178 protein-coding genes and 8 tRNA genes (1 of these 186 cut by a window edge) are annotated in these 222,063 nt (G+C 36.1%); 99 read left to right on the top strand and 87 right to left on the bottom strand.

The annotated features are described in order from the left end of the window. From HX004_RS05665 to HX004_RS05645, 5 genes are all read left to right on the top strand, one after another. Positions 1 to 525 (top strand): hypothetical protein (locus HX004_RS05665; RefSeq protein WP_286441364.1); only part of this gene is annotated, 525 nt, incomplete at its 5' end. A 17-nt stretch (positions 526 to 542) separates the two neighbouring features. Further along, positions 543 to 785: an Imm74 family immunity protein gene (locus HX004_RS05660; protein WP_286441363.1), complete on the top strand. Its 243-nt coding sequence runs from the start codon at positions 543 to 545 to the stop codon at positions 783 to 785. 186 nt (positions 786 to 971) lie between these two features. After that, positions 972 to 1,208 (top strand): HNH endonuclease, encoded by a 237-nt coding sequence (locus HX004_RS05655; protein WP_286441362.1) that lies wholly within the window; start codon positions 972 to 974, stop codon positions 1,206 to 1,208. A gap of 2 nt (positions 1,209 to 1,210) precedes the next feature. Then, positions 1,211 to 1,600: an SMI1/KNR4 family protein gene (locus tag HX004_RS05650; RefSeq protein WP_286441361.1), complete on the top strand. Its 390-nt coding sequence runs from the start codon at positions 1,211 to 1,213 to the stop codon at positions 1,598 to 1,600. Between the two features lie 80 nt (positions 1,601 to 1,680). Beyond that, positions 1,681 to 2,022, top strand: coding sequence for a hypothetical protein (locus HX004_RS05645; protein WP_286441360.1), 342 nt, complete (start codon positions 1,681 to 1,683; stop codon positions 2,020 to 2,022). A 601-nt stretch (positions 2,023 to 2,623) separates the two neighbouring features. Here the strand turns inward: HX004_RS05645 and HX004_RS05640 are convergent. Continuing rightward, a complete protein-coding gene (locus tag HX004_RS05640; RefSeq protein ID WP_286441359.1) occupies positions 2,624 to 4,213 on the bottom strand; it encodes an ATP-binding cassette domain-containing protein in 1,590 nt (529 codons plus the stop codon). A gap of 828 nt (positions 4,214 to 5,041) precedes the next feature. Continuing rightward, positions 5,042 to 6,211: a hypothetical protein gene (locus HX004_RS05635; RefSeq protein ID WP_286441357.1), complete on the bottom strand. Its 1,170-nt coding sequence runs from the start codon at positions 6,209 to 6,211 to the stop codon at positions 5,042 to 5,044. Between the two features lie 155 nt (positions 6,212 to 6,366). Between HX004_RS05635 and HX004_RS05630 the strand changes: the two genes are divergently transcribed. After that, on the top strand, positions 6,367 to 9,123 hold the full coding sequence (locus tag HX004_RS05630) for a DEAD/DEAH box helicase family protein (protein WP_286441356.1): 2,757 nt from the start codon (positions 6,367 to 6,369) through the stop codon (positions 9,121 to 9,123). A 288-nt stretch (positions 9,124 to 9,411) separates the two neighbouring features. Here the strand turns inward: HX004_RS05630 and HX004_RS05625 are convergent, their stop codons facing one another. Both HX004_RS05625 and HX004_RS05620 read right to left on the bottom strand, forming a co-directional pair. Then, positions 9,412 to 11,790: an outer membrane beta-barrel family protein gene (locus tag HX004_RS05625; protein ID WP_286441355.1), complete on the bottom strand. Its 2,379-nt coding sequence runs from the start codon at positions 11,788 to 11,790 to the stop codon at positions 9,412 to 9,414. 218 nt (positions 11,791 to 12,008) lie between these two features. Next, positions 12,009 to 14,393 carry an outer membrane beta-barrel family protein gene (locus HX004_RS05620; protein WP_286441354.1) on the bottom strand — a complete coding sequence of 795 codons (2,385 nt, stop codon included), beginning with the start codon at positions 14,391 to 14,393 and terminating at the stop codon, positions 12,009 to 12,011. Between the two features lie 350 nt (positions 14,394 to 14,743). On the opposite strand from HX004_RS05620, the gene HX004_RS05615 reads away from it, so the two are divergent. Further along, positions 14,744 to 15,055: a helix-turn-helix domain-containing protein gene (locus tag HX004_RS05615; protein ID WP_286441353.1), complete on the top strand. Its 312-nt coding sequence runs from the start codon at positions 14,744 to 14,746 to the stop codon at positions 15,053 to 15,055. Between the two features lie 126 nt (positions 15,056 to 15,181). On the opposite strand, the gene HX004_RS05610 is transcribed toward HX004_RS05615, so the two are convergent. From HX004_RS05610 to HX004_RS05585, 6 genes are all read right to left on the bottom strand, one after another. Beyond that, positions 15,182 to 16,174, bottom strand: a complete 993-nt coding sequence (locus HX004_RS05610) for a beta-ketoacyl-ACP synthase III (protein WP_286441351.1) — start codon at positions 16,172 to 16,174, stop codon at positions 15,182 to 15,184. Positions 16,175 to 16,332: 158 nt separating this feature from the next. Then, on the bottom strand, positions 16,333 to 17,229 hold the full coding sequence (locus HX004_RS05605; protein ID WP_286441350.1) for a helix-turn-helix domain-containing protein: 897 nt from the start codon (positions 17,227 to 17,229) through the stop codon (positions 16,333 to 16,335). A 242-nt stretch (positions 17,230 to 17,471) separates the two neighbouring features. Beyond that, on the bottom strand, positions 17,472 to 20,633 hold the full coding sequence (locus HX004_RS05600; RefSeq protein ID WP_286441349.1) for an efflux RND transporter permease subunit: 3,162 nt from the start codon (positions 20,631 to 20,633) through the stop codon (positions 17,472 to 17,474). A gap of 24 nt (positions 20,634 to 20,657) precedes the next feature. Beyond that, positions 20,658 to 21,719: an efflux RND transporter periplasmic adaptor subunit gene (locus HX004_RS05595; RefSeq protein WP_286441348.1), complete on the bottom strand. Its 1,062-nt coding sequence runs from the start codon at positions 21,717 to 21,719 to the stop codon at positions 20,658 to 20,660. 23 nt (positions 21,720 to 21,742) lie between these two features. Beyond that, positions 21,743 to 23,062 (bottom strand): TolC family protein, encoded by a 1,320-nt coding sequence (locus tag HX004_RS05590; RefSeq protein WP_286441347.1) that lies wholly within the window; start codon positions 23,060 to 23,062, stop codon positions 21,743 to 21,745. Then, positions 23,055 to 23,663, bottom strand: coding sequence for a TetR/AcrR family transcriptional regulator (locus HX004_RS05585; protein ID WP_286441346.1), 609 nt, complete (start codon positions 23,661 to 23,663; stop codon positions 23,055 to 23,057). The genes HX004_RS05590 and HX004_RS05585 overlap by 8 nt, the downstream gene beginning before the upstream one ends. A 313-nt stretch (positions 23,664 to 23,976) precedes the next feature. On the opposite strand from HX004_RS05585, the gene HX004_RS05580 reads away from it, so the two are divergent. From HX004_RS05580 to HX004_RS05570, 3 genes are all read left to right on the top strand, one after another. Further along, positions 23,977 to 24,954: a polyprenyl synthetase family protein gene (locus HX004_RS05580; protein ID WP_286441345.1), complete on the top strand. Its 978-nt coding sequence runs from the start codon at positions 23,977 to 23,979 to the stop codon at positions 24,952 to 24,954. 6 nt (positions 24,955 to 24,960) lie between these two features. Then, complete coding sequence (locus tag HX004_RS05575) at positions 24,961 to 25,311, top strand: hypothetical protein (RefSeq protein ID WP_286441344.1); 351 nt, start codon at positions 24,961 to 24,963, stop codon at positions 25,309 to 25,311. 134 nt (positions 25,312 to 25,445) lie between these two features. Then, the gene (locus HX004_RS05570) at positions 25,446 to 26,282 is read left to right on the top strand and encodes a hypothetical protein (RefSeq protein WP_286441343.1); all 837 of its coding nucleotides are present in this window, start codon (positions 25,446 to 25,448) and stop codon (positions 26,280 to 26,282) included. Positions 26,283 to 26,353: 71 nt separating this feature from the next. Here the strand turns inward: HX004_RS05570 and HX004_RS05565 are convergent, their stop codons facing one another. Next, positions 26,354 to 26,932, bottom strand: coding sequence for a hypothetical protein (locus tag HX004_RS05565; RefSeq protein WP_286441342.1), 579 nt, complete (start codon positions 26,930 to 26,932; stop codon positions 26,354 to 26,356). A gap of 116 nt (positions 26,933 to 27,048) precedes the next feature. On the opposite strand from HX004_RS05565, the gene HX004_RS05560 reads away from it, so the two are divergent. From HX004_RS05560 to dgt, 6 genes are all read left to right on the top strand, one after another. Continuing rightward, complete coding sequence (locus tag HX004_RS05560; protein WP_286441341.1) at positions 27,049 to 29,820, top strand: 2-oxoglutarate dehydrogenase E1 component; 2,772 nt, start codon at positions 27,049 to 27,051, stop codon at positions 29,818 to 29,820. A 48-nt stretch (positions 29,821 to 29,868) separates the two neighbouring features. Then, a complete protein-coding gene (odhB, locus tag HX004_RS05555; protein WP_286441340.1) occupies positions 29,869 to 31,092 on the top strand; it encodes a 2-oxoglutarate dehydrogenase complex dihydrolipoyllysine-residue succinyltransferase in 1,224 nt (407 codons plus the stop codon). A 226-nt stretch (positions 31,093 to 31,318) separates the two neighbouring features. Further along, complete coding sequence (locus HX004_RS05550; RefSeq protein ID WP_286441339.1) at positions 31,319 to 31,543, top strand: hypothetical protein; 225 nt, start codon at positions 31,319 to 31,321, stop codon at positions 31,541 to 31,543. Between the two features lie 232 nt (positions 31,544 to 31,775). Further along, entirely contained in the window at positions 31,776 to 32,687 is a 912-nt protein-coding gene (locus HX004_RS05545; RefSeq protein ID WP_286441338.1) for a DnaJ domain-containing protein, read from the top strand. 123 nt (positions 32,688 to 32,810) lie between these two features. Beyond that, a complete protein-coding gene (locus tag HX004_RS05540) occupies positions 32,811 to 33,515 on the top strand; it encodes an AAA family ATPase (protein ID WP_286441337.1) in 705 nt (234 codons plus the stop codon). A gap of 23 nt (positions 33,516 to 33,538) precedes the next feature. Continuing rightward, the gene (gene dgt, locus HX004_RS05535) at positions 33,539 to 34,882 is read left to right on the top strand and encodes a dGTP triphosphohydrolase (RefSeq protein ID WP_286441336.1); all 1,344 of its coding nucleotides are present in this window, start codon (positions 33,539 to 33,541) and stop codon (positions 34,880 to 34,882) included. A gap of 66 nt (positions 34,883 to 34,948) precedes the next feature. On the opposite strand, the gene HX004_RS05530 is transcribed toward dgt, so the two are convergent. The 4 genes from HX004_RS05530 to rplU all read right to left on the bottom strand — a co-directional run bounded on the left by HX004_RS05530 (position 34,949) and on the right by rplU (position 37,461). After that, positions 34,949 to 36,271 carry a hypothetical protein gene (locus tag HX004_RS05530; RefSeq protein WP_286441335.1) on the bottom strand — a complete coding sequence of 441 codons (1,323 nt, stop codon included), beginning with the start codon at positions 36,269 to 36,271 and terminating at the stop codon, positions 34,949 to 34,951. Between the two features lie 103 nt (positions 36,272 to 36,374). Beyond that, positions 36,375 to 36,734 carry a hypothetical protein gene (locus HX004_RS05525; RefSeq protein ID WP_286441334.1) on the bottom strand — a complete coding sequence of 120 codons (360 nt, stop codon included), beginning with the start codon at positions 36,732 to 36,734 and terminating at the stop codon, positions 36,375 to 36,377. Between the two features lie 79 nt (positions 36,735 to 36,813). Further along, positions 36,814 to 37,074: a 50S ribosomal protein L27 gene (gene rpmA, locus HX004_RS05520; RefSeq protein ID WP_002989789.1), complete on the bottom strand. Its 261-nt coding sequence runs from the start codon at positions 37,072 to 37,074 to the stop codon at positions 36,814 to 36,816. Between the two features lie 24 nt (positions 37,075 to 37,098). Further along, a complete protein-coding gene (rplU, locus tag HX004_RS05515; protein WP_002989791.1) occupies positions 37,099 to 37,461 on the bottom strand; it encodes a 50S ribosomal protein L21 in 363 nt (120 codons plus the stop codon). 340 nt (positions 37,462 to 37,801) lie between these two features. On the opposite strand from rplU, the gene HX004_RS05510 reads away from it, so the two are divergent. The 3 genes from HX004_RS05510 to HX004_RS05500 all read left to right on the top strand — a co-directional run bounded on the left by HX004_RS05510 (position 37,802) and on the right by HX004_RS05500 (position 41,790). After that, positions 37,802 to 39,121 (top strand): M16 family metallopeptidase, encoded by a 1,320-nt coding sequence (locus HX004_RS05510; protein WP_286441333.1) that lies wholly within the window; start codon positions 37,802 to 37,804, stop codon positions 39,119 to 39,121. Between the two features lie 20 nt (positions 39,122 to 39,141). Next, complete coding sequence (locus HX004_RS05505) at positions 39,142 to 41,187, top strand: M16 family metallopeptidase (protein WP_286441332.1); 2,046 nt, start codon at positions 39,142 to 39,144, stop codon at positions 41,185 to 41,187. 213 nt (positions 41,188 to 41,400) lie between these two features. Beyond that, positions 41,401 to 41,790: a heavy-metal-associated domain-containing protein gene (locus HX004_RS05500; protein WP_286441331.1), complete on the top strand. Its 390-nt coding sequence runs from the start codon at positions 41,401 to 41,403 to the stop codon at positions 41,788 to 41,790. A 44-nt stretch (positions 41,791 to 41,834) separates the two neighbouring features. Here HX004_RS05500 and gldD read toward each other — a convergent pair whose 3' ends face one another. Genes gldD through mutY form a run of 3 tightly spaced genes read right to left on the bottom strand, consistent with a single transcriptional unit; the run spans position 41,835 to position 43,926 of the window. Beyond that, positions 41,835 to 42,419, bottom strand: a complete 585-nt coding sequence (gene gldD / locus HX004_RS05495) for a gliding motility lipoprotein GldD (protein WP_286441330.1) — start codon at positions 42,417 to 42,419, stop codon at positions 41,835 to 41,837. 20 nt (positions 42,420 to 42,439) lie between these two features. Continuing rightward, positions 42,440 to 42,880, bottom strand: a complete 441-nt coding sequence (locus tag HX004_RS05490) for a single-stranded DNA-binding protein (protein ID WP_286441329.1) — start codon at positions 42,878 to 42,880, stop codon at positions 42,440 to 42,442. A gap of 11 nt (positions 42,881 to 42,891) precedes the next feature. After that, positions 42,892 to 43,926 (bottom strand): A/G-specific adenine glycosylase, encoded by a 1,035-nt coding sequence (gene mutY / locus HX004_RS05485; RefSeq protein WP_286441328.1) that lies wholly within the window; start codon positions 43,924 to 43,926, stop codon positions 42,892 to 42,894. Positions 43,927 to 44,064: 138 nt separating this feature from the next. Between mutY and HX004_RS05480 the strand changes: the two genes are divergently transcribed. Further along, the gene (locus tag HX004_RS05480; RefSeq protein WP_002989807.1) at positions 44,065 to 44,361 is read left to right on the top strand and encodes an HU family DNA-binding protein; all 297 of its coding nucleotides are present in this window, start codon (positions 44,065 to 44,067) and stop codon (positions 44,359 to 44,361) included. 323 nt (positions 44,362 to 44,684) lie between these two features. Continuing rightward, positions 44,685 to 46,241, top strand: a complete 1,557-nt coding sequence (locus tag HX004_RS05475; RefSeq protein ID WP_286441327.1) for an Rne/Rng family ribonuclease — start codon at positions 44,685 to 44,687, stop codon at positions 46,239 to 46,241. 37 nt (positions 46,242 to 46,278) lie between these two features. Here HX004_RS05475 and pbpC read toward each other — a convergent pair whose 3' ends face one another. From pbpC to HX004_RS05460, 3 genes are read right to left on the bottom strand one after another with little or no spacing between them, the layout of a single operon-like run. Continuing rightward, positions 46,279 to 48,651: a penicillin-binding protein 1C gene (gene pbpC / locus HX004_RS05470; protein WP_286441370.1), complete on the bottom strand. Its 2,373-nt coding sequence runs from the start codon at positions 48,649 to 48,651 to the stop codon at positions 46,279 to 46,281. A 53-nt stretch (positions 48,652 to 48,704) separates the two neighbouring features. Further along, positions 48,705 to 54,203 carry an alpha-2-macroglobulin family protein gene (locus HX004_RS05465; protein ID WP_286441326.1) on the bottom strand — a complete coding sequence of 1,833 codons (5,499 nt, stop codon included), beginning with the start codon at positions 54,201 to 54,203 and terminating at the stop codon, positions 48,705 to 48,707. Between the two features lie 16 nt (positions 54,204 to 54,219). After that, the gene (locus HX004_RS05460; protein WP_286441325.1) at positions 54,220 to 54,657 is read right to left on the bottom strand and encodes a nucleoside deaminase; all 438 of its coding nucleotides are present in this window, start codon (positions 54,655 to 54,657) and stop codon (positions 54,220 to 54,222) included. Positions 54,658 to 54,930: 273 nt separating this feature from the next. Here HX004_RS05460 and HX004_RS05455 point away from each other — a divergent pair, with 273 nt between their 5' ends. From HX004_RS05455 to HX004_RS05445, 3 genes are read left to right on the top strand one after another with little or no spacing between them, the layout of a single operon-like run. After that, on the top strand, positions 54,931 to 56,697 hold the full coding sequence (locus HX004_RS05455; RefSeq protein WP_286441324.1) for a 1-deoxy-D-xylulose-5-phosphate synthase: 1,767 nt from the start codon (positions 54,931 to 54,933) through the stop codon (positions 56,695 to 56,697). Continuing rightward, on the top strand, positions 56,690 to 57,898 hold the full coding sequence (locus tag HX004_RS05450) for a DUF3078 domain-containing protein (RefSeq protein WP_286441323.1): 1,209 nt from the start codon (positions 56,690 to 56,692) through the stop codon (positions 57,896 to 57,898). Before HX004_RS05455 ends, HX004_RS05450 begins: the two co-directional genes overlap by 8 nt. Before the next feature lie 17 nt (positions 57,899 to 57,915). After that, positions 57,916 to 58,614: a porin family protein gene (locus tag HX004_RS05445; RefSeq protein ID WP_286441322.1), complete on the top strand. Its 699-nt coding sequence runs from the start codon at positions 57,916 to 57,918 to the stop codon at positions 58,612 to 58,614. A 27-nt stretch (positions 58,615 to 58,641) separates the two neighbouring features. Here HX004_RS05445 and HX004_RS05440 read toward each other — a convergent pair whose 3' ends face one another. The 6 genes from HX004_RS05440 to HX004_RS05415 all read right to left on the bottom strand — a co-directional run bounded on the left by HX004_RS05440 (position 58,642) and on the right by HX004_RS05415 (position 64,664). After that, complete coding sequence (locus tag HX004_RS05440; RefSeq protein ID WP_286441321.1) at positions 58,642 to 59,253, bottom strand: hypothetical protein; 612 nt, start codon at positions 59,251 to 59,253, stop codon at positions 58,642 to 58,644. Positions 59,254 to 59,297: 44 nt separating this feature from the next. Further along, on the bottom strand, positions 59,298 to 60,752 hold the full coding sequence (gene rpoN / locus HX004_RS05435) for an RNA polymerase factor sigma-54 (RefSeq protein ID WP_286441320.1): 1,455 nt from the start codon (positions 60,750 to 60,752) through the stop codon (positions 59,298 to 59,300). A 112-nt stretch (positions 60,753 to 60,864) separates the two neighbouring features. Continuing rightward, the gene (gene asnS, locus HX004_RS05430) at positions 60,865 to 62,298 is read right to left on the bottom strand and encodes an asparagine--tRNA ligase (protein WP_286441319.1); all 1,434 of its coding nucleotides are present in this window, start codon (positions 62,296 to 62,298) and stop codon (positions 60,865 to 60,867) included. 233 nt (positions 62,299 to 62,531) lie between these two features. Next, positions 62,532 to 63,095 carry a ribosome recycling factor gene (frr, locus tag HX004_RS05425; RefSeq protein WP_286441318.1) on the bottom strand — a complete coding sequence of 188 codons (564 nt, stop codon included), beginning with the start codon at positions 63,093 to 63,095 and terminating at the stop codon, positions 62,532 to 62,534. 8 nt (positions 63,096 to 63,103) lie between these two features. Beyond that, complete coding sequence (pyrH, locus tag HX004_RS05420; RefSeq protein ID WP_182646855.1) at positions 63,104 to 63,823, bottom strand: UMP kinase; 720 nt, start codon at positions 63,821 to 63,823, stop codon at positions 63,104 to 63,106. Positions 63,824 to 63,869: 46 nt separating this feature from the next. After that, positions 63,870 to 64,664 (bottom strand): patatin-like phospholipase family protein, encoded by a 795-nt coding sequence (locus HX004_RS05415; RefSeq protein WP_286441317.1) that lies wholly within the window; start codon positions 64,662 to 64,664, stop codon positions 63,870 to 63,872. Between the two features lie 69 nt (positions 64,665 to 64,733). Here HX004_RS05415 and HX004_RS05410 point away from each other — a divergent pair, with 69 nt between their 5' ends. Next, positions 64,734 to 65,336, top strand: coding sequence for a thioredoxin family protein (locus HX004_RS05410; RefSeq protein ID WP_286441316.1), 603 nt, complete (start codon positions 64,734 to 64,736; stop codon positions 65,334 to 65,336). Positions 65,337 to 65,350: 14 nt separating this feature from the next. On the opposite strand, the gene HX004_RS05405 is transcribed toward HX004_RS05410, so the two are convergent. Beyond that, on the bottom strand, positions 65,351 to 65,974 hold the full coding sequence (locus tag HX004_RS05405; protein ID WP_286441315.1) for a YiiX/YebB-like N1pC/P60 family cysteine hydrolase: 624 nt from the start codon (positions 65,972 to 65,974) through the stop codon (positions 65,351 to 65,353). A gap of 194 nt (positions 65,975 to 66,168) precedes the next feature. Here HX004_RS05405 and HX004_RS05400 point away from each other — a divergent pair, with 194 nt between their 5' ends. Together HX004_RS05400 and HX004_RS05395 are read left to right on the top strand one after the other, a co-directional pair. Continuing rightward, on the top strand, positions 66,169 to 67,674 hold the full coding sequence (locus tag HX004_RS05400) for an aldehyde dehydrogenase family protein (protein ID WP_286441314.1): 1,506 nt from the start codon (positions 66,169 to 66,171) through the stop codon (positions 67,672 to 67,674). A 12-nt stretch (positions 67,675 to 67,686) separates the two neighbouring features. Beyond that, a complete protein-coding gene (locus tag HX004_RS05395; protein ID WP_286441313.1) occupies positions 67,687 to 68,067 on the top strand; it encodes a DUF779 domain-containing protein in 381 nt (126 codons plus the stop codon). A gap of 56 nt (positions 68,068 to 68,123) precedes the next feature. On the opposite strand, the gene truB is transcribed toward HX004_RS05395, so the two are convergent. The 4 genes from truB to HX004_RS05375 are packed head-to-tail and all read right to left on the bottom strand — an operon-like array spanning position 68,124 to position 70,785. Beyond that, positions 68,124 to 68,831, bottom strand: a complete 708-nt coding sequence (truB, locus tag HX004_RS05390; RefSeq protein WP_286441312.1) for a tRNA pseudouridine(55) synthase TruB — start codon at positions 68,829 to 68,831, stop codon at positions 68,124 to 68,126. Positions 68,832 to 68,833: 2 nt separating this feature from the next. After that, positions 68,834 to 69,643, bottom strand: a complete 810-nt coding sequence (locus HX004_RS05385; protein WP_286441311.1) for an undecaprenyl-diphosphate phosphatase — start codon at positions 69,641 to 69,643, stop codon at positions 68,834 to 68,836. Between the two features lie 12 nt (positions 69,644 to 69,655). Then, the gene (locus HX004_RS05380; protein ID WP_286441310.1) at positions 69,656 to 69,901 is read right to left on the bottom strand and encodes a DUF3098 domain-containing protein; all 246 of its coding nucleotides are present in this window, start codon (positions 69,899 to 69,901) and stop codon (positions 69,656 to 69,658) included. Between the two features lie 2 nt (positions 69,902 to 69,903). After that, complete coding sequence (locus HX004_RS05375; RefSeq protein ID WP_286441309.1) at positions 69,904 to 70,785, bottom strand: cell division protein FtsX; 882 nt, start codon at positions 70,783 to 70,785, stop codon at positions 69,904 to 69,906. 164 nt (positions 70,786 to 70,949) lie between these two features. Between HX004_RS05375 and leuS the strand changes: the two genes are divergently transcribed. Further along, positions 70,950 to 73,763: a leucine--tRNA ligase gene (leuS, locus tag HX004_RS05370; RefSeq protein ID WP_286441308.1), complete on the top strand. Its 2,814-nt coding sequence runs from the start codon at positions 70,950 to 70,952 to the stop codon at positions 73,761 to 73,763. 63 nt (positions 73,764 to 73,826) lie between these two features. Here leuS and HX004_RS05365 read toward each other — a convergent pair whose 3' ends face one another. Continuing rightward, entirely contained in the window at positions 73,827 to 74,207 is a 381-nt protein-coding gene (locus HX004_RS05365) for an SPOR domain-containing protein (RefSeq protein ID WP_286441307.1), read from the bottom strand. 220 nt (positions 74,208 to 74,427) lie between these two features. Here HX004_RS05365 and HX004_RS05360 point away from each other — a divergent pair, with 220 nt between their 5' ends. The 27 genes from HX004_RS05360 to tsaB all read left to right on the top strand — a co-directional run bounded on the left by HX004_RS05360 (position 74,428) and on the right by tsaB (position 108,317). Beyond that, a complete protein-coding gene (locus HX004_RS05360) occupies positions 74,428 to 75,708 on the top strand; it encodes a c-type cytochrome (protein ID WP_286441306.1) in 1,281 nt (426 codons plus the stop codon). A 37-nt stretch (positions 75,709 to 75,745) separates the two neighbouring features. After that, positions 75,746 to 78,796 carry a TAT-variant-translocated molybdopterin oxidoreductase gene (locus HX004_RS05355; protein WP_286441305.1) on the top strand — a complete coding sequence of 1,017 codons (3,051 nt, stop codon included), beginning with the start codon at positions 75,746 to 75,748 and terminating at the stop codon, positions 78,794 to 78,796. A gap of 40 nt (positions 78,797 to 78,836) precedes the next feature. Next, entirely contained in the window at positions 78,837 to 80,246 is a 1,410-nt protein-coding gene (gene nrfD / locus HX004_RS05350) for an NrfD/PsrC family molybdoenzyme membrane anchor subunit (RefSeq protein WP_158961519.1), read from the top strand. Positions 80,247 to 80,252: 6 nt separating this feature from the next. Further along, entirely contained in the window at positions 80,253 to 80,774 is a 522-nt protein-coding gene (locus tag HX004_RS05345; RefSeq protein WP_286441304.1) for a DUF3341 domain-containing protein, read from the top strand. A gap of 7 nt (positions 80,775 to 80,781) precedes the next feature. After that, positions 80,782 to 81,330, top strand: coding sequence for a c-type cytochrome (locus HX004_RS05340; protein ID WP_182646879.1), 549 nt, complete (start codon positions 80,782 to 80,784; stop codon positions 81,328 to 81,330). 31 nt (positions 81,331 to 81,361) lie between these two features. Next, on the top strand, positions 81,362 to 82,666 hold the full coding sequence (locus HX004_RS05335; RefSeq protein ID WP_286441303.1) for a quinol:cytochrome C oxidoreductase: 1,305 nt from the start codon (positions 81,362 to 81,364) through the stop codon (positions 82,664 to 82,666). Positions 82,667 to 82,683: 17 nt separating this feature from the next. After that, positions 82,684 to 83,853: a cytochrome c oxidase subunit II gene (locus HX004_RS05330; protein ID WP_286441302.1), complete on the top strand. Its 1,170-nt coding sequence runs from the start codon at positions 82,684 to 82,686 to the stop codon at positions 83,851 to 83,853. Between the two features lie 27 nt (positions 83,854 to 83,880). Continuing rightward, entirely contained in the window at positions 83,881 to 85,677 is a 1,797-nt protein-coding gene (locus HX004_RS05325; RefSeq protein ID WP_286441301.1) for a cytochrome c oxidase subunit I, read from the top strand. A gap of 83 nt (positions 85,678 to 85,760) precedes the next feature. After that, positions 85,761 to 86,783: a Holliday junction branch migration DNA helicase RuvB gene (ruvB, locus tag HX004_RS05320; protein ID WP_286441300.1), complete on the top strand. Its 1,023-nt coding sequence runs from the start codon at positions 85,761 to 85,763 to the stop codon at positions 86,781 to 86,783. An 8-nt stretch (positions 86,784 to 86,791) separates the two neighbouring features. Beyond that, entirely contained in the window at positions 86,792 to 87,715 is a 924-nt protein-coding gene (gene queG / locus HX004_RS05315; protein WP_286441299.1) for a tRNA epoxyqueuosine(34) reductase QueG, read from the top strand. A gap of 63 nt (positions 87,716 to 87,778) precedes the next feature. Further along, entirely contained in the window at positions 87,779 to 90,058 is a 2,280-nt protein-coding gene (locus HX004_RS05310; RefSeq protein ID WP_286441298.1) for an NADP-dependent malic enzyme, read from the top strand. A 92-nt stretch (positions 90,059 to 90,150) separates the two neighbouring features. Beyond that, positions 90,151 to 90,732 carry a Holliday junction branch migration protein RuvA gene (gene ruvA / locus HX004_RS05305; RefSeq protein ID WP_286441297.1) on the top strand — a complete coding sequence of 194 codons (582 nt, stop codon included), beginning with the start codon at positions 90,151 to 90,153 and terminating at the stop codon, positions 90,730 to 90,732. Positions 90,733 to 90,735: 3 nt separating this feature from the next. Further along, positions 90,736 to 98,100: a T9SS outer membrane translocon Sov/SprA gene (sov, locus tag HX004_RS05300; RefSeq protein ID WP_286441296.1), complete on the top strand. Its 7,365-nt coding sequence runs from the start codon at positions 90,736 to 90,738 to the stop codon at positions 98,098 to 98,100. A 57-nt stretch (positions 98,101 to 98,157) separates the two neighbouring features. After that, positions 98,158 to 98,538 (top strand): glycine cleavage system protein GcvH, encoded by a 381-nt coding sequence (gene gcvH / locus HX004_RS05295; RefSeq protein ID WP_286441295.1) that lies wholly within the window; start codon positions 98,158 to 98,160, stop codon positions 98,536 to 98,538. Further along, the gene (locus HX004_RS05290) at positions 98,528 to 98,914 is read left to right on the top strand and encodes a VanZ family protein (RefSeq protein ID WP_353620005.1); all 387 of its coding nucleotides are present in this window, start codon (positions 98,528 to 98,530) and stop codon (positions 98,912 to 98,914) included. The genes gcvH and HX004_RS05290 overlap by 11 nt, the downstream gene beginning before the upstream one ends. A 48-nt stretch (positions 98,915 to 98,962) precedes the next feature. Further along, on the top strand, positions 98,963 to 99,709 hold the full coding sequence (gene deoC, locus HX004_RS05285) for a deoxyribose-phosphate aldolase (protein ID WP_286441294.1): 747 nt from the start codon (positions 98,963 to 98,965) through the stop codon (positions 99,707 to 99,709). 104 nt (positions 99,710 to 99,813) lie between these two features. Further along, positions 99,814 to 100,716, top strand: coding sequence for a heme o synthase (gene cyoE / locus HX004_RS05280; RefSeq protein WP_502888462.1), 903 nt, complete (start codon positions 99,814 to 99,816; stop codon positions 100,714 to 100,716). Positions 100,717 to 100,731: 15 nt separating this feature from the next. Beyond that, positions 100,732 to 101,316, top strand: coding sequence for a cytochrome c oxidase subunit 3 (locus HX004_RS05275; RefSeq protein ID WP_286441291.1), 585 nt, complete (start codon positions 100,732 to 100,734; stop codon positions 101,314 to 101,316). A gap of 44 nt (positions 101,317 to 101,360) precedes the next feature. Then, positions 101,361 to 102,335, top strand: a complete 975-nt coding sequence (locus tag HX004_RS05270; protein WP_286441290.1) for a cytochrome c oxidase subunit 3 — start codon at positions 101,361 to 101,363, stop codon at positions 102,333 to 102,335. 21 nt (positions 102,336 to 102,356) lie between these two features. Then, entirely contained in the window at positions 102,357 to 102,716 is a 360-nt protein-coding gene (locus HX004_RS05265; protein ID WP_286441289.1) for a cytochrome C oxidase subunit IV family protein, read from the top strand. Positions 102,717 to 102,828: 112 nt separating this feature from the next. Then, positions 102,829 to 103,449, top strand: coding sequence for a hypothetical protein (locus tag HX004_RS05260; protein ID WP_286441368.1), 621 nt, complete (start codon positions 102,829 to 102,831; stop codon positions 103,447 to 103,449). A 2-nt stretch (positions 103,450 to 103,451) separates the two neighbouring features. Beyond that, on the top strand, positions 103,452 to 104,075 hold the full coding sequence (locus tag HX004_RS05255) for an SCO family protein (RefSeq protein WP_286441288.1): 624 nt from the start codon (positions 103,452 to 103,454) through the stop codon (positions 104,073 to 104,075). A gap of 3 nt (positions 104,076 to 104,078) precedes the next feature. Then, on the top strand, positions 104,079 to 104,624 hold the full coding sequence (locus tag HX004_RS05250; RefSeq protein WP_286441286.1) for a DUF420 domain-containing protein: 546 nt from the start codon (positions 104,079 to 104,081) through the stop codon (positions 104,622 to 104,624). 5 nt (positions 104,625 to 104,629) lie between these two features. Then, positions 104,630 to 104,851 carry a CAMCR motif-containing small membrane protein gene (locus tag HX004_RS05245; protein WP_286441285.1) on the top strand — a complete coding sequence of 74 codons (222 nt, stop codon included), beginning with the start codon at positions 104,630 to 104,632 and terminating at the stop codon, positions 104,849 to 104,851. A gap of 104 nt (positions 104,852 to 104,955) precedes the next feature. Continuing rightward, positions 104,956 to 106,389, top strand: a complete 1,434-nt coding sequence (locus tag HX004_RS05240; protein WP_286441284.1) for a TolC family protein — start codon at positions 104,956 to 104,958, stop codon at positions 106,387 to 106,389. A gap of 3 nt (positions 106,390 to 106,392) precedes the next feature. Further along, positions 106,393 to 107,640: an efflux RND transporter periplasmic adaptor subunit gene (locus HX004_RS05235; protein WP_286441283.1), complete on the top strand. Its 1,248-nt coding sequence runs from the start codon at positions 106,393 to 106,395 to the stop codon at positions 107,638 to 107,640. After that, the gene (tsaB, locus tag HX004_RS05230) at positions 107,640 to 108,317 is read left to right on the top strand and encodes a tRNA (adenosine(37)-N6)-threonylcarbamoyltransferase complex dimerization subunit type 1 TsaB (protein ID WP_286441282.1); all 678 of its coding nucleotides are present in this window, start codon (positions 107,640 to 107,642) and stop codon (positions 108,315 to 108,317) included. The genes HX004_RS05235 and tsaB overlap by 1 nt, the downstream gene beginning before the upstream one ends. Positions 108,318 to 108,321: 4 nt before the next feature. Here tsaB and HX004_RS05225 read toward each other — a convergent pair whose 3' ends face one another. Continuing rightward, positions 108,322 to 109,089 carry a mechanosensitive ion channel family protein gene (locus tag HX004_RS05225; RefSeq protein WP_286441281.1) on the bottom strand — a complete coding sequence of 256 codons (768 nt, stop codon included), beginning with the start codon at positions 109,087 to 109,089 and terminating at the stop codon, positions 108,322 to 108,324. 3 nt (positions 109,090 to 109,092) lie between these two features. Continuing rightward, positions 109,093 to 111,090 (bottom strand): thioredoxin domain-containing protein, encoded by a 1,998-nt coding sequence (locus HX004_RS05220; RefSeq protein ID WP_286441280.1) that lies wholly within the window; start codon positions 111,088 to 111,090, stop codon positions 109,093 to 109,095. Here HX004_RS05220 and HX004_RS05215 point away from each other — a divergent pair. Next, complete coding sequence (locus HX004_RS05215) at positions 111,089 to 111,271, top strand: hypothetical protein (protein ID WP_286441279.1); 183 nt, start codon at positions 111,089 to 111,091, stop codon at positions 111,269 to 111,271. The genes HX004_RS05220 and HX004_RS05215 overlap by 2 nt on opposite strands. A 163-nt stretch (positions 111,272 to 111,434) precedes the next feature. Further along, a complete protein-coding gene (locus HX004_RS05210) occupies positions 111,435 to 113,717 on the top strand; it encodes an inorganic phosphate transporter (protein ID WP_286441278.1) in 2,283 nt (760 codons plus the stop codon). A gap of 82 nt (positions 113,718 to 113,799) precedes the next feature. On the opposite strand, the gene HX004_RS05205 is transcribed toward HX004_RS05210, so the two are convergent. Further along, positions 113,800 to 114,699: a NifU family protein gene (locus HX004_RS05205; protein WP_286441277.1), complete on the bottom strand. Its 900-nt coding sequence runs from the start codon at positions 114,697 to 114,699 to the stop codon at positions 113,800 to 113,802. Positions 114,700 to 114,908: 209 nt separating this feature from the next. Here HX004_RS05205 and HX004_RS05200 point away from each other — a divergent pair, with 209 nt between their 5' ends. From HX004_RS05200 to HX004_RS05185, 4 genes are read left to right on the top strand one after another with little or no spacing between them, the layout of a single operon-like run. Next, positions 114,909 to 115,325: a hypothetical protein gene (locus HX004_RS05200; RefSeq protein WP_286441276.1), complete on the top strand. Its 417-nt coding sequence runs from the start codon at positions 114,909 to 114,911 to the stop codon at positions 115,323 to 115,325. Between the two features lie 4 nt (positions 115,326 to 115,329). Next, positions 115,330 to 121,269, top strand: a complete 5,940-nt coding sequence (locus tag HX004_RS05195; RefSeq protein ID WP_286441275.1) for an FIDD domain-containing protein — start codon at positions 115,330 to 115,332, stop codon at positions 121,267 to 121,269. An 8-nt stretch (positions 121,270 to 121,277) separates the two neighbouring features. Beyond that, complete coding sequence (locus tag HX004_RS05190) at positions 121,278 to 122,288, top strand: PorP/SprF family type IX secretion system membrane protein (protein ID WP_286441274.1); 1,011 nt, start codon at positions 121,278 to 121,280, stop codon at positions 122,286 to 122,288. Positions 122,289 to 122,339: 51 nt separating this feature from the next. Next, positions 122,340 to 122,885 (top strand): gamma carbonic anhydrase family protein, encoded by a 546-nt coding sequence (locus tag HX004_RS05185; RefSeq protein ID WP_286441273.1) that lies wholly within the window; start codon positions 122,340 to 122,342, stop codon positions 122,883 to 122,885. Positions 122,886 to 122,977: 92 nt separating this feature from the next. On the opposite strand, the gene murI is transcribed toward HX004_RS05185, so the two are convergent. The 8 genes from murI to HX004_RS05145 form a co-directional block, all read right to left on the bottom strand. Continuing rightward, a complete protein-coding gene (gene murI / locus HX004_RS05180) occupies positions 122,978 to 123,757 on the bottom strand; it encodes a glutamate racemase (RefSeq protein WP_286441272.1) in 780 nt (259 codons plus the stop codon). A gap of 61 nt (positions 123,758 to 123,818) precedes the next feature. Beyond that, entirely contained in the window at positions 123,819 to 124,334 is a 516-nt protein-coding gene (locus tag HX004_RS05175) for an OmpH/Skp family outer membrane protein (RefSeq protein ID WP_286441271.1), read from the bottom strand. Between the two features lie 22 nt (positions 124,335 to 124,356). Then, positions 124,357 to 125,631 (bottom strand): OmpH/Skp family outer membrane protein, encoded by a 1,275-nt coding sequence (locus HX004_RS05170; protein ID WP_286441270.1) that lies wholly within the window; start codon positions 125,629 to 125,631, stop codon positions 124,357 to 124,359. Positions 125,632 to 125,660: 29 nt separating this feature from the next. Continuing rightward, on the bottom strand, positions 125,661 to 128,327 hold the full coding sequence (locus tag HX004_RS05165; protein ID WP_286441269.1) for a BamA/OMP85 family outer membrane protein: 2,667 nt from the start codon (positions 128,325 to 128,327) through the stop codon (positions 125,661 to 125,663). 11 nt (positions 128,328 to 128,338) lie between these two features. Beyond that, positions 128,339 to 129,079, bottom strand: a complete 741-nt coding sequence (gene uppS / locus HX004_RS05160; protein ID WP_286441268.1) for an undecaprenyl pyrophosphate synthase — start codon at positions 129,077 to 129,079, stop codon at positions 128,339 to 128,341. Continuing rightward, on the bottom strand, positions 129,080 to 129,760 hold the full coding sequence (porG, locus tag HX004_RS05155; RefSeq protein WP_286441267.1) for a type IX secretion system protein PorG: 681 nt from the start codon (positions 129,758 to 129,760) through the stop codon (positions 129,080 to 129,082). A gap of 134 nt (positions 129,761 to 129,894) precedes the next feature. Continuing rightward, positions 129,895 to 130,779 (bottom strand): NAD kinase, encoded by an 885-nt coding sequence (locus HX004_RS05150; protein ID WP_286441266.1) that lies wholly within the window; start codon positions 130,777 to 130,779, stop codon positions 129,895 to 129,897. A gap of 1 nt (position 130,780) precedes the next feature. Next, positions 130,781 to 131,440 carry a CBS domain-containing protein gene (locus HX004_RS05145; protein ID WP_286441265.1) on the bottom strand — a complete coding sequence of 220 codons (660 nt, stop codon included), beginning with the start codon at positions 131,438 to 131,440 and terminating at the stop codon, positions 130,781 to 130,783. 94 nt (positions 131,441 to 131,534) lie between these two features. Between HX004_RS05145 and HX004_RS05140 the strand changes: the two genes are divergently transcribed. The 9 genes from HX004_RS05140 (at position 131,535) to clpX (ending at position 143,254) form a co-directional block, all read left to right on the top strand. Next, positions 131,535 to 132,248: a pyridoxine 5'-phosphate synthase gene (locus tag HX004_RS05140; RefSeq protein WP_286441264.1), complete on the top strand. Its 714-nt coding sequence runs from the start codon at positions 131,535 to 131,537 to the stop codon at positions 132,246 to 132,248. Then, on the top strand, positions 132,248 to 133,021 hold the full coding sequence (locus HX004_RS05135) for an alpha/beta fold hydrolase (RefSeq protein ID WP_286441263.1): 774 nt from the start codon (positions 132,248 to 132,250) through the stop codon (positions 133,019 to 133,021). The genes HX004_RS05140 and HX004_RS05135 overlap by 1 nt, the downstream gene beginning before the upstream one ends. Positions 133,022 to 133,331: 310 nt before the next feature. Continuing rightward, the gene (locus HX004_RS05130; RefSeq protein WP_286441261.1) at positions 133,332 to 136,274 is read left to right on the top strand and encodes a T9SS type B sorting domain-containing protein; all 2,943 of its coding nucleotides are present in this window, start codon (positions 133,332 to 133,334) and stop codon (positions 136,272 to 136,274) included. Between the two features lie 312 nt (positions 136,275 to 136,586). Next, a complete protein-coding gene (locus tag HX004_RS05125; protein WP_286441260.1) occupies positions 136,587 to 137,837 on the top strand; it encodes an OmpP1/FadL family transporter in 1,251 nt (416 codons plus the stop codon). Positions 137,838 to 137,855: 18 nt separating this feature from the next. Further along, the gene (locus HX004_RS05120; RefSeq protein WP_286441259.1) at positions 137,856 to 139,475 is read left to right on the top strand and encodes an SGNH/GDSL hydrolase family protein; all 1,620 of its coding nucleotides are present in this window, start codon (positions 137,856 to 137,858) and stop codon (positions 139,473 to 139,475) included. A gap of 11 nt (positions 139,476 to 139,486) precedes the next feature. Beyond that, a complete protein-coding gene (locus HX004_RS05115) occupies positions 139,487 to 139,843 on the top strand; it encodes a phage holin family protein (RefSeq protein WP_286441258.1) in 357 nt (118 codons plus the stop codon). Between the two features lie 98 nt (positions 139,844 to 139,941). Beyond that, positions 139,942 to 141,267, top strand: coding sequence for a trigger factor (tig, locus tag HX004_RS05110; RefSeq protein WP_286441257.1), 1,326 nt, complete (start codon positions 139,942 to 139,944; stop codon positions 141,265 to 141,267). An 83-nt stretch (positions 141,268 to 141,350) separates the two neighbouring features. Beyond that, entirely contained in the window at positions 141,351 to 142,010 is a 660-nt protein-coding gene (gene clpP, locus HX004_RS05105) for an ATP-dependent Clp endopeptidase proteolytic subunit ClpP (protein ID WP_286441256.1), read from the top strand. Between the two features lie 2 nt (positions 142,011 to 142,012). Beyond that, positions 142,013 to 143,254, top strand: coding sequence for an ATP-dependent Clp protease ATP-binding subunit ClpX (gene clpX / locus HX004_RS05100; protein WP_286441255.1), 1,242 nt, complete (start codon positions 142,013 to 142,015; stop codon positions 143,252 to 143,254). A gap of 264 nt (positions 143,255 to 143,518) precedes the next feature. Here clpX and HX004_RS05095 read toward each other — a convergent pair. From HX004_RS05095 to HX004_RS05080, 4 genes are all read right to left on the bottom strand, one after another. After that, positions 143,519 to 143,604: transfer RNA gene (locus HX004_RS05095), tRNA-Leu, on the bottom strand. 157 nt (positions 143,605 to 143,761) lie between these two features. Continuing rightward, positions 143,762 to 144,118 (bottom strand): hypothetical protein, encoded by a 357-nt coding sequence (locus HX004_RS05090; RefSeq protein WP_286441254.1) that lies wholly within the window; start codon positions 144,116 to 144,118, stop codon positions 143,762 to 143,764. A gap of 92 nt (positions 144,119 to 144,210) precedes the next feature. Further along, positions 144,211 to 144,296 (bottom strand) — tRNA-Leu (locus HX004_RS05085). A 16-nt stretch (positions 144,297 to 144,312) separates the two neighbouring features. Beyond that, positions 144,313 to 144,385, bottom strand: a tRNA-Gly gene (locus tag HX004_RS05080). Between the two features lie 476 nt (positions 144,386 to 144,861). Between HX004_RS05080 and HX004_RS05075 the strand changes: the two genes are divergently transcribed. Next, positions 144,862 to 149,280 carry an MBG domain-containing protein gene (locus HX004_RS05075; protein ID WP_286441253.1) on the top strand — a complete coding sequence of 1,473 codons (4,419 nt, stop codon included), beginning with the start codon at positions 144,862 to 144,864 and terminating at the stop codon, positions 149,278 to 149,280. Positions 149,281 to 149,376: 96 nt separating this feature from the next. Here HX004_RS05075 and HX004_RS05070 read toward each other — a convergent pair whose 3' ends face one another. The 6 genes from HX004_RS05070 to HX004_RS05045 form a co-directional block, all read right to left on the bottom strand. Beyond that, positions 149,377 to 150,768, bottom strand: coding sequence for a RagB/SusD family nutrient uptake outer membrane protein (locus HX004_RS05070; protein ID WP_286441252.1), 1,392 nt, complete (start codon positions 150,766 to 150,768; stop codon positions 149,377 to 149,379). Positions 150,769 to 150,778: 10 nt separating this feature from the next. Beyond that, the gene (locus HX004_RS05065; protein ID WP_286441251.1) at positions 150,779 to 153,895 is read right to left on the bottom strand and encodes a SusC/RagA family TonB-linked outer membrane protein; all 3,117 of its coding nucleotides are present in this window, start codon (positions 153,893 to 153,895) and stop codon (positions 150,779 to 150,781) included. 690 nt (positions 153,896 to 154,585) lie between these two features. Next, positions 154,586 to 154,671: transfer RNA gene (locus HX004_RS05060), tRNA-Leu, on the bottom strand. Positions 154,672 to 154,688: 17 nt separating this feature from the next. Then, a tRNA-Gly gene (locus HX004_RS05055) sits at positions 154,689 to 154,761 on the bottom strand. Between the two features lie 209 nt (positions 154,762 to 154,970). Then, positions 154,971 to 157,571: a DNA mismatch repair protein MutS gene (gene mutS, locus HX004_RS05050; RefSeq protein WP_286441250.1), complete on the bottom strand. Its 2,601-nt coding sequence runs from the start codon at positions 157,569 to 157,571 to the stop codon at positions 154,971 to 154,973. Positions 157,572 to 157,649: 78 nt separating this feature from the next. Then, a complete protein-coding gene (locus tag HX004_RS05045) occupies positions 157,650 to 158,162 on the bottom strand; it encodes an FUSC family protein (protein WP_286441249.1) in 513 nt (170 codons plus the stop codon). A gap of 197 nt (positions 158,163 to 158,359) precedes the next feature. Here HX004_RS05045 and HX004_RS05040 point away from each other — a divergent pair, with 197 nt between their 5' ends. Then, on the top strand, positions 158,360 to 158,887 hold the full coding sequence (locus HX004_RS05040) for an RNA methyltransferase (RefSeq protein WP_286441248.1): 528 nt from the start codon (positions 158,360 to 158,362) through the stop codon (positions 158,885 to 158,887). A 42-nt stretch (positions 158,888 to 158,929) separates the two neighbouring features. On the opposite strand, the gene folK is transcribed toward HX004_RS05040, so the two are convergent. Then, positions 158,930 to 160,066 (bottom strand): 2-amino-4-hydroxy-6-hydroxymethyldihydropteridine diphosphokinase, encoded by a 1,137-nt coding sequence (gene folK / locus HX004_RS05035; protein ID WP_286441246.1) that lies wholly within the window; start codon positions 160,064 to 160,066, stop codon positions 158,930 to 158,932. Between the two features lie 126 nt (positions 160,067 to 160,192). Between folK and sppA the strand changes: the two genes are divergently transcribed. From sppA to HX004_RS05015, 4 genes are all read left to right on the top strand, one after another. Then, positions 160,193 to 161,953, top strand: a complete 1,761-nt coding sequence (gene sppA / locus HX004_RS05030) for a signal peptide peptidase SppA (protein ID WP_286441245.1) — start codon at positions 160,193 to 160,195, stop codon at positions 161,951 to 161,953. A gap of 90 nt (positions 161,954 to 162,043) precedes the next feature. After that, entirely contained in the window at positions 162,044 to 164,689 is a 2,646-nt protein-coding gene (locus HX004_RS05025) for an AsmA family protein (RefSeq protein WP_286441244.1), read from the top strand. A gap of 128 nt (positions 164,690 to 164,817) precedes the next feature. Beyond that, positions 164,818 to 165,435 carry a DUF6088 family protein gene (locus HX004_RS05020; protein ID WP_286441243.1) on the top strand — a complete coding sequence of 206 codons (618 nt, stop codon included), beginning with the start codon at positions 164,818 to 164,820 and terminating at the stop codon, positions 165,433 to 165,435. After that, entirely contained in the window at positions 165,425 to 166,420 is a 996-nt protein-coding gene (locus HX004_RS05015) for a nucleotidyl transferase AbiEii/AbiGii toxin family protein (protein WP_286441242.1), read from the top strand. The genes HX004_RS05020 and HX004_RS05015 overlap by 11 nt, the downstream gene beginning before the upstream one ends. 62 nt (positions 166,421 to 166,482) lie before the next feature. Here the strand turns inward: HX004_RS05015 and HX004_RS05010 are convergent, their stop codons facing one another. Then, positions 166,483 to 167,280, bottom strand: coding sequence for a DUF2797 domain-containing protein (locus tag HX004_RS05010; protein ID WP_286441241.1), 798 nt, complete (start codon positions 167,278 to 167,280; stop codon positions 166,483 to 166,485). Between the two features lie 108 nt (positions 167,281 to 167,388). Between HX004_RS05010 and HX004_RS05005 the strand changes: the two genes are divergently transcribed. Continuing rightward, the gene (locus tag HX004_RS05005; protein WP_286441240.1) at positions 167,389 to 168,900 is read left to right on the top strand and encodes a GH3 auxin-responsive promoter family protein; all 1,512 of its coding nucleotides are present in this window, start codon (positions 167,389 to 167,391) and stop codon (positions 168,898 to 168,900) included. Positions 168,901 to 168,969: 69 nt separating this feature from the next. Here the strand turns inward: HX004_RS05005 and HX004_RS05000 are convergent, their stop codons facing one another. From HX004_RS05000 to HX004_RS04990, 3 genes are all read right to left on the bottom strand, one after another. Further along, complete coding sequence (locus HX004_RS05000; protein ID WP_286441239.1) at positions 168,970 to 169,197, bottom strand: hypothetical protein; 228 nt, start codon at positions 169,195 to 169,197, stop codon at positions 168,970 to 168,972. A 128-nt stretch (positions 169,198 to 169,325) separates the two neighbouring features. After that, on the bottom strand, positions 169,326 to 171,482 hold the full coding sequence (locus HX004_RS04995) for a S46 family peptidase (RefSeq protein ID WP_286441238.1): 2,157 nt from the start codon (positions 171,480 to 171,482) through the stop codon (positions 169,326 to 169,328). Positions 171,483 to 172,203: 721 nt separating this feature from the next. Beyond that, positions 172,204 to 173,448, bottom strand: coding sequence for a 3-deoxy-D-manno-octulosonic acid transferase (locus HX004_RS04990; RefSeq protein WP_286441237.1), 1,245 nt, complete (start codon positions 173,446 to 173,448; stop codon positions 172,204 to 172,206). A gap of 163 nt (positions 173,449 to 173,611) precedes the next feature. Between HX004_RS04990 and HX004_RS04985 the strand changes: the two genes are divergently transcribed. Then, on the top strand, positions 173,612 to 174,742 hold the full coding sequence (locus HX004_RS04985; protein ID WP_286441236.1) for a DegT/DnrJ/EryC1/StrS family aminotransferase: 1,131 nt from the start codon (positions 173,612 to 173,614) through the stop codon (positions 174,740 to 174,742). A 49-nt stretch (positions 174,743 to 174,791) separates the two neighbouring features. On the opposite strand, the gene HX004_RS04980 is transcribed toward HX004_RS04985, so the two are convergent. The 7 genes from HX004_RS04980 to HX004_RS04950 all read right to left on the bottom strand — a co-directional run bounded on the left by HX004_RS04980 (position 174,792) and on the right by HX004_RS04950 (position 182,230). Beyond that, positions 174,792 to 176,051: a multidrug effflux MFS transporter gene (locus HX004_RS04980; protein ID WP_286441235.1), complete on the bottom strand. Its 1,260-nt coding sequence runs from the start codon at positions 176,049 to 176,051 to the stop codon at positions 174,792 to 174,794. A gap of 45 nt (positions 176,052 to 176,096) precedes the next feature. Beyond that, positions 176,097 to 176,969 (bottom strand): ACP S-malonyltransferase, encoded by an 873-nt coding sequence (fabD, locus tag HX004_RS04975; RefSeq protein WP_286441234.1) that lies wholly within the window; start codon positions 176,967 to 176,969, stop codon positions 176,097 to 176,099. Between the two features lie 106 nt (positions 176,970 to 177,075). Beyond that, positions 177,076 to 179,169, bottom strand: a complete 2,094-nt coding sequence (locus tag HX004_RS04970; protein ID WP_286441233.1) for a peptidylprolyl isomerase — start codon at positions 179,167 to 179,169, stop codon at positions 177,076 to 177,078. A 293-nt stretch (positions 179,170 to 179,462) separates the two neighbouring features. Next, the gene (locus HX004_RS04965) at positions 179,463 to 179,663 is read right to left on the bottom strand and encodes a hypothetical protein (protein ID WP_286441232.1); all 201 of its coding nucleotides are present in this window, start codon (positions 179,661 to 179,663) and stop codon (positions 179,463 to 179,465) included. A gap of 4 nt (positions 179,664 to 179,667) precedes the next feature. Further along, positions 179,668 to 180,225 carry an LPS export ABC transporter periplasmic protein LptC gene (gene lptC / locus HX004_RS04960; protein WP_286441230.1) on the bottom strand — a complete coding sequence of 186 codons (558 nt, stop codon included), beginning with the start codon at positions 180,223 to 180,225 and terminating at the stop codon, positions 179,668 to 179,670. Between the two features lie 12 nt (positions 180,226 to 180,237). Further along, complete coding sequence (gene bamG / locus HX004_RS04955) at positions 180,238 to 181,503, bottom strand: BamG family beta-barrel-assembly machinery protein (protein WP_286441229.1); 1,266 nt, start codon at positions 181,501 to 181,503, stop codon at positions 180,238 to 180,240. Beyond that, a complete protein-coding gene (locus tag HX004_RS04950) occupies positions 181,481 to 182,230 on the bottom strand; it encodes a type III pantothenate kinase (RefSeq protein ID WP_286441228.1) in 750 nt (249 codons plus the stop codon). The genes bamG and HX004_RS04950 overlap by 23 nt, the downstream gene beginning before the upstream one ends. 126 nt (positions 182,231 to 182,356) lie before the next feature. Here HX004_RS04950 and HX004_RS04945 point away from each other — a divergent pair. From HX004_RS04945 to HX004_RS04935, 3 genes are all read left to right on the top strand, one after another. Next, positions 182,357 to 182,429: transfer RNA gene (locus HX004_RS04945), tRNA-Phe, on the top strand. 25 nt (positions 182,430 to 182,454) lie between these two features. Continuing rightward, positions 182,455 to 182,527: transfer RNA gene (locus HX004_RS04940), tRNA-Phe, on the top strand. A gap of 25 nt (positions 182,528 to 182,552) precedes the next feature. Then, a tRNA-Phe gene (locus HX004_RS04935) sits at positions 182,553 to 182,625 on the top strand. Positions 182,626 to 182,760: 135 nt separating this feature from the next. On the opposite strand, the gene HX004_RS04930 is transcribed toward HX004_RS04935, so the two are convergent. Genes HX004_RS04930 through purH form a run of 7 tightly spaced genes read right to left on the bottom strand, consistent with a single transcriptional unit; the run spans position 182,761 to position 190,346 of the window. Continuing rightward, positions 182,761 to 183,294 carry a hypothetical protein gene (locus HX004_RS04930; RefSeq protein WP_286441226.1) on the bottom strand — a complete coding sequence of 178 codons (534 nt, stop codon included), beginning with the start codon at positions 183,292 to 183,294 and terminating at the stop codon, positions 182,761 to 182,763. Then, the gene (rodA, locus tag HX004_RS04925) at positions 183,269 to 184,522 is read right to left on the bottom strand and encodes a rod shape-determining protein RodA (RefSeq protein WP_286441224.1); all 1,254 of its coding nucleotides are present in this window, start codon (positions 184,520 to 184,522) and stop codon (positions 183,269 to 183,271) included. Before rodA ends, HX004_RS04930 begins: the two co-directional genes overlap by 26 nt. Next, positions 184,522 to 186,384, bottom strand: a complete 1,863-nt coding sequence (gene mrdA, locus HX004_RS04920; RefSeq protein WP_286441222.1) for a penicillin-binding protein 2 — start codon at positions 186,382 to 186,384, stop codon at positions 184,522 to 184,524. The genes rodA and mrdA overlap by 1 nt, the downstream gene beginning before the upstream one ends. Continuing rightward, positions 186,381 to 186,902 (bottom strand): rod shape-determining protein MreD, encoded by a 522-nt coding sequence (locus HX004_RS04915; RefSeq protein WP_286441220.1) that lies wholly within the window; start codon positions 186,900 to 186,902, stop codon positions 186,381 to 186,383. Before HX004_RS04915 ends, mrdA begins: the two co-directional genes overlap by 4 nt. Then, positions 186,895 to 187,728 (bottom strand): rod shape-determining protein MreC, encoded by an 834-nt coding sequence (gene mreC, locus HX004_RS04910; RefSeq protein WP_286441218.1) that lies wholly within the window; start codon positions 187,726 to 187,728, stop codon positions 186,895 to 186,897. The genes HX004_RS04915 and mreC overlap by 8 nt, the downstream gene beginning before the upstream one ends. Positions 187,729 to 187,736: 8 nt before the next feature. Next, positions 187,737 to 188,765 carry a rod shape-determining protein gene (locus HX004_RS04905; protein ID WP_060872609.1) on the bottom strand — a complete coding sequence of 343 codons (1,029 nt, stop codon included), beginning with the start codon at positions 188,763 to 188,765 and terminating at the stop codon, positions 187,737 to 187,739. 54 nt (positions 188,766 to 188,819) lie between these two features. Further along, positions 188,820 to 190,346 (bottom strand): bifunctional phosphoribosylaminoimidazolecarboxamide formyltransferase/IMP cyclohydrolase, encoded by a 1,527-nt coding sequence (gene purH, locus HX004_RS04900; RefSeq protein WP_286441217.1) that lies wholly within the window; start codon positions 190,344 to 190,346, stop codon positions 188,820 to 188,822. Positions 190,347 to 190,527: 181 nt separating this feature from the next. Here purH and HX004_RS04895 point away from each other — a divergent pair, with 181 nt between their 5' ends. Then, a complete protein-coding gene (locus HX004_RS04895; protein ID WP_286441216.1) occupies positions 190,528 to 191,778 on the top strand; it encodes an ABC transporter permease in 1,251 nt (416 codons plus the stop codon). Positions 191,779 to 192,171: 393 nt separating this feature from the next. Here the strand turns inward: HX004_RS04895 and accD are convergent, their stop codons facing one another. The 3 genes from accD to tamL are packed head-to-tail and all read right to left on the bottom strand — an operon-like array spanning position 192,172 to position 196,751. Further along, on the bottom strand, positions 192,172 to 193,026 hold the full coding sequence (gene accD / locus HX004_RS04890; protein WP_286441215.1) for an acetyl-CoA carboxylase, carboxyltransferase subunit beta: 855 nt from the start codon (positions 193,024 to 193,026) through the stop codon (positions 192,172 to 192,174). Between the two features lie 46 nt (positions 193,027 to 193,072). Beyond that, entirely contained in the window at positions 193,073 to 194,140 is a 1,068-nt protein-coding gene (fbaA, locus tag HX004_RS04885; RefSeq protein WP_286441214.1) for a class II fructose-bisphosphate aldolase, read from the bottom strand. Positions 194,141 to 194,186: 46 nt separating this feature from the next. After that, positions 194,187 to 196,751: a translocation and assembly module lipoprotein TamL gene (gene tamL, locus HX004_RS04880; protein ID WP_502888460.1), complete on the bottom strand. Its 2,565-nt coding sequence runs from the start codon at positions 196,749 to 196,751 to the stop codon at positions 194,187 to 194,189. 42 nt (positions 196,752 to 196,793) lie between these two features. Here tamL and HX004_RS04875 point away from each other — a divergent pair, with 42 nt between their 5' ends. Continuing rightward, positions 196,794 to 197,534, top strand: coding sequence for a TrmH family RNA methyltransferase (locus tag HX004_RS04875; protein WP_286441213.1), 741 nt, complete (start codon positions 196,794 to 196,796; stop codon positions 197,532 to 197,534). Here HX004_RS04875 and porT read toward each other — a convergent pair. From porT to HX004_RS04840, 7 genes are all read right to left on the bottom strand, one after another. Beyond that, positions 197,521 to 198,318, bottom strand: coding sequence for a type IX secretion/gliding motility protein PorT/SprT (gene porT / locus HX004_RS04870; protein ID WP_286441212.1), 798 nt, complete (start codon positions 198,316 to 198,318; stop codon positions 197,521 to 197,523). The two genes, HX004_RS04875 and porT, sit on opposite strands and share 14 nt — an antisense overlap. A 2-nt stretch (positions 198,319 to 198,320) precedes the next feature. Further along, the gene (gene ubiE, locus HX004_RS04865; RefSeq protein WP_002990032.1) at positions 198,321 to 199,049 is read right to left on the bottom strand and encodes a bifunctional demethylmenaquinone methyltransferase/2-methoxy-6-polyprenyl-1,4-benzoquinol methylase UbiE; all 729 of its coding nucleotides are present in this window, start codon (positions 199,047 to 199,049) and stop codon (positions 198,321 to 198,323) included. Between the two features lie 114 nt (positions 199,050 to 199,163). Then, complete coding sequence (locus tag HX004_RS04860) at positions 199,164 to 199,730, bottom strand: GNAT family N-acetyltransferase (protein ID WP_286441211.1); 567 nt, start codon at positions 199,728 to 199,730, stop codon at positions 199,164 to 199,166. Between the two features lie 53 nt (positions 199,731 to 199,783). Then, positions 199,784 to 201,229, bottom strand: coding sequence for an alanine/glycine:cation symporter family protein (locus tag HX004_RS04855; RefSeq protein WP_286441210.1), 1,446 nt, complete (start codon positions 201,227 to 201,229; stop codon positions 199,784 to 199,786). Positions 201,230 to 201,548: 319 nt separating this feature from the next. Then, a complete protein-coding gene (locus HX004_RS04850; protein WP_286441209.1) occupies positions 201,549 to 202,076 on the bottom strand; it encodes an inorganic diphosphatase in 528 nt (175 codons plus the stop codon). Positions 202,077 to 202,162: 86 nt separating this feature from the next. Next, entirely contained in the window at positions 202,163 to 204,655 is a 2,493-nt protein-coding gene (locus tag HX004_RS04845; RefSeq protein WP_286441208.1) for a DUF5686 and carboxypeptidase-like regulatory domain-containing protein, read from the bottom strand. A gap of 89 nt (positions 204,656 to 204,744) precedes the next feature. Then, on the bottom strand, positions 204,745 to 205,722 hold the full coding sequence (locus HX004_RS04840) for a pyruvate dehydrogenase complex E1 component subunit beta (RefSeq protein ID WP_286441207.1): 978 nt from the start codon (positions 205,720 to 205,722) through the stop codon (positions 204,745 to 204,747). 338 nt (positions 205,723 to 206,060) lie between these two features. On the opposite strand from HX004_RS04840, the gene HX004_RS04835 reads away from it, so the two are divergent. The 13 genes from HX004_RS04835 to HX004_RS04775 all read left to right on the top strand — a co-directional run bounded on the left by HX004_RS04835 (position 206,061) and on the right by HX004_RS04775 (position 215,022). Next, positions 206,061 to 206,429: a hypothetical protein gene (locus HX004_RS04835; protein WP_286441206.1), complete on the top strand. Its 369-nt coding sequence runs from the start codon at positions 206,061 to 206,063 to the stop codon at positions 206,427 to 206,429. Positions 206,430 to 206,677: 248 nt separating this feature from the next. After that, a complete protein-coding gene (locus tag HX004_RS04830; protein WP_286441205.1) occupies positions 206,678 to 207,064 on the top strand; it encodes a hypothetical protein in 387 nt (128 codons plus the stop codon). A 35-nt stretch (positions 207,065 to 207,099) separates the two neighbouring features. After that, complete coding sequence (locus HX004_RS04825; protein WP_286441204.1) at positions 207,100 to 207,384, top strand: D-alanine--D-alanine ligase; 285 nt, start codon at positions 207,100 to 207,102, stop codon at positions 207,382 to 207,384. A 423-nt stretch (positions 207,385 to 207,807) separates the two neighbouring features. Beyond that, the gene (locus HX004_RS04820) at positions 207,808 to 208,092 is read left to right on the top strand and encodes a hypothetical protein (RefSeq protein ID WP_286441203.1); all 285 of its coding nucleotides are present in this window, start codon (positions 207,808 to 207,810) and stop codon (positions 208,090 to 208,092) included. Continuing rightward, positions 208,089 to 209,153, top strand: coding sequence for a D-alanine--D-alanine ligase family protein (locus HX004_RS04815; RefSeq protein ID WP_286441202.1), 1,065 nt, complete (start codon positions 208,089 to 208,091; stop codon positions 209,151 to 209,153). Before HX004_RS04820 ends, HX004_RS04815 begins: the two co-directional genes overlap by 4 nt. Positions 209,154 to 209,414: 261 nt before the next feature. Next, positions 209,415 to 210,161, top strand: coding sequence for an electron transfer flavoprotein subunit beta/FixA family protein (locus HX004_RS04810; RefSeq protein WP_286441201.1), 747 nt, complete (start codon positions 209,415 to 209,417; stop codon positions 210,159 to 210,161). 31 nt (positions 210,162 to 210,192) lie between these two features. Next, positions 210,193 to 211,161 (top strand): electron transfer flavoprotein subunit alpha/FixB family protein, encoded by a 969-nt coding sequence (locus tag HX004_RS04805; protein WP_286441200.1) that lies wholly within the window; start codon positions 210,193 to 210,195, stop codon positions 211,159 to 211,161. 102 nt (positions 211,162 to 211,263) lie between these two features. Then, positions 211,264 to 211,878, top strand: coding sequence for a bifunctional nuclease family protein (locus HX004_RS04800; protein WP_286441199.1), 615 nt, complete (start codon positions 211,264 to 211,266; stop codon positions 211,876 to 211,878). A gap of 20 nt (positions 211,879 to 211,898) precedes the next feature. Continuing rightward, positions 211,899 to 212,723, top strand: coding sequence for a thymidylate synthase (locus HX004_RS04795; RefSeq protein WP_286441198.1), 825 nt, complete (start codon positions 211,899 to 211,901; stop codon positions 212,721 to 212,723). A gap of 18 nt (positions 212,724 to 212,741) precedes the next feature. Beyond that, complete coding sequence (locus HX004_RS04790) at positions 212,742 to 213,122, top strand: 2TM domain-containing protein (protein ID WP_286441197.1); 381 nt, start codon at positions 212,742 to 212,744, stop codon at positions 213,120 to 213,122. 3 nt (positions 213,123 to 213,125) lie between these two features. Then, positions 213,126 to 213,611, top strand: coding sequence for a dihydrofolate reductase (locus HX004_RS04785; protein WP_286441196.1), 486 nt, complete (start codon positions 213,126 to 213,128; stop codon positions 213,609 to 213,611). A 2-nt stretch (positions 213,612 to 213,613) separates the two neighbouring features. Then, entirely contained in the window at positions 213,614 to 214,408 is a 795-nt protein-coding gene (locus HX004_RS04780; RefSeq protein WP_286441195.1) for a hypothetical protein, read from the top strand. Continuing rightward, positions 214,408 to 215,022, top strand: a complete 615-nt coding sequence (locus HX004_RS04775) for a deoxynucleoside kinase (protein ID WP_286441194.1) — start codon at positions 214,408 to 214,410, stop codon at positions 215,020 to 215,022. Before HX004_RS04780 ends, HX004_RS04775 begins: the two co-directional genes overlap by 1 nt. Positions 215,023 to 215,063: 41 nt before the next feature. Here HX004_RS04775 and gldA read toward each other — a convergent pair whose 3' ends face one another. Genes gldA through HX004_RS04760 form a run of 3 tightly spaced genes read right to left on the bottom strand, consistent with a single transcriptional unit; the run spans position 215,064 to position 217,253 of the window. Further along, entirely contained in the window at positions 215,064 to 215,972 is a 909-nt protein-coding gene (gene gldA, locus HX004_RS04770) for a gliding motility-associated ABC transporter ATP-binding subunit GldA (RefSeq protein ID WP_286441193.1), read from the bottom strand. A 37-nt stretch (positions 215,973 to 216,009) separates the two neighbouring features. Further along, entirely contained in the window at positions 216,010 to 216,399 is a 390-nt protein-coding gene (locus tag HX004_RS04765) for a DUF1634 domain-containing protein (RefSeq protein ID WP_286441192.1), read from the bottom strand. Positions 216,400 to 216,410: 11 nt separating this feature from the next. Further along, a complete protein-coding gene (locus tag HX004_RS04760) occupies positions 216,411 to 217,253 on the bottom strand; it encodes a sulfite exporter TauE/SafE family protein (protein ID WP_286441191.1) in 843 nt (280 codons plus the stop codon). 156 nt (positions 217,254 to 217,409) lie between these two features. On the opposite strand from HX004_RS04760, the gene HX004_RS04755 reads away from it, so the two are divergent. Beyond that, positions 217,410 to 218,483 (top strand): chorismate mutase, encoded by a 1,074-nt coding sequence (locus tag HX004_RS04755; RefSeq protein ID WP_286441190.1) that lies wholly within the window; start codon positions 217,410 to 217,412, stop codon positions 218,481 to 218,483. Positions 218,484 to 218,571: 88 nt separating this feature from the next. Continuing rightward, positions 218,572 to 219,537, top strand: coding sequence for a ribosome small subunit-dependent GTPase A (rsgA, locus tag HX004_RS04750; protein ID WP_286441189.1), 966 nt, complete (start codon positions 218,572 to 218,574; stop codon positions 219,535 to 219,537). 137 nt (positions 219,538 to 219,674) lie between these two features. Here rsgA and HX004_RS04745 read toward each other — a convergent pair whose 3' ends face one another. Beyond that, on the bottom strand, positions 219,675 to 220,559 hold the full coding sequence (locus HX004_RS04745) for a hypothetical protein (protein ID WP_286441188.1): 885 nt from the start codon (positions 220,557 to 220,559) through the stop codon (positions 219,675 to 219,677). A 605-nt stretch (positions 220,560 to 221,164) separates the two neighbouring features. Between HX004_RS04745 and HX004_RS04740 the strand changes: the two genes are divergently transcribed. Continuing rightward, positions 221,165 to 222,063, top strand: the 5' end (the start) of a protein-coding gene (locus tag HX004_RS04740) for a DUF3858 domain-containing protein (protein ID WP_286441187.1). It continues 1,087 nt past the right edge of the window; only the first 899 of its 1,986 coding nucleotides appear in the window; it begins with the start codon at positions 221,165 to 221,167; its stop codon lies beyond the right edge, outside the window.

Below are 222,063 nucleotides of genomic sequence, written 5' to 3'. Positions count from 1 at the left end.
GAAGGGATTATTGTTAGTTATAAAGGAGAAGTTATCGCCAGTGGCGAGGCGAAAGCAGTTCGCAATAGTTTAGATGAGGTTTGGAGTGCAAAAGGAGTGGATTTAAAAAATACTTTAGAGGAATTATATGAAATTATATCTTTTGTTAGGCGAATTACGCCAAAATTAAAAACAGCACTAAATGAAGCTTTCTTCTGGTCTGGAAAAACTGATGGAATTGGGGGAGAACTAGTAGCTTTAAATATTTCAAAATCTAAGAAAGGAATTACACTGGAAGGATTAATAAATAGAAATAGTATAGATATGCCTAAATGGGAAGATAAACCAAAAATTTGGGAAGCTACATCAAGGGAATACGCTAATCAAGTGTCAGGAGAAGTAAGAGCCGTAATAGGTGATAAGTTAAGAAAAGGAAATGTATGGGAAAATTATGAATTACCTGCTTTAAAACAAAATCCAAATGTTACAAAAATTATAACTATTGACCCTAAAACTAGAAAAGAAAAAATAATTTTTAAACGTTAATTATCTAAATAACTATTATGAAAGTAGAATATTCAATATTAACCCCCTCAACTATGAAAATTATTGTTGACAATAAGAAAGAGATGTATATACAAGGGGAAGGAACAACAGAACCAAAATTTTATGCAGATATAGATTCTATTAAGAATTGGGAACCTCCTTATGAACAAGAGCCTATTACAGAAAACGAGAAAAAAGAAATTATTAGTTCAATAGAAAAGGCCTCAAAAAAAGGAAAAATACCTATTATTTTTGACTAATTTATTTTTGATTGTTTGTAAAAGGTAAAATTATTAGAACGAAAAAGACCATCTAAAGTATTTGATCCAAATAAAAAAACATTAAGCGAATTAGGAATTAAGCTTAAAAAATCGAAGGTAGGATTATCAGTTGATTTTGTAGATACTCCTTATTTGTATCCTGTCACTGGCGAACAAAAGAATATTGTGAAGATAAAACTGACAGGCGATGATAATTTAGATATAAAATTAGCAAATGAGCTTGCAGGTCTTAATAAAAAACCATTGAAATATACGTGGCATCATTTAGACGACTATGATCCTATGACCAACACTTGTACATTGCAATTGGTAGAAACTAAAATTCATATAAAATGTAATCCACATTATGGTGCAGTTAAGATAGCGGAAGAGTTCCATAAAATCAAATATTTGACACGATAGATATGAAAAAAGTTAGAATTAATAGTTCAGAGAGAATGATCACTATTGGAGATATACTAAGTTTTGAAAAAATATTTAATATTGTTATACCCAGTAGTTTAAAGAGATTATATCTTAAATACAATGGTGGTGAAGTAGAATTTTTAGATGCTTCTACCTATGATTTTGCAAGTATAAAGTATGGGGAATTGACATTAGGTGGACTAGTGCAAAATTTAATAATAGATGAGAATGTTATCCCTGGAAACTTCTTGCCATTTGCAGTTACAGGTGTTGGACACATAATAACAATTCAAATGGATTCAGCAGTTAATAATAAAATCTATCTTTTTAGATATGATGAGTTAGAACCTATTTTATTAGTCAATTCTCTGAAGAGTTATTGGGTGTAGATAGCATTGATGAATTATAAGTAAAAGCCACGAGTAGTGGCTTTTTTTCTTAAATTAGGGTGAATTGAAAATTTCAATAAATGGAAAAAGATAAAATAGCTTTAGACAAAGCAAAGCAAGTTTTAAGTGATTTTAAAAAGAAGTATTTCTCAGATTCACTTAAGGTATATAATCCAGAAAAAGTTGAGAATAATACATATTATAAATTTCCTTATAATGTATGGGAAATTTTTGTAGATGTTCCTCAAGAACAATTTGGAGGAATTGGATTATTTTCTATTTATATAAAAGATGATACAATGGAGCCGTTTATGTTTCATGATGGAGGGGCAGAAGGGAGAGTACCAGATTTAGAAATTCTCAAAAAGGATGGGAAATATGTTATTGGGGAGGAGTGGAAAGAGAAAATAGATAATAATTGATTCTAAAATATAATCGAGGGATTGAGGAAAGTGGCAATAAAAGAAAAATAGTTTTATAATTCTATCGGACTTACTATCGCATTTTTCATTGGTATTAAGTAGGGGCAAATGGCAATTTGTCCCCTTTATCTGAAAAATTGTGTTCAAAGGACTGAATTAACCGCGCACTTATTAAAATAGTAAAAGGGATATTTTTTGAGTTTTATAGAAGAGTGTAATGAAGGGATAACCCTACCGCACGCACGCTACGTCCTAACGTAGCAAGGGTTGCATCCAGCGTTTTTGTTACCTTGTTTTTGAGTGACGTGCGTTGAGTGACGGATGCGTCCTCTCCTTCGTCGAGGTGACATACTGTACGTGGATACTGTGTGGTCAGTGTGCTTTTTCGCCAAATTATCGATAAAAGAAAATATCCCCTAAATCAGAAAATTAACCCATAACCAATAATCTGTTTAGGAAGGTTAGATGGGTTAACCGATTAAGCAAATAACCAATTAACTCGTCAAGAGAATTTCGGATTAAAGAATACATACCTTTAAATCAGAAAAATCATCGGTTAACTGCTAACTGTTAACAGTTAACCGATGAGTTAACCGATAATTTACATTTCAATGACGCGATTCGGTTGAATGGCCTCACGCAAGTTCACATCATGGGAGATAAACACAATTGTTCCTTTGTATTCCCTTAGTGCTTCGTATAAGCGCTCTAAACCAAAAATATCGAGGTTATTACTCGGTTCATCCAGCAGTAAAACATCAATAGAAGATAAAGAGAGATTCAAGCAACAGATGGTCAAGCGAAGACATTCCCCTCCACTCAATTGCGCAACAGGTTTAGACCATTGTTCTGGTCGAAAACCATATTGAAACAAGGTGTTTTTTAAGCTAGCCTCATCCAGTACGTTGTGATTGAAGATTTGTGCTTGTTCCAGCATCGTTTTGCTGTGATCAAGTAGACTATAAAACTGATCCAAGTACACGATATTGGAGGTTAATCGTTCAACCTGACCTGTAGTAGGTTGTATATTTCCCGCTAATAAATGTAGTAAGGTCGATTTACCCCGGCCATTAGCCCCTTCAATTAAAAGGCGTTCTCCACTTCGGATTTCGAGGTTCCACGGGGTAGACCAAAGAGCTGCAGGAGCAGTTTCATATTGATAGTTGACTTCTTTCAATTGAAAAAGCACTTTGTTCGTGTGTAAATCCGAGTTGTTAAACGAGAGATGAAACGGTTTTACTTGTTCCAACTGATCTTTTAATTCCCACAATTCCCCTTGGAGTTTATGCTGTTTTTCCGCTTGTACCTCTGTACTTTTGGCACTGCTGTTTTCTGCCGCATTCTTGAGTGTATTGACTACAATCTTTGGAAGTCCCCCTTTTTGCTCCGCCTTCTTGTGTTGTCCGACCGCTTTTTGCTGCTTCTGAAGTAATTTCTGTTGTTCCGTTTTTACCTGACGCAAATCCTTGGAAATTGAATCAATGCGGTGTTGAAGAGAAGCAAACTCCTCTTGTTTTTGCGCTTTGTAAAAATCGTAATTGCCTTTGTAGGTCTGAACCCCTTTGCTGCTAATCTCAAAGGTAAGTCCTTGTCGATTCAGTAAGGCAATATCGTGACTAACCAAGAGCACCGTCCCTTTGTACTGATCTAAGAAATCAAACAACAGTTGTCGTGTAGCTTGATCAATGTGATTGGTGGGCTCATCCAACAACAAAATATCGGGCTGATGAATGTGGATATACGCAAAATATACGCGCATTTGTTGCCCTCCACTGAGTTGATGCATAGGCAGGGATAAATCTTTTCCTTCCAATTGCCAATATTGCAAGGCTTGGGTAATATGTTCTTCAATTGCCCAGTCATCATCTAAATCGACATAATCTTGTTCATTGACCGACCCTTGTAAAATGCGATGTAAAGCTTGTAGTTTTTTATCCGTTTGCAAGGCTTCTTGAATCGTTTGTTCCCCAGTTTGGTTGGTGTTGATTTGAGGTAAATAATAAGCCGTTCCATCCAACTGAATAGCTGATAGAGGTGTTGTGGCAATAAGTTTTAATAGGGTGCTTTTTCCCGTTCCATTGGCTCCAATGAGGTTAGCCTTTTCTCCTTTGTTGAGTACTAGATTAAGCTGTTGAAACAAAGGGGTTTTATCTGCGTGTTCGTAGGATAGATTTTTTATAACGATAGACATAATAATCAAAATAAGATAGATGAGTATAAAATACTTGTGGCCCGTACACCACTACTCACGGTCTTGGATATGTATTCACATAACTAAATAAGTATTACAGCCCTAGGAAAGATAGAGACTATTAAAAATTGTTTGCTCCGATAAGTAGAAACCTACTTATGCGATTAAAACGAAATACTTATTTAGATATCCATTCGATTATTTATTCGTTAATACTGATGCAAAGATAGAAAAATTATTAGAAAGAGGAAAGAGGAAAGAGGACACATAATGTAGGGGCATAGGGTCATGTGCCTATTAAACGAAATAACTTTTTTAGATGAGATAAAGAGGAAAGAGGACATAATGTAGGGGCACATGGTCATGTGCCTATTAAACGAAGTAACTTTTTTAGATGAGATAAAGAGGAAAGAGGACGCATAATGTAGGGGCATAGGGTCATGTGCCTATTAAAACGAAGTAACTTTTTTAGATGAGATAAATAGGAAAGAGGACATAAGGTAGGGGCATAGGGTCATGTGCCTATTAAAACGAAGTAACTTTTTTAGATGAGATAAATAGGAAAGAGGACATAAGGTAGGGGCACAGGGTCATGTGCCTATTAAAACGAAGTAACTTTTTTAGATGAGATAAATAGGAAAGAGGACATAAGGTAGGGGCACAGGGTCATGTGCCTATTAAAACGAAGTAACTTTTTTAGATGAGATAAATAGGAAAGAGGACATAAGGTAGGGGCATAGGGTCATGTGCCTATTAAAACGAAGTAACTATTTTTAGGCGAGATAAAAAAAAGAGGATGACTTAGTAGGCATCCTCTTGATATTTTAACTAGAAAAGACTGATTTGACCCTGTTGGGTATGGTCTTTGGTTGGTTTCTTTTTTTCCTTCTTCACTTCTTTTTCTGCTTTCTCTACCTTCTCTTCTTGAGGTTGAATAGGCAGAACGGTATCTTCAAAGAGGTTGAGTGTATCTTCTTCAGGCTCTGTTGGAATACAAGCTGTAGTTCCCTCTTCTTCAGATTCAACACAAATAGATGATTTTGTTACAACACCGTCAAAAACAGGCGGTGTTGTTTGTTGTGCCCAAGAAGGGATTGTTGTTTCCTCTTGGAGAATTGTCGTATCTTCTTGAGGAATGAATGTTTCTTCAGCGAATGATTCATTTACCTCGGTTTCTTCTATAACCTCCGCAGTTGTTGTTTCCGTTGTTTCAATTTCTGCTGTAAAAACCGGCGACTCTTCTGCTATATTTTCTTCGCTTGTTGCTGTAAGGAAAACCTCTTCCTGTTGAGTTTCTGCCTCCTCAGCTACCTCTTCTTCCTGGATTGCAGGTTCAACAAGAGTAACGGATTCCGCATCTATTTCAATTTCTTTGCTCTCTGTTTCCTCCGTAAGGACATCTGCAGGTTGGCTTTCTTCTAAAAGGTCAAAGATGGAATAATTTTTTACGATGATTTCGTTTACATCAACGGTCGGATCTAACACTGGATTGTGATCTTCCTCCTGCATGGCTGTTTGTGCTTCTTCGCTAAGTTCTCCTTCTAAAATAGTAGCTTCTTCAATGATAATTTCATTGACACCTAATCGAGGGAAATTCGCCAAAGCAGCTGCTGTGGTTTGCGTCTCATCCGCTTCCTTATTTTCAGTGGTAAAGCTTTCTACCTTGTTCTCTAAATCCACCAAAAGGCGTTTGATTTTTTTGATATGAGGATGATCGGCAAAGGTCTCTTTTTCGTAAACCAACTCCAATAGTTTGTACATCGTGTACGCTTCGTGGTACTTTAAAACGATGGCGTGCTTTTTATTGTGGTCTAAAATCGAGACTTGTTTCTGAATATTCTTGGCTTTATCTTCAAGTTTAGCAAGTAAGTCCTCTTTTATACTAACCAATAAAGCGTCTTTTATAGATTGTACTACATAGTCATCGGTTTTTTCAACCATCTGAATAACAGTAAGAAGGACATCGTTACTTAATTTAAATTGAATTTTTGTCGTCATTGTAATAATTAGAAAGCCAGTTTAGTCGTTTCAAGTATTGAAAGTTCTACAAAATAATGAAAAAAATATGACTTTACACGGTGTTCGCAAAAACATTTAAAAGGCTTTGTTTCCTAAAAAAGCTTGCTTAATTTTAAGGAAGAAAAATTAACCATTTGAAAAAGTTTCCCACTCCCATCGCATTCAAATATCCTTGGCGCGACTATCAGCAAAAAGTACTCGATCAATTAGAGGCTCATCTAAAAGATGATAAATTACACGTTGTGGCTCCTCCCGGATCAGGAAAAACGGTTTTGGGGCTGGAAGTGATTTTAAGACTCAATCAACCGACACTGATTTTAGCACCAACCTTGGCAGTTAAAAATCAGTGGATTGAACGTTTTTGTTCCCTTTTTTTACAAGTAGAGGAAGCACCTGATTGGATTTCAACTCAATTGACTCAACCCCAATTTTTGACGGTATCCACGTATCAAGGATTGCATGCCGCTTTTAATTATTTAAAGGAAGAGGAGGACACGGATGAAGAAGTTCCAATGGAAACAACAGTGAGTTATACCAATAATCACGCACAGGAGATTATTGCTAAATTGCGAGCTGTAGGAATAAAAACGCTTTTGGTGGATGAGGTACATCACTTGAGAAAGGAGTGGTGGAAAGCCTTGGATTTATTAGACAATGAATTGAAGTCAACGGTGGTCGGCTTAACGGCAACTCCTCCTTATGGAGCGTCTAGCTTGGAATGGCAACGCTATATGAATTTAGCTGGACCTGTGGATGAGGAAATCACCGTTCCTACTTTAGTGGCTGTGGAAGATTTATGCCCACACCAAGATTTTATATACTATTGCACGCCTTTGGCAGAGGAACGCGAAAAAATTGCCCTGCATAAAACAGCAGTTTATTCGTTTTATACGACCTTTAAATCTCATCCTTTACTCGGACAAACGCTCAGTGCATCTGCGATTTATCAAGATCCTTTATCTCATTTGGATTGGATTTATGAGAACTTAACGACCTATGTCGCAGGTTTGATTTTTCTCCAAGACTTTTATGGGGAAGTTGAAGGTATACACCGAAAAGTATTGGGATTACAACAGGAAGAACTACCGCTTTTGGATTATGTATGGTTTGAGAAAATGCTCAATTTTTACTGCTTTCAGGGGCAGGACTTACTACAAGATGTGCCTGAGTATGCTGCGTTTCGAAGTGAATTAACAGCAGAATTGAAAAAGAGAGGATTAATTGCCTTTCGTCAGGTGCAATTGGTCCAAGACAATAAAGGCGATGATGTACTGCTTTCTAGTTTGAGTAAATTGCAAAGTATTACAGCGATTCTCGATTTTGAATATTCCGTGTTAGGGCAAGATTTACGTCTAGCTATTCTAACGGATTACATCCGCAAAGAGTATTACAGCACGACAATACATCCACCTGAAGTATTGTCTAAACTCGGAGTGTTATCGATTTTTGAAACCCTGAGGCGAAACAATACGCATTCGTTGCCTATAGCAGTCTTGACAGGGACTGTGGTGATTGTGCCGGTTACTTGTTTGGAGGGGTTGAATCAATTTGCCAAATTAAAGGGAAGCCTGTTGTCTTTTACGCCTTTGGCATACGATCCCCAATATGTGGCTTTGCAACTTACAGGACAACAAAGGACGCAAATTGTGCATTGGGTGACTGCTTTATTTCAAACAGGGGCGATTCAAGTACTTATTGGTACGAAAGCTTTACTTGGAGAGGGATGGGATGCTCCTGCGTTGAATGCCTTGGTGATGGCAAGCTCAATTGGAGCATATATTACGTCCAATCAAGTGAGAGGACGTGCTTTTCGCGTGAATCCCAAAGATCTCAATAAAACCGCACATATTTGGCATTTGGCTTGTATCGATACCTATGCAACAGATGGAGGAAAAGATTGGGATATTGTCCATCGTCGTTTTCAAACCTTCGTAGGTATATCCAATCAGGAGGGAGAGGGACAACCGACAATTTCCAATGGAATTGAACGATTACACGAAAAAGCAAAGAAAAAGAAAACACGGGATGAAGTGTATGTAGCGGAACAGAATCAGCGAACTTTAGCCCTAGCACAACAAAGAGATAGCCTGAAACGACGTTGGTTGACCGCGATTCAAAGTGGAAGTCATCTAACAGAAGGAGCGAGGGTGTTGTTTTCTTCTCCTATAGAAAGACGGGATGTAAGTCAAGCCAAGCAATTTTATACGAATAAGACGGTGGTTTCTGCTTTATTTACCGTAGTGTGCTCCGCTATTTTGTTTTTAACGTATCAATTTATTGGCTTAGGAAAAGGTGTTTTATTACACGGAATTAGTCTGTGGTCTTTAGGCTATTGGGTTTTTCAAACCTTTGTGTTGGGATTGGGTCTGCGCTTTGGATGGAAAGGTTGGCGCTATTATCGCATGTATCGCAAGTTTGGCGATATGCGTAAGGACATACAAGGAATGGGAGAAGCGCTGTGTAATACCTTGTGTCATTTTGAATTGTTTACTACAGCTCGAACTGCCATTCGCGTTGTGACTACACTCGAATTTGGCGGGGGTGTGTTTTGTTCACTAGAAGGGGCTACCTTAAGAGAAAGTCATGTATTTGCTTCTTGCCTTAAGGAAATTTTATCGCCAATTGAGAATCCGCGCTATGTCTTAGAACGCAAAACACTGTTGCCTATTCAGGACAGTGAGTCGGATTTCCATGCCGTGCCTGAGTGTATTGGGGTGAACAGAACGCGTGTGAATTACTTCGCACAACAATGGTCACAACAGGTGGGAAGGAACCGAATTGTCTATACGAGAACGCCAGAAGGTAGAAAAGAATTGCTTCAAGCACGTGCTTTTGCCATCGTTAATCAACTAGAAGAACCTCGTGTGACACAAGAACACCAATGGCTATAATAAGAACGTCCCTTGTATGGATATACAAAGGACGCTCAACTAACTAATCAATTAAAATGGGTCATCACTCCATTTTTATAAAAGTGCTTCTGACTTTGATATTCTTCGGTGAAGAAGAGAAAAAGTGAAACAGACTTTCCAAAGAATTAAAATTTACTTTTATTCCTACAATACCTAGGTACTGCTTGAATTGTGAACTATTGGTCGTTCCTTTGTTTGTTTTGTTACAGTGTTGAAATAAATTATTTTGTTAAATTTTATTAAGTAGGCAAAATGCTTCAAAATGAACTATTTACTGCTTCGACTTTTATCCTCAAAATTTGCCTCTTTAATGCTTTTTTTGTTGGAGCTGTCTCCAAAAGTATAAGTCGCACCAATGGTCAATCTTCGGCTATTCCAACTATTGGTAAAAGTTTGTACGTTGTCACGGAAGTAACTTGTTCCGTTGGATTTACCTGTATTGAAGATATCGTATAAGGTCACATTGACGTTGAGTTTCTTATTTAGTAAACTAGCTTTGATTCCCGTAGTCAACGCTGAATACGAACCATATTTAGTATTATCTGATTTATGTGGTACTTGGTGATACCAGTTTAAAAATACATGTAAGGTTTTAGCGGTATTCATCGTAAATGTGTTTTGTGAATAATAGCTAAAGTATACTCCGTTTTGTGGAATTTGATTGGCTATCTTATTGCGGTAATAAGAACTTGAATAATTCATATCTGCTCCTGTGCTTGTTTGCCACCATCCCGTAATTTTATCACTGTATGAAACGCTTAATCCATAGTTATCACTATTGAGCATATTGTAATACGTACTGATGAAAACATCGTCGATTAAAGTCGAATATTGATCAAATGAATTGGTGATATGATAGTAGTTTAATCCCACTGACAAAGAGCCATGAAAGAGGTAATTCAATTCGAAATTATCTGTAAAGGAAGGATCTAATTCTGGATTACCACTGTTGTATGAATAACTATTTGCATAGTAACGGAAGGGATTTAATATACCAGAATAAGGACGGTTAATTCGCTTGGAATAATTGAAGTTGAAGGAGTGATTTTCATTGGGGTCATAGGAAATATAAGCGGTTGGAAACCATTTTCCATACGACTTTTTAAAGGTTTCATCGGTTTCTAATAGATGACCTTCCACTTCCGTTTGCTCAAATCGCATTCCTCCTTTAACACTCCACTGATCACTTAATTTTTTGTGTACACTTACATAAGCTGCAAAGTTGTCCTCTTTGTAATTGAATCGGTTACTTCGACTACCGTCGTATATTAAATTTTCATTGATTCGGTTGTAGTAAAACACCTTGGATTTATTGTCGTAATTGGAATATTTCCCCCCAAATTCTAAATCTATCCAGGGTAATTTATACGATACATCTGCTGTTCCACTCCACACTTGATACTTTAAATCATTGGTGTAATAAGTTGAATTGCGAAGATTGTGTTGTGGATCGTATTCATTCATGTCTGTTGCTCCATCTGGAATATTTGAAAAGTAATTGACTCCTAAGGATAATTTGCTTCCCAAGGTATCTAAGTTTCGATCGTAAAATAAATTCGCCGTATGGTAAATATTGTTATTGGTTGCTTCTGTGATGGATTTGATGATAGAATCTGTTTTTTGCTCTGGTAAAGCAATATACTTGGATGTATTGGGATTCGTATTGTCATTTTTGTACTTGGATAAATCATAAGTCGCTCCAATTACTTCTTTGTCTGATAATTGATAATTGGTCGTTAGATTGATTCCGCCTGACGTATAAGACCCTGTTGGATTGGCATAAGAATCTAGAATACGCGTATCGTTTTTAAATGTATACGTATTCTCATTGCTGTATTTTCCATCTCCTCCATTGGCTTTCAACATTACATTCCACTTCTTCTTTTGGTAGTTTAAACTCCCATTGAGCGAATACCAATTGTGGTTGTTGTAAGAATAGGAACTGCTCACTGACCCATACAGGCCAAGAGATTTGTTTTTCTTCAGGACGATATTAATTAATCCACTGTTTCCACTAGCTTCATATTTAGAAGGCGGGTTGGTAATGACTTCAATTTTTTCAATGTCATCTGAACGCAAGGTCTTTAAGTAATTCGTTAAAGCATCCCCTTGTAAGTGTACAATTTTATCATTGATCATAATCGTCACACTACTTTTACCCACAATGCTAATTTTGTCATTTTGTACTTTGACTAAAGGGGTATTGGTTAAAGCTTCTACGGCATCCATCCCTTGAGAAGCAATACTATTCGCTGTATTAAATACCAAACGATCGGCTTTGCGTTCCACCAATTTTTTCTCGGCTTGTACGACAATCTCTCCCAATTCCGTTGAAGATTCCGCAATAATATCCCCTAGATCAATTGTTTTGTCGATGTGTATATTCTTTGTGTACAACAATTGACCTAAATAGTGGATGTTCAATTTGTATTGTTCAGTTGGAATATTCGTCAACGTAAATTCTCCTGTTTCTGCGGTAAAACTCTGCTGGGCTAATTGGTCATCGCTTTCTTTTACTAGGTGCAATTCCGCAAAATCAATCGGTTGCTTGTCTTTGTTGAGCACTCGTCCCTTTACTGTGTTTTGGGCATGTAGGAGTGCGATTCCGCAAAAGAAAGTAATAAATAAGGTAATCTTCTTTTTCATAATAATAAGGTTGTAGTCTACTTATTAACAATGTTGATAAGTTTGTTAACAAGTGGTGTTTTTTCTGTTCATAACTTGATTGATGTCTATAAGTAGCGCATTCAACTGATTTGTTACGACTATTTTAGTATTGTTTATAACTTCTGTTTTTTGTGTTTGATTAAACCTTGAAAATCAACTGATTTTCAAGGTTGTTAACTAAGTTATAAACAGAGAGTTTATTTTCTGTTGATAATGTCTTTATTGCTTCCTTGGCGTTCAGTTACTTTAATTTTAGAATTTCCAAAGCTGTAGCTCAAGCCTAAGGTGAAATAGCGATTGTCGTTGTACATGTTATATTGTTGTTTAACCCCATCTGCTGTTGCTTGTGCGCGTAAATGAGAGGTTCTTAAAATGTCATTCATATAAGCTGAAACATTTAATTTCTTGTCCAGCATGGCGTATTTTAAACCTAAGTTTAATCCGTACATCGGTTTTAATTTCCAGTTTCCGTTGTTTAATTTCGATTGATACCAAAAGTCAACTTGCGCTTGAAATGTTTTGTCTGTGTTTAGTTGAATCGTGTTGTTCGAGTTAAAATAGTATCCCATACCATTGCTCGTTTCTAAATTAACATCTTGTATTAATTGACTTGCATTGTAAAAAGCGGAAATTGTATTTTGTGAGTTTAACCAGTACCAAGTGTCAAAAATATGGGTGATACTGAGGTTCGTATTTTCCGCATTGAAAATGTTGCCTTGTTTTAATATTTGAATATGGTTGGTGGTATCAATACTGGGGTATTGAGAAGCCAAATCTGTTACTTTAGAATAAGAGGCATTGATAAATAGTTTGTTTTTAAAAGTATAAGCGATATTTACAGCATTGACATAGGTCGGTTTTAAGTTTGGATCTCCAGTGACGTAATTGTATTCATTAATGTACCAACGAAATGGATTTAGTTGCCAAAAACTTGGTCGGTTAATACGGCGATTAGCGCTTAAGGAAATATTGTTTTCTTCGTTGATTTTGTAGCTTACATAAAGTGTAGGAAAAAGCTTCGTATAGTTCGTTTTTTCTTTTGCTTGTGAAGCAATAGATTCTCCAGTAGTTTGAGTACTCTCAACGCGTAACCCAATTTGTGTTTCCCATTTCTTTCCAATGCTTTTTGTAGCACTGATGTAAGCGGCTTGAATGTTTTCTTTGTATATAAAATGATCGGTCTGTAGGGTATTTAGTATCTCTGTATTTGGGAGAAAGTTGAAAGAATTGGCATTGTTGATGGTTTTTACAAAACTCACTTTAGCTCCATACGATAAATTAACCCAAGATAAAGGTTGTTCAAAATCTATTTTTGCACTGTAATTGTCTATTTTTTGATCGCCAGTTGTTTGTGAATATTGATCATTGTTAACAAGGTTATCAACAGTAGCTGTTTTTGTGTTGAAAACTCGAGATTTGTTCACTCTATAGTTAAAGTAATCCAGGTCTAAATTTAACTTAGTTCCCACAGTATCAAATTTATGTGTTAGATTTAAGTTAAATGAATGATTGTTGAAATCTGGACTCGATTTTCCCTTTGTATCGATTGTTTTTAGCAAGTTATCAACAGCGTTATTCACATCTACTTGATTGTTGTCTCTCGTTTTCTGTTCATTTGTATTTCCTCTATATTGAAAGCCAAAACCCGTTTTGGGTGTTGCTTGATAATCCAATTGAAAACTACCTGATAGATCCTTCTTTTGTTCTGTTTCTCTATAAATAGTATTCCATGTTTCTGTAGGATAATACAAGTTCATTTTGCCAATTTCCTGCTTGTATCCTGTGCTAGCATTGATAGAGGTGGAGAGTGTTACTTTGTCTTTGCTGTAATTGAATACATCGCTAACTTTCCAAAGGGCCTTATCTGTAGCCTCAAATCCCGCGCTAATCTGATTGTTCCATGCATTGTGTTTGGCTTGCTTTAAAACGATATTGATTAAACCGCTGTTTCCACTAGCTTCATATTTTGCGGGAGGTGTACTGATAATCTCAATTTTCTGAATCATTTCTGAAGGGATTGTATTCAGGTAATTGATTAACTCTTCTCCTGTAAGGGGAAGCATTTTATCATTAATCATCACTTGCATACTGTTTTTTCCAATTAAAGAAATCTGATCTTTATCTACTTTTAATCCCGGAGTTAGTTTTAATAGATCTTTGGCATTACTGTTGTTGGCATGTACAGATTGTTCAATGTTGAATATGGTACGGTCTACTTTTCGTTCAAATACTTTGGCTTGAGCAGAAACGACAATCTCGTCGAGTATTTTGTCATTTTGAATCACCATCGGAGCTAAGATGAGGTCTTGGGTTAAGGTAATATCGGTTTCATATTGTTTAATTCCTAAATTATTTACACGTAAAGTGTATGAATCAGCAATAATGTTTTCAAAGGTGAAAGTGCCAGTTTCATCTGAGTAGGTATGTTGGATTAGCTTTTCTTCCTGATTGAGCAATAGGACTTCTGCAAAGTCGATAGGATGTTGTTGGGAGTCCAGAACAGAACCAGAAAGTTTAACTTGTGCAAAGCTTACGATTGAAAGCGTAAAACAGATGATGAGGGTGATTAGTTTTGTTTTCATTTAATTTTTTATTTGTTAGATAAAAAACCAAAGCTGTGCCAAGAAATTAATGTTTTTTTAATTGGTTGAAAATTAGTATATTGCTTTAATAGCTTTTCAAAGAGATGTTCATTAATGAACAGGGGATAAGACAAAAGTGGACATAAAAAAAACTGCTTTTGGGGAAAGCAGTTTTTCGTTAAGCATATATGAATTTTTGAACATCAATTTTCAGTATATTCATTTTAAGCTTGACATTGATTTTGTTGTTTATGTTAATCAAAGGTACGATAAAGTTTAATAAAAAGGAACTAAAATATAATAAAGTGTTACCTTTGTGTGAGATAATTTATTAAACTACGAGGTTTATTATGCAAACACCAGCACAAAAATGTAAAATTCAATCAGAAAAGATGCGTTCAAGGCGAAAAGAATTAGGTTTTTCTCAGGAATATGTGGCTATGAAGCTAGATATTTCACAAAAGGCTTATTCTGATATCGAGAGCGGAAAGACGAAATTAAAGAATGATGTCTTAAATGAGATTGCTATAATTTTAGAAATCTCTCCTTTTCAAATTTGCCCTATCGCATGTGATTGTACTTCAGATTTACAAACAAAACACGGCCAACTTGTGCAATACCTTCGAGAGAAAGGTGTTGACTTTCCAGAGGAATTAAGTTAATAAACGTGTCATCTAACCAGAACCTATCGTTTAATTATTTATAAGTAAAAAGAGACCTCCATTGGAGGTCTCTTTTGTGTTTTATCTTGATTATAAAGGTTTCAGGTTATGAAATCCTGTCTCTTTTTAGATATTCCATTGTAGTAAACTTGCCCCCCAAGAAAATCCCGCTCCAAATGCAGTAAGTAAGAGTAAATCTCCTTTTTTGATTTGATCTTTAAATTCCCACATGCAAAGGGGTATAGTTGCGGCAATTGTATTGCCGGAATAAGTAATATTATTCAAGGCTTTGTGTTCTTCAATGCCTAATTCTTTCCCCACAGCATCAATAATGCGTTTATTTGCTTGATGTGCAACCAACCAGTTGACGTCATCAATAGTTAAATCATTCTTTGTTAATAGCGTTTCGCAGGCTGCACTCATGGCAGTTACGGCATTTTTGAATACAACTTTACCGTCTTGTTTTAAATAACGATGATCGGCATTCCAGTCTTCTGTATCGTAGGGGTATAATGTACCTCCTCCTTTGATATTGAGGTATTCAATACCTTTTCCATCACTGAGCAATAAAGCATCTAAAATTCCTGTTTCTGCAGAAGGTTCTAACCAAACGGCACCAGCACCATCGCCAAACAAAATATTGGTTGAACGATCTGTTTGATTTACATAGGTACTAATTTTGTCTGCACCTACGACCACCACATTTTTATAACGCCCAGTTTCAATTAAGGCAGCTCCCATGTCTAAGGCGTATAAAAAACCAGAACAGGCAGCATTCATGTCAAAAGCCCATACATTGTTGAGCTGTAATTTATCGCAAACGATATTAGCGGTTGAGGGCATGGGCATATCGGGCGAAGAAGTCGCAATGAGAAGTGCGTCAATATCAACTGCGTTTTTTTGGTAAGTAGCACACAATTCTTTTATGGCTGCTACAGCCATGTCTGATGTCGCTAGACCATCCTCTAAAATTCTGCGCTCTTTGATTCCTGTTCTCTTCATAATCCATTCGTCAGAAGTGTCTGACAAACGTTCTAAATCAGCATTGGTACGCTTGTTTATCGGTAGATACCCACCAATGGCTGTTATTTGAGCATATTGTTGTTTATTTTTCAACATTGTTGTTTGTTTTGCGTCTTATATGCAAATATGTCTTACTTGCAACTTAGGAGAGGGGGAACCTAAGAAAGAACTCAAATCTCGCTATTTTTAGCTAAATATTAGTGGTTAAATAAACGGAATAAGTTGTCTAAAAGACGCATAAATTTATGTAAATGTTAATTTGTTAACTTAAATTCTCGAGGTGAGATACCTGTGCTGTTTTTGAAAAACTTGCTGAACAAGGCAACATCTTGAAAATTAAGTTCATTCGCTACTTGTGTAATGGAATTGTGAGGATCTTTCAACATGATTTTAGCCTCTAAAATAATCGTCTCCACAATGATGTCTTTTGGCGCTTTCCCAAATACATCTGCAATTATTTTAGTGAGGTGCTTGCGACTGATAAACATATGATCCGCATAGAATTGTACGCTGCGCTCTTTTTTGAAATGGGAGGAAACCAACAATAGAAAGTTCTTCGTTAGTTCTTCTTTGCGAAGCGTCTTTTTCTCTGTTTTAGCTAAAACTCGTTTGTTGTAAAAATGCCCCAATTCATACATCAAAATAGAAAAGTGATGAAGAATCAACTGATGGGTAAACATATTATCCTTGGCGAAGACCAGTTTGTTTAATCGCTTTAGATGATACTTAATCTCCTTTATGATGTAAGTGTTTAAAGGAAGAATTTTGGGGTATTGTGAAGAAAAGAACTGTATCAGATTGTTTGACTTTAAGTGAAATCCCGCATCTAGAAATAATTCCCCACTTGCAAAAAAAGCCTGTACACTAAAGTCTTTGGTGTATTGGATAATCTCGAAAAATTGCTGAGGTAGCACCACGAGAATATCGTTTTTCTTTACTTTCGTTGGTTCTAAATTAATGGTAATCTCACATTCTCCTGAAGTAATGAGAATTAAACCAAAAGAGGCAAACTTATAGGGTTTGCCGATGACAAAATACTGACTGTGTTTAGGCCCAATCTCTACTACTGCTAAGCGTTTGTCAACAATAAAACGCTCATATCGATTTAAGATATCAGCAATAGAGTAGGATTGTATATAATTATTCTTCACAATAAGATTATATAGTTAAAGGGATAAAAATAAGAAGTCCATCGGACAAAAAACTTGTTTTAGGTTAAGAACTCATCTTGAATTTTTTGATTGAAGTGAAAATTAGCTATTTTGAGTCTGATTAAAGGCATTTTTTTAACCAATTAGAGAAAGTCAAGATGACTTTTAAAAAAAATAGAGTAGAAAAATAAATTTCTACTCTATGGTTGTTTTGTTTTATTTAGGTCAACAAGGATATCATCCTAGTGATGATCTACAAAATTGTGATTGGGTTCATAGTCAGCTTCCATTTCTGCTTGGTAATTTACCTTTTCTTTTTTACTCAATCGCTTGCCGATCTTGTCAAAAATAGAGTAGATGATTGGTACGATAACCAAGGTAAGTAGCAGGGAAGATAATAATCCACCAATAATAACTACAGCTAATCCGTTGTTCATTTCTGCTCCAGCACCATTGGCTAAGGCAATAGGCACCATCCCAATAACCATAGCAATAGTCGTCATTAAAATCGGACGAAGACGCGCGTGGTTAGCGGCAATTAAGGCATCGTGTACACTGTCACCTGCTTCAACTCTGTGGTTGGCAAAGTCCACTAATAAAATGGCATTCTTACAAACCAAACCAATTAACATGATAATTCCTAAGATGGTAAAAATATTCAAAGAAATATTAGCAATAGCTAAGGCTAATAAGGCTCCAATAAAGGACAAAGGCACAGAAAAAATAACGATGAAGGGTTTGGAGAAACTGTCATACAGGGCAACCATTACCAGGTAAACTAAAATAATAGCCGCTAATAAGGCAATCCCCAATGTACCAAAACCTTCTTCTTGATCTTCCATCGTTCCTGTCCATTGGTATTTTACCCCTGGTTTTAAGGTCAATTGGTCGAATTTTGGCAACCATTCATTGGCAATATCTCCGGGAGAACGACCAATGGTTTGGGATTTGATGGTTACCGACGGACTCTTGTCTCTACGCTCTAAGATTGATGGACCTGAGCTATAGTTTACTGTAGCAAATTGCTCTAACTTCACATCTTCTCCTTGATTGTTTTTAAAGTTGATGGTCTTTACATCATCAATCGTCGTTCTTGCATATTCTTGGAAGCGAATGTTGATGTCGTATTCGTATTCACCTGCTCTGTATTTTCCGTCCGTGTTTCCGTTAAAGGCGGTCTGCATCGTCATCCCTACGGTATACATGTCCAACCCAAGGGCGGCCATTTTATCGCGATCGACTTGTACATTAATCTCAGGGCTACCCGTTTCTGTGGTTAGCTTCGTTTCCATAGTTCCTGGAATCTGATCTAATAAATCTTTGGCCTGAATGGCAAATTCCATCGCATCATCCAAATTTGACCCTGTGATCGTCAAGGCTAAAGGAGCTTCTTCTGCACCAATTAATCCCACAGGAACTGTTTTTACTTTTACACCTACCATTAATGGAGCTAACTCCTTCTTTAACTTGGCTGCGTAAACGAACGAACTCTCACTTCTTTCTTTTTTATCGGTTAAGATGACGTGAATTTCCGATTTATATTTGGTCGCTTGACTTCCTCCGTACCCTTCAGAAGATTGCCCTACCGTAGTAATCATATCCACTACTTCAGGCTTGGTACGCAAGAAAGCCTCCGCTTTTTGCGTCATGAGATTGGTCTGTTGTACGGATGCATCTTTGTCTAATTCCAATTGAACTAAGAATTCCCCTTTATCCGTTTTAGGAAAGAATTCTCCTCCCACATACCCTAAGGATGGAAGTGCTAAGGAACCAAAGAAGGCTAAGGCTACGATGAATAAAACCGTAAGTGTATTCTTTGTTGAATTTAAAGACCAAACCAATAAACCTGAGATGCTGTGTGTAAAAGAAGTTAATCCTTTTTCAAATCCGTGTAGGATTTTTCCAAAGAAGGAAGTCGGTTGAATAACTTCAATTTTCCCGTATCTTGAGAATAACCAAGGTACAATTGTAAAGGAAACCAACAAAGACAACATCGTTGCTATGATGACCGTCACACAGAATTGTTTAATGATGTTGGGAACTAAACCAGAAGACATGGCAATGGGCAAGAATACCACTACAATAACTAAGGTAATTGCGGTAACGGTAAATCCAATTTCCTTTGCTCCGTCAAAAGAGGCGCGTACTTTATTTTTACCCATTTCCATGTGGCGGTGAATATTTTCAATTACAACGATGGCGTCGTCCACTAAAATACCAACAACCAAGGAAAGCGCGAGTAAACTCAATAAGTTTAAGGAGTAACCCAACAGGTAAATCCCGATGAAGGTAGCTACCAATGATAACGGAATAGCCACCATTACAATCAGGGCATTTCTAAAACTGTGTAAGAAAAATAACATGACAAAGGCCACCAATACAATCGCTAAAAACAAGTCAAACATAACAGCATTAGCCGCTTCTAAGGTAAACTGAGAAGAGTCGTTTGCCGTTTTGATATTCAACTGAATATCAGCATAGTTTTTCTCCACTTCAGCAATGGACTGCTGCGTTAATTCACTTACGGTTACAGCATTGGCATCCGATTGTTTGATAACTTGCATTAAAATCGTCGATTGCTGATTCAAACGAGCAATTTTTTCTACTTCTTTAATACCATCTTGTACATCAGCAATATCGCCTAATCGGATGTCAATTCCCCCTTGAGAAGCAATGACTAAATTTCGCATCTCTTCGATGTTCTTGTATTTTCCTGCTAAGCGAATGAGGGTTTGTTTATCTCCTGACTTTACACTCCCAGTAGGGAAGTCTAAGTTGGAACTCAATACCGCTTGTTGTACCATCGGTACACTCAAACCGTAAGCTTCAATTTTTTTAGGATCAAGTAAAACTTGAATCTCTCTTTTTTCTCCTCCAACTAATTCAACTTTGGCCACTCCCGCAACACGAGAAAAGATGGGTTGAATCTTTTTATCTAATAAATCGTATAATTCCTTTTCAGTTAAATTACTCGTTACACTCAAAGTCATAATGGGTAAATCACTCAAAGAATATTTCTGTAACGAAGGTGGGTCAACGTCTTTGGGTAAATCTTTTAGGATAGCGTTAATCTTGCGCTGTGCATCGTTCAACGATAAATCTACATTGGCTTCCGAAGTCAAGTAAATCATTACCGTTGATAAGCTTTCGAAAGATAAAGCTTCTACTTTTTTTACATTTTCTAAAGAGGCGACGGCATCTTCAATTTTTTTGGTTACGGTATTTTCGATTTCCGAAGGAGAAGCTCCTGGATATACTGTAGCAACAGTAATCACGTTTACTTCAAACTTGGGAATTAGCTCATAACTCAGGTTTTTATAACTAAATATACCTCCGAGTAATAGTGCAATAAAAAGCACGATGATGATGCTCGGACGCTTGATGGATATTTCGGCTATTTTCATATGTCAATCCTTTTCTTTAGGCCGTTATTTAATAATAGATACAGGGGCTTGGTCTGTTAGGTTGATTTGCCCAGAGGTAATTACAGTTTCTCCTTCTTTTAATCCGTCTAGGATTTCAACAAAATCACCTAGGTTTCTACCCGATACTACTTGTGTAGCAACGGCTTTATTATCTATAACGCGATAGATGAGATTCGAACTTACACTTCCTACGAAAGCATTGCGGGGTACTAGAAGCAATGGGGTATCTTGATTTTGATCGGCATCAAAATAAGCTGATCCATACATACCCGCACGCAGTTTATTGTCTTTGTTGTTGGTTAAAAGTAAATCAACGGGATAGTTTAAGGCAGCATCTGCTTTAGGAGCAATAAACGTTACCTTTCCTTCAAAGCGATCATTGGGGAATACACTCGCTTTGACTTCAATGATATCTCCTTCTTTTAGATTGGCTACATGACTCTCATCTACATTGACTCTCAATTTCAATTGGTTGACATTAACTAAGTCAAAAATAGGCGCACCAGGGGCTACAAAACTACCTTGTTCCACGTGTTTCTTGTTGATAATGCCATCAATAGGAGCTTTGATATGCGCATCACCTGCTGTAATTTGAGCTGATTTTAAATTTGCCTCTGCATTTTGTAACATCAATTTGACTTGATCTAACTGTTGTTTAGTGACTCCTCCTGTGCTATAAGCGCTTTCAAAACGAGCAGCATCTGCTTTAGCTGTGGCATAAGCTGCTTCTGCATGGCGTACTTGTACGTTGATTTGGTCGCTATTGACGAAGGCTAAAACTTGTCCTTTGCGCACTTGGGCTCCTTCATCAACGAGTAATTTTACCACACGACCAGGGGTTTCTGCTGAAAGAGTTACTTCTTGATAGGGAACAAAGTTCCCATTCGCTTTATAAGTTGCATCCACAACACGTACACTCGCTTGTTCTACACGTACCGTAATGGTTGCATCTTGGTCTGCTACAATAGCCGTTTCTTCGTCGTTTTTCGTTTTGTTTCGATTTACTATATAGATCGTCCCCCCAATTAAGGCTACAAGGACTAAAGCTGTTATTATTTTTTTCATGGTTGTTTGAGATTAGATAAAATTTAGTCAAGTAAGGTCTTTAAGGCTCCTTGTGATTTGATTATTTGAATTTCCGCTAGTTTAAAGTCAAGTAAGGCCGTGGTATAATTGTTTTCCGCTTCGGTATAAGCATTTTCAGCATTCAACAAATCAGTTAAAGTAGCTAAACCATGCTTGTAGTTGTTTTGCATATTGGTTAGAATACTTCGAGCCAAATCCACATTTTCCTTTTGGAAATTAATGGTTATTAGAGCATTCTCAATAGATTTCTGTGCATTGGAATAATCCAAAGCTAAAGCTTGTTTCGTATCCTCCAATTGTACATCGATTTTTTCAATGTCTACTTTCGCTTGTCTGACTCTTGATCTCGTTTCAAAACCATTGAATATCGGGAGTTTTAACGAGATTCCTACGGCTGAAGCACTCGTCCAAAAAACACCATCACTCGGTTTATTACCCCAAGGAAATTTATCTCCCATTCCTTGATAACCAAAGGTTCCAAAAGCGGCTAAGGACGGATAGTAATCCGCTTGAATCGACTTGAGTTTATAGGCTAATAACTCTTTTTGTTTCTCTAATAAGTGAATTTCAGTTCGCCCATCAACCTTATTCTCCGCCAGTATAGCGCTTTCATCAATTGTAAAGGTGTTTTCTGGTAGTTGAATGGCGGTTTGTAAATCCATTCCCATGAAAAACTTTAATGCATTTTCTTGCAAGTCTACTGCATTGATGATTTGCTGTCTATTGGCTTTTAAATTACTCAAGCTTACTCTTGTACGATCTAAGTCGATTTGAGTAGCTAAGCCATTGCGGTGTAAATCCTCAATAATATCTTTAATTCGCGTGGTACTGCTAATTGTAGTTTCTAAGGTTTTCAACATCGCTTTCGATTGAAATACTTGGTAGTAAGTAGAAGCAACTTTTTCTATGATTTGTTCATCCGTCAATTCTTTGTTGATGATGTAAAAATCCTTAGCTGAACGAGCTGCCTTTAATCCCATAAATACAGCTTGATTAAACAAAACTTGAGAAGCTGTTGCTGTTACTTGTGAATTCCACTTTAAATTAAAGGGAATCATCTGTGTTTGTCCACCTAGAGTTAACGGCATTTCCTGAATTTTGACGTTGTTCGCTATATTGGCTTCTACGTTCAAATGCGGAAGTGCGTTGGCTTTAACTTCTTGGATTTGATAATCGCTATTGGTGATATCTAAAGCGGCTTGTCTGGCTTCTGCTTTGTGTACCAAAGCATATTGCAATGCTTCTTGTAAGGTCAAAGGCTCTTGTGCCCATAAATGACAAGAAAGGAATAGGCTACATAAGGTTAAGAAGGTCTTATTCATTTTTGATGCTTTCTTTTAAGTCTAAGTATTGTTTTAATCCTTTTTCTGTAGTGATACTTCGAATGTGATGTTCCAGATGTAAGGCGTGTAATTGCATATGGGTATATTCATCAGGTTCAAAATAATCGTGATCGTCTAATAATACCACAGAAGCAATATGTAAACGTGCCGTAAATTCAACATCCAAATTCGAGCGATAGACTCCTTCTTTGATTCCTTTTTCTAAATTTCGCTCAATGATACCTACATACTTTTTCTTGTGGAAAATCTTCTGCTTTTGTGCAATCTTCGGATAGTATTTGTTGAGCTGATACAGACATACGGAGGTTTCTACAGCAAATACTTCATTCATATTGTTGTGAGCTGCTATAATCTCTGCGACTGCAGGTCTGTTTTGTGCAATAACCGCTTCTAGGGATTTTAAGAATTTCTCGTTGATATAGACCAAACTCTTTTCAATTAGTTCAGGTTTAGACGCATAGTGTTGGTAAATGGTTTTTTTAGATATAGACAATTCAGCGGCTATATCGTCCATTGTGATGCTTTTAAATCCTTGAGATAAAAACAAATGAGTTGCTTTTTCGAGTATTAAAGTTTCCATGTATTTCTTTTTAGTCGGGCAAATATAATTAGGAAACTCAAATCGTTTTTAAAGTTTCCGCTGAATTATGAAAACTTTAACGATAGGAAAAGTTTCCATAGTAAAACGTGCAAAATTTTGGAGTCCTTAGACCACAAAAGAGGGTGGAAAGGGAAGGAGGGAGCTAGGGTAGGAGTTGAAAGGTTGTTTTTCAGGAAAAACTAGTGGATAACTAATGTATTTTTAGGATATTTGTAGTCGTTAAAGGGTAGAATCGCAATGGGAAACGTAAAGTTTTTAAAAAACGCGTATTTTTACCAAAATTTTTTAGAACATGCAGTCTATAGCAAAATATAAAGAACAGATCGCCGATTATCTAAATTCAATTCAATTAGATGGTCAACCCATAGAACTTTATGAACCTATTTCTTATATTCTTTCTTTAGGAGGAAAACAAATTAGACCGATTCTAACGTTAATGGCTACGGATGTTTTTAATGGGGATCCTAAAAAATCTATTTATGCTGCTACAGCAATTGAGTTGTTTCACAACTTTTCATTGATGCACGATGATATTATGGATGATGCTCCTTTGCGTAGAGGACATCAAACCGTACATGAAAAATGGAATATCAATACGGCAATTCTCTCTGGTGACGCGATGTTGATTCTGGCTTATCAATATTTTGAACATTATGAACCTATCATTTTTAGGGACTTGGCAAAGTTGTTTAGTCAAACGGCTATTCAAGTTTGTGAAGGACAACAATACGATATTTGTTTCGAAGGACGTTCTGATGTAGAGATTGAGCAATACATTAAAATGATTCAGTACAAAACAGCTGTTTTAGTTGCAGCGGCACTGAAAATGGGGGCTATTGTAGCGAAAACCACTCAAGAGAATGGAGAACAGATTTACAATTTTGGTCTGAACTTGGGGATTGCTTTCCAATTGTTAGATGATCATTTAGATGCTTTTGGTGATGAAACGACGTTTGGTAAGCGCATTGGTGGAGATATCTTAGAAAATAAAAAGACATTTTTATATCTGAAAGCGTTAGAACAAGCGAACCCAGCGCAAAAAGAGGAGTTAATGCAGTTTTACGCAACGGTAGAGTGTGCAAACGAAGAACAAAAAATCAAAAGGGTAAAAGAATTGTTTGTAGAAACAGGATCTAAAGAAGCTTCTTTAAACCTGATTCAGCAATATACAGAAGAAGCATTGCATATTTTAGATGTTTTGGACATCGCAGACGACAAGAAGCAAATGTTGCGCTTGTTTAGTAAAGAATTAATGAACCGACAAATGTAATATCGAATGGAAGTAGCCGTAACTTATCTCGAAAATCAATTGAAGGAGCAACAGCATTTGTTTGAGCTACTCGTTCAGCAAGTGGAGCGTGACTTTAGGATGAGTGTAGATGAGGATTTGGTCTTTCCTGCTTCCACTGCTCTTGATCTTGTGCAACAAATTCAAGAAGTACTAGAGCATATTGCTTCTCGTACTCCGGCGAAGTTGTCCATGTTGCTTTATCGCATTGATGTAGCAGAAAAAGACATTCGAGCTTTAGAAGAAGGGGATGTGTTTAACTACTTTCAACAACTGACTTACCTTATTGTGAAACGAGAATTTCAAAAGGTATACTTCCGAGCAAGTTTATCCAAATAATAGAAGATAGTACAAAAAAAGAGCCGATTGAACAAATCGGCTCTTTTTTTTGTTATTTTTTAAACAAACTAGTTGCGAATAAATATTTTTTAAGTTAAATTTAACTGTTAGTAAAAACTAAAAAAACAATATTTATGAGAAAAATTCTATTATTTGGGATAGTTATGTCCCTTTTCTCTTGTTCAACAGATAATCAAACTGTTCTTGATGATGAAGTAAACAAAGAAAGTAAAACAATTGATCCAGCCGTAGGTTATTACTCGCCTTATGAATATAGTCCTGTACATGGATTGCATATTGGTGCAGGATTTACCTACCGCATGATTAATAATACAGATTTGAATTTTGAATTTACCCCTTTTTTGGGATTAGGGTCATATGATGGAGATCCTTTTAGTAATACTTATTGGCATCCAAGTTATGGAATTGGAGATCCTAGTTCTTCTTATTATACGCCTAATCTTTCAGCAAATGGCGTGAAATATGGCAATTTCTTACCAGCAGAACCCATCCATCTACCGCCTTTTAGAAATAGATCTATTAATACAGTAAATCATTATCCAGTTCCTATCGATTTACCTGGAGGAACGAATGGATTTGTTTGTGATTATCCAGGTAGTGCCTATGTCTATGAAGATGGATATTTTTTGCAAAAATCAGGTAAATTGTTTTTTATTGAATTTAAAGTGAGAGATCAAACAAATCGCATAATAGCTAACTCTAAGGTAAGGATGAATTTTCCCTATAATTTAGATGTTACTACAACAACTGATTGGTTTAATGTAGGAATAGTTGATAGTTATTTCGGAGAAGAATTAGTTTACAATAAATTCACAAGAGAAATTTGTTTGGTGATAAAGAGTTCAAGTCCAGTCAAGGATATTTATCGCTTTACCTACCAAAATAGAAGGTTTCAGGTGGGAATGCGAAGTACAGCAAATAACATCGATATTTATTTAAGGGAAATATAATAGGGATGAGATACAAAAAAAGAGCCGATTGAACAAATCGGCTCTTTTTTTGTATCTTATAAAAGGTGTTGTTAGAAATAGACGCGGATGAAGGGCATAAAGGCACTGCCATATACCATGTCTTTTTCGCGGTACAAGACATTGAATCGAACGCCTACCGTGGCAGGTCCGCTACTGTATCCAGCACCTAAAAATAAAGCGGTGTTCCAAAAGTTAGCATCTAATTTTTGTAAATCCTCCTTATAAGTATAGGTGTTGTTTACGCGTAATTGCTCCAGTTCGATAGATAATTGTAGTTGAGGAATGGGATTGGAAAGAGCAATCAAGCTTCCACCATAAATCCAAGATTGATATTCTTTTACGCTACTATAGTAAAAAGAGCGATTTTTACTGTTGATGTAACTTCCTTGTAAACCTACTCCTACATTCAAATAAGGGTTAATTTCGTATAAAGCACTTGGCGCTAACATCACATCGGTATACCCGTTGCCAAAGCCCAAACCGAACCCTCCACCAAATCTCCATTTTTTGACAGAATCGTAATTTTCGGAGTTATTTCGGTTTTGTTGTGCAAAAAGTGAAAAATTGGACAATAAAAAAAATGAAAAAACGAATAAAACACTCATTTTTTTGACATAAAATCTTCTCATAGCTGTTTTATGAAATTGTTGTGAGATAAAAATAAGAAAAAGTTTATACTTTTGTAATCAAAGAGTTGTATTTTTGTATATATAATATTTAATCAATAGGTCTTTAGACGAAAATTATGGATAGATTTTCCTTTTTAAACGCGGCACACACTGCATTTTTTGCAGATTTGTATGATCAATATTTAGAAAATCCAGATAGCGTAGAACCAAGTTGGAGAGCCTTCTTTCAGGGGTTCGATTTTGCAAACGAATTTAATGATGGCACAGTTGAAAAAGTAACTTATGTTTCTTCTCCTTCAAATAGTTCAAATACAGGTAATTCGGTAGATACGAGCCAAATTACAAAAGAGCTAGCAGTATTGAAATTAATCGATGGCTACAGGACTTACGGACACCTATTGACTAAAACAAACCCGCTTAGAGAAAGAAGAGTTGTTCATCCAGATTTAAGTTTAGAGAAATTTGGTTTATCTGCTGCTGATTTAAATACAACCTTTGACGCAGCGAAAGCAATTCAATTACCCGCTTCTACTTTGGCGCAAATCGTGACTCAATTAGAGAAAATCTACTGTGCAACTTTAGGTATTGAATTCAAATATATCACAGACGAAAAAGAAGTGAATTGGATCCAAGATCACTTCGAAATCCCAGAAGCAAAATTTAATTCAGAAGAGAAAAAAGAAATCCTACACAAGTTGATTGAGGCGGTTTCTTTTGAAAATTTCTTGAATACAAAATATGTGGGACAAAAGCGTTTCTCTTTAGAAGGATTGGAAGCCGCAATTCCTGCGATGGACTTTTTAATTGAATCAGCTGCTGAAAAAGGAGTAGAGGAAATTGTAGTGGGTATGGCTCACCGTGGTCGTTTGAACGTTTTAGCAAACGTATTCAAAAAACCAACCCAAGAAATCTTCTCAGAATTCGATGGTAAAGATTATGATACGGTTGAGGGATATGATGGAGACGTAAAATACCACTTGGGATTAAGTTCAACACGTAAAACACGCTCAGGAAAAGATATTCATGTAAACCTAACACCAAACCCTTCTCACTTAGAGACAGTAGGTGCAGTAATCGAAGGAATCGCAAGAGCAAAACAAGATACGGTATATACGAATCAACCTTCTAAAGTATTGCCTATCGCTTTACACGGAGATGCCGCTATTTCAGGACAGGGAATCGTGTATGAAATCGTGCAAATGGCGCAGTTAAGAGGGTATAAAACAGAAGGCACAATCCACGTGGTATTAAACAACCAAGTTGGATTTACAACAAACTTCACCGATGGACGTTCTTCTACGTATTCAACAGATATTGCTAAGGTAACAGCTTCTCCTGTATTACACGTAAATGCAGATGATACTGAAGCTGCTGTACGTGCTTTCTTATTTGCTTTAGAATACCGCATGACGTTTGGTAGAGATGTATTCATCGATTTAGTGGGATACCGTAAATATGGACATAACGAGGGAGATGAACCAAAATTCACTCAACCTTTATTATATAAATTGATTGCAAAACATCCAAATGCAAGAAATATCTATAACGCAAGATTGTTAGAAGATAAGATTGTTGACGAGAGCTTTGTGAAAAATTTAGAACAACAATATAAAGATGTATTAGAACAAGATTTGCAAATGTCTCGTGAAAATGAGTTTGCTAAAATCAGAACGTTCATGCAAGAAAACTGGAAAGAGTTCAAGATTGTAGATGAAACAGCGATGGTTGTGGATTATGATACAAAAGTGTCTAAACAACTATTGACAGATATCGCTGAGGTAATCACTGAACTTCCAGAAGATAAAAAATTCATTAGCAAAGTAAAACGTCTTATCGGAGACCGCAAAGCGATGTTCTTTGAAAATGATAAATTAGACTGGGCAATGGGTGAATTATTGGCTTACGGATCATTAATATCTCAAGGATATGATGTGCGTATGTCAGGACAAGATGTAGAGCGTGGAACGTTCTCTCACCGTCATGCTGTAGTTAAAACAGAAGATACGGAAGAATCAATCATCTTGTTGAATCAATTGAAAGAACAAAAAGGACAAATGAGAATTTACAACTCATTATTGTCTGAGTATGCTGTTTTGGGATTTGAATACGGATATGCGTTGACAAACCCGAATACTTTGACGATTTGGGAAGCTCAGTTTGGAGATTTCTCAAACGGAGCACAAATTATGTTGGATCAGTATATTTCTGCAGCAGAAGATAAATGGAGTAGTCAAAATGGTTTAGTAATGCTATTGCCTCACGGATATGAAAACCAAGGAGCAGAGCACTCTTCAGCGCGTTTAGAGCGTTACTTACAATTGTGCGCAGAACACAATATGTTTGTAGCAAACTGTACCACTCCAGCTAACTTCTTCCACTTGATGCGCAGACAAATGGTAACTGATTTCAGAAAACCGTTAATTGTAATGTCACCAAAGAGCTTGTTAAGACATCCATTGGCAACGTCTACAATTAGTGAGTTCACTGATGGTAAGTTCCAATATGTAATTGATGATGCAGGAGTAGATAAAGCAAAAGTGAAATCATTGGTTTTCTGTTCTGGTAAATTCTACTACGACTTAGTAGCGAGAAGAGAAGAATTAGGAAGAGAAGATATCGCATTTGTGCGTTTAGAACAATTATTCCCATTGCCAGTAGAGCAGATTAAAGCAGTAATTGCTTCTTATCCGAATGCAGATGATTTTGTTTGGGCACAAGAAGAACCGAAAAACATGGGAGCTTATGGTTATATGTTGATGAATTTTGACGAGAAACCATTGCGTTATGCAGGTAATAAAGCGTATAGTGCACCAGCTTCAGGAAGTTCAACGCGTTCTAAAAAGCGTTTTGCTTATGCAGTTGAAAAAGTTTTTAATAAGAACTTATAATAAAAAAAGAGTATTTTTACATAACAATATTTAATTAAAGAATATACGATGAGCATCTTAGAAATGAAAGTTCCTTCACCAGGTGAATCAATTACAGAGGTTGAAATTGCTACTTGGTTGGTAAAAGATGGAGACTATGTTGAAAAAGACCAAGCAATTGCTGAGGTTGATTCAGATAAAGCAACATTAGAATTGCCTGCTGAAGCAAGCGGAATCATTACTTTAAAAGCAGAAGAAGGTGACGCAGTAGCGGTAGGACAAGTGGTTTGTTTAATCGATACAGGGGCAGCAAAACCAGCGGGAGGATCTTCTACAGAAGCTAAGCCAGCAGCGGAGGCTCCAAAAGCAGAAGCGCCTAAGGCAGAGCCAGTACAAGCACCTGCAGCAGCTACTTATGCAACAGGTTCAGCTTCGCCAGCTGCCAAAAAAATATTAGATGAAAAAAATATTGATCCTGCTTCAGTTACTGGAACAGGAAAAGAAGGTAGAATCACAAAAGAAGATGCTTTAAACGCGAAACACTCTATGGGAACTCCAACAGGTGGACCAAGAGGAGAAGAGCGCAAAAAAATGTCTATGTTGCGTCGTAAGGTAGCAGAGCGTTTGGTTGAAGCTAAAAATACAACAGCTATGTTAACGACGTTTAACGAAGTTAACTTAACAAACGTAAACAAGCTAAGAAGCGAATACAAAGACGCTTTCAAAGCAAAACACGGTGTTGGTTTAGGATTTATGTCTTTCTTTACGAAAGCAGTTACTCGCGCTTTAGAATTGTATCCAGATGTAAACTCTATGATCGATGGTCAAGAGCAAATTAAATATGATTTCTGTGATATTTCAATCGCAGTATCAGGTCCAAAAGGACTAATGGTTCCTGTTGTTCGCAACGCTGAATTGTTGTCTTTCCGTGGAGTTGAAGCTGAAATTAAACGTTTAGCTACAAGAGCTCGTGATGGACAAATTACTGTAGATGAAATGACAGGTGGGACTTTTACAATCACTAATGGTGGTGTATTTGGATCGATGTTATCTACACCAATCATCAACCCTCCACAATCTGGAATCTTGGGCATGCACAACATCATCGAGCGTCCAATCGCTGTAGATGGTAAAGTGGAAATCCACCCAATGATGTATGTTGCGTTGTCATATGACCACCGTATCATTGACGGACGTGAGTCAGTAGGTTTCTTAGTAGCAATTAAAGAAGCATTAGAAAATCCAACTGAATTATTGATGGATAATAATCCTAAAAAAGCTTTAGAACTTTAATAGAATAAAGGTTTATATCACAAAAAGGCAACTAGTTTAGTTGCCTTTTTTTATTGGATCAGTTGAGTTAAGGATTGAGGGGTAGGAGTTAAGCCATCACAAAGAGCAAATCTCACAAAGAACAAACCTCACAAAGAACAAACCTCACCTCATCAATAACAAAATCACAAACCTTATAAAAAACCCTTTTTCTATTGTATCTTTGTCCATTAAAACAATAAAGACCATGTCGAAAGAAACGAAAAAAGGGATATTTAGAGGGATTATAGAGAAAGATGAACAAGGAAATTATTTTTGCGGACCTTACCTTTTAGATTATCAATATACAGAAGCTCAATTCAAATTGGGTGATTTAGTGAGTATCAAAACGGTAATTGCTAATCCAAGTGGAAAAAGTAGAGATGCTTATCCGATGAAATCCATGAAGTTTTTCTTAGCGGATGAAGAATAGAATACAATACAATAACAATTGGTATTGATGAATAGAGGAGATAATGTGAAATTGTCTCCTTTTTTTATGCTTAAAAGTGTTGCAGTGTAAAAAAACATCAAAATAGATGAATTAAAAGAAGGTTTGTTTTGTTAAAAGCTGTTATTGCACTACATTCCCCATTCTTTTACTAGCTGTTATTGTATAACAGTAAGTAATCAATTTTGACACTGTATTTAATGTATAAGAGTATATGCGCAGCTATTATGCTATTTTAGAAGTTGACTCATCAGCTAGTCCCAGGGAGATTAAACAAGCGTTTAGGCGATTGTCTAAGCAATATCATCCCGACATGAATCAAGGGAATACGGCATACCAACATAAGTTATTTGATGTGATTAAGGCCTATGAAGTTTTGGGTAATGAAGTAGAGCGAAGAGCTTATGATTTAACGTTGTTTCGAACCCAATCAACAACGACAGAAAGGACGCAAACAGCAAGACCTACACAAACAACGACAGATTACTATCAGCCGGAAATTATTGATTTTTCGTGTAATCAATCTTACTTCTTTATGGGAGATTTGATTGAGATTAGTTGGGAGTGTAAACAGGCCGATGTGATTCGAATTTATCCTTTGGGTTATATGGATGAGTTGAGAGGAAAAGTTATTTATCGCGTAAAAGAATTAGATGCGAAGTATTTGTCTTTTGAATTGACGGCGACCAATCAACATAGTTCGAAAATTACGAAGCGCAGTATTCATTTAAACAATGGAGTGTATATGAATTTTACAGAAGCGAATTTACGTGATCAAGTGAAGTATACAAATCCGCAGCATTGGAGTATGGGATTTTTAGCTCCTTTGGGTAGAAGTTCAAGAAAAGATTTTGGATTACGTGTAGCATTTTTGACTACGTTGTTTCTAATGGCATTTCTTTATCAACCTCATTTTGAACATGACGGAATGTATTCTTTCATTTGTACAGCTTTAATCTATGTATTGATTATTTGTTCTGCTAGACGATTACACGATGTCAATCGACACGGTATTCTGTCTTTATTGTTGTTAATTCCGCTATTGAATATCGCTGTTTTACTAATTTTACTTCTGTTGAAAGGAGAGGATTTACCTAATAAACACGGACGTAAACCTAAATTTTAGTTGTGTCAATTGGGTCTAAATAGGGATTGTTTATGCTTTGCTTTTTTAAGGAAACTCGTTGGAGTCTAACGTTTTTTTTAGCTTATATTTGTAGTTAATAATGTTCAAATCCTATTTTTTGAGATGAGTTCTTTGTATTATATCGATCGAACGGATACTCGTTTAGAAGACGTCATGTTTACTGAAGGAGTAGCAAGAGAAATCGAAGCGTTCTTAAAAGAATATAAGTATCGTGAAATCTTGACGAAGTACAACCTACCTGTAAGTAATAAAATTTTATTATACGGAAAAACAGGTTGTGGTAAAACCATGACGGCAAAAGCCATTGCAAAACAGTTAGATAAAAAACTAATCATTGTAAACTTGGCGACTATTGTCTCGTCTAAACTCGGTGAAACAGCAAAGAATATCGAAAGTCTATTTAAAGAAATTCAATATGAGAGTGCTGTTTTGTTTTTTGATGAGTTTGACTCTTTAGGGCAAATTCGCGATTACGACAACAAAGACAATAGTGAGATGAAGCGCGTAGTCAATGCTATTTTACAACTCATTGACAATTTTCCACAAAAGTCTATTTTAATCGCAGCGACCAATCAAATTCAGATGATTGATGAGGCACTGGTGCGTCGTTTTGAATTGAAATTGGAATATACAGCTCCAGAAAAGGAAGCTTTGGATCAATATTACGATAAAATGTTAGCCGTTTATCCAGCGGAGTATGCTACTGTGGAGCGTTTATATGATATTTCTTATGCAGAGGCGAAGACGCATATTTATCGCACGGTGAAAAACAACATTATTACAAGCCAACTGGCATTAGAAAATTAGTAAAGAATAAAAGAATAGTATATATGATGAAATGGGAAAAGTTGCTGTCTTTAAAAAAACACGGCGACACCTTTGTACGAAATCGCTTAGATGAAAGTCAAACGAGAATCGGTTTTGAAGTAGATTATGATCGCATTATCTTCTCTTCACCTTTTCGCAGTTTACAAGATAAAACACAAGTAATCCCTTTATCAAAAACAGACTTTGTTCACACCAGGTTGACGCATAGTTTAGAAGTTTCTGTGGTAGGTCGTTCCTTAGGGCGCAATGTAGGGGCGAAGCTTTTACAAAAGTATACTTACTTGGCTGAAGAATATGGCTATACAGTCAATGACTTTGGTGCTATTGTCGCAGCTGCATCTTTGGCACATGACATCGGAAATCCCCCTTTTGGACATTCAGGAGAAAAGGCGATTGGCGATTTTTTTAGCCGAGGAAAAGGCTTGGCATTCAAAGAGAAAATGACGGAAAAAGAATGGCAAGACTTGATTGATTTCGAGGGGAATGCCAATGGTTTTTCAATTTTGACTAAATCGCGTCCAGGGATTGAAGGAGGATTGCGTATTTCCTATGCAACCTTAGGTGCGTTTATGAAATATCCAAAAGAAAGTTTACCTAAAAAACCAACCCGCGATATTTCAGATAAGAAGTATGGATTCTTTCAAGGGGATAAAGAAGCTTTTATCGATGTAGCTTCAGAATTGGGGATGATTATGAAAGATGATCGAGTGGAAACGGCATTTCACCGCCATCCATTGGCTTATCTAGTTGAAGCAGCGGATGATATTTGTTATACGATTACCGATTTTGAAGACGGAATTAATTTAGGCTGGATTCCAGAAGAACACGCCTTGGAATTCCTTATCATGATTGTACAAAATAGCATCAATACACAAAAGTATTCTCAACTAAATTCTAAAGAAGACCGCGTGAGTTATTTGCGCGCGTTGGCGATAGGAAGTTTAATTGATGATGTAACGCGTTTGTTTATTGAGAATGAAGAAAAGATTCTAGCAGGAGATTATCCGTTTGCCTTGACAGAGAAGTGTTCTTATATTGCGCAGATGAAAGATATTTTGGCGGTAAGCATCAATAACGTCTATCAGAGCAAAGAAGTAATTGAAAAGGAGATCATCGGGTATCAAGTAATTGAAACGCTGTTAGAACGCTTTATTACGGCTACGAATAATCGTTATTATGGGGAAGATAATCACTATGATGGGTTGATTCTCAAATTATTGCCAGAGCGTTATATTGTAGAAAGCGATAGTTTATATGAACGCTTGATGAGTATTTGTCATTTTGTGTCCATGTTAACGGATGGAAAAGCATTAGCATTATACCATACAATTAAGGTTACGAAATAAAAAAAAGGCTTTTGAAATTAATTTCAAAAGCCTTTTTTCATTATTTAAACAAATATGGAAATGCGATTATTTTTTTGTTGTACTCATCCAAACATGTGCGTAATCCATCATTCCTCCATTCCAAATTTTCATTGCATCTGGAGCAGCAATTGCTTTTGCCTCTTCTAAAGTTTTTCCAATAACGTCCCCTTTAGTTGAAGAAATAGAAGAAACTCCTCCTTTTGTAGCAATAGCAAATGTAGCTTTTGTTCCATCAGCGTAATCTCTTACATATAACGTTAAGAATTGACCTGTTCTTCCTGAATAGTATCCATCAGAGTTTGTAATTTCAAAGATGATTTGCCCTTTTGCTTGATCATCAAACACCTTTTTTAATTCTAATTTAGCACCTTCAGTAAAATTACCAGCTCCTGAAAAATCTCCCATTAATAGGAATGCATCATTGTTTCCATTCATTACAAATTGGTAATATCCCAAGTTTCCTCCGATTGTTTCAGTTACATAAGTACCGTTTAATCCTTCAAATACAGGATTTTCGTCATCTTCTTTTTTATAAGTACTGAAACTTGCTTCTACTTCATTTGCTGAAGCAAATTCTGCTTCTGCTTTTGTTTTTGCATCGGCCTCACCGAAAGTTAAACGAGCAACATCTACTGTATTAGCCGTGATGTTTTTCAACTGTGCTACAAAGTAAGATCCTGCTTTTTCTCCTTTACCTTCTAATAAGATTTTGTTTGTATTGGTATTGTGTTTCAATACTTTCATGTCATAGGAACCATTGAAATTCACTGTTTCATTTGAGAAAGTATAGAAATAAGTATGTCCTGATCGTGAGAAAACGTATTTTCCTTGTACTGGAAGGTTAATTTTCTCGCCGTTCATTTTAGTCAATTTTAACCAGCTGAATTTGTTGTTTGCGTGGTCTGGTGTAGAATTTCCACCAGCTGGATAAACCGCTTTAATTGCTTCAATTTCAGATGAGAATGAATAATCAATGTTAATATCTAATGATTCCCCTTCTTTGATGTTACGCAAGAAAAAAGCTTTGTATTCGCTAGCTGTTTGGTGTTTAGAAACTACTTTCAATACACCATCTGTGTTTTTGTAGATTTTGATGATGTTGTATAGGTCATCTTCTTGTCCGCTTCCTGCCATTAATGACATCTGCATTGAAATCGATTTCTTTTTAAAATCAAATGGAATTGGATTTCCAGCATGTGCGTAAGCGTAAGCACCTTCAAAATGAAGTTCAGAACCTACTTCTATTTGTCCATTTTCGTCTGGGTTCTCTGGTCTAATTACGTTATCATCACTAGAACAACTAGTAGTACCAACTGAAATTAACGCAAATATTGCTAAAGCAGATAAGAGTTTAGTTACTTTCATCATGTGTAGATTATTATGTTTTTAGTTATAATTTAATTTAGACCAAAAATAAATAACAAAAATGAGATGTGCAATATTATTTTTATTTTTTCTAAATAAGAATAATTTATTGGAGAGAAGAAAGAGGAAAGGAGTAGGGGCAAATGGCAATTTGCCCTATATATCGAGAAATCACATCCAAAGGAATCCCGTAGGGGCAAATGGCAATTTGCCCTATATATCGAGAAATCACAACCAAAAGAAATCCCGTAGGGGCAAATGGCAATTTGCCTGAACACGGAAAAATCACACCCCAATGAATCCCGTAGGGGCAAATGGGAATTTGCCCTGTACATGGAAAAATCACATCCAAAGGAATCCGGTAGGGGCAAATGGGAATTTGCCCTGTACATGGAAAAATCACATCCAAAGGAATCCGGTAGGGGCAAATGGCAATTTGCCCAGAACATGGAAAAATCACATCCAAAAAAAAAGGTATTGTGAAATTTCACAATACCTTTTTTTATTTTTTAACCTTTTATCTGTTCACACAGATAGATAGATTCTTAAGCTTCGAATGGAAGGATTGAAACGTAAGACTTGTTGTCTTTTTTCTTTTGGAATTTAACAACACCGTCAACTTTAGCATGTAAAGTATGGTCTTTTCCCATATAAACGTTTTCACCAGGATTATGCTTAGAACCTCTTTGTCTTACAAGGATGTTTCCAGCGATAGCTGCTTGACCACCGTAAATCTTAACACCTAAGCGTTTCGATTCTGATTCTCTACCGTTCTTTGAACTTCCGACACCTTTTTTGTGAGCCATGACGTTATAATTTTAAATTGTTAATTACTCAGCTGCTTCAGCTGTTTCTTTTTTAGTCGCTTTTTTCTTTGCTCCACCGAAGTTGATTCCTTCAATTACGATTTGAGTCAAAGCTTGTCTGTGACCGTTTTTCTTTTTGTAACCTTTTCTTCTTTTCTTTTTGAAAACGATTACTTTGTCACCTTTAAGGTGTTGTAAAACTTTAGCTTCTACAGAAGCACCTTCTATAACTGGGGCGCCTACAGTAATGTTATTGTTGTCATCAACTAAAAGAACTTTATCAAAAGTGATAGTCGCTCCTTCTTCTGTTGCCAAACGGTGAACATAAACTTTAAGGTCTTTGCTAACTTTGAATTGTTGCCCAGCTATCTCTACGATTGCGTACATAACAATAAATTATTAAGGTTTATTTAAGTGTGCAAATTTACAAATCTTTTTTAATTGGTCAAATCTTTTTGATTATTTGTTTTGTAATGTTTTGATTCGTAAGTTATAAGTTCGTAAAAGGAGTAACGTTTTCCTTTTTTGAAGGAAGTCCTTTTCTTTCTTCATCGAAAATTGTGCAAAAAACGAAAAAACAAAACCCCAAACAACCAGCTTCACAGCTTTACAACGCAGGAATCTTACTAAATAAAATGTTAAATTTTGTTTTTACTCTTAACTCCCCTGTAACATTTTGAAAAATAAGCGTCTTATTATACTATAAACTAAATTCAAAAACTACAAAATGAAAAGATCACTCTTGATTTTGGGCGCATTATTTTACGGAATGACAGCGTCAGCTCAAAAAGTGGAATTCGAAGAATACACCTTGGACAATGGGCTAAAAGTTGTTTTACATCAGGATAAATCAGCGCCTGTAATTATTACCTCTGTGATGTATCACGTAGGAGCAAAGGATGAGAATCCTGATCGTACGGGATTTGCACATTTCTTTGAACATTTATTGTTTGAAGGAACACAAAACATTGAACGTGGAGAATGGTTCAAGTTGGTAACGGCGAATGGGGGAAAAAATAATGCGAATACTTCAGATGATAGAACATATTACTATGAAGTGTTTCCTTCGAATAACTTAGAATTAGGGTTGTGGATGGAATCTGAGCGTTTAATGCATCCTATTATCAACCAAATTGGTGTAGATACACAAAATGAGGTAGTAAAAGAAGAAAAGCGCTTGCGTATGGACAATCAACCGTACGGACAGTTGTTGCCTCAAGTAAAAGAAAATTTATTCAAGAAACACCCGTATCGTTGGGCGCCTATTGGATCAATGGAGCATTTAGATGCAGCTACATTAGAGGAGTTCTTAGCGTTCAATAAGAAATTTTACATTCCAAATAACGCTGTATTAGTGGTTGCTGGTGATTTTGAAACAGCACAAGCGAAAAAATGGATTCAACAGTATTTTGGATCAATTGCAAAAGGGACAGCAGTAACGCGTACAGCTATTCAAGAAGATCCAATTACAAAAGAAATTAGAGCAGAATACCAAGATCCAAACGTTCAAATTCCGATGTTGGTTCAAGCGTATCGTACACCTTCAATGAAAACACGCGAAGCCCGTGTATTGGATATGATTTCTTCTATTTTATCAAATGGAAAGAGCTCTAGATTGTACAAGAAAATTGTAGATGAGCAGAAAAAAGCATTAGAAATTGGAGCTTTTAACTTGAGTCAAGAGGATTATGGTGCTTACTTAATCTACGGTTTACCAATGCAAGGGTATACAACAGAAGACCTAGTAACTGAAATTGACAAAGAAATTGAAAAATTACAGACGGAATTAATTTCTGAACGCGATTTCCAAAAATTACAAAACGTATTGGAAAATGAATACGTGAGTGGAAATTCAGACTTAGAAGGTTTAGCACATAATTTAGCTACCTATAGTTTGTTGTATGGAGACACAAATCTGATCAACACAAATATTGAGATGTACAGAGATATTACACGTGAGGAAATCCGCGAGGTAGCTAAGAAATATTTGAATAAAAATCAGCGTTTGATTTTAGATTATACTCCAGAGAAAGACGTTAAAAACTAATGCTAAACAGTAAGAGAGAAATGAAAAAAGTATACCTATATGCAGCTAGTTTAGCTTTGGCTTTAACAGTTGCTCAATTACATGCACAAGATAGAAAACAACCTGTTTCAGGACCTGTACCAACCGTTCACGTAGGACAACCAACTTCATTTGTATTAAAGAATGGATTAAAAGTATTGGTTGTTCCCAATCATAAATTACCTCAAGTATCTTATACATTAACCATCGATAATCCGTTGGTTGCTGAAGGAGATAAGGCAGGGGTAACTTCAATTTTATCTCAAGTATTAGGGAACCAAACAAAAAAAATGTCCAAAGAGAAATTCAATGATGAAATTGATTTCTTAGGGGCAAATGTTCGTTTTGCTTCTAGTGGTGCATTTGCGAGTGGATTGTCTAAATACAATGAAACGATTTTAGGTTTATTGGCTGATGGAGCATTAAATTCTGTAATTACACAAGAAGAATTTGACAAAGCTAAAGCCCAAGTCATCGAATCGTTAAAAACAAGTGAAAAAAGTGTATCTGCAGTTGCAAGTCGAGTAGAAGATGCCTTATTATACGGTAAAAACACGGCAGCGGGTGAGTTTGAAACCGAAGCTACTGTTTCAAATGTTACGTTGGCAGATGTACAAGAATATTATGCGAAGTACTTTACACCAAACAACGCTTATTTAGTTGTAGTTGGGGACGTAGATTACAAGAAAACAGAAAAAGCGGTGAAATCGTTATTCAACAATTGGAAAAAATCAGCAACTACATTTGCTGAAGCAACAACCAATAAAAATGTAGCGAAAACGCAAATTGATTTCGTTAATATGCCCAATGCAGTACAGTCAGAAATTGCATTGATTAGCGAAGTAGAATTAAAAATGACAGACTCCGATTATTTTGCTGCTATTTTAGCAAATCAAATCCTAGGTGGAGGTGGTGAAGGACGTTTGTTCTTGAATTTACGTGAGGCACATGGATGGACCTATGGTGCGTATTCTTCAATCAGCACAGCGCGCAAATATCCAGGTAAATTTAGAGCGAGTGCATCGGTTCGAAACGTTGTAACGGATAGTGCAGTAACTGAATTTATCAAAGAAATCGACTTGATGCGCACTACACTAGTGAAAGACGAAGAGTTGAAAATGGCAAAAGCGAAGTATATTGGAAACTTTGTGATGGAAATTCAAAAACCAGAAACTGTAGCCCGTTATGCCTTAAATAAAGAATTACATAAATTACCAGCTAATTTTTACGAAAATTACATTAAGGGAATCAATGCAGTAACAGCGGCGGATATCCAAAAAGCAGCACAAAAGTATTTCTTGAAAGACAATATGCGTATTGTAATTGTTGGAAAAGGAGCAGATGTTGTTGCAGGATTAGAAGGATTAAACAAGCCAATGTTCTTCTATGACAAAGAGGCAAATCCTGTGGAAAAACCAGTATTCAAGAAAGAAGTACCTGCAGGAGTAACTGTACAAACTGTTTTGGCAAACTACATTCAAGCGATTGGAGGAGATGCAAAAGTAAAAGCAGTGAAATCCTTGTTGATTACTAGTGAAGCTGAAGTACAAGGAATGAAATTGGAAATGGTAAATAAAGTAAAAGACGGCTTTTTATCATCAGAACAAAAAATGATGGGAGCAGTCATGTCAAAACAAGTGATTACGCCTAAAATGGGGTATGCCGTTGTACAAGGACAAAAAACGGATATCACAGGAGAAGAGTTAAAAGAGGCTCAAGCTGAAGCTGTTCCTTTTGGAGAGTTAAAAGCAGATGCAAATGCTGTGTTAACAGGTATTGAATCAATCAATGGTGTTGATGCGTATGGTGTAAAAGCAGGTAACACAACAAGCTATTATGATGTAACAACAGGATTAAAAGTAGCTGTGGTACAAGAAGTAGAACAAATGGGGCAAAAAATGCAACAAGTGGTTAACTATTCAGATTACAAAGAAGTAAAAGGAATTAAATTTCCATTCGTTCAAACGATGAATGTCGGTATTGAAATCGAAATGAAAATCAAGGAAATTAAAGTTAACGAAGGAGTATCGGATGCAGATTTTAAATAATCTTTTTTAAAATTAATTATAATTCTTTTGAAAAGTCGCTATTCATTTTGAATAGCGACTTTTTTTGTTTGAGATAAAAAGAAGGGTACAAAAAAATGAGAAGTATTGATTCTCAAAATAAAAAGAGTGAATTAGAAGAAGTGGAGGATTTATTTTTTTGTATTTTTGTTCCTGTAAAAGAATTTAAGAATCAAAGTATTAATATACAACAAGATGAAAATAGTAAAACTAGGATTAGTTGCCTTATTAGGGGGAGCTTTTTTAGTGGGATGTAAAAGCGAGACTAAAAAAGAAGCAGAGCAAGTAGAAACGGTTGAGCAAACAGAAACAGCTACAACAGAGACGAATGAAGTGGCAGGAAACATGGAACAAGCTACCTTTCAAATTGAAGGAATGACTTGTGCTTTGGGATGTGCAAAAATGATTGAAGGAAAATTATCTGGACTGCAAGGAGTAAAAGAAGCTACAGTAGATTTTGAGAGTAAAACAGCTACAGTAGTCTTTGATGATGCAAAGCAAAATGGAGAATCGCTAACACAAACGGTTCAAAAAATTGCAAATGGCAGTTATACGGTAGAGAATTTAGAGGTTAAGACGCTTTAATAGCGATTGTATAAAAAAACTCGATCTACAGATCGAGTTTTTTATTATTTTTTAGTTTCTTCCCAACGCAAAGATTCTAACATCTTTCGCATATCCTGTTGGATATAATGACTGGCGGGCAGAATAGAGTCAAAGTTTGGTTTGGCATAAAAATACAAAGAGGCTACAACAAAGTTTTTTACACTATCTGTAGCGTAGAATTGTACATTCGTTGCTGCATTTCCTCCTACGTGATAAAACATACCAAAAACGCGATCTTCTTCATTGAGGTAAGGTTGCTCGATAATCTCGTCTGCTTTGATAAAATGTTCATAGGTCAATTTTTGAGCATCTTTTAGTAACGCATCTAAATTGTTGTCTACCGTTTTGTAATTCATGAAAACAGTCGCTTTCATTTGTGGATAATGCACTTCAAAAGCTGTTGATTTAACTTCTTTTACAGAGGTATTTTTATTCAAATCAAATGTAAAGTGATGGTACGAGTTTTCGTAGCTTTGATATTCTGGTTTTGGGTATTGAAGTGCTAGATAGGCATTGGGTCTTGGAGTTGTTTCTTTTTTACAAGAACCTAGCATTAGCAGTGCGCCTAAAAAGGCAGCGCCATAAAGGGCAGATGTTTTTTGGAACATAAATTTATTTACTTATCCGATTAAAAAGGCAAATTGTCGTTGTTGTTTTCCCCTGGAATAGAGAAATTATCAAGGGTTCTTTTGCGTTCTATTTCTTCAGGTGTAACTGCTTTTCCACTTTCTTTTTTGGTATCTAAGAACATGAATTCTGTTACTATGATTTCTACAATTTGTTTTTGGATCCCTTCTTCTGTCATCCACTGTCTCGTTCGAATTCTACCTTCTACGTAAATGCGATCTCCCTTCGTTAGGTGTTTTTCACAGATTTCCGCTTGTTTGTTGCGAACTACTATGTTGTGCCATTCCGTTGAAGTAATGCGTTCATTGGTTGACTTATTAATGTAAACTTCATTGGTAGCTAAGGGAAAACGTCCAATACAATTGCCGTTTTCAAAATAATGTATCTTGACATTTTCGCCTAGGTGGCCAATAAGGGTAACTTTGTTCAGTGTGCCATTCATAAGTGAAAAAATTATACAGTTAAGGATTGAATAAAGTTATGAATTACAATTGGAAAACCAAATTTATTTAATTCTGTCCAAGGGATTGCATGCTCTAGGGTATGATTCGTTTTGATTAGCCAAAAGTGAATGTGCAGTTTTTGATGAGAAAGTTGATGAATAATAACCTCTTCTGTTAGGCATTCTACCTGAGTAATCGGCGGTTTATTTTGCTGTGCTTCGATATGTTCTCTTATGTTGATTGGTGTTTCATCAAATCGATCCACAACAGGAAATTGATATAAGTTTTGCCAAATATCCTTTTTAATGCGTTGTTCTAGTTGAGTATTTCCCTCTTTATCTAGGTATATTAAGAAATCCATATAGCGATTCTTTACCTTGGTTTTACTCAATTTGACGGGTAGTTTGTCGATTTGATTGGTTTGATAAGCCACACAAGTCGTTTGAAAGGGGCAAGGCGTACAATCCGTTCCTTTAGGAGTACATTGAGTGGCGCCAAAATCCATGATGGCTTGGTTAAAAATAGCTGGATTCTCTTTAGGAATAAGGCCTGCAGCTACTTGTTGAAACTCTTTTTTTGTTCTTTGAGTAGATATATCAGATGTAATTCCGTAAATTCGTGCGAGAACTCGAAAAACATTTCCATCCACAACGGGAACGACTTCATCATAAGCGATAGAGGCTATTGCAGCAGCGGTGTATTCACCTACACCTTTGAGGGTAAGTAACTCCTTATAAGTGGTTGGGAATTGTCCATTTAGTTCGTAGGCTACCTTTTTAGCTGTTGCGTGTAAATTACGCGCGCGGCTGTAGTATCCTAAGCCTTGCCAAAGTAATAAAACATCATCCTCTTGGGCATTTGCTAGATCAAAAACAGTAGGATAAGTCTGTTTAAAAGCCTCAAAATAGGGTAATCCTTGTGCTACACGCGTCTGTTGAAGTATAATTTCTGATAGCCAAATGTAATAAGGATCTTTTGTTTCACGCCAAGGTAAAATGCGTTTGTTGTCTAAGTACCAAGCTATTAGTTTGTTAGAGAAAATCATGATTAAAATGTGTGAGGGGCAAAAATAAACGATATATAATTAAATTTTAATCGATTAAGATTGAATTATTGGATTATAAATTAATATATTTGCACACTCTAAAAAAACGGACAACAACAAATATAATTAATATCTAAAATGACTAAAGCGGACATTGTAGCTAAAATTTCAGAGAAATTAGGGCTTGAGAAAGGTGACGTTCAAGCGACAGTAGAATCTTTTATGGATGAAGTAAAAGCGTCGTTAGAAACAGGTGAAAATGTGTATTTAAGAGGTTTTGGAAGTTTTATCATCAAAACTAGAGCTGAGAAAACTGGAAGAAACATTTCTAAAAACACAACAATTAGAATTCCGGCTCACAACATTCCTGCATTTAAACCAGCTAAAGTGTTTGTAGAAGGTGTAAAGTCAAACACAGAAGTAAAAGTAAAATAATTTATTAATCTCTAAATTACACACATTATGCCAAGTGGTAAAAAAAGAAAAAGACATAAGGTAGCAACGCATAAGCGTAAAAAAAGAGCGAGAGCTAACCGTCACAAAAAGAAAAAGTAGTTTAATACTACTTTTTTCTTTTCTAAGAAATTTTAAAGTACGCTCATTGATAGCTATCTTATCAAGTTGAAGAAGGAATAAACAAGTGCAACTTGTTTTTAAAATAATGTTTAATCCATCTATACAAACTCATTTTGTTTTGAAAGGATTCTTTAGAATAACTAAAACAGTGTAATGAATGAGTATGGATAAAAATGTACAGTGTGAATAAAGAGCTAATTATTAGGTCGAATTCTGATACAGTAGATTTTGCCTTATTAAAAGATGGAAAACTAATTGAACTGCATAGAGAGCGTGAGGCTGATGAAGGTAATGGTTTTCAAGTAGGGGATATATTTATCGCCAAAATTAGAAAACCTGTCCCAGGATTGAATGCCGCATTCGTGCACGTAGGTTTTGAAAAAGATGCTTTTTTGCATTATCACGACTTAGGGCCGAACTTAAAAACGCTACTCAAGTTCACTAAACTTGTAAGTGGAGGTAAATTAAAAGATTTCGCCTTAGAAAACTTTGTTTTTGAAGATGAAATAGATAAAGATGGTGCCATTACGGATGTATTGAGTGCCAATCAGTCTTTGCTTGTTCAAATTGTCAAAGAACCTATTTCAACGAAAGGACCGCGTATTAGTTCTGAATTGTCAATCGCAGGTCGATATGTCGTACTTGTGCCTTTTTCGAATCGTATCTCAATTTCACAAAAAATTGAGTCTAAAGAAGAAAAGGACCGACTGAAGAAATTGGTACAGTCCATCAAACCCAAAGGTTTTGGTGTAATCGTACGCACAGTTGCCGAAGATATGAAGGTAAGCGAAATCGATAAGGATTTACGCAACTTAATGTCCAAGTGGAACAGTATGTGCAAAAAGTTAACAACCGCACATCATCCTTCGAAAGTGTTGGGTGAAGTTAATAAAGCTTCCTCAATTTTACGCGATGTGTTTAATGATACTTTTACGGGTATTATTACAGATGATGAGGATTTGTATTATCAAACGAAGGACTATTTGCAAGAAATTGCCCCTGCAAAGGTGTCGATTGTCAAACATTATCAATCGAGAGAAGTTCCAATCTTTGAGAAATACAGCATTGAACGCCAAATAAAAACCTCTTTTGGTAAAACCGTTTCTATGAGCAAAGGTGCTTATTTGATTATAGAACATACAGAGGCGTTGCATGTTATTGATGTGAATAGCGGTAATCGTTCAAACAAAGCACAATCACAAGAAGATACTGCCCTTGAAGTAAATCTAATTGCAGCAGCAGAAATAGCGCGTCAGTTGAGATTAAGAGATATGGGGGGGATTATAGTGGTCGATTTTATTGATATGGGGAATCCAGAGAATAGAAAAACACTGTATGATTTCTTGAAAGAAGAGATGAGCGATGATAAAGCCAAACACAAAATTTTACCACCAAGTAAATTCGGATTGATTCAAATTACGAGACAACGCGTTCGACCAGAAGTGTCAATCGAAACTAGAGAAGAAGATCCAAATGAACACGGTGAGATTGAAGCACCTATTTTAGTTATTGACAAGATTAGAGCTCGAATCGAAAATATTATTGCAAGAGATCCATCTTGTAAAATAATCTTGAATACACACCCTTTTGTGGCAGCTTATCTTACGAAAGGATTGCCATCATTGCGAATGAAGTGGTGGATGGAATTCAAGAAATGGGTCAAAATTGTACCGCGTGACGCTTACACGTATTTAGAATACCATTTCTTTGATGATAAAGGAAAGGAAATATCAGAATAACGAAAAACCCAAAACGGCATCCGTTTTGGGTTTTTTGTTAGTTCTGTTTTTCAAGGTAAAACTCTATGGTTTGGGTAAAACCTTCTTCGTCTGTAATCGTAAGGTAGTTCACGCCCATTTTACCGTGTATAGCCAATTCGTGAAATTGTCGAGTGGAATCAATATATTGTTCGTTTAAATACCAAAACAGAGTTTTATTCGCGCTACTTGTACTCGCTTTTGCAATAAAAGGCTGTAGTTCTGAGTAAAAGTTTTTTGTCAGGTAAATGTGTTCTCCGTGTTTGGGATAAATAAACTCTATCTTTTTGAGTTGGTCTTGTGGACCACAATCCGCTCTATATGGAGGTACATCCTGATAATCACTATGTGATTTTCTGTAAAAATAAGCCATGGTTGGCGGTAAAATAAACCAAGGTGTGGGCCTAATTTGATCAACGGATTCACATTGACTGTTGACTTGATGTTGCAAGCTAGCATCTAAGTGAATGAGTTTGTGATAAGGACATAGCACTGTCTTCTTTGCGCGAAAAGGAATGAGATCGGTTTTTGTTTGTACACAATTCGGACCTGCGAGATAACCCGAGCTTGTGCAAATAACAACTTCTTCTAAATCATTCAGTGGTGCCGCCATATCTTTTTGTTTGGGTAGTAATTTGAATAAATCAAAAAGAATAGGCCCCGCCATGCGGACTCCACTAATTGAAGGACGTCCTTCTCCAGTGGCATTTCCCACCCATACGCTAACGACGTATTTTTTATTAACGCCGATGGCCCACGCATCTCGTCCACCAAAACTTGTTCCTGTCTTCCACGCAATTTTAAGCGCGGAGTCGTAATATTGCCATGCTTCATCTCCTTCGGGTCTATTTACTTTTGTTAAGGCTTCAAATGTATTGTAAATGGCTCCTGCACCCCAAATAGTCTTTTCTTTGGAACTTTCTCCATAGGATTGCATATAATCTGCCTTCCAATTTAATTCTTGTACCTCTTTGGTGCGATAGGCTTGCTCTTGGTTGTAATGATTGACAGTGCCTACCATTCCAGCATAAGCTCTTGTCAACTGCCACAAACTACTTTCAGCTCCTCCTAAAATTAAAGATAACCCGTAGTGATCGGGGTATTTGTTGATGGATGATAGTTGTAACTGTTGAAGGTTATCGTAAAAACGATATACCCCATATTGTTGTAACATCAGTACAAAGGGAATATTCAACGAACGCGATAGAGCTTCATTTGCCGTAGTGCCTCCTTCATAACTATTAGAAAAGTTGGTGGGTTTATAGCCCGAAATTACCACGGGAATATCCGCGACCAATTGATGGGGTAGCAGTGAGGCGTCATCCAACATAGCTGCATATAAGAAAGGCTTTAAAATACTGCCCGTACTTCGATTGGCTTGGATGATATCCACGTCTTTTTGATGGGCTGATGTCGTAGGAGAGTTGCCTATGTAGGCGATAATATCTCTATTCTCTACATCGACAATTAAGGCTGCAATATTGTATACTTCAGCTTGCTTATAGTGTAAGTAATAATTAGCAATAATAGCGTTGGCACGTTGTTGTATTTGGTAATCAATTGTCGTAACTAAGCGTTCTTCTTTATTGCTCTTGGCAATTTGCTGTAAGAGATGAGGAGCCATTTGAGGCAATTCATGTGGCTTTTGAGGTAAGGGCTCAGTCAAAGCCAACTCATAGGTATTCTGATCAATTTTATTAGCCTCCAATAGTTTTTTCAACAAAGCATTGCGTTTTTTTAATAGGATTTCCTGATTTTTTCCAGGATAGATTAAACGAGGCGCATTAGGTAGTACTGCTAAAGTTGCACTTTCTGCCCAAGAGAGTTGTTCCGGTGCAGTCCCAAAATAACGCCAAGCGGCTACATCTAATCCAACGACATTTCCTCCAAAAGGAGCATGAGAGGCGTATAGTTTTAAAATAGATTGTTTGCTGTATTTGAATTCTAATCGAGTGGCTTGAATCAGCTCGATGATTTTTTCAAAATAGGTGCGTTGCTTTCCTTCTCTAGCTAAGCGAATGGTCTGTTGAGTTAAGGTACTACCTCCTCGTTTTACTTTACTCGCCTTTAAATTGGAGAAGAATGCTTTGCCCATTGAAATCGGATTAAATCCCCAATGGTAGTTGAAATACTCATCTTCATATAGTGTAATGCACGTTTTGAACTTATCGGGTACTGTTTGCATCTCTGGAAATCTCCATTGCCCATCAGGGGCAATTTGAGCGGCTAGTAGTTGATGGTCCTTGCTTTCAATAACGGTGGAATACGAAGCGTCAAATAACGTTCGCGGTAAACAAAAATAATAGGCAATCAAAGCGATACCTACGAGAATAGTAAGCACCTTTTTTTTGGTGCTCCAAGTCTTCCATTTTAAATTGGGTTTGAATTTCATATAAAGCAATACAGGGATATTCATCCCTGTATTTATATTGATTTATTGTTTCACTATTTAATTACTTCTACCCATTGACCGATTGTTCGACAGCGGTAGGCATTGTCATACATTGCATTGGCTTGCACTCCTGGTAGGTAGTAGTTACCTAAATACGATGCATTCAACGTTACTTTTAGCACTTTGCTACTATTGGCTTGTAGAGTAAAGTAGAAGAGAGAACGATCGTCGCGTATATCAGTATAATCTACTTGATTTTCCGTTCCTCCTGCATCTGTATAACGCAAATTGACAATCTCCCATCCCGAAGGTACAATATGAGTTAGAGCGACGTTTTCAATACTGCGATTGCTCGTATTGGAAATGGTAATATCACAAATGAACTCCGTTCCTTGTTGTAAGCTCGACGGATTAATTGCTAAACCATTCGTCGCTCGGTACGTTGTTCGAATGGCTAAATTACTTTGATCGGCTTGCTCTTGTCCAACAGGTAAAATACCACTTGAAGTTAAACGCGCATAAACCACTGCATTGCTCTTATTCTGTACCGCTAAGGTATTACTCGATTTGATATTTTTCAATTCCGCATGAACCATGGCTTTGGTTGTGTTTACCGTAGCGGGTTGTCCGTTATAGGTATATACTGTGTTTATTCCATCACTTGGCTTGTGTACATTGACATAGCTTGCAATCGCATTTAAGGCATATGCCGTTGTTTGTGTGCTCATCCATTGAGAAGATCCCAATTTATTTGCTAATTCAATGGCATATTCATGTGTTTTCAGCTTGTTGCCATTGCTGTGTATCATCGTTTCTAAGGCCATGGCTAAGTTTCTCTCATACGAACCATAGTAGGAATAGCCCGCAATCTCATCTAACGATAGATTGGCAATTAACTTTTGAGCGGCCTCTTTTTGTCCCGCTAGTGCATAAGCTGCAGCTAAACGGAATTTTGTATTGGTTGAGATACCTTGCGTTTCTCTTAATCGATTCATGGAAGCTAGGTCGGGTTGTCCTGCTAAAGCTAATGTATATAAACGGTAGGCTTGTGCGAAATCAGTGTTGTAGCGGGTGTTGGATTTCCATTGACGTGCCATTTTTTGTTGATACGAAATCCAATTCGATTTACTGTTCACTGGTAAGACATATCCTTTTTTCTCTGCTTCAAGATAGAAGTGACCTACATAAGAGGTTGCCCAATCATCCGCATAGCTATTCCCTGGCCAATAGGCAAATCCACCATCAGAGAATTGACGTTGAGCTAAACGTTGAATACCCTCGTTTACATTGCGCTGGATACTTTGTTTTTTGCTGTCGTCTAAGGTGATTAAATCCGCTAAATACAGCTGTGGAAATACACCCGAAGTGATTTGTTCAGTACATCCATGAGGGAAGGTGATTAAGTAATTCAAACGAGATGTTAGGTTGATATTCGGGAATGCCGAAAGTTCTAATGTCGCTTTGTTACTTCCCGCAATTCCAAATGGATTCCAATCTAAGTTTTCTTCACTTTGTGGATCAATACTCACGATTTGCGTGCGCGTCGTTACAGGGTTTGGATTTAATACATCCAACTCAATGCTATAGGTCGCTTTTTCTTTGCCTGAAGTTGCTTCAATTTCAATTTTAGAAATACCAGTTTTATTAGAAACTTCTAATTCAAAATAGGCGATTTTTTCATCCGGTTCACTGAATGTTAGTTGTTGAGTTGAAGAACCACTAATTTTAAATTTGTCATCTGTCTTAACGGAAATCTGTACGTTTTTCACGTGGTTTTCCATTGCAAATACAGTTACAGGAAGCGTAATCTTTTCTCCTGGAACAGCTCTTCTGGGTAAAGACCCTAAGATCATCAACGGATTATTCACTTTTACCGTTTTGTCTGTATTTCCATACGCTCTATTTTCGGTATTGGAAGCGACAATCATCGTTCGAACCGAACCGATGTATTTTGGCAACTTAATTTCATGTGAAGCTGTTTTGCCTTTTTCTAAGGTATGTGGACCAGAGAAAATAACAACGGGTTTGAAGCGATTGGCTTTTTTTACTTGTCCAGCGCCTAAATCCTCGTCTCCACCAATACTAAATACTTGGTTGATGGTTCCTCCATATGCCCCAATGATATAATCAAAAACATCCCAAGTGCGCACGCCTAAAGCTGCTTTGCTATAGAAATTTTGCCAAGGTGTTGGAGTTTTGAAACGCGTTAAATCTAACAGACCATCTTCAACAATCGCTACAGTATACGTCATTTTGTGCCCATTTTTTTCCTTCACTTTGAGGGTGAATTTTTCTTCTGGACGCAATTTGTCTGGCATGATAATTTCAGGCTCTAATTTGGTCTTTTTATTGTATACACTGATTGGTGCAATACCATATAAGCGAATCGGAGCGTTGTTTATCGTATAAGCATGGGGCTGAATAAGGGTAATATTAATATACGCATTAGGAGCCATGGCTGCTGTTGCTGGTAATTCAAAGGTCGTTTCTCCTTGTTTGGTCTGTACCCAATGGGTAGATAATACACTACTGCCACTTTCAACTGAAACTAAAGCTCGTCCTCCTTCACTGGAAGGGAAAGAAAGTTTTATTTTTTCATCTACAGTATATTCTTTTTTATCCGTAGCAATAGAAAGTGCAATTGCATCTTTGCCCTCTTTGTGTTTGGTTTTGGCTGACCAATAAGGCCAATCCACATATACTTGTTGGGAGGCAATATGTCCACTGTTTAAGTTGGTTAATACGACTTCGTAATTTCCCCAATCTTGTTCTGGAATTTTTAATTCGTATTTCGTACCTCCTTTTGACGAAGTACTGATTTCATCTGAACTGTATAAACTGTAATAGTCTGAAGCATTGTAGTTCGAAACTCCGTATTCATTCGAGCTCCACCACCAATATCCTTTTTTTCGATAGACATCTACGCGTACATTTTGTCCTAATGCTTTTCCATCACTATCCACTGTGACAATAGAAAAATCTAATGGTTTATCTGTTTCGTAATAGCCATATTTATTTGCCTCAGGAGCTTTAATACCTACGTAACTAGCATAAGGTGAATAGGTCAATGTGGACACATCAGTAGATACATCCCCGCCATTCTCATATACCTTTGTCGTTAAAATAGCTTTTAACATGGCTGAGTTTTCTACTGTATTCTTAAGGTTTAAAGCAAAAGAGAAGTTTCCACTTTCACTTGTTCTGCCTGAATATACATTGATATCTTCCGTTGCATAAGAAGACAAACTATTGTTGAAACGATAGTTTGGATAGGTTTTAAAGGTCGTTTGTTCTGGAAGTAATTTGATTTGTACTTCCGCTCTTAAATTTTTAGCGGTACTACCTTGTAACCATTCTACGTTATAATCAATCTGCTTGTTGTAATAATCTGAAGTAATTACTTTTCCTTCTGCATTGTTTTTAATCTTTAAGCGATTGGGCTTAATGGTTTCAATTTTGATGCGTTTGTAAAATTTCGCTCCTCCTACTTGAATAACAGCTTCCCAGTTTCCAGTTGGGGCTTCTGTATCCGTTTTAATCTTAAAGGCATAGTGATTGGCTACATTTTTCTTCTGTACCACTTGTTCAGTTACCTTTCCAAATGGATCTGATAATGTCAGTTTAATCGGATGGTTTTCAGGTAGTGGATTGGCCATGTCATCCAAGATAAAACCAATATGGATGTCATCTCCCGGACGCCAAACCCCACGTTCCGTATAAATATAACCATTCATCCCCTTTTGTAGTGTTGTACCATCTACGTCATAGTTACTCACAGATAAGGCATTGGCTTGATCGATTTTGATATAAGTAGTATTGTTGTCTTGTTTGGCAATGGCAAAATACGCTTTGTTCTTACCTAAATTCACCTTGGCTATACCGTCGTTATCTGTCTTCGCAGACGCTAATAACTGTTGCTGATAGCTATAGAATTCTACGGTAGCTCCACTTACAGGGGCTGTTGTCAAAATATTGGTAACAATAGCAGTATAGACATTGTCATTTCCACCTTTTACAATAAGGGCTAAATCACTTGCCAATACATTCGTTGAAGGCATTTGCATGTAGTAATAGTAGGCGTCTGAACAAGGATCTTCTTTTTCTTCCCATGGATAATAACGATAGTAATATTCGTATTCATCATCTTCAGGAGATAATTCTTCTTCTTCCATTTCAATTTCTTCTTCCTCTCCTTCTGTTGAGCAATTGATTGCATAGGCTTTTTTGAAAGAAAACTTTACATGGTAAATCGCACCTGGATCAGGTTTGATTAAAGTGGATAAATCCAATGCATAAGCGTTCCAACGCATAAGTGCTTTTGGATCGGGATTGGTTAATTCGATGGTCGTTTTAGCAATCGGAGCTGCAACGGTATAAAGCGAATATGAACCGTCTAAATTGTTGGATTGTAAGAATTGTAAAATATTGTTTTGGAATACTTTGTAAACCTTAACATCTACAGCTTTTAAAGAAGTGGCTTTAAAATTGATTTTTAAATTTTCGGAAGAAGGGAGTATGGTACCATTTTGTAGCAATTGTACTTCCGGCTTAGGAATGGCAAACGTGATGTTTTCCGTATAAATAGTACTTAATTTATTGCCATAGCTATCGCTGATTCCCTCTTGCACACTCAAGGTTACTTCTTCTGGTAATGCTTTTTCACTATATACTTTGATGAGATTTCCTTCAATTAGGAAAGTGAGCGGTAAACTCTCTAAACCTTGTAAGCGGATTAATCCTTCTAAGTTTTGATTCTTTTTGATGGGATTGGAAAAGTTAATCGCAAAGGCGTGGTTGTCTCCAATTGTAGTGAGTACTTGATGAACTTGAAATACATCTTTCGCTGGTACATCAAAGTTTAATGTTGTTTTTTGCACCAATTGGATAGCTTTCGCGTCCATGGTTAAGGTCAATTCACTGCTTTCTTTTTGGCGCTTAATGCCGCGAATACTAAAAGGAAATTCTTTTGCCTCTTGAGCGTCATTGGTTTGAAAAGAAAGCTCAATGGCTTGTTTTCCTTGTTGAGCACTTGCTATTTTTTTGATGTTCGCAGTACTAATCCAATCACTAGATTTGATGATCCCGTTTAGAATATAGGTATCTTTATCGGTCGATTGTAAATCGGCAAATTCAGCTGTAAATTGCTGAGGTACGGTGTGAACTAAAAAGGAAAAGGCTTGTTGGTTTTCTTCTACAGTCGTTAGCTTTCCCAGGTGAAAAGTGATGTAGTATTTTTGATCTTGCTTTAAGCGTTCTGCTGGTTCAAAGCGCAAAGTTTGATTCGCTAAATAATGTAATTTACCTTTTACAGCAGGTGAAATAGTAAATAATTTAGCATCCACTTCTTGCTGATCTTTCCATTCGCCCCAGTTTTTTGTCAAGGCAATATCAATCGGTGTTTTAGAGGAAATCATTCCCGTAGTAAAAGCGGTGATGTATTCGCTAAAATCTTTGGGATCCGATAAAGGGAAATCCTGAGTAGCGTCTTTTTTACAAGCCTGTAGGAAGGCTAATAACAAGCAAACGAGGGTTAGTACAATTCTTTTCTTCATAGCTTTTTTTATAGTTTTATCTTCTTTTTTCAAAAAATGAACGCATAAGGGTTGCACATTCATCAGCTAAAACACCAGTTGTAATTGTTGTTTTAGGGTGAAGTTGGCCTCCCATGGTTTGAAAACCTCTTTTTTCATCACTTGCCCCCCAAACCACACGAGACACTTGACTCCAATAGAGTGCACCTGCACACATTTGGCAAGGTTCTAAAGTTACAAATAAAGTGCATGATTTCAGATATTTAGCGTCTAAATAATTTGCGGCAGAGGAAACTGCTTGCAATTCTGCATGTGCGGTGACATCGTGTAATAATTCAGTGAGATTATGACATTTGGCAATGATTTGATTGTTGGAAACAACAATGGCTCCAACGGGAATTTCTCCTTTTTCAAAGGCAATTTGGGCTTCACTCAATGCGATACGCATAAAATATTCGTCTGTAAAAATATCCATGGACTCTTTTATTTAACGCAAAGTTAAGTGAAAAAGGTTTTCGCTTTTTGAGAATGTTAAAAAATCACTAGTTCTGGGGAATTGGAAAGAGGAAAGAGGAAAGAAGAAATCGGAGCGTAGCGTAAATTGAACGTAGGGGCAAATGGTAATTTGCCAATTATAACCGACAAAGCTCCCAGAGAACAACAACAACCAAAAAAGCAACTTCCCAAAAGTCAAAAAACCAAAAACAAAGTTGTAATTTTGTTCTTTATTAATCTTACATCCATTCCCATGTTGTTAGAACAAATCAAAGAACCTTCGGATATCAGACAAATGAGTATAGCTCAATTGGAAGAGCTAGCGGTTGAAATTCGACGTTTTATCATCGATATAGTGGCTACTAAAGAAGGGCATTTAGGTGCGAGTTTGGGCGTAGTTGAATTGACAATTGCTTTGCATTATGTTTTTGATACGCCTAATGATTTATTGGTTTGGGATGTAGGACATCAAGCCTATGGGCATAAATTGCTCACAGGACGTCAGGAGGTATTTCACACCAACAGACAAAAAGAGGGAATTAGTGGATTTCCCAATCGCTTTGAAAGTGTTTACGATGCTTTTGGTGTGGGGCATTCATCAACGTCTATTTCGGCTGTATTAGGAATGGCAATCGCTTCCAAATTAAAAGGAGAATACGACAAACAACATATCGCTGTGATTGGCGACGCCTCTATTGCTGCGGGAATGGCTTTTGAAGGATTAAATCACGCAGGAGTAAGTGATGCAAATATGTTGGTGATTTTAAATGATAACGCCATTGGCATTGATCCAAGTGTAGGTGCATTGAAAGACTACTTAACAGCAGTTAAAGAAGGGCGCAATCACAAGCGAAATAATATGATTAAGTCTCTGCATTTTGATTATCGTGGACCTGTTGATGGTCACGATTTAAAGCAGTTAATCAAAGAATTAACCAAGTTGAAAATGCACAAAGGACCTAAGTTCTTGCATGTGATTACAACAAAGGGGAAAGGCTTGAAACAAGCAGAGGAAAATCAAGTAAAATATCATGCTCCAGGTAAATTTGACAGTGCTACGGGCGAACTTCTCCGAAAAGAAGAAAGCGAATATCCTGCCAAGTATCAAGATGTGTTTGGACATACTTTAGTGGAATTGGCAGAGCAAAATTCTTTAATCGTTGGAATCACACCTGCTATGCCTACGGGAAGCTCCATGAAGTATATGATGGAGACTTTTCCTGAACGTGCATTCGATGTGGGAATTGCCGAACAACACGCCGTAACGCTAGCTGCGGGGATGGCTACTCAGGGGTTAATCCCGTATTGTGCGATTTATTCTACTTTTTTGCAACGCGCTTATGATCAGTTGATTCACGATGTAGCATTACAAAAGTTACCTGTTGTTTTTTGTTTGGATCGAGCAGGATTGGTAGGGGAGGATGGAGCAACTCATCAAGGCGTTTTCGATTTGGCTTACTTAAATTGTATACCCAATATGGTGATCGCAGCTCCTCTAGATGAAGTCGAATTGCGCAATCTACTGTATACGGTTCAGCTGGGAATTGACACACCTTGGGCCATTCGTTATCCTAGAGGAAAAGGGGTAAAACAAGGGGACTGGAGAGAGGAGTTTGAAAAAGTTAACGTATCAATAACTAAAAAATTAAGAAAAGGCAATAAATTTGCGATGATTTCTACGGGAGTTATTGGCAATAATGTCATAGAAGCCTTTAAAAAATGTGAGACTGATGATTGGTCGCATTATCATTTTGCGTTTGTAAAACCATTAAATGAGGATGAATTGCACCGCATTTGTCAAACATATGAACGCCTTGTAACTATTGAAGATGGTACAATTAAAGGAGGATTTGGAAGTTTGATTGCTCAATTTGTAGCAGCGAATTATCCAGGTATTCCCGTTCAAAATTTAGGTGTTCCAGATGAATTTATTGAGCACGCAACCGTAAGAGAACAACAACAAATTTGTGGAATAGACTCAGATTCAATTGTTAAATTAATTCGTGAAAGTTTTGAATAAGTTAGGAAAGATTGCTTTTTTTACTGTATTATGTTTATGTGGAATTAATGTATTGGCGCAAGAAGGACAAACTGCTACAGTAAATCCTCAACCTAATACACAGGTAACTCAAGATACCGTTAAGGTGCAAGAGAATCCCTTTAATCCCTTGATGAATTTCTTGCCTCCTAAAAATTATGCAGAAGAGGACTTGCTAATGAGTTATATGAACTTAGGGAGTAGAGAGGATTTAGCTTTTTTTAAACCCGAAGTTTTCGTGGAGCGAAGCAAACCGAAATACAGTCAAATTAAAACCAAGTTCAATCCTCAGATTCAACTATCTGCCATTCCAGTAAACAACGAAATAATTGGGTATTGGGAAAAGAAAAATAGAGTAGGATTGGATTTTAATCAAATTGCTTTTGTCAATTGGAGTGCTGGGGGAGATAATTCTATTTCAGGCTTGTTAAAAGGAGATTTTAGCAGAAAGTATATCAAAGGGCGTTTGATTTGGGATAATGTCTTAAATATACGCTATGGTGTTAATAAACAGTCTGATCGAGAATTGCGCAAAACGGATGATGTTTTAGAACTCAACTCAACATTTGGATATAAATCTTCTGTCGCATCTGATTGGTACTATGTTTCTAAATTAAACTTTAGAACCCAATTTACAGACGGATTTAATTACCCCAATACGGATGATCCTGTTTCAAGATGGTTAGCGCCTGCTTATCTATTTGTCGGGGTCGGGGGAGAATACATGGATTCAAAAACAGGGATTAAATATTATATTTCACCTTTGACGTATAAAGCAACTTTTGTCAATGATCAACGTCTAGCAGATCAAGGAGCTTTTGGTGTAGATCCTGCAGTCAAAGCTCCAGATGGAACTATTTTGAAGCACGGAAAACGCTCTAAAGCTGAGATAGGTTTATTGGTGAGTACGGAATGGAAAAAAGAAGTGTTTACTAATATTTTTATTGATACAAAATTGACCTTGTATAGTGATTATATTGATCAATTTGGAAATATCGATGTCATGTGGGATTTAAAACTCGACATGAAAGTCAATGATTTTGTACGCGCCAATGTCGGAATTAACTTGATATACGATGATAATGTCAAGACAAAAGTAGAACGCAATGGAGTGCAAGTGATGGAGGGACCGAAAATTCAATTCAAACAAACACTTGGTGTAGGTCTCGTTTATTCCTTTTAATTTTATAAATTAGTGCTATGAAAAAAGTCTTTTTACTTGTCTTTTGTTGCTTTGTGTCTTCCTTTTCTTTTGCTCAAGAACTAGAAGGGATTGATGAATTGACCAGTAAAAAGGATAGTGTAGCGCTAGATTATAAATACCGTGAAGATCAATTCTACTTTGGTTTATCTCATACGTTGATGCAAGGAAAACCAGGAGGATTTACTGGAAATTCAGTCTCTTTGGGAATGGATGTTGGTTTTTTAAGGGATTTTCCAATTAATAAAAGTCGAACCATAGCCATTGCTCCTGGTTTTGGGTTTTCCTATCAAAATTTGCGCAATAATTTTGGGCTAGCAGAAGATGGGAGTTATACTTCATTACCGAGCTATAAAAAAAATAGCCTTTCTTTACATATGTTAGACTTACCCATCGAATTGAGATGGAGAAGTTCGACTCCTGAAAGCCATAAATTTTGGCGTACGTATGTGGGGTTTAAAGCGAGTTATGTTTTGGGAAGTCGCCTTAAAACAGCAACGGATACTTATTCTACCACTGTAAGAGGAGATGATAACATCAACAAATGGTTATTGGGTATGTATGTAGGAGCTGGATTTAATACGTGGAACTTCTATGCATATTACGGTTTGAATACCATTTATAAAGAAGCTCCTATCCAAGGTGATTCAGAAAAACTTAGGCTTTTTAAAGTCGGAGTTATCTTTTATATTTTATAAAAAAGAAGAGCTTTAGAAGCTCTTTTTTTATTGGGTTAAAAGAATCCAACAGATTATTTGTGGGAGTAATCCGATCAATCCACCTATGAATACTTCGTATGAAGTATGAGCTCTTAAGTACAAGCGAGCACTTGCTGTTATTCCCGTGATGAGAATACAGACAATAAGCAATATTAGGGAAGGGATTCCTTGATGAAAGAGCAAGAGGGTAAAGAAGGTCAATCCTGCAAGTAATAGAGCCGTATGAACGCTGTATTTCTGTTTAAATAAAGCTCCTGCAAGTAGAAGAACATAGGTGCCAATCAATCCCCAAAAATAAATTTTCAACTCATAGGCACTGTTGTTGTATAAAACCAGTGATTTCAGCGTATACAGTAATAAAATATTAATGGCAAAAGGAAAGATACGCTCTTTGGTTTCGTTAACCATCACACTAGATTGTAGAATGCGCAACGAACGCATCAAATAGTAGATGGATATTGGAATAAAGAAGGTGACAATAGCCACTTGACTGAGAATGATGGATAATTCTAGTGGAGTAAAATAATAGTATTGAATAAGAAAATACAACCCAACCGTTTGTAAAGGCACTAGAATAGGATGAAAAAGATAGGAAACGATTTGTGCTAATTTTTTCATGATGGCCTACTTCAGGGTTAGGGAATGGTTTGTATTTTGATTGCTTAAATTTTCTTTCTCATTCGCGCTACTGGAATATCTAATTGTTCTCTGTATTTTGCTACCGTTCTTCGCGCAATAGGATAGCCTTTTTCTTTTAGTAGATCTGCAATTTTGTCATCGGGATATGGTTTCTTTTTATCCTCTTCAGAAATGATGTTTTCGAGAATCTTTTTAATTTCGATCGTAGATACTTCCTCTCCTTGATCATTCATCATGGCTTCTGAAAAGAAATTTTTAATCAATTTTGTACCATAGGGTGTTTCCACGTATTTGCTGTTTGCTACACGTGAAATTGTAGAAATATCTAAACCAACTAAATCTGCAATATCTTTTAAGATCATCGGCTTGAGTTTGGTTTCATCACCTGTTAAAAAGTACTCTTGTTGATAGTGTATAATAGCGCTCATCGTAACGTAAAGGGTTTCATGACGCTGTTTGATTGCATCAATAAACCACTTGGCACCATCTAATTTTTGCTTGATGAACTGTACTGCATCTTTTTGAGAAGCACTAGCTTGTGATGAATCTTTATACGTTTGTAGCATCTCTTGGTAATCACGTGAAACGTGTAACTCAGGCGCATTTCTATTATTCAAAGTCAATTCAATTTCTCCATCGACAATTTTGATAGTGAAATCAGGGATAACTTGTTCGATAAAACGATTAGATCCTGTGTAGGCTCCTCCTGGTTTTGGATTGAGCTTTTCGATTTCATCAATGGCTTTGCGCAACTGATCTTTGGTAATACCATAACGGGTTAAGAGCTTGTCGTAGTGTTTTTTTGTAAAGGCATCGAATTGATTTTCAATGATATCCTTGGCTACATTAATCGAATCAGTAGGTGTTTTGTGTTTTAATTGTAACAACAAACACTCTTGCAAATCACGTGCACCTACACCAACGGGTTCAAGTTCATGAACGATGCTCAATATGTTATCCACAGTTTCTACATCTGTATAAATACCTTGAGTAAAAGCTAAATCATCCACGATATCTTGAATATCGCGACGAATATACCCCATCTCATCTACACTTCCTACTAAGAACTCCGCAATAGCGCGATCTTCGTCTGAAAGAATGAAGGTATTCAATTGATTGATTAGATTTTGATGAAAAGATTCTGTCGCAATAATGGGTGCTTCATAATCATCATCATCTGAACTGTAGTTGTTGGATTGTAATTTATAATCTGGAATTTCATCATCACTGAGGTAATCATCAATATTGATGTCCTCGGTGTCAATGCGTTCGTTATCAAAGTCGTCAAAATCATTATCTAAGCTATCGAATTCATCCCCCGTTTCTTCTTTACCTGTTTCTAAAGCAGGATTTTCAATTAACTCTTCTTTTAACCGCTGTTCAAAGGCTAAAGTAGGTAATTGAATCAGTTTCATCAACTGGATTTGCTGAGGAGATAATTTCTGAGATAATTTAAGTTGTAAACTTTGTTTTAGCATGCTAAATAAAATTAACGAAATAAAAATGTTTACTTTTAATCGGTATTCATCCTAAAGTACGGAAAAAATGCGATAAAAAGTAAACATTTGAAGGGTTTCTTTCTATGAATAATTAAAACTCGGCATTTTGAGGAGTTCTCGGGAAAGGAATAACGTCTCTGATGTTTGTCATACCTGTAACGAATAGCACTAAACGCTCAAATCCAAGACCAAATCCACTGTGTGGAGCGGTACCGAATTTACGTGTATCTAAATACCACCATAGTTCTTTTTGATCAATTCCCATTTTCTCGATTTTGTCCAATAAAACGTCATAGCGTTCTTCTCTTTCAGAACCACCAACAATTTCCCCAATTCCTGGGAATAGGATATCCATGGCGCGAACTGTTTTTCCATCTTCATTCATACGCATATAGAAGGCCTTGATATCTGCTGGATAATCAAATAAAATCACAGGGCATTTGAAGTGTTTTTCTACTAAATAACGCTCATGTTCACTTTGTAAATCAGCACCCCATTCGTCAATGATATAGTTGAATTTCTTGTTTTTATTGGGTTTAGAATCTTTTAAAATATCGATTGCCTCAGTATAACTTACGCGTTTGAAGTTGTTTTCTGTGATAAAGCGAAGCTTTTCGATTAACAACATTTCACTGCGCTCTGCTTGTGGCTTGTTTTTCTCTTCTTCTTGTAAGCGTTTTTCTAAGAAAGCTAAATCATCTTGACATTTCTCTAAAGTATAATTGATTACATATTTAATGAAATCTTCCGCTAAGTCCATGTTGTCCGCTAATTTGTTGAATGCAACCTCTGGTTCAATCATCCAAAATTCAGCCAAGTGACGAGAAGTATTTGAGTTTTCTGCACGGAAAGTAGGACCAAAAGTGTAAACAGACCCCAAAGCCATGGCGTAAGTTTCCGCTTCTAGTTGACCAGAAACAGTTAAGTTTGTCGCCTTTCCAAAGAAATCTTCAGAGAAATCAATTGCTCCTTCTTCTGTGCGAGGTAGTTTATTTAAATTGAAATTGGTTACTTTAAACATTTCTCCTGCTCCTTCAGCATCAGAACCAGTGATGATTGGTGCGTTGAAATAAAAGAAACCATTGTCTTGGAAATATTTATGTACAGCATAAGAAAGTGTACTTCTTACACGCATAATAGCACCAAAAATGTTCGTTCTAATTCGCAAGTGTGCATTTTCACGTAAAAACTCTAAGGAGTGTTTTTTCGGTTGAATTGGATACTCTTCTGGATTGGATTCACCATAAACTTTTAAGTGCTCAACTTGGATTTCTACATTTTGTCCAGCTCCTCTACTTTCAACTAAGGTACCTCTTACAGAAATAGCTGCTCCTGTGTGAATTTTTTTAAGCAATTCAGCAGGAAACTTATCTAAGTCAACAACACATTGGATGTTATTGATTGTCGATCCATCATTTAAAGCAATAAATTGGTTGTTTCTAAATGTTTTTACCCAGCCTTTTGCTTTTACTTCATGCAAAAGTGCCTTTCCAGTAAGTAGATCGATAATTTTGGTGTGTTTCATTTTTGATTATATTTTTGTTACCTGGTAGATCAAATCATTGAATTGAAATACGAACAAATGTACTAAAAAAACAATAGATATTTGCTTAAACAAGAGGGTTATTAATCAAAGATTAAGAATGGAATGGTGCTTTTGAAGTATGAAGGTAGAAGGGCTTATTTGAAGAGAGAACAATTGAGGTGAAAAATTTGAAATGTATAGGAATAAAAAAGCCCGCAATAAGCGGGCTTTCATTATACTTTAAGAATTTCTTCTTCTTTTTTTGCTAAGATATCTTCGATTTTCTTCACGTAAGCATCTGTGATTTTTTGTACTTGCTCTTCAGCATCTTTACAAACATCTTCTGAAACTCCGTTTTTCTCTTCTTTCTTGATATCGTTGTTGGCGTCTTTACGCGCATTTCGGATACCAATTTTAGCTTCTTCAGATTCAGATTTTGCTTGTTTTACCAAGTCTTTACGTCTTTCTTCTGTCAAAGCAGGAATATTGATGATGATGTTATCTCCGTTGTTCATTGGGTTTAATCCCAAGTTAGCAATCATAATCGCTTTTTCAATCGGTTGTAACATACTTTTTTCCCAAGGTGTTACAGTTAATGTACGAGCATCAGGAACGTTTACACTAGCTACTTGTGATAGTGGTGTTTGAGATCCATAATAATCTACGAAAACTCCACCTAACATTTGAGGTGTTGCCTTTCCAGCACGAATATTTAATAAAGATTTTTCTAAGTGAGCAATAGAACCGTCCATTGCCTCTTTTGCACTCGCAATAATTAAATCTATTTCTTCTGTCATAACGTTTATTAATTAATGTTTACGGAAACAGTAGTTCCTACTGTATCATCTCCTTGGCAAACTTTTAGTAAATTGTTTTCTTTATTCATATCGAATACCACAATCGGTAATTCGTTTTCTCTACTCAAGGTAAATGCAGTCGTATCCATAACGTTTAATCCTTTAGTCAATACATCGCTAAACGTGATTTGTTCAAATTTAACGGCTGTAGGATCTTTTTCAGGATCTGCATTGTATACTCCATCAACGCGTGTTCCTTTTAAAATAACGTCAGCATTGATTTCAACTCCTCTTAATACAGCAGCTGTATCTGTCGTGAAGTATGGGTTTCCTGTTCCTGCTCCAAAAATTACAATTCGGCCTTTTTCTAAGTGACGAACCGCTCTTCTTTTGATATAAGGTTCGGCAACTGCTTCAATTTTCAAGGCTGTTTGTAAACGAGTCAACATACCTGCATCTTCTAGTGCTCCTTGAAGAGCCATTCCGTTGATGATCGTTGCAAGCATACCCATATAGTCTCCCTGAACGCGATCCATACCAACGCTAGCACCTGCTACTCCTCTAAAAATATTTCCACCACCAATAACAATCGCTATTTCTACACCTAGATCGTGTACTTTTTTTACTTCAGCTGCGTACTCAGCTAATCTCTTAGGGTCAATTCCATATTGATTCTCTCCCATTAAAGCCTCTCCACTTAGTTTAAGTAGAATTCTTTTGTATTTCATGGATATGATATTTTTAAAGTTTTGCAAATATAAAGATTATATACTACTATAAAATAGCTTTTGCGAATTTATCCTGATGATTTTTAAAGGTTCTCGCAGCCGCTTGATATCCCAAGTCGAAAATTTCATCCATACGCTGCTTATTTCGCTCAAAAGTTGAATATTGTGTGATGTGGTGTGATTCAATTAACCAATCACACAAAGCTGATTGTGTTCGGTTGTGATTGGCAGCCATCAAATCATAAGCGCGTATGGCTACAGAGCGAAGGGAGTTTAAGTTTTTCTTATCTAACTGCTCTATTGGACAAACATTGCTGCCAATGAGAATATCGCAATCTTCTCGAATTAAATCCGTAGCAAAGTTGTTGAGAATTCCACCATCGCTATACAACTGTTCGTTAATGGTATGGGGTGAAAAAATAGCTGGAAAAGCACTAGAAGCTAAAATGGCATCAATCACGCGAGTATTAGGGTCAAAAACGTGTATTTCTCCTTTGGCAATATCTGTTGAATTGATGAGAACTGGAAGGGGTAAATCATCCAAGGTTCGATTTTCGAAAATGGAAAATAAATATTTTTCGAAGGCATTGGAATCAATTAGTCCCGCCTTTTTAAACGTGAAAAAATGCCAATTTAAAATATTGACCGATTTGAAAAAATTCAATATTTCATGCGGAGTTAACCCGATGGAAAACAGACAAGAAACAATGGATCCAGCACTTGTTCCTGCAAGGATTTTGGGTTTGATGTCTTGCTCAACCAAGAATGAAAGTACACCGGCATGTGCTATCCCTTTGTAACCACCTCCAGATAGAGCCAAACCTATTTTTTGGGTTTTCATAAATAAAGTATTGAAAGATTCGTGTTTAAAAGTTTAACTTTGAAATCAAACTAATAAAATTACACAAAAATGAACAAAGTCGAGATAAAAGAATTGAATAATAGTTTTTCTTATGCAGAGTTCCGTACTTATGTGACAGATGCTTTGCAAAACAACCCTGAGAAATTAAATCTATCAGCAGATTATTTGCCTTATGCAGCGTTGAATGAAGCGCGTTTACACCGTTTAGATAAAACCTTGAATGTTGAGCCTGAAGTAGCTTTGGTCATGGAAAACTTAGGAAAAGAGTATATCTGGTTAGTGATTTCGGAAAGCTGGTGTGGAGATGCTGCTCAATCAGTGCCTATGTTGAATAAAATGGCTGAACTTACAGGAAAAGTTGAGTTGCGCATTGTTTTTCGCGATCAAAATCTAGCATTAATGGATCAATACTTAACGAATGGAGGTAGAGCAATTCCAAAATTGTTGATTGTTGAAAAAGAAACGGGTACTGTTCTTGGACATTGGGGACCTCGTCCTGCAGATGCGGTACAGTTGGTGAATGATTATAAAGCAGAACACGGAAAATTTGACGAAGACGGTATTATCTTGTTAAACAAGTGGTATACCAAAAATAAAGGTCAACAAGTACAACAAGAAGTTGCTGCCCTGATGACCGCTATTGATAATTAAAATAAAAACAATCACTATTGTACGATTGGACCTACAATAGTGATGTTTTTTGACCAAGTCATACCCGCTGGATTGCACCCTAAAGCGCCTTCGGGAATTACTTGATCTAATTTTTCGAAATATTGTACCCATACAGGGAAGAATTCTCCCGTGTATTTTGAACGGTAAGTCATGGGATACATATTAAAAAACTCTTTGTTGTTGTTGGCCGATTTAAACGCATCGTAAATCAATTCGGAACAATAGTATTTTCCGTTGGCATATAAGTAATTCTCATCGTAGGGAACTCCAACTTGTTTTAAAGCAAAATCCTTCGCTTTCGGAATTAATTTCTCGTACTTTTTAATGATACGCCCCAAGTACATCGGTTCTGGCGTTTTGTTTAAAAATTGATCTAAAGGCGTAATGCATACTGCTGGCCAAGTGGCTTCGATGACTTGCAAACTACCTTCATGTTCAATAACCATTCCCATGTGATTGAAGTTTAATCCTTCATACCCATAAGTTACTTCGTTAATTGCATCGCATAAAGGTCCGCATTTTAGTTCCTGGAAAATTAAATCTCCTTCTTTAAATGTTGTTTGTTGTGCGTAGCTTAAGGTACATAGTAGCCCCATAAACGCTAGTATTTTTTTCATTTTCTTTTAGTGTTTCAACAAATGTAAAACTATCTAAATAGATACGCAATGAAAGAAAGAAAACCGAAGAAGTCTGATTCGAATCAGTGGTTTTTTGTGTTGTGTTAAATTTTGTATAATCCATTTAGGTACGTTGTCTTGATTTGTAATTAATTGTATATTAGAAGAATTAACCATAAAAAACTGAATTATTTATGTCAAACAACATTCAATTTCCCCAGTTTAAAGAGAAATACGGAAACTATATCAATGGAAATTTTGTGGACCCTGTAAAGGGAAACTACTTTGATTCTATAACACCTATTAACGGAAAGCCGTTTACCAAAGCAGCTCACTCAACCGAAGAAGATTTAATTTTAGCCATAGATGCAGCAGATAAAGCTTTTGAAACGTGGAGTCGTACATCCGCTACAGAACGCAGTAATATTTTATTTCGCATTGCGGATCGCATGGAGGAGAATTTAGCTTATTTGGCTCAAGTGGAAACCGTAGATAACGGAAAAGCTATTCGCGAAACGATGAATGCTGATATTCCATTGGCTATTGATCACTTTCGCTATTTTGCTGGTGTAATTCGCGCAGAAGAAGGTTCTGTTGTTGAACTTGATGAACACACAGTTTCAATGATTGTCCATGAACCTTTAGGGGTTGTGGCTCAAATTATTCCTTGGAATTTCCCGATTTTAATGGCTGTTTGGAAATTAGCTCCAGCATTAGCAGCAGGAAACTGTGTGGTTTTAAAGCCCGCAGAAAGTACGCCAATTTCGATTATGGTACTCATGGAACTAATCGGAGATTTAGTCCCAGCAGGTGTAATTAATATTGTGAATGGATTTGGTTCACAATTAGGTCAAAAATTGGTGACAAATCCTAAAATTAGCAAAGCTGCTTTTACCGGATCTACTGCCACTGGACGTTTGGTGATGCAATATGCAACAGAAAATATTATCCCAGTTACCTTGGAATTAGGAGGGAAGTCTCCCAATATATTCTTTGAATCTATCATGGATCACGATGATGAGTACTTAGATAAAGCAATTGAAGGGGCCGTTTTGTTTGCTTTCAATCAAGGGGAAATCTGTACTTGTCCGTCTCGTTTGTTGATTCAAGAGAGTATTTATGACAAGTTTATTGCCCGTGTCATTGAACGCGTAAAAGCGATAAAAATGGGAAATCCATTAGATCCAACAACAATGATGGGAGCACAAGCGTCAAAAATTCAATACGACAAGATTAACTCTTACCTGAAATTGGGTAAAGAGGAAGGAGCAGAATTGTTAGTTGGTGGAGATATACAGCATTTAGGAGGCGATTTAGAAACGGGATATTACATCCAACCTACGTTGTTTAAAGGACATAATAAGATGCGTATTTTTCAAGAAGAAATCTTTGGACCTGTATTAGCTGTAACAACCTTTAAAGATGAGAAAGAGGCGATAGAAATTGCCAATGATACGCTGTATGGATTAGGTGCGGGGGTCTGGACACGTGATGCCCATCAGTTGTATCAAATTCCAAGAGCAATTAAGGCGGGACGCGTTTGGGTAAATAATTACCACAATTATCCTGCGGGTGCTCCATTTGGAGGGTATAAACAGTCGGGTATTGGACGTGAAAATCACAAAATGATGTTAGGTCATTATCGCCAAACGAAAAATATGTTGATTTCGTACAATAAAAACAAATTGGGATTCTTTTAAAAAGAGTGGAAGATGTCGAAAGTTAGCCGTATTGATGTAACAGAAAAAGCAAAGGCGCTGATTGCAGAACTACAAGCCGAAAACGGCGATTTAATGTTCTATCAGGCTGGAGGCTGTTGTGAAGGAACACAACCCATGTGTTTTGTCAAAGGAGGATATTACTTAAGACGCAGGGATGTCAAGATAGGAGAAGTTTGTGGTTTTGATTTTTGGGTGGATCGCGATTTATTCGAATATTGGAAACACGCTCATTTTACCTTAGACGTAACAGATGGTTTTGGTGCAGGTGGTTTTTCATTAGAAACCCCCAAACAAAAGACTTTTACAATAACGTATCGTATGTTTACACCAGAAGAGCTGTCTCAGCTTGAGGAGGTAATTTTAAATGAATAATTGCTTTAAGTACGATCAAATGAGAGCGGCTACACAAAAGTGTAGCCGCTTGTTTTTTATAGGGATTTAGAATCCAATATCTTTTCTTCAAACGCCTCAATGCTCAACGCATTAGCAACGTCATAATCGCCAATCTTCGTGCGTCGCAATGCCGTTAAATGACCACCACTATTTAGTTTTTGCCCAAAATCAAAGGCGAGTGAGCGAATATATGTTCCTTTAGAACAAGCTACTCTAAAGTCAATTTCTGGTAGTGCAATACGCGTTAACTCGAAATCTGAAATCGCAATTGGACGGGTACTGATTTCTACTTCTTCTCCTTTTCTTGCGTGTTCATATAATCGTTTTCCATCTTTCTTCAAGGCGGAAAAAATAGGAGGACGTTGTGCTGTAGTACCTAGAAAACTCACTCTTGTTTGTTCAATCATTTCTTCCGTAATGTGATCCGTTGGAAAGGTTTGATTAATTTCGGTTTCTAAGTCATAAGAAGGCGTTGTAGCTCCGATATGAAAGGTGCCAGTATATTCTTTTTCTTGACCTTGTAGATCCGTAATCGTTTTAGTGGCTTTTCCAGTGCAAATCAACAATAACCCAGTAGCTAAAGGATCTAGTGTTCCTGCGTGACCTACTTTGATTTTTTTAAGTCCATATTCTTTTTTTAAGAGCCATTTAATTTTGTTTACGGCTTGAAAAGAGGACCAATGTAAAGGTTTGTCAATCAATAAGACTTGACCTTCCTGAAAAGCTTCTGCTGAAAATTGCATGTCTAGTTTTTTAAGTATCCGAAGTAAACAAGTAAGATAACTCCTGCAATGATGCGGTAGTATCCCCAAGGTTTAAATCCGTATTTTTTGATAATTCCAATGAAAAATTTGATGGCAACGATAGAGACAACAAACGCTAATACGTTCCCTAAAAGGAATAATTTTAAGTTATCTGTATTGTCAAAAAGCAATTCATACCCCATTTTTCCTGATTCGTATTTCTTTAATACGATAGAATAAACTGTTACTGCAGCCATGGTTGGTACAGCTAAAAAGAAAGAGAATTCCGCTGCTACTTGACGAGAAAGTCCTTGTTGCATACCTCCAATGATAGAAGCTGCCGATCGACTTGTTCCTGGCATCATCGCCAAACATTGCCAAAAACCAATGGTTATCGCTTGTTTGACTGTAATGTCTTCTTCTTTTGTTGTTTTAGGATTTTTAAAGTATTTGTCAATAAAAATAAGAACAAATCCCCCTACAATTAACATGATAGCAATGTAGATTGTTTCACCTAAAACGGCGTCGATTTTTTCGTCTAACAATTTTCCTAAAACAAGGGCAGGAATAACGGCAAGAACTAATTTTTTATAGAATGAAATACGAGTGAAGTCAAAAAATTTACGCCAATACAGCACTACAACAGCTAAAATAGCTCCAAATTGAATAGCGGTTTGGAAAAGTTTGACAAAATCATCTTCCTGAATCCCGTAATACGAACTCAAAAAAATCATATGAGCCGTAGATGAAACCGGTAAATATTCAGTAAGTCCTTCTACAATAGCTAGAAGGATGGCTTGTATTAAATCCATAGAATTAGTTTGTTATGATTGTTTTTTATCTTTTTTAAAAATAGAATAAACGGCTACACCGATACCAATAAAAAACACCGCTGGTGCTAGGTGAATTCTTCTGAAACTGTAGATTTCCTCATTAAATTGTGTAGGGTCATCATTAGAAGCTCCTCCCATAAGGATAAAACTCAAGGCAATAATCGCAAAACTTGCAAGTAGCCAGATGTAGTTTTGTTTGGAAAACAAAAAACCAGTAGGGTTGTTCTCTTTTTTCATATTTAATAAAGTTCGTCTGATTTGAGGTTTAAGAATCGCTGTGTAGCGAAGAATGTACTAATCGTTGTAATAATAATACCCGCTAAGATAATGCCCAATCCAACAATAACCAACGGCATATAATTAACCGCCGGATTAAGTTCTAAATCGGGGAATTTCTTGTCTAGGTAGAAGGTTAAAGCCACTAAAGCGATTACGGCTAAGACCGAGCCAATAAGCCCTAAACGCATACTGTGCCAAATAAATGGACGACGAATAAAACGCTTGGTCGCTCCAACCATTTGCATGGTTTTAATCGTAAATCGGCTTGAAAATATCAATAAACGCAAAGAGCTGTTGATGAGCAACATCGATACAACGGTTAAAATACCTGCAATAATCAGTACCCAATTGGTGATACGTGCTATATTGCTGTTAACTAAATCAACTAATTGTTTATTATAAGATACTTCTGCAATATGAGGGGTCTTTAAAAAACGCTCTTCTATTTTAGCTAAACTATCACCAACAACGTAATCTCCTTTGATGTATACGTCATAAGAATTTTGAAGCGGGTTATAGCCGAGGAACTCTAGGAAATTTTCCCCTAATTCTTCTTTTTGACTTTCTGCAGCTTCTTCTTTTGAAATGAAAGTGTAGCTTTTAATGTAGGGAGATTCGCCTAGCTTTTTAGTAAATTGATCAAAGTCATTTGATGTAGCTTTGTCCGTGAAGTAAAGCGTCATCGGAATGTTTTCTCGAAAGTTATTCGATATTCTTTTGGAGTTAATTACAAATAAGCTCAAGGCTCCTAATAAAGAGAGAACCAAGAAAATACTCAGTATTACAGAAAAATAAGACGAAATTAATTTTCGCTTTTGGTATTTTTCATAAGTAGACGTCATAATGCAATTTTTAAAGTTGTAAAATTAAAAAACAAAAGTGTTTTTAAAACACAATTACGATTAAACTTTTCTAATTGTTATAAATATAGTTTATTTTTGCGACAAGATGGTGTTTTTTTCGAGTAACTCGAAGAAGAACAGGTGTACTAAATGATATTTTTACTATGAAATACAATCCAAGCGAAATTGAAGCAAAATGGCAAAAGTTTTGGAAAGAGAATCAAACTTTTAAAACGACAAATCAATCCGATAAACCCAAGTACTATGTACTAGACATGTTTCCTTATCCATCTGGAGCAGGACTGCACGTTGGGCACCCTCTAGGGTATATTGCTTCTGATATTTTTGCAAGATATAAACGACACAAAGGATTTAATGTATTACATCCTCAAGGATATGATAGCTTTGGATTGCCAGCAGAACAATATGCAATTCAAACAGGGCAACATCCCGCTATTACAACCGAAGTAAATATTGCCCGTTACAGAGAGCAATTGGATCAAATTGGGTTTTCTTTTGATTGGTCTCGTGAGATTCGCACATCTAATGCAGATTATTACAAGCACACACAATGGATCTTTATTCAATTGTTTAATGCTTGGTATAATAAGGTGTCGGATAAAGCGGAAGCAATTTCTACTTTAGTTGAGGTATTTGAAAAAGAAGGGAATGCAAATGTACAAGCTGTTTGTGACGATTCAATAGCATGCTTTACAGCAGCAGAGTGGAATGCATTTTCATCAGAAGAAAAAGAACGCGTTTTATTGCAATACCGCTTAACGTATTTAGCCGAGACAGAAGTGAACTGGTGTCCGGCTTTAGGTACAGTGTTGGCGAATGACGAAATTAAAGATGGTTTATCTGAGCGTGGAGGACATCCTGTAGTTCGCAAAAAAATGAAACAATGGAGTATGCGTATTTCTGCTTATGCGGAACGTTTATTGGAGGGATTGAATACTATCGACTGGACGGAGAGTTTAAAAGAGAGTCAACGCAACTGGATTGGTAAATCGGTTGGAGCGTCTGTAGTTTTCAATTTAAAAGAATCTGCCGATACCATAGAAGTATTTACTACGCGTCCGGATACAATTTTTGGAGTGAGTTTTATGACGTTAGCTCCAGAGCACGATTTAGTGCGAAAAATTACTACCCCAGAACAAAAAGCAGAAGTAGAGGCATATATTGAAGCAACGTCAAAACGAAGCGAGCGCGATCGTATGGCAGATGTGAAAAAAATATCGGGTGTTTTCACTGGAGCGTATGCTGAACATCCGTTTACGAAAGAACCAATTGAAATTTGGATTGGGGATTATGTATTGGCTGGATATGGAACTGGAGCGGTAATGGCTGTTCCTGCTGGAGATACACGTGATTATGCTTTTGCTAAGCACTTTGGAATTGCTATTAAAAACATTTTCAATCAAGATATTAGTGAAGAAGCTTTTGCTGAAAAAGAAGGTTTCGTATTGGAAAATTCTGATTTCTTGAATGGATTGGAGTATAAAGAAGCTTCGGCTAAAGCTATCGCTGCTATTGAAGCGCTAGGTCAAGGAAAAGGGAAAACGAATTATCGTTTGCGCGATGCTGTGTTTTCTCGTCAACGTTATTGGGGAGAACCATTTCCAGTATATTATGTGAATGGATTGCCTAAGATGATAGAGAAAGCGCATTTGCCAATTCTATTGCCAGAAGTTGAAAAGTATTTGCCAACAGAGGATGGACAACCGCCTTTAGGAAATGCTTCTGTTTGGGCATGGGATACCGTGAATAACAAAGTAGTAGCGAATGATTTAATCGACGAGCAGACTATTTTTCCATTAGAATTAAATACGATGCCTGGTTGGGCTGGTTCTTCTTGGTATTGGATGCGTTATATGGATCCAACAAATGAGGAGTTTATTGCGTCTGAAGAAGCATTGAACTATTGGCAAAATGTCGATCTATATATAGGAGGAAGCGAACATGCAACAGGACATTTGTTGTATAGCCGTTTTTGGAATAAGTTTTTAAAAGATATTGGTGTAGCGCCAACAGAAGAACCTTTTGCAAAATTGATCAATCAAGGAATGATTTTGGGAACGTCAGCTTTCGTATATCGAATTGAGGGAACCAATACATTTATCTCTAAAGATATGATTAAGGATGAAAAAGTGCAACAATTATACGCCTATGTTGGTTTGGTGAATAATTCATCTGAATTAGACATGGAGGAATTCAAAGCTTGGAGACCTGATTATGCTACTGCTGAATTTATTTGCAATGCCAATGGAAAATACATTGTTGGACATGAAGTAGAGAAAATGTCTAAATCATATTACAATGTGGTAAATCCAGATGACATCTGCCAAGAATATGGGGCGGATACCCTGCGTTTGTACGAAATGTTCTTAGGTCCGTTAGAACAAGCGAAACCTTGGAATACGGCGGGTATTTCGGGTGTATTTGGATTTTTGAAAAAATTGTGGAGATTGTACGCAGATGATGAAGCAATTGTTGTTGTTGACGAAGAGCCGACAAAAGAAATGTATAAGTCACTGCACAAAACGATTAAGAAAGTACAAGAAGATATCGAAGCTTTTTCATTCAATACTTCTGTTTCTCAGTTTATGATTTGCGTGAATGAATTAGGGCAGCAAAAATGTCACCACCGTGCAATCTTAGAACCATTGGCTGTTTTAGTTGCGCCTTATGCGCCACATATTGCGGAAGAGCTTTGGAGTATGTTAGGTCATACGGAGACAATTGCCGATCAAGTATTCCCTGAATTTAAAGCGGAGTATCTAGTGGAAGATGCAAAAGAGTATCCTGTTTCTTTTAACGGGAAGATGCGTTTCAAAATTGAATTGCCTTTGGATTTAAGTGTAGCAGAAATTGAGAAAATTATTTTAGCGGATGAAAGAACCCAAGCACAATTGCAAGGACGTGAACCGAAAAAATTAATTGTAGTGCCAGGAAAAATTATCAACATAGTTGGATAGTGTTTCTGGGAAGTGAAATAAATGAAAATCCCGTTGCTTTTGGAGCAACGGGATTTTTTATTTTTATTTTCCTGGACGTAGGAGTAGAGAGTTGTCAAAATCTTTTTTAAGGGTTTGCAAGTAGCGTTCTGCTTCCAAACGCGTCTTGAAATTTCCAGCTAAAACTTTATACGAAGGATTGGAATAAACAAGGGTTGCTTCTAAATCGGGATACAAGCGTTTGACACGGGCAAGTGCTGCTTTTGCCTCATTGTTTTTTCCATAAAAAACTTGAATATTGTATTTATCTGTGTTCAAGCCAGAAGTTGTTGTATTTCTTTTGGCTTCTACGAGTTTTTTTACGGCTAGAGGCTCTTGAATTGCGTTGTTTCGCTCTTGAGCATAACTTGTTAGATGTATAAAAAACAAGCAAAAAAGAACCGGAAATATTCTTAAAATTCTCATAATGAAATGTATTTGAAGCAAATTTACAATTATTCTTGAAAATTGCGTGGGAAGCCTTTATTTAGAACGCGTATAAATTAAAGATTAAGGTCGTTAAAGGTTTTAAGAGTTATGCATAAATTGTATTTTTGTCGGAGTTTGTAAATAAGGTGTATTGAATAATAGTTGATTATTGCTATTATTAGAAAGACCAAGTTTAGTTGAAAATCAATTTATAACTATGAAAAAAGTGGGTAACCATAATTCGTTTTCAAAGATTTTATTCTTTTGTTTAGCATTAATGCTATCGTTTTCTACAATTTCGTTTGCTCAGGACGCAGCAAAAGGTAAGGAATTGTTTAATTCTAACTGTGCGGCATGTCACAAGTTGGACGGAGCTTCTACAGGACCTGCATTGCGTGGAGTTGTTGAACGTCACGAGGGGGATGTAGAATGGCTACACAAGTGGATTAAAAGTAGTTCATCTTTGATTAAATCTGGTGACGCTCGTGCAGTAAAACTGTTCAACGAGTGGAACAAAGTTGTGATGAACGACTTCCCAGGTTTATCTGACCAAAATATTGACGATATTTTGGCGTATGTATCTGAACCAAAAGCTGAAGCTCCAGCTGCTACTGCAAGTACAGACGGTGCTCAGGGACAAGGTGGTGGAGATGCAGTTTCTAATATGATTGTATTAGGAGCATTAGTAGTAGTATTGTTATTGTTGGTAACGATGCTTTTCCTTGTTAAAAAAGTATTGAATAAAGTTGTTGAAGCAAATGGTTTAACAGAAGAAGTTCGTCAAACAGTTCCAGTTTGGAAAGCGTTTGTGAAAAACCAATTCTTAGTGATTTGTTCTACAATTGTATTTGTTCTAATTGGATCGTATTTCGCTTACGGATATATGATGCAAATTGGAGTAGATAAAGGGTATGAGCCAGTTCAACCAATTCACTTCTCACACAAAATTCACGCAGGAGATAACGGTATCGATTGTAAATACTGTCACTCATCTGCAAGATCGAGTAAAACTTCAGGTATTCCTTCATTAAATGTTTGTATGAACTGTCATAAAAACATCAGCGAGTTTACAGGTGATGCTGGAACAGATTATGGAAAATACACGCCAGAGTTTTACACGGCTGAGATACAAAAGTTATATGATGCTGTTGGATGGGATCCTGCTGCTCAAAAATATACTGGTAAAGAGAAGCCTGTAAAATGGGTTCGTATTCATAATTTACCTGATTTCGTTTACTACAACCACTCACAACACGTAAATGTTGCTGGTTTAGAATGTCAAACTTGTCACGGACCAGTTGAAGAAATGGAAATCATGAGACAACATTCTCCATTGACTATGGGATGGTGTATTGACTGTCACAGAAAAACGGATGTTAAGTTGAAAGACAATGCTTACTACGCGAAAATCCACGAAGAACTTGCTAACAAGTACGGAGTAGAGAAATTGACAGTTGCTCAAATGGGAGGACTTGAGTGTGGTAAATGTCACTATTAAGAATTATTTAAGAATAAGAAGCTAATATTTATATACAATGGCATCAAACAAAAAATACTGGAAAAGTGTTGAAGAGCTGAATGATAATAGTTCTATTGTTGAGACGCTAAGAAACAATGAGTTTGTTGAGGAAATTCCTACAGATGAATTTCTTGGAGACAAAAACAAATTGTCTTCTTCTTCAACAACTCGTCGAGACTTTTTGAAATATGTTGGTTTTTCAACAGCTGCAGCTACATTGGCTGCCTGTGAAGGGCCAGTAATAAAATCAATCCCTTACGTGGTTCAACCAGAGGAGATTATCCCTGGAATTGCAGACTACTATGCGACTACAATCGCTGATGGTTTTGATTTTGTGAATGTTTTGGTTAAGACTCGTGAGGGTCGTCCAATCAAAATTGATAATAACAAACTTGCAAATGCATATTCTGGTGCAAACGCACGTGTGCATGCATCTGTACTTTCGATGTATGATAGCTTGCGATTAAAAGCGCCAAAAATTGAAGGGAAAAATGCTTCTTGGGATGATGTAGATGCTAAGGTAAGAGCAAGTTTACAAGATGCTAAAGCAACAGGAGGAAGTGTTGTGTTGTTGACTAATACAATGGCAAGTCCTTCTACTGATAAATTAATCGGTGAGTTTATCGAAACTTATCCAAACGCTAAACACGTAGTATACGATGCGGTATCATCTTCTGCTGCTGCAGATGCTTATGAACAAGCATACGGAAAACGCGGATTGGCTGATTACGATTTCGGTAAAGCAAGTGTAATCGTTTCTGTTGGTGCTGATATCTTAGGAGATTGGCAAGGTGGAGGATACGATTCAGCTTATGCGCAAAATCGTATTCCTAAAAACGGTGTAATGTCTAAGCACATTCAGATTGAAGCTAATATGAGTCTTTCTGGTGCTAATGCTGACGTTCGCCTTCCATTATCTGTTGCTGATCAAAAAGCAGCATTAGTGAAGTTGTATAATGCAATCGTTGGAGGATCAGTTTCTTCTGCGAATACAGCGTACGACGAAGCAATCAATAAAGCAGCTAAACAAGTTAAAGCAGCAGGTTCAAAAGGAGTTGTTGTGACAGGTTTAGACGATGTAAATGCACAATTAGTTGTTTTTGCAATTAACGAAGCATTGCAATCAGAGGCTTTCATGCCAGAACAAACAAAATACGTAAGACAAGGTAATGCTGCAAAAGTTACGGAGTTAATTAAAGAGATGAACGCAGGTAAAGTTCACACGTTAATTATGTCTGGAATTAACCCAGTATATACTTTAGCAAATAGTGCTGCTTTCGTTGAAGGATTGAAGAAAGTGAAAACTTCAGTGAGCTTCTCAATGAAAGAAGACGAAACTGCTTTAGAGGCTACAATCGCAGCTGCTGCTCCTCATTATTTAGAGGCTTGGGGTGACGTGATGATTAAAAAAGGTCACTATTCAGTTACACAACCTACTATCAGACCTTTATTTGATACAAGACAGTTCCAAGAGGCTTTATTGTTGTGGAATGGAAATAATACAGCGTATTATGACTATATCAAATCAACAAGTGCTTCTTATGTTTCTGGATTAACTTGGAATCAATTGGTTCACGATGGTTTTGCTGTATCAGGTGAAAACGCAAAAGTGTCAGCTACTGCTGATTTCTCTTCTGCTGTTTCTGCATTGAGCAAAGCGAAAAAAGGGGAAGGACTTGAATTAGTATTGTATACTAAAACAGGGATGGGAGATGGTCAACAAGCAAACAACCCTTGGTTGCAAGAGTTTCCAGATCCAATCACACGTGTATCATGGGATAACTACTTAACTATTTCTCGTGCGGATGCTGAGGCTTTTGGAATTGAAAACTTCCACGTAGCAAACGGAGGATTAGATGGTAGCTATGTTACAATTACTGCAAATGGTGTAACATTGGAAAATGTACCTGCATTAATTCAACCGGGACAAGCGCCTGGAACAGTTGGTTTAGCTTTCGGTTACGGAAGAAAAGCAAGCTTGAAAGAAGATATGCAAGTAGGTGTTAATGCTTACACTTTATATCACAACTTCGAAAACGTTCAAAATGTTACTGTAGCTAAGGCATCAGGAAACCATGAGTTTGCTTGTGTTCAGTTACAAAACACTTTGATGAGTAGAGGGGATATTGTTAAAGATACTACATTAGAAATTTTCAATTCAAAAGATGCTGAAGAGTGGAATGTTTTCCCAATGGTTTCTTACGATCACCAAGAAGTAAGAGCTGCATCTATTGATATTTGGGAGTCATTCGATCGTACAGTAGGTCACCACTTCAACTTGTCAATTGATTTAAATGCTTGTACAGGATGTGGAGCATGTGTTATCGCATGTCACGCTGAAAACAACGTACCTGTAGTAGGTAAGTCTGAGGTAAGAAGAAGTAGAGATATGCACTGGTTGCGTATTGATAGATACTATTCATCAGAAGATACGTTTGCTGCAGACGTAGATAAAAAGGTTACAGCTAAAGGTTTCTCAGAAGCTCGTTCTGCTTATATTGAATTAGAGCACCCTGCAGATAACCCACAAGTTGTATTCCAACCTGTAATGTGTCAGCACTGTAATCACGCACCTTGTGAGACAGTATGTCCAGTAGCGGCTACTTCACACGGACGCCAAGGTCAAAACCATATGGCTTATAACCGTTGTGTTGGAACTAGATATTGTGCAAACAACTGTCCTTATAAGGTAAGACGTTTCAACTGGTTCTTATATGCTCAAAATGATGAGTTCGATTTCCACATGAATGATGATTTAGGACGTATGGTATTGAATCCAGACGTTGTAGTTCGTTCAAGAGGGGTAATGGAGAAATGTTCATTGTGTATCCAAATGACACAAGCAACAATCTTGAAAGCGAAGAATGAAGGTAGAGCGGTTCGTCCTAACGAATTCGAAACTGCTTGTTCTGCAGCATGTTCAAGTGGAGCTATGGTGTTTGGAGATGTAAATGAAAAAGAATCAGAAATTACTAAATTAGCTGAATCAGATAGAAAATACCACTTGTTAGAGCACATTGGTACAAAACCAAATGTATTCTATCACGTTAAGGTTAGAAATATCTAGTTTAAAAAGAATTATTAATTAAAGAAACATATAAAGGATTATGTCGTCACATTACGAAGCACCCATTAGAAAACCTTTAGTTATCGGTAAGAAATCTTACCACGATATAACTGTGGATGTGGCTAGACCTGTTGAAGGACGAGCAAATAAATTATGGTGGAGAGTATTCGCTATTGCTTTATTAGCGTTCTTATGGGGTGTAGGCTGTATGGCTTACACTGTAGGAACAGGTATAGGTACTTGGGGATTAAATAAAACCGTTGGATGGGCTTGGGATATTACCAATTTCGTTTGGTGGGTTGGTATCGGGCACGCTGGTACATTAATTTCTGCTGTATTATTATTATTTAGACAAAAATGGAGAATGGCTATTAACCGTTCTGCTGAGGCCATGACAATTTTCTCAGTAGTTCAGGCTGGTTTATTCCCTATTATACATATGGGTCGCCCATGGTTAGCATACTGGGTATTACCTATTCCAAACCAATTCGGTTCGTTATGGGTAAACTTTAACTCACCACTATTATGGGACGTATTCGCGATTTCTACGTATTTATCAGTATCATTAGTTTTCTGGTGGACTGGTTTACTTCCTGACTTCGCTATGTTACGTGATAGAGCTATCACCCCATTTACAAAAAGAGTTTATTCAATCTTATCTTTCGGTTGGTCTGGAAGAGCAAAAGACTGGCAACGTTTTGAGGAAGTTCACTTAGTATTAGCTGGTTTAGCTACTCCACTTGTACTTTCTGTACACACGATTGTATCTTTTGACTTTGCTACTTCAGTGATTCCAGGATGGCATACAACAATTTTACCTCCGTACTTCGTTGCGGGTGCAATCTTCTCTGGATTCGCCATGGTAAATACGTTGTTAATCATCATGAGAAAAGTATCTAACCTAGAAGATTATATTACGGTTCAACACATTGAGTTGATGAACATCATCGTAATGATTACAGGTTCTGTGGTTGGGGTTGCTTATATCACGGAGTTATGGGTAGCTTGGTATTCAGGAGTAGAGTATGAACAATACGCTTTCTTAAACCGTGCTTCTGGTCCATACTGGTGGTCATACTGGTTGATGATGACATGTAACGTAATTTCTCCACAAGTAATGTGGGTGAAGAAAATTAGAACAAACATCTTGGCTTCGTTTATTATCTCAATCGTGGTAAACGTAGGGATGTGGTTCGAGCGTTTCGTAATTATCGTTACATCGTTACACAGAGATTACTTACCATCATCTTGGACTATGTTCCAACCAACTTTTGTTGATGCTGGTATTTATATTGGAACAATCGGTTTCTTCTTCGTATTATTCTTGTTGTATTCAAGAAGCTTCCCTGTAATTGCACAAGCAGAGGTGAAAACAATCTTGAAATCATCAGGTGAATACTACAAAAAAGAAAGAGATAGTAAAGAAGGTCATCAATCATTAAATCACTAATTCGTTATGAGTAATAAGTTTATTCACGCAATATACAATGATGATGATGTGTTGTTAGATGCAGTTAAAGAAACAAGATCTGCTCACCATCACATTGAAGAGATATATACGCCTTTCCCAGTTCACGGACTAGATAAGGCGATGGGATTAAAACCAACTAGATTAGCTATTTGTGCATTCTTATACGGTTTAGTAGGTTTAGCATTTGGTACAAGCATGATGTATTTCATTATGATTGTCGATTGGCCACAAGATATTGGAGGTAAACCAAGCTTTAGTTTTATCCAAAATATGCCGTCATTCGTGCCTATTATGTTTGAGATGACTGTGTTGTTTTCTGCCCACTTAATGGTGTTAACTTTCTTCTTTAGAAGTAAATTATGGCCATTCAAATCGGCTGAGAACCCTGATGTAAGAACAACTGATGACCATTTCTTAATGGAGGTTGCTTTAAAAGGAGACGAAGATACTGCTATTGAATTCTTCAAAGGTACAGGAGCAGTTGAAGTTAAAGTAATTGAAAAGTAATAGTAGCATGAAATCGATATATAAAATAGTAACTTTAGCGGGTGTAGCTGTTTTGACTACGTCTTGTTTTAACAAAGAGCGTCCTAACTATCAGTTTATGCCAAATATGTACGAATCTGTAGCATATGAAACATATTCTGAGGTGCCGACTACTGTTTTTAAAAATGGTAAGGAAGGACAACTTCCTGCAGAAGGATCTGTACCTCGTGGATTTCAACCAGAAGAGTATCCAAATACTCCAGAAGGTTTAGCAGAAGCGAGATTACATTTAAAATCACCCTTAACTGCAGATGAAAAGGATTTAGAGAAAGGTAAAGAGTTGTATGCAATTTACTGCTCAGTTTGTCACGGTGCAAAAGGAGATGGAAAAGGTAATTTGGTAAAAAGAGAAAAATTCTTAGGGGTTCCTAACTATCATGATAGAGAACTTACAGAAGGAGGAATTTACCACGTTATTACTTATGGTTTGAATTCAATGGGTGCGCATAAAAACCAATTGACGCAACACGAGCGTTGGTTAGTTACTGATTATGTGCTTAAATTGAAATCAGAATAATAAATTGTAAAACTTAGTTGAAAGTTTAGATATGTACACATTATCAAAAAATTTGAAAACCTTTGCGTTAGTCCTTATGGTTCTAGGATTAGTGGGGATTGCGTATGGGTTCTTCAGTGCACCAAAGACAACTGCTGAAGTAGAGCAGATTTTAAATGAGCAAGCTCACCATGATGGTGGACATCACGCGGATCACAGTGAAGTGTCTGAAGCGGATCACGATGCTCATCAAAAACATTTAGAGCATGTGCTAACACAGATGCAAAATAAACCTTGGACAGCTGTATATGTTGCTTGTATTTTTGTAATGCTTGTTTCTCTTGGGATTTTAGCCTTTTACGGAATCAATTACGCAGCAGCAGCAGGATGGTCGCCAGTTCTTTTCCGCGTTATGGAAGGATTAACGGCTTACCTTTTGCCAGGTTCTATTATTTTCTTCTTATTATTAATCGCTAGTGCGGCTGGGGGTAACCACCTATTCATTTGGATGGATCCCGCAATCGTTGAGCACGATGCGTTAATTGCAGGAAAAACAGGATATTTAAATATTCCTTTCTTCTTTATAAGAGCAATTATCTTCTTAGGTGGTTGGAACTTATATAGAATCTATATGAGAAAGCAATCGTTAAAATTAGACGAAACAGGTGACTTAACTTTCCACAAGAAAATGTTCAAAGCATCTGCTGGTTTCTTAGCTTTCTTTATCGTTACTGAATCAATGGCATCTTGGGACTGGATTATGTCTATCGATACACACTGGTACAGTACTTTATTTGGATGGTATGTATTTGCTAGTTTCTTCGTAACAGGTATTACTACTATCGCGTTTACTACTTTGTATTTGAAAGGTAAAGGATATCTAGAATTTGTGAATACAAGTCACATTCACGATTTAGCTAAATTTATGTTTGGTTTAAGTATTTTCTGGACTTATCTTTGGTTCTCTCAATTCATGTTACAGTGGTACTCAAACATTCCAGAAGAGGTTACATACTTTATCTTCAGAATTCAAGAGTATAACTTACCATTCTTCGGAATGCTAGTATTGAACTTTGTATTGCCATTATTATTGTTAATCAATACAGATTTCAAACGTTTATCTTGGATTGTAGTTATGGCTGGTACTTGTATTATCGTAGGTCACTATTTAGACTTCTTTATTATGATCAGTCCTGGTACAGTTGGTGGATCTTGGTTTATCGGTGTTCCTGAAATTGCAGCGTTAATGTTCTTCATCGGATTATTTATCTATGTTGGATTTACAGCAATCTCTAAAGCTCCATTATTAGCTAAGAACAACCCGCTAATTGAAGAAAGTAAACATTTTCATTATTAATAATTAAAAATAAACCAATGACTAGTTTATTAATAGTAGCGATAGTTGTATTATTGGGAATTGCAATTTGGCAATTGACTAAGATATTTGATCTAACGCAAGTAGGATCAGGCCCGAATGACTATTCATCTCAAGTAGCTAATGAGAAAGATAATAATGTACACGGTTATATTGTTTTCGCATTCTTAGCTTTCATCTACATCTTTACAATCTTTTGTTTAGTAGAATATGGAAGCTTCCCTTTAATGAGTGATTCAGCATCAGAACACGGAAAAACAGTTGATAATCTAATGTGGATTTCAATGGGATTAATTTTCTTCGTTCAGATTGTTACTCAATTTTTATTGCACTACTTTGCATTTAAAGGACGTGGAGTAAAAGGAAGAAAAGCGAGATATTTTTCTGATAATGATAAGTTAGAAGCAGCTTGGACAATCATCCCAACAATTACTTTAACAGGTTTAATCCTTTACGGTTTATTCGCTTGGAATGATATCATGTTTGTGGATCAAGAAGAAGAAGTAATCAACATCGAAGTGTATGCAAAACAATTTGGATGGGATGTTCGTTATTCTGGTGAGGACAATACATTAGGAAAAGCTAACGTGCGTTTTATTAAAGGTGTGAACGTAGTTGGTGTGGATATGGCTGACCCTAACGCACAAGATGATAAAATGGCAAAAGAACTTCACTTACCTGTTGGAAAGAAAGTTGTTTTAAAATTTAGATCTCAAGACGTTTTACACTCAGCATATTTACCTCACTTTAGAGCGCAAATGAACTGTGTTCCAGGTATGGTTACTCAATTCGCTTTTGTACCTAGTGTTACAACAGAAGACATGAGAACTCGTGAAGGAATTGTTAGCAAAGTGAATAATATTAATAATATTAGAGCGGAAAGAAGCCAAAAGTTAGTTGCTGAAGGTCATGAAGCTTTAGATCCATATACATTTGATTACTTGTTATTATGTAACAAAATTTGTGGAGCTTCTCACTATAACATGCAAATTAAAGTTGTAGTTTCTAAAGAGGAAGAATTTAAGGCTTGGTTAAAAGAGTTGCCAACTTTAGCAGAACAAGTAGCTGCTGAAAATGGTGCTAAGGAAGAGGAAGTTACTGCTCCTGCTGAAACAGAAGTTGTTACAGAGGCAGTAGAAACTGAAGCTATCGCTCAAGTAGTAAAATAATTCACGCATTTAATTAAAACTTATACTATGTCAGCAATAGGACACGAAATAATTAATGATCACGATCACGATCATCACGATAAAGGAAATTTCTTCACTAAATATGTATTTAGTTTAGATCATAAGATGATTGCTAAACAATACCTTATTACAGGTATTATTATGGGAATCATTGGGATTGTAATGTCCCTTTTATTTAGAATGCAAATCGCGTGGCCAGAAGAATCTTTTCAAGTATTCAAATGGTTATTAGGTGATAAAATGGCTCCTGATGGAGTAATGCGAAATGATATCTACCTTGCTTTGGTTACCATGCACGGAACAATCATGGTATTCTTCGTATTGACAGCAGGATTAAGTGGTACGTTCTCGAACTTACTTATTCCATTGCAAATTGGAGCACGTGATATGGCTTCAGGATTCATGAATATGTTATCTTACTGGTTCTTCTTTGTTTCTGCGGTTTTAATGGTTATTTCATTATTCGTAGAAGGTGGACCTGCTTCTTCTGGTTGGACCATTTATCCTCCATTAAGTGCATTGCCACAAGCAATTCCTGGATCAGGAACAGGGATGACACTTTGGTTAATCTCTATGGCTATCTTCATCGTTTCTTCTACAATGGGATCGTTGAACTACGTAGCAACTGTAGTTAACTTGAGAACAAAAGGAATGACAATGACTAGAATGCCATTGACAGTTTGGGCGTTGTTCGTTACTGCTATTATTGGTATCGTATCTTTCCCAGTTCTTTTATCTGCTGCTTTATTATTGATTTTCGATAGAAGCTTCGGTACTTCATTCTTCTTATCAGATATTTATTTAGCCGGAGAAGTTTTACACTACCAAGGTGGATCACCAGTATTATACGAACACTTATTCTGGTTCTTAGGTCACCCTGAAGTATATATCGTAATCTTACCAGCGATGGGTATTACATCAGAAATTATCGCAACTTCAGCTCGTAAACCAATCTTTGGTTACCGCGCGATGATTGCTTCAATTTTAGGTATTGCTTTCTTATCAACAATCGTTTGGGGTCACCACATGTTCGTTTCAGGTATGAACCCATTCTTAGGATCTGTGTTTACCTTCACAACCTTGTTGATCGCAATTCCTTCTGCAGTAAAAGCATTTAACTACATTACGACTATTTGGTCGGGTAATATTCAAATGAACCCTGCTATGTTATTCTGTATTGGATTCGTTTCGACATTCATCACAGGAGGTTTAACAGGAATTATCTTAGGAGACTCTACATTAGATATCAACGTACACGATACGTATTTCGTTATCGCTCACTTCCACTTAGTAATGGGTATTTCTGCTCTTTACGGAATGTTTGCTGGTATCTACCACTGGTTCCCTAAAATGTTCGGTAGAATGATGAATAAAAACTTAGGTTATATTCACTTCTGGGTAACTGCAGTTTGTGCGTACGGAGTATTCTTCCCAATGCACTTTATCGGATTAGCAGGTTTACCTCGTCGTTACTACTCTAACACTGCATTCCCATTATTTGATGAGTTCTATGATGTGAACGTATTAATTACTGTGTTTGCTTTAGTAGGTTCGGCTTTCCAATTGGTATTCTTATGGAACTTCTTCGTTAGTATTTTCTACGGTAAGAAAGCGCCTCAAAACCCTTGGAGATCGAACAGTTTAGAGTGGACTACTCCAGTAGAGCACATCCACGGAAACTGGCCTGGTGAATTACCAGTTGTTTACAGATGGCCTTATGACTATAGTAAACCTGGATTACCAGAAGATTATGCCCCTCAAACAATGCCTTATATCGAAGGTGAGGAGCAATTACACCACTAGAATTTATTTAGTATAGATAGAAAACGCCATTCAATTTTGAATGGCGTTTTTTTGTATCCCTTTTTTTAATTTATCTTTGTTCTATGAATGAGCATTTAGATCCTACTACCAAGCATTTCAACCAAGAGGAATTTGACGTTGAAAAAAGATTAAGACCCCTATCCTTTGATGATTTTGCGGGTCAGGATAGTGTTTTGGAAAACTTGAAAATATTTGTGGCCGCGGCAAACCAACGAGGAGAAGCCTTAGATCACGCTTTATTTCACGGACCTCCAGGATTGGGAAAAACAACCTTGGCTAATATTTTAGCCAATGAGTTGAATGTAGGGATCAAAATTACATCCGGACCTGTTTTAGATAAACCAGGCGATTTAGCTGGTTTATTGACCAATTTAGAAGAAAGAGATGTGTTGTTTATTGATGAAATTCATCGTTTAAGTCCAATCGTAGAGGAATATTTATATTCAGCTATGGAAGATTTTAAGATTGATATTATGATTGAATCAGGACCCAACGCACGCTCTGTTCAAATTCACCTCAATCCTTTTACATTGGTGGGCGCCACGACTCGTTCTGGGCTTTTAACTGCTCCTATGCGTGCGCGTTTTGGTATTCAAAGTCGCTTACAATATTACTCTAAAGAATTATTAGCAACAATTATCGAACGAAGTGCATCTATTCTTAATGTGCCTATCGATTTAGAAGCAGCCATCGAAATAGCAGGTAGAAGTAGAGGAACTCCTCGTATTGCGAATGCATTATTGCGTAGGGTGCGCGATTTCGCACAAATTAAAGGAAATGGTAGTATTGATATCGAAATCTCTAAATATGCCTTAAATGCCCTCCATGTAGATGCTAGAGGACTCGATGAAATGGATAATAAAATTCTTTCTACAATTATTGATAAGTTCAAAGGAGGACCAGTGGGATTATCTACCTTGGCAACGGCAGTATCGGAAAATGCAGAAACATTGGAAGAAGTATATGAACCTTATTTAATTCAAGAAGGCTTCATTATTCGTACCCCTCGTGGTCGTGAAGCTACCGAATTGGCATTTAAGCACCTAGGACGCTCGAAATCCATAGGAGGATTATTTGATTTGTAGGATGATTTATGGATAAAAAAGCCCACTATTCCGCGCTGATCAAAGCCGAAGCCAAGCGTTTGGGGTTCATGTCTTGTGGTATTTCTCAAGCGGGTTTTCTGGAGGAAGAAGCCCCTCGTTTAGAACAATGGTTAAATGCCAATATGCATGGTAGTATGCAATACATGGAAAATCACTTTGACAAGCGGTTGAATCCTACATTATTGGTCGAAGGTGCTAAGAGTGTAGTTTCGCTTTTGTTTAATTATTATCCGCAAGAAAAGCAAATCGAAAGTACATACAAAATTTCGAAATACGCCTATGGTGAGGATTATCACTATGTGGTCAAAGATAAATTAAAAGAACTCTTACATTTTATTCACGAAAATATTGGCGCTGTCGATGGACGTGCTTTTGTAGATTCAGCGCCTATTTTGGATAAGGCATGGGCGGCAAAGAGTGGGTTGGGCTGGGTCGGAAAGAATAGCAACCTTATTTCCAAACAAGTAGGCTCTTTTTTCTTTATTGCTGAATTAATTATCGACTTAGAACTCGAATCGGATGGAGCTACAACCGATCATTGTGGCAAGTGTACTCGTTGCATCGATGCTTGTCCGACAGGAGCGATAGAAAGCGCATACATCGTAAATGGATCCAAGTGTATTTCGTATTTTACCATTGAATTGAAGGACGATATTCCAGCTGCTTTCGCTGGTCAGTTTGATAATTGGATGTACGGTTGTGACGTTTGTCAAGACGTTTGCCCTTGGAATCGCTTTTCGAAACCTCATAACGAACCTCGATTTACTCCTAATGAGGCGTTAATGAACTACTCAACCCGCGAGTGGGAAGAACTTACAAATGAGGTTTTTAACGATATTTTTAAAAAATCAGCAGTGAAAAGAACAAAATATACGGGTTTGGTGAGGAATATTAAATTTTTAAAGGAATAAAATTCTAACATTAAATTATCTTTAAAAAGAGGTAACTTTGTTTATTCGGTTAAAAATAGTTTTATGAATAAAGAAAGCTTACGTAGGGAAGCGTTGTTATATCACGCAAAACCAACACCTGGAAAAATTCAAGTAGTACCTACAAAAAAATATTCTTCTCAAAGAGATTTAGCATTGGCTTACTCACCTGGAGTAGCAGAGCCTTGTTTAGAAATTGCCAAAGATGTAAATAACGTTTATAAATATACAGCAAAAGGAAATTTAGTTGCTGTTATATCCAACGGTACTGCCGTTTTGGGATTGGGAAACATTGGTCCTGAAGCGTCAAAACCTGTAATGGAAGGAAAAGGTCTTTTATTTAAGATTTTTGCTGATATAGATGTTTTTGATATTGAAGTGGATACAACTGATATCGATGCATTTATTGAAACAGTGAAAAACATTGCTCCAACTTTTGGAGGAATCAACTTAGAAGACATCAAAGCACCAGAATCTTTCGAAATTGAACGAAGATTGAAAGAGGAATTGAACATTCCTGTCATGCACGATGACCAACATGGAACAGCTATTATTTCTGCAGCGGCTTTATTGAATGCTTTAGAATTAGCAGGAAAGAAAATTGACGAAGTGAAAATGGTCGTATCTGGAGCTGGATCTGCTGCTATTGCTTGTGCTAATTTGTATGTTGCTTTTGGTGTAAAACAAGAAAATATCTTGATGTTCAACAGTAAAGGAGTATTGAAGAAAAGCGATGATCGCATTTCAGATATGCAACGTGAATTTGCTGTAGATTATGACATTTCTCTAATGGATGCCATGAAGGGAAGTGATGTGTTCATCGGACTTTCTACTGCAGACGTAGTAACACCAGAAATGTTGTTGGGAATGGCAGATAATCCAATTGTATTTGCTATGGCTAATCCAAAACCAGAAATTGATTACAACTTAGCGATTCAAACGCGTAAAGATGTGATTATGGCTACTGGTCGATCGGATTATCCGAACCAAGTGAATAACGTATTGGGATTCCCTTATATCTTTAGAGGAGCTTTAGACGTTCGTTCAACAAAAATCAACGAAGAAATGAAGATGGCAGCAGTTATTGCTTTAGCTAAGTTAGCAAAAGAGCCTGTGCCAGAACAAGTAAATATCGCTTACGGAGAAACAAAATTGAGTTTTGGTCGTGAGTATATTATCCCTAAACCATTTGATCCTCGTTTAATTGCAGTTGTTCCACCAGCAGTAGCGAAAGCTGCCATGGACTCTGGATTGGCAGAAGCGCCTATTACCGATTGGGATAAGTACAAGCAAGAGTTAGAGGAACGCATGGGATCGGATAACAAATTAGTGCGTATGTTGTTTAATCGCGCTAAAATAGATGCGAAACGCGTAGTCTATGCTGAAGCAGATCATTTGGATGTATTGAAAGCCGCTCAAATTGCTTATGAGGAAGGTATTGCTATTCCAATTTTATTAGGGGATAAAGAAACCATTTTAGAGCTGAAAAAAGAGATTGAGTTTCATGCAGATGTAGAAATCATCGATCCAAAAGCGGAGAGCGAAAAAGAAAGAAGAGCAACATTTGCCGATTTATACTGGAAAACAAGACAACGCAAAGGAATTACGCAATATGAAGCATCAAAATTGATGCGCGAGCGCAACTACTTTGCTGCGATGTTAGTAAATACAGAACAAGCAGACGTATTGGTTACAGGATATTCTCGTAGCTATCCAACGGTGGTAAAACCAATTTTGGAATTAATTCCTCGTGCTCAAGGAGTAGATAAGATTGCGACAGCAAACTTGATGATGACTAAAAGAGGACCAATGTTCTTAGCTGATACAGCAATTAATCCAAATCCAACAGCAGAAGAATTGGCTAAAATTGTAGTAATGGTTGAGAAAACAGTGAAAATGTTTGGATTAGATCCTGTTATTGCGATGTTGTCTTACACCAACTTTGGTTCAGCAGAGCATGCTTCACCAACGAAAGTGAAAGAAGCAGTGAAAATTTTACATGAACACTACCCAGAAATGGTTGTAGATGGTGAAATTCAAATGGATTTTGCATTGAATAACGAAATGTTAAAGTCGAAGTTTCCTTTCTCTAAATTGGTCAACCAAAAGGTGAATACACTTGTTTTTCCAAATTTGGATTCAGCAAATATCACGTATAAAATGTTGAAAGAACTAAATAAAGCAACTTCAATCGGACCCATTATTATGGGACTTGAAAAAGCAGTTCACATTTTCCAATTAGGCGCTAGCGTTGATGAAATGGTGAATATGACAGCTGTAGCTGTAGTGGATGCTCAAGTACGAGAGAGTCGCAAGAAAAAATAAAAAATAAAAACAAGAAATCTTCCTTGGTTTGCCTTTCATTATGTTAGTAAATAGTTAAAATTATTTACTATTTTTGATGAAAATTAGATAGTATGATTGCGCAGATTCAAGGAAGATTAATTGAAAAAACACCTACAGAAGTGATTGTTGATTGTCACGGAGTAGGATACCAAATAAATATATCACTTTATACGTATTCGCTGATTGGTACTGATGAAAACCTAAAGCTATATACCTATCTTCAAATTAAAGAGGACGCGCATACTTTATTCGGATTTATAGATAAAGTTGAGCGTGAGTTATTCAAACTATTAATTTCTGTTTCGGGAGTGGGTGGTAATACCGCTCGAAATATTTTATCCTCAACTACACCTAAAGAATTGTTGCAAATGATTGCCAATGCAGATGCAAAAGGCATTCAACGCATCAAGGGAATTGGAGCTAAAACAGCTCAAAGAATTATTTTAGACTTACAAGAAAAAGTACTGAAACTTTATAATATTGATGAAGTTTTGCCTACAATTAACAATACAAATGCCGATGAAGCGTTATCTGCTTTAGAGGTACTTGGTTTTGTGCGTAAAACGGCGGAAAAAGTGGTAGATGCAATTCTAAAAACTGATCCTAACGCCTCTGTAGAAGATATAATAAAACAAGCATTAAAAAAGTTGTAAGTCTTGGGAGATTTCTTTGTTTTTCACCGAAAGTTGGCTTTGTGTTTACTTTTTATTTTGTGCAGCACTTGGAGTGGTTATGCGCAAAATACCCCATTGAATCAACCGAATGATTCAATTCCACAACCAGCCTATGATATTGGTAATATCGCATTGCCAGATCCAGAAATTATTAAGGAATCTTATAGTTATGATCCCCTAACGGATCAATATTATTACAGCAAAGTTGTCAGTGATTTTAATCTAAGTCTACCCTTAATTTTGTCGCGCCAAGAGTATGAGAAAATCTTGATGCGTGCCGAAATGCGCCGTTATTTTTCTCAGAAATTTAATGCTGTGAATGGGACATTAGAAGATCCTGCAGCCCAACGCGATATGTTACCGCGTTACTATGTCAATTCAAAATTGTTCTCCGGTATTTTTGGTTCTAATGAAATCGATGTTAAACCTACAGGTTCTGTTGAGTTTGATATGGGAATTCGCCACACCAAGCAAGAAAATCCACTGATGTCGAGTAGAAATAGAAAATCGACAACCTTTGATTTTGATCAACGCATCAGTATGGGATTACAGGGGATGGTGGGAACGCGATTAGCCGTAAATGCCAATTACGATACCCAAGCGAGTTTTGATTTTCAGAATATCATGAAATTGGAATATGCACCAGATGAAGATGATATTGTACAAAAAGTAGAAGTAGGTAACGTGAGTATGCCTATTAGCGGCTCATTAATTCGAGGCGCACAAAGTTTATTTGGGGTAAAAACGGAACTTAAATTTGGTAAAACGACGATTACTGGTGTTTTCTCTGAACAAAAATCACAGACCACTTCGGTGAATGCTGAAGGAGGAGGAATGTTAGAAGAATTCGAAATGTTTGCCCTCGATTATGATGAAGATCGTCACTTTTTCTTATCACAATATTTTAGAAGTAAATACGACGAAGCATTAAAAAATTATCCCTACATCAATTCAAGAGTGCGTATTACACGCGTAGAAGTTTGGGTGACTAATCGCTATAACCGCGTGAGTCAAACCAACAATAACTTGAGAAATATTGTGGCCATTCAAGATTTAGGGGAAGGGTTTTTGCGCAATGTTAAGTCTGAGAAAATCTTTTCTCCACGCGTAGATCCTGCCGCTTTTGTTTTGAATAAAACGATTGATGCACCGACAGATAACAAAAATAACCAGTACGACCCAGGGAAAATAGGAAGTAATTATTTAACTTCTTCTATTCGAACACCAGGTATTGGAGGAAGTGGGTTTACCAACAATGTTCAAGAGGGGTTGGATTATGCTCGATTGGAAAGCGCAAGAAAGTTAAGCCCGAATGAATTTACGTTCCACCCACAGTTGGGATATATTTCCCTTCAACAGCGTTTGTCTAATGATGAAGTGTTAGCTGTTGCTTTCCAATATACCATTGGAGATAAAGTTTATCAAGTTGGGGAATTCGGTACAGATGGAGGAAGTTCCAACGTAGAAACAAGTATTCCAGGACAAACAGATCCCAATGCTCAAGTACCTTTAGCGCAGGCTTTAGTTGTAAAGATGTTGAAGAGTTCACTGACGTTAACGAGTGCGCCAGTTTGGAATTTAATGATGAAGAATATTTATCAAATTCCCAATGCGATGAATATTTCACAGGATAAATTCCGCTTTAACTTATTGTACACGGATCCAAGTCCGTTGAATTACATCAGTCAGGCTGGAGATTTGCCTTTGCCAGAAGGAGTTGAACGCACACCTTTATTGAAGGTATTTCACTTGGATCGCTTGGATTCTGCGAATAACCCGCAAAATGGTGGAGACGGATTCTTCGATTATTTGGCACAAGGAAGTGCAACGAATGGATTAGATCCCGCTACAGGTAGTTTTGGAAATAACAATAACGGGTATGGTGGAAATAATGGGTATGGTGGAGGATATGGAAATAACTCCAACCAAAATCAATACAACAGCAATACATTTGACGGTATTACGATTGATGCAGTCAATGGGCGAATTATTTTTACTACAGCAGAACCTTTTGGAGAGCACTTATTTGAGAAGCTAAAAAATAAAATGGATGAGGATTATGATGTGGCTACCTCCTATAACTCCAACCAGAAAAAATATGTATTCCGCGAATTGTATTCCAATACAAAATCCTCGGCAATCCGAAATCAAAGTAGCAAGAATAAATTCCAATTGAAAGGAAAGTATTCGAGTGTAAGTGGACAGGGAATTCCAATCGGAGCTTTTAATATTGCTCCAGGATCTGTTGTGGTAAATGCTGGAGGTCGCGTGTTGTCAGAAGGAGTAGATTATACTGTAGACTATACGGGTGGACGTGTGATGATTTTAGATGAAGCCTTGCTTGCATCTAATACGCCAATTAATATTTCCGTTGAGAATAATACGATGTTTGGTCAACAAACAAAACGTTTTTTTGGATTGAATATTGATCACCAATTTAACAAGGATTTTAAAATTGGCGGTACTTTCTTGCGTTTGTCTGAAAAGCCAATGACACATAAATCTGTATATGGACAAGAGTCTGTAAACAATACAATTTGGGGATTCAATATGCAATATTCTACGGAAGTACCTTTCTTAACTCGAATGGTAAATAAGTTGCCAAATATTGATACAGATGTTGAATCGCGTATTTCCGTACGAGGAGAGTTTGCTTATTTGCAACCAGGAGCTTCGAAGAACGATCAAATGAATGGAGAAGCAACGGTATATATTGACGATTTCGAAGGAGCACAATCGCGCATTGACATTCGTTCTCCTTTAGCTTGGAAATTGTCGAGTACACCCGTTGGGTTCTTTAAAAAAGACGCCAATACCTATGAGGATCCAAATAACTTACCTCATTCGTTAGAAGATGGATTCCGCAGAGGTAAATTAGCGTGGTATACCATCGATCCTACGTTTTATGTAGGGGCAAAACCCAATGGAGTAGGAGAGGCAGATATGTCTTCAAACCGAACAAGGAGAATTTATAGCGAAGAATTATTTGCAACTAAAGATATTGCTTATGGGGAGAGTCGTGTAATTACGACTTTGGATATGTCTTTCTATCCAGAAGAAAGAGGTCCTTATAACTTTAATCCTGAGTTTTTACAGTCTTTAAAATCTAAAACACCACGTAAAAACTGGGGAGGAGTGATGCGCGGATTAGCAACAACCAACTTTGAACAAGCGAATATTGAGTTTGTGGAATTTTGGGTATTAGACCCTTATGTAGGAAGATCGAATGATATGATTCCAGAGCGAAATAGCGGAGAATTGCGCTTGAATTTCGGATTTATTTCAGAAGATATTTTGCGTGATGGGTACAAGCAGTACGAAAATGGATTACCAGGCGTTGGTAGTACAGTTGCAACGATAGAGACCCTATGGGGAAAAGTACCTGCAGCACCATCTTTGATTTATGCGTTTGATGTAAATGCGGAGAGTAGACGTCTGCAAGATGTTGGATTAGATGGATTGAATGATGAAGAAGAACGCATTAAATTTGCGGACTTCGCTGGTTTCTCGGATCCAGCAGCAGATAACTTTGTGCATTATCTCGATGCAGAAGGAAGTATCTTAGAACGCTATAAAAATTACAATGGCTTAGAAGGAAACTCACCAACTTCAGGAACAAGAGGGGGGAATAATCAACCTGATGCTGAAGATATTGATGGGGATAATACCATGAATACGATTGATGCTTATTTTGAATATGCTGTAAAAATTAAAGCGAATCCAGAAGTAGGGGTAAACTATGTAACGGATATTAGAAATACAACTGTTCAGTTGGCAGATGGGTCAGTGACTCCCGTACGTTGGGTTCAATATAAAGTGCCAATTGATGAAAATGGAAAGAAAATTGGAATGATTGACGATTTTCGTTCGATGCGCTTTATGCGTATGTATTTAACGGGATTCGAAACGGATATTACGTTGCGTTTTGGAAGTTTAGATTTAGTGCGTTCAGATTGGAGAAGATACAATGCGAGTTTGCAAAATGACAAAGACAATAACCCATTGCCGTTAAGACCGAATACAGGATTTGATGTAACCTCAGTGAGTGTACAAGACAACTACGATAGAAAGCCAATTCCTTATGTAATTCCTCCAGGAGTTAAACGCGAACAATATTATGTAAACAATACGGTTGTTGCGCAAAATGAGCAATCTCTATCGTTAAAAGTATACCCTATTGAATCTGGAAAAACACCAGATGGATTAGCACCTGGAGATTCAAGAGGAGTGTATAAAAACTTCAACCTCGATCTTCGTCGCTATAACAAGTTGCGTATGTTTATCCACGCAGAAGCTTTAGAAAATAGTGCCATGCGTTTGCGCGATGACGAGATGGTCGCTTTCATTCGTTTGGGAACGGATATTACGGATAACTTCTATCAAGTCGAAATTCCATTAAAGGTGACTAATTTCGGAGAAGCAAATCCAGAGTTGATTTGGCCTGAAGCAAATGAGTTGGAGCTTAAACTCGAACTTTTAACGAAGCTGAAAGTGCTATTTATGAATGAAGTCGGTAAACAAGAACGCTTAACCGATATCTTCTTTAAAGAGGAAGAAGAACTAAGTGGAGGGGCTACTCGCGCTAATAAATTGCGTTATGGAATTAAAGGAAATCCAAACTTTGGAAATGTTCGTGTGATTATGATTGGATTGCGCAATGATTTGGATCGTTATGGAGCAACGGGTGATTTAGCTGGGGAGTTTTGGTTTGACGAATTGAGAATGTCAGACATGGATAATAAAGGAGGATGGGCTGCAACCTTGAGTATGGATGCCAACTTAGCTGACTTCGCCAATATTTCAGCAACGGGAACAAAACGCACCATCGGATTTGGAGGATTAGAACAAGGACCGAATCAAAGAAGTAAAGAAGACTTTAAATCGTATAGCATTGTGACCAATGTAAATTTAGGACAGTTACTGCCTAAAAACTGGCGAATTAATTTGCCACTTAATTATGCGATTAGTGAAGAGTTTATCACACCTGAATTTGATCCAGCTAATCCAGATGTTAAGTTAAAAACAATGAAATCTGTTGCAGGATCATCTGCGATGGCAGACGAAATCGAAAAGCGCGCAACCGATTATACAAAGCGAAGAAGTATCAACTTTATTGGGGTAAATAAACAGAAAAACCCAGAGAGTAAAAAGAGAATTTACGACATTGAGAATATAACCTTATCGCATTCTTATAACGAGGTAATTCACCACGATTTTGAAGTGGAATCCATGATTGATCAACAGACGAGATCTGCCTTGGATTATGCGTATAGTTTTGAAGCGAAACCGATAGAACCTTTCAAAAAAGTAGAGTTTATGAAAGGTAGATATTGGCAGATATTGAAGGATTTTAACTTCAATTATATGCCGTCAAATATTATGTTTAGCAGTAATATTATGCGTCAATATAACAAGCAACAATTCCGTTTGATTGACGTAGAGGGAATCGGATTGGATCCGTTATTCAGACGCAATTATTACTTCAATTACAACTATGGATTTAATTTTGATTTGACTAAATCACTGCGTTTGAATTACGTAGGAGGAAGTAATAATATAGTTCGAAACTATTATGATAGTCAATTTAATATCATAGAAAACAGTACCATTTGGGATGATTATTTTAACATTGGAGAACCCAATCAGTTTACACAACAATTTACGTTGAATTACGATTTGCCATTGAATAAAATACCTTTCCTAGCTTTTGTGCGTTCTTCTTATGCTTATACAGGAACATACAATTGGCAACGTGCTTCGGATGCGTTTAGTCAAATTGAATTTGAAGGAATAGATTATAACTTAGGGAATACGATTCAAAACTCGCGTACCCAACAATTGAATACAACCTTTAGTTTAGAAACATTGTATCGTTATGTTGGGTTAGTGAAGCGCAATACAGCGAAGAAAACGCCTGCGAAAAAAGCCGCGATTGTACCTGGGCAAAAAGTAGTGCAAAACAAAGAGGAACAAGGGGGGTCTACAGGAGGTGCTTTAACTGATTTTGCAATTGGTTTATTGACGTCTGTAAAAACGATTCAGATCAATTATTCAGAAAATAGTGGAACGGTATTACCTGGATTTATGCCAAGCGTTGGTTTCTTTGGAACGTCAAAACCAACGTTGGGATTTGCCTTTGGAGATCAAGGGGATGTACGTTATCAAGCTGCAAACAACGGCTACTTAACGAACTTTCCAGAGTTTAACCAAGAGTATACTCAAGTGTCGAATAAGACTTTGAATTTCACGGCTAGTGTGAATCCAATCCCAGACTTGACGATTGATGTAACAGGGAGAAGAATGAAATCGGAAAATTACGCCGAACAATTCCAGGTGATTGACAATCAATATCAATCCCAATCACCCTATAATTACGGAAATTTCAGTATTTCAACAATTATGTTAAGCAGTGCTTTTTCAAGTAATTCACTGGAGTATTCAGCCGCTTTTGAACGCATGAAAGAAAATCGTTTAATCGTAGCGAATCGCCTAGCAACAGCGAGGGGAATTGATATTAATGATCCGAATAATCTAGACAAAGAAGGATTCCCAATCGGATATAGCAAAGGAAGCCAAGAAGTATTACTTCCTTCGTTTTTAGCAGCATATACAGGTAAAGGAGCAGAAAAGGTATCTACAAGTATGTTCAGGGATATTCCATTGCCAAACTGGAACCTTCGCTATACTGGGTTAATGCGTATTCCTTGGATAAAGAGTAAATTCAGACGATTCTCTATCCACCATGGGTATACAGCAACCTATGCTTTGGGATCGTTTAGTTCGAATTTTGAATATTACGAAAAACCAGATGAAGTAAATCAATACGGTAATTACCCCGCACAAACTGTAGTGAATAACGCAATTTTAACGGAGCAATTCAACCCGTTAATTCGCTTTGATTTAGAAACAAATTCAGCGATAAAAATCTTGGCAGAAGTGCGAAAAGACAGAACATTGGCGTTGAGTTTTGACAACAACCTTTTGACGGAAACAACAGGAAATGACTATGTAATTGGATTGGGGTATCGCATTAAAAATGTTGGATTTAATTCGATGTATGCCAATAACGGAATGGGCGGACGCATTGAAAGTGATATCAATATTAAAGTAGATTTGACTTTGAGTAAACGCGAAACCATTGTACGCTATTTAGATTACAATAACAACCAAGTAGGAGGAGGACAAGATATGTGGAAGTTACTGATTACAGCTGATTATATGCTGAGTAAGAATTTAACTGCTATATTCTTCTATGATCATTCCTTTTCTAAAGCCGTTATCTCAACCATGTATCCAATTACAAATATTCGCACCGGATTGACTATGCGATATAGTTTTGGAAATTAGTTGAATTTGTTTCGAAATACATAAGTTTATTATACATTTGCTAAAAAATAATACAAAATGAATTTACCAGCTAATTTAAAGTACACAAAAGACCACGAATGGGTAGCTATCGAAGGTGATATCGCTACAGTAGGAATTACAGATTTCGCTCAAAGAGAGTTAGGAGATATTGTATATGTTGAAGTTGAAACCTTAGACCAAACTTTAGATAAAGATGAAGTATTTGGTACGGTAGAAGCTGTGAAAACAGTTTCAGATTTGTTTTTGCCATTATCAGGTGAAGTAATTGAATTCAATGAAGGGTTAGAAACAGAACCAGAATTAGTGAACCACGATCCTTATGGAGCTGGATGGATGATTAAAATTAAAGTTTCTGATTTAAGTGAAGTAGAGTCTTTGTTGTCAGATGCTGAATATAAAGAATTGATTGGCGCGTAAGGTATATTTTTATTTGGGATTGCTTTGGACGTGTTTTATCTTATATGCATGTCTAGCTGAAGCAAGCTCAATACCAAAAACGTCTTTCTTTCCTATTCCGAATAAAGATAAGATCGCGCATTTTACCTTTTATTGTGTTTTTTCCTTGATTTGGTTTTTGTTCTCGAACAAAAAAAACAACGATAAAAAGGCGAAAATAAGAACGGGAATAGTTATCTTTACTATTGCAACGTTCTTAGGTGGAGGAGTAGAGCTAATGCAATATTTTTTCACTGATTCACGAAGTGCAGAATGGGCGGATTGTATCGCCAATTCACTGGGAAGTGCAATTGGAATTTTATTAGGTTTACTTATAACAACGCATAAAAAAAAATAGAGCCCCAGTCTTTGGGGCTTTTTTTATTAATATAAAGTACTTACAAGAATGAGAGATTTGAGAGAGTTTATGGATTCTACTTATTTAAAAACCGCGGAACAAGCCGGTTTGACAGAAGTAGAAAATAAAAAAGTGGTGACCGCTTTAATCCAAGAAGCGATTGAAGAGCAGTTTAAATTAGCGATGATTCGCCCTGAGGAAGTAAAAGCTGGAAGAGCTTTAGTTGATCAAAATAATTCCAAAGTTTTGATTGGTACTGTGATTGATTTTCCAAAAGGAGATGGAGGATTAGAAGCGAAGCTAAAAGAGGCAAAACAAGCTGTTGAAGACGGAGTAGATGAATTGGATTATGTGGTAGATTATAAAGCTTTTCAAAAGGGAGCTGTGGATGTAGTAAGAGAAGAAGTTTACGCTTGTACGAAGTTTGGCCTAGAGGAAGGGAAAGTGGTGAAGTGGATTATTGAGGTAGCAGCTTTGACCCATACAGAAATTGTTAAACTAACGGCTCTAATAAAAAATGTAGTTCTGAGTAATTTCAAAGAAACAGATTACGACAAAGTATTTGTAAAATCTTCAACTGGATTTTATCCAACAGAAGGAGGTAAACCCAACGGAGCTACGATGGAAACTTTGGTTTTAATGTTGGAAAATGCAGGGCCTCTACCTGTAAAAGCCGCTGGAGGGATCCGAGATCGAGAAACGGCTATCGAAATGATTGCTTTAGGCGTTAAAAGATTAGGAACTTCTTCGGCAAAAGTAATCGTTGAGGGTAAGGCTAGTACTGAAAATTACTAAAAGATTAAAATAAGTGAATATTCAAAGCTCTAACGTATGTTTATAGGTATAGTTCTAAAAATTGGATTATATTTGCAACTCATTAAAAACAAATGAAAACAGCTTTGAATATTTCTTCTGAAAATAAACAATCGGTTTCTATCCTTAAGGAATTTAAAGAAATGACTAAGATGGGACTTGCCCTGAGCGTAGTGTTTTCCACTTTGGCAGGTTATGTTTTAGCTGTTCCGGATATTAGAAGCATTAATTATATGACTATCATCGCTCTAGCAGTAGGGGGGTATTGTATGGTCGGAGCCTCTAACGTGTACAATCAAATTATTGAGCGTGACTTAGATGCAAAAATGAACCGCACAGCAAATCGACCGATTGCATCGGGTCGTGTAAAGCCAACACCGGCCTTTATCTTGGCCGTTATTTTGACCCTAGCTGGGATTGGGATTTTATATGCTATAAATCCAAAAACAGCTATGTTTGGGGCAATTTCTATCTTTTTATATACCAGTGTTTATACTCCGCTAAAAACCGTAACACCTTTGTCTGTGTTTGTCGGGGCTTTTCCGGGAGCTATTCCCTTTATGTTAGGATGGGTTGCGGAAACCAATAACTTCGGTATCGAAGCAGGAACTTTATTCTTAATCCAGTTTTTTTGGCAATTCCCTCACTTTTGGGCAATTGGATGGTTCTTGTATGACGATTACAAAAGAGGAGGATTCTCCATGTTACCAACTGGAAAAAAAGACAATAAAACGCTAACGCAGGTTATTTTATATACCATTTGGTTGATTATTGTGTCTATATTCCCTGTATTTAACGTAACAGGTCGACTGTATTTGACTCCAATTGCAGCTGGATTAGTTTTACTTGCGGGAATTTGGATGCTTACGGCAGCTGTGAAATTGTACAAACAAAGAACAGATAAAGCCGCTCGTGCATTAATGTTGGTAAGTGTAACTTACATCTCATTAATCCAAATCATTTACGTCTTAGATAAAATTTTACGATAGTTTATACAGAAGAATATGGAAAATATTGTAGCGCAAGAGCAGTATGAGAAAAAAGGCAGAGCATTAAAAGTAATGCTGTTATTTGCTATTGGAAGTATTGCCATGGTGTTTGCCGGATTGACTAGTGCTTACGTAGTAAGTAAATCAAGACCGGATTGGCTTGCAGATTTTGTTTTGCCAATAGATTTTACAATTAGTACCGTTGCAATTGTAATTAGTAGCTTGACAATGCATCTTGCATTGAAAGCAACGAAAGAGGGAAATGTTAAAAGAAGTACGATTTATTTAGTTTCTACTTTGATTTTAGGTCTCTTATTCGTTTTTTTGCAATTCAAAGGTTTTGGACAAGTAATTAGCGAAGGCTACTTCTTTACAGGAAGCGAAAGTACAATTACAACTTCATTTTTATATGTGATTGTAATTGTGCATATTGCACACTTGTTTGGAGGGATGATTTCTTTACTTATAGTAATTTATAATCATTTTAAACAAAAGTATAATGCTGAGCAATACATTGGATTACAGCTATGTGCGTGGTTCTGGCATTTCTTAGATATACTTTGGGTTTATTTGTTTTTGTTTTTTACATTCTTTAAATAGAAAATTTAAATTAAATTTGGGAACTTTATAACTAATAACTTTTTATGGGAGCGACAGTTACTACAGAAGCTACTGAAGTAAGAGGCGATGCAAGAGGGCCTCTAAACGTAAGCTACGGTAAAATGATGATGTGGTACTTCATATTATCAGATTCATTAACATTTTGTGGATTCCTTGTAGGATACGGTTTTACAAGATACAAGTTTATGGATACTTGGCCGATTGCAGACGAGGTGTTTAATCACTTTCCTTTCTTACATGGTGTAGATGCACCTATGTATTATGTGGCCTTAATGACCTTCATTCTTATTTTCTCATCTGTAACAATGGTATTAGCTGTTGACGCAGGTCACCAAATGAAGAGAAAAAAGGTGGCAACGTATATGTTTTTAACAATCTTAGGTGGTTTAGTGTTCATCGGATCACAAGCTTGGGAGTGGAAAAACTTTATTAATGGTTCTTATGGAGCTGTAGAAACAAGAGGTGGATCTATCTTGCAATTTGTTGGAGAAGATGGAAAACAAATCGCTTTAGCTGATTTCGCCGTTGTTGATCCAAATAAAAACGATGCTACATTGACGAGAGCGAAAGCTACTTGGTTCGTAAACGGACCTAGTAAATCGACGTATTCTTTAGCAGAAGTACAAGCTGGTTTTGACGCTAATCCAAATATTAGAATTCGTACACAAAAAACAACAGACGCTAAACACAAAGAAATTCTTTCAAGAGAAGCTTCAGTAGAGCGTTTAAAAGATGCTGTATTAGTTGTAGAAGGTGCAAACTTAATTCGCAACGAATACGGTCATAAAACTTTCGCAGATTTCTTCTTCTTTATTACTGGTTTCCACGGATTCCACGTTTGTACTGGTATCTTAATCAACATCATTATTTTCTTTAATGTGTTATTGGGAACATACGACAGAAGAGGTTCTTACGAAATGGTTGAAAAAGGAGGATTATATTGGCACTTCGTAGATTTAGTATGGGTGTTCGTATTTACATTCTTCTATTTAGTTTAATGTTATAAAATAGTATTTGACATGGCAGCAGAAGCAACAGCACATCACTCAAACGCAAAGAAAATCTGGAAAGTATTCTTTATCCTATCAGCAATTACTATCGTAGAGGTTGTATTAGGTATTTTTAAACCAGAAAGCATACACCATGTACACATCTTTGGTTTAAGTTTGTTAAATTATATCTTCATTGTTTTAACAATTTGGAAAGCGTACTACATCATGTGGTCGTTCATGCACTTAGAACAAGAGAAAACAGCTTTTAGATGGACAGTAGCAGGAGTTTTAGGATTCTTATGTGTTTATTTAATTACTTTAGTGTTAATCGAAGGAAACTACGTATACGAGGTTTTTCAACACGCACAATATAAGTGGATATTTTAATAAGTTATTATAATTTAAAAGGCGGTTTATTAACCGCCTTTTTTTATTTTTGTCTAGCTATTTAATTTATTGTAAAGTGAAAAAATATATCATACTCGTTTTGCTCTTTATCATGCCGATTTGTGCGTATTTGTTTTTCGCAACAGGAGTGAATCAATTTCAACGATTACCCATCATTAGTGAAAACGTAAATGAATTGCCAATAGGTGAAACTTCTTTAGGTAAACAGCCTGTGTTAGAAGGACGTATTACGGTGTTGGGCTTTCCTGGGGCTCATTTGTATAAAGACCGTGGAGATGCGTTTAATCTCAATCAGAAAATCTACAACCGCTATAAAGACTTTGACGACTTTCAATTGGTTATGGTTCTACCAAAAGGATCTGAGGAAGAGGCTAAGAAAGTAGTAGAGGATTTAAGTCCTATCTCGGATATGTCAAATTGGAATTATCTATTTTTAGAACCCGGAGAAATTCAAATGTTCTATAAGAGCTTGGGATTAGCCGGAAAATTAGACGACGATTTAGCAAGTATCAACGTTTATATCATTGATAAAGATAGAAACGTAAGAGGTAGAAAAGGCAAAAACAAAGCAGGTGAGCTTGAGTATAAAGAAGGATATTCAACAATTTCAGCCGCTGAATTGCACAACGATATGATGGATGATATGAAAGTGGTTTTGGCAGAGTATCGCTTGGCATTGAAAAAGTATGAACGCATTAAAAAGACAGAGTAGTTATGAAAGATAAATCGTATATCTGGATTTCGTTAGTCGTTTTAGTTTTCGGTATTTGGGCCGTTCCTAAAATCATCAAGAAATTCGAAAAATCAGACTTGCTTGTGATTGGACAAGCCCCTCAATTTGAATTAGTCGATCAGAATAATAAAACAATCAATAACGCGAGTTACAAAGGAAAGGTCTACGTTGTTGAGTTTTTCTTTGCTAATTGTCCAACAATCTGTCCAATCATGAATCAGAATATGTTGAAGTTGCAAGATGCATTCCGTCCACATATGGATTTTGGAATTGCTTCCATCACGATTGATCCAAAAAATGATACAGTAGAAGCATTAAACGCGCATGCAGCCGAATTAGGAGTTAAAATTCCCTACTGGCATATGCTTACAGGTGATGCGAAATATATCTACGATTTAGCTGGTAAATTCAATTTGTATACCGGTGTTAATCCTGATGCTCCTGGAGGATTTGAACACTCAGGATTATTTGCGCTTATCGATAAAGAAGGAAATATTCGCTGTAGAACGGATGAACATGGAAATCCAATCTTGTATTATGATGGAACATCAGATGATGGAGTGAAATGGATTAAAGAAGATATCAAACTTTTGTTAGAAGAATAGAACATGGAAAATTATAAAGAATTAGAACAGAAATACACCAAGTGGATTTGGATATTATCGATTACAATTCCAGTGGTGGTTGCTATTTTGTTTGGAGTGAATTTGCAAAAACTAGGGTATGATGTAGAGCCTTTGAGTTTTTTACCCCCTATTTATGCCACAATTAATGGACTTACAGCTGTTTTATTAGTTTGGGCAGTAGCAGCTATCAAAAAAGGAAATAAGGCCTTACACGAGCGTTTAATCAAATTGTGTATCGCTTGTTCTGTAGCTTTTCTTGCGATGTACGTGGCTTATCACATGACTTCTATCGAAACGAAATACGGTGGAGAAGGATGGATGCGTTATGCGTATTTCTTTATTCTGATTTCGCATATTTTATTGTCCATCATTATCATTCCTTTTGTACTAATTACCTTTGTACGTGGAATTTCTGGTTCATATCAACGCCACAAAAAACTAGCGAGAATTACGTATCCTATGTGGTTGTATGTAGCAGTAACAGGTGTGATTGTGTATCTAATGATTTCTCCTTATTACGTAAATTAGAAAGTATGAAAAAGATTGGTTTTTTAGTTGCATTTTTTCTTATGGCTTCGGCACAAACAGCTTTTGCTCAATGTGCTATGTGTAGAGCCGTATTGGAAACAGAAGACGGAGGAGTAAAGGCAGAGGCTGTAAATGACGGTATTGTTTACTTGATGATATTCCCTTATTTACTCGTTGGATTTGCTTTGTACTTTAGCTATAAAGTGTACAAAAAGAAGAAGAGTTAAGTATGCTTAAAATAACAAACCGCCTATATAGGCGGTTTTTTTATTACCTTTAATGTAACAATAAATAGTACTTCACGTCTTATAGTTTAGATAATTAGTTTTCAATGAATTTGACTAAAATTTACCTTTCAGCCTGGTTTTCTTTTCTTGCAATGTCTGTTTTGGCTCAAGAAAAGCGTTGGACGTTAGACGAATGTATCAATCATGCCATCGAACACAATATCAGTGTAAAGCAAATGGAGATTGGCGAACAAAGTAAAGCGGTTACCGTTGATGTTGCTCGATATGATTTCCTACCCGTGTTCAGTGGAACAGCTAACCATTCTTGGACTTTAGTGGATCAGCCCGATCCGCAAACAGGGATTATAGGACAGCGTACGTTGCAAGAATCTACAATAGGGTTGAGTGTGGGAGTTGATATTTTTGACGGTTTACAGAAACAAAAACGATTGGCAAAAGCTCGTTTGGAGCATGTATCTGCTGTATATCAAGTACAAAAGATAAAAGAAGATATAGCCCTGTCTGTTATTAATTCTTATTTGCAGATTATTTTCAACAAAGAATTAGTGCATACCAATCAAGTTCAGTTGGACTACGATCAGGCGGAAGTAAGTAGAGTACAGGTTTTAGTAAACGCAGGTGCTGTTCCTGCTGGAGATCTACTCGATGTAAAAGCTACCGTAGCTTCTTCTAGTCAACGTTTAATCAGTTCGCAAAATGAATTGATTATCGCAAAATTGAGTTTGGCTCAATTGCTTCAAATTCGCGATTATGAAAACTTTGACGTACTCGATTCGGATTATCAAGTGGCAGTATCTGAACTCATGCTGTATACACCCGAAGAAATAACCAGTCGCGCTTTCGAATCCTTGACGAATATTAAAACGGCTGAACTCAATGTGCAATTAGCAGAAAAAGAGGTGCAAATTAGCAAAGGAGCCTATTATCCCAAATTAACGGGATTCTATAACTTTGGATCGAATGTCCATTATCAAGATCGAATTGTGGGCACTACGCTGTCTGGCAGTATGGATCAAGTCGGATTTGTGGAAGGTTCAGGACAACGGGTAATGCGTCAGGGCATGATGAATGTCTACGGTGGCCCAGAATCCTTTTTTAGGCAGATTGACAACAACAAAAGTTCAGTCTTTGGATTGAGTTTGACCGTGCCCATCTTCAATGGATTAAAAACGCGAAAAACAGTGAAGTTGAATCAACTGGCTTTGGAGCAGATGCAATATGAAAAAGAAGCTGAAGAATTGAAATTAGAACAATTGGTTTACAAAGCATATACGGATACTAAGAGTAGTTTTCAAACCTATGAGGCTAGTGTGGTGACGTTGGAATCGCGAGAAAATTCGTTGGAGTATGCAAGAGAACGTTATGCAGTAGGTTTGATTAATATTTTTGAACTCAATCAAAACCAAAACCTATACGTAACAGCTCAATCGAATTTACTCAAAGCCAAATACGACTACATCTTTAAGAATAAAATACTAGAATACTACTTTGGATTACCGTTGTTTAAAAGAAATTAAGTGATGAAAAAGAAATATATATTTATCGTTTTAGCTCTTATTGTAGGAGTCTTTGTTGTGATGCAATTTTTTACAACGAAGGATGATGCTACTGTAGTAGAATTAGCAACAGTAGATGAAATTAATTTGGTAGAAACTGTTTCAGGGACAGGAAAAATTCAACCTGAAATTGAGATTAAAATAACACCCGAAGTATCGGGAGAAATCATAAATTTGCCAATCAAAGAAGGGCAGGTAGTCAATAAAGGCGATTTATTGGTGGTTATTAATCCTAATTTATATGAATCCAATTTAGATCGGATGGTGGCGATGTTGTCTACCAGTAAAGCTGGTTTGGAGCAAGCAGAAGCGCAACTAAAAGAAACGAAGGCGTCCTATGCAAGAAATAAAACGCTATTCGAAAAAGGAGTGATTTCTGGTTCAGAATGGGATCAAGTAGTGCGTTCTTATGAAGTAGCGAAAGCCAATAAAAATTCAGCTTTTTACAATGTTGAAAGTTCAAAAGCGGCGGTGGAAGAAGCAAAAGTAAACTTGTTGAAAACGACAATTTACGCACCAAGTGCAGGGACGATTTCTCGCGTGGATGTTGAACTTGGGGAACGTGTATTGGGAACCCAACAGATGGCTGGTACGGAATTGTTGCGCGTAGCAAACTTGAACAGTATGGAAGTGGAAGTGAATATCAATGAAAACGATATTGTCAAAGTGAAAGTGGGAGATGAAACGAAAATCAATGTAGACGCCTTTTTGAAAAAGGAATTTAAGGGAATTGTAACGAGTATTTCAAACTCCGCATCCAATCAAACCTTGTCTGCTGATCAAGTAACGACGTTCAAGGTGAAGATTAAAATTTTGCGTGAATCTTATGAGGATTTATTGGATGGGAAGTTAGAAGATTACTCTCCTTTCCGCCCTGGTATGACTGCAGCTGTAGATATTATTACCCATGTGAAAAACAAAGTGGTGGCTGTGCCAATTAGCGCAATTGTTATGCGAACGCCTAGTGATACGCTAACCACTCCAAGTGAAAATAAAACCGTCCAAGTAACAGAAAAACTGAAAGAAGCTGTATTTGTTGATGCCCAAGGGGTCGCTCAATTGCGTTTTGTGAAAACAGGTATTCAGGACGATAAAAATATTGAAATTGTTCAAGGGTTGAAAAAAGGAGATGTAATCATTACGGGGCCTTATTCAACGGTGAGTAAAACCTTGAAACACAACGATAAGATTAAGAAAGAAGAAACGAAATAATGATTGTACTATTGAATATAGAGACGGCAACTAAGAATTGTTCGGTCTCTTTGTCTGTAGATGGAGCACTTGTAGGAGTGAAAGAAATTGCAGAGGAAAATTTTTCTCATGCAGAAAAGCTACATGTTTTTATTGAGGAACTGTTAGTTGAAAATGGTTTAACTATGCGCAACCTTACTGCTATAGCTGTTAGTCAAGGACCAGGATCCTATACTGGTTTGCGCATCGGTGTGTCATCAGTGAAAGGTTTGTGTTATGGATTGAATATTCCGATGATTGCATTGGATACATTGCAGGTCTTAGCGAAACAATTACAAGTGAGTAGTGGTTGGATTATTCCTATGATCGATGCAAGGCGAATGGAGGTCTTTTGCGCTACTTTCTCTCATGATGGAGTGTTGGTTAAGCCAATAGAAGCAAAAGTGATTGACGAGGCTTCTTTTGATGAATTAAAAGGGGATATCCCTGTTTACTTCATTGGAGATGGAGCCATGAAATGTGCAACGGTGTTAACTGCCCCTAATTTTAATTTTTGTGAAGGGATTGTTTATCCTTCTGCTAAAGAAATGAGCGCCTTGAGCTATGAAAAATACCTGGTTAAAGACTTTGTTGATGTAGCTTACTTTGAGCCTTATTATTTGAAAGACTTTGTAATGCCTATAAAACAAAAGAAATAAGTGATTATAACGAATCACTTATTTCTCTTGCTTTCAATAAAATATAAGAATTGACTGCTGTAAAGTTGTCGTTGTCTACCCAAACTTGAACGACATAAGTAATTTTAGTATCTAGTAATTCCTTAATTAAAACGCGAGGCTTAGGCTGGGAGAGTATTTTGTCATTGGCCTGAAGTTCTTCTAATAATCTTTCAATAAACAGATTGGTGTTTTTTGTTAAGTTCGTTTGAACAAGTACCTCAGATCTTCTTAGGTTATTTTGCGATATATTTTTAATCTTACTGTTGGATAATACACCATTAGGTAAGTAAATGACACTGTTTTGATAGTTGACGATTTGCGTAGAGAAAATGTGGATACTCAATACTTTGCCTGTTTCTCCTTGGGCTTCAATAATATCGCCAATGCGAAAAGGCTTGAATAAAATAATTAAAACCCCTCCAGCAAAATTGCTGAGAGAACCTTGTAAAGAAAGTCCAATAGCCAAACTCATCGCTCCGATGATGGCGACAAACGAACTAGTTTGAATCCCCAATTTAGAAGCAATCACAACGAAAAGCAAAATGCGGAATCCCCAGAGTAAAACGTCGAGTATAAAACTCGAAAAAGTTGGGTCGATATTGCGTTTTGTCATAATGCGCTTGGCAATATTCTGAGACATTTTAATGACCCATAATCCCACTCCCAAGATGAAAAGTGCTGCGACAATATGCGGCACGTAATCGATTAGTTTCTCGATATAAGAGGTAAGTAAATGATCTAATTTTTCCATAGCTTAGAGCTTGATGAAACTGCTTAATTCAGTTGTAGGGGTTAAACAATGTTTGTTTTCACAAAGGTAATACTGGGTTGTCTCATCAACTGTATATTTTTCAAAATAGGGAATCAAACTCGCTTGATTAATTGGGAAAACAAAAGTTTTACTGATTAAATTGGCTTGAACTTTAAGGCTTGCTTCCAAGGCATGGGTCCCGACAATCGCTAATTCTGCTGGAGATTCAGTATACAACATAGCTAAAAGCCAATGAGAATAAGCCGAAGGATAATCTAAGTTTGATTGCATAACTTCAATCATTTGATGGGCAAGTTGAGTGTAATAGGGGTGTTCGAATGCAACGCCAAGTTGGAGTAAGCTTTTGCATATAACAGCATTGGCAGAAGGAATTACATTGTCTTCGGTTTCAATACTTCTCAAAATATTGTCTGCTTGATTCTCCTGACTAAAATAGAAGAACTTACTCTTTTCATCTAAAAATAAATCCAAAGTTAAATCCATAAGACGTTTGGCTTGCCATAGATAATCTTGGTTTGCTGTGTGTTCAAACAAGTGAATCAACGCTTGAATATAGAAGCTATAATCGTCCAAATACCCTAAGGTCTGTGTTTGTTGTTGATGAGAAGAGTGGTATAATCCTCGTTCTTCATCAAATAAATGGGTTTGAATATAGTGGTAAATGCGTTCTGCTTGTTGTAAATAATGTACTTGAGTAGTTGCACTATAGGCATCGAGAAGCCCTGTGATTAATAGGGCATTCCAACCGCAAATAATTTTATCGTCCAGTAAGGGTTTAGGTCGTTGATTGCGCTCTTGTAAAAGCAATCGCTCCCAATTTTTTTTGCGTTTTTGTAAATCAAATACATCCAGTTGATTGGCAGAAGCTATTGATTCTAGGGTTTGATTTTGAATAAGTACAAAGTTGCCCTCTTCCCAATATCCATAATCATTGCTATTAAAAACTTGGGCAAATAAGTTAAAATCATCCCCTAAAATTCGACGTAATTCCGCTTCTGTCCAAACGTAGTAAGCCCCCTCTTTTGACGTGCCGTGAGCATCCAAGCTATCTGCATCCAAAGCAGAATAAACACCTCCCCAATCAGATTGCCAATTGCGTTGGATAAAGGTTGCTGTTTTGTCAATTATTTCTAAATACAACGGATTTGCTGTGCGCTTATATGCGTCACTGTATACGCTTAATAGCTGTGCATTGTCGTATAACATTTTTTCAAAATGCGGAATATGCCATTTGAAATCAACAGAATAACGAGAAAAACCGCCTTCCACCACATCGAAAATACCGCCCCAAGCCATTTGAGTTAAGGTTAAATCAATATAGTGAAGCAAGTCTTTATCTCGATTGAGGTCTCCTAATTTTTGAAGATAGAAGAGGTTGGTAGGCATCATAAACTTAGGAGCGCGTTGATACCCTCCATACTCTAAATCAAAACTTTGTTTCCATTTTTCTAAAAGAACATCTAAATTAAATCGACGTTCTTCATTTGCTGATGGGGCAAGTCCCATGATATATACACCTTCTTGTAATTTTGTTGCAAATTCAAGTACTGTTTCGGGTTTATTTTGATGTAATTGTGCTAATTGAGTTAAAGCATCTAACCACGTTTGTTTAGGGAAATACGTGCCGCCCCAAATCGGTCTCCCATCAGGTAAACACACTACATTTAACGGCCATCCTCCTTGTTTAGTCATCAATTGAACCGCTTTCATATAGTAGGCATCCACGGCAGGATGTTCTTCTCGATCTACCTTAATTGAAAGGAAATTGCGGTTCATAACTTCAGCCACCGCGGTATTGGTAAAGCTCTCTTCTTCCATAACATGACACCAATGGCAAGTGGAATAACCGATGCTGACAATAACTAATTTATTTTGTTCTTGGGCTTGCTCAAAAACAGAAGCATGCCAAGCTTTCCAGTGAATAGGATTCGTAGCATGTTGCTTTAAATAAGGATTTGATGCGTGTTGTAGTTCATTCATGGAAGTGAGTTTAGATTACAAAATTAGGGAAAATTATTTATTGGAGAGAGGAAAGAGGAAAGAGGAGAGAGGAGAGAGGAGAGAGGAGAGAGGAGAGAGGAGAGAGGAGAGAGGAGAGAGGAGAGAGGAGAGAGGTGCCTTTTCAATGCATAGAAATGTTTACTTTTTTATGTATTTGTAAGTTGAGAATACCCGATTTTTCTAAAAAAGAATCACTCCTTTAATCTAGAATTCTACCCTTTCCTTCTCTCTCCTCTCTCTTTTCCAATAAAGGATAACATTAAGTTAACGTTGGATTACAGAAATATAAGGACTTTTGCAGTACGCAAAAAATAAAAGAATAAATGGAACAGATTTTTATTGTAATGCTGATAGCCCTTGGGATATTAGCGATAATAGATTTAACTGTTGGGGTTAGTAATGACGCTGTAAACTTTTTAAACTCAGGACTTGGATCCAAAGCGATGTCTTTCAAAGGCATTATGCTTGTCGCTTCTTTGGGTATTTTAGTAGGAGCGGTTTTTTCTGGTGGGATGATGGAGATTGCCCGAAGCGGAATCTTTGTCCCTAGCATGTTTACCTTCAATGATGTCATGATTATTTTCCTGGCTGTTATGATTACCGATGTCTTGTTATTAGATGTCTTTAACACCCTAGGATTACCCACATCTACAACGGTTTCAATTGTATTTGAACTATTAGGAGCTGCCGTGTGTTTGGCCGTAGTGAAAATTGTAACCAGTGATGACAGTTGGGCAACTTTACCTTCTTATATTAATACGAAGAAGGCCTCTGAAATTGTCGTAAGTATATTGTTATCCGTTATCTTATCGTTTACGTTAGGTACCTTGGTTCAATATGTTTCTCGTTTGATTTTTACCTTTCAAGTAGAGCGCAAATTAAAATATTTTGGAGCGCTATTCGGGGGAACTGCGATTTCTGCAATTTCATTTTTTATTTTAATTAAAGGATTAAAAGGATCGAGCTTTTTAACTAAAGAAGCTTCTATGTGGATTGACCAACACCAGCTGATTATTCTAGGAGTAAGTTTTGTGTTTTGGACGTTGTTTTCCCAAATGTTGATGTCTTTATTCAAGTTGAATATCCTACGTGTCATCATTATTATCGGTACCTTTGCTTTAGCCTTGGCTTTTGCAGGAAATGACCTGGTAAACTTTATTGGAGTGCCTATTGCTGCAGTACAGTCGTTTGAATTTTTTCAAAGTTCAGGGCAAGCCGCTGACGTATATTTGATGGGGAAACTAGCAGAAGAAAGTGTGAAAGCACCTTTCTACTTTTTATTGTTGGCAGGAGCTGTGATGGTCTATACACTGTGGACTTCAAAAAAGGCGCGTAATGTAATCGAAACAGAAATGAGTTTAGCTCGTCAGAGTTCAGATTCTTCTGATGAGAAATTTTCACCCAATTTACTGTCTAAAGCTTTGGTGCGCAGTATGGTTATTCTAGGAGGTATTGTAAATTATTTCCTTCCTAAATCGTGGCAAATCCATATGGACAAGCGTTTTGAACAACCGGTTGTGCAGTCAAAGAGTAAAAATAAACAAGATGAACCTGCCTTTGATATGGTTAGGGCTTCCGTTAACCTTATGGTGGCGAGTATCTTGATTTCAATAGGAACATCCATGAAATTGCCCTTGTCAACAACCTATGTAACCTTTATGGTGGCTATGGGGACCTCTTTCGCTGATAGAGCATGGGATAGAGATTCTGCTGTATATCGTGTGGCAGGGGTGTTCAACGTAATTGGAGGATGGTTTGTAACGGCTATTGTTGCTTTTGTCGCTTCTTTTATTACAGCTTATATCCTTTATATAGGAGAGGTATATGCATTAGTAGCAATGTTAATCTTAGTAGGTATCCTATTATATAGAAGTAATAAGATGCATCAACGCTTAGAGCAAGAGAAAAAACTCAAAACGGAAAAACTCAATAAAATTGATATTGTAACTATTCAAGAAGTAGCTTCGGAGAGTTCAGCTCAAATTGCTAAAGTTATTGTGCGCACAAATGAATTGTACACCCGTGTGATTGACGGAGTCGCGTTGCAAAATCACGCAGATTTAAAAGCGTGTAGAAAGAAATTAAAGCAGTTGGAAAAAGAAGTGGATAGCTTACGTGGTAATGTTTATTTCTTTATCAAAAACTTAGATGAAACGACTGTAGGGGCAAGTAAGTTTTATGTATTGACCTTAGGGTTCTTACAAGATATTATTAAGTCTACCTTATTTATTACACAGAACAGTTATACGCATGTGGACAACAACCACAAGAAATTGAAGTTTAATCAGATTCGAGATTTGAAATTAATTGACAATAAACTGCAAAGCTTCTTAGATGAAATTGGAACTATTTTCTTAGAGGAGAAATTTGATCGTATTAGTGATGTCTTAGCAAATAAAGAAGATATTACGCAGACGATAGACAAATTAATTCAAAAGCAAATCGTTCGCATTCGCACTACAGAAACGAGTCCGAAGAACAGTAAGTTGTATTTCTCTATTTTGTTTGAAACAGATGATATGGTGAAGGCTACAATTGGGTTGTTGGAGTTGTTTGAGAAGTTTGATTTGGATCAAAAGAGAACAAAATATACATCTAAAGGGTAGAAGTTATTTTTGCATGTACATAGGTATAAAAAAAGCGCTTGAAACTTTCAAGCGCTTTTTGTTTTGATATAACTAAGGAGTATTATCCATTGATTGCTTCAACAACGATAGCTTCATCCGCGAGCATATGTCTCAACATACTTTCAATTCCATTCTTTAAGGTAAAAGTAGAAGAGGGACATCCGCTACAAGCTCCTTGTAAAATGACTTGTACGACGTTCGTTTCTTGGTTGTAGTTTTGGAAGGCAATATTTCCACCATCCGCTTGAACCGCTGGTTTCACATTTTCTTCTAAAATATTAATGATGCGTTGTGATTTCTCGTCTAAAGAGTCAAAGTGAATATCCGCTTGTTTCTCTAATTCGGCAACATTTGTTACTAAAGCTTCGTCTACTGCTAAGTTTCCTTTTTCTAAAAATTCCTTAATAAAAGAACGGGTAGATTGGATGAATTCATTCCAATCAAATGCTTCATATTTAGAAATAGAAACGTAATTCTCGTCAATGAATACTTCGCGTACAAAAGGCAATTTAAACAGTTCTTTCGCTAATGGCGAAGACATTGCTTCGTCAATGTTTTTAAACTCAACCCCTTGCTTGGTTAATGCCTTGTTGGCAACAAACTTGATCACTGCAGGATTTGGCGTTGATTCCGCATAAATCGTAATTGGATGTTTTTTGTGAACATCTTTAGATTCTATTAAGATTTTCTTACCTTTAGCCATGAAAGTTTGGATTTGATCTGCAACAGTGTCTTGCACGTCATCCCATTCTACGATTGAAAATTTTTCAATGGCGATAAAATTATTTGCAATAAATACCGTTTTTACAAAAGGTAAGTAGAAAAGTTCTCTCGCTAATGGAGATGATGCAGTTTCATCAATGTTTTTGAACTCAAAATTGTCTCCTTTTGTGATGAAATCAGGGAGGATAAACTTGACAATTGCTGGGTTTTGAGTATTTTGAATTTTAATCTGTGACATTTTGTTTTATTTTTTTTCAAAATTAACAAACTTATATTCTACGAATCTGTATATTTGGTTTTTTAAACATATAATTAACATATAATTAAGTATGAATTAACAGCGTTAAAATACAAGTCTTTTAATTCTAGTTCTGAACGTAAGTTAATCTATTTTAGAATTTTATAATAGTAATAAATGAATAATAATTTTTATAAAGTGTGTAACGTATGAAGTTTAAAACAGTTTTTAGCTCTGTAATTATCCTAGTTGGAGCTATACTCTTGAGTTTTTCATCAAAGGCGCAAGAAGGAACGACAACTTTAGACCCTCGAATATCAGAAGTCTATCGTGATAATATGAAACTATTATCGGATGTTAGAGTTGAAGCTCTAACGAGATTACTGAATGAAAGAGTTGAAATAAGAGAAGAGGCCTATTCAAGAGATGAAAAATATCAATTGTTATCTGAAGTGCCCTTATTTAACAAGTACAATACCGCTTTAACACGTGATGAAGTATTTAATATAAATACATTTAATGTGTTAAAGTATAATTTGGCGTTTTTTGAAAATAGAGATGCTTTGTACCGAGTAGATAACACAAATTTTGTAATTATTATTCATCAAAAAGCTTATAGAAGATAGCAGTATGAAAAAAATTATTAACCTATTATTTTTATTATGTAGTTACCTGAGTTTTGCCCAAAATAATTCAGAGTATACTCCATATCCCATAACGAATGGACGAATAGATACCTGTTCGGGTTATTTCTTTGATTCAGGTGGATTTGATAATCATTATGGAAATAATGAAAACTTTACGTTTACCATCTGTCCTGATGATGAAGATAGTTATATCGTATTAGATTTTGAAAGCTTTATTACTGAAGCAAATGCTGATACATTAACTGTTTTTGCTGGTGATAATGCGAATGGAGCAGCTATTGCTACCTATTCAGGTCATATTGAAGAACCTTTTTCGGTTATAGGAAACTTAGCTACAAGTAATGGATGTTTAACTTTTGTATTTGAATCAGATGATCAAAATACAATGCCAGGTTGGCGTGCAAAAATTTCTTGTAGAGGTGAGTGTCAAAATATCAGAGCTGTTTTTGCGGGATCAATACCTGCAATTGATCCAGGTGTAAGACCTGTGTGTCCTGAAGACGTTGGAGTAATCCGCGTTTGTAAAGGAACGCCATTTACATTAAAAGCAGATGGTGTCTTTGAAAGAAATAATGAAGGAGCAAAATATGAGTGGATTTTAAATAGAAAAGACGAAAACTTAAATAATATAGTCTATCGTGGAAAAGAAATCACCACTCAATTTAATGAAGAGGGGTCGTATAAGTTTAGTCTCGTTGCCATTGATTCGGAAGGATGTAGAAGTAAAAATCTAGTCAGTGTCGTTATACAAGTAAGTTCTAATGAAGCAACCATTGATTTGAGTGCTGATAAACCAAATTATTGTTTAAACGAAACAATTTATTTGGATTCAGAGGTTGAATTGAAAAAATTTGACTACGAACCTATTCCTCCAGTAGCTGGAACAACTTTTATTCCAGATGGACGTGATTTATATACTACTAGTATTTTTGTCGATCAGTTTTGTTTAGGACAAACATTGGAAGACATGAATCATGTTAGAGTCTGTTTGAATATGGAACACTCCTTTATGGGAGATTTAATTATCACTTTAGTTGCTCCGAATGGTCAACGTGTTCTATTACACAATCAAGCTGGTGGAGCTAGAACTTTTGGTCATCCTAGATGGTTGCAAGGAAGAGAAGCTGATGAGGCTGAAGGGCCTGGTATAGGATGGAACTATTGTTTTGATATGACTCCTGGTAATATTATTGTTGGAGGTCCTGGTGTGGCTACAACTGCTGTATCGATGCCACCTCAGGGTAATGTAAGACAAGCGGCTAACCCCGGAACTTATTTACCCGTAGATTCTTTCCAAAATTTTGTTGGTACAGAATTAAATGGAGAATGGAGAATCGAAATATTAGATCAATTAGCAGTAGATAACGGTTGGATTTTCTCTTGGAGTTTAGAATTCGATGAATCTATTGTCCCAAGTGACTTATCATTTGCACCTGAAGTTAAATCAGAACGTTGGATTGGTGAAGGTATAGTTAATTTAGAAGATGGTAGAGCAATGGTTCGCCCTGTAACACCTGGTACTTATACATATACGTATGAGGTAACAGATAATTTTAATTGTATATATACTAAAGACATTACAGTTACAGTTGATCCCGTGTTGTTTGTGAATAGCCCAAGTAATTTAAATGCTTGTATGGATCAAGAAACAAGAAGAGGTACATTTAATTTGAGAGATGTACAAGCTTCGGTTAGTTCAAATCCTAATGTAATCTATAATTATTACGAATCGGAAGAAAATGCACAATTAGATATCAATGCTATTGATGTGAATCAAGTTGTACATATTAATAATAGTCCAAAACAAATTTGGTTTAGAGCGGTTGATCCAGGAATGAGCTTAAATTGTTTTACAGTTGATCATTTTAATTTAGTGGTAAACAATTGTGCATTACAATTGCGCACATTAGATAATTTAATTATTTGTAATCCTGCTACAATTTTCGACTTAACTGTACAAACGCCAATTGTATATAATAATGCGCCTGGATTTACAGTTACGTATTATACAACACAAGCAGATGCAGCTACAGGGAATAATGCAATTCCAACAGCGGATTTAGCGAATTTTACTGGAACACATGGACAAACTATTTATGTACGTGTACAAAGTAATACAAATCTTGAGGCTTATGCTACTACAAGTTTTAGACTATTCATTGAAGAGGTGCCAACTATATTTCCAGTAGATGAAATTTTTGGTTGCCCTATTAATGCAGAGAAGTCTATCGGTGAATTTAATTTGTCACTGAGTAATTTAACACTAACAGGTGGTAGACCCAATTTAATTGTTAGTTATTATGCTACAGAAGCCAATGCAATTGCTGGTTTGGCGGCGAATCGTTTACCTAACATTTATCAAAATACAGCAACTACAATCTGGGCACGTGTTGAGCACGCAAGAACAAAGTGTTTTGTAACAACACCTATAGATTTAATTGTAGCAGATATTCCTGATCATGCAGATGATGTTACCATTTTTAATTGTTCAACAAATAATGATGGTATAGCAGAGTTCTCAACAAGTACAATTACGTATCAATTGTTTGGTAATATATTACCTAATATAAGTGTGCGTTATTTTACTTCTCAGGCTGATGCACAAAGAAATATCAATAATTTATCAGATACATTTACGAATACAATTCCAAACAATCAAACGATTTATGCTAGAATTGCTTTTGACCGTTCAGGATGTTTTGAAATTGTACCGATTGAGTTGGTAATTTCACGTTCGCCTAGAATTGTAGAACCTACACCTTTCGCTGCTTGTGTAGAGAGTCAAAATAGAGAAGTAATTTATAATTTGCACTTAAAAGAATCTGAGATTTTAGGAGGTCAAAATGCTGCGAATTTTGAAATTACTTATTACTTAACAGAAAATAATGCGCATAGAGGAGAATTTTCTATAGAAAATGCTGATACTTTTTCAAATACAACTGCTTACGTTGTTTGGGTAAGAGTAGAGGATAGAACAACAGGATGTTATGCAGTAACGCGCTTAGTGTTAACTACAAAATTATTGCCTAATGTTCCTGCCATGTTGCCTACCTATAAATTGTGTAGTGCAGTAGAAAATAACGGAATCGGAACCTTCGATTTACTTGGTTATAAGAACGTAATTTCAAATGGCCAAAGAGGGTTAATCATTAGCTATCATAAAACAGAAGCTGATGCGGACACTAATCGAAATAGTTTGCCTAATAGTTATCAAAATGAAGTGGCTTACTATCAAACAATCTTTGTTCGTATCGAAAATGAAGCGGGATGTCATGTAGTAAGAACATTAGCATTACGTGTAGATGCTTTGCCTACATTAAATATCTCAAATGATCCATTCCAAGTTTGTAGTTATGGAGAAACGGGTGTAACTTCTTTTAACTTAGTGGATATTGTTAACACGATTCAAGTTGGAGTTGTTGGTTTAGAATATCATTTTTATGAGTTGGAAGAAAATGCATACAACGATATTGATCGTATTTTGACTCCAACAAATTATACCAATATTCAACCGGGTGTTTCTATAATTTGGGTGAAAGCACTTGATCCTGTAACGCGTTGTTTCACAGTCAAACCATTGAGAATTGTTGTAGTAGCTGCACCTACATTACCAGTGGCACTTGAAAATTTAGTGATGTGTACGGATAGACATGATGGTACAAGCGCTATTTTTGATTTAACCGATCAGAACGAACGCATCTTAGCTGAGCAACAAGTTGATCCAGCAAATATTAGTATCGTCTACTATTTATCGGAAGATGATGCATTGAATAAGAGAAACAGAATTACCACCCCAGAGGTATTTACAAATACAATATTAAATCAAAGAATCTGGGTTAGAATTGAAAATACGGTTACAAAATGTTATGTAATTGGTTCTTTCTTATTGGAAATTAAAAATCCATTAGAGATTGCAACAGTATTGACTCCAATTGAGTTATGTCAAGATTCATCATTACCTGGTGTATCTGCTACATTTAACTTACATGAAAGAGAATCTGAACTGTTATTAGGTGTTGAGGTTTTTGGAGCTGTATTTGGTTATTATGAATCGAAAGAAGATGCAGAGAACAACAGAAACCCAATTCAGAATACGAGAAACTATGTGAATAGAACAAATCCTCAAACAATTTGGATATCTGTAGAAGGAAGAAATGGATGTAGAAGTATTAGACCTTTGGTTATTCGAGTTAAACCTTTACCTGTGCCAAACTTCAATCCTAAGCCTTTAGAGATGTGTGAGTTTCAAACTAGAGATGGTAAAGCTGAATTTAATTTAAGATTAGCTGAAGAGGATATGAGAAATCAAGATCCGAATTTATTATTCAGTTATTTTGAATCTGAAGCAGATGCTACGGCAAATTTAAATGCTATTCCATTCCCTACAAATTATGTGACAGGAACAAGAATCGTTTGGGTAAGAGTAGCTAAGAATAATGGAGGAGTACCAGAGAGTTGTTTTGTATTAGTTCAATTACCATTGAAGGTGAATCTACAACCGTATTTTGGACCATTAAGTCCTTATACTTATTGTTTAGACAATCCAAGTCCATTTGCAAAATTTGATTTAAGAACAAAGTTTGATGAAATATTGGATGGTAGAAATGCTGCGGATTATACGATCACATTCTATACAACCTTAAACGGGGCAATGAATGATAGTAATCCTCTTCTGTATGATTATACTAATATCGTTGCGTTCCAGCAAGAAATTTACGTAAGATTAACAGATAAGAAAACGGGTTGTTTCTATGTGGATAAACTAATTTTGTCAATTGAACAGAAAGTAGTAGCGTTCCCAATAGATTTGACAGATAAGACTAGAATTGAGGTATGTGCTACACCTGCCGGATCTGGTGGAACTGCAACATTCAATCTCAATTTATTTACTGATGAAATCAAAGGAGCGCAAGTTATTGATCCAGCTGATTTAGAAGTTGAGTATTATTATAGAAATGCATTGATTGATGTAGCTGATTTAGGTCGTTTTGTCTTGCCTATCGGATCACATGAAATTGTCGCTATTATTAAGCAAGTAGGACCTGCTGGAACAGTATTCTACTGTCAAGATGAAACGAGATTTACATTAACAGTATTCGAAACACCGATTGCACCAGTTTTACCAACAAGTACATTAGTGTGTATCGACTACAATACAAAAAAATTAGTAGATCCATATACAATTGATTCTGGATTTAAAGCTGGAGATTATGAATTCCAATGGGAGAGAAGGAATGGTACAATTGGAGCGTTTACTCCAATTGCTGGAGCTACGAAATCTTATTATGTAGTAGAGAGTATTGAACAAGGTAATATGTTTAGAGTTGTTGTTAAATACAAAGGACAACAATGTTCGAATACAAGTAATGCTATAATACTTAATACGGTTGAAGAGATCAAGATTAAAATCATGAATGCCGATTCAAAAGGTATTTTAGGTGCTATAGATGGAGAAGAGCGAATTTCTATTGTAGTTGAAAGTCCAACGGATGCTAGATTGTTCGAGTTTGCTTTGGATGAAGGAGCTTATCAAGATTCAAGAGTTTTCTATGATGTATTAAATGGAACACATAGAGTTTGGGTGAGATATAAAGATCAAAGATCAATCTGTCCACAATATGTTGATATATTTGTTTTAGGTTATCCTAAATTCTTTACACCAAACGGAGATGGATTTAATGATACATGGAATATTCCAACATTAAAAGGACACCCAGAAGCAGTGATTTATATCTATGATAGATATGGTAAGTTGCTTTCTCAGTTTACTCCTGCAAATGGAGGATGGGATGGTACATTTAATGGGAAACCAATGCCATCAACAGATTATTGGTTTACTGTAGAATATTTAGAAGAGGCGAAACAAGCAAATCAAGTTCCTAGAAAGGTTCAATACAAAGGACACTTCTCATTAAAACGATAATTTAGGATATGAAAATATTTAAGAAAAGATATTTAGCAGTTGCGTTATTGGTTACTCAAATGGGCCAGGCGCAAGACGGTGGATTACCTATGTATTCGGATTATTTGGCTGATAACTATTATTTGATTCACCCAGCAATGGCCGGATTGAAAAATAGTACACAGATAAGAGGAGCGATCAGACAACAATGGGGTGATACAGATGATGCACCGCAAACTCAAACTTTAACAATCAATACCCGCGTCGGAGAACGATCGGGTATTGGTATCATCGCTTTCAAAGATAAGAATGGATATCATTCAGATACTGGAGCGAAGTTGACGTATGCACATCATATTACGTTCAGTGAATCACGCTATGAATTGAATATGTTATCGTTTGGTATGAGCGCTGGTTTTGCTCGAACTACATTAGATGAAACAGAATTCGGTTCGGTTTATGATCCAACTTTAAGTGGTGGTCTTGAAGTAAAAGACAGTTATTTCTCTGTAGATTTTGGAGCAGCTTATCACCGTGGAGAGTTCTTCTCTATGTTTACTGTGAAAAATGCGGTTACTAGTAAAAGAGAATTGTACACCGACGCAGAAAGTAGCAATTTCCGCCGTTATTTATTAGGTGGAGGTTATACCTTCGGAAACACACGTTACAACGGTGGATGGATGTATGAGCCTTCTGTTTTATTGCAGTATGTAGAAGAAACGGAAATGAAGTTAGCAGATGTGAACATGAAAGTGTACAAAAATTTTGACAACGCTAAACTTTGGGCAGGAGTGTCTTACAGACGCGATTTCAATAGAGCAGAGTACATGAAAAATGGTAAGACGAAAAAACAAGCAAATCAAAGTATCAGTCCATTACTTGGAGGATCTTATAAAATGTTTAGTTTGACTTATACGTATACGCATGAATTAGGAGATAATACGTTTAACAAAGGAGGATTCCACTTGTTTACACTTGGAGTTAATCTGTTTGGAAAACGAAGCACATTAGATTGTAATTGTCCTAACTTACATGATTAAAAAAAAGTCCCGATATTTATCGGGACTTTTTTTTATATAATATAACGACGTATGATAATAAAGGAAATAAGAGGAAAGTATCCGCAAATACCAGCAGATTGTTATATCGCTGAAAATGCAACTATCGTTGGAGATGTTACAATAGGAATCTCCTGTAGTATTTGGTTTAATGCCGTGATTCGTGGTGATGTAAATTCAATAACTATTGGAGATAAAGTTAATATTCAAGATGGAGCAGTGATTCATTGTACCTATGAAAAGCACCCTACTGTAATTGGAAATAATGTTTCTATTGGACACAATGCTATGGTGCATGGTTGTGTGATACACGATAATGTTCTTGTTGGAATGGGAGCTATTGTGATGGATAATTGTGTCGTACACAGCAATACGATTATCGCAGCAGGAGCTGTGGTAACACAAAACACAGTGATCGAATCTGGGAGTATTTATGCAGGAGTTCCTGCAAAGAAGGTAAAAGATATCAGTGCTTCGGATTTCGCGGGGGAAATAGAGCGTATTGCGAATAATTATGTGATGTATTCCAGTTGGTTTAAAGAAGAAAATCAACAAGAAAAAGAAGACTCAAATGCATAAGAACAAAAAAAGCAGTAAGGTAATTTCCTTACTGCTTTTTTTGTTTTGAATGAGCAGAAACAAAGAAGCATTGCTACTGTGCAATGCTTCTTTTAAAATTCAATTTGTTGAACTTGGATATCTTTTGGCGCAAATGTTTGTAAAACAGAAGGGTCAATATTGGTATAAAATTGTGTGTTTCCAGGTTGATCATTTGTGGTCAGTAGCTGATGATCAGCTAATACTTTTTGGGTGTGCTTAGCAACCGCTTCTCCAGAATCAATAACTAAAATATGATCGGGAATAATTGTTTTTATGATAGGAGTTAAGTAGGGGTAGTGTGTACATCCCAACACAAGGGTATCCATGCCTTGTTCCACCATAGGGAGCAAATAGAGTTGCAAAAGGTCTTTCATTTCTTGTGAATGAATTTTTCCTGCTTCAATTAACGTAACAAGATTATAGCCGATTTGCTCAATTATTTTGACATTTGGGTATAGTTTTAGCTTAGAAGTGAATAAATCACTTGTAATGGTTCCTTTTGTAGCTAAAACGCCTATTGTTGAGGTTTTAGTCAATAGAGAGGCCGGTTTAATAGCAGGTTCTATACCTATGATCGGAATTGAAAAAGAGGAACGCAATTCTTGAATGGCGTTAGTTGTTGCTGTATTACAAGCTACAATAACCAATTTACATCCTTGATCAACTAGGTATTTTACATTTTTATGCGATAGCGCTTGAATGGCTTCTTTGGTTTGTGTGCCATAAGGTGCATTCTTTTGATCTGCTAGAAAAATGGTATCTTCATAAGGCATTAAGTTGTGAATCTCCTGCCATATTGTGGTTCCACCTATACCAGAGTCAAATAAACCAATGGGATTTGTATTTTTCATAAGTAGAACAAAAATAAAAAAGTCCGTTGTAATAACGGACTTTTTTATTGAAATATAAAAATTATTTAATACCTAATTCTTTTTTTACATCAGCTGCTAAGTTAGTACCGTCAGCTAATAAAACACCAGAACCCATTGATGAATCTAATACATATTGGATTCCTTGAGCGCGTGCTACTTTTTGGATTGCTGTTCTAGCTTTCTCAAAAATAGGTTGTGTTAAATCAACCTCTTTCTTTTGTAAGTCTTGTGAAGCTGTAGTTTGGAACTGTTGGATTCTTTGTAAAAGATCTTCCACTTCTTTTTGTCTATCTTCGTTTACTTTATCACCTACAGTAGCAGCTTCATTTTGGTATTTTTGAGCTTTTGTTTGATACTCAGATACCATTGTTCCGTATTCTTTTTGATATTTTTCGCTTAATGTTTTCAATTCTGCCTCAGCTGATTTCATAGCAGGCATTTCTGTAATTAAAGCTTGAACATCGATGTGTGCAACTTTAGTTTGTGCTGTTGCTGTAGTTAAGCTAAGGCCAAAAAACATTACTGCTGCAATCAATAAGGATTTCATTTTTTTCATTGTATTCGTTTTTTATATTATTTTACTTGTTACTTTTTGCGGCTTCAATTTGTTTTTTCATTTCTTCTTGTTCTTGAAGCATTTTTTTGCGTTTTTCTTCTTGTTCTTGTTGAACGCGTTGTTTAATTTCTTCTTGTTTACGTTGAGTTTCCTCTATTTGTTTTTTGCGTTGTGCCAACGCTTCTTGTTTCCTTTGCTCTAAATCTGCTCTTCGTTTAGCTTCGGCAGCTTTTTGATCAGCAATTAGTTTCTCAAGCTCTTCATTCTTGTTGTTCTTTTGGAGTTTTTCTGCCTCCTCTCGTCTTCTATCTCTTTCTTCCTGCGCTCTCTTCTCTCTTTGGATTTTGAGGTTTTCAGCCTCTTCTTGCTGTTGCTTGATTTTATTTTCTTGTTCTAATTGAAGTTGTTCTTTCTTTTGTTTATCCTCTTGCTTCTTCTGCTCAATTTCTTCTTGCTTTTGTTTTAAAAGTTGCTTTTGGCTTTCAATTTTTTCTTGTTTTAAACGTTCCGCTTCTTCTTTTTTCTCTTTGAGCTCTTTGAGTTTTTCTTCTTGTTGGCGTTTTAGCGAATCTTCTTTGCTAATTTGCTCATGCTCTGTTTGAATTTGCTGTTGCTTCTGTTTTTCTTCTTTTTGTTCTTGACGCATTTGACGTTCAGCTTCTTCTCTTCGTCTTTGCTGTTCTTCACGTCTACTTTGTCTAAGTGAAATAGCATCTTCTTCTTTCTCTTCTTTTTCCACAGCCTCTACTTGTTCAGCTGTCATGTTTTGTTTTCTTCGAGCAGAAGTCATACGACGAATGACTAAATTACTAATATCATAGCGTTTATCCGCTATCAACATTGTAGTTTCTGCATTCTTATCTAAAACATAATCGTATTTTCTAGCTTCAGCAATATCTTGTACCATAGAGAATACTTGATCTTGAATCGGTTTCGCTAAACTTATTTTTTGCGAAAAGTACTCTCCATCTGTACCAAAATATTTTTGTTGATATTTTAAAAGATCGTCCTCAAGCGAACTGATGTCTTCTTCTTTTTCATTTATCAAATCACGAGTCAGCAGTACTCTTTCGTTTGCTAAGTCCGTTTTAAGCTTTTTAATCTCTTCCTTTTTTTTGTCAATCTCTTGTTTCCAACCTTCTGCACGCGATGCTAACTGTGCACTCGCTTCCGTGTATTCGGGCACGTGTTGCAAGATAAGTTCCATATCAATATAAGCAACTCGGGCAGACCCACCTTGTGCAAAGGAAAAGGAATATCCAAAAATACTGATTAAAAAAATAAAAAGATACCTCATAATTTGTTAAATTTTAGCAAAGTGTATCACTAAAACTGTTGACCAAGGATGAAGTGTGTCTCCCAACCATTTTTCTGAGTTGTTCCTGGAGGTGCATCAAATCCATATCCAAAGTCAATTCCCAATAGACCAAACATCGGCATAATCACGCGAACACCCAATCCAGCAGATCGTTTTAAATCAAATGGACTGTAATCTTTGAATGAGTCAAATGCTGCTCCTGCCTCTGCAAATGATAATACATATACAGATGCACTTGGTTTTAGTGTAATAGGATAACGTAATTCTAGGGTGAATTTATTGTATATCGTACCACCAATTTGTTCACCATATTGATTTATTGGCGTCAATGCTTGGTTTTTGTACCCTCTCAATTGTACAACCTCACGGCCATCTAATGAGAAGTTTACTAATCCATCACCCCCTACATAGAAACGCTCGAATGGAACAACACCACGGTTGCTATTGTACGCTCCCATATAGCCGAATTCTCCTACTGTTCTAAATACTAATTTATCAAAAATTGTGGTATACCAATCACCTTTGAACTTTAATTTATAGTATTCTAACCAATTAAATCTTTTTTGATCTACTTTACTCGCATCAGCCGTAGCGTCTTGCCAGTTGCTTACAGGCTGTCCTGCAGCATTTAAGTAAGTGCCTTCTGGAATAACCAATCCTGTATTTGGATCAATTTGTCCTGCTTTTGATTTGTATTTGTATTCTTGTTGATTTCCTAGATTCTTGTAGTCAACATTGTTGAACAAGGAATAAGGAGGCGTGAATTTTCCACTAATACTAAAGAAAGAACCAAAAGTAGGGAAGTTAGGATCCATTCCTCGGTTGTCTCTTGTTAGCTCAATTTGGTACGCTAAATTTCGCGATGAACCATCACCAAACGTAAATAGTCCAGTGTTGTAGTTCTTCATGTCATAGTATTGGAAACTAAGTGTGTGTGATAATACAAAATAATCATCTGGTACACTCAATTGTTTCGCAACTCCTAATTGTAACGTTGTAATATTGAAACCTCTACTGCGGTCTGTTCTTCTGTTATAGTAATCGTATAAGTTTTGTTTACTGTAGGCAATTGTACCAAATAAGTTTACAGGTTTCTTTCTTCCTAACCAAGGCTCAGAAAAACTCAAGCTGTAAGTTTGGTAGTATGAACTTCCTTGTAATCTCAAGGCTAAAGACTGACCGTCTCCCATAGGGAAAGGGTGGTATGCTTTTTTATTGAAAATGTTTCGCAAAGAGAAGTTGTTAAACGACAATCCTAAGGTTCCGATGAAACCACCTCCACCATATCCTCCTTGTAATTCAACTTGACTGGATCCTTTTTCTGCCACTGACCATTCCACATCTACTGTTCCTGAGGTTGGATCTGGATTTAAAATGTCTGGTACAATAGCTTGTGCATCAAAAATATTCAAGGCTCCTAGACGTCGCATCGTCTCCATTACCATGGCTTTGCTCCAGATTTCTCCAGGTCTAGTTTTTAAGGTACGGTGAATAACGTGATCGTGGGTATATTCGTTTCCGCGAACGGTAATGTTGTTGAAACGCGCAATAGGACCTTCCGTGATTCGGATTTCAAAATCAATCGTATCATTCGCCGTCTTTACCTCTACTGGGGTAATATTGGAGAATAGATATCCATTATTTTGATATTGATTCGTCAAATCATAAGCATCTGGATTCGAAGAATCTTGAATGCGTTTGTTTAATAAAACACCATTGTAAACTTCTCCTTTTTCAATTCCTAAGATATTGCGAAGTTGATTGTTGGTGTAAACGGTATTTCCGATGAAACGGATATCTCCGATATAATATTTATTACCTTCTTCAACATCGATATTAATCGCCATGCGATTTGTTTTAGGATTGTATGCTGTAGTATCAGTGATGATACGGGCATCTCGGTATCCTTTCTCTTTGTATTTATCAACTAGACGCGTTAAATCCTCTTCGTATTTCGATTGAATGAATTTTGAAGGTTTGAAAATTCGCATAGGGTTGAATGGACTGCGTTTTTTCGTGTCTTTTAAGGCTTTACGCAACTGTTTATTTGTTAATTGCTCGTTGCCATCGAAAGTAATATCTGAAATACGTACTTTTTTTCCTTTGTCAATCCCCACAATTAAATCTACGTATTTACCTGTTGAATCTGTAGGTACCGTATTAAGTGTAACTTTTGTATTGTAGAAACCGTCTTTTTTGTATTTATTTAAAAGGTAGTATTTCGTTGTAGAAAGTAAGTTTTCATTTACAATCTTCCCTTTAGTCAATTTCGCTTCTTTGGTTACTGTTTCCGATTTCGCTTTTTTGAATCCTTTTACCTTTGCGCTATTCAAACGAGGTAATTCATTTAAAGTAAGCTCTAAATTAATCGTATCGTTAACAACAGATGTTTCGTAAATATTAATATCTTTAAAAAAACCGAGTTTCCACAGTTTCTTTAAAGCATCTGAAATCTCCTCTCCAGGAACAGAAATTTTTTGACCTTTATTTAAACCCGTAAAAGTAACAACCGTCTGTGGGTTGTAGTTAATTTTACCAGTTACTTTTATATCTCCTAAAATGTAGGTTTTAGGGGTTTCTAAAGTAGGAATATTGTCCCCTTGCTGTGCTTGAGCACTACTACAAATTAGACCTGCAATAAACAGAGCAAAAAGTGAGATGCCTTTTTGAAACATTATTTTCGTTTTTATTTAATTTGTTCACTAGTTTTTCCAAATCTTCTTTCTCTATTCTGATAGGATAGAATAGAACGATACAATTCGTCTTCTGAGAAGTCTGGCCATAATACCTCTGTAAAATACAATTCCGCATAAGCAATCTGCCAAAGTAAGAAATTACTTATTCTTTGCTCTCCACTTGTGCGAATTAACAAATCAACATCAGGCATATTATGCGTGTAAAGATGCTCATTAATAATTGATTCGTCAATATTGTCTTCTGAAATTATATTATTTTTAACTTTAATAGAAATTTCCTTAATTGCGTGTATTATTTCAGCTCTGGAGCCATAACTTAGTGCTAAAGTTACAGTCATCCTTTTGTTTTCTTTCGTTTTATCAATTGCGTCTGTTAACTTTTCTCGAACTTTTTCTGGAAGTAAATTAATATTTCCTATCGCATTTAAAGCGATATCATTCTTCATAAAAGTTGGGATTTCCTTGGTCAACGCTTTAATTAGTAATTCCATCAATTTATCTACTTCATATTTGGGTCTATTCCAGTTTTCTGTAGAAAAAGCGTATAAGGTCAAATAGTTAACACCTAATTCGCCGCATGTTGTGATGGTTGTTCTCAGGGATTTTACGCCGTTTTCGTGGCCTATTGTTCGAAGAAAACCTCTTTGTTTCGCCCATCTACCATTGCCATCCATAATAATTGCAATGTGCTTTGGTAGATTGCTCATGTTAATTTGTTCTTTCAATTTCATTTAATCTGCGCAATAACAAGGATTATGTCCAAAAGTATAACTTATTGTGATTCCCGAATAGAAAAACCAGTCATTTCCATTTTTTCCAAAGCGATAGCGTTTGTTGCTCGCTGAGGTAGGATGACTACCGTCTAAATTATCAGTGAAGGTATAAGTTGCAGTAACTTCTGCATTAATATTAATCTGAGGATTTACTCTAATCTTCATTCCGGCAGCAATGGGAATTGCCGCAGTGTATTTTTTATCTCCTTTTATCATCTTTTTATTTCGATGGTAAATGTCCGAATATCGGATACCTGAAATACCTGTATAGAGATATGGAGTCATAGCAAAATTCTCTTGGTGTAAATCGAATTCAAAAAAGTTAAATTCAATGCCCAAGCTCAATTGCTGTATGGTATTGTCAAAGCGCAAGCCTCTTTCTTTTCTACTTTCACTGGACGCGTCGGCATCATCTCCCGTGAGTTTGGTTTGACTAAAACTCAAACGATACGAGTGTCGCGGACTTTTGTTCCATCTATAAAAAACGTTATAGCCTATATTTTTTGGATTGATAAACTGTGTCGATCCAACATCACCAACATAGTTTGTACCCCCTAAACCAAAACCTACCTCATGAATCTGAGCGTATGCTAATGGCATGGCAAGTAGTAAGATAAATGTAATTAAGGCCTTTTTCATTTTGTTAAAATAATTCACAAATATAGTAATAATGAACTCTCTTTGTTTGAAAAAAAAGATTTTGTTGGTGCAAATACTAACAAAATCTTGTCCGAAACAATAAATGTAGCGAAAAAAATGACATTCGTCGTTTTTTAATTGCGCTTATCTTCTCCCCAAAGTAATTTATTTCGCAGGGTTTTGATGAAACTCTGTTGAGGAAATTCAACCAAATTAATGGTAAACGGTGCCTTTGAAATAGTTACTTCTGTTTCGTTGTTTACCGCTTGGGTGTTACTGTCAACAGAAAGTAAAAATTGACTTTCTCTTGCATTGACTTTTAATTTGATGGTAAGATTATCTCGAATTACCAGAGGACGCACATTTAAATTGTGTGGTGCTAATGGAGTGATGACGAAACAACCCGTCTCTGGTTCTATAATGGGCCCTCCACAACTTAAGGAGTATCCAGTTGAACCCGATGGAGTCGAAATAATCAATCCATCTGCCCAATACGTGGCTAAATATTCATTGTCCAAATAAGTCTCAACGGTAATCATGGATGTTGTGTTTTTACGAGATACTGTAATATCATTTAAGGCGAAATTAATATCGAAATTTGAATTGTTTACTGGGTCACATGCAATCGTCAGTAAGGCTCTTCTCGATAATTTATAGGTTTCCTTAAATAAATGAGGTAAATGCTCTTCAATGGTGTCTTCCTGTATGTTGGCTAAAAAACCCAAACGACCCGCATTGATTCCTACAATGGGAATGTTTTTGTCTTTGATGAAATTTGCGGCTCTCAACATTGTGCCATCTCCACCAATACTGATAAAGAAATTGACATCCGCAGGAAGTTCATTCTCATCACCAAAGGTTTCATAAGTCGTAGGCAGTAGGTTTATTTCGTTCAAAAGATTGTAAAAATTGCTTTCAAAAATAATGGTAGGATTATACGTCTCAAACACATTTAAAAGACGATGAACGATTTGTTGTACAATGGTTTTATTGGTTTGCCCGTAAATTGCAAATTTCATACTATAGGTTTAAAAATTTGTTTAGATAATTGGAATGTTCAATCAACTTGTTTTGATGCAAGTCTTCGTCGTGTTGAGAGATTATCTCAAAATCAAAACGTCGAAAGTCTTGAATAATTGCCTCAATGTTCTTTTGATTCAAACGCAAGAGGAGTTGTGTCTTGTGGTCTTTTGTTTGTAGTACTAAAATGCCGAGTAATTTAGCATTGTTGCTTTCTACCAATTGTACCACTGTTGAAAGACTATAAGCTTCTGAACGAACTTCGAGAATCAGCGTTGTCCCTGGCTCAGTTAAAAATGTACTTTCAAGTAAATTTTCAGTTAAGGCAGTTTTGGGTAGCATGCCTTTTAGGTGCATATCTTCGTCTAAGACAGGCAATAGATTGCAAGTGTTGAGAATAAATGCATCGGCCATTTTTGCTAAATCATCTGTCGTGTAGACAAAAAAGGACTCTACGCGATACTGTAGGTTGGCAATCTTTTCTGTTTCATCAACGTCATATAAAACATCAGTAGCAATAGTACCCACCCATTTATTGTCTGAATCGACAAGTGCGAGATGTGAATAATCGTGCTGATTTAAAAAGGGTATGACCTCGCTTACTTCCGTATTGGCAGTAAGACTTGGTGCGTCAATGAATAAAGATTCTAAAGTTATCAAAATAAGTTCGATTGAAATGCTTTTGCAAAATAATTAAAAATAAACCAATAAGCCTTAATTATACTTTGTATTTTTGTTTTTTAATATCTTAATTATGACAAAGCTATCTGTAAATATCAATAAAATTGCCACCTTAAGAAATTCAAGAGGAGGTAATGTACCTAATTTATTAAAAGTTGCTGAAGATGTTCAAAAATTTGGTGCCGCAGGTGTAACAATCCACCCTCGACCGGACGAACGTCATATCCGTTATCAAGATGCGAGAGATTTGGTGCAAGTTGTTCATACAGAGTATAATATTGAAGGAAACCCGATGGATAACTTTCTGAAGTTGGTGTTTGAATGTAAACCGACGCAGGTGACTTTAGTGCCAGACGCAGTGGATGCTTTGACATCAAATGCTGGATGGGATACCATTAAGCACAAAGATTTTTTGACAGAAGTAATTCAAGAGTGTAGACAACAAGGCATTCGCACATCTATTTTTGTTGATCCTGTATTGGAGATGATTGAAGGAGCAAAGATAGTGGGAACAGATCGCATTGAATTATACACAGAAGAATTTGCGACACAATATGGCTTGGGAAATGAAAAGGGTATTGAACCTTATGTCAAGGCTGCAACATTAGCTACGGAATTGGGCTTAGGTATTAATGCTGGACATGATTTGAGTTTAGACAATATCCAATTCTTTAAAGCGAATATCCCCAATTTATTAGAAGTGTCTATTGGGCATGCTTTAATTGCTGAATCACTTTATTTGGGATTGGAAAATGTAGTGAATATGTATATAAATAAATTGAGTTAATGGAAGGGATTTTATATTCGAAAATTGAAGGGGAGGGAGGAATCCCCATGCTTGTATTACATGGATATTTTGGAATGTCAGATAATTGGAATACGTTCGGTCGACAAATGGCAGAGAAAGGATATGAAATGCATTTGATTGATTTGAGAAATCACGGGCGAAGTTTTCATTCCGAAAAGTGGTCTTATGAGGTGATGGTAGAGGATATTATTCGCTATATGGATCATTACAATATGTGTGATGCTATTGTATTAGGACATTCAATGGGAGGAAAAGTAGCCATGCACTTGGCGACAAAATATCCAAACCGCGTAGAAAAATTAATTGTTGCTGATATTTCTCCTCGTTCTTATGCGCCTCATCATCAAGATATTTTAGAAGCGTTAAATGCAGTGGATTTTTCTTTAAAGCCAACTAGAAAAGAAGTAGATGAGATTGTGAGTGCTCGGATTGCAGATTTTGGTACCAAGCAATTCTTGCTGAAAAGCTTGTATTGGAAAGAACCAGATCAATTGGCTTTTCGATTTAACCTGGATGTCTTTAACAAAGATGAAAATGTGGTGGGTGAAGGAATAGACGAGGCTGCCTTGTTTGATAAACCTACGCTTTTTGTACGAGGTGGTGCTTCAAAATACATTCAAGAAAAAGATGAAGTACTCATTAAAGAGCATTTTCCTCAAGCAACAATTGAAACGATTCCCAATGCAGGACATTGGTTGCATGCCGAAAACCCACAGCTGTTTTTTGAACTTGTAGCTAATTTCTTAGCGTAACAGTGAAAATAAATAATGACCGAAAGGCTCTTGTATAGCATACAAGAGCCTTTTTTTATGATTACAACCAACATTAAGCTGATTTTGGTGTATTTGATTGATGTAATAAACTGTTGTTTTTTGTTTAAAATATTAAAGTTTGGGTGTTAAAATGGGGAAAAATATAGTTTTTGGTGATTTTTTTATTTTGAAGAATTTGCGGTATAGTTAAATTTAACTTAAATTGGACGGATTTTATTTTAGAATCAAGAGAACCTGAAGCCAACCAACCCAGGTTTACTAAGAACCAACTTTACATCAAACCATATTTATGAAACAAAAAAACTTTTTACTTCTCAGTATTTTACTTTTGTTGAGTAATGTCGTATTTGCTCAATATTATAAAACACATCATATAGCACCAGCTCCTTGGCAATATTGGAGTACAGCTAATCAGATTGTAATAGGAACTTTATCAACTACTCCAGTAGAAGTTGTGTTGAAAAAAAGTGATGGTACTGTTTTAACGACATTGAACGTTACAGTGAATAATCCCATTTCTTATCGTTTTGTTGGCACAGCCAATACCTTAAATCGAAATGTCGTTAATACGACTTATAACGATCGCGGTTTGTTAGTAGAAGCAACAGAGCCAGTTCTAGTTAATATGCGAAATATTGCCTCTGATGCAACTGTTGGATGGAACTCTTTAGGTGTTGATAATATTAAAGGAAATGCGTCTTTGGTGAGTTTTGGGGAAGAAGGGTTAGGTGTAGAATTTCGTTTGGGGTATTATAGACAGAGTACACAAGGATTATATGACAACGCACCTGTTTATTCCGTTATGGCTACAGAAGATGAAACAAGTGTAGAAGTAGAACAAACTACAGGAGTAACGACTTTTGCCTTGGAGAAAGGACAAAGTAGGTTATTCACTGCTCCTTTGGGGAGTGTTTTAAAGGCAACTAAATCCGTAGTGGTTAATGTTGGAAATTGGGGAGATACTCCAAGATTGTGTGGACCAGGAGGAATTAATGGACAAGATGGTACTTTTGATCAGGTAGCACCTGTGCATATGTTGGGAAATCGCTATTTAGTGGTTCGCGGGGAAGGAACCATCCCTAATGATACACAACGAAGTCAATTTCTTGGGTCAGAACAGAGTTTAATTGTCGCAACAAAAGATAATACAACGGTTACAATTCAAAGTTATACACCTCAAGGAGTAGAAACAGGAACGATGGTTACGCAAGTGTTGGCGAATGCAGGAGATTATTATTCATTTTATCACGGGGATGGAAGAAATCCGAACTCCTCTAGTTTAGTCGTATCGGACAATGAGGTAATCGTATATGCCGGTACAGCGGTGGAATGTGAAACGGATATTTCTACCGTTTTGCCTATTGGAGGATGTGCAGGATCAATTAATATTCAAACCAAAAAATTTGTGAACTATAATGACGGAGGATTGCCATATATGGGTTTTGCAATTATTGAGCATCCAACAGAAATTGTGTTTATCAATGATCAGAATATTGAAACCTTAACAGGAAGAACTAGGGTAGCACTTGGAACGAGTGGATTATACATGATTGTGTTTAATCATACTTCTATCGGGAATCCAGAAAATATTGTATTGCGATCAGATTTACCGTTAACTGCTAGTTTGGTACAACAAGGAGATGGATTCTCTATGTCAGCATTTTTCTCCTCTTTTGGAGAGGCCGCAAAGGCTCCTATTAATTTGAAACAAAATGACAATTGTACCGTGCGAATTGAATCTGAAGAAGATTCATTAGAATACGAGTGGTTCCTGAATGGAGAATCGTTGGAGATTACAACGGAAAATTTCATTGATGTAACAGAAAGTGGAATGTATTCCGTGAAAATTAAGAAAGAATGTGGTTGGAGTAATATGTCCTTGCCATTAGAGGTATTAGTTAAACCTTGTACAGATTTGTCCATTACAAAAAAAGTAAAATCACAAGTAGAAGAGATTGCTGTTTTTAGTATTACAGTGAAAAACTTGGATGAAATTTTTGCGGATCCTAATGTAGTAGTAACGGATATATTGCCTTCGGGATATGAATTTATCAGTTATACAACCAATAAAGGAAGTTATGATGCAACTACAGGAGAATGGACTGTAGGAGAATTGGCTCCACAGGAAGAGGCTAGTATTGAAATTAAAGTCAAAATAAAAGGAGAGGGAGAATACAAGAATGTAGCTACGGTAGCAGGGGATAATATCGATACGAATTTAGATAATAATACAGCTGAAGCTATTGTTGCTTTGGGTAAATTAGAGTTTACAAAAAAAGTAGTAGACAAGGAGTATATACGAATTGGAGATCGTATTGAATACGAAATTATCGTCAAAAATATAGGTGAAATTGCAATTAAAGATATTGTGTTAACAGATGAAAACGCAGATGCAGGATCTTTAAGCCCTTCTTCAATTGCTAAATTAGAACCAAAAGAGGCCGTGACAGTCAAAGCATATCACACCATTACGGAAGAAGACTTTAGAGCCAAACAGGTAATTAATCAAGCGTCTTTAACGGCTATTACTCATGGCGGTACGATGACACAATTGTCAGATGATCCTACTACAGCACAGCGAAATGACCCTACCATTGCTTCCATCTTGTATCAGGCAGATTTACACGCAGTAAAAACGGACGGATTGCAATATTATGTTCCAGGTCAACAAACAACCTATACGATTGTGGTTGAAAATAAGGGACCTGGATCTGCGGTAAACGTAGAAGTAACAGATATGATGCCAGAAGGAGTTAAACAAATGGAGTGGTCTAGTTCTTTGGGAACGTCTGGAATTGGGAATTTAATCGAAATTATTTCGTTGTTAGATGTTGGAGAACAAGTGACTTATCAAGTGACCTTGACGATACCAAAAACACACACCAATGCCTTTATTAATGTTGTTACGGTTGAAGCCCAAGATAATGAAGATCCAATAGAAGCTTGTGAGACTTGTATGGATGTTAACTACCAAAAGGTGTTCATTCCCAAGGGAATTTCACCCAATGGAGATGGAAAGAATGATTATTTAGATTTGAGTAATTACGATGTAGTCAGTTTAAAGATTTACAATAGATTAGGCGTGATGGTATACAATGCAGGTAAGTATGAAAAAGAATGGTATGGACAGTCTAATTCAGGAAATAAATTGTTGCCAGTTGGAACTTATTTCTATGTGATGCAGAATATCTTGACAGATACCTATACAGGATGGATCTTTCTTCAGTATTAAAAGAGAATTCTTACGTTTTTTAGTTTATATTTTGAAAAGCTGTCTTAACTTGTTAGGACAGCTTTTTTGTTTTTAGTTCAGAAATATACCTCTTGTTAAAGGAAGATGAGGAAGAGGTGTGATTGTAGTTGTGAATTAAGAAATAAAATAAAGATGTGATAAAAAAAGCGCATTTGGTGTTTGAATATTTTTTAAAAACAGTAGTTTTCTTTCTATTCTTTCTTTTTAAATGTTAAAGTGGGTATTAAAAATTTGTCAAATTAGGATATCTTTTTATATTTACTATAAGTGAAATAAAAATAAGTGTTAATTATGATAAAAAAGGTATTATCATTATCCCTTCTATCGCTAATAACAGCCTCTATGTATGCAGGAGGTTATCGCGTTAGTATGCAAGGAAATAGACAGCTTGCGATGGGACATGCAGGTGTGGCTGTTATTAGTAGTGGTGCTGAATCACTATTTTTCAACCCAGGTGCATCAGTTTATCTAGAGGATAGATTTAATTTTTCTGCTGGAATGAATTATCTGGTCGCTGATACCAAATTCCAAAATAAGACCTATGGATGGGAAAATGAAACCCGAAACCCGGGAACACCTTTTTATCTGTATGGTACTTATAAAGCAACGGATTGGATGACTGTCGGTCTAGCGGTTTATACACCATATGGAAGTGCGGTGGATTGGGACAGAGATTGGCAAGGATCCCATTTAGTAAATAACATTGATTTAAAAGCGTTCTATTTTCAACCAACAGTAGCTTTCAAAGTAAGTAAGCACTTCAGTTTTGGAGGGGGACCTATTTTCGTTAATGGAGGAGTTACTTTTGACCGAAATGTAAGCCGAAGTATGACGGATGAGCAAGGGAAAAGAACAAGTGTAGATATTGAAGCAAAAAATGTAACTGCTTGGGGATGGACCGCTGGTTATTTAGTGAGTGTCGATGATCATTTGCGCTTAGGGATGAACTACCGTTCTAAAATTATTATGAAAGAAAATAGTGGAACAGCTAAGTTCTCTAACGTACCAGGATTTGGAAAAGACCTATTTAAGGATGGTAAAATCAAAGCAGAAATGCCGTTGCCAGCTGAGTTAACGGTAGGAGCTTCTTATACTTGGGATAAATGGGTATTTGCTTTTGATTATAATAGAACGTTCTGGAAAGTTTACGATGCTTTAGTCATTGACTTCGTTGATAGTGCAGTACCAACATCGGTAAATCCTAGAAATTACAAAGATTCAAGTACGTATCGAGTAGGAGCTCAATATAGTGTAAACGAACAATTGACATTAAGAGCTGGTTGGTATTATGATGAGAGTCCGGTGCAAAAAGGATACTTCGCTCCAGAAACACCTAGAAATGATTCTCGTGCTTATACAGGAGGTTTGACATATAAATTTAAAAATGGAATCGGAGTGGATCTAGTGTTCTCTTACTTGCACTTTAGCGATACCAATAGTTCATACGACTATTTTCAAGAAGATGGACAAAATGTCTCTTTTGGAGGAACGTATAAATCTGCTGTTACAAGTGGTGGTTTAGGAATTACGTATAGTTTTTAATGATTAAAACGATTTAAAATGAAAAGAAAATATTTATATATAGCACCACTTTTAGCTTTTTTAGCTGCGGGATGTGAGCCTTCTATTAAAGATGAAATTGATTCAGGTACCTACTATCCAGGAGAGGCTGATTTTTCTTCTTATGTAGCAATTGGAAATTCGTTGACAGCAGGTTATATGGATGGTACTTTGTATCGTTCTGGACAAAAGAATTCTTTCCCGAATATCTTAGCACAACAATTTAAAATTGTCGGAGGAGGAGAATTTACTCAACCGCCTTTAGATGATGATACCAATGATGTTGGCGGTATGCTGATGGCAGGTAATCCATTACCTGGTTTTGATACCAAACTAGTCATGAATATGTCAACGAGTAGTCCGGAAAACAAAAAGGGAACGATCACGTTAGACGTGAATAAAAGATCGCAAAAAGCATATCACAATGCAGGTGTACCTGGAGCAAAAACCTTCCATTTGATTGCGCCTGGATATGGGAGTATGAGTAATTTGTTGGTGGGAAAAGCAAATCCTTATTTTGTGCGTACAGCTACTTCAGATGAAACAACGGTTATGGCAGATGTTATGACCTTAAAACCAACGTTCTTTACTAACTGGATTGGAGCAAATGACGTTTTGGCTTATGCAACTTCTGGAGGAGAAGGTGTCGATCAAAATGAACAAGCAAATGGTACAGATTTAACTCAATATGGAGGAAATGATATTACTCATATTGGTGTATTTAAAATGGCCTATGAAGGAATTGTGAATACCCTAACAAGTGGGGGAGCAAAAGGAGTTGTAGCGACGGTGCCTGATGTAACGACGATCCCTTATTTTACTACGGTTCCATATAATCCAATAACAGCTGCTGCTGTTGTACAACCAGGACAAAATCCTGATGAAGTGTTTGGACAGTTGAATATGTTAGTGGGAATGTTTAAGGGAATTTTGGAGCAATTTGGACAAGGAGATCGCTTGCAGTTGTTGGATAAAGACAAAGCTAATCCACTGTTGATTCAGGATAAAACGTTAGATAATTTAGAAGCTCAAATTGCAGGAACAATAAAGGCCTTAGTGGCTTCTGGTAAATTTCCATTTCCTATTACTGATCCAGAAATTGCTTTTATCGCTAAAAGTTTTGGACAAGCTAGACATGCAACTGCTAAAGATTTAATGCTGTTGACGAGTAGAGCTCAAATCGGTGCTTCTTTTAATACAGGGAACCCAACAATGGATGCGATGTTGAAAAAGGGAATTACTTTTCCTATTGACGATAAATTTGTGTTGAATGAAGTAGAGCAACAAAAAGTTCAGGCAGCTACAAATGCATTTAACTCCATTATCAAAAATGTGGCTAATGAAAAAGGTTTAGCAGTAGCTGATATGAATGATTTATTGCGCAAAGCCGTAAGTGGTTTGAAAGTGGAAGATGGTCAAATTTATACGGCTGATTACTTTAAAGGAATGGGGAATTTAAATACAGTTATGTTCTCATTGGATGGCGTACATTTGAACCCTAGAGGATATGCATTTATCGCAGCGGAAATTCTACGCGTGATTAACAAGCATTATAAAGCAAATATTCCTCTAGTAAATCCTGCAGTTTATCCAGGACCAACCCTAGTTTTACAAAATTAAAAATGAAATAAATGAGTTTTATAGTTCGATTATTAGTTACAACAGCATTAGTTGTTTTTCTTTGTTGGCTCTTGCCTGGCGTACACGTTACTGGGTGGACTTCCGCCTTATGGGTTGCTGTGGTGATGGGATTGTTGAATATGTTCTTAAGACCTGTGCTTGTATTTATGACGCTGCCCGCTACAATTGTAACCATGGGATTATTTCTGTTTGTTATTAACGCCATAATCATCATGTTGAGCGCTTATTTTGTTGACGGATTTCAAGTTAATGGATTTTGGTATGCATTGTTATTCAGCTTAATTCTGGCTTTTTGTCAGTCAATCACAAATGGCATTCTGCAAAATGGTGAACCAAGAAAGGGATAAAAAATTTAATAGTTGAAAGACAAACACTTAAAAAGTTGGACGGGTTGTAAAAATAATTTATTTTTGCAACCCAATTTTATATGTAAATACATCAAAAAATGAATATTACAAGAAATAATGTAGATGCTCTTAATGCAATTGTTACTATTGAACTTGCAAAAGAAGATTACCAAGGTAATGTAGATACTGTGTTATCTAACTATAAAAAGAACGCTAACGTTCCTGGATTTAGAAAAGGTGCTGTACCGATGAGTTTGATTCAAAAACAATACGGAAAATCTGTGTTGTTCGAAGAAGTAAACAAAATGTTGCAAGAGAAATTGAATAATTATCTTGTAGATGAAAAATTAGATATTTTAGGAAATCCTCTTCCAGTAATGAGTGAGAACTTTGACTGGGATGCTGATGTATTAACATTTGATTTCGAATTAGGATTAGCTCCGGAGTTTGCTGTAGATTTAGAAGGAAAAACAAAGGTTACTAAATTTAATATCGTTGCTGATGAGGCGATGTTAGATGAACAAGTTGAATATATCCAAAAACAATATGGAAAATTAGTATCGAAAGAGGTTGTTGAAGAAACTTCTGAATTAGTAGGTACTTTTACAAACGAAGAAGAAGGAATCAACAAAGACGTAACAATCGCTGTTGCTGATTTCAGAACTAAAACAAACCAAAAGAAATTCTTAAACAAAAAAGTAGGGGATCAAGTTACGGTTAACACAAAAGGGTTATTCGAAGATGATCACAAATTAATGGATGTTTTAGGAATTGATCACGATAAAGTTCACGGATTAGAAGTTGATGTTGTTTTCACAATTAACGAAATCAACGAGTCTGAAAAAGCGGAATTAAACCAAGAGCTTTTTGATAAATTGTTCGGACAAGATGTTGTTACTTCAGTAGAGCAATTGAAAGAAAAAATCAAAGAAGATGCTGAAAAACAATTCGCTTCTCAAGCAGATCAAAAATTCTTAAACGACGTTTTTGAATCATTATTGGAAACAACTTCTTTTGAATTGCCTGCAACATTCTTGAAAAAATGGTTAATGACTGCTGGTGAAACTCCAATGACTGCTGAACAAGCAGCTGATGAGTATGAAAAATCAGAAAAAGGATTACGTTACCAATTAATCGAAGGTAAAGTAATGACTCAATATGAGTTACAATTAACTTTCGAAGACATCAAAGCGTACACTACAAAGTTAATCAAAGAACAATTGGCTCAATTTGGTCAAACTGAACCAGATGATAAAACAGTTGAAGATATCGTTGCTAGAGTAATGTCTAACCAAGATGAGGTAAGACGTATCTCTGAACAAGCAATGAACGAAAAAATGTTAGCTTTATTTACAGATAAAGTAAAAGCTACAGTGAAAGAAGTTTCTTACAAAGATTTCGTTAAGGAAATGTACGGAGAATAATTCTTTCCTGAAAAATAAGTATATTTGAGCGTCTATTTGAATGAATAGACGCTCATTTTTTTAATCATAAAAAGAAATAATTTATGGACTACGGAAAAGAATTTCAAAAATACGCAACCAAACATCACGGTATAAATAGCATGTATTACGATAAAATCGTAAGCAGTATGACTCCTTACATCATTGAAGAACGTCAGATGAATGTCGCTTCAATGGATGTTTTTTCTCGTTTAATGATGGATCGCATTATCTTTTTAGGAACGGCAATTGACGATTATGTGGCAAACATTATCCAAGCACAGTTATTGTTCTTATCTAGTGTAGACAATGAGAAAGATATTAGCATTTACGTAAACTCTCCTGGGGGAGGTGTATATGCTGGATTGGGGATTTACGACACAATGCAGTTTATTAAGCCGGATGTAGCTACAATTTGTACGGGAATGGCAGCTTCAATGGGGGCAGTTTTATTATGTGCGGGAGCGGATGGAAAGCGCTCGGCTTTACCACATTCGCGTGTGATGATTCACCAACCGTTAGGAGGGGCTCAAGGTCAGGCATCTGATATTGAAATTACAGCAAGAGAAATAATGAAATTAAAAGACGAATTATACCAAATCATTGCAAAACACTCTGGACAGTCGATGGAAAAAGTGCATCATGATAGTGATAGAGATTATTGGATGATTGCTGAAGAAGCAAAAGCCTATGGTATGATTGATGAGGTCTTAATTAGAGAGTAAATATGGCGAAAGAAGAAATGAGATGTTCCTTTTGTGGACGCCCAAAATCGGAAACAAATATTCTTATTGCAGGTATTGATGCGCATATTTGTGACCGATGTGTGGATCAAGCTTATGGAATTGTCCTGGAAGAAGAAGATGCGAAACACTTAGAAGGTCTATCCAATGAATTGTTGTTGAAAAAGCCAATGGAAATCCGCGCTTTTTTAGACGAATATGTAATTGGACAAGATCAAACCAAAAAAGTAATGGCGGTTGCGGTTTATAACCACTACAAACGCTTGTTGCAAGAGATGAATGGAGAGGATGAAGATATTGAAATCGAAAAGAGCAATATCTTAATGGTGGGGCAAACAGGAACTGGGAAAACATTAGTAGCGAAGACAATTGCGAAAATGTTGAATGTGCCTTTGGCTATTGTAGATGCAACAGTATTGACGGAAGCAGGGTATGTAGGAGAAGATGTAGAAGGTATTTTGACGAAATTGTTACAAGCGGCGGATTATGATGTAGAAAAAGCAGAACGTGGCATCATCTTTATCGATGAGATTGACAAGATTGCCCGTAAGAGCGATAATCCTTCGATTACACGTGACGTATCGGGTGAGGGAGTGCAACAAGCCTTGTTGAAGCTTTTAGAAGGAAGTATTGTAAATGTTCCGCCTAAAGGAGGTAGAAAACATCCGGATCAAAAGTTTATTGAGGTGAATACCAAAAATATTCTCTTTATTGCGGGAGGTGCATTTGATGGAATCGAACGTATTATTTCGAAGCGTTTGAATTTCCAATCTGTAGGGTATGGATCAATCAAAGAAGGAGAAAAAGTAGATCGTACGAATTTGATGCAATATATTATTCCAAAAGATGTAAAAGACTTTGGTTTAATTCCTGAAATTATCGGTCGTCTGCCTGTTTTGACTTATATGAACCCGTTGGATAGAGAAACGTTAAGAGCTATTCTTACAGAGCCTAAAAATGCGTTAATCAAGCAATATGAGAAGCTATTTGACATGGATCATATTGCTTTTTCTATTACAGAGGAAGCTTTGGATTATATTGTGGATAAAGCTTTAGAATACAAGCTTGGAGCAAGAGGATTACGTTCGCTATGCGAGGCGATTTTAACCGATGCAATGTATGAGTTACCAAGTAAAGAAGAGGTTAAGGAATTAATCGTTGATCGCGCTTATACAGAGCAAGCGTTGAATAAAAACTTAATGCAGCGATTAGAAGCAGCAAGTTAGTCTGATTTTTAGAAGAATTTATTTTAAGTATAAGAGAAACCATTCCTTTGTAGGAGTGGTTTTTTTTTCAGGATAAACGCAGGAGGTGGATGGTAATACACCCTATAACATGAAATTTTATTTCAAATGAAATAAAGGATTAGATATCCCCTTCGGAATAAATAGATACAAAGAAAAACAATCCCTCACTACGTTCGGTATTCCTTAAAGAGAAGAAATAAAAAAGGAAAAAAAAAAGTCCCAAGCGTTAACTTGGGACTTTTGTACTCGAGGCGGGACTTGAACCCGCACGAACATTACTGTTCACTGGATTTTAAGTCCAGCGTGTCTACCACTTCCACCACTCGAGCCTTTGCTCATCAGTATTTAGAACTGTTTTGCGAGTGCAAATATAGTATAAAAAATGCGTGCTACAAGAAAAAAATAAATAAAACTAAAACTTTTTTTTACTGATTGGGGTTAGTTATTGGTATTCAGTGTTTTTGTTTTTGAATTATTTTTAATTTTTTATTCTTCTTCAGGAAAATCTCCGAAAATGTCTAGGGAAAAATCTAGTATTTCTGCAGATGCGAAATTTTGAATTACCTCTTCAATGCCGTTTTCAAAACGCAATTCGGTATTAAATCGGCGACTAGTACCAAAGGTATTGCCTTCGATAACGGTTTTAAAGTAAAACTTTCCACTAGGTGTTTTGAAGCGTATAGTTTCAACGGCAGAGAAGTTGTTCTTAAGATAGTCGATGGTTTCGTAAACTTCTTCTTTGGTTGTGTGCTCTTGGCTTGTAAGTAGAGTTCGTCCTCTGCGATGTTCAAATGTGAACTTATACGTCTCATTTTCTTTCTGGCTAATAACGATTGCGCTCATAATAAAAATGTACTAAATTCAAGATTGTTGACGCGAATACTAATTCGCATGTATCCAAAAAAAAAGTCTCAAGCGTTAACTTGAGACTTTTGTACTCGAGGCGGGACTTGAACCCGCACGAACATTACTGTTCACTGGATTTTAAGTCCAGCGTGTCTACCACTTCCACCACTCGAGCGTAATTAAATTACTAGAGCGAAAAACGGGGTTCGAACCCGCGACCTCAACCTTGGCAAGGTTGCGCTCTACCAACTGAGCTATTTTCGCATTTTTAAGATCGTGCAGTACTTCTGTATTGCGAGTGCAAATATAAAATAGAATTTATTGTTTTGCAAGCTTTTTTGAGGATAAAATTCATGCTTTATTGCTTCTGATTGATAATGAAAGGGTTGTGTTGTTCTTTTTTTCTTCTATGTTTCCCCTTTCTTTTCATGCTAACACTTATTTTTTTTAAAAAATTCAATTAGTTGTAAGGAGTAAATCTTAATGTTTTTGGTTTGTTAACATTTGATTCGGTTTGTTTTTGTGTTGGATATGTATTATTTTTTGTAAAAATCAAAAATAATAGCGGTTATTTTTATATATTGTTGCTTGTAATTCTATTATGCTCAAAACTTATGTAAACTTTGTTGTTAATTAATTAACTAAATTGATAGCGGTTCACGTGACGATGTTGTGCTAGTACTGAATGTATAACCAAATGATCAATTATGAATAACATTACTTACCTAGATGTTTTATCAATGAAGACACAAAAAAGTAGTCGGTGGCCCCATTGTCTGCTCTTATTTTTGATTTTTTTTATTAGCCCATTTGCCTTTGCGCAATTTCCAGCTCCTTATTGTGATGTGGATGGCTATAGTGTGGAAGAGATCACAAAAATCGAATTTGCAGGTGTAGAAATCGAAAATACGGATGATTCTAGCTTTTTACTCGATTATACAACAGAGATTGCTGAGGTTGTTGCAGGACAATCTTATACCATTACGGTTCAGGGAAATACGTATGGAGATGAAAATGATTTTTATGCGTTTATTGATTGGAATCACAATGGCTTTTTAGATGATGCGAATGAAATTTATTATATCGGAAGGCTTGAAGATTCGGATGGCGATGATGGACAAAGTGTTTCGTTGAGTATTGCTGTACCCACAACGGCTGTAGCTGGAGAAACTCGTATCAGAATTTCGAAAACCTGGATATATGAGGGATTTGAGGTGAATCCTGATCCATGTTGGATTAGTGGGTATGATGATTTTTGGGAAGAATATGATGACTCCTTTGGTCAGGCGATTGATTTTACTTTAAATGTTGACTCGGATAATGAAGCCCCTCAACCAGGCGAAAGTTGTGAAATTGAAGTGAAGCTTGTTTTTCCTGAATTTGGTGATGTAACCACATGGAAATTGTTAGATGGAGGTGGACGTGCTGTGCTTAGTGGAGGTCCTTATTCCTCTTGGACGTACGAAAACTTTACGATTACTCAGTCTTATACTGGTTCAAATCCTCCTTATTCTCTTCAAATTACGGTGAATGATTTAATCTATGAAAGTTGTGATAATGAAGTAAATTATCTCGTGACTGTTGGTGGAGCGGTAGATATTTCGGGTACCGTTTCTGCTTGTGAAGAGCTTGTTTCAGAAACGTTTCTCATTGGGCCATGCCCTACTTGTGGACCTCCAACGCGATTGACTAAAACAAATATTACCAATACAGGATTTAAGTTGAATTGGACGAGTAGTGGAGATCAATTTGAAATTGAATATGGACCTGTTGGCTTTGTACAAGGTAGTGCAGCGGGTACTATCATCCAAAATATAACATCAACATCTTATACCTTTACAAATTTAACTAATTCGCAGGCTTACGAGTTTTATGTACGTCGAATTTGTGCTGATATAGAAGAAGAGAGTGATTGGACAGGACCTTTGGTTTTTGATGAAATGTTGACTACACCTTCTCCTTGGCATGAAGATTTTAGCGGTGGACAAGTTTATCCTTTGGGATGGACTCCTTTAACTGGTGCAACTTGGAGTTTTACTCCTGTAACAACCGATCATGGGAATAGCATTCATACAACTTTATATGATGAATGGTTTTTTGGAGGGGTGTTAACAGGTGGTTTCTCAACGATTACTGTGGGACCGATTTTATATGGAGATACGTTTTCATTGGATTATTTATTAACTGATGGCGATGGTGCTCCTGCTTACGAAGATCTAGGTCATTTTACTGTTGAGTTTTCGACTGATTTTGGACAGTCATATTCTACAATAGAAACTATCAATGGGGATGGAACAAGTGGTTGGCAATCGTTTACGTATGATTTGGAGGATTATGTTGGTCAATACCTAAAAATTAGAATTAAGGCTAATGTTGAAGATATATTTGTAGACTTCAATGTGGCTTTTGATAATTTTGATATTTCAGGAGGTGTTCCTTGTGATGAAGTTACTTCAGCAGAAGTTGAAGTGACGGAAGAAGAAACGGTATTGCATATCGAATCGGAAGGAACAACATTTGAAATTGAATATGGACTTGCAGGCTTCGCAAGAGGAGCAGGAATAACTAAAACGAATGTTACCTCTCCTTACACATTTAGTAATTTAACAGCTGATACACAGTATGAGGTATATGTACGTGCATTGCCATGTGGAGCATGGTTTGGACCTGTGGCTTTTGAAACTTTGCCTTTAAGAACTCAAACAATCACAGTAGAGGATCTAACAAAAGTATATGGAGATATACCTTTTGTACATGGAGCATCAGATAGTGATTTGGAATTGAGTTATGCGGTTGCAGATGAGACAGTTGCTAAGTTTGAAAATGGGAAGCTAACGATTAAAGGCGTGGGAACAACTACGGTGACAGCTAGTCAAGCAGGTAATAATGTATATTTACCCGCAGAAGAGGTAACCTTTACTTTAACCGTAACAAAGGCAATGCTTACGATTACAGCAGATCCTAATCAAAGCAAAAGATACGGAAGTGAAGATCCTATTTATACTTACACAGCAACAGGATTTAAATATGCTGATACTGTAGCTCTTTTAACGGGTAATCTTGCAAGAGAACTAGGGGAAGAAATGGGAACCTATGCGCTTACTCAAGGTAATTTGAATGGAGGAAGAAACTACAATATTACATTTATCAGTGCTGAATTTCAGATTATCCAAGCGGAGTTAGTGGTGAGAGCCCATCAGCAAACGAAAGAATACGGTGAGGTAGACCCAATACTAACATACGAAGTGACGGGATTGTTAAACAATGATACAGAGGCTGAAGTACTAAGAGGAACACTGATGCGTATAGCTGGAGAAAATGTGGGTGCCTATGCAATTAGCCAAGGTAATTTAGATGTATTGGGGGCAAATTATGAATTAGTTTTCCATGGAAGTGAACTGAATATTACTCCTGCAGCATTGAGGGTTATACCTGATGCAAATCAACAAAAAGTCTATGGGCAACTAGATCCTGTTTTTACTTTTACAGTAACGGGATTGAAATTTAATGATACGGCTGCAACAGCTTTATCCGGAAGATTAGGTAGACAAATTGGTGAAAATGTAGGTTTATATACTTATGATTTAGGTACGTTACAAGCTTTATCTGGCAATTATACATTGACGGTAGAAACACTAGAAAAGCTTAAAATAACACCTGCTCCTTTAGAAATAATAGTGAGAGAAAATCAATTTAAAAACTATGGAGATGCAGATCCTATGTTTATGTTTAATGCTATAGGTTTACAAAGAGGAGACCAACCCATTCAAGTTACTGCTGGTCGTTTGGCGCGTGTAGCAGGAGAGGAAATTGGACTTTATGCAATTAATCAAGGAACTTTGACGGTAAGAGCAAACTATGAGTTAGTTTCTTTTACAAGTGCTGATTTTGAAATCAAACAAAGTCCAATTAGCGGATTGTCCTTACCAGATCGAATTTACATTTATGATGGTCAAGTAAAAGCTCTACAAGTAGAGGGAAATATTAGACCAGAAGCTGTAATCACCTATACCAATAACAATAAAACCGAAGTTGGAATATATGCAGTAAAAGCAACTGTGGATTATGGACCTGCATTTGAAGTGATTACATTGAATGGGACATTGAGAATTGAAAAAGCAAATCAAGAAATTGATTTTGAAACTGTAACAACGGTAGTGATTGAAGATACACCAACCTTGCAATTAACTGCATCTGCTAGCTCGGGATTACCTGTTTCGTATCGCATTAATGATGCAATAGATCAGACAATCGCAACAGTTAGCGAAGGTGGATTGGTTCAGTTTTTACGACCAGGATTTGTTTCGATTACAGCGTATCAAGCAGGAAATGAAAATTATAGTCCAGCTGTGCCTGTGACGAGAACTATTGAAGTAACCAGTAGAGCTGTCGGAATTGATAACTTAATAATCGATGGAATTTCTTATGGAAAACCAGAAAAAGAAGTATATGTGGTAATTGGTTGTGATCATGCACAAGATCAGGTTGTCATTGAAGTTCAAGTAGCGGATGGGGTAGTTGTTTCACCTTCTAATTATATTACAGTGTCAACCAAAGAATATGGTTTATACGAACAGGTGATTACCGTTACTTCGCCTCGTGGTACAGAACAGGAAACATATAAGATATACATCGAAAAACGCATAGCAACTGATCGTATCGTATATCAGAAGTACAACAATGTCTTATTGGTAAATAACAACAAACAAACCAATGGAGGATATGTATTTAAAGGGTATGAATGGTTTAAGAATGGTGTGTCAATCGGTGATCAACAAGCGTATTCTGCAGGAAATAACGTTGGAGATGTATTAGAAGTAGGAGCGGAATATCACGTTGTATTGACCTTGCATAATGGTAAAAAAGTGGTGAGTTGTCCAATTTATATTGAAAATAAGGCAACTGCTGATTGGGGAGTATATCCAAATCCAGTGCAGAAGAATCAAGTTTTACATCTTCGTTTAAATGACAATAAACAACAAGCAGTAAGTTATGTCATTTACAATGTAATAGGACAAACAATTCAACAAGGATCATTTGTGGAAGGTACCACAGATAAACAGATTGAAATACTTTCAACAGTGGCTGCAGGTTCTTATATCCTAGTTCTTAAAGGAAATGATACACAGCAAAGTGTACAATTCATTGTGAAAGAATAAAAAATAGATTGTCCTATGTGAAGGACTTATTTACGTTTTCTTATTGAAAAAGCCCTAAGTTTTACTTAGGGCTTTTTTTATATTTGGTAAAATAAATCAATTACGTGCGTCTAATTCTTCTTGTGGAATTGGTAATTGAAAACGCTTGTCTAAAGGCGCAATAGATAATCTTGTACGGTGATTCCCCACTCGATTAATTCCTCTCAGTAGTCGTTTTGCATCAAACCATTCTACGCCGCATTCACCGTATAATTCTTTTCGTCGTTCAAGTAAAATAGCTTCTAGTAAATCAGTGCCATTGGTTGTGGTTGCCTGAGCCGCTGTATCTCTATTTTGACGAATGGCATCGAGTAATGTTCGCGCATGGGTTTCATCTCCTAAGTGATAAGCAGCTTCTGCTTCGATTAAAATCAATTCAGGGTATCGAATAATGGGAATATCCGATTCAAAGGTAAAGGTGAATTTAGAAGTCACATATTCTTGCCAATCTCCTGTTGGTTTTTCGTAAAAATTGCTAAATAAGTTGCGGACATCGGTAGGGCTGAATTGCTGAACAAAGGCATCATTGATGAAAGTTCCATGGTAAGCTACAGCCACGTGATCCATCATGGCATGTGGATGAGAGCGATAATAAACGGTTTGATCTGCACTTTGAGGCAAAGCCCATAACCATTCGGTAGCCAAGATAGAGGCAAAGCCTTTGTTGTATTCCTCTGCTCTTAATACAGTTGCAGGTTGTCCTCCATAAGCTGCTACCGCATGTTGTTGAGCCAATTCCCATTTACCCATATATTGATATACTTGGGCTAAAAATGCTTGGGCTACTGCTTTATTGATATAGGATTTGTTTTCTCTATTTTCATTTAAACGAGACACTGCTTCTTCTAAATCTTCCGTAATTCTATTGAAAAACTCATCTTTCGTGGCAAATGGAGCAGGAGTAGAAGACGGTTTGGTGTAAATAGGAGGAAAGGCATGGTGCTGTGGAGATAAATAGGCATCTCCAAATTCAATAGCCAATTGAAAATAATAGTATCCTCTAAGGGCTAAAGCCTGTCCAATCAATACATCTTTATCTGCAGGACTAATTTTGGTACTTGCTTCTACCCCTTGAATTAGGTTGTTAACCTGATCAATGATTTTATATGGCAATCGCCAAGAAAATACCGAACGTGTACCTGTGCTAACATAGACTTGATGATCGTAATCATCACCAAACCAAATCTGTTTTTGAATCAAATCGGATCCTTTTACGCTTCGCGCAAATAAGATGCTATGAAGACCTGAAGCTTCATCGTTAATCATAGACATTCTTTGTAATCTTAAGATGCCTGATAAAAAGGAAGTCGCTCCTTCGTTGCTTCCGAAAACAATTTCGGGAGCAATGCTGTCTTTGGGTTGAGGTTCATCTAAAAAATCAGACGAACAACTGAAGAGGGTGCTGACAATTACAGCTAGTAGAGCACCTTTTATAAGAAATTGTATCATATGTATACGTTTAAAAATTAATATTTAATCCCACAGAAATAGTAGCCGACAAGGGAACACGATAATTAGTCACACCATTAATGGCTTGTTCGGGGTCGATTCCTTTATGGGATTGGAAGGTCAATAAATTCTCTCCTTGGATATATACTCTGGCTTGTTTGAGCTTGATTTTACTCAATCGTTCTACAGGAAGTGAATACCCTAAAGTCAACGCTTTCAATCGGAGATAATCATTTTTGTATAAAAATCGCGTGGAGGTTGCGGCGAAATTATTTGAAGCATTCAGGATAAGGGGGGTGTCTGTTATATCCCCTGGCTTTTGCCAGCGATTTTCTAAATCAGGTGAACTTTGATATCCTTTGGAAATTCCACCCATTAAACTCGCATAATCATTGTCGTAGAGATACCCTCCTAAACTGAAATTAAAAAAGGCGCTGAAGTCGAAATTTTTATAGGATAAGCTTGTGTTGAATCCCCCTACGATCTTCGGTAAGGCGCTGTGTTTGTAATAACGCGTTGCTTCATCATAATCTTTGGTTGTTTTTTTGCCTATGACTTGTCCTTTTGTATCTACTACATCTTTATACCACATCCCGTAACCGTCATTCGGATCTACTCCTGCCCATTCTCTAAGGTAAAAATCATAAAGGGAATGCCCTTCTTCCCAACGATTTAATCCACTGATGAAACTATCTTGAGTCAAGGATTTGATTTTGTTTCGATCAATAGAAAAATGGAATGAGGTATCCCATTTCCAATCTTGTGTGCGAAGAAGATGAGTGGTTAAACTGACTTCTAAGCCGTAGTTCTCGATGGTTCCCGCGTTAGATAGTAGTTCTAGATTACCCGTTGATGGTGCTTGCGGAATGGCAAACAACAAGTCAATGGAACGCTTTTTGTAGTAATCTACCGACCCTTCTAAGCGATTATTAAACAAACTAAAGTCAAGTCCAACGTTAAACGATGCCGTTTTCTCCCAAGTCAGATAAGGATCTGTTAAGTCGCCTAAAATAACTCCAGGACGATCTAATTGATTGTAGCCCGTTTCAAATAATCTTAGATAAGGAAAATACTTGTCTTTTAGATTGTTGTTTCCCAACTCTCCATAAGAAACTCTTAGTTTTAATAAATCAATATAAGAATTTGTCGATAAGAAATCTTCAGAAGAAACAATCCACGACCCTCCAATCGAATAAAAGTTTCCAGCGCGTACCGATTGATCAAAACGCGTACTAGAATCTCGTCTAAATGAACCTTCTATAAAATATTTGTTGTTGTAATCGTAACTTACTCTTCCTAAATAACTCGTCAAACGATCTTCTACTTCATATCCTTCAATGCTTTCTAGAGCGGTACCACTACCAATTTCTGAGTTGCCTGGTAGATAGCCGGTAGAGGAGGCATGGAATAAGTCTTGTTTAAAGCGGTAAGCTTCTACAATTCCATCCACCGCTAGATGGTGGTCTCCGAATACTTTGTCATAGTGTAATGCATTGATGAAATTAATCGTTTCTGAAGTGTCTTTGGATTTTTGTACACGTCCTTGCACACTTGAGGCTTGTCCATATTGAGCATTGTTGTATTCTTTGACGTTGAAATCGTATTTTTCATAGGACAAGTTGGATTTGAAATATAGACCTTCAGTTAGATCTACTTTTGCGAAACCATTCCAACTCAAAGACGAACGTCGGTTTATTGTACTATTGTTATAAAGTATTCCCACGGCATTTTCTCCACTCATAATAGGACGTACACTGTTGATGTCTTTGCTGGATGCATTTCCATAATCGTAAATGCGATCTCCTGCAGCATCGTATACCAATTGGCCTTTTGCATCTCTTTTATAAACAGGAAACACACTAGGCATTGCGTAAATCCAATTCATCGGACTGTATAAGTTGGTGCCACTTTGCGTCGGGTAATTTTGATTGGAGCTAGCATAGGCTGTATTGGCTCCCACTTGTAACCAAGGAGCAACCTTACTTTCTATATTTAAACGAACCGTAGTACGCTCAAAATTGGACGTTTTAATCATCCCGTCTTGGTTGAGGTAGTTGGCAGATAAGAAATACGTAGTGCGATCACTTCCTCCAGCAATGTTGAAGTTGTATTCATTTCGGAATGCTTGATTGCGTTGTAGTTCTTTTTTCCAATCCGTTTCCCATAATAAAGGATCTTTGACCGTCCAATTGCCGTTGTAATCTACGGGTTGGTTGGTTCCAAAAGGATTATAACCAAAGTAACTCACCAATCCATCTGACGCATTTTTGCGTGCTGTCGTTTCGTCTTGTCCTAAAACGTAATGGTAATTGTTTTTTCGACCTTCCCATAAATAAGAAGTATATCCTTGAGTGTCCAAAACCTTATGTGTTTGTACCGCATCAAAGGCAACGCCAGAACTCAATTTAACTTGAACTTCTGGTTCGCTATTGCGCTTGCCCATTTTTGTTTTAATCAAAATAACACCATTAGCTCCCCTAGAACCATATAGAGCAGTAGAGGAGGCGTCTTTGAGTATATTGATCGTTTCAATCTGATCTGCACTGATTGAGTTGAGGTTTCCTGAATAAGGAGCCCCATCTAAGATAATGAGCGGATCGGCTGAAGCGTTAATCGAACCGATTCCTCTTACGCGAATTGTCGGACTTTCCCCTGGTTGTGAACTCGAGTTGATGATATTAACTCCAGCTACAGTTCCTTGAAGCGCTGTTACTACTGAAGTAGCCACTTGTTTGTCTAATACATCACTTTTAATCTGACTAATGGCTCCTACAACTGCTTTTTGTTTTTGTGTACCATAAGCAACAATGACAATGTCATCTAAATCAACCGCATCTTCAAGTAGGGTAACATCAAGAACCGTTTGTTTATTTACTTGAATGATTTGGGATTGAAATCCAATATAATCAAAGTGAAGTTTATCTCCTTCCTGGAACATTAAGCTATATTTCCCATTTAAGTCAGTTTGTACTCCTTGTGTTGTGTTGGCTATCGTAACGGATACACCTGGAAGTACATCTCCATTGTGTTCACGAACTACACCTGTAATAGTTAATTGTTGGGCTAAGGCTATATTGCATAGCAATAGCAGGCTACTTAGTAGTAGCCGAAGTTGAATACGTTTCATTTTTACTAAAAATTTGATTATTTTTAGCAGCATACAGAATTGACTATCGTTTTTTGCTGCTTAAAAAACGATATAAAAAAAGGAGGCTCTACCAAAGCCTCCTTTTCTGTTTTGAAGAACAAAAAAATAATAAAGCTTTGTTTTCGTTAAGGCATACACATGCTTGTCATATTCATCGAAAAATAAGACAGTAGAAGTTGCATGTTAATTAGCTTTGAAAAAGGGTTTATTATTTTCTCCATGTTATTTAATTTAGATCAGGAACAACAGTGCAAAGGTATGTTAAGGATTTTTTATCTGCAATAAAGAATTAAATAAGGATAAAATAACTTTATTTTTATGTTTTTAAAGAATAAAAGCTCTTTGTGGATAAATGTGATTTGTCGAAAGAGAAAAATTTACTGTTTAGGTAGAAGGAATGGGGGTGTTTTTGAACGAATCTATGAAGGAAAATGGATAGGAGGGTTATCGGTTAGCAGTTATCAGATGAATTTTCTGATCTAAGGGTATATTTTCTTTAATCGATAATCTGACGAAAAAGCAAATCCAAAAGAATCCAGTAGGGGCAAATGGCAATTTGCCCTATATATAGAAAAATATTTTCACTGTCCTCAACTTTTGTTCCTGATCCAAAATAAGCCATTTAGGGGCAAAAAAAAAAGTCCCAAGCGTTAACTTAGGACTTTTTTGTACTCGAGGCGGGACTTGAACCCGCACGAACATTACTGTTCACTGGATTTTAAGTCCAGCGTGTCTACCACTTCCACCACTCGAGCTTGATAAAAAACTCTCGAGCGAAAAACGGGGTTCGAACCCGCGACCTCAACCTTGGCAAGGTTGCGCTCTACCAACTGAGCTATTTTCGCAAGCGTTTATGATCGTGTGCATTATTTCTGTAATGCGAGTGCAAATGTAAAACAATTTTTCACTTGTACAAATGCGTAATCCTATTATTTTTTGATGTTTTTTTTAATCGTTTGGTAGTCAGGAGGTAAAAAAGTGAAATTTTTTATAAAAAAATCGACCTACCCGTTGAGGTAAGTCGATTGTGCTCTATTTTTAAGTGTATTTTTACTTATTGAATCATTTTTTTCAATTCGTGTAGCTTCATTAAAGCTTCTACAGGAGTTAGGGTATTGATATCAATAACCGATAATTCATCTTTTAGACTTGCCAAAAGTGGGTCGTCAATATTAAAAATACTCAATTGTAAATCTTGTTCCGCAGGTTTTAAACTCGTTTCATCGTCATTTCGATGTGTTTTTTCCAATTGTTTCAACATCTTTTGCGCGCGATTAATGACAATCTGTGGCATGCCCGCCATTTTGGCTACATGAATACCAAAACTATGTGCACTTCCACCAGGAACTAATTTGCGAATGAATAATACATTATCCTTTAATTCTTTTACCGAAACATTGTAGTTTTTTACTCCTTCAAAGTGTTCTTGCATATCATTTAATTCGTGATAATGCGTCGCAAACAAGGTTTTGGGTTTGGAGGGATGTTGATGTAAAAACTCTGCAATGGCCCATGCGATAGAAATTCCATCATAGGTACTTGTTCCACGGCCAATTTCATCCAAAAGCACCAAGCTTCGATTAGAAATGTTATTCAAAATGGAAGCCGTTTCATTCATCTCGACCATAAAAGTTGATTCACCCATAGAAATATTATCTGATGCTCCAACGCGCGTAAATATTTTATCCACTACGCCCATGCGCACAGCAGCGGCAGGAACAAAACATCCCATTTGAGCTAATAGCACAATCAAAGCTGTTTGACGTAGGATCGCAGATTTACCTGACATATTCGGTCCCGTAATCATGATAATTTGTTGGGTCGAATTGTTTAAAAATACGTCGTTGGTAATATAAGGTTTATCAAAAGGCAATTGTTTTTCAATGACTGGATGACGTCCTTCTTTGATTTCTAAATCATAACTATCATCAAGGGTAGGACGTACATAATTATTTTCTAACGCCAATTGAGCAAAAGAAGACAAACAGTCTAATTGAGCCACCAAATGAGCGTTGAGTTGAACGGGTTGAATGTACTGTCCACACCAATGAACAAATTCTTCGTAAATGCGACCTTCTAACTGACTTATTTTTTCTTCAGCGCCTAAGATTTTATTTTCGTATGCTTTTAATTCTTCTGTAATATAGCGTTCAGCATTCACCAAGGTTTGCTTGCGGATCCAGTCAGCTGGAACTTTGTCTTTATGGGTATTACGCACTTCAATATAGTAGCCAAATACGTTGTTAAACGCAATCTTTAAAGAGGGAATTCCCGTGTTTTGACTCTCTCGTTGCTCCATTTCATCTAGGTAACCTTTACCTGTAGAGGAGATGTTGCGCAATTCATCGAGCTCTTCGTTAATTCCAAAAGCAATGGCATTTCCCTTGCTGATGGCTACAGGAGCATCAGGGTGTATCGTTTGAGCAATGCGCGCTCTCAATAACCCACAATCGTGTAGCTGATCTCCAATACTCTTTAAAGCATCATTCTTGCTTTTTAACGCTTGTTCCTTGAGTGGAATAATAGCATCTAAGGATTCTTTCAAATACAAAAGTTCCCTTGGTGATACTTTTCCTGTGGCTATTTTAGAGGTTAAACGCTCTAAATCGGATATCTTTTTTATTTGTTCTTGAAAATGGGTAAGAACATCTTGTTGTTGTGTGAGTAGTTCGACAATTTCATGACGCTCTACAATATTTTTCTTCTTTTTTAAAGGAAGAGCTAACCAGCGTTTGAGCAATCTTCCCCCCATTGGAGAAAGCGTTTTGTCAATCACATCTAAGAGGGTAATCGCATTAAAATTGCTGCTTTGGTATAGTTCTAAATTGCGAATGGTAAAGCGATCCATCCATACATAAGCATCTTCAGCAATGCGTTGAATATTTGAAATATGTTGAATTCTAGTGTGTTGAGTTTCTGATAAGTAGTGCAAAACCGCTCCACAAGCGATAACTCCATCCGTCAAATCCTCAATACCAAATCCCTTTAGAGAATTGGTTTGAAAGTGTTTGGTCAGCGATTCAAATGCAAAATCTTCTTTGAAAACCCAATCGTCCAAAAAGAAGAGGTTATAGGTTGATCCGAATTGTTGTTGAAAGGTAACTTTGTTGTTTTTTTGGACTAAAATCTCACTAGGATTAAAGTTTTGCAATAATTTATCGATGTATTCTTCATCCCCTTCAGCAGTGAAAAATTCTCCCGTTGACACATCTAAAAAAGCAATACCTAATGCTTTTTTAGTAAAGTGAACCGCGCATAAAAAGTTGTTGGATTTAGATTGTAAAACTTCATCGTTCAATGCTACACCAGGAGTTACTAATTCCGTAACACCCCTCTTTACAATTGTTTTCGTCATCTTGGGGTCTTCTAGCTGATCGCAAATTGCTACGCGAAGTCCAGCTTTGACTAATTTTGGTAAATAGACATTAATGGAATGATGAGGAAAACCAGCGAGTTCAGTTTCGCTAGAAGATCCGGCGCCGCGTTTGGTTAAGGTAATACCTAAAATTTGAGCGGTTCGAACGGCATCTTCTCCAAAAGTCTCATAAAAATCCCCCACGCGAAATAATAAACAAGCGTCGGGATACTTCGCTTTTATTTCATTGTACTGTTTCATTAAGGGAGTTTCTTTTGTCGCTTTCTCTTTCGCAGCCATATTTTGTGTTTTTAGGTATTTAGACGAAGTTACAAATATACAGTAAGATTCACGAGATAGCTAAAAGCAACAGTTTTTTTACGATAATGGAAGATCGTAGTAACGCTTCAATTGACGGATGGGAATTGACGTTAAAATAACAACCATTAAACCGATTAAGCATCCTATAGTTACAGCTAAGAAGCGCATTAAGGGAGTCATCTCTGTTAATCCTGTAATGGGTTGAACCAAAATAATCACCAAAGCGACTAATGCAACACGTGCCATATTGAGGATTTTAAAGAAGTAACAGATTAAAATGGTTAACACAATTCCAAAGAGGATGACATATAAATTGGGTGTGTGAATTTCCAAGCAAATTAACCCAACAACAGATCCAACCAAATTGGATTTAAATCGCTCAATGGATAGCTTTTTTGAATTTTGCCCTTCTGGAGAAATAACGAGAATAATAGAAATAATCGTCCATAATGTTTCGTGATCCTTAAAGTGAATAAAGAGGTAATAGCCAATGCAGAAACCAATAAGACAACGTACAGTGTAAATGAGGACGGCAGAGGTGATTACTTTTTTAATTAATTCGTGGAACATATTCAATTTTTAACCTACAAAAGTATTGAACTTCAATAGGCTTAACAATTAAACGATATGAAAGATTAGTTAAAAAAGAAAAAGTATTGACAGGGTATCTGATCAAAAAGGGAGTATTTTGTTTTTTATTTTCGTGTGTGAAATAGTGGACTAGTATCGGTATAATCAATACTTTTGCAGAAATATAGTCGAGTATTATGCGAAAATTAGCCAATAGCGAATTAGATAGAAAAAGTGTTGACGAGTTTAAAACATCAGAAAAAACGCCAATTATTGTGATCTTAGATGATGTAAGAAGTTTACACAACATTGGGTCTGTTTTCAGAACTTGCGATGCATTTTTAGTAGAAAAAGTATACTTGTGTGGGATTACAGCTACTCCACCCAATAAAGAAATACACAAAACTGCTTTAGGAGCAACGGAAACTGTAGCTTGGGAATACGTCAAAGATGTTGTTGAGGTTGTAGCCCGATTAAAAGAAGAAGGCATTTCTGTGCAAGCCATCGAACAGGTAGAAAATAGCGTGATGTTGAACGACTTTCAAATTGAAGCAGATAAAAAATATGCCTTAGTATTCGGAAATGAAGTGAAAGGTGTTTCACAAGGTGTTGTCGATTTGAGTGATGGGGTAATTGAAATACCACAGATAGGAACGAAACACTCGCTGAATATAGCAGTAAGTGCAGGAATTGTCGTTTGGGATTTATTTCAGCAAATGCAATAAAAAGGAAAAGCTCCAATACACAAAAGGTTATTGGAGCTTTTTTTATGTGGTTAGTTTGGCTTCGATTTGATCTAAGATAAAAATGTAATCGGATTGATTGGCTACAAAATCCAAATCTGAAATATCGATGCGCAATACTTTTTCGGCTGGAAGTGTTTTCATGAAATTAAAATACCCCTGAGTCACTTGATCCAAATATTGTCCTGAAATATCACTCTCATAGGAGCGTCCTCTTTTCTGAATATTTTCTAGCAAACGATCTGTATTCTGATAAAGAAAAACATATAAATCAGGTTTAGGTGTTTCTTTATACATAATGTCAAAGACTTGTTGGTATAAGCGAAATTCATCTTCTTCTAAAGTGATTTGAGCAAAAATCAACGATTTAAAAATATAATAATCGGCGATAATAAATTCTTTGAATAAATCAAATTGCGCTAAATCATCCGAAAGCTGAGAATAGCGATCGGCTAAGAACGACATCTCCAATGGAAAAGCATAGCGATTAGCGTCTTGATAGAATTTTGGTAAAAAAGGATTATCTGCAAAGCCTTCAAAAATACTCTTCGCGTTAAAATCTTCTGCAATGCGATGGGTTAGGGTTGTTTTTCCGGCTCCAATATTTCCTTCAATCGCCACAAAATTTAATTTTCGCAGTGGGTGGGATTGTAATTTGGTTGATAATACGTCTACTTTTTGAAACGTAGTTTGGTCCGTACAATCGTGCAACAATTGGTTGCAGTTTTTTTTGAATATAGGGTGAACCCAATCCAGTTGTAAATCTGCCAGAGGCTGTAATACGAAAAGACGATCCTGCATTAAAGGATGAGGAACTACCAAATTTGGCTCATTGATGATTTCATCATTGAAAGCAATAATATCAATATCGATAATTCTCGCCGCATAACCCATTTGTTCTTTGCGGATGCGACCTAGTTTTTTTTCCGTCTCTAAGATTTTTACAATTGCCGTTTGAGCATCTAAAAGCGTATGAATCACTAAAGCACAGTTGAAAAATGGCTCACTTTCAAAACCCCATGCTGGAAATTCGTAGATAGGTGAAACTGTAATAACAGTACCTACTTCGTTGTGGATTAGATTTATAGCTTGATTAAGGTTTGCTTTTTTGTCTCCTTGATTCGTTCCAAGGGATAAAACTAGCGTGTTCTGCGTATTCATGAGACAAAAGTAAGTAAAAGAAATTTTAAATAATGCTAACTTTGTAGGAGATATTGGAGGAAATTAAAATACTTAGTTTGTAACATTTGACCAATATTTACTACTAATGAATTAAAACGTAATAGTATGAAGTTTTTAAGAAATTTATTAGCAACAATCGTGGGATTATTTATCTTTTTCGGTTTGTTGTTTTTTATTTTTATCGTCATTGCAGCAGCAGCAGGAAGCTCTGAAAAAGTGATTGTAAAAGATAATTCGGTACTTACTTTGGATTTATCTACCGTTCAATATGATTATGGCGGAAAATTTAGCTATAAAGATTTCAATTTTAGCGATGAAAATAAAGATGGAGTATCGAATGTATTGATGGCAATTGAACAAGCAAAAGAAGATGACCGCATTAAGGGAATATCAATTTTGAATAATGTTTCTTCTTTGGGGTTTGTACAACGCAGAGAAATCAGAGAGAAATTACAAGATTTTAAACAAAGTGGGAAATTCGTTTTATCCTATGCTGATGCATTTACTCAAGGTGAGTATTACTTGGGCTCAGTAGCAGATACTGTCTATGTGAATCCCGTTGGAGCGGTAGATTTTCGCGGATTGTCAACAGAGATTTTGTATTTAAAAGGTCTGCAGGATCAAACAGGTGTTCACATGGAAGTGATTCGACATGGAAAATACAAAAGTGCGGTTGAACCTTATCTAGAAAAACAAATGAGCGAGGCGAATAGAGAACAGATTACTGTATTCTTGAATTCTATTTGGAGCACTTTAGTTAACGATATCTCAAAAAGTAGAAATATAACAGTAGATAGTCTGAATGCGATTGCTACAAACTTGGCTGCAAGAACACCTGAAAGAGCATTACAAGTAAAATTGGTAGATAAAGTAGCGTATGTGGATGAATATCATGCGGCTATTAAAAAAGCATTAGATCTTGATCAAGAGAAAGAATACAATAAAATAGATGTATTAGAATATATCAAAGCAGGTGCACCAAGTACAAAAAAATCGACTACGGATCAAATTGCCGTGATTTATGCACAAGGACAAATCCTAAATGGAGAAGGGAATGTGAGTTTTATTGGTGAAGGATCCATCAATCGAGCATTGAAAAAAGCACGTGAAAACGACAAAGTAAAAGCCATTGTATTGCGTGTAAATAGCCCAGGGGGAAGTGCCCTAACTTCTGAGTTGATTTGGAGAGAAATCGAATTGACGAAAAAAGTTAAACCTGTAATTGTATCTATGGGAGATTTAGCTGCTTCTGGAGGATACTATATCTCTTGTGGTGCAGATCGTATTTTTGCAGATCCAGCAACAATCACAGGATCGATAGGAGTATTTGGTATGTTGCCAAACTTTAGCACTTTAGCCACAAAATATGGCGTTAATGCAGAACAAGTAAAAACGCATCAAAATGCAGCTTCTTATAGTCCATTCCGCAAAGTAGACGAATCATTTAAATCGGAAGTAACAGAAAGCATTGAATTTATCTATGAAACCTTTGTCAACCGAGTAGCGGCAGGTCGTGGAATGACTTTTGAAAAGGTAGACGAGATTGCACAAGGACGTGTTTGGACAGGAGTAGATGCTTTAGAAAAAGGATTAGTAGATGAATTAGGTGGGCTAGGTGATGCTATTGCGTATGCAGCGAATAAAGTGGAAATAGAAAATTACAACGTAGTGAGCTACCCTGAATATGAATTAAAATTCAACGATTTATTGCGCAATTTCTTAGGAGCATCTATTATGCAAACCCAAGATGAGTTGCTGAAAGAAAAAATCGGACAAGAGAATTTTGAAATGATGGAGCGATTAAATTACTTTTCTTCCCTAAAAGGAGCTCAGGCGATTATGCCATTTGAAATTAAGATTCAATAGGTTAAGATTTACCTAATAGAAGTAAAGAGTCAACTCAAATACCTTGAGTTGACTCTTTTTTTTGTTATTTTGTATGAAAATTAAATGATTATGAAGAAGAAAATTGCATTATGGGTCGGTGGAATTATAGTGGGATTATTCCTGCTTTTACTTGCTGCACCTTTTTTATTTAAAGGAAAAATTCAAGATTTAGTGCTCAAAACAATCAATGATAATTTAACGGCTACCGTTTCATTTGATAAAGTTAATCTGAGTTTACTCAAGAATTTTCCCAAAGCGACTGTAACGATAGATGGATTGACTATTGTCAATAACGAACCCTTTGCGGGAGATACCTTATTGCATGCAAAGACTATAGGATTGCAGATGTCTGTAATGGAATTGTTTAATGGAGCAGACAAGCCCATGAATATTCAAGAAATCCTATTGAAAGATGCCGCAATTAACGTTTTAGTAAACGAACAGGGGATTGCCAACTATGACATCGCGTTGAAAGACGAGGAAGATAAAGAGGAGGAAGAAGATAAAGAAGACAAGCCTTTTTCGCTGGCTTTGCAACATTATCAAATTGAAAACACCAAGATTACTTATACGGATCTAAGTTCTAAAATGCAATTTGTCATGGATGAGTTTAATCACGAAGGAAAAGGAAATCTAACGGCTAATGTGTTAGACTTAGATACGAAATCCAAGGCGAAGGTTTCTTTTGTTCTGGATGGAACTTCTTTTTTGAATCAAGTACAGTTGTCTTTGGATGCGATGATTGGTATGGATATGGATCAACAGATTTATACCTTCAAGGAAAACAAAGCGTTGATTAATCAATTGCCTTTGCAGTTTGATGGTCAAATCCAATTGTTAGAAAATGGACAAGCTTTTGATTTGTCTTTTGCTACACCAGATTCAGATTTTAAAAACTTTTTAGGACTAATCCCAGAAGCTTATGCTGGAGGATTAAAAGGAGTTACGACAACGGGAGATTTTAGAGTAGGAGGAAAAGTAAAAGGGAATTTAACAGAAACGACAATTCCAACACTAGCTATTGAAATGGCCGCCAATAAAGCTTCTTTTAAGTATCCTGATTTACCTAAAGCTGTTGAACAAATTGCTTTGGATATGAAAGTTGTTAATACAACAGGATGGATGAAAGACACTTATGTCGATTTGAATAAGTTGTCTTTTAAGGTTGATCAAGATGTATTTAATGCGAGTGCCAATATTAAAAATTTAAGTGAAAATCCACTGGTGGATGCGAAGTTGAATGGAGTGATTAATTTAGCTAATGTAACTAAAGCTTATCCCGTAAAAATGGATACTCCTTTAACGGGAATCTTAAAAGCAAATGTCAGTACGAACTTTGATATGAACTCCGTAGAAAAAAGTCAGTATCAAAACATCAGGAATGCAGGAGATATTAGTTTGACTAATTTCCATTTTGCTTCAGATGCAATGGCAAAGCCGTTGGATATCAAAGAAGCTGCCATTTCGTTTAATCCCAATCATGTAAGCTTAAATAAATTTGCTTTAGTAACAGGACAAACTGATGTAGCTGCAGATGGGCGATTGGATAATTTATATGGTTTCTTGTTTAATAAACAAACATTGAAAGGAAATTTTAATGTACGTTCAACTAATTTCATTTTAGCGGATTTATTGAAAGAAGATACCGCTACTGCCACAACAGATAAACCGAAAGAAGATAAAGCTAAATCCACTGCATCAACAGAAGCTTTGAAAATACCAGCTTTCTTAGATTGTACCATTAATGCAGATGCCAAAACAGTGGTCTATGATAATCTGACGTTGAAGAATGTAAAAGGGCGTTTAATCGTCAAAGAGGAAACGGCGCGTTTAGAGAATATGACAACAGATATCTTTGGTGGAAAACTGGCTTTTGCAGGGGATGTCTCTACGAAAGGAACACAACCTAAATTTAATATGGATTTAGGCTTGAAAACGTTAGATATTAAAGAAACGTTTACTCAATTTGAGTTCTTGAAAAAAATTGCTCCAATTGCGGGGATCATTGCTGGAAATATCAATGCTACTATTCAATTAGATGGACAGTTAGAAGGCAGTGATTTTTCACCTATTATGAATACGTTATCGGGGGATTTAACGGGGGATATCTTAAATTCACAAGTGAATGTTGCCAACTCAAAACTGCTTTCTTCTTTAGATTCAGCAGTGAAATTTATTGATTTGAGTAAATTGGATTTGAACAATAAACGCATTCACCTGAAATTTAAAGACGGTAAAGTACAAGTATCGCCTTTTGATTTGAAAGTGAAAGATATGAATGTTCAAATTTCAGGAGAACACGGTTTTGACCAACAAATGAATTATGCCTTAGACTTTAAAGTACCTGCAAAAATGTTGGGGTCTGACGTAGCGAATTTACTGAGTAAATTGAGTCCCCAGGAAAGTGCTAAATACGAGGCTATTCCGGTAAAAGTGGATTTAACGGGTAACTTCAGCGCGCCTAAAGTAGGAACGAATATGAATGAAGTCGTAACGAATTTGACCAAACAAATTGCGGAAGATCAAGCGAATAAATACATTGATAAAGGAAAAGATGCATTGAAGGATTTACTCAGCGGAGGTAATAAAAATAAAGACAACGCAGAGGGAACACAGCATGGAGAAGGAGAAAAGAAAAAGAATGAAACCGAAGAAGCGGTTGAAAAGATAGGCAAAGGATTGAAAGATCTTTTTGGTAAAAAGAAAAGTGAGTAAGGAAAAGGAGTGAAGCAGTAAAATGATTCACTCCTTTTTTTATGAAGTATACTTTTGATTTTTAATCTTTTAAAAGCTTATTTTGTCACAAAAAAGAATTATTTTTGTGACAAAATAAGCTTTTAAAAATGGTGAAATCAGTTCAAAATCAAATCGAAAACAAAATCGTACAATCCTATAAAGGACAGGTTTTTTTTGCGGATGATTTTACCGCTTATGGCACAGCTGATAATATCCGACAAGTGCTTTTCCGACTTGAAAAGAAGCAAAGTATAGAACGAATTGCACAAGGTATATACGTCAAACCTATAGAAGATCATTTGTTGGGAAAGCTATATCCTAGTATAGAAGATATTGCTCAAAAAATAGCTAAACGAGATAAAATTAAAATTGCACCTACGGGAGTTATGGCGCAATATTTGTTAGGATTAACTACTCAAATCCCTTTGAAAGCGGTTTATTTAACAGATGGGTCACCTAGAAAAATAGCCATAGGCACCAGAACTATTTATTTTAAACGCACAGTACCTAAAACATTTTTGATTAAGAATAAGTTATTATTTCTCCTTGTACAAGCATTGAGAGCAAAGGAAAAAAAAGAAATTACCCCTTCTTTTCTCAATCTGTTGTTGCCTGCTGTAAAGCAAGTAGATCAAAATGCACGAAAGACTCAGTTGAAACACGCCCCAAGATGGATTCAAGAAATAATTAATCAACTTTACTCGTCAACGGTGTATGTGGAATGACCTGGAAAAAGAACAAAAAAAAATAGTCATAGAACAAACGAGCCTTTCTTTAGGAATACCTCTTTTTGCGGTTGAAAAAGATTGGTGGGTATGTATTGTGTTAAGAGCTATTTTTCAATCGAAATATGCAGATTTTGTTTTTTTTAAAGGAGGGACTTCATTGAGTAAAGTCTATCATTTAATTGATCGTTTTTCAGAGGATGTTGATTTAATATTAGATAGAAAGGTATTAGGTTTTGATTTAGTTTCTTCAAAAACCAAAATAAAACAAGTTAGAAAAGCTTCAGGAAACTTTATTATTAACGAGTTTAGAAAAGAGTTAATCATGCAATTGGAAGCGTTGGGAATCTCTTCTAATCGCTATAGAATTGAATATAATCTGCATGTAGATGATACAAGTGATCCGAATACATTAGCGATTTTTTATTCATCTATACTTCCAGATACCACATATTATATTCAAAAACGAGTACTGTTGGAAATAGGGGCAAGGTCATTAATAGAACCTGTTGAGGTGAAAAAAATAATCTCCTTTTTGGACGAGCATTATCGTTCTGCTTTTTTTTCGATGACTTCATTTAAGGTTCGGACTGTTCTTCCTACTCGAACTTTTCTAGAGAAAGTGTTGTTATTGCATGAAGAATTCTCAAAACCTATTGAAAACATTCGAACAGAGAGACTCTCAAGGCATCTCTATGATGTAGAGCTTTTGATGAGATCTCCCTATGGTCTACTCGCTATTGCAGATGATATGTTATTGGATCAATTAGTAGAACATCGCCAATTAATGACGCCAATTAGAGGATTAAATTACAGTAATCATAAAAAGGGTAAACTTAGTATTTTACCACCAGAAGAAGTAACGAAGCGTTGGAAGGCTGATTATGCTACGATGCAAGAGTATATGATTATTGGAGAAAGTTTACCTTGGGTTGAATTGTTGAGAAGAATAAAGGATATTGAAAATAAATTGAATAGGAAATGAAAGATAAAAAATGCCCCAAAAAGAGTCTAACTTTTTAGGGCATTTCTATTTGCTTCCTTTTTTTATTCAATGTCAAGTTGAACGACATAACCTTCATAGGTTCTAATGTTGAAAACCGTTCCGTCTTCAAACAAGAGGTATTGACCTTTGATTCCTTTTAAAACACCTTGGTAGGAAGGGGTTTTATCTAAGTTTAAACTTTTTATTTTAGTAGGAAATTCCAATACAGGGTAGTTTAATTGATATAAATCTGCTGTGGTAGAAGAAAAGAAGGGCTGTACTTCTTCAGGAAGTTTATCCTCCAATGAATTTCTAATCGCTAATAAATCAGTGTCAATGATATCATTTTGTAACATTTTACGCCAATTGGTTTTATCCGTAAATAGGTCTTTTAATGCTACTTCTGTAATTCCCGCTAAATAGCGATTGGGTACTTCAACAATGGGAATTGCACTAGAAGCTCCTTGGTCAATCCAACGCGTAGGAATTTGTGTTTTTCGCGTAACACCTACTTTAACATCACTGGCTGAAGCCAAATAGACGATGTGGGGTTGTAATTGAACCTTGCTTTCATAGTCCAAATCTCGATCGGCAATCCCCAAATGAGCAGTGCTCAATTCTGGACGCATAATCCAATCCCCAACGGCTGGACTCGCATAAAAACAGTCGTAACAAAATCCTTGACGGAAGATCTTTTTGTGTGCTCCACAATTCAAACATTGGTAATCAATAAAGGAAATTTTTAGTTGGCGATCTAAGACTTGATTCAAATTGATGAAGTTATTTTGAAAAACCAAATAGTATTCAATTGGACTACTCCATTCCGTTTGCATTTTGTTTAAAACTCCTTCGTATAGCATAAATAAAATTGTTATTTTTGGGTAAGGAGTAAAAGTACAAAAACAAATTTTATTGTTTAGATTCTCTTTTGACAAGAAAAAGGAGTTTACTTTATTAATAATGTATATATGGCGCTGACAATTGTTAATTCTATTGCTTCATGGATTCTGAAGAAGAGAATTCATCAAATAGATTTATTTAGAAAATACCCAAATGAGGTTCAAAATGATGTTTTTCTAAGTCTTATCAAGACAAATGAAAAAACTTTACTGGGCAAGCAATATGATTATGCTAGTATTAAAAGTTATGAGACGTTTGCAGAACGTGTGCCTATTTATACATATGAGGAATTTGAACCTTTTATAGAACGAACGAGAAGAGGAGAAAATAATATCTTTTGGTCAGAACCCATTCGTTGGTTTGCTAAATCAAGCGGTACTACCAATGCAAAGAGTAAATTCATTCCCGTTAGTAACGAAGCATTAGAAAATTGTCATTACAAAGCAGCTAAAGATTTGCTTTGCTTGTATCTTAACAACAATGAAAATTCACAGCTTTTTACTGGAAAAGGATTGCGTTTAGGTGGAAGTAAGCAATTATATGAAGACAACAATACGATTTTTGGTGATTTATCAGCCATCTTAATTGATAATATGCCTTTTTGGGCAGAGTTTAGCAGTACACCTTCCAATAAAACTTCTTTAATGGCAGAATGGGAAACCAAAATGAATGCGATTATCAAGGAAGTACAAAATGAAAATGTTACTAGTTTTATGGGCGTGCCTTCGTGGATGTTGGTTCTCTTCAATAAGATTATGCAAGAAACAGGAAAGGGAAGTTTATTGGAACTATGGCCTAATGCGGAAGTTTATTTTCACGGTGGAGTGAGTTTTGAACCGTACAGAGATCAATACCAAAAATTGTTGCCAAGTAGTGATTTTAAATACTACGAAATTTACAATGCTTCAGAAGGATTTTTTGCTATTCAAGATCAGAATGGATGCAATGAACTGTTGTTGATGCTTGATTATGGTATTTTTTATGAGTTTATTCCGATGGATACTTTTGGAACGAGTGCACAACGCATAATTTCTTTACGCGATGTCGAATTAGGTAAAAATTATGCTATGTTGATTACTACGAATGCGGGATTGGTTCGTTATCTGATTGGAGATACGGTTCGATTTACTAGTTTATTGCCGTATCGAATTAAGATTACAGGAAGAACCAAACATCATATTAATGTTTTCGGTGAAGAATTGATGGTTGAAAATACAGATCGCGCTCTAGCGAAAGCTTGTTCTTTATTTCAAGTAGAAATCGCTGAATATACCGTAGCTCCTATTTTTATGGTTGGAAAAGAAAAAGGCGCACATGAATGGATGATTGAATTTACCAAAGCACCTGAAGATTTGAACAAATTTGCCGAGGTATTGGATCAATGTATACAAGAAGTGAATTCAGATTATGAGGCGAAGCGATACAATAATATGACCTTAAATCCATTGGTCTTGCATCAAGCGCGTAAAGGATTATTTTATGATTGGTTGAAAGGAAGTGATAAATTAGGAGGGCAACACAAAGTACCTCGTTTATCAAATGAAAGAAAATTAATGGAAGAACTGATTGCTCTGAATTGAGAATCGAAACGGATATAAAAAAGAAAAGCCCTCACCTTGTGAGAGCTTTTTTTTTATTGCTAGCTAAAATTATTTAGCAACTTCTTCTGTAGCTGGAGCTTCTGTAGCAGGAGCTTCTTCTGTAGCAGGAGCCTCTTCAGTTACAACTTCTTCAGTTACAACTTCCTCAACTGGAGCTGCTACTTCTTCTGTAGTTGTTACTTCTTCTTGAGCTGGTTCTTTTGCAGTGTCTTTACAAGAAACAAAAGATACTCCCATCATAGCTACTAAAGCAATGCTTAATGCGATTTTTTTCATTTTACTAAAGTTATAAAAGTTAATTATTAATTCGATACAAATATAGAAAATATTTCATTCAATAATTTGTTTTTGTAAATTATTTTTATATAAAAAAAATAATTTTTAATTAACTGATTATCAGTGTTTTATTTTTGGTCTTTTTTCGGATTTACCAATTTCATCTCATTTATTAGGTGTTTTGCATCTGCAAATTTGTCAATAATAAATAAAATATAGCGTGCATCAACCATAATGTTTCTACAGATAGCAGGATCATAATAGATATCACTCATGGTTCCTTCCCAAACGCGGTCAAAGTTTAATCCAATTAAATTTCCATGTGCGTCAATAGCTGGACTTCCAGAGTTTCCTCCAGTTGTATGGTTTGTTGCAATAAAGTTTACAGGCAATTTACCATCTTCTGCATATGCACCATAATCCTTCGCATTATATAGTTCAATTAATTTAGCTGGTACATCAAACTCATAATCTTCTGGTATGTATTTTTCCATGATTCCCTCCAAATGAGTAACAGGCTCATAATAGATTGCGTCTTTTGGTGCATAACCATCTACTTTACCATAGGTAACGCGTAAGGTACTATTCGCATCAGGGAAAATTCTTGCATCAGGATAAAGCTCTAATTGCGCTTTCATGTAGGTGCGCTGTAAAGCTTTAATCTCTAAGTCTAGCGCTTCGTATTTCGGCAAAATGTTCGCTTGATAATTTTCGATTAAGCTTTTTGCGAATGCATATCCTTTGTCTGCTAATAAGGCTTCCTTAACTTGTTTTGCATCCCCGCTTAATAATTCTTTTAAACCTTCATATGAGGTTAGTTTACTTTGTGCGTAGATTTCTTTTGTCAATGCTGCAACATCTGCTTGCTTTAAAGCTGGTGCTAAAAATTCTTTAGGTGCATTGTTTTTGTATAAAGATACAATCGCTTGGAATACATCCTGATCTACCTTTTTATTGTAGTTTTTGTAAAAGCGCTCTTGTGATTGCAATAAGTTCGCTTTTCTACTTTGGAATTGAGCTTCGTTGTTTACAGCATTTTCTACTGCAGTAAGTCTCCAAGCAGCAGCTAGTAATTCTCCATTTCTCAAGGCGACCTCCATAAAGTAATCTCTACTTAATGAATAAGGAGCAATCTCTTGGTATAATTTCTCGAATTTAGGTAAGATAGCTGTATATTCTTTTGCATTTTTGCTTTTCTTCGCACGGACAATAAAATCTTGTTCGTATGCTTTTTTAACCGCTACAGCATTGCTCTTTTTTAATCCTTGACTTTCTCCAATCCACTTTTTCCAGTAGTTTGCAGTACCCGCGTATTTAGAAGCATATTGAATTTTAATCGCTTGATCATTACGCATATATTCATCTGTGATTTTCAAGGCAACATCTCGTACTCCGATTTTTGCTGGATTCAAATCATTGATAATTTGTTCAATGGCATAAGAAGGTAAGTATTCTTGTGTTTGACCTGGGTAACCAAATACCATAGTGAAGTCATCTTGTGCTACTCCATCTAGTGAAATAGGGAAGAAGTGCTTCGGTGTATAAGGTACGTTGTCTTTGGAATAAGCAGCAGGGCGATTGTTCTTATCTGCATAAATGCGGAACAAAGCGAAATCTCCTGTATGACGTGGCCATACCCAGTTATCCGTATCCGATCCAAATTTACCAATAGACGAAGGCGGTGCTCCAACTAAACGGACATCTTTAAAGGTTTCTGTAACAAATAAAATGTACTGATTTCCTTCGTAAAAAGATTTAATCTTGTTCTCTTGCCAATCCTTTTTTGGGAAGGTAGCAACAGTACGTGAAATATTAGCATTGATTTTCTCTTGTTTTTGGATTTCAGTATCCTTTGCTTTTACTCCGTGCATAACTGCACTTGTAACGTCTTCAATACGCACAATAAAAGTAACTTCTAAATTGTCGTTTGCCAATTCTTCCGCTTGTGATTTCGCCCAGAAACCGTTTGCTAAATAATCGTGCTCTACAGAAGAATGCGATTGAATTTGACCATATCCACAGTGGTGATTAGTCAATAGTAATCCTTGAGGAGAAATAACCTCTGATGTACATCCACCATTAAAGTGTGGAACAGCATCTTTCATGCTTGAATTATTTACATCATAAATATCCTGAATGGACATTTTCATTCCTAAGGTCGTCATTTCCTTTTCATTCATTCCCTCTAGCAAAGAAGGAATCCACATACCTCCTTGTTGTGCATAAACAGGAACAATAAGAAGTGCAACGAGCAGTTTAAATGCGTTTTTAAGTCTTAAGTTCATAAAAGTGTTCGTTTTTTTTTATTTCAGGCAAGATACAACTATTCAGGTAATAGGAACTACGGTTTCCCTTCCCATCCTTTATTTTAAGTGTATTTTGAGAAAAATAAACGCCGTGTTAAAGAGGAAGATATCGAATTATGCGATTTTTAGGAGATAGTTGTGCGGAAAAAGTAACTAAAGTTAGATTTTTTTATTTTTCCTTTATATTGTAAAGACCAAAGGAAATCGACGTTGATTTTTCTACCTTTTAAAGGGATGAACAGCATAAAAGAATGTAGATAACGCAAATGTGAAAGAACAAAAGTGGGAGAATAGATAGGATGTTAAAAAAAAGAAGTTTTTATAAAGCTTTATAAGATAAACAAAGGAAGCGGGAACCTCCTAAGGGATTGAGATGTTTAATAAAATAAATACTCTTAAGGGAAGAGTTTAATTTAACAAATAGTCCTAAAGGTATTGTGGCAATGAATATTTTGCCTTATCTTGCTCATTCGGTATTGATACAATTTTTATATACCTCTAACTTTCTATAAGTTACCTATAGTGTAATTATTAATTCATATTATAAAAGGTAAGTAAACAAAAGCGTTTACTTACCTTTTTTTCGTTTTATAGGTGATATCTTACTTCTTTTTTATAGTTATCAACAATTTGTTTACAACAGGATAATGCAAATTGTGAATAACTTCTCAGAGGATGATCTACTTAATTTAAATTCCAACTAATTGAATACGTGGTTTATAATCTTGTTTGTGGCTGCTTTATTTCCTAGGATAAAGTTTGAGCTAATCTGATTTAATTCACAACGGAGCGTATCATTTGTTAATAACTTATTCAAATTGTTAATAAAGTCATCTTCATTGTTGATAACTATACAACTACCCAATTGAATTAAATCTTTTGCTTCTTGAAATTTCTTGTAGTTTGGACCAATAAGAATGGGAACGCCAAAGGTGGCTGCTTCTAGAATATTGTGAATACCCGCTCCAAAACCACCGCCTACATAAGCGATCGTTGCATAGCTGTACGCTTTGGTCAACAGACTGTAGGCATCTATAATATAGACTTGTGTTTGTGATAAGTCGGTCGTTCCTTCTCTATAAGCAGAGTGAAGTTGTTTGGGTTTATCAATCGCTTGGTAAAGTTGATGGATTTGTTCTGGTTTAATATTATGAGGAGCCAGGACAAATTTGATTTCTTCATCTTGCGTTTGGTTGATATAATCAACGATAATCTTTTCATCTTGTGGCCAAGAACTTCCTACAACAAGGGTTTGCTTGGTTTTACCCTGTGTTAATGCCTCTAAAAAAGGCAGGGTGTTGTCGCGTTCTAAAATCTGACTAACTCGGTCAAAACGCGTATCACCTACCACTTCGGTATTGTCGAGTTGAATGGAGGAAAGAAGGTGACGAGATTCTTCATTTTGCACAAAGAAATAAGAGAAAGCTTGTAGGGCATTTCTGTAAAAACTGCCATACCATTTAAAAAATACTTGATTTGGTCTGAAGATACCTGAGACCAAATAGGTTTCAATCTTTTGTTTTTTTAATTGATGAAGATAATTCGGCCAATATTCATATTTTACGAAAAATACTTTTTCAGGATGCACTAATTTTAAAAAGGTTTTGGCATTGCTTAGGGTATCCATGGGTAAATACAAGGTTGCATCGGCAATTGTATTATTCTTTTTTACTTCATAACCAGAAGGAGAAAAAAAGGTCAATACAATCTTGTGATTTGGGAATTGTTGTTTGAGCGCTTCCATAATTGGCAAGCCTTGTTCGTATTCACCTAAAGAGGCAACGTGTATCCAAAACACGCGATCACTAGATTGAATGTGTTGTTTTAAAATGGCAAAAGACGCTTTTCGGCCTTGAATAAATAAGGTAATCTTTTTATTGAATAAGGCGATTAGATGCAAGACTGCAGTAGCGATATGAATAAGTAGATTATAAAGAAATAGCATATGGAATTGTTTATCTAGCGAAATTACGTTTCTTTTAGTAAAGAAAAGATTTTTAAAGTAAAGAAATTAGTATTTTTGTGGCTGTAAAACATATCGACAGTCAAGTTATTTTGCTCTAAAAACAAGGAAGAGCCAAAGACTTAGAGATACTAAATCCAATGTGATGAAACAAATTCAAATGGTTGACTTAAAAAGTCAATATGAAGGAATTAAAGAAGAAGTAAATCAATCTTTTCAAGAAGTTTTAGAATCTTCTGCATTTATCAACGGGCCTCAAGTACATACTTTTCAAGCAAATTTAGAGAAGTATTTAGGGGTAAAGCACGTGATTCCATGTGCAAATGGAACAGATGCCTTGCAAATTGCCATGATGGGACTAGGTTTACAACCTGGTGATGAGGTAATCACAGCTGATTTTACGTTTGCTGCAACGGTTGAGGTAATTGCCTTATTACAGTTAACGCCTGTTTTAGTAGATGTTTGTCCAAATAGCATGAATATTGATGTAGAAGCTATTAAAAAAGCAATTACTCCTAAAACAAAAGCGATTGTACCGGTGCATTTATTCGGTAATGTAGCGAATATGGAGGAAATCATGAAAATAGCGGCCGCTCACAATTTATATGTGATTGAAGATAATGCACAAGGTATTGGAGCTAGCTATGCATTTTCAGATGGTACAAAAGTAAAAACGGGTGGAATTGCTCACGTTGGAGCAACCTCTTTCTTTCCTTCTAAAAACTTAGGATGTTATGGTGATGGTGGTGCTATTTTTACAAATGATGATGAATTAGCACATATCATTCGCGGAATTGTAAATCACGGAATGTATGAACGCTACCACCACGATGTGGTTGGAGTGAACTCTCGTTTGGATAGTTTACAAGCAGCTGTGTTAAATGCAAAATTACCGCGTTTGGATCAATACAATAAGGCGAGAAGAGAAGCAGCAGCTCAGTATTCAGCAGCTTTGGCTAATCATCCAAATATAATTACTCCAAAAGTAGAAGGGGATGTAGATAGTCACGTATTCCACCAATATACGTTGCGTATTGTTAATGCAGATCGCAATGGATTAATGGCACATTTACAGTCGAAGGGAATTCCTTGTGCAATTTATTATCCAATTCCATTGCACAACCAAAAAGCATATCTAGATCCTCGTTATAAAGAAGAGGATTTCCCAGTTACAAATCAATTGGTAAAAGAGGTATTATCATTGCCGATGCACTCTGAATTAGAAGCAGATCAAATTAAATTTATGACGGACGAAATTAAAGCCTTTTTAGGATAGTCCCTAATGCTATAAAAAAAAGCCTTGAGATTTCTCAAGGCTTTTTTATTTATGTTTTTTGGGTGAATGTATTAATGAGTAATGAACATAGGGCGCAAGTCGCCAATGAGAGTGCTACAATATACATGGTACCATCGTTTAAGGTATTTAATAAAACAGAAGTTAAGAAGGTAAAGGCCAATTGAGACGCTCCAAATAGGGCTGAGGCAATTCCTGATTCTGCTTTGAATGGCGATAAAGCCAAAGTAGTTGACGTTGGAAAGATCATTCCCAAAGGCAATACAAAAAAGAAAAGAGGAACCAATTGGTAATAAATGGAACCATCTAGTACAATCACACCAAATAAACTAAGGGCAGCTATTAGTTGAATACTCGTACCAAGGGCAATGATTCTTTTGGGTTCTAAGCGCTTCCTTAAGAAAGAAGAAGTTAGGAAAGATCCCAACATTAATCCACAAGAATTGACCATAAATACAATGCTAAAAGCGGTACTGCTCAGTCCTCCTACTTCCATAACCAATACAGGTGAGTTAGAAATATAAAGCATCAAGCAGCTAAAGGCTATACTTCCAACAAAGGTATAGGTAACGAATGTTTTATTTTGAAAGAGCTTTCCATAATTTTGAGCGATAGACCTTACTTCTAAAGAAGGTAAACGATTAGAGAAGTCTTCTTTTAAAAAAGTAAATGTCATGGCAATACTGAATAGTGCAAATGCCCCCATAGCTGTAAAAATATGAGGCCAATCGAAGTACTTCAGTACGGCATTTCCCAGAATAGGCGCTACAATAGGGGCAATTCCTCCCACGAGCGCTAAGATGCTAAATATCTTTAAGGTCTTATCTTTATCAAAGCGCTTATTGACAATCGATCGAGCAATTACAAGCCCACCACTGCTGCCAAAAGCCTGTAAAAAGCGAAGGGCCCACATTACTTTGATATCAGAAACGTACATACAGGCAAAGGATGTGAGAATAAAAATACTCAAAGATAAGAGGATTGGTTTTTTGGCGCCATATTTATCAGATATAGGCCCCCAGAATAATTGTCCAACAGCCAAACCTCCTAAAAAGGTTGATAGAGAAACTTGAACATAGCTTACTTCAGTTTGTAAATCAGCAGCTATTTTTGGAAAAGCAGGCAAATACATATCAATAGCTAAGGGACCTAAAGCGGTTAAACTAGCTAGTGTAAAGATTAATACCCACTCTTGAAGAGATAATTTTTCCACGGTTTTAGATGAAATAGAAAATCCTTGATTTTTTTGAATCAAGGATTTTAGGTCTATAAGTTGTTTGAATGAACTCATCTTGACTTTTTTAATCAATTAGAGAAAGTCAAGATGAGTTCAATATTAGATGTTGAAAGTTTCAGCGTCTTTGTCGATTTTTTTGATTAGACCTGTTAAAACTTTTCCAGGACCTACTTCTGTAAATAAAGTTGCTCCATCAGCAATCATTTGTTGTACAGATTGTGTCCATTTTACAGGAGCAGTTAATTGTACAATCAAGTTCTTTTTAATTGTTTCTGGGTCATTTACTGCACTAGCAGTTACGTTTTGATATACAGGGCAAGAAGGTTGGTTGAAAGTTGTTGCTTCGATTGCAGCTGCTAATTCCGTTCTTGCAGGTTCCATCATAGGAGAGTGGAAACCTCCACCTACTGGAAGTAACAAGGCTCTTTTTGCACCAGCTTCTTTTAATTTCTCACATGCTTTTTCTACTGCAGTTGTTTCTCCTGAGATTACTAATTGACCAGGGCAATTGTAATTTGCTGCTACAACAACGCCGTCAATCTCGTTACATACTTGTTCTACAATAGCGTCATCTAAACCTAATACAGCGGCCATTGTTGAAGGAGTAATTTCACATGCTTTTTGCATAGCCATCGCTCTCTGGTAAACTAATTTTAAAGCATCTTCGAAAGCTAAAGTACCATTGGCAACTAAAGCTGAAAATTCACCAAGTGAATGTCCGGCAACCATTTCTGGATTGAAGTTCTCAATTGTTTTAGCTAAGATAACAGAATGTAAGAATACAGCAGGTTGTGTAACTTTCGTTTCTTTTAATTGCTCTGCAGTTCCTTCAAACATAATGTCTGTAATATTGAAACCAAGAATATCGTTTGCTTTGTCGAATAGTTCTTTAGCAATTGCTGAACTTTCATATAAATCTTTACCCATTCCAGTGAATTGAGCACCTTGACCAGGGAAAACGTATGCTTTCATATGTATCTTATTAAATATAGAATGAAGAGCAAAAATAAGGTATTTTTCTTAGTTATACGAGTAGGAATAAAAAAAGCCATCTAATGATAGATGGCTTTTGATATAATTATTGGATCATTCCAATTCTGTTGTCTGTAATTTTAGCTTGATCTTTTAAAGCTTGTAATACTTTAGATGAAGCATTCATGCGAACTGCATTTTCAGTTCTAGTTTTGTAGTTGTTGTAGTTGTCTAAGTTTGGTGCTAAAGCAACATTTGTTGTTTTGACCATATAAACTCCATTTGCTCCGTCAATCAATTTTGAATTTTGGTTCAATGCTGTTCCAAAAGCAGTACCTACTACTAGAGGTTCATTGCCGATATTTGGAATTAATGGGTTTTGTCTTGAAACGTCAGATACAGTTGCGATTGAAGCATTCGTTTGTTTAGATACTTCTTCTACTGTAGCAGCTGTCATTTTTTGTTTAATGATTTGAGCTTTTTTCTCGTTCATTAAAATTGGTTCAACTATTTTTCTAGCTTCTTCGATAGGAAGTAAACCAGTATTGTTTGTTGAAGCTAATGTAGCAACAATATATCCATCAGGAATATCAAAACGCTTCACATCTCCGTCTTTGGTATCTTTGTTAAATGCCCAAGAAACAATTTCACTTCTTGCTCCAACTGCTTGTAAGTACTCGTCGAATGGACGAACTGTTACGTTTTGTTGAACTACTGCATTTGCTTTCTCTGCTTCTGCAACTAAGTTTCCTGAAGTTGCTGCTGATTCAATATTTGTTGCTTTTGCGAATACTTCGTCAGCTGTTGCTTCTGAAGGTTCAACCTTTCTCGCTAAAGTAGCAATTTGTACTCCTTCTGATTTTCCTAAAACTTGGATTACGTGGAAACCATAATCAGTTTCAACTACTCCAATTTTACCAGTAGCATTGTTAAAGACGAAATCCTCGAAAGGTTTTACCATTTGTCCTTTAGCAATATCTTCGTATTTACCACCATTTGCTTTTGATCCTGTATCTTCTGATTCAGCTTGCGCTAATTCAGCAAAGTTCGCAGCAGTAGCTTTTTTCAAGATTTCATCCGCTTTTGCTTTTGCTTCTTCTTTTGTTCTTGTTGCTGCACTTTGTGGTGCACCAGCATATGAAATTAAGATGTGAGCAGCATTAGCTTTTGCTCCTGCTTTTTTACCTACCATGCGAGAAATGCAGTAATGATCATTAAATAAATAAGGACCAAATACCTCTCCTGTTGGTAAGTTGTATAGTTGTTCTTGGAACTCTAAGGGTAAATCTTTCTTCGCATAATATACGCTGTCAAATTTTACATCTGAGTTTGCATTTATGAAAGCCACTAAGTCTTTAGTTCCTTTGAATCCTGCAATTGTATCGTTCTTTTTTGTTTCTGCATTATATTGAACAGTTGGTCTTAAGAAAGCTTCTACTGTTTCTTTTACATCTTCTTTGTCTTTGTCAGAAGGAACACTTTCAATATAAGCATAAGTCAATTCACGTGTAGGCTCAGATTTGAATCTATTTTCGTGTTTTTTCATATAACCTGTGATTTCAGAATCACTTACTTTCGCTTGATCATCATTCACTGTGCTATATGGAACAGTTACATAGTCAAAAGTTACTTTGCTATTCTCTCCATGGTAAGAATATTTAGCTTCGGTTTGAGTGGTGTATATTCCACCTTTTACTAAAGCGTTGTACATCTGTTGTAAACCGAATTTTTCCAACTCTACTTCATAGCTTAGCCAAGCTTGCCATTGTTCTGGACCCGCTTGTTTCATTGCCATTACCCAAGCGTTGAATTTCGCCATGTCGAATTGTCCTAATTGATTTTGGAATTCTGGACTATTAGCAAACATAGGGTTGGTTTTTACTACGTTGATTAATTGATCCTTTCCAATTTGTAAACCTAATTTTTCGAACTCTGTTTTTAGCAGTATATTATTCACTTCGGTATTCCAAACCATTTGATAGGCTTGATTTCTACTCATTTGATTCCCTTGCTCTGCTTGAGAAACTTTCTGTTGAAAAATCTGCGTATTGATATCTTCACCATTTACGCTTCCAATATTTCTCGAAGAACCAGCACCTCCGCTTCTAACGACGTCTCCAATAACGAATGCTAATAAAGCAATACCAATTACTGCAATTAACAGCGCCGACTTTTGTCTAATTTTTGATAAAACTGCCATGTTTTTTTATTATGTGTAATTTTTTTCAGAGAGCGAAAATACAATTATCTCTTTAATAATAAAAGGGGTAAACCTATTATTTTAAAGAAAGAATGCGTTTCTCGATGATTTTTAATGTTAAAAAACAGAAATTTTTACTTAATGCTTGATTCAAGGGGAGTAAAATGGAGATAAAAGCACAAGGAAGTAGAAAATAAAAAAGTGAAAAGGGAGGGGAGAAGAGAAAATGTATACATAAAAAAAACGCAGAACTGTTTTGTAGTTCTGCGTTTTCGTTATTTCTGTTTTGATTCTTATTTTTTATTGTAGTGATCTACCATTCTTTTGCTGTATTTTCTTCTAAAGAAAAACATAAAAACAGCTAGACCTGCAACAAGAAAGCTTGTCCAATAGTTTGAGAAGGGTTCGCCAGCCATAATTTTAGTTGCAGCATCATAAATAAATAGTATGGCTACAAATAAATATAGAAAAGGTATAATCTGTAGTGCTTTCATAGGTTTAGTTTTCTTTTTTAATACTCTCTGCGTAGCTATTTCTAGCTTTAATTACGTTTAATTTTCCATCGAAATCAACACCAACGCCTTGAGTGAAGTTTTCTTTATCTGTGGAAGCTTTGTATTTACCATTGGTATAAAACCAATCCAATCGTTGGTTGTAATACAATTGATCGGATTCTAATTTCTTATTGTCGTGTGTCGTAATGACTACATTGCCTCTTAAATCAATAAGTTCTGTTGCGGTATACTGAATAGCATAGTCTGCTACAACCGTATTTTTATTGTTGTTGTTATCAAAAAACGTTAGGTGAATCCCTTCGGGAAATTCAGTAAACTTGTATTTGACAGTTGAGAAATCAAGCATTTTATCGCTAACTAAAATCGCTTTGACTCTACCAGAATCAATGTATTGACCTTGCATTTTTTCCGCTATTCCAGCAGGATAAAATGGAGCTTTGTCGTGTATTTTTTGAATATCTCTAAATTTACTTTCACAAGACGTAAAGCCTAAGCTACCGAGAAACAAAGAGATAAAAAGTGTTTTTTTAGTTAACAACATGAGTAAGTTGTATTAATCAAATTTGCGTTTTAAGAACCAGAAATCATTTAATGATAAACCAATAGATAGGTTGAAATAATTTTCTTTTATCAATCCACTGTTTTTGGTTCCTTTATTTCCGTATTCAAGTCCGATATTGATATTTGATAAAGAACGTCCTAATAAGGGAAGTCCTGCTCCAATTGAAAAAGCATAGTCGTTGATTGATTCATTTTTCAAGACTAAACCTGTGTTTTCATAACGGAACCCAGCGCGATAAACTATGCGATCAAAATAACTAGTGAATGAATTGTATTTTGGAATATAGAAACCACCAATTGCATAGCGTTTAGTGTCTTCATAACCCGCATATTGCGCAGTATTCCAACTTGAAGTTAATTTGCTGTTTTCAATATAGGTGAACTGACCTGAAACAAACCATTTTAAATCTTTACCAATTCCCGCTCCAAGAGCTAATTCTTGTGGTTTAGTTAATCGTGTACTTCCGTTGAACGTTTCTTTTGAATCAACTATACCGCCATTCAAATTGATAATTCTCAAGTTTGTTACATTATCAGCCGTTAACTTCGTCTCTGGGCTGTAAGTAAGATTGGCTTGCCAATCGTATCCTTTGTATTTTCCTTGGTATTGTAAAGCAGCGCGAATTTCATACCCTTTGTAGTCAATTCTCCTAGTTTCATTTGTCTTTGTAATTAAACCGAATCCATCTCCAGCGTCTAATAAGGCTATTGTATTTTTGTTATCAGTATTACCAAAGAAATAGCTTGCTTGAATACCTACTTGGAAGTTTTTGTTGATTTCATATCCTGTACCCAAAAATACGCGATTGATTCCACCACTTCCTTCAAGTTGGTTGAATGTTTTCTGATTTAAATCGTTGGTTTGTTCTCTTTCAATTTTATATCCTACGGATGAATAAGGTTGAAGTCCGAAAATTACGCCTGATTTTTTAGAAATAGGAAATCCTACAACGAAATAGTCAATGGTTTGACGTTTTATATTGTCATTGCTGTTTTCCGATTTGAAATTATAGAACTTTGAGGTTGATCCAACAGTGAATGTTGTAGCTTTTAGTTTGCTAATAGCGGCTGGGTTCAATAAGTTTAGGTGTAAACTATCTGCGTAGACACTAGTACCTCCCATAGCTTTATATTCATTTGTACCATTGTAACCTAAGTCTCCAATGCCGTAATACGAATAAGGAGAAGCGGTTCCTTGCTGAGCGAAAGCTTGAGCGGATAAAATAAGGCTAAAGCTAAGAATGATTCTTTTTATCATTTTCAATTATGTATTGATATATATGGTTCAAACTTTCAGAAAGAAAGTTTGGATTAGCAAATATTATATTTTTTAATCTTTTAGCCAAAAAAACTGTATCTCCTCCCGTTAAAATTATTGTTAAATCGGGATAATTTTTTTTATAACGGTTAATAATATTGTCTATTTCTGCAACAATTCCATTGATTACACCTGATTGAATGGATTCATTTGTATTCTGTCCAATAAAATAATCAATATCTTCTAATTGTAGATAAGGGAGTTTGTCCGTATAATCGTTTAGGGCTTTATAACGCAACTGCAACCCTGGGGAAATAGCTCCTCCCAAATATTCATTAGCTACATTGACGAAGTCATAGGTAATACAAGTTCCCGCATCGATAATTAAACGTGCCGTATCAGGATATACAAGAGTGGCTCCTGCAGCTCCTGCTAGTCGATCAATGCCTAAGGTCTGAGGTGTTTTATATTTATTGATCAGCGGAAGGGGAGTGGTGTGACTAATTTGAATGAAATTCGTATTCATTTGGAGCCAATCAAGTAGGGTAGGATCGAGATGAACCACGCTTGCAAGCACAATTGTAGGCTTTATTTTATTTTTTTTTAAAAAAAATAAAAGTTCTTCTTTTAAATTTTTTGTCGACAGATATTCGGTTTTTAATAGGCTATTGTTTTCAAACATAGCGAGTTTGGTTCTGGTGTTTCCGATATCAAGAGTATAGATCATAGTCGTGTTGCTTAGTTTAACAAAGATAAATAAAGAAAAATTGCCTGAGAAGTTTTGGAAGAATAAAAAAGTATTATATATTTGCAACCGCTTAAGAGAACAAAAGTTCACTACTAAAAGCCAATTGGTGCCTTAGCTCAGTTGGTAGAGCAAAGGACTGAAAATCCTTGTGTCCCTGGTTCGATTCCTGGAGGCACCACAAATTTAAACTAAAACAAGCAACTGGTGCCTTAGCTCAGTTGGTAGAGCAAAGGACTGAAAATCCTTGTGTCCCTGGTTCGATTCCTGGAGGCACCACAAATTTAAACTAAAACAAGCAACTGGTGCCTTAGCTCAGTTGGTAGAGCAAAGGACTGAAAATCCTTGTGTCCCTGGTTCGATTCCTGGAGGCACCACACCAGAAAAAAAACCGATAACGAAAGTTATCGGTTTTTTTGTTTATTATTTAGGGCTTACTGTTTTGATTTGCAAACAGCCTGTTAACTGTTTGTCGTTAACTAAAAAAGCGAAACCTAAGTCTCGCTTTTTGTTTATTTCGTTAAGTTTTCGTATTTGTATTCTTCCGCTTTGATCTCAAATTCTAAATTGGCAATTTGCGTTTGATATTTATGCAATTTAGTCTTGATTTTCAATTCTTGTACAGGAGCAATCTTTCCTAAAGCCATATCGCGGTTAAAAGCGTCGTTTTCTTTGTTGTATTTCGCTTTTGTCTTGTTTAGCTTATCTGTGGACTTTTGAATCTTCTTTTGGCTCTTAGTGATCTCTTTTTGCTTTTTGAGTTCTGCTTTGCGTTCGCGTTCAATTTGTTTTTGTTCTTGATTGAAAGCTTTTAGTTCATCCGCCGTCATTATAGGAGCTTCTTCTACCGTACTTTCTACCACTGTTACTGTAGGTACTTCAGGTAATACGGTTGATACTTCTTCTTTTTGTACTTCTTGTGCCTGCATTGCTGTTGAACCTAAAAGGATCATACCAGCAAGTAAAAACGTTTTTTTCATTTTCTTTTTCTCTATTTTGATTTTATTGTTGTTCGTGTTTTTACCATTCATTAATTCTATTGGCATCCAATTTCAAAAAGATGAATAGCAGTAATGTAAAAGCAATTAAACTCGATCCTCCATAGGAGAAAAAGGGAAGTGGTACTCCAATGGTAGGAAATAATCCTACTAACATGGTAATATTGAAGGCGAAGTGAATGAATAAAAAACTCACTACGCAATAACCGTAGACTCTATTAAATCGCTTCTTTTGTTTTTCTGCTAGGTATATTAAGCGGAAAAATAAGCAAAGGAACAACACGATAATCGTACTAGAACCAACGAATCCCCATTCTTCTCCAACCGTTGTAAATATATAATCGGTATGCTGTTCTGGTACAAAGCCTCCCTTGGTTTGGGTTCCTTGTAAAAATCCAGTGCCATACCAACCACCTGATCCAATCGCAATCTTCGATTGATTAAGGTTATATCCTTCGGCTTGAAGATCTACGTTTTCACCGAGTAATACGTTTATTCTATCTTTTTGGTGGGGTTCGAGTACATTGTCGTAAACGTAATCCACTGATAGAACAAAGCCGCACATTACGGTGGCTAAAATAAGATAAATAAAGGGGTTTCTATTGATGTTTTTGTTAAAATAGTAATGCAGGAGTGTTAATAATATAATAGAAGTAATGATAAGTGATGGTTTTACTATCAATGCCGCAACAAAGAGTACGATTGTAATAAAAGCAGACCACAAATACCAAGAGGGTAATCCTTCGCGGAATAGTACAAAGATTAAAGAGGCAAATAACATGGCACTTCCTGTATCGTGCTTTAAAATAAGTAAGGTGGGAATACCAATGATTAAAAAGACAGTTATTTGTTCTTTTAACGTTTTTAATGTACCCTGGTTATCCGAAAAGTATTTCGCTAAGAGCAGGGCGGTCGTCGTTTTTACAAACTCAGAAGGTTGTATTCCTAGACCTCCAATCTGATACCAGTTGGTTTGCCCTTTAACGGATTTACCGAAGACGAATAGTCCAAGGATGGAAAGTATACCGATGATGTAAAAAATCAGGGCATATTTTTCGTAAAACTTGGTATCTAGAGCAAGAATTAAGATGATTAGTGGAATACACGTCAAGATAAAGACCAATTGTCTACCGTAGATTTGACTGAAATCAAAAATACTAGCTTCTTCACTAGGAAGTGAGGTAGAGTAAATATTTACCCAACCTGCTACAACTAGTAAGAGGTATAACATAATAGTTATCCAGTCGATATGCTTTTGTACGCTCCCGCTTCTCATTATTTTTTCTGCTTATCTGCTAAATTGTATAATTGTAAAACCTTGTTGTATTCACTTTCTAAACTTCCTTCTAGCATTCGTTTTTCTAAATCAGGACGAACTATTTCAGGAAGCAAATATTTTTGTAGCATTAAACTAGTGATAGGAGCTGCCCATCGAGCTCCCCAAACTCCGTTTTCAATAAATACTGCAATAACAATCTTTGGATCATCAACAGGTGCAAAGGCAACGAAAACAGAGTGATCAGCTAATTGATAACGCTTTCCATTGATACGAGTGAAGTTTTCTACGGTTCCCGTTTTTCCAGCCATTTCCAACTGTGGAACGGCAACACTACGCCCTGTACCAATATGGAATACTTGATTCATTCCTTGAATAATTGGTTCAAAGTGTTTAGGATCTATCGTCGTTACTTGTTTGGTAACGAACTTCTTGTCAATAGTGTGATCTTCAATGTTTTTGATGATGTGAGGGGTGTAGTAATAGCCTCGATTCGCCACAGCTGCAGCCATATTCGCTAATTGCATAGGCGTCATGATAACCTCACCTTGTCCGATCGCATTGGAGATAGTCGTTGTACTCTTCCAGCCTTTGTTTGGATACCAACGGTCGTAATATTCTGAATTGGGAATGTGTCCTTTTCGTCCTTCTGGTAAATCATACCCTAAGAATTGTCCTAATCCAAAGCTTTCTAAGTGTTTACTCCAGCGGTCAATACCTTCTGAAGGGGTTTTGTATTTTTCAATAATTTTTTTGTATGTCTGAGCAAAGTAAGTATTACACGACAAGGCAATCGCATGTCTTAAACTCCAGGTTCCCGAATCGTGACAGCCCATCCAAGCTCCACGGCCATAGTAAAATCCTCTACTACAGGAAAAAGCAGAATGTTCTGTAATCACGCCTTCTTGTAAACCAATCAATCCTGTTAAGATTTTAAAGGGTGAGCCAGGAGAATATTCTCCAGATAATACGCGATTGTATAGTGGTTTGGCTAAAGAATCGTTGTATAATTTGGTGTAGTTTTTTGAACGCTCTCTCCCGACTAATAAAGAAGGGTCGTAAGAAGGAGCATTAATTAAGGCAAGGATTTCACCTGTTTTGGGTTCAATAGCTACAATACCGCCTCGTTTATTTTGCATTAAAAGTTCACCATAGGCTTGTAAATCATAGTCAATCGTCAAGGTAATATCACTTCCTTTGATGGAAATCGTATCGTATACTCCGTCTTTAAAGGATCCGATTTCGCGGTTAAAACGATCGCGTTGGATGTATTTTACCCCTTTAGTACCGCGTAGTATATCTTCATATTGTTGTTCGACTCCCTGAATACCAATTAAGTCTCCTGATCGATAATATGGGTTTCTCTTGATGTTATCCTCATTCACCTGACGAATATAGCCAAAGACATTCGCTCCTGCGTTGACTTGATAATCGCGTAGTGAACGTTTTTGTACATAAAAGCCATTGAAATGGCGGATTTTTTCCTGGAAAGCTGCATATTCTCCTTTACTCAATTGAGCTAAAAAAACAGAGGGAAGTCGAGGACTGTAAACTGTTGCCTTTTGAAGTTTGGTGTTAAATTCATCTAGGGTTACATCAAGCAACTTACACAAAGCTAACGTATCGATATCTTTGACCTCTCTCGGTATAACCATGATGTCATATGAGGGTTGATTCGCAACTAATAATTTCTTATTTCGGTCGAATATATAACCTCGTTCAGGGTATTCATAAACGATTTTTAAAGCGTTGTTTTCTGATTTTTTGATATAGGTATCATCTACGACTTGTAAATAGAACAGTCGAATAAGAATGGTTATAGTTACTGCAACTATGATAATAGGAAGTAATAACTTTCTCATCGTTTAGATGGTTTGATCAAATATAAGATTAGTATACAGCTTATTAATGTAGCCAACGTTGTTAATAAAGTTCGCAATAAGATTTCCAAAATAAAATTAAAACGCAAAAACTCAAGGGCAAATAAAACGACGTGGTGAATCACGACGGTAATAATCAAATAACCCAAGACCTCCATGGATGAAAATAAATCCTTGGTTACCTTTTTAAAGATATTGAGATTGTGGTATTGGTAACTAATACCAAATGAAAATTTCAGCACTAATGGTCTACTAAAAGCGAGAATTAGGGAAGCCGCAGCGTGTACACCACCTGAGTTCTCAAACATGTCTATGGTTAATCCCAAAAGAAAGCTAGAAACGTAAAATAACGCTTTGTTGCCATCTGTAGGATAAAGTACAATAAAAAGGATATACGGAAATGGATTGATGAAAGAAAACAAATCCAAGTTATTAAACACTAATACTTGTGCGATTAGCAAAATAACAAAACGCGTAATATTGGAAATAGCACTATTCATTGCGTGTAGCTTCTTCTAATTCGTTAATTTCTTCAATGTCGTTATTTCTAATCACATATACATACCCTAAGTTTGTCATGTCATTAAAAAGTTTGACTTCAATGGTAAAGTAATTCGAGCTTTCTGTCGTATACGCTTTTTCGATAGTACCAATGGGTATGTTCTCCGGGAAAATATCAGAAATACCTCCCGTAACAATAGTGTCACCTTGGAAGAGTTCTGCTAAACGAGGAATGTCATTTAATTGAACATAGCCTGTGCTTTTTCCGTCCCATTGTAAGGTTCCAAAGTGATTGGATCCTTTAATCTTGGCATTAATTTTAGATTTAGCGTTTAAGATACTCTGTACAGTAGAATATTTTGTGGATGATTTTTGGATAATACCGACAATTCCGTTGCTATTGATTACTCCTAAATCTTTTGTAATACCATCCCTTTCTCCACCTTTGATAGTTAAATAGTTTTCCTTGGTGTTAAATTCATTTTTTATCACCTTGGCTACAATAACGTTGTAAATCTCTTCTTCCACAGTGAGAATTGGCAATTCAATGGGAATAGAATCCATTACAACAGCACTATTAAAAGCTTGTTTTTTCAGTAAGGCATTTTCCAGAACTAAAGCGTCATTTTCAGTCTTAAGACGCATGTATTCCTTTAAATTGTTTACATTTTCATAGACGTAACCTGTCACACCATTTGCCGAACTAATAAATGAACTCTTGTGAAAAGTATGCGTTCGAAGTACTAGGGCAAATGATATAACTAAAAGCAGCAAAAACAGTAACTTAGTACTGTTTTTTATAAAGAAATTAATTATTTGCTGCATAGGTTAGTTTATTTTATCAATACACTTTTGTATTTGTCAATATTTTTGATGGCAAGGCCCGTTCCACGTACAACAGCACGTAATGGATCCTCAGCAATATAAACAGGTAAATCTGTTTTTTGAGAGATTCTCTTGTCTAATCCTCTCAACATAGATCCTCCACCTGCTAAGTAGATTCCTGTATTATAAATATCAGCGGCTAATTCTGGAGGCGTTTGAGATAGCGTTTCCATTACAGCATCTTCGATACGTTGTATTGATTTGTCTAAAGCTTTTGCTATTTCACGGTATGAAACAGTTACTTGTTTTGGTTTCCCTGTTAACAAGTCACGCCCTTGAACAAGCATATCTTCTGGAGCAGTTTCTAAATCTTCTGTTGCCGCTCCTGTTTGAATTTTAATCTTTTCAGCAGTACTCTCTCCAACAAATAAGTTGTGTTGGGTACGCATATAGTAAATGATATCATTAGTGAATACGTCTCCCGCAATTTTTACGGATTTATCACATACAATACCTCCAAGAGCAATAACAGCAATCTCTGTTGTTCCTCCTCCGATATCAACAATCATGTTTCCTTTTGGTTGCATAATGTCTACACCAATACCAATAGCAGCAGACATCGGTTCGTGTATTAAATAAACCTCTTTACCATTTACACGCTCACAAGATTCTTTTACTGCACGCATTTCTACTTCAGTAATCCCTGAAGGAATACATACAACCATGCGCAAGGCAGGAGTAAACATTTTTTTTCTTAGAGCCGGAATGCTTTTGATAAAGAGGCTTATCATTTTTTCTGATGCGTCAAAATCAGCAATAACTCCGTCTTTTAAAGGGCGTATCGTTTTGATGTTACCATGAGTTTTCCCTTGCATCAAACTCGCTTCTTTTCCAACGGCTATAATTTTTCCCGTTGTCCTATCTCTAGCAACGATTGATGGATTGTCAACGACAACTTTTCCATCGTGAATGATAAGGGTATTCGCAGTTCCTAAGTCAATTGCGATATCTTCCGTCATGAAATCAAAAAATCCCATAGATATAAAAGGCTTTTAGAGTTAATATTTATGTTGTTCTACAAAATTAGTAAATTAATGTTTAAAATGACGAATTCCCGTGAAAACCATTGCGATTTTATTTTCATCACAATAGGTAATACTTAAATCATCTTTAATTGAACCACCTGGTTGGATAACCGCTGTAATTCCAGCATTGTCTGCAATCTCTACACAGTCTGGGAAAGGGAAGAAGGCATCACTTGCCATTACTGCTCCTTTTAGGTTGAACTCGAATGAATTAGCTTTTTCAATTGCTTGACGTAAAGCATCTACTCTAGAGGTCTGTCCTGTACCCGAAGCACAAAGTTGTCCGTCTTTTACCAAAACAATCGTATTTGACTTGGTGTGTTTACAGATTTTAGAAGCAAATAATAAATCGTCTACTTCTTTGGCTGATGGAGCTACTTTAGTAACGGTTGTTAAGTGGTCTTTATTGTCAGTTACATTATCTTTATCTTGAACTAAGATACCATTTAAACAAGTACGTACGTGTTTTTTAGGTAATTCAATCTCGTTTAAAACCAAGATAATTCTGTTTTTCTTTTCTTTTAAAATTTCAATTGCTGCAGCTTCATAAGCAGGAGCAATAACAACTTCACAGAATAATTGATTGATTTCTTGTGCTGTTGCAACGTCAATTAAACCATTGGCAATTAAAACACCACCGAAAGCAGAAGTAGGATCTCCAGCCAAAGCATCTACATAGGCTTCTTTCATTGTGCTTCTTTGTGCTACACCACAAGCGTTGTTGTGTTTTAAAATAGCAAATGTCGGTTGTTCCCCTTTGAATTCATTCATTAAGTTTACCGCCGCATCAACGTCTAATAAGTTGTTATACGATAACTCTTTTCCGTGTAATTTTTTAAATAATTGATCGAAATCACCAAAGAAGTGTCCTTTCTGGTGCGGGTTTTCTCCATAACGCAATTCAATTCCCTCTGCATGACTAATTTTTAAGGTGTCATCCGATTCGTTGAAATAGTTGAAAATCGCTCCGTCATAATGAGATGAAACGTGGAATGCTTTTGTCGCTAATAATCGTCTTTGTGCTAATGTAGTAGAACCATTGTTCTCAATTAACATCTGTAAGAATAAATCGTATTCATTTACCGAAGGTACGATAACAGTATCTTTGAAGTTTTTAGCAGCTGCACGGATCAATGAAATTCCACCGATATCGATTTTTTCAATGATATCTGCTTCATTAGCACCAGAAGCAACTGTTTTTTCAAATGGATATAAATCTACAATGACTACGTCGATTTGAGGAATTTCAAATTCTTTCATTTGTTGAATATCTCCCTCGTGATCTTGTCTATTTAAGATTCCACCGAAAATTTTTGGATGTAAAGTTTTTACTCTACCTCCTAAAATAGAAGGATATGAAGTAATGTCTTCAACTGGTACAACTGGAATACCTAAATCTTTGATGAAAGTTTCTGTACCTCCTGTTGAATAAATAGTTACTTCGTTTTTGTGTAGTTCTCTTACAATTGGTTCTAATCCATCTTTGCTAAAAACAGAAATTAAGGCCGATTGAATCTTTTTAGTTGTGTTCATTGTGTGTTATTAATTAAAGGGCAAAAATAACTAATGTCTAGGTATTTATGAAGTGAATAGAGAAGTTTTTATTTTAATTTTAAGAGAGGTAACTTGTCATGTTTTTTTGAAGAAAAAAAAAAGAAAGATGTAACTTTATTCTTCTTCTTCTACTAATAGGTATATTGTTGATTCTGTTGCTATGATACTATATTTTAGGCTTTTGCTCAATAGTTTTCAATTTGCAGTTAATGCTTTGAGAACGAATAAACTAAGAACTTTGCTCTCACTATTAGGTGTGACAGTGGGTATTTTTTCTATTATTGCAGTTTTAGCAGCCGTTGACTCAATGGATCGCGCACTAAAAACAGAGTTAAGCGGCTTTGATCGCAATATGATTTATGTTTTTAATTATTCTTTTGGACCATCCGAAATACCAAGATGGAAGATTGATCAGTTTCCCAATGTAACGTATGAAGAATACGATTATTTAAAGCGAAATTTAGTGGGAGTGGAGTATGCTTCCTTTAATTTTTTTGCAACGGATACCAATATGAAAGCCGAACGAAATTACGCTAATGGTGTAACTGTTCGTCCATGTAGTTCAGATATGCAATACCTTGATAATGTAAAAATGGCTAGTGGACGTTTTTTTAATGAATCAGAAGCGGTAAATGGAAATGCTGTAGTTGTTATTGGACATGAAATTGCCAATACACTTTTTCCAGGGCAAGATGCAGTTGGGAGGGAAGTGCGTTTGTATGGGAGAAAATTTGTCGTAATTGGTGTGATAGAAAAACAAGGTGCAATCTCTATTGGGGGAGGGCATGATGAGATGGCTTATTTTCCCGTTAATTTGTTTCGCCAAATGTTTGGAGATAATATCAAGGCTTATACTCCTGTTATTGTATTGAAACCCAATACTTCAACGGATATTAAGCATTTTGAAGATGAAATAGAAGTTAAATTACGCGCTTTTAGGGGGCTAAAAGCAGGAGAAGATACTAATTTCTTTGTCAATGTTTTTGGTGGAATGATGGAGTTTTTGGATAATATTATTGCACAAATGAATTTAGTAGGATGGATTATTAGTATGTTCTCTCTTTTAGTAGGAGGCTTTGGAATCGCAAATATTATGTTCGTTTCTGTCAAAGAACGCACGCACTTAATTGGTATCCAAAAAGCAATCGGAGCAAAACGCAGAATGATTTTGCTTCAATTTCTCTTTGAATCTATCATCTTGGCTTTGATTGGTGGATGGGTTGGAATTATCATCGTTTGGTTGATTGCCAAAGGAGTAAGCGTTGTCCTAGACTTCGAATTCGTGCTGAGTTTGTTTAATATTGCAATAGGATTGGGATTGTCCATAATTATAGGGTTGATTTCGGGGTATTTACCCGCTAGATCAGCAGCAAAATTAGATCCTGTAGAAGCAATCCGATCAGGAATATAGTAGGGGCGCATGGCGATGCGCCCTATATCTCGATCATATTGTTTTTATGGACGCATGGCGATGCGCCCTATATCTCGATCATATTGTTTTTATGGACGCATGGCGATGTGCCCTATATCTCAATCATATTGTTTTTATGGACGCATGGCGATGTGCTCGTATATTGATCATATTTTTTTTGAAAGGGGCGCATTGCCATGCGCCCGTATATTGATCATATTGTTTTTGAAAGGGACGCATCGCCATGTGCTCGTATATTGATCATATTGTTTTTATGGGCGCATCGCCATGTGCTCGTATATTGATCATATTGTTTTTGAAAGGGGCGCATTGCCATGCGCCCGTACTTGAAATAGATAAAAAAAAGAGTCGCTTTTAAAGCGACTCTTTTTTTTATCTAATTGGGCGATTTAATATCAAATCTAAATAAAGATTTACGTTTTTCTTTAATTCTTTACGATGTGTAATGAAGTCTAAGAATCCGTGTTCTAATAAGAATTCAGAAGTTTGGAATCCTTCTGGTAAATCTTTTCCTGTTGTATCTTTTACAATTCGCGGTCCAGCAAATCCGATTAAAGCACCTGGTTCAGCGATATTGATATCTCCTAACATAGCGAAAGAAGCAGAAATACCTCCTGTTGTTGGATCTGTACAAAGTGAAATATAAGGAATCTTAGCATCACTTAGTTGGGTCAACTTAGCTGAAGTTTTAGCCATTTGCATCAATGAAAAACCAGCTTCCATCATACGGGCTCCTCCTGATTTAGAAATCATTAAAAAAGGAATGTTGTGCTTCAAAGAATAATCAATTCCTCTTGCAATTTTTTCACCTACTACAGATCCCATTGATCCACCGATGAATGCAAAATCCATTGCAGCAACAACTAATTTTTCTCCTTTTGAATTTCCAACAGCTACGCGAACAGCATCATTCAATTGCGTTTTCGAAGTAGCTTCTTTTAAGCGATCTACATATTTTTTTGTATCTTCAAATTTCAACATATCTTTTGAAGATAAACTCTTTGCTATTTCTTTGTAATCGCCATTATCAAAAAGAATTTCAAAATATTCTTTACTGCCAATGCGAACGTGATAACCGTCTTCTGGACTTACCCAAAGGTTTTTTTCTAGTTCTTCAGAATCTATAATTTTCCCTGTTGGTGATTTGTACCATAATCCTTTTGGTATATCCTTTTTGTCCTCAGTTGGTGTTTGAATTCCTTTTTCTTTTCTTTTAAACCAAGCCATAAATGTCTGTTTTGTTTATACTATGTTAATAGGTTTAGAGCAGAAATTACAATGTATTTACATTGTTTAAGTCTTTAAATGCCTCTTCTAAACGAGTATTAAAAGTGATTTCTCCTTGTCTTACCCATGCACGTGGATCGTAGTACTTTTTGTTGGGTACATCCGCTCCCTCAGGGTTCCCTATCTGTGTTTTTAAATATTCAATTTTGGAAGTCATATAGTCTCTAATTCCTTCTGTATAGGCAAATTGCATATCGGTGTCAATATTCATTTTGATTACTCCATAAGAAATAGCTTCTCTAATCTCTTCTAATGATGAACCAGAACCTCCATGGAAAACAAAATCAACAGGATTGTGTCCTAAGTTGAATTTTTTCGCTACATAATCTTGAGAGTTTTTCAAGATAATAGGCGTAAGTTTTACGTTTCCTGGTTTGTAAACTCCGTGTACGTTTCCAAAAGCAGCAGCAATGGTAAAACGAGGACTTACTTTGCTCAGCTCTTCATAAGCATAAGCAACTTCGTCTGGTTGTGTATATAGTTTTGAAGAATCTACTCCAGAGTTATCTACTCCGTCTTCTTCTCCTCCTGTAATTCCCAATTCAATTTCTAAAGTCATACCCATCTTGTTCATACGTTCAAGGTATTTTTTAGAGATTTCAATGTTTTCTTGGATTGGTTCTTCTGATAAATCAATCATATGAGAACTAAATAACGGTTTACCATATTTAGTCATATGTTCTTCACTAGCATCTAATAAACCATCAATCCAAGGTAATAAGTTTTTTGCACAGTGATCAGTATGTAAAATAACAGGCACACCATAAGCTTCTGCTAAAGCGTGTACGTGTTTTGCTCCTGCAATAGCTCCTGCAATAGCGGATTTTTGATTCTCGTTTGATAAACCTTTTCCTGCCATGAAAGATGCACCACCATTCGAAAATTGAATAATAACAGGCGCATTTAGTTTTGCCGCTGTTTCCAATACACCGTTGATTGTACTAGAACTAGTCACGTTAACAGCTGGTAAAGCAAAACCTTTCTCTTTTGCATAATTGAATATTTCTTGCACTTGATCTCCAAATGCTACTCCAGGTTTAATATTGTGTGCCATAGTCGTGTGTTTAATTTATTGGACAAAAATACTAATTATTATTTGATTAGAATGGATAATTAATACCAACATTCAAGACAGACTCTTTGAAGCTAAATTCTCCAAACCATTTGCGTTTAGAGTAAATAGAAGGATCATAGGTTTTGAATCCCATATCTAATCGGAATACAAAGAAACTAAAGTCATAGCGAATTCCAAAACCCGAACTCACCGCTAAATCTTTGAGTGAACTTACTCCATTGAAAGTGTAGTTTTTATCTTCTACGTTATCAAAAATATTCCAAATATTACTCGCATCAACAAAGAAAGCCCCATTCCATTTTCCACTAATGTTGAAACGATATTCTGTACTGAAGAATAGCTTCATATTGGCTTCATTAAAATCATTGATTCCCCCACTTTTACCTGGTCCTAAACGATAAGACTGCCATCCGCGGTTGTCATTTGATCCTCCTGAGAAGTAGCTTCTTGAAAAGGGAATGGAATTGGCATTGCCGTAAGGAACAGCTAAACCACCAAACAGACGAATAGCAACAACTTGTTGACGTCCGATGTCCCAATACTTAACAAAATCTAATTCCGTTTTGATGTATTGCGAATATTCTACGTCAAATAAGGTGTGTTTGCCCGTGTGTCCTTCTTTATCACTTACTCGATTCATAATTAAATCTAGTAAACCACCAGCAGCTTCTACTTTTGCTCGAACCGTATAAAAACTATTATCGTTAATTCCTGTTCTTGTTGATGAATTAAAGGTAATATTTGATGCTAAGATTAAGTTGTTTTCAGATAGACGAACTTTTCGCTCTTGAATACTGCGAATTTCGCTATAATCTTCTGGAGAAATTCCCAAGGGATTACCTGTTGCCAATGCATCATTGATAAAGCGATTGGCCCCTTCTCCTTGTATGGTCAAGTTTCCACTATCATCTACATATTCTGTGGGAACCTCATATTCTTTTGAAATTTGATTTAGGGTATTATATGAAGATTTATATACACTAAAGTAGTTGTTTGGATTTGTGTTTCTCACATATTGAATATTGGCAACATCCACACTGAAGGAATTCGTGCGAGAAGGATACCAACTGTAATTGATGATACCTGTGAAGTTGTCTTTATCTAAACCAATATTTCGCTGTCTGGCAAAACCAAAACTCATTGCTGTTGTAGGTAACATGGTCTTGGGGATGATTTTATTCGATGCGAAAGGAAACAAAAAACGAGGTAAGGTAAGCTTAATGTCAGCTCCATATTCCGTGACGTTAAAAAAGACATCGTTGGGGTTACTCATTTGTCTTGAAGAACCAATAGTTCCCCTTAACCCAAATTCCAATATTTCTGCTCCTTTGAACACGTTTCGAAACAATAGTCCCATGCTACCACCGATACCAAAATCCTGAATGTTGGAGTGGGTGACATCCAAGGAAGGATTGAAAGTCATTTTCTTACGCGAAGTCAAATAAATATTGCTGATTAAGGTATTGCCTTCAGGATCACTAGGGTCTTCAACATACTCAATAACAGGGTAATTAAAAATGCGCAAATTACTGATAGAACGGGAGGTAAGAATACGTCTCGAATCGCTGAATGTGCTTTCGGGTGTGATGAATATAGCGTCTGTTAGGGCCTTTGGCTTGTATTGAAGTTTGGTCGAACTATAAATATTAAAACCATTGTGTTGAATACTATCCAAAACGTAGGCTTTGTTTTTAGAAACATTGTCAGTAAAAATATTCACTTTGCCAATCTGGTATATCTTGAAGGGAACTTGGGTTAAAGTGTCTCCAGACTTTACTGTTTGTTGATCGACAATCAATAAAATATTAGCCTTGTTTTTTTGGTCTAAAATGGTGTCAACTTCATAGCGAATATTAATTTCTTGAAAGTGATAAGCTCCGTTATTTCGGTAGATTGACGTAATGCGTTTGCGCTCTTCTTCAAAATTTTTAACGTCGAAAACCGTGTTTGATTTTAATAAACTCTTGGACTGATTGTCCTCGTATAATGTTTTTAACGCAGGTGTGCGAATGAGGTAAGCGATGCTGTCAATAAGATAAGGGTTTCCTGTCGATATAGCATAGGAGTTGGTTATCTTCTGCTCTCCAATGCGTTTGGTCTCATGGGTTACTTTGGTGTCAAAATATCCCTTGTTGAAATAATAGTTTTTTAAGCGTGTAAGAGATTTTTCTGTTTTAAGACTGTCATACAATACAGGGGGTTCTCCTGTTTTGATTAAGAAATTATTAAATCCTGCAATAATGAAAGATTGTCCTAAGCGATTAACTTGTTTACGAGATAAGAGTCCTTCTAACGTTTTATCTGTTCGAGGATGTCTAGATAACCAAGCGTGATAATTAGAATCTGCATTTTGCCTCGCTAAGTTGTATAAATTTAAGCGAAGACGAGATCCAATAACCGGAAATCTACTATTTGGCTGTTGATAGAGTTGATTGTAAATTTCTTCTTTGGATGTTTTTTTATCATTGATTACAATGCTATTCTCCATCAATAAATCATAATCCTCTGGCACATTCTTCGTTAAGGAACACGAAAAAAAACATGCAGAGATTATAAGAATAAGTACTATTTTTGATAAAAATTTGCCCAACTTTATTACATCAATATATTTAGATCAAAAATACATTTTTTTATGGTTACCAAAAACCAAATTAAGCGAATAAAAAGCCTTCATCAAAAAAAATATAGAAAAGAATACCAATTATTTATTGCTGAGGGAGTTAAAGTGATTCAAGAACTCTTGCAATCTTCTTTTGTTTTAGAGCATTTGTATGTGACAAATGAGAGGGATTTTGACGTTCCAGCGCATCAAGTAACGCTGGTTTCTCAGGATGATTTAAAGAAAATGAGTGCTTTGACTACAACGCCTAATTGTTTGGCAGTCTTCCATTGTTTGGAGAGTAAATCAATTGATTTTTCGGATTGGGTTGTGGCATTAGATGATGTTAGAGATCCGGGGAATTTAGGAACCATTATTCGTTTATGTGATTGGTTTGGGATTCAACATATCGTGTGTTCACCAGAAACGGTAGACTGTTATAACCCTAAAGTAATTCAAGCAACAATGGGCTCTGTATCTCGTGTGAATATTGAATATACAGACCTAACGACTTTATTGCAAACGATTGAAGCTCCTATTTATGGAACTTTTTTAGGAGGGGAGAATATTTATAAAATGAAAGGTATTCAACCAGGAGTTATTGTCATGGGAAATGAGGCTAATGGTATTTCTTCCGAGATAGAGCAACTTGTTTCTCGAAAAATAACAATTCCTCGTTTTGGTCATTTACAACAAACTGAAAGTTTGAATGTAGCTATGGCAACCTCCATCGTTTTAAGTGAGTTTCGTAGAACGGTTTTTAATGAACAGTAAAGTTTAAGAAAACACCTCTTGTTTTCATGGAGCTGATATGACCTGTCCAAGGACTATCAGGATCTTTATCGCGAACTAATTCGTCTCCTAAACCAAATACTCCTCTAATAGAAGGACTGAATTTAAAGTACTCAAAGTATATATCGATACCTACTCCTAATTCATAATTTGTGGTCCATTGCTTCATTCTCCAAACACCTTCATAGTTGTCATCGTCAGATTTGTGGTTACTACTTAAGTTTAAGTCAGCTGAAAAACCTCCTAATACATAAGGGCGAATGTTTCCCGTACGCAAAGCAGAGAATTTAAGCAATAGAGGCAAGTGAATCAACGTAGAACTGATCGATTTTGTGCTTGAATTGGTTATTTCCTGCATAGTTGGAACTGCGTTCGGTTTGTTTTTCATGTAATAGTCCATGACAAAAGCGCGAGGAAATTTTAAATCGCGCTTAGAATAGATTAATCCAGGTTCGAAACGCAAGTCCAAATACTCCATAATACGCAAGTTCCCTACAAGTCCCACATTAAATCCCATATTGGTTGTTACTTGTATTTCTGTATTATCACTACCGTATTCGCCCGATAAACTTTTTAGTTTATCGTAATACTGTTTATCGTAATCAAAATTAAAATTTAGAAAATTCGATCCAATGTAATAGCCATAGTGGACGCGTTGTTTGTCCCAATCAGCTTTATTTATGATTGGATTTTTTCCGAAAATTCCCTGTGCAGATAGATTTGCAGTAGAGAATAGAATAACAAGTAAGATAAACAGTTTTTTCATAACTACTTTGAAGCAGAATATATGGTTGCTATACCCATCGTTTGTGGACGGTGTTTTACAGTCTTAAACCCAACTTTTACCAAAATATTGTTCAATTCTTGCCCAAAAGGAAAATTTTTAGCAGAATCAGATAAATACTTATAAGCATCTTGATCTTTTGAAAACAATTTTCCCATGAATGGCATAATGTTTTTGGTATAAAAGAAGTATCCTTGCTTAAATGGAAATTTAGTTGGAACTGAGGTTTCTAAGATAATAAAAATTCCATTAGGTTTTAATACTCTTAAAATTTCTGTTAAACCTTTTTCTAAATTTTCAAAATTTCGAATTCCGAAGCCAACAGTGATGGCATCAAAAGAGTTATCTTCAAAGGGTAAATTCTCCGAATCGCCTTGAATCATCTCGATGCGATTGTCTAGATTGAGTGCTTTTATTTTTTTTCTACCTACTTCAAGCATCCCAGCAGATAAATCTAAACCTGTGATTTTTTGAGCATTAGTTTTTGATAAAAGAATCGCCATGTCTCCCGTTCCTGTTGCAATATCTAAAATCGTTGTTGGATTTGTCTCCGCAACCAATTTAAGCACTTTTCTTCTCCAACCTTGATCCGTCCCTAATGAGATCATTCGATTCAAATTGTCATAATTACCTGAAATTGTATCGAACATTTGCTCTACTTGTTGTTTTTTTCCAAGCTGAGAATCTTTATAGGGCGTGATATTTTTACTCATTGTTATTATTTTTAGGCAAATATAAATAATCTCTATCAAAAAGAAGGGGTCTCTTGTGGAATAAAGATAAGGAACTAAAAAAGGGAATATCGATTCGATATTCCCTTGTATAAATTAAAATTGAATGTACATGTGATAGTATTCTCCACCAACGAAATCAATCTGCTTGCCCTGAACAAAGCCAAGCCTTGAGTATAATTTCATCGCGTTTGGATTCTCCAAATCTACAATTAATCCCACTTGTTTGTGTTGTTGAGATTGAGCAAAATCTGTAGCTGCTTTTAGCAAATGACTTCCAACTCCTTTTCCTTGTACTAAAGGAGATACTGCTACAGTGTCCAGGTAGTATTCTCCACCTTCTGTTTCAGGTTCTGGAATCATATCGTTGTTGTATTTCTTTTTCATTAGTTCAAGAACAGGTTCTCTGAGTCTGATAAAGTCATCACCGTTATACCCAGTAATTGAACCTACAACATTGTCTTCTTCGTCAACAGCTACAAAAGTATTTTGATAACTGTATAAGTTATCGGGTTGTTTGAATAAGGTTGTTAGGAAATTAATGGCTTCTTCAATATCTTCTTGTTGAATAAAACTGAATACGATGTCTTCCATCGCTTGTAACATTAATTCAGGAACAACATCAAAATCTTCCTTTTGTGCGGGCCTAATGGTAAAATGCATGATTTTGTTTTTTAATTTTTTACAAAGTTAGGAAAGAGTTTGTTAGCGTTCAACTAACTTTTTCTTTCTTTTAGCAATCGATGCCAAATCTGACTTGCATTTTTGATATTCAGTTTCTCTGGATCAAAAATTGGATTTAGTCCTTGCTTGTGCTGTGTAATATAATCATTTAAGGCGATTATGGTTGGCTTGTATAAAAATAGAATTACGATAAAGTTAATCCAAGCCATTAAACCCACGCCAATGTCGCCGATGCCCCAGGCTGTAGAGGACTCATTGATTGAAGCGTAAAATACAGTGGCTAATAAGAGGAAGCGCATCAACCAACGGAGGATGATTTTTGGTTGATTAGTCAAATAATTAAAGTTAGATTCTGCTATAAATACATAAGACATAATGGTTGTAAAAGCGAAAAAGGTCAACGCAATAGCGATAAATTGACTGGCAAATAGAGGAAAGTGAACCCCAATAGCTTTTACGGTGTAGGCAGATCCCACTTCCACGTCGGGTATATTGTTGACGATGTAGTTTCCTGCTTCGTCAAAAACATTGTATTGGTGAGTGAATAAGATCATCAAAGCTGTAGCTGTACACACAAAGAGTGTATCAATATATACAGAGAAGGCTTGTACTAATCCTTGTTTAACGGGGTGAGAGGTTTCGGATGCAGCTGCAGCATGTGGAGCTGTACCTTGTCCTGCTTCATTGGAATAGATACCGCGTTTAACGCCCCAAGCAATCGCTGCACCAAAAATACCGCTAAAAGTAGCCTCTAAATTAAACGCTGATCGAAAGATTAAAGCGAAAATAGAGGGAATTTCCTTGGCGTTAATGGCAATGATAATCACGGCCATGGCGATATAGATGACAGCCATGAAAGGAACGACCACCTGTGCGATACGTCCTATTTTTTTTGCTCCTCCAAATACAGTTAAACTCAGCAATACACAAATAGCTAATCCAGTCATCCATTGCGGAATGTGAAAAGCGTCTTTGATACTGATTGAAATACTATTTCCTTGAATACTCGGTAGGAATAAGACGCAACTAATGATGGTAACAAAGGCGAAGACTAGAGCTAGTTTTTTATTATTTAGTCCTTTTTCAATGTAAAAGGCTGGTCCTCCACAATAATGTCCATTTTTTTCTTCTTTGTAGATTTGAGCTAAGGTAGATTCAACAAAAGCAGAAGCACTACCTAAGAAAGCGATCATCCACATCCAAAAGATAGCACCGGGTCCACCATATGCAATTGCAGTAGCAACCCCTACAATATTTCCAACTCCTACGCGTCCTGCAATGGCAATACTAAAGGCTTGAAAAGGACTCACTCCTTTTTCAGATGAGCCTTCTGTAAAAAGAAGTTTGACCATTTGCTTGATGTAACGAACTTGTACAAACCTCGTTTTGATGGTAAAGAATAACCCAGCTCCAAGACATAAAAGAATGAATACACTAGACCATAGGATGTCGTTGATAAATTTTATTGCTTCTTCCATTTTGAAAATAATTTGAGTTGAAAATAATGATTTTTTAGTAAAAACACTATTTTTATATCAATATTATATGTAATAGGTATTTTTGTTTTGTATAGTTTATGATTTAGTGTGCTTTTTTTAGAAAAAATAGCTTGCATAAAGGGGAAGGTGTAGTCTAGTAGGTATTAGTAATTAGGATGTTGCTCTCGAAGAAGAATTAAGCTTTATTTGACATGGATGAAGGTCAGAATATTTGGTAGTTGTATTTGAAAGGGAAAAGATAAAAAAAAAGCTACCTCACTGATGAAGTAGCTTTTGTATCGTGTAATCTTATTTTCGCTTAGTAACGGATGCTGAATAAACCTTCTGCTTTGTTTTCTAAATTGTCAAAACGCGCTTTGCATTCTTGAATCATTTTAACAGCAGCAGCTTTGTCTCCAAAACCATTCGTAGTTACTTTTTTGTTTTCTAAGTCTTTGTATACTTGGAAGAAATGCTCTACTTCTTTTTTGAAGTGCTCATTCACATCATTGATGTCATTTAGTTTGTTCATCAATGGATCAGATACAGGAACACAAAGAATTTTCTCATCTTGTCCTTTATCGTCAGCCATATAGAAAATACCAATAGGTTTTACTTCAACAACCATTCCTGGAAGAGATGGTTCTGTAAATAATACTAGTACGTCTAATGGATCTCCGTCTAAGGCTAAAGTTTCAGGAATAAAACCATAGTCTGCTGGATATCTCATGTTTGAATAAAGTAAACGATCAAATCTCAATCGTTTTAAATCAAAATCATATTCGTATTTATTTCTACTGCCTGCTGGAATTTCAACGAAAGCATCAAAAGTTTCGAATGTACTCATATTCATTTATTTTTATAGTCAAAAAACTTAATAATGGGTGCAAAAATACTTCAATTCGTGCGTTTTACCAAGTTTTATCTATAATATTAGAAATAAATTCCGAAGGAGCCTCGAATTGCGAACCTTCTCGCATCAGGCATGTCTAAATAATTTCCTCTCCAGCTTAAGTCAAGTCTAAAGATTTTAAAAATATTGCCAACGCCAACATAATATTCATAGTAAAAATCTTCAGGTGCTTTATAGACTAATTGAGAAGCGTTGAGGTCAATATTTTCTTGGGAAATTTTTCCGTAAATCCCTCTTATACCTACGATTTCTCTTAAATTTAAATCTCTAAACCACGGGATTCTAGAGAGTAAGCGACCTCCGAAATTGTGTTCTAAGTGAATGGAAGCATATTCATTGGTTACAAATTCATAGTAATTCAAGTTGGCAAATGTATTCTCAATGTTAAACCACGATTGGTTTCCTGGAACAACACTTAATAATCCCAACGGAACTTCACCAAAGGTTTTACCAGCTTCAAAAGTTGTGGTAAAGGTACCAAATCCTCCTAAAAGAATTGGCTTTCTCGCATAGAGTTGCAATTTGTCGTATTGGAAATTACTGTCAAAAGCACCTTTAAATCCATGACTATATCTCAAGTATAGTTTGAGGTATTTTTGGTCAATTTCCTTGCGATCTACACCGTAGCCAATGGTTCTTTTACCTGGCGTATAATCGATGGCCATTTCCACTTCGGATTGTTTAGTCTCATTAGAGATGATGGTGTGTTCTTTATCAACATAATAATCGAGATTAAAGAGATCAGAAGCTGGTTTTAACGTGCGATAACTAAAGGTTGTCAGTAAGCGCAAGTTTTTCACAGGTTCAATCTCCAAACCTATAGTGGAAAGGTTGATATCTGTTAATTTGGAGTTATCTCCACTGGCAAATAGGGAACTAGAGGCAAAACTACGACCTAATACATCGTTGGTTTCGGTAAGGCTAACTCCAATTTGCTCTACATCTCGACGGTTTCCTCCAAAAAGAATAAAACGCGAAGGGCTGTGGAGCAACACTTTTCCGCTGATTCCGTATTTGAACTTATTGTCTTTGAATCCATAAGCTCCGTAGCCTTCTAAACGCCATTTGTCATTTGGACCAAAGTAAGTACGTCCACCTGCTCGCATACGCAAACCTTCGATATCGTTATACCCAAAGGTTGAGAAAATAGGACCATAGTCGAATTTGTACTTCGGTATATTGTAGTAATTGCTTGCAATGGTTGAGGTAAGGTCAAATAAAAATCTGAATTTAGGTACGGTTTTTAAGGTGTCTAGCATTTTGTAAATTCCGAATTCATCTTTGCTCAATGGTTCAAAGCGATAGGTTTGCCAAAATTCATCTGAGCGAGAATAAATGGATTCGTCATATTCGTTGACGTTCTTTTTGTAGAAATCGTCTGGGTGTTTGATGTTAAATTGGTGATTTTGGTAGACCGTTGTTCGCTTGCCGTAAATACCTTTAGAATCATCTTTTTTCGAAAGGGCGAAATCGGACATAAAGTGATCTCGCGTCAATAGGAATACAGAGTCATTCAATACGTCAAACTCTTGTTCAATATAAATTTCTTTTACCCAGTTGATGTTCGCATCTCTACTGGCTTCCATGTTGATTTTTTTGATGGCAAAAGTGGAATCGTTGACCCAAAAATCTCCTTTGAATGTCAATTCTCCTTTTCGTCTTGGATAGTACACGATATTGTAACACCATTTGTTGTCAATAAACGCGCTATCTGCTAACACATAGTTGTATACATTAATTCCTGTTCGCGATAACGGACTGACAAAATCTTTGTCGAAGATTTTGATGTAATTATTGTAAATGTTATATTCTGCATACAAATCCTTAACAAACTCAATAATATGCTGGTTGGTGTCAAAACCGGAGTTTTTATTTCCCAGTGTTTTTTCTATTTTTTTGTTGTCGATATTATCTCCATAGACTTGACCTATATTTTCGTTGATGAAAATAGGGAGATAGGTCTTTCCAGTAATGCGATTGGTATCTACTTGGTCAAAGATGAATTCCATGCCTTTGAAGAGTTTTTTCTTGCGATAGGCACTGTCAATCGTATTTAAATCGAATTCAATCTTCTCGTATTTGTCAAATTCATACTGACTAAACATATACAACCCATTTTTGCGTTTGCGCTCCCATATTTTTCTCAAAATATCAATTGCAGGGTTATTCTTTTTAGATGTTTTACCGGTGTAAATACGCACTTCTTCAAGCATATTATCCTCTTCTAATGTGATGTTTAGATCGAGGTTAGTACGGCTTTTTAAAGGGATGTAGGTCGTTTTGTACCCCACAAAAGACACGACCAAAGTATCGTAGTTATTTTCAGTTTCCAAATAGAACTTCCCAAGCTCATTGGCAATCACTCCTTGGGTAGAATTCTTGAAATATACGCTGGCATAAGATACGTCTACTTGATTCGTATCTTTAATTTTACCACTTACTTTTGTTTGGGCAATACCTTGAGTGCTAGCTAATAAAAGGAAAACGAGGTAAAATAATATCTTTTTTTTCATAGTCAATATGGGAGTAAACAAAAAACTCCATCCTATTAAAAATAAGATGGAGTAATTCAAATATACAATATTTTTTTACTTAAAAAAGTTTATCTGTATAGTACTTTTTTCACTGCTTTGATTACATCATTTGCATTTGGCAACCATTGTTCTAATAAAACAGGTGAATACGGTGCAGGTGTATCTGCTGTTGTGATTCTTTGGATTGGCGCATCTAAGTGATCAAATGCTTGTTCTTGAACTAAATAAGTGATTTCTGAAGAAATACTTCCAAAGGGCCATGCTTCTTCTAAGATAACTAGGCGATTCGTTTTCTTTACAGAAGTTAAAATAGCTTCTTGATCTAATGGACGTACAGTTCTCAAGTCAATTACTTCACAAGAAATTCCCTCTTTTTCTAATTCATCAGCTGCTTTCAATGCTTCTTTGATGATTTTACCAAAAGAAACAATTGTTACATCTTTTCCTGCTTTTTTGATGTCTGCTACGCCTAATGGAATCGTGTATTCTCCTTCAGGTACTTCTCCTTTATCTCCATACATTTGCTCAGACTCCATGAAAATCACAGGGTCGTTATCGCGAATTGCTGATTTTAATAATCCTTTTGCATCATATGGAGTAGAAGGTACTACTACCTTTAATCCTGGTACGTTTGCATACCAATTTTCAAATGCTTGAGAGTGAGTTGCTCCTAATTGTCCAGCTGAAGCAGTTGGTCCGCGAAATACAATTGGAATGTTGAATTGACCACCTGACATTTGACGCATCTTCGCTGCGTTATTTATGATTTGGTCGATTCCTACTAAAGAGAAGTTGAATGTCATAAATTCAACAATTGGACGGTTTCCATTCATGGCAGAACCAACAGCAATCCCCGCAAAACCAAGTTCTGCAATAGGAGCGTCAATTACGCGTTTAGGACCGAATTCGTCCAACATACCTTTTGAAGCTTTATAAGCACCATTGTATTCCGCTACTTCTTCTCCAATTAAATATATGGTTTCATCGTGACGCATTTCTTCACTCATAGCTTCACATACGGCCTCTCTAAATTGAATCGTTCTCATAAGTTCTTATTTTCCGTAAAATTATTCAATAGGAGCAAAAGTATGAAAAAATATTCGTACCTCCCTTATCTAACTTTCTGTTTTGTTTTTTTTAACGGCACTTCATCCCTACTACTGTCATGCTAATGGATAAATGCGACGGATAGAAAGTGATCATGACTCAAAAGATAACCCCGATGGAAGATTTAGTTTTGTTACAATTTGCGAATAATTTAGGGGCTTTGTTGGGGAAAAAATACGCAAGATGATGAAGTTTTGCCGATTCGTTAAAAAATGTTGTACAAATTGAGAATCTGTATTTTATTTGTAGTTGTAAACGATAAAAAAAACTAAAAAGTATGATGAAAAAGGTAAAGGTTGCACTTGTATGTGCAATGGTTTCAATGGGACTTTATTCTTGTAGTAGTGATGATAACTCAACAAGTGGAGATGGATATGAAATTGTAGCTAAAACATCAGAGAATGCTGTGTTGAATACAATTGTAGTTGTAGAAGAAGGAGCAACAGAAACAATTGCTGATTTAGGCAAAAAAGAATGGTCTAAATCATTCTCTGGAAAAAAAGTTGTAGCTGTTTCTGTTACAGGAGGTACAATTGACAGTGCGGATAAAACAGGTGTATTGACTTTAGAAGTTGTAAAAGACGGAAAAGTAGTTAAGACATCTAAAGCAGATGGAAACATTTTAGTAGCGAGTATTTCAATGTAAGCAAAGACTGTTTTTGAAAAAAAATAGCAAACGCTAAAAAAAGTAAGAAGTAAAGAGTTCAGCCAAGCTGAGCTCTTTTTTTTTGGATTCATATAAAGGTGAACTAAAAATTTTACTATTCAAATAGTGACCTTTGATTGCTGATATATTTCGTGTATAAAGGCAAATTGGTTTTTTTTTTGATGTGGAAGTATTTAGAAAAATCTTGCGAGGGTAAGGTTTGAAAATGAAATTAAAAAAGCAAAATTATGTTGAAAAAAATGAAGTTGGCACTGTTAGGTGCTTTGGCCGTTACTGTGGGTGTAGTTGCCTATAGTCAACAGAAAAGTAAGGAATGCAAAATGCAGATAGAGCAAAATCTGCAGTATGAGGTAGTTGTGCAGTTGACCAATGCCCGAGTAACAAGTATAGTGGTAAAGGAAGGGGATAATGAAGAAACGATTGTCGATTATCAAGATAATCACTGGAATCGATCCTTTTCAGGAGATTTACCTGTGCGAGTTTCAGTTAAAGGACAAGCCGCTCAAGGAAATGATAGCTCAGCCAAAATGACTATTGAAGTACTAAAGGATGGAGTTCTTTATCGAAATGCAATCGCTCAAGGCCCTAATTTAGAGGCTAATGTTAGTTTTTAAAGGGGGTGTAATAGACGTAAACATGTAGGGGGCTGGTGTTTTTAGAACTTCGAGTATCTGCCCTAAAAGTATACCAAGCATTTTGTTGTGAAGGATTGGCGAGAGTAGATTTTCTGATGAAAAAGGATGGCAGCTTTGTGGTTAATGAAATTAATACACTTCCTGGTTTTACTGCTTTCAGTATGTATCCAAAGCTTTTTGAATATGCTGGGATATCTGTGTCTGATGTGCTCTCAGAATTAATAAGATTGATTTATGATTTTGTTTTGGGTGCGTCTGTTTTTTGTGTAAAAATGTGCGATTTATTTTATGAAAGTTGAATTTTATAAAATTTTACGCAATAATATGTTTTGCCGTAAGTGAATATATAAATAATGTAATTGGTTAAAATTAAATGTAATGAGGTATGTGTGCAAAGAATAAAGATTTAGTCGTGATTTTAGGAAATCAAGAAAATAAAGAGTTTTATAGGAATGTTAGTATGCCATTTAAAAAAAAAGGTTTGAAGACTCAAATGTTAATATTAGATGTTAATAATCTTTTTTTTTCAAAGTTAATTTAACTTAACACTTTGGTGGTACTTTTTATGCCTTCTGATTTTTCAATAATGCAAAATGTATATAGTGAATCTGGAATTGTTCAAGGATTTTTGGAATGCCATAATATAAAGTATTCTGGATCAGGATCTACATCTTCTATTTTGGGGTCAAGTAAGTATTTGTCGAAGGTATTGTTTAAATCACTTGGATAGATGCAGTTCTATTGAATTTAGTTTTAAGAAATTTTTTAATATTTTATCAGAAAATGGATTTGTGGTTGGTTGTACTCCTATGAATTTTGCAAACAAAGATTCTTGGGAGACATGTAAGGATGTCAATAGTTTTAAAAAAGTTATAGAGAAAAATGGGTTTGAAATAGTTGATTTGTTTGATAATCTTGTCTATAAAGAAATTTTGGATGTAAGAGAATCCTTTGAGGAGTATAAAGTTCTTTGTTACGTAGTAAAAAAAAATAAAAAAATATTATGAAGCAAAAAATAGCAATAGCTTTCGGTGGAAATTCCCCAGAACATGAAGTATCTTTATGTTCTGCTACATATATTTTTAATTCATTGGATAAATCTCAATTTGAAGTTCTTCTACTAGGAAATGATAAAAATGGTATTTGGTATTATGATCCTAATTATGAAATAGAACCAATTGATTTGATAGCAGCGGATTATTTTCGAAAGGCTCGAAAAGTATATTTAAAGGGGGATCAGGGATATGGACTCATTGTTGATAATGAAACCAATGAAATTTTAGCAAATTTTTTTATAGTTTTTCCTATTATTCATGGTGCTTTTGGTGAAAATGGCACTTTGCAAGGTTTTTTTGATTTCTTAGGTGTTATTTGTATAGGAACGGGAGTGTTAGGGTCCTCTATCTGCATGGATAAAGAAATTACAAAACGAATTTTACGGGATAATGGAATTCCCATTGCTCGTTTCAACGTGTTGTATCACGTAGATAAAAAAGCCTTTTCTTTTGAGGATTTGAAAGAAGAATTAGGTATTCCTTTTTTTGTTAAACCTTGTAATTCTGGATCTTCATTGGGTGTAAGTAAAGTGTTTAATAAGATAGAGTTTGAAAATGCTGTTACTCTAGCCTTCCAATTTGATCAGAAAATTCTAGTAGAGGAAGCTATTGATGGAAAGGAAATTGAATGTGCTTTATTAGGTAATGAAGACCCTATCACCTCAGTTTTGGGTGAAATTACGACAACGGATGGTTTTTATTCTTATGACGTCAAGTATACTCAATCTTCCTCTGTTAAGATGAGAATTCCAGCTGAAATTTCCGAAAATATTTCTGATGATATCAGGTTCTATGCCCTAAAAGCATATCAAGTGGTTTGTTGTGAAGGATTAGCAAGAGTAGATTTTCTGATGAAAAAGGATGGCAGCTTTGTGGTTAATGAAATTAATACACTTCCTGGTTTTACTGCTTTCAGCATGTATCCAAAGCTTTTTGAATATGCTGGGATATCTGTGTCTGATGTGCTTTCAGAATTAGTAAGATTGGCGTTAAAAAAGAATAGCATTGATTAATCTTTCGCTGTCTTTCCCTGATGGAAATTATTTTTATCCAGTTCTAATTAAATTACAAACTTTTTAATTTTTTGTCTTTTGTTTGAAGGAATGAATATTTGAAGGACAAAATCAAGGGAAAGATTATGACTAATTGTGTGATTTAGTAAATATTATTTGGTTAATTCAAACTAAATTAGTATGCTTGCATAGTAAAAAGTTCGAAATTAATTCTTATTTTCGTTCGCAAGTAATATTGTAAAACAAAAAACTATAATAATAATGAAGATATTAGTTTGCATCAGCCATGTGCCTGATACTACATCAAAAATCAATTTCACGAATGGTGATGCTGAGTTTGATACAAATGGAGTGCAATTTGTGATTAATGCTAACGATGAGTATGCATTAACACGCGCCATTTGGTTTAAAGAAAAACAAGGAGCTACAGTAACTGTAGTGAATGTTGGAGGAGCTGACACAGAACCTACATTGAGAAAAGCATTGGCTATTGGAGCTGATGAAGCAATCCGTGTAAACGCTGTGCCTACAGATGGATTATTCGTTGCAAAGCAATTGGCTGAAGTAGTGAAAAATGGTGGATATGATTTAGTATTAGCTGGAAAAGAATCTTTGGATTACAATGGAGGAATGGTTCCAGGTATGTTAGCTGCTATCTTAGGTTATGACTTCATCAACTCATGTGAGGGAATGGAAGTGGACGGAACAGCAGTAAAAGCAATTCGTCAGATTGATGGAGGAAAAGAAACAATATCAGGAAAATTGCCAATCGTTATTGGAGGGCAAAAAGGTTTGGTAGACGAGAAAGATTTACGCATTCCAAATATGCGTGGAATTATGGCTGCTAGAACAAAAGCATTAACGGTTCTTGAACCAGTAGGAGTTGAGGCTGCAACAAAAGCAGTAAAATTTGAAAAACCAGCTGCGAAATCAGCTTGTAAAATGATTGCTCCAGATAACTTAGATGAGTTAATCAACTTATTGCACAACGAAGCAAAAGTTATCTAATCTAGTAGTTTTAACCTTAAAAAGAAAAAGTATGTCAGTTTTAATATATGCTGAATCAGCAGAAGGAAAATTTAAAAAAGTTGCATTAGAATTAGCTTCTTATGCAAAGAAAGTAGCAGAATCAATGGGTACAACAGTTACTGCTGTAACGGTTAATGCTGCTGATGTAAGCGAATTAGGGAAATATGGTGTTGATAAAGTATTAAAAGTATCAAGTGATAAATTAAATACATTCAATGCAAAAGCCTATGCAGATGTGATCAAACAAGCAGCTCAAAAAGAAGGTGCTAAATTGATCGTTTTATCTTCTTCAACAGACAGTTTATACGCTGCTCCGGCAGTTGCAATTGGATTAAATGCAGGTTTTGCATCAAACGTAATCGCATTACCTGAAAGCACTGCTCCATTTGTGGTGAAAAGAACAGGTTTCTCAAACAAAGCATTTAACTTCACTGAAATTACTTCAGATGTAAAAGTAATCGCTTTGGGGAAAAATTCATTCGGATTAGTAGAGGCTTCAGGAGCTGCAGCTGCTGAGGATTTCGCTCCAAGCTTAAACGATGCTGATTTCAGCTTAAAAGTTGAAGGTGTAGAGAAAGTATCTGGAAAAGTAACTATTGCTGATGCAGATATCGTTGTTTCTGGTGGACGTGGTATGAAAGGACCTGAAAACTGGGGAATGTTGGAAGATTTAGCAGAAGTATTAGGAGCTGCTTTAGCTTGTTCTAAACCCGTATCGGATGTGGGATGGAGATCACACGAAGAACACGTTGGTCAAACAGGAAAACCAGTAGCGGCAAACCTTTATATCGCTGTAGGTATTTCTGGAGCTATTCAACACATTGCAGGGGTTAACTCATCCAAAGTAAAAGTAGTAATCAACACAGATCCTGAAGCTCCTTTCTTTAAAGTAGCAGACTACGGAATCGTTGGAGATGCTTTCCAAGTGTTACCTCAATTAGTTGAGAAATTAAAAGAATTCAAAGCGAAAAACGCCTAATCAGTATTTTTTGATTTAGATAATTTACCAAGACAGTAACTAAAATCTAAAGATTGTTTATCTTTGATTTAGTTACTGTTTTTTGTTTTTATATAGAAAATTATGAATTTGATTAAGCTGACAGTTAAAGGAATTTCATATAGCCATTCTCAAAATGGGGCTTATGCCTTAATCTTAGATGAAGAGCATGGGGATCGAAAATTGCCTATTGTTATTGGAGCTTTTGAAGCACAGGCTATTGCCATCGCTATTGAAGAAGAAATTAGACCTCCAAGACCTTTAACCCATGATTTATTTAAAAGTTTTGCCGATACATTCGATATTCAACTTAAACATGTGATCGTTCACAAATTAGTGGATGGCGTGTTCTTTTCGAGTTTAGTTTGGGAAAAAAATGGCATTGAAGAAGTAATGGATGCTCGTACATCAGATGCTATTGCTTTGGCTATTCGCTTTTTTGCCCCTATTTATACTTATCCTGATATTATGAATAAAGCTGGAATTATTTTGAATGGAAGTCCTGAAATTGAGGAAGAAGACCAGGCTGATGATGATATCGCGAGTCAAGTGGAACAATTCCTAGAACTCGATATTGAAGGAAAAGGCTTTAGTAAATACGGATTACAAGATTTACAGCGATTATTGAACGAAGCGATTGGTAATGAAGATTACGAAACAGCAGCGAGAATTAGAGATGAAATTAGTAAGCGATCATAGTTAATAATAGGAGGGATAGCATGAAACAATATTTAAATTTAGTACAAGAAGTTTTAGATAAAGGTATACAAAAGGGAGATCGTACTGGAACGGGAACCAAAAGTATCTTTGGCCATCAAATGCGCTTTGATTTGGCAGAAGGTTTTCCATTGGTAACAACGAAGAAAGTACACCTAAAATCCATCATTCACGAACTTTTATGGTTTTTAAAAGGAGAGACAAACATCGCTTATTTAAAAGAACATGGCGTTCGCATTTGGGATGAATGGGCTGATGAAAATGGAGATTTAGGTCCTGTATATGGGTATCAATGGCGCAATTGGAACGGTGAGGGGATTGATCAAATTAAAGAAGTAATTGATACTTTAAAGAATAATCCAGATAGTAGACGTATTATGGTCTCTGCATGGAATCCAAGTGTACTACCTGACACTAGTGTTTCCTTTGCTGAAAATGTAGCGAATAATAAAGCTGCTTTACCTCCTTGTCATTCCTTTTTTCAATTCTATGTAGCGGAAGGAAAATTATCTTGCCAACTGTATCAACGCAGCGCAGATGTTTTCTTAGGAGTGCCTTTTAATATTGCTTCTTATGCATTGTTGACCATGATGGTTGCTCAAGTATGCGATTTAGCAGTAGGTGATTTTGTTCATACATTTGGAGATGTACATATTTACAACAACCATATTGAACAAGTCAACCTACAATTAAGTAGAGAACCTTATGCGTTGCCAAAAATGAAGATTAATCCAGCAGTAAAAGATATTTTTAGCTTTACCTATGAGGATTTTACGTTAGAAGATTATGTTTCTCATCCTGCAATAAAAGGTAAAGTATCTGTATAATTCTAATCCAAAAATGCTATGGAAAAAACGGAAGCAATTAAACAGTACGAATACGCAAAGAATCGAATTAAACAACGCAGAATGTTGTTGTTCCACTTTGTTGTTTTTCTTTTGGGATCTATCGTACTTTACGGCATAAATATGTGGGTTAAAGACCCACAAATCGTTGGTGTATGGTGGACCTATGCCGTAGGAGCTTGGGCGTTATTGCTCTTGTTTCACGTGATTAACGTATTGGTGATTAATCGCTTTATGGGACCTGCATGGCAAGAGCGAGAAATTGAACGATTAATCGGTATACAACAAGAAAAAATTAAGCAGTTACGCGCTAAGGTGGAAAAAGATTTTCCTTTGGTTGATGTAAAACGCGATTTAAATCACGACGATTCAAAACAGTAAATAATGATTACTTTAATAGCAGCAATTGCTGAAAATAGGGTATTGGGAAAAGACAACGCTATCATTTGGCATTTACCCGATGATTTCAAACATTTTAAAACACTAACTTCTCATCATTATATTATTATGGGACGTAAAACATTTGAGTCTTTTCCTAAACCATTACCTAATCGAACGCATGTAATTATTACGAGACAACAGGATTATGCTGTTCCTGAAAATTGCATCGTTGTTCATAGTTTACGTGAGGCATTAACACTGACTCAAAACGAAGAGGAAGTCTTTGTTATTGGAGGAGGAGAAATCTATCACCAAGCTTTGGAACACGCAGATCAATTAGAATTAACTCAAATTCATGCCTCTTTTGATGGGGATGCGTTTTTTCCTGAATTCTCAACTACCGAATGGCAATTGGTGAAAGAGAGTTATCATCCACAAGATGAACGACATGCCTATGCTTTTACTTTTCAAACGTATATTCGAAAGTAGATATGAAGAAGTTATTCGCTTTTTTGATTCTTTGTTGCAGTTTTTCTACACAGGCACAAGAGTCTTTGCAAGCGCAGTATTTAAACAGTGAAAACCTCAAAGAAAAAGAGGTTTTTCTCAGTAAAGATATTTTTGACAACACTTTTACAAAAGAAGAGAATATCTTGCGCAAACGAAGCAAATACAGTACGGCTCATTTTAGCTTACCTAAATTAGGAACGTTAAAAATGGTGGATTTAATTAATTCACAGTTCCCGTTGTTGTTTTACAGTGACTTTAATTCGATTGTTTTATTGAGTAAAGAATTAGCTTTGTTAAATACCATTGATTTGACGGGGCGATTTTCTGCCATGGATCCGGCTTATGTAGGTACAAGCACGCAAAAGAATTTATGGATTGTCAATCAAGCCAATCAAAGTGTCTTGCGCTATAATATGAGTACCCTAGAAGTACGCAATATCTATACCATTAAAGAAGATCAGATTAAGACGTATCAATCCAATCTAAATTATTTGTATCGCGTTACTACAACGAATCAAATCAAGGGAATTGATATCTATGGCAATGAAGTATTGAACTATACTTTGCCTTCGGATTATGATCAGCTTCAAATTGTAAATAATAAACAAGTATTTTATTCGCATCTAAATAAACTGTACTACGTTGATATGGAGAAGAATAAGGTTTTGGAAATTGCAATTGATGTAAAAAGCATTTTGGGCTTCTTTTATAACACTCAAAAATTGAGTATTTTTACCGAGCAAAAAATAAATAATTATCAAATAAAATTACCGTAATGCACATAGCGATTGCTGGAAATATTGGAGCGGGAAAAACAACACTAACAGACTTATTAGCCAAACACTATGGATGGGAAGCACATTATGAAGATGTGGTTGATAATCCATATTTAGATGATTTCTATCACCAAATGGATCGATGGTCATTTAACTTACAAGTATATTTTTTGAATAGTCGTTTTCGCCAAGTGCTTCAAATTAGACAAAGTGGAAAAACAATTATTCAAGATCGAACGATCTATGAGGATGCTCATATTTTTGCTCCGAACTTGCATGCAATGGGCTTGATGTCTAATCGAGACTTTAAGAATTATTCTACTCTTTTTGACTTAATGCAAGACTTGGTGGCAGCACCAGACTTGTTGATTTACTTGAGAAGTAGTGTGCCTAATTTAGTGGGACAGATTCACAAAAGAGGGAGAGAGTATGAAAATTCAATTTCGATTGAATACTTAAGTGGATTGAATGATCGTTATGAAAATTGGATCAAAGGTTATGACAAAGGAAAATTGCTCGTCATCGATGTAGATAGTTTAGATTTTGTGGATAAACCAGGAGATTTAGGTTTAATCATTGATAAGATTGATGCGGAAATCAACGGATTATTTTAGATAGAAACAAAAAAAGAGCCTAAGGCTCTTTTTTTGTTTTACTATTCATTTACTGTTGATGTAAATTCGTGAAACAGCTTTTCTAAATTTTTGTTCTTCGGTTGAAGGGATAAGGTTTTTAAGCCTTGCTGTTGTGCAAAATCATATACTGTAGCACGATAATCTTGTCCTGAAGGAAAAACGAGTTCCCATTGCGTATCGTGTACGTGGTTGGCTTTGATCAGATGAGGGATGCGGTTGACAAATTCAATCTCAATTTTGAAGTCAAATTCAACAGCAATAATTTGTTCCTCTTGGTTATCCAATAATTCATGTAAAAACTGATCAGCAACAATATGTCCTTTTTTGATAATAATCACACGTTCACAGATGGCTTCCACTTCCTGCATAATATGAGTAGAAAGGAAAACCGTTTTGTCTTTCCCTACGGTTTTTATTAGTTCTCGAATCTCAACCAATTGATTGGGATCCAATCCTGTGGTGGGTTCATCTAAGATTAACACTTCTGGATCGTGAAGCAAAGCCGTTGCAATTCCTACGCGTTGGCGATATCCTTTGGATAGTTGACCAATCTTCTTATGCGCCTCAGGAGTTAATCCCGTTAAGGCAATCACTTCGTCAATGCGTTCTTTTTTTGTTTTATAGATAGAGGCATTGAATTGCAAATACTCTCTGACATACATATCCAAGTACAGCGGATTGTGTTCGGGTAAATAACCAATAGATTGCTGTACTTTTTTTGCTTGTGTTGCCACGTTGTATTCGTTGACATAGGCAACTCCTTCGTCACTGTGAATAAAGGTCGTTAGTATTTTCATCAGCGTTGATTTTCCCGCTCCGTTTGGACCTAAGAAACCGACAATTTGCCCTTTGGGCACGGTAAAACTGATGGCGTTTAACGCTTGTTGTTCGCCGTAATATTTACTAATGTTTTCTACTTTAATAGACATATATACTGGAAGGTTAGTAAAAACAAATGTAGGTAAATTAATGAGAAAATCCGAAAGACACACTAAGAATGATTACCGCAATTACAATCAAGGTAATCACAACATACAAAGCGTCTTTTTCTAAGATAAATGAAAATAAAGATAACAGTAAGCGCAAGGCAGGTGTTAAAAATAAGAGCAAAATACCCAAGAAAATAATCGATTCTCCATTCCAATCTTTTACCCCTTCTAGTATTGTTTTAAAAACGATAAATAGGTTTTGGTCTTTTTCTACAAAAGTAGAAAAGGAAACGATTTGTTGTGAGTCTTTTGCAAGGAGAATAATACCGCCAAGAAGTGTTACGGTTAACGCACATAATACACCATAACGCAATACATTTCCAATGATGTTTTGCAGTTGATTATCTGTAAATTTAGTTGTACTCATAATTTGTCGCTTTAAATTTTTCCTGTAATTCCGTTGTAAATCATGTTTAATGCAATGATGAAGATTAGCACTGCAAAGAACAATTTGAGTTTTTTGGTGTTGGCTTTCATTAGTACTTTGGCACCGACCATAGAACCAATAAGCACACCAATAATAACAGGCATACAGATGGAAGGTTCAATATATCCTTTTTGAATATAGATGACAGAACTTGCAATAGCGGTTACCCCCATCATAAAGTTACTGGTGGTGGTAGACACCTTAAAGGGAACCTTCATGATCGTATCCATCGCAATTACTTTAAAAGCCCCTGATCCAATTCCCAATAAGCCCGACATCATACCCGCAACTCCCATCATACTAAATCCACCGAGGATATTAGTCATGCTGTAGTGTACTTTTTCACCAGCGGGTGTTGGATAGCTTCCTGATAGTTTGAGTTTCTTCGCCAGTGTACTTCCTTGTTCGGGTAAGATGAGGTGATCTTCTTTTTTGCGAATCGAATTCAAAGATGAAAAAATTAAAGTAGCGCCAAAAATAATAGCCAGTAAAGAAGTAGGGGCATTGGTTGAGAGAAGTGCGCCTACTACTGCGCCGATGGTGGTGGCAATTTCGAGAAACATACCCAAGCGCATATTGGTAATTCCTTCTCTTACATAGGCAGATGCAGAACCCGATGAAGTCGCAATTACGGCTACAAGTGCTGTTCCAATAGCGTAGTGCATATCAACACCAAGGAAAACAGAAAGTAAAGGAATTATAATAATACCGCCTCCAAGTCCTGATAATGAGCCGATAAAACCAGCTGCAAAGGCACCTAGAAACATAATTAAGATGAAAGTTAATAATGACATTAAGGTTGAATTTTTGATGAAAAGTAAAAGTATTAATTATTATAAAAAACAAAGAACAAAAAGGAAGTTATCTCAGGTTGAGTAGGTATCATTTTGGATTAAATCCCATTTTATAGAATATAACTCGTAAATTTGCAGGAAATGAAATTGTAAGAAATGAGTAAAGATTGGTTAACTGCTTTTCAAGGGCAAGCTCCAGCAATAATTGCAGGACCTTGTAGTGCCGAAACACCAGAACAATTGTTACAAATTGCTCACTCCTTGCCCAAAGAGGTGAAGGTATTTCGAGCGGGAATTTGGAAGCCAAGAACAAAACCAGGAGGATTTGAGGGAGTAGGAGCTATTGGTTTGGATTGGATGAGACAAGTAAAAGAAGAAACAGGATTGTTGTTGGCTACAGAGGTAGCTACTGCAGAACATGTTGAGTTGTGTTTACAAAACGATTTCGATATCCTGTGGATTGGTGCGCGTACCGCAGTTAATCCTTTTTCTGTACAAGAGATAGCAGATGCCTTGAGAGGGACAGACAAAATCGTCATGCTGAAAAATCCAATTAACCCCGATCTATCTTTGTGGATGGGAGGATTAGAACGCTTAGAAAAAGCAAACATCACCAAATTGGGATTGATTCACCGTGGATTTAGTACCTATGAAAAAACCAAATATAGAAATATACCCGAATGGCAAATTCCACTAGATATCAAATCAGAATTACCTCATATTCCTATTTTTTGTGATCCTTCTCATATTACAGGAAGAAGGGATCGAATTTTAGCGGTGTCTCAATTGGCCTTGGATCTCAATTTCGATGGTTTGATGATTGAAACGCATTGCAATCCAGACAAGGCATGGAGTGATGCAGCCCAGCAAGTAACACCAGAGCAATTAGAAGAAATTGTTCAAACCCTGAAAATCCGCAATATCACGGATGATACAGAAGAATACTTACAGAAGTTACAAACCTATCGCATTCAAATTGACGATATGGATAGCAAAATATTAGATTTGTTGAAGAAAAGAATGATGATTTCTGATGCGATTGGATCCCTGAAACGCGAGCGAAATGTTGCTGTTTTTCAACAAGAACGCTGGAATAGTATTGTGGAGAAAATGATGAAAGAAGGAGAACACCTCGGCTTTACAGATGATTTTATCCGCACGATTTATACGGCTATTCATCAAGAGAGTATTTACCGTCAGGATCAGGTGATTAATAGAAAAGACGATTAAAAAATAAGAAAGAATATAGCAGAAGTAGACGGGGTATTTTTCTACCGGGTCTCTTTTTTTTAGCTAGATTTTAAAATATATTTGCCCTATGAAAGGAACAGTTTATAAATCAACGGGAAGCTGGTATCTTGTGAAAGGTGAAGATGGGCAATTTTACAATTGTCGCATCAAAGGAAAGTTTCGTATTAAGGGAATAAAGAGTACGAATCCTCTGGCAGTAGGTGATCAGGTAACCTTTGAATTAGAAACAACCAATGATGCAACCACAGGAGTAATTAACGAAATTGCTCCACGTAAGAATTATATTGTGCGTAAATCGGTGAATCTATCCAAACAGGTACATATTATTGCTTCAAATATCGATACGATGTTCTTGATTGTGACGATTGATAACCCAGTCACAACAACAAGCTTTATTGATCGCTTCTTAGTAACAGCTGAGGCGTATGGAATCAAGACTGTTTTGGTTTTTAATAAGATTGACACATATTCAGAAGAGGCATTAGACGAACAATTATATTTACAATACATCTATTCGAAAATAGGATATGAGTGTTTGCGTGTATCCGCATTGGAATCAAAAGGGTTAGATGCAATTAAGGAGCGAATGATGGGGAAAGTATCTATGTTTTCAGGGCATTCTGGGGTTGGGAAATCCACTTTAATCAATGCAATAGAACCGGGATTAAATTTGAAAACGGCTCAAATATCAGAACAACATCAACAAGGACAACATACGACTACTTTTGCAGAGATGTTTGATTTGTCTTTTGATGCAGCAATTATCGATACGCCTGGAATTCGTGGATTCGGAGTAGTAGATATGGAACCTCAAGAAGTTGGAGATTATTTTCCTGAATTTTTTGCTTTAAAAGATCAGTGTAAGTTCAATAACTGTTTGCATCGAGAAGAACCCCATTGTGCAGTAAAAGAAGCTCTAGATCAGGATGAATTAGCTTGGTCACGCTATAAAAGCTATATTCAAATTCTCGACGGAGAAGAAGAACATTATCGTACCGATATTTATAAAGACGGAAGAAACCAAGAAGAATAATATTTTCTTGATCGAGTATAAAGCAAAAGGAGCTGTCTCAATTTTTGAGACAGCTCCTTCTTTATATAGAATTCATCTTGACTTTTTTTAATTTTCACTTCAATCAAAAAAGTCAAGATGAGTTCAAATACAATTAATTAAGGAGCAGAAAAATAATAGATATTACCAAAACGGTACGTTGCCATTTCTAGTAATAGTACGTCTTTTACTTGTTGAGATAATGTTTTGTCAGTGAGTACTGCATTTTCCATTTCTTTGGAATAAGCTGTAAAAAGAGTTGTGTCATTCAAAGCAAAAAAAGCATGTGTATACAATGTTTCAATGGGTTTGAAATGCTCTAAATCTTCTTTGTCAACAAAGGCGTATAATTGGTTGTACTGTGCGTCACTTGTGTTATCAAATAGTTGATTAACGTTACTTAATATGGCAACAGCAGTTTCTTTTTCATAAATAGCAGTAAAACCCAGTTTGTGAGCTTCTTGATAAACTTTATCATAGATTGTGGTTGATAAATCATGTAAGGCAAGAGTCGAAAGGGTAGAATCTTTTAATACCTCATTGACAATAACATAATGATAATAACCCAAATCATCCATGGAATTACTACTAAATTGAGCCAATTTAATGGATTGGATATTAGGTAAAACCATTGTGAGATAAGGTTTTGTGTCCAATGGTGTGAGACTGCTTATTTTGGAATTACCTTTTGCTATTGCATTTTCTATAGAGGCTGCTACCCCAACGAGTAAAGCTTCTTTCCAGTTACTTTTCATACCGTTTTTTGCAGCATAGGCAGCCGCGGCTTTTGCATCAGCAGATGCTATCCTTTTTAGCCAACCCCAAAAGCCAAGGGTTGTTTTGGTAGGCAAGTTTTGTTGTTTTTGTAAATAAGTGGTCGTAATTTGTTCATAAATGCTGTTTTCGATTGGCTGTGGCTGATCGTTTACTATATCAGCTTGATCCGAATTACATGCTGCGAGCAAGGTCAATAGGCCTGCCAGGATTAAATATAACTTTTTCATGTTTGTAAATGTTGGGTCCATCTTTTTGGACGGAACGAATTAATAAATAGTATTGTACAAGGTAAACAAGAGAATAGTCAATCTCTTCGAGTGTAGTTATAAATTAGAGTATTCCTTGTTGAAGAAAATAAAAGAATAGCAATTGCTATTTTTATTTGCGGGATCAATTGATTAAAGCCGGCCAATTAATCAGATACATCCACCTAAATAGTGTATTTCATGCATTCACTTAAGTAAAAATATAATTTAATTGCATCTAACCGTTTGAAAGTCTGATTTGTTGAGATCAATTAATATGCTTTTTTTTTGGGTGTGAAAAGCATGATTTTTTTTTTAGGTAGTAGAGTAAAGTTAAATGAAAGCCAAGATGGAATTAGTTAGTAAAATGTTAAATTTGGTAGAATATGAGGAATGTATATGGAATAGATAATACTTGTTTATTCTGTATAATACATTAGAATAATCTGCTCTTTTTTGATGTGTGGAAAGTAAAAAATCAAGAAAAATAAAAAGAATACAGTGTTCAGATAAAACTCAACTCCTTTCTCATCTCTCGTAACTATTTTGTATTTTTGAAGATGGATAATACTAAAGCCATTTAAAAGATGAATAAGGTTGTACTATTTGCCTTTGGACTGTTAAGTTGCACGACTTTGGCTCAACAAACTTCGGATAAGTTGCCAAAGGATATGGACGTAAAAATGACGGCGAATGCTGTTACCCAATCTCAATCCTCTGCTGTGGTATTGAATGAGGAAGGTTTGGTAGAATATGAATTTAACGAAGAAAGAGGTTTTGTCATCAACCAAAAAGTAACGCGTACAATCTTAATCCAAACAAAGGATGGAATTCGTTATGCGAGCTTGCAGATTCCTTTTTACTTTGGGCGATATGGCAAAGAAGAGGTTGCTGTTGAGTACTATAAGATCTATCGTCAAATCAACGGAAAGGAAGAAGTTGTAATCATTGATAAAGCGACAAATACAAAAGTCGAACAAGAATTTTATCTCAAGGAAATTAAAGTAAATGATATTAGAGAAGGAGATCGCATTGAATATAGTTATACCAAGAAAATAGATAATATTGATGTGATTCCCACTTGGTATTTTCAAGAGGATATCCCTAAATTAAAGAGTAGCTATACCGTAAAGATTCCTGATAATTTAACCTACCTTATTTCCAAAATGGGAAATATTCGCTTGAATGAAAAGAAAGAAGTAACAGAAAGCGCACGTAATTTATCATCAGCTCGATGGGGAACCTCTTATCGATTTAAAGAAGCAATTCTTCAATATAGTGCTACCCATATCCCAGCTTTTCAACAAGAACCATTTATGGACAATGCCCAGAATAATATTAGTTCGATTCGCTTTGATTTAATTCAGTTTCAATACCCGATGAGTTCTTCTGTGGTTATTCCGCATGAACCTTCGGCTGTAGCGAAGGAGATCTATAGAAATAGAAATTTTGGTAGCGAATTGCGTTTGGATTCTTATTGGACTAA

Origin of the sequence: Myroides sp. 1354 (assembly GCF_030324495.1) — a bacterium.
Classification (GTDB): Bacteria; Bacteroidota; Bacteroidia; order Flavobacteriales; family Flavobacteriaceae; genus Flavobacterium.
The sequence above is the reverse complement of the archived record's forward strand: the minus strand, read 5'-3'. Positions and strand labels throughout refer to the sequence as shown.

What these genes read in the sequence shown, in the direction of transcription:
- purH (WP_286441217.1), bottom strand. Translation starts at nt 190,346, where the DNA reads ATGAACACAACTAAAAAGATTCAATCGGCCTTAATTTCTGTTTTTAGC.
- asnS (WP_286441319.1), bottom strand. Translation starts at nt 62,298, where the DNA reads ATGAAACACACCAAAATTATCGATCTACTTACTGGAAAGGCACTTTTG.
- HX004_RS04995 (WP_286441238.1), bottom strand. Translation starts at nt 171,482, where the DNA reads ATGAACTTAAGACTTAAAAACGCATTTAAACTGCTCGTTGCACTTCTT.
- HX004_RS05530 (WP_286441335.1), bottom strand. Translation starts at nt 36,271, where the DNA reads ATGATGAAAGTAACTAAACTCTTATCTGCTTTAGCAATATTTGCGTTA.
- uppS (WP_286441268.1), bottom strand. Translation starts at nt 129,079, where the DNA reads ATGAAATTGAAAGAACAAATTAACATGAGCAATCTACCAAAGCACATT.
- gldA (WP_286441193.1), bottom strand. Translation starts at nt 215,972, where the DNA reads ATGTCTATTAAAGTAGAAAACATTAGTAAATATTACGGCGAACAACAA.
- HX004_RS05355 (WP_286441305.1), top strand. Translation starts at nt 75,746, where the DNA reads ATGGCATCAAACAAAAAATACTGGAAAAGTGTTGAAGAGCTGAATGAT.
- mreC (WP_286441218.1), bottom strand. Translation starts at nt 187,728, where the DNA reads ATGCAGCAAATAATTAATTTCTTTATAAAAAACAGTACTAAGTTACTG.
- HX004_RS05070 (WP_286441252.1), bottom strand. Translation starts at nt 150,768, where the DNA reads ATGATACAATTTCTTATAAAAGGTGCTCTACTAGCTGTAATTGTCAGC.
- HX004_RS05590 (WP_286441347.1), bottom strand. Translation starts at nt 23,062, where the DNA reads ATGAATAAGACCTTCTTAACCTTATGTAGCCTATTCCTTTCTTGTCAT.
- deoC (WP_286441294.1), top strand. Translation starts at nt 98,963, where the DNA reads ATGAGAGATTTGAGAGAGTTTATGGATTCTACTTATTTAAAAACCGCG.
- HX004_RS04990 (WP_286441237.1), bottom strand. Translation starts at nt 173,448, where the DNA reads ATGCTATTTCTTTATAATCTACTTATTCATATCGCTACTGCAGTCTTG.
- sppA (WP_286441245.1), top strand. Translation starts at nt 160,193, where the DNA reads ATGAAGTTTTTAAGAAATTTATTAGCAACAATCGTGGGATTATTTATC.
- HX004_RS05325 (WP_286441301.1), top strand. Translation starts at nt 83,881, where the DNA reads ATGTCAGCAATAGGACACGAAATAATTAATGATCACGATCACGATCAT.
- HX004_RS05175 (WP_286441271.1), bottom strand. Translation starts at nt 124,334, where the DNA reads ATGAAAAAAATGAAATCCTTATTGATTGCAGCAGTAATGTTTTTTGGC.
- tsaB (WP_286441282.1), top strand. Translation starts at nt 107,640, where the DNA reads ATGATTGTACTATTGAATATAGAGACGGCAACTAAGAATTGTTCGGTC.
- HX004_RS05170 (WP_286441270.1), bottom strand. Translation starts at nt 125,631, where the DNA reads ATGAGGTATCTTTTTATTTTTTTAATCAGTATTTTTGGATATTCCTTT.
- HX004_RS05215 (WP_286441279.1), top strand. Translation starts at nt 111,089, where the DNA reads ATGGAAGTGAGTTTAGATTACAAAATTAGGGAAAATTATTTATTGGAG.
- HX004_RS04800 (WP_286441199.1), top strand. Translation starts at nt 211,264, where the DNA reads ATGAATTTGATTAAGCTGACAGTTAAAGGAATTTCATATAGCCATTCT.
- fbaA (WP_286441214.1), bottom strand. Translation starts at nt 194,140, where the DNA reads ATGGCACACAATATTAAACCTGGAGTAGCATTTGGAGATCAAGTGCAA.
- HX004_RS04815 (WP_286441202.1), top strand. Translation starts at nt 208,089, where the DNA reads ATGAAGCAAAAAATAGCAATAGCTTTCGGTGGAAATTCCCCAGAACAT.
- bamG (WP_286441229.1), bottom strand. Translation starts at nt 181,503, where the DNA reads ATGATAAAAAGAATCATTCTTAGCTTTAGCCTTATTTTATCCGCTCAA.
- HX004_RS05465 (WP_286441326.1), bottom strand. Translation starts at nt 54,203, where the DNA reads ATGAAGAAAAGAATTGTACTAACCCTCGTTTGCTTGTTATTAGCCTTC.
- HX004_RS05345 (WP_286441304.1), top strand. Translation starts at nt 80,253, where the DNA reads ATGAGTAATAAGTTTATTCACGCAATATACAATGATGATGATGTGTTG.
- HX004_RS05455 (WP_286441324.1), top strand. Translation starts at nt 54,931, where the DNA reads ATGTTGTTAGAACAAATCAAAGAACCTTCGGATATCAGACAAATGAGT.
- HX004_RS04805 (WP_286441200.1), top strand. Translation starts at nt 210,193, where the DNA reads ATGTCAGTTTTAATATATGCTGAATCAGCAGAAGGAAAATTTAAAAAA.
- HX004_RS05220 (WP_286441280.1), bottom strand. Translation starts at nt 111,090, where the DNA reads ATGAATGAACTACAACACGCATCAAATCCTTATTTAAAGCAACATGCT.
- HX004_RS05490 (WP_286441329.1), bottom strand. Translation starts at nt 42,880, where the DNA reads ATGAATGGCACACTGAACAAAGTTACCCTTATTGGCCACCTAGGCGAA.
- pyrH (WP_182646855.1), bottom strand. Translation starts at nt 63,823, where the DNA reads ATGAAATACAAAAGAATTCTACTTAAACTAAGTGGAGAGGCTTTAATG.
- HX004_RS04745 (WP_286441188.1), bottom strand. Translation starts at nt 220,559, where the DNA reads ATGAAAAAGTTATATTTAATCCTGGCAGGCCTATTGACCTTGCTCGCA.
- porT (WP_286441212.1), bottom strand. Translation starts at nt 198,318, where the DNA reads ATGAAAAAACTGTTTATCTTACTTGTTATTCTATTCTCTACTGCAAAT.
- HX004_RS05335 (WP_286441303.1), top strand. Translation starts at nt 81,362, where the DNA reads ATGTACACATTATCAAAAAATTTGAAAACCTTTGCGTTAGTCCTTATG.
- mutY (WP_286441328.1), bottom strand. Translation starts at nt 43,926, where the DNA reads ATGATTTTCTCTAACAAACTAATAGCTTGGTACTTAGACAACAAACGC.
- rodA (WP_286441224.1), bottom strand. Translation starts at nt 184,522, where the DNA reads ATGAGAAGCGGGAGCGTACAAAAGCATATCGACTGGATAACTATTATG.
- HX004_RS05545 (WP_286441338.1), top strand. Translation starts at nt 31,776, where the DNA reads ATGCGCAGCTATTATGCTATTTTAGAAGTTGACTCATCAGCTAGTCCC.
- HX004_RS05065 (WP_286441251.1), bottom strand. Translation starts at nt 153,895, where the DNA reads ATGAAACGTATTCAACTTCGGCTACTACTAAGTAGCCTGCTATTGCTA.
- HX004_RS05460 (WP_286441325.1), bottom strand. Translation starts at nt 54,657, where the DNA reads ATGGATATTTTTACAGACGAATATTTTATGCGTATCGCATTGAGTGAA.
- HX004_RS05025 (WP_286441244.1), top strand. Translation starts at nt 162,044, where the DNA reads ATGAAGAAGAAAATTGCATTATGGGTCGGTGGAATTATAGTGGGATTA.
- fabD (WP_286441234.1), bottom strand. Translation starts at nt 176,969, where the DNA reads ATGAAAGCATACGTTTTCCCTGGTCAAGGTGCTCAATTCACTGGAATG.
- HX004_RS04845 (WP_286441208.1), bottom strand. Translation starts at nt 204,655, where the DNA reads ATGAAAAAAAAGATATTATTTTACCTCGTTTTCCTTTTATTAGCTAGC.
- queG (WP_286441299.1), top strand. Translation starts at nt 86,792, where the DNA reads ATGGATAAAAAAGCCCACTATTCCGCGCTGATCAAAGCCGAAGCCAAG.
- HX004_RS04855 (WP_286441210.1), bottom strand. Translation starts at nt 201,229, where the DNA reads ATGGAAGAAGCAATAAAATTTATCAACGACATCCTATGGTCTAGTGTA.
- HX004_RS04915 (WP_286441220.1), bottom strand. Translation starts at nt 186,902, where the DNA reads ATGAATAGTGCTATTTCCAATATTACGCGTTTTGTTATTTTGCTAATC.
- HX004_RS04780 (WP_286441195.1), top strand. Translation starts at nt 213,614, where the DNA reads ATGAAGAAGTTATTCGCTTTTTTGATTCTTTGTTGCAGTTTTTCTACA.
- HX004_RS05195 (WP_286441275.1), top strand. Translation starts at nt 115,330, where the DNA reads ATGAAAAAAATTATTAACCTATTATTTTTATTATGTAGTTACCTGAGT.
- HX004_RS04840 (WP_286441207.1), bottom strand. Translation starts at nt 205,722, where the DNA reads ATGAGAACGATTCAATTTAGAGAGGCCGTATGTGAAGCTATGAGTGAA.
- HX004_RS05565 (WP_286441342.1), bottom strand. Translation starts at nt 26,932, where the DNA reads ATGAGAAGATTTTATGTCAAAAAAATGAGTGTTTTATTCGTTTTTTCA.
- HX004_RS05540 (WP_286441337.1), top strand. Translation starts at nt 32,811, where the DNA reads ATGAGTTCTTTGTATTATATCGATCGAACGGATACTCGTTTAGAAGAC.
- HX004_RS04980 (WP_286441235.1), bottom strand. Translation starts at nt 176,051, where the DNA reads ATGAGTTCATTCAAACAACTTATAGACCTAAAATCCTTGATTCAAAAA.
- ubiE (WP_002990032.1), bottom strand. Translation starts at nt 199,049, where the DNA reads ATGAGTAAAAATATCACGCCCTATAAAGATTCTCAGCTTGGAAAAAAA.
- accD (WP_286441215.1), bottom strand. Translation starts at nt 193,026, where the DNA reads ATGGCTTGGTTTAAAAGAAAAGAAAAAGGAATTCAAACACCAACTGAG.
- pbpC (WP_286441370.1), bottom strand. Translation starts at nt 48,651, where the DNA reads ATGAAATTCAAACCCAATTTAAAATGGAAGACTTGGAGCACCAAAAAA.
- HX004_RS04895 (WP_286441216.1), top strand. Translation starts at nt 190,528, where the DNA reads ATGATACTATATTTTAGGCTTTTGCTCAATAGTTTTCAATTTGCAGTT.
- HX004_RS04905 (WP_060872609.1), bottom strand. Translation starts at nt 188,765, where the DNA reads ATGGGATTTTTTGATTTCATGACGGAAGATATCGCAATTGACTTAGGA.
- HX004_RS05265 (WP_286441289.1), top strand. Translation starts at nt 102,357, where the DNA reads ATGGCAGCAGAAGCAACAGCACATCACTCAAACGCAAAGAAAATCTGG.
- rpoN (WP_286441320.1), bottom strand. Translation starts at nt 60,752, where the DNA reads ATGCTAAAACAAAGTTTACAACTTAAATTATCTCAGAAATTATCTCCT.
- HX004_RS05005 (WP_286441240.1), top strand. Translation starts at nt 167,389, where the DNA reads ATGGCGCTGACAATTGTTAATTCTATTGCTTCATGGATTCTGAAGAAG.
- HX004_RS05415 (WP_286441317.1), bottom strand. Translation starts at nt 64,664, where the DNA reads ATGAAAACCCAAAAAATAGGTTTGGCTCTATCTGGAGGTGGTTACAAA.
- HX004_RS05120 (WP_286441259.1), top strand. Translation starts at nt 137,856, where the DNA reads ATGAAAAGAAAATATTTATATATAGCACCACTTTTAGCTTTTTTAGCT.
- HX004_RS04850 (WP_286441209.1), bottom strand. Translation starts at nt 202,076, where the DNA reads ATGAGTACATTCGAAACTTTTGATGCTTTCGTTGAAATTCCAGCAGGC.
- HX004_RS05015 (WP_286441242.1), top strand. Translation starts at nt 165,425, where the DNA reads ATGTGGAATGACCTGGAAAAAGAACAAAAAAAAATAGTCATAGAACAA.
- HX004_RS05400 (WP_286441314.1), top strand. Translation starts at nt 66,169, where the DNA reads ATGTCAAACAACATTCAATTTCCCCAGTTTAAAGAGAAATACGGAAAC.
- HX004_RS05550 (WP_286441339.1), top strand. Translation starts at nt 31,319, where the DNA reads ATGTCGAAAGAAACGAAAAAAGGGATATTTAGAGGGATTATAGAGAAA.
- HX004_RS04985 (WP_286441236.1), top strand. Translation starts at nt 173,612, where the DNA reads ATGAAACAAATTCAAATGGTTGACTTAAAAAGTCAATATGAAGGAATT.
- HX004_RS05135 (WP_286441263.1), top strand. Translation starts at nt 132,248, where the DNA reads ATGGAAGGGATTTTATATTCGAAAATTGAAGGGGAGGGAGGAATCCCC.
- HX004_RS05410 (WP_286441316.1), top strand. Translation starts at nt 64,734, where the DNA reads ATGAACAAAGTCGAGATAAAAGAATTGAATAATAGTTTTTCTTATGCA.
- HX004_RS05405 (WP_286441315.1), bottom strand. Translation starts at nt 65,974, where the DNA reads ATGAAAAAAATACTAGCGTTTATGGGGCTACTATGTACCTTAAGCTAC.
- HX004_RS05620 (WP_286441354.1), bottom strand. Translation starts at nt 14,393, where the DNA reads ATGAAAACAAAACTAATCACCCTCATCATCTGTTTTACGCTTTCAATC.
- HX004_RS05585 (WP_286441346.1), bottom strand. Translation starts at nt 23,663, where the DNA reads ATGGAAACTTTAATACTCGAAAAAGCAACTCATTTGTTTTTATCTCAA.
- HX004_RS05365 (WP_286441307.1), bottom strand. Translation starts at nt 74,207, where the DNA reads ATGAGAATTTTAAGAATATTTCCGGTTCTTTTTTGCTTGTTTTTTATA.
- porG (WP_286441267.1), bottom strand. Translation starts at nt 129,760, where the DNA reads ATGAAAAAGGCCTTAATTACATTTATCTTACTACTTGCCATGCCATTA.
- HX004_RS05225 (WP_286441281.1), bottom strand. Translation starts at nt 109,089, where the DNA reads ATGGAAAAATTAGATCATTTACTTACCTCTTATATCGAGAAACTAATC.
- HX004_RS04785 (WP_286441196.1), top strand. Translation starts at nt 213,126, where the DNA reads ATGATTACTTTAATAGCAGCAATTGCTGAAAATAGGGTATTGGGAAAA.
- HX004_RS05185 (WP_286441273.1), top strand. Translation starts at nt 122,340, where the DNA reads ATGATAATAAAGGAAATAAGAGGAAAGTATCCGCAAATACCAGCAGAT.
- odhB (WP_286441340.1), top strand. Translation starts at nt 29,869, where the DNA reads ATGAGCATCTTAGAAATGAAAGTTCCTTCACCAGGTGAATCAATTACA.
- HX004_RS05250 (WP_286441286.1), top strand. Translation starts at nt 104,079, where the DNA reads ATGGAAAATTATAAAGAATTAGAACAGAAATACACCAAGTGGATTTGG.
- HX004_RS05480 (WP_002989807.1), top strand. Translation starts at nt 44,065, where the DNA reads ATGACTAAAGCGGACATTGTAGCTAAAATTTCAGAGAAATTAGGGCTT.
- folK (WP_286441246.1), bottom strand. Translation starts at nt 160,066, where the DNA reads ATGAATACGCAGAACACGCTAGTTTTATCCCTTGGAACGAATCAAGGA.
- HX004_RS04860 (WP_286441211.1), bottom strand. Translation starts at nt 199,730, where the DNA reads ATGCATTTTACCATTAGGCCCGCACAAAAGGAAGATTTTGATGTTGTT.
- HX004_RS04965 (WP_286441232.1), bottom strand. Translation starts at nt 179,663, where the DNA reads ATGAAAGCACTACAGATTATACCTTTTCTATATTTATTTGTAGCCATA.
- HX004_RS05445 (WP_286441322.1), top strand. Translation starts at nt 57,916, where the DNA reads ATGAAAAAAGTCTTTTTACTTGTCTTTTGTTGCTTTGTGTCTTCCTTT.
- HX004_RS05165 (WP_286441269.1), bottom strand. Translation starts at nt 128,327, where the DNA reads ATGTTTCAAAAAGGCATCTCACTTTTTGCTCTGTTTATTGCAGGTCTA.
- HX004_RS05660 (WP_286441363.1), top strand. Translation starts at nt 543, where the DNA reads ATGAAAGTAGAATATTCAATATTAACCCCCTCAACTATGAAAATTATT.
- HX004_RS05235 (WP_286441283.1), top strand. Translation starts at nt 106,393, where the DNA reads ATGAAAAAGAAATATATATTTATCGTTTTAGCTCTTATTGTAGGAGTC.
- HX004_RS05310 (WP_286441298.1), top strand. Translation starts at nt 87,779, where the DNA reads ATGAATAAAGAAAGCTTACGTAGGGAAGCGTTGTTATATCACGCAAAA.
- HX004_RS05000 (WP_286441239.1), bottom strand. Translation starts at nt 169,197, where the DNA reads ATGAAAAAAATCGCATTAAGCATTGCTTTAGTAGCTATGATGGGAGTA.
- HX004_RS05075 (WP_286441253.1), top strand. Translation starts at nt 144,862, where the DNA reads ATGAAGACACAAAAAAGTAGTCGGTGGCCCCATTGTCTGCTCTTATTT.
- HX004_RS05575 (WP_286441344.1), top strand. Translation starts at nt 24,961, where the DNA reads ATGGAAGTAGCCGTAACTTATCTCGAAAATCAATTGAAGGAGCAACAG.
- HX004_RS05395 (WP_286441313.1), top strand. Translation starts at nt 67,687, where the DNA reads ATGTCGAAAGTTAGCCGTATTGATGTAACAGAAAAAGCAAAGGCGCTG.
- HX004_RS04795 (WP_286441198.1), top strand. Translation starts at nt 211,899, where the DNA reads ATGAAACAATATTTAAATTTAGTACAAGAAGTTTTAGATAAAGGTATA.
- HX004_RS05580 (WP_286441345.1), top strand. Translation starts at nt 23,977, where the DNA reads ATGCAGTCTATAGCAAAATATAAAGAACAGATCGCCGATTATCTAAAT.
- gcvH (WP_286441295.1), top strand. Translation starts at nt 98,158, where the DNA reads ATGAATTTACCAGCTAATTTAAAGTACACAAAAGACCACGAATGGGTA.
- ruvA (WP_286441297.1), top strand. Translation starts at nt 90,151, where the DNA reads ATGATTGCGCAGATTCAAGGAAGATTAATTGAAAAAACACCTACAGAA.
- rsgA (WP_286441189.1), top strand. Translation starts at nt 218,572, where the DNA reads ATGAAAGGAACAGTTTATAAATCAACGGGAAGCTGGTATCTTGTGAAA.
- HX004_RS05140 (WP_286441264.1), top strand. Translation starts at nt 131,535, where the DNA reads ATGACAAAGCTATCTGTAAATATCAATAAAATTGCCACCTTAAGAAAT.
- HX004_RS05375 (WP_286441309.1), bottom strand. Translation starts at nt 70,785, where the DNA reads ATGACGTCTACTTATGAAAAATACCAAAAGCGAAAATTAATTTCGTCT.
- nrfD (WP_158961519.1), top strand. Translation starts at nt 78,837, where the DNA reads ATGTCGTCACATTACGAAGCACCCATTAGAAAACCTTTAGTTATCGGT.
- HX004_RS05440 (WP_286441321.1), bottom strand. Translation starts at nt 59,253, where the DNA reads ATGAAAAAATTAGCACAAATCGTTTCCTATCTTTTTCATCCTATTCTA.
- HX004_RS05510 (WP_286441333.1), top strand. Translation starts at nt 37,802, where the DNA reads ATGAAAAGATCACTCTTGATTTTGGGCGCATTATTTTACGGAATGACA.
- HX004_RS05260 (WP_286441368.1), top strand. Translation starts at nt 102,829, where the DNA reads ATGCCGATTTGTGCGTATTTGTTTTTCGCAACAGGAGTGAATCAATTT.
- HX004_RS04830 (WP_286441205.1), top strand. Translation starts at nt 206,678, where the DNA reads ATGTTGAAAAAAATGAAGTTGGCACTGTTAGGTGCTTTGGCCGTTACT.
- HX004_RS05210 (WP_286441278.1), top strand. Translation starts at nt 111,435, where the DNA reads ATGGAACAGATTTTTATTGTAATGCTGATAGCCCTTGGGATATTAGCG.
- HX004_RS05610 (WP_286441351.1), bottom strand. Translation starts at nt 16,174, where the DNA reads ATGTTGAAAAATAAACAACAATATGCTCAAATAACAGCCATTGGTGGG.
- leuS (WP_286441308.1), top strand. Translation starts at nt 70,950, where the DNA reads ATGAAATACAATCCAAGCGAAATTGAAGCAAAATGGCAAAAGTTTTGG.
- HX004_RS05270 (WP_286441290.1), top strand. Translation starts at nt 101,361, where the DNA reads ATGGGAGCGACAGTTACTACAGAAGCTACTGAAGTAAGAGGCGATGCA.
- HX004_RS04950 (WP_286441228.1), bottom strand. Translation starts at nt 182,230, where the DNA reads ATGATCTATACTCTTGATATCGGAAACACCAGAACCAAACTCGCTATG.
- HX004_RS05330 (WP_286441302.1), top strand. Translation starts at nt 82,684, where the DNA reads ATGACTAGTTTATTAATAGTAGCGATAGTTGTATTATTGGGAATTGCA.
- HX004_RS05115 (WP_286441258.1), top strand. Translation starts at nt 139,487, where the DNA reads ATGAGTTTTATAGTTCGATTATTAGTTACAACAGCATTAGTTGTTTTT.
- HX004_RS04755 (WP_286441190.1), top strand. Translation starts at nt 217,410, where the DNA reads ATGAGTAAAGATTGGTTAACTGCTTTTCAAGGGCAAGCTCCAGCAATA.
- HX004_RS05500 (WP_286441331.1), top strand. Translation starts at nt 41,401, where the DNA reads ATGAAAATAGTAAAACTAGGATTAGTTGCCTTATTAGGGGGAGCTTTT.
- HX004_RS05570 (WP_286441343.1), top strand. Translation starts at nt 25,446, where the DNA reads ATGAGAAAAATTCTATTATTTGGGATAGTTATGTCCCTTTTCTCTTGT.
- HX004_RS05125 (WP_286441260.1), top strand. Translation starts at nt 136,587, where the DNA reads ATGATAAAAAAGGTATTATCATTATCCCTTCTATCGCTAATAACAGCC.
- HX004_RS05360 (WP_286441306.1), top strand. Translation starts at nt 74,428, where the DNA reads ATGAAAAAAGTGGGTAACCATAATTCGTTTTCAAAGATTTTATTCTTT.
- HX004_RS05505 (WP_286441332.1), top strand. Translation starts at nt 39,142, where the DNA reads ATGAAAAAAGTATACCTATATGCAGCTAGTTTAGCTTTGGCTTTAACA.
- HX004_RS05595 (WP_286441348.1), bottom strand. Translation starts at nt 21,719, where the DNA reads ATGAAAAAAATAATAACAGCTTTAGTCCTTGTAGCCTTAATTGGGGGG.
- HX004_RS05245 (WP_286441285.1), top strand. Translation starts at nt 104,630, where the DNA reads ATGAAAAAGATTGGTTTTTTAGTTGCATTTTTTCTTATGGCTTCGGCA.
- HX004_RS04970 (WP_286441233.1), bottom strand. Translation starts at nt 179,169, where the DNA reads ATGGCAGTTTTATCAAAAATTAGACAAAAGTCGGCGCTGTTAATTGCA.
- clpX (WP_286441255.1), top strand. Translation starts at nt 142,013, where the DNA reads ATGGCGAAAGAAGAAATGAGATGTTCCTTTTGTGGACGCCCAAAATCG.
- HX004_RS04930 (WP_286441226.1), bottom strand. Translation starts at nt 183,294, where the DNA reads ATGCCAATAGAATTAATGAATGGTAAAAACACGAACAACAATAAAATC.
- HX004_RS04765 (WP_286441192.1), bottom strand. Translation starts at nt 216,399, where the DNA reads ATGAGTACAACTAAATTTACAGATAATCAACTGCAAAACATCATTGGA.
- HX004_RS05205 (WP_286441277.1), bottom strand. Translation starts at nt 114,699, where the DNA reads ATGTCACAGATTAAAATTCAAAATACTCAAAACCCAGCAATTGTCAAG.
- truB (WP_286441312.1), bottom strand. Translation starts at nt 68,831, where the DNA reads ATGCAATTTTCAGCAGAAGCTTTTCAGGAAGGTCAAGTCTTATTGATT.
- HX004_RS05150 (WP_286441266.1), bottom strand. Translation starts at nt 130,779, where the DNA reads ATGAAATTTGCAATTTACGGGCAAACCAATAAAACCATTGTACAACAA.
- HX004_RS05130 (WP_286441261.1), top strand. Translation starts at nt 133,332, where the DNA reads ATGAAACAAAAAAACTTTTTACTTCTCAGTATTTTACTTTTGTTGAGT.
- HX004_RS05340 (WP_182646879.1), top strand. Translation starts at nt 80,782, where the DNA reads ATGAAATCGATATATAAAATAGTAACTTTAGCGGGTGTAGCTGTTTTG.
- HX004_RS05045 (WP_286441249.1), bottom strand. Translation starts at nt 158,162, where the DNA reads ATGTTCCACGAATTAATTAAAAAAGTAATCACCTCTGCCGTCCTCATT.
- dgt (WP_286441336.1), top strand. Translation starts at nt 33,539, where the DNA reads ATGATGAAATGGGAAAAGTTGCTGTCTTTAAAAAAACACGGCGACACC.
- HX004_RS04835 (WP_286441206.1), top strand. Translation starts at nt 206,061, where the DNA reads ATGATGAAAAAGGTAAAGGTTGCACTTGTATGTGCAATGGTTTCAATG.
- murI (WP_286441272.1), bottom strand. Translation starts at nt 123,757, where the DNA reads ATGAAAAATACAAATCCCATTGGTTTATTTGACTCTGGTATAGGTGGA.
- HX004_RS04875 (WP_286441213.1), top strand. Translation starts at nt 196,794, where the DNA reads ATGGTTACCAAAAACCAAATTAAGCGAATAAAAAGCCTTCATCAAAAA.
- HX004_RS05560 (WP_286441341.1), top strand. Translation starts at nt 27,049, where the DNA reads ATGGATAGATTTTCCTTTTTAAACGCGGCACACACTGCATTTTTTGCA.
- HX004_RS05385 (WP_286441311.1), bottom strand. Translation starts at nt 69,643, where the DNA reads ATGGATTTAATACAAGCCATCCTTCTAGCTATTGTAGAAGGACTTACT.
- HX004_RS05625 (WP_286441355.1), bottom strand. Translation starts at nt 11,790, where the DNA reads ATGAAAAAGAAGATTACCTTATTTATTACTTTCTTTTGCGGAATCGCA.
- HX004_RS05275 (WP_286441291.1), top strand. Translation starts at nt 100,732, where the DNA reads ATGGAAAATATTGTAGCGCAAGAGCAGTATGAGAAAAAAGGCAGAGCA.
- HX004_RS05255 (WP_286441288.1), top strand. Translation starts at nt 103,452, where the DNA reads ATGAAAGATAAATCGTATATCTGGATTTCGTTAGTCGTTTTAGTTTTC.
- tig (WP_286441257.1), top strand. Translation starts at nt 139,942, where the DNA reads ATGAATATTACAAGAAATAATGTAGATGCTCTTAATGCAATTGTTACT.
- HX004_RS04790 (WP_286441197.1), top strand. Translation starts at nt 212,742, where the DNA reads ATGGAAAAAACGGAAGCAATTAAACAGTACGAATACGCAAAGAATCGA.
- rpmA (WP_002989789.1), bottom strand. Translation starts at nt 37,074, where the DNA reads ATGGCTCACAAAAAAGGTGTCGGAAGTTCAAAGAACGGTAGAGAATCA.
- rplU (WP_002989791.1), bottom strand. Translation starts at nt 37,461, where the DNA reads ATGTACGCAATCGTAGAGATAGCTGGGCAACAATTCAAAGTTAGCAAA.
- HX004_RS05190 (WP_286441274.1), top strand. Translation starts at nt 121,278, where the DNA reads ATGAAAATATTTAAGAAAAGATATTTAGCAGTTGCGTTATTGGTTACT.
- ruvB (WP_286441300.1), top strand. Translation starts at nt 85,761, where the DNA reads ATGAATGAGCATTTAGATCCTACTACCAAGCATTTCAACCAAGAGGAA.
- HX004_RS05640 (WP_286441359.1), bottom strand. Translation starts at nt 4,213, where the DNA reads ATGTCTATCGTTATAAAAAATCTATCCTACGAACACGCAGATAAAACC.
- HX004_RS05090 (WP_286441254.1), bottom strand. Translation starts at nt 144,118, where the DNA reads ATGAGCGCAATCGTTATTAGCCAGAAAGAAAATGAGACGTATAAGTTC.
- HX004_RS05010 (WP_286441241.1), bottom strand. Translation starts at nt 167,280, where the DNA reads ATGCTATACGAAGGAGTTTTAAACAAAATGCAAACGGAATGGAGTAGT.
- HX004_RS05650 (WP_286441361.1), top strand. Translation starts at nt 1,211, where the DNA reads ATGAAAAAAGTTAGAATTAATAGTTCAGAGAGAATGATCACTATTGGA.
- HX004_RS05240 (WP_286441284.1), top strand. Translation starts at nt 104,956, where the DNA reads ATGAATTTGACTAAAATTTACCTTTCAGCCTGGTTTTCTTTTCTTGCA.
- HX004_RS05645 (WP_286441360.1), top strand. Translation starts at nt 1,681, where the DNA reads ATGGAAAAAGATAAAATAGCTTTAGACAAAGCAAAGCAAGTTTTAAGT.
- HX004_RS04760 (WP_286441191.1), bottom strand. Translation starts at nt 217,253, where the DNA reads ATGTCATTATTAACTTTCATCTTAATTATGTTTCTAGGTGCCTTTGCA.
- HX004_RS05615 (WP_286441353.1), top strand. Translation starts at nt 14,744, where the DNA reads ATGCAAACACCAGCACAAAAATGTAAAATTCAATCAGAAAAGATGCGT.
- mrdA (WP_286441222.1), bottom strand. Translation starts at nt 186,384, where the DNA reads ATGAGAAAGTTATTACTTCCTATTATCATAGTTGCAGTAACTATAACC.
- HX004_RS05040 (WP_286441248.1), top strand. Translation starts at nt 158,360, where the DNA reads ATGCGAAAATTAGCCAATAGCGAATTAGATAGAAAAAGTGTTGACGAG.
- HX004_RS05020 (WP_286441243.1), top strand. Translation starts at nt 164,818, where the DNA reads ATGGTGAAATCAGTTCAAAATCAAATCGAAAACAAAATCGTACAATCC.
- lptC (WP_286441230.1), bottom strand. Translation starts at nt 180,225, where the DNA reads ATGTTGTTAACTAAAAAAACACTTTTTATCTCTTTGTTTCTCGGTAGC.
- gldD (WP_286441330.1), bottom strand. Translation starts at nt 42,419, where the DNA reads ATGTTCCAAAAAACATCTGCCCTTTATGGCGCTGCCTTTTTAGGCGCA.
- clpP (WP_286441256.1), top strand. Translation starts at nt 141,351, where the DNA reads ATGGACTACGGAAAAGAATTTCAAAAATACGCAACCAAACATCACGGT.
- HX004_RS05600 (WP_286441349.1), bottom strand. Translation starts at nt 20,633, where the DNA reads ATGAAAATAGCCGAAATATCCATCAAGCGTCCGAGCATCATCATCGTG.
- mutS (WP_286441250.1), bottom strand. Translation starts at nt 157,571, where the DNA reads ATGGCTGCGAAAGAGAAAGCGACAAAAGAAACTCCCTTAATGAAACAG.
- HX004_RS05200 (WP_286441276.1), top strand. Translation starts at nt 114,909, where the DNA reads ATGAAGTTTAAAACAGTTTTTAGCTCTGTAATTATCCTAGTTGGAGCT.
- HX004_RS04775 (WP_286441194.1), top strand. Translation starts at nt 214,408, where the DNA reads ATGCACATAGCGATTGCTGGAAATATTGGAGCGGGAAAAACAACACTA.
- HX004_RS04810 (WP_286441201.1), top strand. Translation starts at nt 209,415, where the DNA reads ATGAAGATATTAGTTTGCATCAGCCATGTGCCTGATACTACATCAAAA.
- HX004_RS05380 (WP_286441310.1), bottom strand. Translation starts at nt 69,901, where the DNA reads ATGAAAAAAGAGAACAACCCTACTGGTTTTTTGTTTTCCAAACAAAAC.
- HX004_RS05635 (WP_286441357.1), bottom strand. Translation starts at nt 6,211, where the DNA reads ATGACGACAAAAATTCAATTTAAATTAAGTAACGATGTCCTTCTTACT.
- frr (WP_286441318.1), bottom strand. Translation starts at nt 63,095, where the DNA reads ATGACAGAAGAAATAGATTTAATTATTGCGAGTGCAAAAGAGGCAATG.